This window comes from Allobosea sp. GW823-FHT01F03 (genome assembly GCF_058798075.1).
Genome location: NZ_CM179505.1, coordinates 989514 through 1213000 on the forward strand (window position 1 = coordinate 989514; position 223487 = coordinate 1213000).

Here is a 223487-nt window from a genome sequence, read left to right on the forward strand (position 1 = left end):
GGGGCGCCGGAATTCTTCAGCGGCGGGGCCAAGATCGTCGGCTTGCCGGGCGATGGCTGCAAGCTCGCGCCGGACGTCGTCGCGGACCAGCTTTCGCGCATGCGGCCGGACTCGTTGCACCAGGTGCAGCCGCAGCTCCTGTCGATCACCCAGGCGACCGAATGCGGGCTGGTCTATCGGCCGGACGAGATCGCGGCGCTGAAGGCGGCGATCGCGCCGCGCGGGCTGAAGCTGCACATGGACGGTGCGCGCTTCGCCAATGCGGTTGCGCGCCTTGGCTGCTCGCCGGCCGAGCTCACCTGGAAGGCGGGCGTCGACGTGCTCTCCTTCGGCGGCACCAAGAACGGCGCCCTGGCGGCCGAGGCGGTGGTTTTCTTCGAGCCAAAAGCTGCGGCCGAGATGCCCTGGCGCCGCAAGCGCGCCGGCCACACCCTGTCGAAGGGCCGGCTGATCGGCGCCCAGTTCGAAGGCCTGCTGGCCGACGGGCACTGGCTCGACCTTGCCGGCCATGCCAACGCCATGGCCGACAGGCTGGCTGCCGGCATCGCGGCGCTTGGAAGCATCCGGCTCGCCTGGCCCAGCGAGGCCAACGAGGTCTTCGCGATCCTGCCGGCGGCGCGCCGCGACCAGCTCAGGACGCGCGGCGTGCAGTTCCTGGACTGGGCGGATGGGGCGCTGCCGGAAGGAGAGAGGCTGGCGCCCGGCGAAACGATCGGTCGTTTCGTCTGCTCCTTCGCGACGAGGCCGGACGAGGTCGAGCAGCTGCTGGCGATCATCGCTGAGGCTTGAAAAACCCGGGAATCTCTGGATTGCGACCGAATTCGTGCCGCAAGCACGCCGTAATCCTTACCGAGAACTGAAGCCTGAGATTCTGCCGTACAAGGACAGGACCATGGCATTCTTCACTACGCCGGAGCGTGGCTCGCAGGATTTGCGCCGCCGTCTCGCCGGGCTGGCCATCGCCGCCACGACCCTGGCTGCGGCCGGCCCGGCGCTGGCCCAGATCGATGATTACGGTGGTGGCTACGCCTATTACGGCCGGGGCTATGAGCGCGATTACGGCTATGAGCGGCGCTATGATTATGCGCCGCTGCCGCCTGCGCCGATCCCGCAGCGGACGATTGGGCGGGTCGCGGCCCGCGAATTCGGACTCGCCAGGGTCGACCGCACGCTCGCGACGCGTTCCTCCTATGTCGTCGACGGCACCGGCCGCGATGGCGCCAGGGTTCGCCTGATCCTCGACCGCTATAGCGGCGAACTGATCGACCGGATCGTGCTCGGGGCGCCGATGCGCAGCGCCCGGCTCGATCCGCAGATCGAGCGGCCCGCGCAGCGGCTCATTCCGCGTCCGCCGCCGCGTCCGGCCGAGTTGAAGCCGCCGGCCGAGGCGAGCGCTCCGGCGACCGTGGCGCCGCCTTCGCCGGCGGCGCCCGCCGCCCCGGTGGCGGCGCCGGCAAAGCCGCTCGCCGTGCCTGCCGTGGCACCCAAGGAGATCGGCAAGCCAACGCTGGTCAATCCCCAGGATGTCCGCAATGCCGACGGGCCGGAGCTGGCGCCGCCGCTGGCTCGTGCCCACCCGAGCGGAATCCCGGTGCCCGACACCACCGTGCCTCCGGTGCGGATCGAGGGGACCAAGGCGGAGGCGCCGAAATCGGACATGGTGCCGGTCGCGCCGCTGAACTGAGGGGCCGGCGGGGCGCTCTGCAGGGCCAGAGCATCTCCGCGGTTCTCTGAAACGCGAAATGCTCTAGTTCTTTGTTTTATCGCATTTTCTTCACGCGAACCTGTGCCCACTTCGCTCGAAAATGCTCCAGCTCCGCATAGAAAAAGGCCTCCCCGGTTTCCCGGGGAGACCTTCTGGTTTCTGGCGGGCGCAGTTCGCGCCGTGCGGCGGTTACGCCGCCTGCTTGGTCGCGACCTTGGCCTCGATCACCTTGGCGCCCTGCGCACCGATCGGAATCAGGCGCGGTTTCTTGGCTTCGGGAATCTCGCGGACGAGGTCGATATGGAGCAGGCCGTTCTCGAGGCTGGCGCCGGTCACCTGGACATAGTCGGCGAGCTGGAAGCGGCGCTCGAAGGCACGGGCGGCGATGCCCTGATGCAGGACCTCGCGCTTCTCGGCACCCTCGGCGGTTTTCTTCTCGCCGCGGACTGTGAGAGCGTTCTCCTTGCTCTCGATGGAAAGGTCGGCCTCAGCGAAGCCGGCGACGGCGATCGAGATGCGATAGGCGTTATCGGCGGTGCGCTCGATATTATAGGGCGGATAGGTCGGCGCATTGTCGACGCTGGTGGCCTGGTCGAGCAGCGAGAACAGGCGGTCGAAGCCGACGGTCGAGCGATAGAGCGGGGAAAGATCGTAGGAACGCATGATTGTCCTCCAGAGGAAGCGACAGAGTGTTCAGCCCGCCTCGCCATGAGCGCGGGCCTCGGTTGCAGTCTCGCGCAGCCGGTTCCGGCCTGCGCATGACTGATCTGGGGGAGGGTTTCGGGCTTTTCAAGACCCCTGCGAGAGGGGCATAAGCAGCTTATCCGCCAGCTGGACGTGCCGATGGCCGAAGCCGAATTCTTCCACGACGCCGGCTACCCCGTTCCCGGCCATGGCAAGGTCTGGTTCGCTACGACCGCGGATGGCGCGCGGCTGCGCCTCGCCAGCTGGCATCCGACCGTCAGGCCGGCTCGGGGCTCGGTGCTGATCGCGCAGGGGCGGGCCGAGTTCATCGAACGTTATAGCGAGACCATCGCCGAGCTGCGCCGGCGCGGTTTCCATGTCATCGCCTTCGACTGGCGTGGCCAGGGCGGTTCGCAGCGCTTCACCGACCGGCCGCGGCGCGGCCATGTCGGGCGCCTGAGGGAGTATGAGCGCGACCTGGCTCTCGCCATCGCCGAGATGCGGGAGCGGCTGCCGGCCCCCTATTTCGCTCTGGCGCATTCGATGGGGGCAGCGCTCTGCCTCGACGCGGCAAGACGGCAGGCCCTGCCGGTCGCAAGGCTGGTCGCGCTGGCGCCGATGCTCGGCATCGCCATGATCGGGCGCCCTCGTGCGGCAAGGCTTCTGGCTTCCGCGCTCTACTGGCTCGGCTTCGGCAAGGCCTTCGTGCCGGGCGGCGGTGAAACGGCGATCGGCACCAAGCCGTTCGAGGGCAACCGGCTGACGGGCGATCCGGTACGCTATGCCCGCAATGCGGCGCTCTCCGCCGCAGCGCGTGAGCTCGCCATCGGCGATCCCAGCGTCGGCTGGATCCGGACCGCCTTCGAACTGATGGACCGGCTCGCCGCGCCGCGCGCGCCGCTCGAGGTGCGGGTGCCGACGCTGGTGATCGCCGCGGGGCGTGATCCGGTCGTCTCGACGCCGGCGATCGAGCGTTTCGCCGCCAGGCTCAAGACCGGCTCGGCGCTGGTGCTGCCGACGGCCCGTCACGAGATCCTGATGGAAAGCGACGCGATCCGGGCCCAGTTCTGGGCAGCCTTCGATGCCTTCGTCCCCGGCGAGCGGCTGGAAGCGGCGGCGTCAGCCGGCGAGCAGCTCGAGCGCGGCCTGGTGCAGGGCCTTGTTGCCGGCGGCGAGGATGGTCCCGCCCTGGGCGGCGCTGCCGCCGGTCCATGAGGTGACGATGCCGCCGGCGCCCTCGATGATCGGGATGAGCGCGACGATGTCATAGGGCTTCAGCCCGCTTTCGATCACCAGATCGACATGGCCGGCGGCGAGCATGCAGTAGGCATAGCAGTCGCAGCCATAGCGGGAGAGGCGCACGGCGCTCTCGACGCGGCCATAGGCCTCTTTCTCGGTGCCGGCGAAAAGGTGGGGGCTCGTGGTCATCAGTGTCGCCTCGGCGAGCGTCGCGGTCGCGCGGGTATGCAGTTCACGCGGGCCGCCCTGGCCTTCATAGCGGGCCTTGCGGCCGTCGCCGGAGAAGCGCTCGCCGGTGAAGGGCTGGTTCATCATGCCGTAGACCGGCACGCCCTTGCGGGTCAGGCCGATCAGCGTGCCCCAGACCGGAATTCCGGAGATGAAGGCGCGGGTGCCGTCGATCGGATCGAGCACCCAGACATATTCGGCATCGGCATTCTCGGTGCCGAACTCCTCCCCGAGCACGCCATGCTCAGGGAAGCTGCGCTTGATCAGATTGCGCATCGTCGCCTCGCCGGCGCGATCGGCCTCGGTGACGGGATCGAAATTGCCGCCGGCCGATTTGTCCTCGGTCGTGTGCATGGAACGGAAGAAGGGCAGGATCGCCTGGCCGGACGAGGTGGCGAGCCCGGCGACGAACTCCGTGAAATCGACCGCGCTCATCGCCTCTTCCTCGTCTCGCTGTCCGGCCGTTGCTGCGGGGCCGGTCGCCGCCTGGGTCCTTCATGCGTTCCGTCCGGCCGGAAGACAAGCCGCCTGCGTCCTCCGCGCCGATCTGTGTCTGTTGCATGCCTGCGGCACGTTTCATCGGCGGGCTTGCGTTTTTGCGATGCAGCGTCTATTGTGCACTGCGAAGGGGAGATGACCTCAAACCTTCGTTGCCCTCCTTGGGCGTTTCCTCCCTAGACTTGGGCCGCCACGCCAGTGAGCGGCCCTTTTTCTTGCCGAGTCGCCGGAGAGGCGGCTATTCCGCCGCCTGTCGCCAGTCACCGAGCCAGCCGCTCCAGCGCGCAAAGCATTCCGCCATAGCGGCACTGATCACCTGTTGCAGGGCGGTGAAGCCAGCATTCGGCTCGAGCGTCGTCTCGTCCATGTAGAGCGCGCGGTTGATCTCGATCTGCAGCGCATGCACGCCGCTGCCGGGTGCGCCGTAATGCTCGGTGATGAAGCCGCCGGCATAGGGGCGGTTGCGGGTGACCTTGAGGCCGGCACGGCGGAAGGCTTCCTCCGCGGCTTCGACGACGAAGCCGGCGGCGCTGGTGCCGAAGCGGTCGCCGAGGATGACGTCCGCCTTGGCGAGGCCATCGCGGTCGAGCCCGGTCGAGGGCATGGAATGCGCATCGACCAGCACGCAGGTGCCGAAGGCGGACCGGGTGCGGTTCACCAGATGACGCAGGCCGGCGTGATAGGGCCGGTAGAGCTCCTCGATCCGTGTCAGCGCGACCTCGACCGGGATCCGGCCCGGATAGATCTCGTGCGCATCGCCGACAATGCGCGGGATCGTGCCGAGGCCGCCGGCGACGCGCAGCGAGCGGGTGTTGGCGAAGCCGGGCAGGCGGCCCTCGAACATGCGCGGGTCGAGCTCGAAGGGCTCGCGGTTTAGGTCGAGGAAGGCCCGGGGAAACTCGGCGACGAGCAGCGGCGCGCCGAGGGCGACGGCGTGCCGGAAGAGCAGGTCGACATAGGCGTCCTCCGAGCGCCGCAGCGAACGCAGTGGCAGGCGCGAGCTCTCGACGAAGGCGGCGGGATAATGCCGTCCGGCATGGGGAACGTCGACGACCACGGGCACCACCTGCAGGGCAGGCTGATGGAGCGTGAACGGGCGCTCGATCTCGGCGATCACGCTTTCAGGATGCGGCGGAAAATGTTCAGTGGGCACGGTCATGTCAAACGACTGAAGCACAAAGCGGGCCGGGGTTGAAGCCGGCTGCGGGCGACGGCGAGAATCGCTGCCGTTCATCGCTTGTTTACTGTACTGGGCGCTAATAAGGGCGCATGAACCTGGAAGGCGCTCGCCGGTGGTAGAGCCGCTGGCGCCGGCCGGGATCGGCGGGGTCCGGGGCGGCGGGACGGCCGGTCCGGTTTCAGGGAATGACGAGGCGAGCGAATCAGGTGCGGCCCGGAGGCTGCGCCCGGCGCGCGTCAGCGCAACAAGACGGACGATGCAGGCGCCATGACGAAGATTCTCCTCGCCGAAGACGACAATGATATGCGCCGCTTCCTGGTCAAGGCGCTGCAGAATGCCGGATACGACGTCGCCTCCTTCGATAACGGGCTTTCCGCCTATAATCGTTTGCGCGAAGAGCCGTTCGAGCTGTTGCTGACCGATATCGTGATGCCTGAAATGGACGGCATCGAGCTCGCCAGACGGGCCACCGAACTCGATCCCGATATCAAGGTGATGTTCATCACCGGTTTTGCCGCTGTCGCGCTGAACCCGGATTCGCAGACGCCGAAGGATGCCAAGGTGCTGTCGAAGCCCTTCCATCTGCGCGAATTGGTGACCGAGGTCGAGAAGCTGCTGGCTGCCTGAGCGGGCGTGACGAACGCTTCTTGGCGACAAGCCGACGAAGCGCCTTGCAAGGCGGCGCGCGACTCGTTATAGCCGCCTCACTCGCAACGAAGTCGCCTCCGGGCCGGCCTCGTTCCAGAAGGCCTCCGGGCCGGACGGGCGCGTAGCTCAGCGGGAGAGCACTACGTTGACATCGTAGGGGTCACAGGTTCGATCCCTGTCGCGCCCACCATTTTTAGCCCCGTCTCGCAATGACTTAGCGGGACGGGGCGTTGCCCCCACCCTCCGCAGATCACCGGCATTCAACTGCACTTCAACAGCAAACAGCTTGGTTGAGGTCAGCTTCTGCAGTTCGGTGATGACGAAATCCGTTGCCAGCGCGACATCCGCCAGCACCTCGGCGTCGAACGCCTCATAGCGCTCCGTCGTCGTCGAGCCTTCCCTGACGGTGTGCCCGAGCCAGATCGACCGCAGCTCCCGCGGCACCCGGGGGCACATCTTGCGGACATGCGTCGCCATGAAGGCGCGAATCGTCCGCTGCGTCAGATCGGGCACGCCGGCCTCGTCCGCGATTCGCTTGACGGCCTTCTTCACGGTGCCGACCCGCTCGCCCTTGTAGACCAGCAGCGAAACAGGATGGTTCGGGCGCTCGCCGTGCTTCTTGAACCAAGCCTGCGCATCTTCCTCGCGCCAGGCGTCGAGCCAATCGGCCAGCCCTTGGGAAGCCATGATCACCGCCCGCCGCTTGTTGGTCTGAATGCGGCCGGGCGGATTGAGGTCTACCGCGCCGGTGCCTCGGTCGTATTGGACGACCGGATCAAAATCGGTGATCGCCTCCGGGCGGGCCCAGGTGTTGAGCGCCATGATAGCCCAACGCAGCAAATGCTTCGTCTGGATGGCGTCGATGAACGTTGCCATCTGCTGAAGCGTCGGCACGAAGCCCCCTTTCTTCGGAGGGGCAATCTTCAAATCCTTCGCGATTCGGGTTCGCTGGTAGACGATCCTGGGGCAGTGCGAGACGAGAGCGCCTTCGACGGTCCCGCCTAGCGGATCGGGCCGCATCTTGACCTCGGCCGCATCGTTCATGGCCGCTCCGAGCACGCTCAGGGTACGGTCGATCGTCGCAGCGCTGTGGCCGTAGGTCTTGTGGCAGAACCGAGCGAGATCAAGTTGCCGCGACGGCGTCCAGAACGAGACGGGCGCGGCGAGGTTCTTCGCTTCGTCGCGCAGGTATTCGGTGACGATCGTCACCGCGCGAGTCGCTTGCTCTTCACTGGCGATGCCGGTGGCGTGGCCGTTGAGATAGGCCTCCATCACATGCACCGTCAGGACTTGACCAGGGTGAGGGCACTCGTCAGCCGCCCGTGCCGGGGCTGCCGCGATGAGGGCGATGAGTGCTTGCTTCGCCTCTTCGCCAATCTCTGTGCGCAGGCTTCGGCGGCGGACTGAGCGAGCTCCGGCGTCATACCGGCAGGCGTAGTAGATTCCGCCGCGATCGGGATGGGGGATGTCGAGGTAATAGCCGCCGAACTCCCAGCCGACTGCGCTGGCGTCTCCGGCGGGCTCTGCGGCTGCTGGGGCTGGTTTGCGGGCCATGTCGGCTTCCTGCGGTATTTGCGGTCAATGTAGTCCTGGACGGCGTCGGGTGTGTATCGAGGGCCGGTGGCGAAGGCGAAGAATTCGATCACACCGGCCTTCCGTGCGCGGCGGATCTCGCCGGCCTTCAGCACCGGCCAACGACCTTCGACGTCAACTTCGGCGAGATAGTCGCCCGGGTCGATGACAATCGTCTGCTGGGCCATAGTCAGGCGGCCCGGGTGCGAGCGACGCCGTTGGGCAATGCCTTCCTCGGCGCGGACATGCGATTCGACATGAGGGTCCTCCGTGGGCGACGAAGGGGACTATGCATAATATGCGCGTTAACTGCAATCTAAAAAATGCACGCCTGCATAATCAATCTTCGATGGCAGGTGGAGGCGGCGGGGGAGGAGGCGCGCCTCGCTCCCGATGCGGCAGCCGATCGGGGGCCACGATCGACATTGCCGCTACGACCACGCCGATAAATCCCAGGCTGCTCAGTTCCCGGCCTGCTGCAGCCCTCTCGATGTCCGCCCCCCGCACCTCTACAGTATGGTGGCCCGTCGACGAATCCGTTGCCAGGATGGCGCGATCAGGATTAGCCGCTGAGATCAGATATTCCCGGACAGAGACGGAGTACAAGTCTCGATCGTCGCGTTCCGCAAAAACGAGCATATCGCCTGGCTTTGGTACAAGCTTATTCAAATCAAACGAAGCAACCACGACGATGCTGCCAGCTTTAAAATGCCTGTCGATTGAGTTGTCTTCAATAACGAATGCCTTGAGTTTATAGGCTCTCCATTCCCAGGGTATAGGAAAGTCAAACTGTCGATGGTAATCAGTCTCCCATTCGACTGATTCGCGATATTTGTCTAAAGATACGCCGCCAACAACTGCCACTTGTGTTGTGTAATTTGTGATGTCGGGGACTTCTTCATCCTGCCCTAGCGCGAAGGAGGTGACATCATCGATCCCAAGATGCACAGCCAGCTTGATCAAGGCGTGCATATCGGGCGGCTGCTTACCCTTCTCCCACCGCGAAATTGTGCCCTGAGTAACGCCCATGATCTCGGCTGCGGCCTCCTGATTCAGGCCGTGGCGTCGTCTTGCTTCTCTAAGATTGCGTGCTGGTGATCCCATGGCGCCGATTTAGCGCGATTGGGGCTTCTGGGCAATGCACGCATGCAGGCAGGCGGCTTGCTGTTATGCAACGCATATGCATATTATGCACATTATGACGCCGATCTTCCACATCCGCCGCGACGTGTTCAAAGAGAACCAGTCGCGCTTCGCCCTCATCGTGGGGGTGAGCCAAGCCACCGTCTCCAGATGGGAGAAGGGGGAGCAGGAGCCGACGCGCGACAAGCTCGCGATGATCCGCGACGAAGCTCGCAAGCGCCGGATATTCTGGAGCGACGCTTGGTTCTTCGAAGCGCCGGCGGCCTGACCATGGCTGGTCCGATCGAGCCACCCTCCAAGAGCTTCACCAGCCAGAAGCTCGACCTCCAGAAGCGCATGTGCGCCGACCGTCGCGTGACTGATGGGCAGTACCGCATGTTCACGAGGGTTCTGGCCAACATGAACGAGGGAACCGGCATCGCCATCATCAGCGATGAGGCGATCATAGCCGAGGTGGCCAGTTGTGGCAGTCAGTCGACCTGCAAAGCCAATCGGAAAAAGCTCGCGGAGCTTGGGTATTGGACCGTAAAGCCGGGCTCCGGAGCGTCGACCAGCGAATACAAGGTCGATCTTAAGGCCGGCATGGCCCTGATGGCCGGACTGGAGGAGCAGCGCCGGCAGCGCATCAGCCGGCGCCGGCAGAAGCACAGCGACTGGCGAGCCAGGAAGCGTGCAGACCGTCATGGGGATGTCGGTCTACCAGACGGTGCAGACCGTCATGTGTATGACGGTGCAGACCGTCATGGGGATGTCGGGCAGACCGTCATGCAGGACCCCCCGTACACCCTATATACACCCTCAACAGAAACACCCTCATATAGGGCTACCGAGGAATCCAGATATCTCCAGGGGGCAGAGGACAATCTTCTGATCCCAAAGAGTGTCCTTTCGCTACTCGGTGGTGGTGATGTTGCCGAGGGTCTGGCATGCATCTGCGCATCGAGGGCCGCGGCGGCCGAGCCGGAGGTCGGCGGCGCGGGCAAGAGCGCGGCGCCCGCGAGCCGCTGCTCCTTCTTCAGATAGCCTGCCGGGACCCCGGGAGCGAGCTCGGGCACGCCATCTCGCATCTGGGCTGCAGCATGCGAAGCTCCGCCGCACAGGACGCCGACAGCGCAGAGCAGACGGAAGAATGACCGCGTCGAGGCCGGGGAGGAAGAACGGGGATCAGGCATCGAAATGCGACCTACTTCGCCGCGGCAACCGGAAACGCCCAGCTGCCGCTCAAGATCTCTGCACGGGGCCGGTACAGACGGATCATGTAGTTCCAACCGTTGGTGATCGGCAGGCAATTGGCTATCTTGCCGTCGCACCCACCGAACTGGATATCGAAGCTGCCGTCGGCGCTCTTCCTCGCGGTGATATTGTTGAGCGAGTAGGCGTTGAGCTCATTCGGGGTGAAGAAGCCTTCCGCGTTGTAGACCGTGACGGACCAGAAGCCGTCGACCGGCACCGTCGCCGGCACCTTCAGACCATAGGCGGTCTTGCCGTCGTTCTTCTCCGGGAAAACATTGAGATAGGTGGCCTCCTTCTCGGGATTGCCGCCCCAGCCAGAGGCCGCCCCCAGCAGGAAGCGCACCGGATCGACTTCCGCTCGGGTGCCGAACATCCGGTTCTTGTCAGGCAGCGTATCGCTGAGAGCGATCAGCAAATCGCGGACCTTCTTCTGACTGGCCTGATCCCAGGTCGGTACCTCGAACTTGCCCGGGCCGCCCGGTTGCTCCACCTTGATCGCGTCCTGCGCAGCGTGAGCCTGCGTCATGTCCTGCTTGTCCGCCGGGTTGGCCAGCGTGCGGAATGCCACGGCGACATAGCGCGTGCCGATGGCGTCGCGCGTCAACTTGTAGGCGCCTGGTTTATAGGCGACCTGGTGCGTGTACTGGTCCTCGTCGAACACCTGCATCGAGACGAAGCGATCGCCGGCATCGGGGATCGTGATCGTGACCGGCCCGGCATCGAGGTCGAATACCCCGGACGAATAGAGCGTGTCTCGGTTGAGGCGGATAATCGTCTGCTTGTCGAGCGGCGCGGGTTCGCGGGTGTGATCGAACTTGCCGAAGCCCCCGTTCCTGACGATGCCTCCGAAGTAGAGATCAGATTCGGCACGAGCAAAATTCTCGACCGTCACGGGGTTTGCCTTGGACTCGGGCGCCTGGCCTCGAGCGATGCTGACGGCCGAGAGGACGATCGCAGCGGAAAGGGCAAGCGTCTTTCGCATGATTGTTTCCTTTATCGTCAGTTCGCGCGGACCAGCGGCGGCTGTTTCCAGCTTTGCGCGAGCGCTTCCGGCTTGGGCCAGTAAAGCCGCAGGATCGCCCAGAACGACCCAGGCGGCACAGGAAGCCAATTGGCCTCGAGATCAGGCCCGGGAGATTCGTGCTGGAGATAGAGCGTCACCATCCCATCCGGGTCCTTCTTCAGCGAAGGCAGCATGGGCGAGTTGATCAGGTATCGGTTCAGCCGGTTCGCAAACAGCAGGCTCTGCGGCAGTTCGTAGACGGTGAGCGACCAGAAGGCGTTGACAGGCAGGTCCTTCGTGGGGTCGATCCGCATCGTGTAGCGGCCATTCTTGCCGTCGAACGGCTTGGCTGCGGAGTCTGTGTAGTAGACGGGATAGAGCGCCTCTTCCTTCGAATTTCCGTAGATGCCCAGCGCGGCCCCCGCCATCCGGGACATATAGTCGTTCTTCATGAAAGCGCGGGTGCCGAAGCCCTCTGCCGGCGCGCGCTTGCCGGTGTCGAGTTCAGCGGCCTTGAAGGCGGCGAACGCCTTCCAGGCATCGGCCATGCCGTCCTCTAGAGCCTTGCGCCGTTCAGGCGTGAGTTTGGCGATATCCAGCGCCTTGCCCGCTCCGACGCCGATGCGTGCGAAGCGTCGGCGCAAGTCGCGCTCGGAAGGGTGCGTCGGGCAGAAGCGCAGGATGAAGTTCAGGATCTGGAAGAACTCGGCCGAGTTGCGCTGCTGCTCGGGTGACAGCGGCTTTGGAAAGTCGATGGCGGGAGCTGCATTCGGCGCCGGCTTGCCGAGGAATTGCGAGAGCGGTTGCACCTTGTAGCCCGCCTGGATCGCCTTGACCTTCTCGATGTCGGCCGCCTCGAAGAGTTGGGTTCGATAGAGCACGAAGGCGAAATCTGTTTCGCAGCGGATCACGCTCTTCACGCCCGCAGGCTTGCGCCCCTTCCAGCTCGGCCCGGCCAGCAGGAAGCTGCCGGCCTCGTTACCGGTGGCGCGGCTGCCGACATAGGCGAAGTTGAAGGTGTACTGGTCGATGAATTGCAGCGAGTAGTAGCGCCCGGTATCCACCGCGGGAACGGAGATCACCAGCGGCTCCGCACGCAGGTCGGCGCCGATATAGGAATAGGGCGTGTCCGAGTTCGGCGTCTGGATCGCCTTGTCTTCGGGCGTGTAGACGCGCGCCGTGTTGGCGATCACGTTCCAAGGCGCCTTGAACTCCGGGCCGCCGCGATCCGCGAAATACGAGTACTGGATGCGGTAGTTGTCGACGAGCGGGAAGCCCCAGATCGCCGCCTCTTTCGCGATCGCGCGCAACGTCTCGGCTTCGGCCGCTGCGGCCCCCGACGGGCTTGCGGTCGGGCCGAGCAAGCTCCCCGCACCGATGCCCGCGACCGACGCGAGCAGAGCCCGTCTGTTGATGTAAACGGTGCTTGCCATGATGTTATTCTCCCAGCCGAGGTCCGGACGGCTCAGAACGGATTGACGTAGTTGACGATCGCGATCTGCCGGAGGATCACACGGCGGATCAGGTGAGCGGGCTTGACCCGCTCGGTGAGGATCGCGGCATCGCCGACGGCCCCTGCGGGAAGCGCGTCGGCAAAGCCCGCGTCATCGAGCTTGACCCGGACGACGAAAGGCGCTGCGACGACGGCGCGGGGCGCGATCGCGCTCCCCGAAGCCTGGGCCTGACCGGTCGCGATCGCCTGCAGGACGCTCTCGACCCGCCCGGTCACAACGACGCCAGGCCGTGGCTTGAACGTCAGCTCGACGGGCTGTCCCGGTTTCACATAGCGAACGGCATTTTGATCGATCGAGACGCCGATCATGGTCCTCGATGTGTCGATGAAGGCCATCACCGGGGCGAGTGGCAGGCTGGCCACCCGTGCCCCCTTCCGCAGGGCGACATTCGTCACATAGCCATCGGCCGGTGCGCGGACGGTCGTCTTGTCGAGGTTCCATTGCGCGGCCTCGATCTGTGCGCGCAACTGGCCGACCTCCGTCTCGCGCTGCTCGACATCGAAGCTCCTGCCGGTGCCGCGGCTCTGGAGCTGGTTCATCTGTTCGAGTCGCAATTCGGCGAAGGTCAGCTGGGCCTTGAGCGCCTTGACGCTGGCCTCGAACGGCACCGGGTCGATCCTGAACAGGACATCTCCCTCCTTGAGCGGCTGGTTCGCCTCGACGGGAACGTCGATCACCTCGCCCGCGACGGACGGCACGATGGCCACAGAGTTGCGCACGACGAGCGCCGCGCCCTGGGGAGCGCCCCAGTTCATCGGGATGAAGAGGCCGATGAGCAGGAGCAGCAGAACGAGGACCGGCGAGACCTTCCAGAACAGGTTGAAGCGCACGATCCCAAGCTTCACCAGCAGGAAGAGCAGGACGAGATAGACGTTGAGGAGGACGATGATCATCGCACGGCCTCCGCATCACCGGCCGGCCGCAACGGCACGTCGACATATGCCCAGATCAGCACCACGGGCCACAGCACGAAGCCGAGGAAAAGCGTAACCCAGCCGCCAACGGAGACGGCGGTGGCCCAGGGGTGCCCGCGCCGCCGCGCGATCAGGCCGGGAAGCATTGCAAGCAGGACCACGACGGTGATCGAGCTGAGCAGCAGCACGACCAGGACGAGCCAGGCGAAGATATCGAGCATGGACATGATCGTCTCCGGAGCCCCGTCAGAACCGGTAGGTCGCGGCCAGAATCGGGCCGTGCATGGTCGTGTCGTAGAGGAAGCGCCCCTTGCGGTAGTCGACATGCAGGGCGCGATAACCGGCGTGGAACAGCCAGTTCTCATTCCACTGGTAGTTCACGGTGCCGAGCGCCTGCCAGGTCAGCCGGGAGCCCACATCAAAGCCTCCGATATCCCCGATCAAGGTCACGCTCCATGGCCCGCCCAGGCGAGCGATCAATCGGGCGGCCAGCACCGGATCGAGCCAGTTCTCCGCCTCGGAATGCTCGATGGCCAGGTTCAACGCGCCGGGGCCGATCGTCAGGCGGTTGTCGAGATTCCAGAAGCGCAGCCCTGCACCGAGATCGACGTCGATGCTGGCGTCGCTGTAGAGCCGATACAGGGCAGTGGCCTGCAATGTGAGCGTCTGCGAGCGCAGCTTCACGCTGGAAAAGTACGGCCCAGGCAGCGTCGCCCCCGACGTCACCTGGCTGAGCATGGCGTCGGCGATGAAGCCCCAATTGCCGACCCGCATTTCGGCGACGCCCATCAGCCCGCCGTTGAAGTCCTTCAGGATGTCACCGAAGCTGAGGTCGACCTTGGCGGCGGGCAGCGGCGGCAGCGTCGAGGCGCGCCCCTGCAAAGCCGAGGCCCAGCCATAGCCGGTGAAAGAGAAGCTCGGAGCGACGACCGGGGCGAATGAGGACGGGGCTTTTGCAGCAGGCGCGAGATCCGCGGCGGCTGCCGGCAGGCTGCAGGCCAAGATCGCTGAGACGGCGAGAATCCGCTTCATGAATTCCTGCTCTTCATATGGCTTGGAAGGACCTTGCAGCAGCGCCCGGTGACGAGCTTATTTCGGGCAGACATCCCAGAACCCCTTCGTCCGATCGGCGTCGGTATAGTACCAGCAGTAACCGGATGCCGGCGGGGAGCCGGCCCAGCTCGCGGCGGCGGCAGCGGAGACGAAACCGATGGCTGCGCCGGTTGCGACCGCCATGCCCGGGCGCCACCAATAGGATGCCGGCCTGACCCATCGGACGGGAGGAGGCAGCGGGCGCACGGCCGGCCGCGGCGGGCGGACCGGGCGTGTCGTCACGACGCTACGCCCGGCTGCGACACCACCACGCGGCCCCCGAACCACGCCCGAGCGAACCGCCGCCGCGGCGGGCATCACTAGTCCCGGATCATGGATGGGCATTCCGATCGGCATGGCAGAAGCCGGCATCGCTGCCAGAAAGGCGAAGACAGTCAAGGCGCCAGCCATTAGCAGATCGGGCTCTCGACGCGTCGGACTTTCCGGCATGGCCATGGCCTCTCCCTCGATTGTTCCGAGACTTCGTGGCCAACGGCCACGGTCTACCCTCACACAGCTGCAATACGCCCCGTTCGTTCTGCTCAATGAGCGCGGTAAGCTATGGTAGCACCAAGAAAAACGGGGGCTGCGCAATCTTCGCGCTAGTGTAGACGCCCCAAAATCCGTATTTGTCCGAAATCGGACAATACCGGGGCTTTTTTATGCGGCAGATCAGTCGGGTTGAAGCTGATACGATCATGGGCGAGCGTGGCTGGCTGCCGTTGTTACCAAAAACCTTTCAAACCGCGGTACTGCAGCGCTCGATCTTGCAGCAATTTGCCCCAGGCGAGACCGTGTTTCGCCTCGATGATCCCGCGGGAGGGGTCTACGGGCTTGTGGCGGGGACCGTCAGCATCAGCCTTGCCCCAGCGGGTGCGACGCCGCGCCTGATCCTCTTGGGAGCTCCCGGCTATTGGACTGGCGAAGGCTGCTTTCTCACGCGACAGCCACGCCGCGGCGAGCTGAGGGCGCTGGTCGAAACGACCATGCTGCATCTTCCCCTCGATGCGCTGGATCAGTTGGCCGCGCGCGATCCGGCGGTGGTGCACCATGTCGCGGTCATGCTGATGATGAACGTCGAATTCCTGTTTCGCGTAATCCACGATCTCCAGAAGCCCGAGGCGGATCGCAGGATCGCTTCAGTGCTTCAGCGCACGACCTGGATCGGAGAGGCGCCGATCCCGCTGACCCAGAGCGAGATCGGTGTCATGGCGAACGCCTCGCGCAAACAGGTCAACGCCGCCATCAAGCGCTTCTCCGAGGCTGGGTGGCTCAGCAACACCTACCGCTCGATCACCATCACCAACCCCGGAGCGCTCCGCCGCTTCGCGGAAGGAGACGGCTCCGATTGATCGCGTCTCCCGCCTGCGGCGCCGGCCAACGGGGCGCCGCGGTCGCTCTAGGTTGTCGATTTCGAGGATACCATGCCGTCATCCCGACATAGCCTGGCGCAGGTCGCGTTGTTTCTCGCGCTCATGGCCAATGCCGCAGGCCAATCCTTTCTGCTCGTCGTGCTGCCACCGCTCGGACGCCGCCTCGGCTTCACGGACATACAGACGGGAGCGATCCTTTCCGCCTCCGCGCTCCTGCTGATGATCGCGGCGCCAGTCTGGGGATATCTGAGCGAGCGCATCGGGCGCCGTCCGGTCATCATGGTCGCGCTCGCCGGCGCGACACTCGCACCCTTGGCGTTCGGCTTCATCGTCGGATTCCGGCTGGGCGGGACGATAAGCGCCGTTCTGGCGCTCGGCCTGTTCATCGCGGCGCGATCGGCGCAGACGCTGCTATCCGGGGGGCTCCTCCCTGCATCCCAGGCCTATGTCGCCGACATCACCGCGCCGGAGTCGCGCGCAGGTGGCATGGGCATCCTCGGCGCAGCCTACGGGCTGGGGGCGATCATCGGGTCAGCTCTTGCGTGGCGTATTGGAGGCGGCGACGCGGCGCTCGCCTTCCTGCTCGTCTCGGGTCTTGCTGGCTTGGCGCTAACGAGCGTGACGCTACTCGCTTCGGAGCCGCGGCACCACGATCCGAGGGCTGTTGTTCCGGCTACTGGCCTCAACCTATCTCAAATCTGGCCATTCTTCGCCATCACGCTCGTTTCCATATCCGCCCACAGCATCGTGCAGCAGACCGTGGCGCTACGCCTGCAAGATGCGTTCGGCTTCACTTCGGACGCCTCTATCGCCAAGGCGGGGCTGGCGCTAATGGGGACCGCCCTGGCGATGATCATCGTGCAGGGAGTGGTTTTGCGCATGCTTGCCTTGAAGCCGGAGACGCTGCTTCGCGCAGGTGCGCTGCTGGCGGTCGTGGCCCTGCTGCTGGCTGCATTCGCGCGAAGCTATACCGAGCTGTTCGGCGCGCTCGTTCTGCTCGGCGCTGCGCTCGGGTTGATGCTGCCCGGCAACCTTGCTTCGCTCAGCCTGCGGGCGGGAGTGGATGCCCAGGGAAAGGCTGCGGGCTTCAATGTCGTTGGTCAGGGAATGGGCCTAGCGATAGGTCCGCTTGCCGGGGCGGCCCTACATCAGATATCGCCGCAAATCCCGTTTCTCGCTGCGGCGCTACTTCTCATAGTCGCCCTCGCTCTGGCAGCCGGCGCTTCGCGAATGCGCTCAGATCCGACCGTTGGCGAAATTGTTCGGTGACAAGAAGCACGCTGATCATTGAGCTTGGCGTGCAAGCGCCCATGTCGTGCCGAAGGTGATCGAGGACATGCTCAAGGATCACCAGCTCCAGGTCTGGGACAACCGGATCTGATTCAAGGATCCAGCTGCGGCTTGAAACGGACGCAGTTGGGCCACGTCGTGCAATTGTCGGCCGGCCGCCGGCCAAATGCGCCACCGGACTAAGCCGCTCTCGCGGCAGTGCGCTGCGGCGCGTTCATCGCTGAGATTTCGCATGTGATGCGCTGCGTCCAAGGATTTCGGAGTTTCCCTGATCCTTGGAGGTTACGATGACCGATCCCGTCGCCGTTAGTCCGCTGCGCCAGCGGATGATCGAGGACATGACCACCCTGGTGACGCACTGCCGGTCTCGGCCAGAGAGCCGGCGATCCTGTTCGGCCCGATGGCGGAAACAGAGATCGTGGCGGTCACGGATCGATCGCGCACGCAGCCAAATGCGGGCTCGCTGGTATGTCGGTCGGAACATCGAGCCGCCGCCCCGCGCCTCGCACAATCCCGCAGACCACGCCGCGCGGCGAAATCCCCATAGCCCACGGCCCCGGGCCGCGGCTTCCTCCCCTGGAGGCTTTCGGACGCCGGCCCTTAGCCCGGCCGAACCCGCCCGCACGGGCCGGCATCCGAAACCCTTCACACCACGTCGCCCGGAACCAGACATTCCAGAAAGGTAAGCTCCGGACCCAGTCGCGACTAGGCGTGCGGTCAATCGCTGCCGTCTCCTTCGGCGAAGCTACTCAGCGCTCCAGGGTCGGTTATGGTGATGGAGCGATAGGTTTTCGCCACCCATCCTGCTTCAACGAAACGTTTGAGTGCCGCGTTAACCTGCTTGCGTGAGGCGTTGGCCATGACGCCCACCTCACTCCGCGTCAACGGGATCGGGACATCCCCAATCCAGGTCGTGCGCTGAAGAACGGAGGCAATCCGGCGGTCCGCCTGGGGCTTCTGCAAATCGTGGATCACTCGAAAAAGGAACTCGACATTCATCATCAATATCAGCGCGACGTGGTGAACCATGTCCGGCCCCCGGGAAGCCATCTGAAGCATAGCGTCCAGGGGCAGATGCAGCATCGTCGTCTCCACGACGGCCCTGAGTTCGCCGCGACGCGGCTTTCGTGTGAGGAAGCAAGCTTCGCCCGTCCATCGACCGGGAACGCCGAGAAGGATTAGGCGAGGCGTCGAGCCGGCCGGTGCAATGCTTACGCTGACAGTGCCAGTTACGAGCCCGTAGATTCCGCCTGCAGGGTCTCCGAGGTGAAATACGGCTTCGCCAGGCGCAAAGCGAAGCAGGATCGAGTGCCGCAGCACCTCCGTGCGGACCGCCTCCGGCAATAGAGGAAGCCAGCCGCGCTCGCTCATGACACGCTCGGCTTCGGCCCTGCTGATCTGCGTCATAAAAATATCCGACTTTGTCCCCTTTGGGACAAATACGACGCTTCGGACAGATATGCTAAGATCTACGCAGATACAATCTTGACGCACTTTGCGTTACGGGTGTTGATTTCGTCGCAATGGGCGAAATTAATAATATTAGTTGAGTCTTAAAATCATAATTGCAATGGCAGGTCAGACGATGCTTCGGTGTATAATGACAAACACTACCCAGAAGGCGCTGATCGCTTTAGGGATCTTGGCTAGTCTTCAGGGGGGGCTAGTGCTCAGATCTCGCCGCCGAACCTGACGGCAGATGAAACCTACGCCATCGCACGGGAAGCCTATCTCTACGCCTATCCGATCGTCAGTATGGACGTGACGATGCGGCAGGCGACCAACGTGCCGGATACGGCCACGATCAACATGCGTGCGCCGGTCAATCAGTTCGCGCACGCGCGGGCTTACCCGAAGGCCGAAGATAAGGATGTCGTCCGCTTCAACTTCGATACGCTCTACTCCTTCGCGTGGCTCGACCTCGCCGGGGAGCCGATCATCCTTTCAGTACCGGACACGGCAGGGCGCTATTATCTCTTGCCAATGCTGGACATGTGGACCGACGTATTTTCCGTCATTGGTAGCCGCACCACCGGCGTCAAGGCCGGCAACTACGCGATCGTTGCGCCCAGCTGGAGCGGGTCGCTCCCGGACGGCGTAGTCAAGATCGTCGCACCGACACAAAACATTTGGATCATCGGCCGCACGAAAACGGATGGACCGGCCGACTATGCCAATGTCCATAAGGTGCAGGACGGCTACAAGCTGACGCCGCTGTCCCAATGGGGCAAGGCCTATGTCCCACCAAAGGGTGCGGCGACTGACGCTTCAATCGACAACAAGACGCCCCCGCTCATTCAGGTCGACAATCTCGACGGCGTCACCATGCTGACGCGACTGGCGGATCTGCTGAGCAAATATCCTCCACATCCCAACGACTATCCGGTCCTGTTCCGTCTGCGAGCACTCGGCGTCGAGCCTGGCAAGCCGCTCGATCCCTCCAAGATTGATCCCCAAACAGCATCCATCATCAACAAGGCGGCCAAGGAAACGCTGAATGGTCTTCAGGCCGCCTGGGAGAGAAGTGGAAAGGTGGTCAATGGCTGGACGCTACAGAACGACAACATCGGAACCTATGGCACGTCCTACTTGAAGCGTACCCTCGTGGCCAAAGGCGGCCTCGGAGCCAATCTGCCTGAGGATGCAGTGTACCCGACTGCGGTGTTCGACGGCGACGGCAAGCTGCTATCCGGCGAGCACAAGTATGTTCTCCATTTTGAGAAGGGCAAGTTGCCCCCAGCCAACGCGTTCTGGTCGATCACTATGTACGACATGGATGGCTTCCAGGTGCCGAACTCCATCAACCGCTTCGCGGTCGGCAGCTACGACAAGTTCGCGTTCAACTCCGATGGCTCGCTCGACATCCATATCCAGTCAAGTTCCCCCGGCAAGGAAAAGGAGGCGAATTGGCTGCCTGCGCCCAAAGGCCAGTTCCAGCCCAGCATGCGCATCTATTCGCCGCGAGCGGAGGTGCTCGACAGCTCCTGGGCGCCACCACCCTTCAAGAAGCTGAATTGATCGGGCGCTCGAGGCGGCGAATCTCCTAAATTCGCCTCTTTGGCCCATCGCAATGGAGATAGTCGTGAAGAGCGGTCTTTTTTCGGCAGTGAGCATAGGAATGATGTTGTGGGGGGCTGGCGCATCGGCTCAACCGGCGGTGACGATCGACGAGGCTCGGGAGATCGCCCGCGAAGCCTTCATCTATGCCTACCCGCTCGTTCTTTCGGAAATCACGCAACTGGTTGGGAAAAACGTAGCGGAACCCAGAGGCACCAGCGCGCCGCTCAATCAGTTCGGCCACATGCGGGAGTTCCCTGATCCGTCCTTCACGATCGTCGTCCGGCCGAACGCAGACACTTTGTATTCGTCGCTGGGCTACGACGTCTCCGCCGAGCCATTGGTTATCACCGTCCCCGCTTCCGGGGATCGCTATTATCTGCTGCCCTTCCTGGACATGTGGAGCGATATCTTCACGGTGCCCGGTACCCGCACGAACGGCAACGTAGAGCAGACATTCGCGATTGTTGGCCCAGCGTGGAAAGGAGGTCTGCCGGCTGGGGTCAAGGAGTACAGGAGCCCGACCGGCCGGGGGTTGTTGATCGGACGCACCCAGACGAACGGCAAGGCAGACTATGAAGCCGTTCGCAAGTTCCAGGACGGCATGAAAGCCGTACCGCTCAGCGCGTACGGTAAGCCGTACACGCTGCCCAAGGGTACCGTGAATCCGAACCAGGACATGAGTGCGCCGCCCGACCAGATCGATAAGATGGACGCCGCGACCTTTTTTGGCCTGTTCGCCGAGGCGCTGAAGATAAACCCGCCTCATGCCAACGACTATCCGATCGTCGACCGGCTCAGGAGGATCGGCATTGAAGCTGGCAAGAGCTTCGCGCTCGCCGCAGTTCCGAAGGACGTACAGGACGCGATAAATGCCGCTCCGGCGCAAGCGATTCCTCAGATCAAGGATGCCTGGAGCAAAGGTGGCACGCTCGCAAATGGCTGGCGGACCAATATGACGGCCATCGGCACATACGGAACCGACTATCTGCATCGTGCTGGCGTCGCCTACGGCGGCTATGGCGCGAATGTTATCGAGGACGCGATCTATCCGACAGCTTTCGCTGACGCCGAAGGCAAGCCGTTTAGTGGCGATAAGCGCTACGTCTTGCACTTCCCCAAAGGCCAGACTCCGCCAGCCCGTGCCTTCTGGTCGTTGACCATGTACGACGAACGCCAGCTCTTCACCGCCAATCCGATCGAACGCTACGCGATCGGAGATCGCGATAGGCTGACCTTCAACGCCGACGGTTCGCTCGATCTCCTCATTCAGAGCGATTCCCCCGGCAAGGATAAGGAAGCGAATTGGTTGCCGGCGCCCAAGAGTGGAACGTTCTCGATGAACTTGCGTCTCTACTGGCCCAAGGCCGAGGCCACCAATGGAACCTGGGTGCCGCCACCGGTTAAGCGGCTCGATTAGGCCCGGAGCATATTAGCAGTAGCGGGCGTCCGACGGACGCCCGCTACTGAGCGCGATCAGGGGCTGCTCTCAGTTGATCAATTCCATGGCGCCATTCGCACGACAATCGAGCTGTTTTCTTTCCACCGCCGTATAGCCCGGCAGCGATCACGTACAACGTCGGAGAAGGGTCGCTCCTGTCCGCTGGGAGACTGCCAACTTGACCGCCCGAAGCGGACATCCCCAATGTCAGGAAGGGGCCAAGATGGGCTCTTCTGCCGCAAGATCGACTCGTAGACCGGCGTGGCATCCGCGCATCGTTAATCACGGAATACGCGACGCGCTCGGTGATCGCGTGTCGGAGAAGACGAAGTGGGTAAAGGTCAGGGCCAGATCGAGGGCACTTGGCCGAGTAAGCAGGACGGCTACGAGGGCAACGGATTGCGAAATCTTGTCAGCCCGTCACGAACGAGGGTGGAGCAAGCGCTTCTCATCCCGCTGGCCCGCGGTTCTGAGCGCTCTTCCTTACGACCGCACGGTTCGCCCTGCGGGCTTTTCCATGCCATCTGTTGTCGCTTGCGATACCGCAAGAAATTTATAAAAATCATGCGTTTCTGCAAAATTCAATTGACGCCTTCGCCCAAATGATTCAGAAACATCTCCACAAGGCGAATCGTCTCCTCCCGGATGTACGGAGTTGAGACGCCGCCCCAGCGAAGCCCGGCCCTTGTGGTCGGGCTTTTGCGTTGCGGGCCCATCGGACCTCGGTACAGGCTTGGCGTACGGGATAAGCATCCGCCAAATCTCAGGGTTAAGGCGCAGATCGTGCGCCATCTCTCGGCATTGTTCTTCAGTGTCAGTGTCCATGTGGACCTCCAGTTTCTTTCTAGAGGGGAGGTGCCGCCACCCGGCGCGCTTCAGGAACTGTTCCTGATGCCCCGATAAAAGCGCGGCAGGCCAAGCCTCACGCATTCGTCGCCGGCCAGGCGCGGCGCCTCGGCCCAGCTCGCAACCCAGATCAAAGGCAGCCATCGCCCGCGCTCACGAACCGCAACGCATGGTCTGCGGCAAACCAAACCAATCGAAACCAAATCCAGCATGGTGCTCTCCCTTGATGAGGCGCACCCATACGGCTGGAATGGTTGAGACGTAGAGCGCGCCAGCATATGCCCCGCCTCCGGTCTCTTCCGCCGCGCCTCGGCAAGGCGCCGTCCCGCTGGCCCAGCCAGCCCAAGCGCACCGATCCAGAGTTAGGCACTGCCGCTCATCGCACATGGGCGCAGCAGGTGAAGGAGCGCGCCGGGTATCGCTGCGAAGACCCGGAGCATGACGCGCGCCAGCCTCGAGGCGGTCCCGGCGTCACCGTCTACGCCGATCACATAGAGGGTTGGTGCATCTGATGGCAGAGACAATCGGTCTCGCGATCCTCGGCTCGTCGCTCGGTGGCACCGTGCTGTTCGGCTCGACGACGGCAGCGACGGTCGTCGGCTCCGTCGTGCTGACCGGCGCGCTCGTCGGTGTCAGCTATGCGACGCAAACGCTGACTCAGCAGAAGCCGAAACGCGAGCGCCAGCAGGCGACACTCAATGAGGCGATGGGGCCGCGCCGTTTCATCTACGGCAAGGCGCTGGTCGGCGGCACGCGTGCCTTCTGGGATGCGCGCGGCGGCATGATGTTCCAGTGTATCATGCTCGCTGGACATGAGATCGACGGGATCGCCGAATACTGGATCGGTGATCAACGCGTGGCCACGGACGGCAGCGAGGCCGGCGGCAATGTCACCACCGTTCCAATGAACGGCGCGATCTTCTTCGAACGCTATCTTGGTACGCCCGATCAGGCGGCCGCGCTGATCCTGACCACGAATTTCCCGGAGGTCTGGACCGCGAACCACCGCTTGCGCGGGATCCCCCATGTCTGCGTCGTCTTCAAGGGCGTGCCGGAGAAGCACCGCAACAAGGTCTTCCCGCAAGGCGCCCACACCGTCCTGCGCTTCGTCGTGCGCGGCAAGAAGATCTATGACCCCTCCCTTGGCTGGATGGACCCGGAGAACCCCGCTACCTGGCTGTGGGGCGACAACTCCGGCGACGTCATTCTCGACTATCTGCGCGATCCGAATGGCTATCGCCGTTCTCTGGCGCAGATTGACATGCCGGCCTTCGCCGATTTCCACGCGCACTGCGCTGAGAACGTGCCGCGCAAGGACGGCTCAACGGCACCGATTATCCACTCATTCAGATCATGACGATCGCTGATCTGCTCGCTGGGTTGAAGCCGAAGCTCCCGCCCGTCCATGACATCATTTCCGCCGCCGCTGCATCCCGGCGGATTGCGCAACGCCGCGAACCTGCCGCCCCGACGCCCGAGGAAATTCGGAAATCCCCGCGCTTCAAGTTGCCGATCGAGGGAGGGCGGCGTGGAGAGGCTCAGCGATTGCTCGATCTTGGCGAGCCGCTCCTGTCAGCTCCAGTATCCGACAAGCGAGCGAGCCGAAAGCGGGCCTGACGTAACCGTTAACCGCTTGCTAACCCTGCTGGGCTGGTATCCAGAAGCACCTTTCTGACAGCGTTGTTTGATGGCGCGGCGGCGACTGCCGTTAGCGGCGCTCTGGTGAGCGAGGCCGCGAGTGCCGGCGAGTTACGGCTATACTGATGAAGGATCTCGATGACGCCCCGGCGGACTTCTCGCAGTACCGCGGGACCCGCCGCCACCGTCGTCGTCAGGTTTGCACGACCCGTCGCAAACGGTTCGGCCGTCGCGAATGCGTCTGCCGCTGGGTTTAGCCCCGCATCGAATAGAGCACACGCTAGACGACTGCCCCTCCCGATAAGTGAAGATTTCTGGCCCGGTCTCGCTCGCGCGAGGCCGGGCGCTTTTTTAGTTTGGAGATACCGCCCCAGGTGCAGCCTCTGTCCAAGATCTTGGTCTGCATGTCATTTGACATGGTGTGCAACTCGGACTGCGGCTAAGCGCGAGGAATGCGAGAAATTTCTTCCGACCTGATCCCGGTCCTAGCGGATCGATATGCCGCTTTGGCACAAGCGGCTGTTGAAGCTCAGGCTGCGCTTGGCCGAGGCGGGGACACCGAGCCGAGATGCGACTGGATGGCGTTTTCCGGGGCCCAGAAAAAGGCCTGGGAACTCATAATGGAGATTCGCGCCATTCAAGATCGAACGGCTGACGACGCGTAGTCCGCAGGGGAGGGTGAAATACCATTTCGATCATTGACCGACCCCGTCGATCTGGCCCGCGCATTTGCAGCCGTCGAGGAGGCCTGGGCAGAAATCCGATCGTCTTCATATGATCGACTCGGCACCGAGGAGCAGGAGCGCGAGCGCCTCAAGTTTATTGTCGGAAGCCTCGTTCCTATGGCGCTTGACGAGAAGGAGTTGGTGGCGCGAGCTGTTGAGCGCTTTACCGGCACAGTCCGAACAAGCAGTCTTCCGTCCGGGCGTGAGAACGAGGAACCGCGCGCTACGTAATGCGTTTCGATGATGGCGCTCTGAAGACTCTTTCGAGCGCCAGCCCTGCTGCCCGCCTTCTATTGGCTCGATTGGGCGGCAGGCGGTCCGTGTTGCGTTGGGAAGCGTGTCATGGAAACAGATCGCGTGGAGAACATCGCCAGGGCGCTTTGCCGATCGGCAGGCTTTGACCCGGACGCGCTTCTTCCGCCCGAAATGAACTATGCATTGATGTCTCCGGCCCGAGAGCGGCTACCCGCGTGGCAGCGCTTTCGACGTGCTGCGGAAGTCTATTGCCAGGCCGGCGGTTATGAACATGCGGCCGACCCGCAAAAACGCCCCGCCAGGATGCCCTCGATTTAGGGCTTCCGGGACGCATAGGATCGCAAGTCCCTCGGGGATAGGCTGTGGCGCATTCCCACCGCTCTGCTTCGACTGTTGATTTGACGCAGGGACCCAGAGCCGCAGCAGGACAGGAGCTCCGGGCTGCAGCGCCGGAAGATTTATGAGACGTGGCAATCGGTTCAAGGGGAGCCGGCGCTGCTGAGCGCGTGGCACGCCTTTTATCTTTTCGGCCGGATCACCCCGGGACCTTTTCGACTGGCTTAGCTGATAATCTGTGCTGCAGGCATTCTAACTGATACGACTAGTCCAGTGTCTGGCCAGTCCCTCACGACAGTGGCGCCGAGAGACCGTTCCACGCTCTTTTCGAGGCGGGTGCCAAAGCCCTGGGCGGTAGGAATCACGGGTGCCATCCTGCAATATTCCGCCCAGCGTAAGTCGATCACACCATCCGCAAGGCCGATCTCAATGGACAGTCGGCCTTCAGTGTCGGCCAGACAGCCATGTTTTGCGGCGTTCGTGGTTAGTTCGTGGATGAGAAGAGCGACGTGAGTGACGGCGCGAGGCCCGACAGCGGGGTCGTCGCCCGAAATGGAGATTTCCTGCTGGTCGGCGTAAGGAAGCAGGATGGTTTTAGCCAGCGTCTGAAGTGTGGTTGCTTGGTCCGAGAGGCCATCCTCCTCCCAATTCGGCATGGTCAACTCATGAGCCTTGTAGAGAGCCGCAAGTCGATCGTGGATATTTCGCGTTACCGTCTGGACGCTGTCGCCTGATTTCGCACTCAGAGAGACTAACCCTGCGGCGAGCGCGAAAAGATTCTTCACGCGGTGCTGCATCTCACCATAGAGGAGTTTCTGTTTCTCTTGGGCGAGGCGGCGCTCGGTTATGTCGCGCGCGATCTTAGATGCTCCAACGATTTCCCCGCGCGCATTTCGGATAGGAGAGATTGTCAGCGACAAATCGATGAGATCACCATTCTTGCGCCGCCGGACAGTTTCGAAGTGCTCGACACGATTTCCGGATCGAATCTGCCCCAGAATACCGGGCTCTTCGCCGAGCCGATCTTCCGGAATTAGTATGGTGATGGGATTCCCGACCACCTCATCCGCTGAATATCCGAACAGGCGGGTCGCGCCCGGGTTCCACGTCCGGATAATGCCATTCAGATCCTTGCTGATAATGGCATCATCGGACCCCTCAATGATCGCTATCAACCAGTCCTGCGGGTCCGGCTCGTGCTCGGGAAGCCTCGGAATTGGCCCTGCCTCAGCCATTGACAATTACAGCGCTCCAGGCGGTTCGGGCGACGCGGGATCGAAAATCGTCCCGGCCCCAAGCTTATCAAACGATGCGCCAGACTAACACGGTTTAAAGCCGCGCTCACAGTGACGCGGGAGACGCAGCGAGTTCGATGGACCTTAGTCGCAAAGCGCTCTTGAATGGCTGACGGGGTATCATCTCATCATCGCCGCAATGTCCCGTGCGCGGAGGGCAGCATGCCTTCAATGCGTTGACGGATTCAGTCGGCCTGCGAGTTGGTCGAGCCGGCGGTGGCACCGTCTGCACCGCCGGCTTGCCAGGGGTCGGGGATACCGCAGAGGATGAAGCCGATCGTGAGGATCACCAGACCGACTGCAAGCAGCCATAGGGCCGTTGGACAAGACATCGCTAGCGCCTCCGGTCGAGAATGCGAAACACATCCGATATTGCGATCTGTGGCCTACGGCCGCGCCTCTCCAACCAGCTTCTCCCCGCACAAAAATTGGCCCCACTGGCGCGCGCCCGCAGGGCCTATTTGCAAGTTTAGCGGGCGCTTTTCCTGGTCCGATGCGCCCGATACAACCTGACGGGCGCTTTATGGCGCCGAGGATTCGACGGTCGGTCGAACGTACGGAGTTGCGTTGGCATCGAACTGCGTCCAGCCCTCCCGCTCATAGTCGGCCCGGCGCTGGGCCATATCGATCGGGGTTGCACGGTCCATGATCGCCTCTGCTTCGGCGACGCGACCGTCAGCCGCACGAACCGACACAACCGATCCACCACGCCGAACGCTTTCTGCGTAGACGTGGGCTTCGCGCTCATCGACGCCGGCACTGGTCATCGCACCGATGATACCGCCCGCAGCTGCGCCCGCTGCGGCACCGGCGGCGGTCGCCGCTAGCCATCCGGCCGCTACGACGGGTCCGATACCGGGAATGGCAATCATCCCGAGGCCCGCGAGCAGACCGGCCGCTCCGCCGACGCCAGCGCCAATTCCAGCACCTTCCCCTGCGTTGCTGTCCTCGCCGTCATCGTTGCGAGGCCCGATCACGCTGATTTCAGAATCCGAGAAGCCGGCCCTTGCGAGGTCCTCCACGACTGCGGTCGCTACAGCATAATCATCGTAGGATCGAGTGATTGTGCGAGTCATTGCAGATCTCCTTTCAGAATAAATGGTCAATGCCGGGTGATATTGCCGCGATAGTCCACGCTCACGGTGACCGGCTGGCCGCCATGCGTGGCCGTGCCCTTCCAGACGCCGTTGTCGTCCTTCTTGAGCTCGCCGATGGCAGTGTACCCGTTGGCCTCGAGGCGGCTCTTGGCCTGGCCCTCGGTGAAGCTGTTCGCCCCGGGGAGGGGCGCATTGGCATCCGCCGGAGCCGGGCTCGGCGCAGGCGACGTCGTTGGTGTCTGGGCGTAAGCTCCGAGAGCGAAAAGCGCTGCTACGATCTTGGCGCCAATGTCTACATCACCAAGCCGGTCGACTATGACGGGTTCGCGAACGCCATCCGGCAGCTGGGACTGTTCTTCTCTGTGATGCAGGTCCCGGAAACCGAATGATGCAGTCGGCGAAGACGCGGTAATGCCTAACCGCATAATCCAAGCTGTTTATATCGACGACGATGGCGCACTCGGGCGGCTCGTCCAGCGCATCCTCGGCCGCCGCGGCTACGAGGTCGAGCACGTCACGACCGCAGAATCCGGGCTCGCCCGTATTGCTGATGGCGATGTCGATGTCGTGATCCTCGATCATGACCTCGGAACGAGTTCCGGTGTCGCCGTTCTCGAAGCGCTACGGGTACGGGAGCAAAGCCCACCGGTCGTTTACGTCACTGCCTCGACCGAACTCTCCATCGCCGTCCAGGCACTGAAAGCGGGGGCCGTCGACTATGTCGTGAAAACGGTCGGAGATGATTTCGAGGTTTTGCTCGTTGCCGCACTCGAACAGTCGGTCGAGCGCGCCCGGCTGATGCGGGCGAAGGAAGAAGCGGAGCGCCAGGTCCGGCAGGCAAAGGATCGGGCAGAGATGCTTCTCGCGGAGGTCAATCATCGCGTGGCCAACAGTCTGGCGCTCGTTGGCTCGTTGGTTCGGATGCAAGCTTCGGCGGTGGTCGATCCCGGCGCCAAGGCCGCTCTGGCGGAAACGCAAGCTCGGATAACCGCGATCGCAAACCTCCATCGCAGCCTCTACACATCAACGGATGTCCAGCAGGTCGATCTCGCTGCCTATCTGGAAACGCTGGTCGGCGATTTGGGTAATTCCATCACGGCTTCAGGCCGGACGCCTACGATCAAGCTTCATGCCGAGCCGGTCTCGATCAAGACCGATCGCGCCGTATCCGTGGGCATGATCGCGACAGAGCTGGTCACAAACGCTCTGAAATATGCCTATCCGGTCGGGGAGGGCGAAGTTCGCGTCAGTCTTTCCCGCTCTCCGTCCACGCAGGTTAGCCTGAGCGTTGCTGACGATGGCATCGGCTGGACCGGTCACGGGACGACGAAGGGGAGTGGTCTCGGCGGCAAGATCATCGCTGCAATGTCGAAGAGCCTGGGTGCGCAGCTCGAGTATCACGATAGGCCGATCGGTACGCTGGCTTCGATCACGTTCGACGAGATGGCAAGCTAGTGACGGTGCGGACCTCCGCTAACGGAGCTCGCGTGCCCCGTTCAGAGATTTATCGCCAGAGAGAGCGCGAGATTGAGCACCAGCGCAAGGAAGAGCCAGAATTCAACTGAAACGCCGTGCCGCATCGAACAGTCCCTCACTGGTCGCTTAGCAATTCGCAGTGAGAGCGATCGTTCCGATTTAGTTCAAATGCTGCCGATGATGGTTAACTGTCGGTTGCGCCGGCCTCACTGCGCAACAAACGCTTGGGATCCGCATCTGATAGGGTGTGCAGGAAGGGGAACGTAGGCGTCCTGGCGGGCAAAGAGAAAAGCGATGGATTGCATCCGCGAGACCCAGAACCTCATTCCGAAGAGGGCCGATGGATAAAGAACAATATCTGCAAGGACTGGTTCGGAAGCTCGAGACCAGCTCCCCCCTTCCGTTCGAAGAGCGCGAACAGCTGCTTCGCCTGCCGTTGACCCTGAAGCGTTTCGAGGGCGGCCAGGACATCGTCAGCGAAGGTGAGCGCACCAAGCAGTGCTGCCTCGTCTCGGAAGGCCTAGTCTGCCGCTACAAGATTGTCGGCGACGGACAGCGCCAGATCCTGTCTCTGCACCTTCCAGGCGACATTCCGGATATTCATTCTCTGCTCGTCGAGCAGATGGATCACAATCTGGGAACGTTGACTCCGGCGACCGTCGGCTTCATCCCGCATGATGCGGTCAAGGCCTTGACGCGTTCCTATTACCGGATCGCCGAAGCATTCTGGCGCGAGACCCTTGTTGAGGCCTCCATCTATCGCGAGTGGATGGTCGGGATTGGCCGACGTTCTGCCCCGAGCCGTATCGCTCATCTATTTTGCGAGTTCATCACCAAGATGACCGCGATTGGAGTATCTGACGGCGTCACATGCGAGCTGCCTCTCACACAGTCAGAAATTGCCGACGCGCTCGGACTGTCCACCGTCCACATGAACAAGAAACTGCGCGAAATCCGGCAGGCGGGGCTGGTTCGGGTCCGTTCAAGCCGGCTGACCATTCTTGACTGGAGCGGCCTGTGCGAGCTGGCTGAATTCGATCCCAACTATCTGCACCTGCGACGCAGCTCCAAAATTTGAGATTGCGTCGGAACACCGGGCTGTGAATCGCATTTCACAGACATGCCCAAGTACTTCTTTCACACCCGAGACGGCGGACATGTCGAACTGGACGATGAGGGCACTGACCTGCCCGACGATCAGGCCGCGAAGAATGCCGCCAAGGAACTCCTGTCCGGGTTGAACCGCGAAAAGCTCCCGAACGGAGATCATATGGAAATAGCGGTCACCGTGAAGAACTCAGCCGGCGCGGAAGTCTATTCGGTGACTCTGAACCTGGATGGGCATTAGGGCGCCGCCCACTCTACAACCGTGTCGTTCAGTCCTTTCGGTCTGCGGCGTCGGCCCCACGCAGGCCGATAGGCATTGTTGGCCCCTTCGTCGTGTCTCGATCTGTCTGCCGCTCGGCCTTGGCATTATCGTAGGGATTGCCGCGACGCCCCATCGATCCGACGAGGCCTTGCTCGGCGAGGGCCTGCCGGTAGCGTCCAGCCGCGTATTGCGACCCGCGGTCCGTTTGATGCACGCAGCCGGGTGGCGGCTTTCGCTCTTCAATAGCTGAGCGCAGCGCGGCCAGCGTCAGCCTGACGTCGATCGAGCGGCCGATGGCGTAACCGACGACCTTGCGCGACCAGGCATCAAGGATCACGGCAACGTAGACGAAGCCCGCGATGATCGCGACGTAGGTGATGTCGGCCACCCAGAGCTGGTTCGGCCCATCCGGCACGATATCCTTCGCCAGGTTCGGGAAGATGGGCAGTTCGTGATCGCCATCGGTGGTGGCGATATAGCGCCGGCGCCGGCGCGGCTGAAGATCGTGTTCGCGCATCAGGCGCCTAATCTTCTTGTGATTGGCGACGAAACCGCGATGGCGCAGCGCCGTTCGCATCCGTCGACAACCATAGGCTTCGAAGCTCTCGGAAATCGCGGCCATCGTCTCGACGAGTGCGGTGTCGTCGATGCTCATGGCCGGCTTGTCATAGTAGGTCGAGCGCGCGATCCCCATCAGCCGGCATCCTTCTGCGACGGAGATGCCGCGGGGCCGGTGATGACGGATGTAGTCGCGCTTTTCGGCCGCGGACCGTGCTTCAGAGCCCCCTTTAGGAACTCGATCTCCAGAGCCTGTCTGCCGACGAGCCGTTCAAGCGCGGCGATGCGCGCCTCGTAGGCTTCGATCGTATCGGCGGCGATTGCCTTGTCGTCGAAGGCGCCAGACTCGAACTTCTGGATCCAGATCCGGACCAGGTTGCGTGACAGGTCGTGCCGGCGGGCGAGGCTGTGGAGCGTCTCGCCTGCCAGGTAATCCTGTGTCACCTGGCGTTTGAACTCGATGCTGTGGGTGCGGTGTCGGGCCATGGGCTTCCATCCTTCGAAAGCCCGGCTCCCCGGTCAATTGCTCGCCGTCACGCTGTCCGTCTCAGGGGGCGCACTCCAAGTTGAGTATTCAATGGGAGCTGGCAATGTCGATTCGGGAGCCGCCCAGGGATCTTCAAAGCTGACAGTGCTGAGACGCGAACCACGACAATGCAGCATGGCCCCAGTGCTAGCTAGCGAGGAGGTGCCGGGCTAGCGCAACAAACCTTTGACCGCGAAGGCTTCCCACCCCTCCAATCCTGCGCCCGGATCGTCGTCTTCCGACGTTGCCTCATCAGATTTGGTCACTTTCGTGCGCCCCCGAGTTAGCCGAGCCTTCGCCGCTGCGCGTCGACGGTTTTCTGAGATGGCCGCAGCATCCTCCTCCCGCCACACTGTCGGCAAGTCGCGATCGAGCACATCCTCTATGTGCTGCGGGGTAAAGACGTGAAAGGTGACGGCCCTGGCGCGGCCTCGCATTTTGACGGTGCGGGTGCCAGCACTCTGTAGTCTGCCGGCCTTCATCCATTTGTGTCGTTCGCGGGGGGAGATGCCCAGGATATCTTCGACCTCGCTGGGAAGCACAGGGCAAGCTGCGATGCCCTCCAAGATCCTTGTGACCGTCGCTGAGTGAAGTGCGAATTGATCGCGGTCCTCCTCAGGCATCCGCAGCACAACGTGGCGCCCTTGAATGTGAACATGCTTCCTGGCCTTCCAAGGAAGGCGGCGGCGGACTTCTCGTTCAAGGCCGTATGCTCTGACCGACGATCCCAGAGTCGCAATTGATGGCAGCGGCCACTCGGCAACGAGAAATGAGCTCGAGGATGTCATTCGGCGCATTCTCCACGGAGGATCAACCCGCGCAGCTTGATCAAGTTCCGGGCCCTCTGGGTCTCTGTTTGGAACTTCGCGATGCCTCCACGGTTGCAATTTGGTCGCCATTCCCCGGCGCGGAAAGCGGAGGCCCTCCATGAACGGCATCATTTATATCATAGGCCTTGTCGTGGTCGTTTTGGCGATCTTGTCCTTCCTCGGGCTAAGGTAGGGGCCGTCCCATGGCACTAAATCCAACTGATACGGTCATCGTTGCACCCGCCTCGAACGATACAAGCGCCTCCTATTTGGACTGGAGCCCGATTTTGGGTGGCGCAGTGCTAGCTGCCGCAATTTCCACGATCCTGGCAGCTTTTGGTTCGGCAATAGGCCTCTCTATGGTCTCGGTCGACACAACTCGTTCATCCGGGCTGGCCGCGCTCGCCATCGCCGGAGGACTATGGGCGTTGTGGGTGACGATCTCGGCTTGCGGCGCGGGTGGATATCTGGCCGGGCGAATGCGCCGGCCCTCGCTGGACTCCACAGACCATGAACGCCATGTCCGAGATGGCGCTCATGGTCTAGTCGTATGGGCAGTTGGCGCGTTGCTTGTCGCGTTCATCACCAGTTCGACCATCACGGGCGCTGCAAAAACTGCTGCGACCGGCGTTGCAAGCGCTGCCGCTGGGGTCGGCGCGCTAATCAGCCAACAAGCGGACCCTGTCGCGTCGTCGTTGGACACGATGCTCCGCACGACCGGCACGGAGCCGATTTCGGCGTCCGAACGGGAGGAAGCCTCGCGCGTTTTAGTCCGGAGCGTAGCCAACGGGAGTGTCGATGCAGCGGACCGTAGCTACGTAGCCTCGAGGATCGCAGCCCGTTCCAATATCTCGCAGCAAGAGGCGGAGAAACGGATTGATGATGCGTTCGCTCGCCTCAATCAAGCCAAGGAGGCGGCCAAGCAGGCTGCCGAGCGTACTCGGAAGATGGCGATTGTGACGGCCTTTCTAACCGCTGCTGCGCTTTTGGCAGGTGCGGCTGCTGCGTGGTTCGCGGCTGTGCTCGGCGGAAAACACCGTGACGATGAAACCGACCTGACCTCGCTATTTGGCCCGCGCTGAGAGGGGGGCATAAGTGTGCTCCGGCTCCACTCGCTGGAGCACACTGGCTGTGGACTGCTGGCTCGTCCGGCCTTGCCGCGGGTCAAGAGTTGGCTGCTCTCGGCGATTCACATCTTGGACGACGGGGCAGATAGCCCGTAGTCGTTCGGCGAGGTCAAACGCGAGCCGCTGGCGCAGCGGTGTCGGCCATTCTTCAAACCGAGGCAGCGCTTCGCCCAGGCGGCCTCCTCAACCGTCCGCTTCCAAACGGCCGGCAAGGGTTGCGATCTGGGCGGGCGCGCCACTTAGCTAATCGTCATGCGGCGCACCTAGTCGCTCTCCATCCTGGAGTGGGTGATGCGCGGACGGCAGCCTCAAGGTCGTCCAGCGTGGCGGCAAAAGACGATCTGCTGCTAGCGACAAACATGGGCTAGGTAGGGGCCCATCAGGCCACGATGCGGTTACCTCGAAATCCGGCGGACGTTATGGATTGCCATCCGAACTCGTTACGCCGCCTTCGCCTTCGAGGCGAAGAATCTGCTTCACGTCCTGGCGAGTGAATTTCAGCCGGACCCCAGCTCCCATCCCATCACGCTCGTCCAACAGCACAATCCCAAATTGCTCGCAGGCTCGGAGAACCGCTGCTGTGTCGTCATCGGAGCTAAGCCATGCGCTGCCGTTTGCCTCTATTAGGCTCACTGTCCTGACCGGCAACCCGGCGGCCTGGGAGAAGTCTTCCAAACTGATGCCGGCCAATGCGCGCGCCGCTGCCACCAGCCGTCCCGTCACTTTGGTCTCTTCGGTCATGATCCTGCCCTTTACCGGAAGAGGATGCTCCTTGCATCATACTGTCTTTCCAGCCCCACGAAGCCGAGCTCTACCAGCAGGGTAGCACAGCAGCGGCAAGGGTAAGCGATCGGGGCAACCCGAAGGCTGCGCTCATGCTCCGGGCTCATTCCCGGCCCTCTGGGCACCGGCATCGCCGAAAGCGTTCCGGGTGCAGATGATCGAGCGGATTACTGCTGAGGGTGATGTTTGGATTGCTCCTGAGCGGCGCGAGCGAGCAGAGCTTCCAGCTGAGCGAGCGCCGCCGGCGGCAGGATTAGTTCGACGTCCGCGTCAGCTTCTGTTTCAAATTTGACCAAGGCCCCTTCGCCTGGGTCACCGCTTACGGTGATCTTTGAAACGCTGACCACGGGGATTTCGACAACGGGCTTATCTGGCATGTGGCTATTGAGCTCCAGACCGATTTTCAAGGCAAGTGCTCGAGAGCGAGGAACCTCCACCGTTCTCCGATGTTGCGAAGAGAATGCGGAGTTTCTGACATGCGAATCGAGAGCAAGGAAGAGTTTGCTGCTGCAGCTGCCCGCGCCAACGCGCTGAGTGACGCAGCTGAGGGTACGCCGGCGGCTGATGAGCTCGCGGCGCTGGTTTCAGCGATCCGAGACTGGGAGGTCCGTCGAAAGCCTGAAGGTCACGGCGCCGAAGAGAATCCCGAGCCGGGCACGAACCGCAGCCCCGATGACCTCTCGTTTTCAGGGCTGCCGGGGAATCTCGGCAAGCTTCGAGAGTAACCGTCCGGTCCTAGTCTGGAGCACGAGGGAGGCATCGATGGGCAAGACAACGATCGAATCTGAAAAGACCGGCGGGCAAGCTCGCAGGAGCGCAGATAGTCGCCCACGGCCAGGAACTGACATTCCCGAAGCCAAACCGAAAGGCGGGAGCGTGCGAGCCTCGAGGGAGGAGGCCTCCAAGGGCGAACGGAAGCCATCGGAGTCGTGGAGCCCGATCGATCCAGGCCGGCCGACGCAGGACGATTAAGTGGCTGCATCCCCCCAGAATCTTGCGGCGGGGCCGCGATCTAATCGCAGCGCAGGAAACGCCGGCATCAAGGGCCTGAGCACCTTCGAAGCCCCAGTCTCGCTTCGGCGGGGCCGGGCTTTTTGGTTGATCATCGCCGTCTCCAATGCCGGCTCAAGGGAGCGCGGCGGCGCGGCTCGTCGACCTCGTTCTGCTTGGCGAGTGCCAGCTCGAAGCATCCGCACCTCTCATTCGTGCTTCCACTCTTCTGACCAGGTCGAGACTTCACGGCCGGCGCGATGGGCCGCTCATGTCGCGAACCGATCGATTATTTGGCGGGAAAGGCGGGTGCGTTCGCGATAGGCTTCGGTTACGCCCGCAGCATAGCTGCTACCGGGTGACAGCCCAAGCGCTTCGCACGTTCCGGGCGGCATCAAGGCACCGTCCGAGGCGAGATGAGCGCTGACGCGGTTCAAGGTGACGACAAGCATGCCGGGGGAAGACGCCTCGATCCGACCGTCGTGGGGATACGAGACGAGCGCCCGAAAAGCCTGCCGCACGCTCTGCTTGTCGTCAGCCTGTATCGCTGCAGTTATTTCCTGTAGGCGGAAGACGGTGCGAGGGGGAAGATCTCGTGGTCTCATGGGACCACACTTCCCGCGAGCCGCTGCCGCACCCGTAGCTTCAGCGTCAGATACCGAACCTGGATGAGTAGCCGCTCACGCTGGACCAGGAAGGCAAAGAGTTCGGACCACGTCATGCCGTGATCCTCCGGACCGTGGCCGGCGTGAGACAGGCCGCGACCTGCAGCATCGCGGCGTGAATACTCTCTTGCGTGCCGGCGTCGTCGATAAACTCCCGCCCGACATAGGCGAGGAAGCGTAGGCGCGCAGCGGCTTCATCGAGGCTGAGAGGCTTCGTCCCGCACAGCGCCGCGAAGGCAGCATCATAAGCCGCCTGCGCCTGCGGATCATCGTCGCCGATCTCTGCCGCGACCATCGCGGCCGCGAATTCAAGTTGGCAGCGATGGACGGGGTCAAGCATGGCCGCCTCCAGCCCGCTTCGCCACAGCTCGCAGCATCTGTTTCCGGCGCGGCATGCCTGGGTGATAAACTTGACGCCAGGGGCCGCCGTCGGGCGTCGGATATCCTGGCTCGTACCATTCAACGACGTACCAGCCGGGGCGGCCGGCGAGCCCGGCATAGGTCGCGCCGCGCTCGTCGAACCATGCCAGGATGCGCTTCCAGCGGGGCGGCGGGCGCACCGTCATGACCTCGCCCCGGCTTCAGCCGCGAGCGAGCCCGCCAGCGCTATGATGCGAGACATGCCGTCGAAACAGGCGAGCTCATTCTCGAGGAGGAGCCGAGCGCGGTACTCATCACCGGGTGGTAGGGCGCGGGCCATGTTGACGAGATGGTCCGCATACTCGAGCAGGCCTTCGCTCATCGCCGAGAGCGCTTCACCGGCAGCGCTGTAGCTGTAGCCTCCGGGCGCCGCAGCGAACCGCGGCTGGCTCATCAACCCGTCGACAACATCCATGATCGTCTGTACGGCCTGGTGCAGCGACCAGAGATCATGCGCGTTGGTGGTCTCCGGCAGGGGCGGCAGAGTGTATTCAGGCAAGGCGCTCCCAGCCGCCGCTTGATGCGTCGTCATGGTCTTCTCCACGGTGATGAAATCAGGACCGGCGGCGATGCTGATCGCCGGCGAATGCACTCGTTACGCGCACGCGGTCGTCAACAGCACTTCAACAGCAAATGTCATTTTGTTCTCTTCCTGGACCGCATGCGTTCTTGTTCAGGAAGATCAGAAAGTCCCGTATTTTTCGGGAAATCTACGATTTGACCGTCGTTGACATCGTAGGGGTCACAGGTTCGATCCCTGTCGCGCCCACCATTTTACTCCTTGGATCCCAAGGACTTGCGGCCACCCTCAGCGGGTGGCCGTTTTGCTTTCGGCGCCCGAACAGCGCCTGGACATCGCACCCTGCCGCGAAGGGGCTTGTCTTGCCAATGTCCGATAACGGGCGGAAACTGTGCTGGCGTGAAGACGCTGGCCGCAGAATGCCGGGATTTCGGCCATGTTCTTGTCGGTTTCTGCCGAGGCGGAGAAACGACCATGCGAACGAGATGGTATGTCGCCGTGATTCTCGCCGCCGCGCTCGGCGGCTGCGTCACGCCGGCCGAGCAGCGCGCCGCCGATGAGGGGCGCTGCCGGTCCTATGGCTTCCGGCAGGGTTCGGACCCGTTCGCCAATTGCCTGATGGCGCTTGATCTCGATCGTTCGGCGGCGCAGCGGGCCCGGCTTGAAACCAGCTTCTACGGGCCGGGCTTCTATGGGCCGGGCTGGTATCCATATCGGCGCTGGTGACAGCGCCGCGCGATCCTCGGGCTCCGTGAGTCCGTCGCTTCTACCGTGCTGATTCGCCCTGCCCGTCGTTGCGCCTCATTCGGCGTCGGCCTGCCTTTCGGGAACCGCGTCGCGGAAGGCGGGCAAGGCGAGCGCCGCGGCTTCCGCTGCGAGCAGGCGCGGGAATTGCGCGACGTCGACCTTGAAGCGGCGCGCATTGCCGAGCTGCGGCACCAGGCAGAGATCGGCGAGGCCCGGTGCGGCGCCAAAGCAGAAGGGGCCCGCCGTCCTGGATGCCAGGCGCTCGCAGGCCGAAAGCCCGTCGATATTCACCGCCGCGGCCCAGGCCAGCACCTCGTCGCCGGCATGGCCTAGCTCGCGCAGCCGGTTGAGCACTTTGAGATTCTGCACCGGGTGGGTATCGCAGGCGATGACCTGGGCGAAGGCGCGCACCCGCGCCCGCTCCAGCGGATCCGCCGGCAACAGCTGCGGCTCCCGATAGGTCTCGTCGAGCCATTCGATGATGGCGAGCGACTGGGTCAGGACCGTGCCGTCGTCGAGCTCGAGCACCGGCACCAGCCCCTGGGGATTGAGCGCGAGATAGGCGGGCGCGCGCTGCTCGCCATGGCGCAGATGATGCGAACGATGCTCGACGGCGATGCCCTTGAGGTTCAGGGCGATGCGCACCCGCCAGGCCGCCGAGCTGCGAAAATAGCCGTGCAGTATCATGCTCGCCTCGTCCCTCGCCGCCGGTCGCCCCGGCGTCCTGTTGTCGGGCATTCCGGGGCGGATTGACAGGCGGGCTCGCCGAAATTTCTCAGCCGGCGACCGGGCGCGGGCCCGTGAAGGCGATCAGAAGGTGTAGCCGAGCCTGGCGCCGAAATTGGACGGGCCGCGCGGGCTGCCGGTGCCGGCGGCGAGATTGTCGGAGCAGTTCGATGTGCTGAAATGCTCCATCGTCGCAATCAGGCTCCAGCGGTCGTTGAGGCGGTAGCCGAGCGAGGCGGCGCCGCGTGCTCCGGTATTGCAGCCGAGGTTCAGCCGGTTCTCGGGGACGACGGCGCCGGTCTTACCGTTGTTCAGCGCGGCGCCGAGGCTGGCTTCGACGAAGAAGGCCTGCGAGATGTCGATCGTCCAGGTGGCGCCGGCATAGGCGTATTGCGTGCCGTTGAGATTGAGGCTCGAGCCGAGATGGAAGCGCGGGACGAAGGCGTTGGCGATGCGATCGCTCAGCGTTGCGATGCGCGGGGTCAGAAACTCGCCGCCGAAATTCAGCAGGCCGCTTTCGCGCCCGCCGGGATTGGCGGCGCCGGTGCCGAAGCGCGCTTCCCAGGAGGCGGCGGGCGATTGGCCGGCCGGCGCATAGCCCACGGCGCGGGAGACGTTGCTTTCGCTCTGCGCCAGGGCTGGCGCGGCCAGGAGGGAGAAGGCAACGGCTATCGACGCGACGCGAACCATGGCGGGCAGATGTTCTCTTAATCAGATGGTAAGCTAGTGAAGCACAGAGAGTGGTGGCCGCAATGTGACGGCGCGGCGCTGTCCACCGGATGCGTCAGCCGCTGCGCCACCATGCCACGCCCAGGATCACCAGAATCGCGATGAACTGCAGCACGACGCGCAGGCGCATCAGTTTCTGCGAGGTGCCGGCGCTGCCGCCGCGCAGCATGTTGATCAGGCCAAGCAGCAGCACGACCGCAACGGCGCCGACCGCGACCGGAGTGAGGATGGACGAGAAGCTCATCGTCAGGGTGTAGTCCTGTAGGCTCGCCTTGGCCAGCGTCGCCACGGCGGCGAAGCGCCACAGTTCAGCGATAGCGGCGCTGCACGATCAGATTGGCGGCGAGGGTGAGCAGCAAGGTGGCCGTCATCAGGATGAAGGAGATGGCACCGCCAAAGGGCCAGTTGTTCTGCTGGGCGAACTGGCCATAGACCAGCGGCCCCATCATCTGGAATTTCGGCCCGCCGAGCAGAACCGGCGTCGCATAGGCGTTCATCGCCAGGATGAAGGTCAGGATCGTGCCGGCGAGAATGCCGGGCAGAGCGAGCGGCCAGAGCACGCGCCGGAACATCGCCACCGGGCCGGCGCCGAGGCTGAAGGCGGCTTCCTCGACATTGCGGTCGATGCCCTCGATCACGCTCTGCAAGGTCAGCACCATGAAGGGCAGGTTGACCGCGACGATGCCGATCAGCACGGCATTCTCGGTGAACATGATCTCAATCGGCTGGTCGATCAGGCCGAGGCCGAGCAGCGAGGCGTTGAAGGCGCCCTTGTTGCCGAAGGCGGTCATCCAGCCGGCGGCGCGCACGGCATTGCCGACGAAGAGCGGCAGCACCACCAGCATGACCATGAGGTTCTTGAAGCGGCTCTGGGTGCGGGCCAGCACATAGGCCAGCGGAAAGCCCATGATCAGGCAGGCGAGGGTGCAGATCACCGCGACGCGGACGGTGCGCAGCAGCACGTTGAGGTAATAGGCGTCGGTGAAGAACTTGACATAGTTCTCGAGCGTCAGCCCGTCGACCATGAACTGGCCGGGGACGAACTGGTTCAGCGAATAGCGGAACAGGATCGCGACCGGGCCGATCAGCCCGATCGCGACCAGGATCGTCGCCGGCAGGACGAGCATGCCGGCGAGGCTGGTGCGGGCGCCCGCGACGGGTTCGGGGGCGGTCATGCTCATTGCGGTCTCACGCCTTGAAGACCTTGTCCCACCACTCCTTCATCGCCGCGTCGTTCTTGGCGAGGTAGCCGTAGTCGAGATCCTTGAGGCGCTTCTCCTCCTCGGGCGTGAAGCCGATGCGCTTCTGCAGGTCGGGGGCGATGGAGAGGCCGGTGACGGTGCCGTTATAGCCCATGTCGACGGCGAAGGCCTCCTGGGCGCTCTTCTCCAGCATGGCGTTCATGTAGAGATAGGCGTTCTCCTTGTTGGGCGCGTTCTTGGGGATCGAGAAGCCGGAGATGTAGAGCGGGATGCCCTCGCTCGGCGCGGCGGATTCGACGGGGATGCCGGCGTTCTGCCACTGCACGGCGCGCGCCTTCCACATCACGCCGATGCCGATCTCCTCGGTCTTCATCGCCTGGGCGAAGGCCTCGTTGGTCGGGTAGATGCGGGCGCCGGCCTTCTTGGCCTCGAGCAGAACCTTCTTGGCGCCCTCGAAGTCGATCATGCTGGCGCCGCCGGTCGCGGCCATGGAGGCCGCCATGATCACATAGAGATACTGGATGTCGATGAAGCCGATCTTGTTGCCGTGCCTGGGGTCGAAGGCGTCCTTGAAGCTGGTCGGGGCGGGGCTGATCAGCTTTGGATTGTAGACCACAACCTTGCCGGAATAGATCTGCCCGATGCCGTAAGGGTATTTCATCGTCGGCATCAGGTTCTTGGCATTGGGGATCTTGGCATAGTCGAGCTGCTCGACGACGCCGGCCTCGTTCATCTCGAACATGTTGGCGGAGGAGAGGCCCTGAATGTCGGTGGTGCCGCGCGGCAGGCGCCGTTCGGCCACCATCTTGGCGCGCCGCGGCGAATCCGCGGCCTGGTCCTGCAGGATCTCGATGCCCTTCGGCTTGAGCAGCGGCTCCTCGATGTTCTTGGTCAGCAGGCGGGCATAGTCGCCGCCCCAGGTGCCGACCACGACCTTGCCGCCGGATTGCGCCAAGGCAGGGCTGCCGAGGGCGGAGGCGGCGGTGCCGGCGGCCAGGCCCTTCAGGACGTCGCGTCTGTCGATCGACTTCATGACTGTTCTCCCCTGTTGGACGCCTGCTCGGAAGCGCTGAGACATGGTCTGATCCGGAGAGCGGTCGCCGCCTTCCGGAGCCAGGTTTCAGCTCTCGCGCGGATAGACGAGCCCGGCGTCTTCGGCCCAGCCTATCGTGATCCTGTCTCCCGGTTTCGGCTCGACCGTGCCCTGCCGGTTCGGCAATTGCAGCAGCATGCGGTCATGCTCGGTCAGCCGGACATCGATGTCGAGCAGGGCACCGAGATAGGAAACATGCTCGACCCGGGCCTGGAATCGGTTGGTGCAGCTTTCCGCCTGCGCACCGATGGCGAGCCGCTCGGGCCGCAGCGCCAATGTCGCCGGGCCGAGCGCCGGGGCGCTGCAGTCGATCTCGAGTCCGCCCTGGCTGCGGAAACGGCCGGGCGCCGCGATCTCGCCGTCGAGGAAGGCGCTGCGTCCGATGAAGCCGGCGACGAAGCGATCGGCCGGCTTCTCGTAGAGCTCGCGCCGGGTGCCGATCTGGCGCACCTTGCCCTTCTCCATCACCACCAGCCGGTCGGCCATGGTGAGAGCCTCTTCCTGATCATGGGTGACCATGATCGTGGTCAGGCCGAGCTTGCGCTGGAGGTCGCGGATCTCGACGCGGACCTCCTGGCGCAGCTTGGCGTCGAGATTGGAGAGCGGCTCGTCGAGCAGCAGCACGTCGGGCTGCATGGCCAGCGCCCGGGCGAGCGCGACGCGCTGCTGCTGGCCGCCGGAGAGCTGGCGCGGATAGCGCTGGTCGAAACCGCTGAGCTGGACGAGGCGCAGGGCCTCGGCGACGCGCGGGGCGCGCTCAGCCGGCGCCATCCTGCGCATCTCGAGGCCGAAGGCGACGTTGTCGGCGACGCTCATATGCGGGAACAGGGCGTAGCTCTGGAAGACCAGCCCGCAATTGCGCTTCCAGGGCGGGAGATTGGTGACGTCACGCTCGCCGATGGTGATCCGCCCGGCGGTCGGCTGGATGAAGCCGGCGACCATGCGCAGGGTCGTGGTCTTGCCGCAGCCGGAAGGGCCGAGCAGCACCAGGAACTCGCCATCAGCGATGTCGATGCTGAAATCGTCGACGGCGTGGAACTCGCCATAGGTCTTGCGCAGATGCTCGATCGACAGACGCGCCATCAGACGACCCGACTCAGCTTGACGTAACGATCGGTGACGATCATCGCCGCTCCGATCAGGACGATCTGGATGACGGAGGCGGCGGCGACCGCCGGATCGATCTTCCATTCGAGATATTGCAAGATAGCGATCGGCAGGGTGATCCGCCCCGGTCCGACCAGGAAGAGGCTCATCTCCAGATTGCCGAAGGAGGTGACGAAGCCGAACAGGCCGGCGGCGACGAGGCCGGGCCGGATGCTCGGCAAGGTGATGCGCCAGAAGGTCGTCCAGGGATTGGCGCCGAGATTCTGCGCGGCCTCCTCGATGGTGCGGTCGAAGCCGACCAGGCTCGCGGTGACGAGCTTCACCACCCAGGGGATGACGATGAGGGTGTGGGCGGCGACGAGGCCGCCAGCCGAGCCCAGCACCGGCAGGCCGGTGGCGATCTCGGTCTCGATCTGGAAGACATAGGTCGCGGTGCCGAGCACGATGCCGGGCATCACCAGCGGCAACAGTAGGAAGGTGTTGAGGGCCGGCCCGAGCACGATGCGATGCCGGACCAGAGCGAGGCTGGCGGGCACGCCGAGCATGAGGCCGATCAGGGTCGAGAGCACGCCGACCTGCAGGCTGAGCAGGAAGCCGTCGACGAAGGCCTTGTTGCCGGCGGCCGCCGAGAACCAGCGCAGCGAATAGCCTTCCGGTGGGAAAGAGGGGATTTCCTGGCGGAAGAAGGCGAGCCAGGTGACGAAGATCAGCGGCAGGAGGATGAAACCGAGCGAGAGCATGGCCGCGCCGTTGAGCGCGATGCGGCCGAGGCTCAGGCGGGCGGCAGTCAAGCGGGCTTCCCTATCATCGGCCGGCCGTTTCCCTCACTGCAGCGTGTTCTTGTGGAAGGCGCCGCCCTTCATGATCACCGGCAGCTTCGCACCCTGATCCTGGAACAGGCCAAAATCCTTCAGCGGGTCGCCGTCGACCAGGATGATGTCGGCGAAGGCGCCTGCACGCAACGTGCCGAGCTTGCCTTCCATGCGTAGCAATTGCGCGCCGACCGTCGTCGCCGAGCGGATGATCTCGATCGGCGACAGCACCTCGCGGCGCAGCAGGAACTCGCGCGACTGGTCGACCTGGAGCTGGCCGAGCAGATCCGAGCCATAGGCGACGGGGACGCCGGCGCGCTTGCAGATCTCGAGCGATTTCAGGCCGCCCTCGATGACGAGATCGTTCTTGGCCAGCATGTCGCCGGTCATGCCGAATTCGGCGGCGCGCTCCTTCATCGCGTAATAGGCGACGAGATTGGCTGTGAGGAACATGTTGTTCTCAGCCATCAATCTGGCCGAAGCCTCGTCGATCAGATTGCCGTGCTCGATGGCACGCACGCCGCATTGCGCGGCGCGGGTGATCGCTTCGGGCGTATAGGCATGGGCGCAGACATAGCGCCCGAAGGCCTTGGCCTCGGTGACCGCGGCCGTGACCTCCTCGACGGTGAACTGCATGGAATCGAGCGGATCGTAAGGGCTGGCGACGCCGCCCGACATCATGATCTTGATGTGGTCGGCGCCGAGCCGCATCTGCTCGCGCGTCGACTTGATCACCGAGGAGACGCCATCGGAAATGTTCATCGTATAGGCCATGGCGTTGCAGCAATGGCAGCGGGCGCCGAAATCGGTGCGCCGGCGCGGATCGCTGTGACCGCCGGTCGGGCCGATCGCGGCGCCGGCGATGAACAGGCGGGGACCCGGGATGTCGCCCTTCTCGACGGCTTCCTTGATGCCCCAGTCGGCGCCGCCGGTGTCGCGCACCGAGGTGAAGCCGCGGTCGATCATGCCGCGCATCAGGCGGGCGGCGCGGGCGGTGGCGAGCGTCAGCGGCACGCTCTCCAGGATGCGAATATAGACCTCGGAGAGCATGACATGGACATGGCTGTCGATCAGCCCGGGCATCAGCGTGCGCCCGCCGCAGTCGATCACCTGTGCCTTGGCGGCCTTGATCGGCTTGTCGGAGACCTCGCGGATCAGCTCGCCCTCGACCAGGATCTCATGGCCGCCTTGTAATTCCCCGAGCGCGGGCTCCAGCATCGCGAAGTTGCGGAACAGGATCTGCGTCATGGCGGGCGGCCTCCGAGCGATCAGTCCTGATATATTATGGGCGAAAATTCACTTGTCCATCACGCCATGCGCGAGAACCGCCAGCTCTGTCTCCCGGCGGGCTCAGCCGGCCGCCATCGCGTTCTGGGCGAGGGTGCGCCCGCGGACCGGGCTCGCAAGATTGTCGGCCAGCGCCCGGCTGATGGCCGGCAGCCCGTCGAGCAGGTTCGGCAGGAAGGCTTGAGACGGTGGCTGGCGCGTCGGCAGCGCGCACAGGGCGCGCGCCATCTGCAGCGGGTCGCGCTGGCCTTCGCCGTTCTGGACAGGGTCGTGCAGCACGTCGATCAGGCGCAGGCTGTCGGCGCGCTCGGCCCTTATCGCCTGCTCCAGCCGCGGCTTGACGCGCGGCACGATCAGCGCCGGCTTGTCGAAGGAGAGGATCTCACAGAAGGTGTTGTAGCCGCCCATGGCGACGACGCAGTGGGCCCGGTTCATCAGCAGTTCGAGCCGGGGCTCGAAGCCGATGCTTTCCAGCTTCGGCAGACGGGCGATACGATCGGTGAATTCCTTGCGCTTCTCGCGCGACATGAAGGGGCCGAAGACGATGAGGGCCGGCAGCTCGATCGTCTGGTCGCTCTCATAGGCGGAGATCACCCAGTCGATCACGCCGGCGCCGTCGCCGCCGCCGCCCGGCGTCACCAGGATGAACGGGCCCTTGGTGATGCGCGGATGCCGGTAAGGCGGCATCGGTGAGGGTACGGCGCGCTTGAGATAGCCGGTATAACGAATCTTGTCGGCGAAGAGTTGCTGGTTGGGCAGGCCGATGAGCGGGTTGTAGATGCCTTCGAGCCCGTAGACGAAGATGTCGTCATAGACATTGGCGAGCGCATCGAGCGCCCCGCTCTGGCGCCATTCGTCATGCACGATGGCCGGTTCGTCGAGCACATCGCGCAGGCCGAGAACGATGCGGGCGCCGCGCCGCCGCAAGATCTCCAACGAAGGCAGCAGTTCGCCGCGCAGCCCGAGTGGCTCCTTGTCGACGATCACCACATCCGGATCGAAGGAGAGTGCGACCTGCTTGATGATCTCGGCGCGCAGCCGAAGCGTGTCGCCGAGATCGAGATTGAGGTGATGCGGCGAATAGCGGCCATCGCCGTGCTTCTCGACGCCGGGGATGCGGACATAGTCGACGCCGTCGCCGAACTGGAAGCTCGAGATCACCGACGAGCCTGAGACGATGATCACTGATATATGAGGATAGCTAGCGACCAGCGAGTTGGCGATCGCCCGGCAGCGGCGGATATGGCCCAGCCCGAAGGTGTCGTGGCTGTAGATCAGGACCCGCGGTGCGTGCGGACTGCCGGGCGCGCGGCGCGCCCCGCTTTCATCGATGAGGCTGAGGGACATGCCGCGTCGCGTCCTCTGCTGGAAGGTCAGACGGCCTCCTGGGGACGGAGAACGCACCGATACTGGCTGAAACCATAGCGCCGCCCGCCGCTCACTCCAAGTCCGCCGGCCGCGCAAAAAGCGTCGCAGGGCTTACAAACTCGACGGCGGGATGGCTAGCGATTCTCCCGAGCAGGGTGTCGAGAAAGGCCCAGCAGGTCGCGTCATGGTCGCGGTGGTGGAGCAGCAGGCCGAACGTCGTCCGGGTTTTCGCCTGGTTGCGGCGCTGAATGAGCAAAGCGAGCATTTCCGCCAGCAGCTTCTCGGGATTGCGGCCGATCCGGCCGCCATGCCAGTCGATCAGGTCGAGGTCGCTGTTGACCAGAACCGGACCGCCCGGCGTGCCGAGGCCGAACTTGCGGAAGCAGGACAGGCCGGTCAGCCCGATTTCGGGCAGGGCCCGGGCAATGGCGGGGGCGATGCGGTTCCAGGGCGGCACGAAGACCGGGAGCGCGCGGGGGCCGAACAGGTCATGCAGGCGCTGCCAACCCTGCGCGATGCCGGCGAGCACGACCTCTGCCGGTCGGTGGTCGCCGACCTCGGACTTCTTCTGCGGAGCCGGTGCGTGGTTCTCGTGGCGGGTGCCGTGCTGGCAGGGGAAAAGCAGCGGTGCGCCTTCGAGGCGCCGCGCCAGCGCCTGCTCGGCGAGGAGCGGGATGGTTGCGAGCAGCACCGGCACGGCATGGCGCTCGGTCAAATCGATCAGGCGCTCGAGCTGGTCGCTCGGGGCGACGGCATCGTCGTCGCGCAGCCACAGCGCGATGCGTCGGCCGGCGAGAGCCCAGCGATCGAGTTCGGCGATGAGGTCATGCCAGTCGGCCGGCGCGTTCATCGGCGCGCTCCGTCACGGCGGGTGCGGTGGCGCTGCAGCGCGTTTTCCAGGGCCGTGCCGAGTATGGCGCAGGCCGCCTCGCCATTGCGCTCCTCGCAGGCGAAGATCCGGGCGGCGGCGCCGAGGCGCTTGCGCAAACCGGGCTGGTCGATCAGGGTCGCGATGGTGCTCGCCAGGGCGTCCTCGTCATGATCCGCGACGAGAAGGCCGGTCCGGCCGGGCTCGACAACCGCCGGGACGCCGCCGCTGTGAAGCGCCGCGACCGGCAGGCCGGCGGCCTGCGCCTCCAGATAGACCAGGCCATAGGCCTCGTTGAGGCCGGGCCAGACGAAGAGATCATGGGCGGCGAGCTCGGCCCGGGTCTCGGCATTGCCGATTCGTCCGAGCCAGCGTAGCCGCTCCGACGGAAGGTCGGCGAAGGCGGCCTCGATGGCGGCGCGCTGGGGCCCGTCGCCGACCAGGGTGAGCGTCCAGGGCCGATCGGCGATCTGGGCGAGGGTCCGGGCCAGGGCGAAATAGCTGTTCTCCTTGGTGCCCTTGCGCATCATGGCGACGACGATGAGGCGAACCGGTTCGCCCGCAGGCCGCGCGGCGCCGGTTCGAGCCGGCCTCTCGCCATCGGCGAGCAGGAAGGGCGGCAGGTCGATCAGCGGGACGTCCCCCGGGAGCAGCTTGGCGAGGCCTTCGCGGTCGCGCGGGGTCATGCAGAAATGCAGGTCGGCCTGCCGGATGGCGGCGCGCGCCAAGCCCGCTGCCGGCGCCCATCCGGCCGCAAAGCGCTTGGGAGCGTCGCTGGCCTCGGCCAGGAGATAGGGCAGGGCGAAGCGTTCGACGAGGGCGGGGCCGATCAGGTCCGGGGCGCGGTAATGGCAATGATAGGTGAAGAACAGGTCGGGCCGGACGGCCGGCTCCTGCCAAGCGCGGGCAAGCTGTTCGATCACCTCCTGCGCCGCCGCCTGGTTGGCGACGAGCTCGGCCTCGCTCGGCTCACGCATGAAGCTGCGCTCGGCCGGCACGATCGCGACGCGATGGCCGAGGCGCTCCAGCAGCGTGACGAGCTGCCGGGCCATGCGCCGGTCGCCGGAGACGGCGCCGTCGCCATAGCGGTTGAGCGGCGTGTGGAAGGCGATCTTCAAGGCAGGCATAAAGGGCAGTCCGGCCGAGGCACGCGCTCAGCGATAGGGATCGGCTGCGTCGCGCAGGCCGTCACCGAGGAAATTGAAGGCGAGGATGATCAGGATGACCGGGACGCACGGATAAAGCAGCCAGGGATAGAGCGCCACCACGTTGATGTTCTGCGCTTCGTTGAGCAGCACGCCCCAGCTGGTGATCGGCGGCCTGAGGCCGAGGCCGAGGAAGGAGAGGGCGGTCTCGCCGAGGATGGTCTTTGGCACGGTGATCGTCGCGGCGGCGATCAGATGGCTCATGAAGCCAGGCACGAGATGCAGGCCGATGATGCGGGCGGGCTTTGCTCCCATCAGCTGGGCGGCGACGACATAATCCTCCTCGCGCAATGAGAGAAGCTTCGAGCGAACGGCCCGCGCCAGCCCGGTCCAGTCCATCAGGCCGAGGATCACGGTGATGCCGAAATAGACCAGGAGCGGGCTCCAGGAGGCCGGCATGATCGCGCTCAGGGCGAGCCAGAGCGGGATATGCGGCAGCGACTGCACGATCTCGATCAGCCGCTGGACGAAGAGATCGACCTTGCCGCCATAGTAGCCGGCGATGCCGCCGATGATCACGCCCAGCACGAAGGAGACCATGACGCCGAGCAGGCCGATGGTCAGCGAGATGCGCCCGCCATAGAGGATGCGCGAGAACATGTCGCGGCCGAGCCGGTCGGTGCCGAGCAGGAAGAGCGTGCCGCCCTCCGGCGGACAGAACAGCCGCAGATTGCCGGGGAAAAGGCCCCAAAAATAATAGTCCTCGCCGCGACAGAAGAAGCGGATCTGCTGCGGGCGCGAGGTGTCGACGTCGTATTCGCGCTTCAGATTCTCCATGTTGAGGCGCTGGGTATAGGGGTAGACGAAGGGGCCGAGGAAGCTGCCTTCGTGGAAGAGGTGCACGCGCTGCGGCGGGGCGCGGATGAAGTCGGTGTCGCGGGTCGTATAGTGATAGGGTGCGAGGAACTCGCAGATCGCCACCGAGAAATACATCACCAGGATGACGACGCCGGAGATCACCGCGAGCTTGTGCCGGCGGAATTTCCACCACATCAGCTGGAGCTGCGAGGCGAGATAGACGCGCTCTTGCTCCGGCGACATCTTCTCGACGGCATAGGGCTCGAACGGCACCGTCGACCAGCGATGCGGCAAGGGGGCAGGGCCGGCGGCGGGCTCGTTGGCGGGGGGCGGCGAGGTCGTCACTTGGTCGCCGTTCCCTGCAGGCGGATGCGCGGGTCGAGGATCGCGAGCGCAATATCCGAGATGAGCACGCCGATCACCGTCAGGAAAGACAGGAACATCAGGAAGGAGCCGGCGAGATACATGTCCTGGCTCTGCAGGGCGCGGATCAGCAGCGGGCCGGTGGTCTGCAGCGAGAGCACGATGGCAACGATCTCGGCGCCGGAGACGATCGAGGGCAGGATGTCGCCGATATCCGAGATGAAGAAGTTCAGCGACATGCGTAAGGGGTATTTGCGCAGTGCCTTGCCGGGCGGCAGGCCCTTGGCGCGGGCGGTGACGTAATACTGCTTCTGGAGCTCGTCGAGCAGGTTGGCGCGCACTGAGCGGATCATCCCGGCGGTGCCGCCGGCGCCGATGATGATCACCGGTATCCAGAGATGCTCGAGCACCGATTTGAACTTCGCCCAGCTCATCGGCTGGTTGAGATATTGCGGGTCGACGAGCCCGCCGATCGAGGTGCCGAACCAGACATTGGCGAAATAGAGAAAGATCAGCGCCAGCAGGAAATGCGGCACGGCGAGGCCGATCAGGCCGATGAAGGAGAGCCCGTAATCGCCCCAGCTGTACTGATGCGTCGCCGAATAGATGCCGATCGGGAAGGCGACGATCCAGGTGAAGATGATGGTGAAGAAGGAGACCACCATGGTCAGGAAGAGCCGGTCGCCGACGATGTCGCGGACCGGCAGCTGGTATTCGAAGGAATAGCCCATGTCGCCGCGCAGGAGGCCGGTGACCCACCAGAAATAGCGCTCCAGTGGCGGCTTGTCGAAACCGTATTCCTTCTTCAGGAACTCGACGCGGCTCATGTCCGCCTTCTCGCCCTGGGCCTGCATCTCGGCGACCATGGTCTCGAAATAGTCGCCTTCCGGCAGGTTGATGACCGTGAAGATCAGGGCGCTGGTGATCAGCAGCGTCGGGATCATCACCAGGATACGCTTGAAGATGTAGCTCAGCAGCACGGCGTCACGGCTCCCGCTTTGCCGCCGGCGCGTCGGCGAACCAGAAGGTGTCCGGCAGATAGCGGCCGAAGAAGGCGCCGGGCTCGAAGCTGTAGAGCCCTTTCTCGGGGACGTTGCGCAGGTCCCTGGAAACCACGACCGGCTGAAGCGTGGCGTTGATCACGCCGATCGAGAAGAGCTGCTCGGCATTGATCCGCAGCATCTTCTGCCAGATCAGCCGGCGCTCCTCATGGGTCGTCGAGCGGCGCCAGGCGATGTAGAGCTCGCTCAGCTCCCGGGCCTCCGGCAGATCGGGCGCCTCGCCCTCGCGCCCGCCGGATTCGAAGAACTGGCCCCAGCGCGGCCAGTTGAACTGGCTGGACGAGGTCGGCGCCAGCGCGTCGGGCTCCATCTCGGCGGCGACCAGCGCATTGTCCATGCCGGTCCAGACCGACATCACCGTCTGGCCGGCGAGGATGCGACGGCGGAAGACGTCGAGCTGCGAGGAGCGCGGGTGCATCTTCAGGCCGATGGCGCGGAAATCCTCCTTCAGCAGATCGAGGATGTCGGTCTCCTCGGTCGAGGCGCCGGCGGTCTCGATGGTGAATTCCAGGCGCCTGCCGTCGGGAAACAGCCTGATGCCCTCCGAATCGCGCTTGTCGAGCCCGATCTCGTCGAGCAGGCGGTTGGCCTCCGCCCGGTCCTGCTTCATCCACATATGGGCGAGCGAGCGGTCGTGGAGCGGGCTTTCGGGCAGGGCGGTGTTGCCACTTTCCTTGGCCAGGCCGAAGAAGATGACCCGGTTGACGTCCTTGCGGTTGATCGAGAGCGAGAGCGCTCGGCGCCAGCGCTGGTCGCGGTTGAGCGTGCGCCAGGCCGGATCGACGGCGTTGAGATTGGGCATCAGCGCGAAATAAGCGCCTTCCGCTCGCTTCCAGAGCCGGACGTCGAAATTCATCCGCTTCGAGGCTTCCTTGAGGAAGGTGTAGTTGTCGAAGCGCAGATAGCGAGCCTGCAAATCGGCCTCGCCGGCCGCGGTCTTGGCCGGGATCAGCGATGCCGTGCCGATATTGATCTTGACCTCGTCGACATAGGGCAATTGCCGGCCATTCTCGTCGACGCGATGGAAATAGGGGTTGCGGACGAAGATGAACTGCTCGGCCGGGATCGGCGTGGTGTTGCGCCAGGCATCGAGCGTCGGCAGGTCGGGGTTCTCCGGGCGGTACTGGCGCGAGAAGCGCTCGTGCAGCGCCCCCCAGTCCTTGACGCGGATCTCCCGGACCTTTTTCGCCAGCGCCTCCTTGTCGGCATAGCGCTCATGGAATTGCCGCAGATAATGGGCGGGCATGGCGATGTAGAGCGGCTGCGCACCGGCCAGCGCCGGCAGGAAGACCGGGTTCGGCCTGGCCCAGGAATAGCGCAGCGTATGCTGGTCGAGGATTTCGAGTGTTGCCTTCTCGTCGGCGATGACTAGGGCCTGGGGCGGCCCGCCCGGCGAGAGCCGCTTGTTGTTGGCGACATCCTCCCACCAGTAGCGAAAATCCTCGGCGGTGAAGGGATGGCCGTCGGACCAGCGGTGCCCGGCCCGCAGCCGCAGGGTGAAGATGCGCCCCTGCTCGACCTCGACGGATTCCAGCAGGTCCGGCACGAGGTCGAGCTTTTCGTCATAGCCGACGAGACGGGCATAGCCGTAGATCGTCATCATGCGGATGTCGCGCTGGTCGCCCATCAGCATGCGCACCGTGCCGCCATGTCGGCCGGGCTCGCGCCCCATCGCGCCGACATCGATGACGCGTGGATTTTGGGGCAGCCGCTGCGCGAGCGGCGGCAGCTGCCCCGCCGCGACCTGGGCGGCGAGGGCGGGGCTGTCGATATAGTCCTGGGCCCGGGCGGCACCTGCGAAGGGAACCGTCTGTGCGGCCAGCGCGGCGAGCATCGCCAAGGTTTCGCGCCGCGTCGTCATCAGGCGAGCTCCCTGACGTCTGCGCCCTGGCGGGCGAGCACGAGATGGCCGGCGCCGAGATCGAGATGGGCGAGCCGCTCGCCATCGCCCTCCGGCTTGAAGCAGGCCGGCCAGTGCCGCATGTCGGAGGCACCGCCGGGCGCCGCCAGCTTGAAGTCGAGCTTGCGGTCGAGATCGGCGAAGGGGACCGATTTCAGCAGCGCCTTGGTGTAGGGGTGGACCGGCGCGCTGAACAAGGTGTGGCGCGGAGCGAGCTCGACGATGCGGCCATTGGCCATTACCGCGATCCGATCGGCCATGTAGTTCACCACGGCGAGATTGTGCGAGATGAACAGGAAGGTCAGCCCGCGCTCGGCCTGGAGATCCTTGAGCAGGTTGAGGACCTGGGCCTGGACCGAGACGTCGAGCGCCGAGACCGGCTCGTCGCAGATGATCAGGTCGGGATCGAGTGCGAGGGCGCGGGCGATGCCGATGCGCTGGCGCTGGCCGCCGGAGAAGGAATGCGGATAGCGGTTGAGGAAGCGCGGATCGAGCCCGACATCCTCCATCAGCGCCCTGACGCGAGCCTTCTGCTCGGCGCCGTCGCCGCGCTCATGGATGGAAAGCGGCTCGCGCAGGATGTTCATCACCGTCATGCGCGGCGAGAGCGACGAGACCGGATCCTGGAAGATCATCTGGACGCGGGTGCGGAAGCGGCGCAGCTCCTCGCCCTTCAGCCCGAGCACATCGGTGCGCCGCTGGCCGTCGTCGAACCAGACCTCGCCGGAATCGGCGGTGACCGCCCGCATGATCAGCTTGCTGACCGTGGTCTTGCCGCAGCCGCTCTCGCCGACCAGGCCGAGGCACTCGCCGCGCCTGATGTCGAAGCTGACATCGTCGACCGCCAGCACGGTCGCTTTCGTGGACTTGCCGAAAAAGCGGCTGGAACCGGTGGTGTAAGTCTTGCGCAGATGGCGCACTGCGAGCAATGGCGCGTCCTGGCTGCCGGCGGGGCGCGGGGCCGGCTGCGCCTTGGCCGTGGCCGGCGGGCGCGGGCGCGCCTCGCGCAGCGCCACCAGCCTTTCGCCCTCCTGCATGTCGAAATGCGGCGAGGCGTTGAGCAGAGCCTTGAGATAGGGGTGCTGCGGACGGCGGAAGATATCCTCGGCCGTGCCGCTTTCCATGATCTCGCCATGGTAGATCACCACGACCTCGTCGGCCATGTTGGCGACGACGCCGAGATCATGGGTGATGAGCAGGATCGCCATGCCCATCTCGGCCTGGAGCTCGCGCATCAGGTCGAGGACCTGGGCCTGGATGGTGACGTCGAGCGCGGTGGTCGGCTCGTCGGCGATCAGCAGAGCCGGCTCGCAGATCAGCGCCATGGCGAGCATGGCGCGCTGGCGCAAGCCGCCGGAGAGCTCGAACGGGTAGAAGCCATAGGCCCGCACCGGGTCCTTGAAGCCGACGCGCTTCAGCATCGCGGCGATCAGCTCCCTGGCCTGCGGTTTGGGCATCGGCCGGTGCAGGAGCAGCGCCTCTTCGATCTGGTTGCCGATGGTGTGGACCGGCGAGAGCGAGGACATCGGCTCCTGGAAGATCATGCCGATGCGCCCGCCGCGCAGCGCTCTGATCTCCTTGCCTTCCGCCGGCAGCGCGGCGATGTCGATCGCCATCGCCTGATCCTGTGGATCGCGGAACAGGATCTGCCCGCCGGTGACGCCACCGGCCCGCGGCAGCAAGCCCATGATCGCCTGCGAGATCACCGATTTGCCCGAGCCGGATTCTCCGACGAGCGCCACCGTCTTGCCGGCGGGGATCCGGAAAGAGGCGCCCTTCACGACATCGCGAGCGAGGCCGTGGACGGTGAAGCCAATACGCAGGTCCCTGATCTCAAGAATATCCATGAGCGGCGAACGCCGTAGCCCCTGTTCGGTTGCCGCCGGCAGGCCCGGCCCGCCGGCATTCTGGTACCATCTCCGGCGCCGATCCCCGATCCGTCAATCCGTCGCAGATTGTCCTGCCTCGATGACGTCCGCGCAACATATCTGCAGCCGGAACGGGCGCGATTCCCGTCCCGGTCGGCGGGCTCGGCTTCCCCCCTGCGACGGAACTTGAAATAGTGGTTCTTGTCGAGTCCCTGGGCCTGCCTGCCGCGCATTGCACGACGACGAGAACTGACCACATATGAGCCTGCGCCGGGCCGGCTTACCGGCGCTCGCGGCCTGAGCACGGGATCACCCCTTGGAGAGAAGCCTCTTCCGTTACGTCTGGCAGAAGAGCCGCGTCGAGCAGATCGTCGTTCTGCTGATCATCCTCGTCTCGATCCCGTTCAACTGGGCCTCGTTCGACGTGCCCAAGCGCATCGTCAACGACGCGATCCAGGGGGGGGCCTTCAGGAACGGCAGGACCTCGGTGACGGTCTTCGACTGGACCCTGCACCTGCCCGATCTCCTCGGCGGCGGCAGCCTGCCGATCTTCGAGGGCTTCCAGGTCGGGCAACTCGGCCTGCTGCTGTCGCTGAGCTTCTATTTCCTCGGCCTCGTGCTGATCAATGGCGGCTTCAAATACGCCATCAACGTGCGCAAGGGCATTCTCGGCGAGCGCATGTTGCGGCGCATGCGCTACGATCTTTTCGCCCAGTTGATGCGGTTCCGTCCGGAGGATATCCGCGCGGTCAAGCCGGCCGAGGTGGCGAGCATGATCAAGGACGAGGTCGAGCCGATCGGCAGCTTCGTCGGCGACGCCTTCATCCAGCCGGCCTTCCTGCTCAGCCAGGCGCTGACGGCGCTGGTCTTCATCATGATGCAGAGCGTCTGGCTCGGCTCGATCGCACTTTTGATCGTGCTGATGCAGGCGGTGATCATCCCGATCCTGCGCCGCGAGCAATTGCGCCTCGGTCGCGAGCGCCAGATCGCCTCGCGCCAGCTCGCCGGCCGGATCGGCGAGATCGTCGATGCCGGCCCGACAATCCAGGGCCATGGCGCGACCTCCTATATCCAGTCGGACATTGCCGGCCGGCTCGGCACGCTGTTCGATATCCGCTTCGCGCTCTACAAGCGCAAATTCGCGGTCAAGTTCCTGAACAACCTCTTGGCGCAGATCACGCCCTTCTTCTTCTACGCGATCGGCGGCTTCTTCGCGTTGCAAGGCCGGCTCGACATCGGCCAGCTCGTCGCCGTGATCGGCGCCTATCGCGACTTGCCGCCGCCGGTGAAGGAGCTGATCGACTGGGACCAGCAGCGCAACGACGTCATGATCAAATACGAGCAGGTGATCGCGCAGTTCAATCCGCGCGAGACGCTTGAGCTCGAGGAGAAGGACGGGGTTGCGAGCCTGCCGAAGCAGGGCGAGATCCGGCTCGACAAGGTGGAGATGTCGGATCATCGCGGCCAGCCGCTGCTGCTGCCGCTTTCCTTTTCGGTGAAGCGCCCCGGCTGCATCGCCCTGATCGGGCCGGCCGGTGGCGGACGCGACACGCTCGGACGCATTCTCGGCCGGCAGAGCATGGGCTATGAAGGACGGGTGCTCATCGATGGCCGGCCACTGAGCTCGTTCAGCGTCGAGAGCGCCAGCCATATGATCGGCTATGCCGGCCCGGATGCCGAGATCATCAATGGCCGGCTGCGCGATAATCTGCTGCTGCCGCTGAAGCGGCGGCGACCGACGATCCGGCCGGGCCGTTCGGTCGATCAGACCGAGCATCGCCGCTTCATCGAGGCGTTGCGCGCCGGCAATACGCCGCTGCCCTTCACTGCCGACTGGAACGACTATGAAGGCGTCGGGCTGGAGGGCGCCGATGCCCTGGAGGCGTATGTGCTCGCCGTGCTCGACATGCTCGGCTGCTCCGACGAAATCTATGAGCTCGGCCTCGATGCCAAGGTGATCGCGCCGCTGCCGGAAGGGGCGGCCGAGCGCATCATCGAGGCGCGCCGGGTGGTCACCGCCGAACTGGCGCGGTCGAATCTGGGCGGGCTGATCGAGACCTTCGATCCCGAGCGCTACAACGCCAATGCGACGATTGCGGAGAACCTGATCTTCGGCGCGATCCGCAACGGCCGCAGGCCGGCGGAGGTGCTGCTCGAAGATTCCTACGCCAGATCCGTGCTCCAGGCGGAAGCGCTCGAGGAGCCGCTCACCGAGATCGGGGCGCGCATCGTCAACACCCTGGTCGAAATCTTCGCCGACATGGTCCAGGGCCAGGCGCTGTTCGCGCGCTATGGTTTCGGCGGCGACCTCGATATCGAGAAGCTGAACGAGCTCGCCGAGGCGCTGCGCCGGCACGATATGCGTGGGCCGCTCGACCCGGAGACGCAACGCGAGGTCATGGGGCTGGCGCTGCGCTATATCGAGCCCAAACACCGGCTCAACCTGCTCGACGATGCCCTGCAGCGCCGCATCCTGCGCGCGCGCCAGACCTTCAAGACCTACCAGCCGCCGGAGAGCAGCGAAGAGGTCGAGTTCTATGATCCCAACGACGTCATCCACGGTGCCAGCGTGCGCGACAACCTGTTCTTCGGCCGTCTCGGCTTCGGCGCCGATGCCGGGGAGAAGGTGGCGGCGATCGTCCGCAACGCCTTGTCGCGGGCGGGCCTGGACGCGGCCGCCTACCGCCTCGGGCTCGACACCGATGTCGGGCCGCGCGGCCGCCATCTGCCGCTGCGGCTGCGGCTGATGGTGCCGCTCGCCCAGGCGCTGATCAAGCGCCCCGATATATTGGTGCTCGATCTCGACGGCTTCCTCGCTGCGGGCAGCGATCCTGCCGGGCTGGTTTCGCGTCTCATTGCCCATTGCCGGGAACAGACGCTGTTCCTGCTCTTGACCGACCCCCACCTCGCTGCCGATATCTCGGAGAAGCTGGTTTTCCGCGGTCCGGCCGGCCAAATTCCGGGCGAAGACGAGGCCGAAGGCGAGGCCGATGAGCTCATCGCACCGCTGCCGCAGGACGGCGCCGGGCGGATCGAGGCGAGAACATGACGCTCGAGCGCGATATCAACTGCCTGAAGGAGGTTCCGCTTTTCCGGACCCTGCCGGCATCGCGCCTCAAGCTGCTCGCGCTGATGGGGGAGCGGCGGCATTTCCCGGCCGGAACCCTGATCAGCGAGGAGGGGCAGAGGCCGCAGGAGGTCTACTGCATCCTCCAGGGCGAGATCGAGATCTCGCACCCGCTGGCGAGCGGTGAGGCGCATTCCTTCCGGCTGGCGACGGGAAGCCTTCTCGGCGACGTGCCGCTGCTTTCCAACGAGCCGACGGTCGGCCGGATCACCGCCAAGACCGATGTTTCGATGTTGCGGCTGCCGCGCGAATTGTTCTTCGAGCTGCTCGACGGCGTTCCTGAATTTGCGGTGGCGCTGTCGCGCGACCTCGCCACGCGGCTGTACCGGCTCGCCGGTGCCGTCCTGCGCGGCGAGAAGACGCAGTGATCTCGCGAGGGCAACTATGAGCTCGATTCCGAATTCGGGCCCGTCCACTCCGGGCGGCCGGGCCAGCGCCTCCAATTTCGAGCAGGTGAATTCCTGGAGCCGCGACGTGCGCTTCGTCTCGGGCTGCATCCTGATGCTGTTCGCGACCACGCATTTCCTCAATCACGCGGTCGGGATCTTCGGCCTCGCGGCGATGGAGACGGCGCAGCTCTGGCGGCATGGGTTCTGGAGCAGCAAGCTCGGGCTCGTCCTGCTCTATGGCTCGCTGATCATCCATCCCGTCTTCGCGCTGCTGCGGGTGGCGCAGCGCCGGACCTTCCGCATGCCGATGCGCGAGGTGCTGCAGATCGCGCTCGGCGTGGTGATCCCGCTGCTGCTGATCGACCATATCGTCGCGACCCGTGTCCAGGGCGCGCTGTTCCTGCAGGACGAGAGCTATCACGCCGTGCTGCGCCGGCTCTGGCCGAATCTCGCGCTGACGCAGAGCCTGCTGCTGCTGCTGGTCTGGACGCATGGCGTGATCGGGCTGCACTTCACCTTCCGCACCCGCGAGAGCTATGCGCGCTGGCGCGACCCTTTTCTGCTGGCGGCGATCCTGGTGCCGCTGCTGGCGCTGATCGGCTTCGTCGTCGCCGGGCGCGAGGCGCGGCTGATGGCGCTGCCGCCGGAACTCTACACCACGCAGCAGGCCGATTCCTTCAACCTGCACGTCACCTGGGCGAAGCGGGCCTTCTTCGGCCTGGTCGGAGGCTTCGTGCTGTTCGTCGCGATCCGCGAGCTGCGGGCCCGGGCGCTGGGCGCGATCACCGTCCGCTTCGTCGGCCATGGCGTGCGCAAGGTCGTGCCGGGCTTCACCCTGCTGGAAATGTTCCGTCGCTTCGGCATTCCGCATGCGGCGCTGTGTGGCGGGCGGGCCCGCTGCGCGACCTGCCGCGTGCTGGTGCTCGACGGCGCCGACGATTTGCCGCCGCCCGGGCCGAACGAGGCACGGCTGCTGCGTCGCATCTCGGCTGGCGAGCGGGTCCGCCTCGCCTGCCAGATCCGGCCGAAGCACGACCTCCAGGTCCAGATCCTGCTCGCCGCCAGGCAGCGCGGTGCCGGTCCGACAGGGGCGCTCGATCCCGCTGCCGGCATCGCCAGGAAGGGGCTGACCGTGATGGTCGCCGATCTGCGCGCCTTCACGGCCCTGGCCGAAAGGCAGCTCCCGCAGGAGCTGATGACCCTGCTCAACCGGTTCTATGACGAGATGTCCCAGGCGATCGCCGCCCATGGCGGCCGGATCGAGTCGATCTATGGCGACGGGCTGATGGCCATCTTCGGCCTCGAGACCACGCCCGCCCGCGCCGGCATGGCCGCGATCGCCGCCGCCGGCGACATGATGCGGGCCGTCGAGGCGCTCAACCGCGAATATGCGACGGCCCTGCCCTTGCCGCTGCGCATCGGCATCGGGATCCATGGCGGGCCGGCGATCATGGGCGCGGTCGAGAATGAGAGCATCGGGCGGCGCGAGATCACGGTCGGTGAAACCGTGATGATCGCCAGCCAGCTCGAGGCGGCGACGCGCCGGCTGCTTTCCGACATCATCGTCTCGGCCGAGACGGTCGCTGCCACCGGCCGCAGCTTTCCGGGGCTGATCTCCTACAAGATCGCGATCAAGGGCCGCGACAAGCCGATGCAGGTCTTTGGTTTCGGTGGCGTGCCGGAGAAAGCGCCGCCCGCCAAGGGCGAGCCGGCGTCGCCTCGCGGCAAGCGCCCGGCCAAGGCCGAGGCGGAAGGTGATCCGGATTGACCGCCGCCGGCGGGGCGGCTCAGCGAGCGCTTTTCCCGTGCCTGTCGAAGACGAGGAAGCGTCGGCGGTCATAGCCCACCTTCACTAATCCGGCGTCGTTGAGCCTGATCTCGGCATCGATCATGGCCGGCGCATCGCGTGCCGCCAGCAGGGGGCCGATCTGCCCAAGCGCGCGTTCCAGCCCGAGGGCATGGTCGATGACCATCACCTCGGCGCGTCGCGCCAGGGCGAGCAGCGCGTCGTCCAGCGCCGGCGCGCCGCCAAAGGGCTTCAGTGAGAGGCCGAGCAGGACCAGGCCGAGGCGGCCGGCTCCCTGATCGAGCTCGACCTGCTGCAGCTTGACGGCGAGATGGCGGACGCGGCAGGGCGCGCCGTTCAGGGTTTCGGCGGCAAAGGCCGGGATCTTCGGGTCGATCACCGTGACCGAGGCGGGGCGGTGGGTCAGGAAGCCGGTGATCGGCAGGCCGGCGCCGCCGATCTCCACCACATGCTCGCAGCCGCGCAGGGCGTGGGCGGCGAGCACCTGGCGCAGCTCGGCCGCGGGACCGGCGAGATGCGGCAGCCTCGTGCCGCTCGCCGCTGCGCTGGTCTTTGGCGGCGACTGTGAATATGGTCCGGCGCGTTCCGTCACCTTCCGCTCCCTTGCCCTGCCGATCGCCCGCATGACCAGCGCGCTGCCCGCCGACGCTCTTTACGACATTCTGCGCGGCGTCGCCGCTCTGACCGACCAGCCGATCGTCGCCGATCTCGCCCGACTGGTCGGCAAGGGCGCGCCTTCCGATCTCTCGATCGCGTTCAATCACAAGCAGATCGCCTCGAAGCGTTGGCTGGTCGACAGCCTGGCCGCGGCGATGCCGCGGCCGGATGGCCCGGTCTGGGTGCTCGGCGCCTGGCATGGGGTTCTTGGCGCCATGCTGCTGGCGGACGAGCGGCTTTCGATCCGGCAGGTGGTGAGCGTCGATCTCGACCCGCGCTGTGCCGGGATCGCCGAGGTCCTCAACCATCGGCACGTCGCTTCCGGGCGCTTCCGGGCGGTCACGGCGGATATGATGGCTCTCGACTTCACCGATCCTGCTGGTGCCGGCCCAGGCCTCGTCGTCAACACCAGTTGCGAGCATCTCGATGATGTGCCGGGCTGGCTGGCGAGCCTGCCGGCCGGATTGCCGCTGGTGCTGCAGTCGAATGATTATTTTCGCGAGCCCGACCATCGCAGCTGCGTCGCCTCGCTGGAGGCCTTCCGGGAGCAGGCGGGGTTGTCGGAGCTGAGTTTCGCCGGAGCCCTGCCGGCGAAGAACTATACCCGCTTCATGCTGATCGGCCGCAAATGAGTGCGGACAAGTCGGCCGGGCCGCCGCTCGCCATCGCGATGAAAGGCTATCCGCGCCTTTCCGAAACCTTCATCGCGCAGGAGCTGCTCGCCCTGCAGCGCTGTGGCCTGCCTTTCGCGATCTGGTCGCTGCGCCATCCGACCGATGCTGCCAGACATCTGATGCACAAGGAGATCGCGGCGCCGCTGCATTATCTGCCGGAATACCTGCATCACGACTGGCCGCGCGTCCTGCGCGGCCTCGGTTCGGCCCTGCCGCGGCCGAGCCTGCTGCGGCTGCTCGGCGTCTTCCTGCGCGATCTTGCCCGTGATCCGACGCGCAACCGGCTGCGCCGCTTCGGCCAGGCCCTGGTGATGGCACGCGAACTGCCGCCCGGAACGCGGCATCTGCATGTGCATTTCCTGCACACGCCGGCTTCGGTGATCCGCTATGCCGCGCTCAGCCGCGGGCTGTCCTGGTCGTTCTCGGCCCATGCCAAGGACATCTGGACGACGCCCGATTGGGAAAAGCGCGAGAAGATCGCCGATGCAAGCTGGGGCGTGACCTGCACCCGGGATGGTCATGCCGAGCTCGCCCGGCTGGCCGATGGACCGGACAAAGTGGCGCTGCTCTATCACGGGCTCGACCTCGCCCGCTTTCCGCCGCCTCCGGCGAGGCCGCCGCGCGATGGCGGGGAGACCGGGGACCCGGTGCGTCTGCTCAGTATCGGCCGCGCCGTCGAGAAGAAGGGCTTCGACGATCTCCTGAACGCGCTAGCAGCCCTGCCGGCGGGACTCGCCTGGCGCTTTACCCATATCGGCGGCGGCGAAAGGCTCGGCGCGCTGAAGGCACAGGCGGAGGCGCTCGGCCTCGCGGGGCGGATCGAATGGCGCGGCGCGCTCGCCCAGGACGGCGTGGTGGCGGCGCTGCGCGAGGCCGATCTGTTTGTGCTGCCCTCCAAACAGGCCGGCGACGGCGACCGCGACGGGCTGCCCAATGTGGTGATGGAGGCTGCGAGCCAGGGGTTGGCGATCGTCGCGACCGATTTCGCCGGCATCCCGGAATTCGTCCGCCATGACAGCGAAGGGCTGCTGGTCGCGCCGGGCGATGTCGCGGCCCTGTCGGCCGCGCTCGGAGCCCTGGCCGGCGACCCGTCGCGGCGCGAGGCACTGGGCGCCGCGGCCCATGCCCGCCTCCAAGCCGATTTCTCGGCGCAAGCGGGGCTGGCCCGGATCCATGCCGCATTGCTGGCGGAGGTCGAGCGCGGGAAGGGGCCATGAGCGGCCGCGTCCTGATCGCCGTGACGCATCTGCTCGGCATCGGCCATCTGGTGCGGGCGCGGCATCTGGCCGGGGCGCTGGCGCAGGCCGGATACGAGGTCGTGCTCGCCAGCGGCGGCATGCCGGATGGCAGGGCTGCGAACGGCTATCGTTTCGTGCAACTGCCGCCGGTGCGGGTCGTCGGCACCGATTTCCGCAATCTGCTCGACGAGGAAGCAGAGCGGGCGACGCCGGAGCGTCTCGGGGCGCGGGAGGCGGGGCTGGCCACGCTGGCGCGGGAGCTGCGGCCCGACATCGTCATCACCGAGCATTTTCCCTTCGGTCGGCGTCAATTGGCCGGCGAGTTTCTGGCGCTGATCGAAGCGGCGCGCGCGGCGCGGCCGCAGGTGGTCGTCCTCTCCTCGATCCGCGACGTGCTGGTCGCACCGCTGCGGCCGGAGCGCCTGGCAGAGGCGCATAGGCGCCTCGAAGACCTGTTCGACGGGGTGCTGGTCCATGGCGACCGTGCATTCCTCCCGCTCGAGGCTTCCTGGCCGGTGCCTCCGGCGCTCGCCGAAAGGCTGCACTATACCGGCTATCTCGCCGCTCCGGCGCCGGTGGCCGAGGCGCCCGCCGCGTCCGGCGGGATCCTGGTCTCCGGTGGCGGCTCGGCGGCGGCGCTGCCGCTCTTCCGGCTCGCTCTGGCGGCGGCGGAGCTGCTGCCGGCACAGGATTGGCGCCTCCTCGTCGGCCATGGCGTGGCGGAGCCGGACTTCGCCGCTCTCCTGCGGCAGGCGCCGGCGAACGCGATTGTCGAACGGGCCCGGCCGGATTTCCCGGCCCTGCTGCGCAACTGCGCGCTCAGCCTCAGCCTGGCCGGCTACAACACCGTGCTCGACCTGGTGCAGGCAGGGCCGCGGGCGCTGGTCGCGCCCTTCGATGCCGGCAACGAGACCGAGCAGGCGATACGCGCGGCCGCGCTCGAACGCGCCGGGCTGGCGCGCCTGCTGCGGCCCGAAGCCGGCCCCGGGGTGCTCGTCGCGGCGATCGACGAGGCGCTCGCGGGCGGGCGCCCGCAGCGGGTGTCGGTCGATCTCGACGGCGCGGCAGGGGCGGTCGCGGCGGTGCGGAGGCTCGCGACGAAACGACGCTAGGGCAACGGGGTGATGGCCTGCCGCGAGCCGGATGAAACCGGTGCCGGGCAAGGCGAGCCGCGCGGAGGGCCGAGTGGATCGCGATTTCGCGGCCGGCAATGGGCCATGGCGATCCGCCCTGCGCAGGAATGCGCCCCGGCGAAGCGCCGGCATGCCTCCGGCGAATACCTCATGCGAATTGCCGCTACGGTGCTTTCGCTCTAATGAGGTTGCACACGCCTCCCTTTCGGTCGGCTCCAGGACACCGGGTGTTCGCCGGGCCTGTCCTGCGCCCGGAGAAGAATGATGACAGCAGCGACTACCGCCGCCCCCGGCATGCCGGACATGAAACTGTCGGTTCGTCAGGTCTTCGGCATCGACAGCGATCTGGAAGTGCCGGCCTATTCGCAGACCGAGGCGCATGTGCCGGATCTCGATCCGGATTACCGATTCGACCGCGACACCACGATCGCTATCCTCGCCGGCTTTGCCCATAACCGCCGCGTGATGATCTCCGGCTATCACGGCACCGGCAAGTCGACCCATATCGAGCAGGTCGCGGCCCGGCTGAACTGGCCCTGCGTGCGCGTCAATCTCGACAGCCATGTCTCCCGCCTCGATCTCGTCGGCAAGGACGCGATCGTGCTGAAGGAAGGCAAGCAGATCACCGAGTTCCAGGACGGCATCCTGCCCTGGGCGCTGCAGAACAACATCGCGCTGGTCTTCGACGAGTACGATGCCGGCCGCCCGGACGTGATGTTCGTGATCCAGCGCGTACTCGAGCAGTCGGGCAAGCTCACCCTGCTCGATCAGAAGCGCGTCATCCGCCCGCACCCCGCCTTCCGGCTGTTCGCCACCGCCAACACGGTCGGCCTCGGCGACACTTCGGGCCTCTATCACGGCACCCAGCAGATCAACCAGGGCCAGATGGACCGCTGGTCGATCGTCACCACGCTGAACTATCTGCCGCACGACAACGAGGTTGCGATCGTCCTCGCCAAGTCGAAGCACTACCAGACCTCGCCCGAGGGCAAGGACATCGTCAACAAGATGGTGCGCGTCGCCGACCTCACCCGCAACGCCTTCATGAACGGCGATCTCTCGACGGTGATGAGCCCGCGCACGGTGATCACCTGGGCCGAGAACGCGGCGATCTTCGGCGATATCGGCTTCGCCTTCCGCGTCACCTTCCTCAACAAGTGCGACGAGATGGAGCGGGCGCTGGTGGCCGAGTTCTTCCAGCGTTCCTTCGGCAAGGATTTGCCGGAGAGCGCCGTCAACGTCGTCCTGAGCTAGGCGAGGGAAATCGGGGCCGCCGCCGCAGGTCCGCGGCGGGGCAGGCCCAAGCGGAGGAGGCAGGTGATGGCGCGCTACGAAGGCAGCTGCCATTGTGGACGGGTCGCCTATGAGGTCGAAGCCGATCTCGGGCAGACGATCACCTGCAACTGCTCCTATTGCCAGCGCCGAGGCTCGGTGCTGGCCTTCACCCCAGCGCAGAACTTCACCCTGACCAAGGGTGAGGACGCGCTGACCGAGTACCGCTTCAACACGCAGAAGATCCAGCATCTGTTCTGCGAGAGCTGCGGCATCGAATCCTTCGCGCGCGGCGAGATGCCGGACGGTACGCAGATGGTCGCGATCAACGCCCGCTGCCTCGCCGACGTCGAGCCGACCGAGCTCAACAGCACCGCCTATGACGGGCGCTCGCGCTGAACCCAGCCAGGGAGACCGCAAGGCCTTGTCCATCTCCAACCGCAAGCCCGGCACGCCCAAGGAAGCGCCAGCCGAACCGCTGAAGCGTGCCGTCTCCGGCGCGATGAAGGCGATTGCGCGCAAGCCGGAGATGGAGATCGTCTTCGCTGCCGACAAACCCTCCCTGGTCGGCGAGCGCGCCCGCCTGCCCGAGCCGCCGCGCAAGCTCACCGCCCAGGACGTCGCGATCCTGCGCGGCCATGCCGATTCGATGGCGCTCAGGCTCGCCTGCCATGACGCCTCGATCCATCGCCGCGCCGCGCCCGAGGGCGACGCCGCCCGCGCCGTGTTCGACGCCGTCGAGCAGGCGCGCGTCGAATCGCTCGGCTCGCGCCGGATGGCCGGCATGGCCGGCAATATCGGCGCCATGCTCGAGGACCGCTATCACCGCGGCGGGCGCTATGAGGAGATCACCGACCGCGCCGACGCGCCGCTCGAGGACGCGCTCGCCCTGATGGTGCGCGAGCGCCTGACCGGGTTGAAGCCGCCCAAGGCGGCGCAGAAGCTGGTCGAGCTCTGGCGCGAGGAGGTCGAGGGGAAGGCCGGGGCCGATCTCGACCGGCTCGCCAGATCGGTCGAGGACCAGCGCGGCTTCGCCCGTACCGTCCGCGACATGCTGGCCTCGCTCGACATGGCCGAGCAGACCAGCCAGGGCCAGGACGACGAGGAGGACGAGGACGAGAACGACCAGTCCTCGGAGGATCAGGAGCAGCAGGAAGGCGAGGCCGAGCAGGAGAGCCAGGGCGAGCGTTCCGAGACCGAGGTCAGCGAGGACGCCGCCGAGGAGATGCAGGAGGGGGCCTCCGAGGCCGCCGACGCACCGGCCGGCGACTGGGACGAGGAGGATGACAGCTCCGAGGCCGAGGAAGCCGGCGAGGCGCCGCGCCCGCGCGACAGCCGCGCCAATGAGCGGCCGCAGACCGACTACAAGGCTTATTCGACCAAGTTCGACGAGATCGTCACCGCCGAGGAACTCTGCGATGCCGAGGAGCTGACGCGTCTGCGCGCCTATCTCGACAAGCAGTTGGCGCATCTTCAGGGCGTCGTGGCGCGCCTCGCCAACCGGTTGCAGCGGCGCCTGATGGCGCAGCAGAACCGCTCCTGGCAGTTCGATCTGGAGGAAGGCGCGCTCGATCCCTCGCGCCTGCCGCGCATCATCATCGACCCGTTCCAGCCGCTCTCCTTCCGGCAGGAATCGGACACGAATTTCCGCGATACGGTGGTGACGCTGCTGATCGACAATTCCGGCTCGATGCGCGGCCGGCCGATCACGGTCGCGGCGACCTGCGCCGACATCCTGGCGCGCACGCTGGAGCGCTGCGGCGTCAAGGTCGAGCTGCTCGGCTTCACCACGCGCGCCTGGAAGGGCGGGCTCTCGCGCGAATCCTGGCTGCAATCGGGCAAGCCGGCGAATCCCGGCCGTCTCAACGATCTCCGCCATATCATCTACAAGGCGGCGGATGCCCCCTGGCGCCGGGCGCGCAAGAATCTCGGGCTGATGATGCGCGAGGGACTGCTCAAGGAGAATATCGACGGCGAGGCGCTGGACTGGGCGCATAAGCGCCTGCTGGCGCGGCCGGAGCAGCGCAAGATCCTGATGGTGATCTCGGACGGCGCGCCGGTCGACGATTCCACGCTCTCGGTCAATGCCGGGAGCTATCTCGAGCGGCATCTGCGCCATGTCATCGCCGAGATCGAGACCCGCTCGCCGGTCGAGCTGATCGCGATCGGCATCGGCCATGACGTCACCCGCTACTATCGCCGCGCCGTCACCATCGTCGATGCCGAGGAACTCGGCGGGGTGATGACCGAGAAGCTGGCGGAGCTGTTCGAAGAGGATGCCGGCGCCGCCACGGGCGGGCGCGTCTCCCGCCGTCTGCAATGAGCCTCAGCCGACGCGGCCTGCTGGCCGGCCTCGGCGCGGCCGCGCTGGCGCCGGCCGCGCGCGCCCAGGCGATCGAGCCTGGCCGCTCCTCGCTCAAGGTCTCGGGCCGCCCGCTCTCGGTCTTCGAGCCGGGCAATCCGACGAAGACCCGCTTCGGCCAGCTCGTCTTCCGCAGCGGGCTCGTGCTCAGCGCTGGCCATCCGCGCTTCGGCGGCTTCTCCGGGCTCTGGCGCTCGCCTGACGGCACGCAACTGGTGGCGGTGAGCGACAAGGCCTCCTGGCTGACGGGACGGCTCGTGCGGCGTGACGGCTGCCTCGTCGGGTTGGAGCAGGCGGAGATCGCCCCGGTGCTCGGTGTCTCGGGTCGGCCGCTCGCTCGCTCGCGCTATTACGATACCGAAGCGCTGGCGATCCAGGACGGCATCGCCTATCTCGCCGTCGAGCGCACCCATGACATCCTGCGCTTCGACTGGGCGAAATATGGCGTCGAGGCGCGAGCGCGGATCGTGCAGCTACCGCCGGCGGCGAAGCGCCTGCCGAGCAATCGCGGCATGGAGGCGCTCGGCGTCGTGCCCGCGGGGCATCCGCTCGCCGGCGCCCTGGTGGCGATCTCCGAACGCTCGGGCAAGGAAGACGAGCCGACCAGCGGCTTCATCATCGGCGGGCGTCAATCGGGGACCTTCCAGGTCATTCGCCGCGACGGCTACGACATCACCGATCTCGCCTTCCTGCCGGGCGGCGACATGCTGCTGCTGGAGCGCTGGTACCGGCCGCTACGGGGCGTCGGCATGCGCATCCGCCGAATCGCCGGAGCCTCGCTGCGGCCGGGTGCCCGGCTCGACGGGCAAATCCTGATCGAGGCCGATCTCGGCCAGGAGATCGATAACATGGAGGGGATGGCCGTCCACCTGGAAGGTGGGCGGACCATCATCACCCTGATCTCGGACGATAATTTCTCGACCTTCCTGCAGCGGACGGTGCTGCTGGAGTTCGAACTGGCGCAATAGCGGCGCTCGTCATGCCCGGGCCCTGACCCGGGCATCTCAACCCGAACGAAGCGCCGACCTGCGCCCTTGTGTCAGGAGATTCTCGGGGCTGCGCTGCGCCCGAGAATGACGTGCACGGCGCAAACGAAAAAAGCGGCCTTGCGGCCGCTTCATTCGATCGGGAAGGAGAGTCCGCTCAGTTGGCGGCGAGCTTCTTCTCGATGTCGCGCTTCAGCGCGAGCGCGCCGGTCGACAGCTCGCCGGCCGGAGCCTTGACGAGGAAGGCGTCGAGGCCGCCGCGGTGATCGACGGTGCGCAGGGCGTTGGCCGAGACGCGCAGACGCACCGAGCGGCCGAGCGTGTCGGACTGCAGGGTGACGTTGACGAGGTTCGGCCGGAAGACCGTTTTGGTCTTACGGTTCGAGTGGCTGACGAGCTGGCCCGTCAGGGTGGCTTTCCCGGTCAGTTCGCAACGGCGAGCCATGATCTCATTCCCAAGCTTTCCAGGACGCCAACGCAAAACGCCGACACACGACGTGCCGGCAGGCGAGCACCGGAAGTCAAATTGAAGTGGCGGGTCTATAGCCAAGCCCCGAGCGCCCGTCAAGGCGAACTGCACGATAGGGCGCCGGAAACATCTCGGTAACCTCCTCTCGTCAGACTCCGTTAATCAGGTCACGATTCGGACCGATTCGCAGTGCAAGCGAGCTGTCGAACGGTCGCGCCGCCCGGAGCATCGAGATGAAGCCCGCCCTCACGCCGTCCCTGTCCGGGCTCGCCCTCGCGGCAGCCCTGCTCGCGGGCGCGTTTCCTGCCGGCGCCGCCTCGCTCGATGCCGCCTATGATGTTTCCCTGCTCGGCATGACCTTCGGCAAGGCCAGTCTGAGCGGCGACATCGAGGGCAGCCGCTACAAGCTCGATGTCCAGGCCAAGCTGACCGGGCTCGTCGGCGGTTTCACCGGCGGGCGCGGCTCCGGCGCCGCCACCGGCAATCTCAATGCCGGCAAGCTCTCGCCGGCGACCTTCGCGATCTCGTCCGCGAGCACGAGCGAGAGCCGCACGGTGCGCATGGCGCTCGAGCGCAATGCCGTGCAGGCGGTCGAGATCGAGCCGCCGATCGATGCCAAGCCCGACCGGGTGCCGATCAGCGACGCGCATCGGCGCAATGTCATGGACCCGATCAGCGCTTTCCTGATGCCGGTGGAAGGGGGGCGCAACTCCGGCGCCGCCGCCTGCAATCGCACTCTGCCGATCTTCGACGGCGCCGCGCGCTACGACATCAAGCTGAGCTATGCCGGCACGCGCGAGGTCACGCTCGACGGCTATAGCGGCCCGGTTTCGGTCTGCCAGGCGCGCTATGTGCCGATCTCCGGCCACAGGGCGCTGCGGCCGAGCACCAAGTTCATGGCCGAGAACAAGGAAATCTCGACCTGGCTCGCGCCGATCGCCGGCACGACGATGATGCTGCCGGTGCGGATCTCGGTGAAGACGATGATCGGTACCGCGGTGATCGAGGCCTCGCGCTTCAAGGTCGATCCCGGCGTGACGGCGGCGACCTCGCGCAACTGAGCCCGGCGCGGCCGGCCGCTGACAGGCGCCGGCCCGTCCTCGCCACGATGCGCGGCCCTGGTGGCGGCATTGCCGCTGAGGCTGCCGCGGGGCTAGCCTTCCCGCCGCGATTCGACCTTGGAGCCGATATGCCCGGCGATTTTGCCTTGCCACCCGGATTGCGGCGGCGCGACGTGATGGTGCGCGACACCGTGCTTCATGTCGCCGAGGTCGGCGACGGGCCGACAGTGCTGCTGCTGCATGGCTGGCCGGAGTTCTGGATGACTTGGCTGCCCTTGATGAACCGCCTGCATGGCGAGTTCCGGCTGGTCGCGCCCGATCTGCGCGGCTTCGGCGACAGCGCAAAATCGCCCGCGCCACGCAGCGATGTCGGGGCCAACAGCCATGCCGACGACATCGCCGCCTTGCTGGAAGCGCTGGGGACCGGACCGGTCGGGGTCGTCGGCCATGATGTCGGCGCCTATGTCGCCCAGGGCCTGGCGCGGCGCCACCCGCAGCGGGTCGAGAAGCTCCTGTTCTTTAACTGCCCGACGCCGAGCGTCGGTTCGGCCTGGGTGCGCGAGGGCCATGTCAACGAGATCTGGTACCAGTCCTTCCAGCAATTGCCGCTGGCCGAGCAGCTGATCGGCTCCAGCCGCGAGGCTTGCGCACTCTATCTCGGGCATTTCCTGACGCATTGGTGCCATCGCAAGGATGCCTTCGCGCCGGTCTTCGACCGCTGGGTCGAGAACTTCCTGAAGCCCGGCAATCTGCGCGGCGGCTTCGACTGGTACCGCAGCCAGAACGCGGCCCGGATCGCCGCCATCGACGGCCATCCGCCGCCATCGGTGCCGATCCATCAGCCGACGCGCGTGCATTGGGGCCGCCACGACCCGATCCTGAAAGCCGAATGGAGCGCCTTCCTGCCCTATTATTTCGACGATGTCGAAGTGACCTATTGCGAGAATGCCGGTCATTTCGTCCATGTCGAGGCGCCGGACGAGGCGGCCGAGGTGTTCACCGAAGTCTTCGCCGACTGAACTGACGGGGTGCGCGACTATTTTCGCCTTTGCCTCTCGCCTTCCCGTGCAGGAGGCCTACATGAGCGAAAGCGGCCCTTGCGCGCGCAAGTCGGCGAAGGACGGAAATCGAGGGCGATTCAAAATCTTGTGGTTATTGAATCGCTTGCCGCGATATCTCGCCGTGAACGAAACCTGATTCTGCGGGAGTCAGCGATTCGGCCTCGCTTCGTTCCGGACTCGTTCTGTTCACGGCGCGGGTTGCCCTTGGGGCGCCCGACCCGGTAGGGCTGGCTCGGTATTTCGCCGCGCAGGCTGCAGGAAAGCTCCAGCGTCTTGATCCAACCCCGCTCTCTTCCGCCTTCGCTCCGCGCACGCGGTGTCACTGCGGTGCTCGGCCCGACCAATACGGGCAAGACCCATCTCGCCATCGAGCGGATGATCGCCCATCCCACGGGGATGATCGGCCTGCCGCTGCGTCTGCTGGCGCGCGAGGTCTACCAGCGCGTCGTCGAGAGGGTCGGCCCGGAGGCGGTGGCGCTCGTCACCGGTGAGGAGAAGATCAAGCCGGAGCGGCCGCGCTTCTGGGTCTGCACGGTCGAGGCGATGCCGCGCGACCTTGCCGTCGATTTCGTCGCCGTCGACGAGATCCAGCTCGCCGCCGATCTCGACCGCGGCCATGTCTTCGCCGACCGGCTGCTGAATCATCGCGGCCGGGCCGAGACCATGCTGATCGGCGCCGGCACGATGCGGCCGCTCGTCGAGCACCTGATCCCCGGCGCCAATGTGGTGACGCGGCCGCGGCTCTCGAACCTGACCTTCGCCGGCGACCGCAAGATCACCCGCCTGCCGCGGCGTTCGGCGATCGTCGCCTTCTCGGCCGAGGAAGTCTACGCCATCGCCGAGCTGATCCGCCGGCAGAAGGGCGGGGCGGCGGTGGTGCTGGGCGCGCTATCGCCGCGCACGCGCAATGCCCAGGTCGAGATCTACCAGTCCGGCGATGTCGACTATCTCGTCGCCACCGACGCGATCGGCATGGGCCTCAACCTCGATGTCGACCACATCGCCTTCGCCGGCGACAGCAAGTTCGACGGCCATCATTTCCGCAAGCTGCATCCGGCCGAGTTCGGCCAGATCGCCGGCCGGGCCGGCCGGCATCTGCGCGACGGCACTTTCGGCACCACCGGGCGGGCGCCGCCCTTCGATGCCGAACTGGTCGATGCCATTGAGAATCATCGGTTCGAGCCGATTCGCCAGCTGCAATGGCGCAACTCCGATCTCGACCTGCGCTCGGTCCAGGGGCTGCTCGACAGCCTCAACCAGCAGCCGCAGGAGCAGGGAATGACCCGCGCCCTGATCGCCGAGGACATGACCACGCTGGAAATCCTGGCGCGCGACCATGATGTCGCAAGGCTCGCGCAGGGCAGGCCGGCGGTGACGCGGCTCTGGGAGGTCTGCGGCCTGCCGGATTATCGCAAGATCGCGCCCATGCAGCATGCCGACCTCGCGACGATGCTGTATCTTCGGCTGATGCGGCATGGCCGTCTCGATCCGGACTGGTATCGGCGCCAGCTCGATGCGCTCGACCGCACCGATGGCGAGATCGACACGCTGTCGGCGCGCATCGCGCAGGTCCGAACCTGGACCTTCGTGGCGAACCGTCCCGACTGGTTGCCTGATCCAGAGCATTGGCAGGGGGTGGCGCGTCTTGTAGAGGACAAGCTGTCGGACGCTTTGCACGAAAGGCTCGCCAGCCGTTTCGTCGATCGGCGCACGAGCGTGTTGATGCGTCGCCTGCGGGAGAATGCGATGTTGGAAGCTGAGGTCACTGCGGCGGGCGACGTGCTCGTCGAGGGCCAGCATGTCGGGTTGCTGCAGGGGTTCCGCTTTACGGCGGATCCCAAGGCCGGCGGCCCCGAAGCCAAGGCGCTGAACGCCGCCGCGATGAAGGCGCTCGCCAGCGAGATGGAGGCGCGCGCCTCGCGCGTCGTGCTCGCCGGCGACGAGGCCTTCGTCCTGTCGCATGACGGTTTCATCCGCTGGGTCGGCGAGCCGGTGGCGCGCCTCGTCGCCGGCGAGAAGGTGCTGGAGCCGCGCCTGCGCCTGCTGGTCGAGGAGCATCTGACCGGGCCGGCGCGCGAGCAGGTCGAGAATCGGCTGACGCTCTGGCTGAAAAATCACATCACCAAGCTGCTCGGGCCGCTGCAGGTGCTCGAGGAGGCCACGAGCCTGACCGGCATCGCGCGCGGCATCGCCTTCCAGGCGGCCGAGGCGCTGGGCGTGCTCGAGCGCGCCAAGGTCGGCGAGGAGATGAAGACCCTCGACCAGGAGGGGCGGGCGGGCCTGCGCCAGCTCGGCATGCGCTTCGGCGCCTTCCATCTCTATGTGCCGGCCCTGCTGAAGCCGGCACCGCGGGCGCTCGCAGCCCAGCTCTGGGCGCTGAAGCATGACGGACCGGAGCAGGGCGGGCTGGACGACATCGCCCATCTCGCCTCGTCCGGCCGGACCTCCTTCCCGGCCAACAAGGACGTGCCGAAGGGGCTGTATCGCGCCGCCGGCTATCGCGTCTGCGGCGAACGGGCGGTGCGCGTCGACATTCTCGAGCGCCTTGCCGACCTGATTCGCCCGGCTATCGCCTATCGCCCCGGCGTCACGCTCGGCCAGCCGCCGGCGGGTGCCGCCGACCAGGACGGCTTCGTCGCCACCGGCGCGATGACCTCGCTCGTCGGCTGCGCCGGCGAGGACTTCGCCTCGATCCTGCGCTCGCTCGGCTATGTCTCGGTGAAGCGGGCAGGGCCGGCGATCACCGTGCCGCTCGCGGCGACACCGGAGCCTATCGTGGCGGCCCCGGCCATTGAGGTCGAGGCTGCGCCTGCGGGTGAGGGCGAGGTCGCAGCCGAGACGGTTGTGGCCGAGAGCCCCGATGCCCTGGATGCAGAGGCCCCGTCCGAAGCTTCGGCTTCCGAGGGCGAGGCGCCGGAAGCCACGCTGAACGAAACGCCGGATGCGCCTGTGCTCACCGAGGCCGAGATTGCGGCCGCGCCTGGTGAGGCCATCGCGGCCACCGCCGAGGCCGAGCAGTCCGACATGTCCGAACCGGCCCCGGCCGAGGCGGCTGCTTCGGAAGCGCCGGCGAGTGCAGCTCCCGCCGAGGAGCCTGCCAAGCCGGCCGAACCGGAGCTGATCGAGGTCTGGCGCCCGCATCGGCACCAGGGCGGAAGGCGGCCGGAGCAGGGCGCCCGCGGGCGTCGCCAGGACCGTCGCCCCGGCCAGCAGGGCGCAGCGGCGCCGGCTGGCGAAGCCGGAGGCGGACCGCGTCCCGAAGGTGGCCAGCGGCCGAATCGCAATCGCTGGCGCGAAGGCGGCTGGAACGGCCAGCGCCCGGTGGCGGGCGGGCAGGCTCCCGCTGCGGACGCGGCGGGCGGTGCGCCGGAGCGGCAGGGACGCGGCGGCCGGCCGGAAGGTGGCAACCGACCCGAGCGCGGTCCGCGGCCGGAGTTCAGGCGCAATGAGGGGCGGCCGGGCGGTGGTCCGCGTCGCGACGAGCGCGGCGGCAAGGAGCAGCGTTTCCAGGCGCCGGCCAAGCCGCGTGCCGCCGAGCGCCAGCCGGATCCGGATTCGCCTTTCGCCAAGCTGCTCGCCCTGAAGGCGCAGCTCGAAGGTGGCGACGGGCGCAAGGGCTGAGGCATCAGGGCGAGGGCCGCGATTGCGCGAGGACCGGCAACGTCTCGACAAATGGCTCTGGTTCGCGCGCTTCGCCCGCAACCGCCCCGCCGCCGTGCGTCTGGTGGAGGACGGCCATGTCCGGGTTGCAGGCAAGCGGATCGAGAACCCGGCGCTCGGGCTCAAGCTCGGGGATGTCCTGACGCTGGCTCTCCCGCATGCGACGCTGGTCGTGGCGTTGCGTGCGCTCGGCGAGCGCCGCGGCTCCTACGAGCAGGCGCAGGCGCTTTACGAGGTGCTCGGCGGCGACCAGCGCGGCGATGCGTCGCTTGCGCCGGGGGAACCGAAGGGATAGATCGCGAGAATTGTGCGGCCGGCGTTGGCGCGGCCCGCCAGAATGTTTCCGGAACGCCCGTTCCGGCAGAATTTCTATCCCGTTTCCGGCCGAATTCCGGCCTTGAAACACTCTCTCGCCCGGTTCTAAGGATGCGCCGGTCGATCGGAAGGACAGCGCCATGACCTATGTGGTCACCGAGAACTGCATCAAGTGCAAGTATATGGATTGCGTCGAGGTCTGTCCGGTAGACTGTTTCTACGAAGGCGAGAACATGCTCGTCATTCATCCCGACGAGTGCATCGATTGCGGCGTCTGCGAGCCGGAATGCCCGGCCGAGGCGATCAAGCCCGATACCGAGCCGGGCCTCGACAGCTGGCTGCAGCTCAACTCGAAATATGCTTCGAGCTGGCCGAACATCACGCAGAAGAAAGAGCCGCCTGCCGACGCCAAGGAGTTCGACGGCGTACCCGGCAAGCTCGACGCGCATTTCTCGCCCAACCCCGGCGAAGGCGACTGAACCTGCCGTTTGGGCAGGTCGATGGCAGGGCTGCGGATGGCGGGTCGATCAGGCCCGCTGACGCGGCCATAAACCGTTTACCTTTGATTCGGCGCGTTTTTTGTGGTATCCATTTGCCACAGTCGAGTTCGTTCCGCTTGCCCCTGCGAGAATTCATGATCGGGGCGCCCCCTTAAACGCAGCGAGCAAAGCTACCGGTGCCAAGTCCGGGGCTGTGCGAACTTCGTGTCTGGTGGCCATCAAGAAACAATCGGCTGAGGGAGCGTGTCGCGCCGGGAGATGACTGTCAAAGTCGCATCCGTCGCGTCCGGCAGAGTGTCGCTGGTTATTCCGACCAGCGACTGAAAGTCGCGTCTCCGCTTATAGCGGACCGATGAGGAGTTGAAACGGCATGACCACTGCGAAGAAAGCTGCTGTGCGCCTGGGTTTCAAGACTGGCGAGTTCGTCGTCTATCCGTCCCATGGTGTCGGTCAGATCACGGCGATCGAGGAGCAGGAGGTTGCCGGCTTCAAGCTCGAGCTGTTCGTCGTCAGCTTCGCCAAGGACAAGATGACTCTGCGCGTGCCCACCGCCAAGGCCGCCAGTGTCGGTCTGCGCAAGCTCGCCGATGGCGAGGTCGTCGCCAAGGCGCTCGCGACGCTGACCGGCCGCGCCCGCGTCAAGCGTACCATGTGGTCGCGCCGCGCCCAGGAATACGAAGCGAAGATCAATTCCGGCGACCTCGTCGCCATCGCCGAAGTGGTGCGTGATCTCTATCGCTCCGAGGCGCAGCCCGAGCAGTCCTATTCCGAGCGCCAGCTCTATGAGGCGGCGATCGACCGGATGACGCGCGAGATCGCCGCCGTCGACGAGATTACCGAGACCGAGGCGCTGAAGAAGATCGAGACCCAGCTCGCCAAGTCGCCGCGCCGCGCCAGCAAGGCCGAGGCCGTTGAGGCCGAGGACGGCGACGAGGACCTGCAGGAGGAGGCCGCCTGAGGCGGTTTGCATGACCGGATATCGAGGCCCGGCGGAGCGATCCGCCGGGCCTTTTTCTTGGACAGCCCGACGGAGCGCGGCATCGGGCCGTCAGGCCGCCCCGGTCTCGGCGGCGAGGAAGGCGACGGTACGCTCCCAGGCGAGCCTGGCGGCGGCGGCGTTGTAGCGCTCAGCGCTGGTGTCGTTGTGGAAGGCGTGGTCGACATCCGGATAGACGATCGCCTGGTAGCGGATATGGGCGGCCTTCAGCGCGGCCTCATAGGCCGGCAATGCCTCGACCAGACGGGTGTCGCGCGCCGCGTGCTGGATCAGCAGCCGAGCCTTGATCTGCGGCACCTTGGCGAGGTCCGGCGAACGGCCGTAGAAGACGACGCCGGCGCTGAGCTCGGGTGCCGCCACGGCGAGGTCGTTGACTGCGCCGCCGCCCCAGCAGAAGCCGACTGCTCCAGTCTTGCCGGTGGCGTCCGGGCGGGCGGCGAGCAGGGCGAGGGCGGCACGGCCCTGGGCGACGACGTCCTGCGGCTTGAGCTGTGGGAAGAGGGCGCGGGCGGCGTCCGGATCAGCCGGCGTGCCGCCGAGCGGGGTCAGGAAGTCGAGTCCGAGCGCGGTGAAGCCGGCCAGCGCCATGCGGCGGGTGACGTCCTCGATATGCGGGTTGAGGCCGCGGTTCTCATGGATGACGAGCACGCCGCCGCGCCTGACCGGCGTCTTGGGCGCGACGAGATAGCCCTTCAGCGCGACGCCGCCCACGGTCTCGACGATGCGCCGGGCCTCGAGCCGGGCATCATCGGGAGCGACCTGCCGGGCCTGCGCATAGTTCGGCTCGAGCAGGGCGAGCGCGGCTTCCGCAGCCGCGGCCGAACCGGCGAGCCCGACGAGCCGGTTCATGAAGCTGCGGCGGTCGAGCGGCTTGTGGGTGTACTCGTCGTAGAGTTCGACGATGCGGCGGTCGAGTGCCATGGTCGCCCCTCTGGTCGGGCGGCGCTCGGCCGCCATGTTCCACCTCCCGGGCATTCCATTCGGGTGATGGGCAGCCCATGGCGCGGGACGCTAGCATGAGGCGGGATGGCCGGTCAGCGGCGCAAGGCCGCGCGGCGCCGGGCTATTCGGTCACGATCTTGTAACGCTGGCCCGGAGTCAGCCGGCCGGAGCGGTCGAGCCCGTTCAGGATCTGGAAGAGTTCGAGCGGCCGGTCATGCGTCGCCATCCGGCCGGAAAGGCTTGCCGGTGTGTCGCCTTCCGCCGCGGCGACCAGTCTGATCTGCATGGGCTTGACCGACTGGGCCTCGGAGGGGGAGAGGCTGCGGAAGCTGTCGAGCACGGCGCGCATGCCGCGTTCGGGGTCGGTTCCGCCCTTGGCGGCCAGGATGAAGCGATAGACGCGCTGGCCGGCCTGGATGGCGGCGAGCCGGAAGCGCCAGTCCGTGCCCTTGCCGGTGGTGACCGCCGCCGGGAGGCCGCCGATCGTCACGGATTCGACCTCGCCGGTGGTGACGCCGTCGATCCAGCCGGAGGCGACATAGGATTCGAGCGTCTGCCCCGGCTTCAGCGCGACGGAATCGAAACGCAGGGCCTGGGCGCCGTCGCGGCTGACCCCGACCACCATTTCGCGGGCCGCCTCGAGCTCGAAGCCATCGGGCGCGGTGAAGGCGATGCGCAGGGCGCTGTTGAGATAGCGTCGGCCGCGGACGACGCCGTCGGCCGGGTCGTCGCCGAAGGCGATGCCGTCGATCGCAGTCAACCAGCGTCCCGCCTCGCGCTCGCCGATGCCGGGCGCGCCGATCTGCCGCGCGGCGGAGGTGACGGCCGCGATGCGCTCCGGGGTCGAGGGGTGGCTGGAGAGAATGTCGAGCTTCTTGTCGCCACCGCCCTCGCCGCCGGCGCGGAAAGTCGTGTTGCGGCCGAGCGAGACGAGGAAGCGGCCGGCGCCGTAGGGGTCGTAGCCGGCGCGGGCGATGTTGCGCACGCTGATCTGGTCGGCGAGCAGTTCCTGCTGCCGCGAGAACTTGGCGAGCGTCAGCTTCGAGCTGGCCTGGACTGCTGCCCCGGTCGTCGGGTCGTTCAGGACTTGAGCCACGACCTGGCTGACCAGCGCCGATTCGAGCTCCAACTCGGCCCTTTCGGTGGCGTGGCGCGCGGTGACATGGGCGATCTCATGCGCCATCACCGAGGCGATCTCGGAGGTGTCGTTGGCGAGGGCGAGCAGGCCGCGGGTGACATAGAGGCGCCCGGTCGGCAAGGCGAAGGCATTGACGATCGGCGAGTTCAGGATGGTGATCTCGTAATTGCCGATCTGGCCGTCGCTGGCTTTGGCGAGGCGCGTGACGATCTCGTCGAGCACGCTGCGGACATTGGAGGCGCGATACTCGCCCCCAAAGGCCTGGAGCAGGCGCAGATGCTCGCGGTCGGTGCCGCGCTGCAGGCTGGCGACGCGCGGCGCCGACTCGCCGCCGGGCTGATCGAGCGGCGGCAGGAGGGAACTCTGGTCGCCGAAGCATGCGGCCAGCAGCAAGGCCGGCAGCGCCATGGCGACGAGGCGCCCCCGGGCGGGCTGTCGATATCGCTGCATTGCCTGAAACAACCTAATCGACCATCTCCAGGGCGGCGGGCGTCTCGATCGTAACGAGGAGGCCGTCTCGCCCCTCGATCACGCCGCGTACGCGCACGCGTTTACCGGTCAGCGTGGACGCGGTCCAGCCGACGCTTTGCAATTCCCGCCAAAGTGCGCGCGACAGCACGATGCTGCCGCCCGCTCCGCGGCGGCGCGTGAAGTTGAGATAGGTTCGCCGAGCCCGTTCGCCAACTGCCGCGATGCGCCCCTCAACCAGCACGATCCGGCCCGCCTGCGCCCGCATCGCGGCGGGATCGTGACCGTCGATGACCGGCAGGCCCGCAAGGGCGCGGTTCGTCGCGGGCGTTGCCGAAACGGCACGTTCGGCGACCGTCTTCGCAGACCGGCCGGCTTCGGCGGCGCGCCAAACAGCGTTGCAGCCGGCGAGGCCTGGCTCCGGAAGGTGAAGCGCCGCTCCGGCCGCGAGCAGCAGTGCGGCAAGGTCATGCCCGGCGATGTCGCCTGCAGGACCGTCGGGGAGCAGGAGCCGCGCGGGGACCCGGCCCCAGCGATCGGTGCCACCGAGTGCGACCAGTTCAAAGCCCTGGCCGAGCCAGGGACGGAGGGCGGCGGCAAAGCGTTCCCGCTCGGCTTCGTCCTGTCGCGGCGCGAGCCCGGCGAGGCGGAGCAGGCTGCCGTCTTCCAGAACGAGGTCGCCATGGCGCTCGAGGCTGGCGAGCCGGACCTTGCGGGTTTCCTCGGGCGCAGCACAGTCTTCGGCAGCAGCGGGCCGCGCCGTCGCCGAAATCGCAGCGAGCCCCGCAAACACGATAAAGGAAGGCTTCACCCGCATGCGCTTTATGCTAAACGCATTCCTGTGCGTCCCGGTAGCTCAGCAGGATAGAGCAACGGTTTCCTAAACCGTAGGTCAGGGGTTCGAATCCCTTCCGGGACGCCAGATCTTCCAGCAAGATACCGAAGCCGGGCGATATTCTGGTTTTCCGGGCCCGAGATGTCCGGCCCGGCCTCTTCGGCGAAAACAGCGCAGGCCGTGTGGCGGCTATGCTCGACGCATTCGCTTGCTTCCCGAGGCGATTGCCGCGGTGCATGCGATGCTCAGGGCGTCGGCGGCGCGCCGCTTCCGGCAGCGCCCGTCAGTCGCCCTGCCAAAGCACCTTCGCCGAAACGATTCGTCAGCCGGTCGATTGGTCGCTAGCGTATCAGCCAGAGTTGCGTAGCGATGAGGTGGTGTCATGCCTGAGATCGCCGCTATGACGATCGCGTCCTATGAAGAGCGCAAGGCCGCCGTGTTGCGGGCCGCGCAGTTGATCTCATCCCCGGACGGTTCCGAAGGCGCGCGTGAATTCGCGCTGCTGACCGAGGCGATCGCGGATTTCGACATCCGCCAGGACGCAGAACCCGTCATCGAGATCCCGCCCGGGTTCATGCAGTTCCTTGCCGGTGGGCATCGCGGTCAAGCTCTGACCAAGCGTCGCTGATTGCAGGCGGCCGTGGTGACCTTGCCGGCAGATCAGCGATGATCGGGGCCATGCGTGCTGATCGCGACCCGCCGGGGCGGCGCGATCGCCTACGAGGGCGCCGGTCTGCATGGTCGGGACGATGAGAGAGCGACGGCGCCGCGATGCAGCTCAGGATTCGGCGGCGAGCTGCGAGGAGATCGTCGCGGAGGTGCGACGCAGGGCCGGCAGGATGCGGTCCAGCAGGCGCTGACGCGGCCCGGCCCCGCGCAGGACGAGGCTGCTCAGGGCCGCCACCGTCTCGCCGTCCACAATGATCGGCACGGCCACGGCCCAGATCTGCGACTGGTAGACCGCATCGAGATAGCGCTCATGCGCGAAGGCGAAGCCATTCTGCCGGGCCGTGGCGAGCCGTTCCTCGAGCCCCTCCCATAATTCGGGTGAGGCGTCCCAGATCTCCTTGGACTGCCGGAGACGCTCGAGCTGGGCTTGCAGCGCATCCGGGGCCAGCCCGGCCAGCTGCATGATGCCGACGCCGGTGGCGAGCAGCGGAATGCGGGCGCCGAGCCGGCCGGGAATGGAAAGGCCCTTGGCGTTGCGGTTGGTGTAGACGATCACCATCGCATCGTCCTCCAGCGTCGCCAGATTGGATGGCCAGCCGATCTCGGCCCGCAGGCTCTCGATCAGCGGCTCGGCGAGCTGGAGCAGGCGCGAGGTGCCGTCATAGCCATTGCTCAGCAGCTTGGTCCGCGCGGTCACGCCGAAGGTCACGCCATCCGCGCGGCGATAGACATAGCCTGCCTCGATCAGCGTCTCCAGGATCCGCACCACCGTCGGCTGCGGCAGCTTGGCGGCCCGCGCCAGATCGGTCGCCGTGATCGGGCTCTGTTCGCTGACGAGACGAAGGACCGTCAGGCCGCGCGTAATGGCGCGAACGGGCTCAAAGGAGGCCATGGAAGCGTTGTCGGGCCCTGTGATGCATCGGGGTGGCCCCCGGCTGGCGGCGGAAGGGAGAAAGGGGCGCCTGCGCGCTGCGCCCCACTTCAGGCATTGCCTCTCGTGAGGTCAAGCGCTTGCCCGATCAGGGCGGCCTGCTCGCCTTCATGCCGCTCGATCGAGCCACCGGCCGCGACCGGCAAAGGCGGGCGGGCGACATGCGCCAGTGCGCGGCCGCCGAAGCGCGGATCGCAGCGGAGCTGATGTGCGACATGGGCGAGCGCGCCCTGGTTCTCCGGCTCCTCCTGGCACCAGAGCAGGTCGGCGCCACCATGCTGGGACAGGGCCTCGGCGAGCTCCTCGGCAGGGAAGGGGTAGAGCTGGTCGAGCCTGACGATCGCGATCTCGTCCTCCAGCCCGAGCCCGTCGCGGGCGGCGGCGAGCTCATAGCCGATCTTGCCGGAACAGAGCACGACGCGCCGTGCCGGCCGGGCCGGCTTCTCGGAAACGACCGGGCGGAAGGCGGTGCCGGCCGCCATCTCCTCCAGCGCCGAGACACAGGCCTTCTGCCGGAGCAGCGCCTTCGGCGCGATCACGAAGAGCGGCTTGCGCCAGGGCGCCTTCACCTGCCGCCGCAGCAGATGGAACAGATTGGCCGGCGTCGAGGGATTGGCAACGATCATGTTGCCGCCGGCGCAGAGCTGGAGCAGGCGCTCGATCCGGGCCGAGGAATGGTCCGGGCCCTGGCCTTCCAGCCCATGCGGCAGCAGGACGACGAGGCCCGACATCAGCTCCCATTTGGCTTCCGCCGAGACGATGAACTGGTCGACCATGATCTGGGCGCCGTTCAGGAAGTCGCCGAACTGCGCCTCCCAGAGGACCAGCCGGTTCGGGGCGGCGAGGCTGTAGCCATATTCGAAGCCGAGCACGCCATATTCGGAGAGCGGACTGTTCACCGCCTCGAAACGGGCCGCGCCTGCGGCAAGGCCTGCCACCGGCATGAGATGCTGGCCGGTCTCGACATCGTGCACGCCGAGATGGCGCTGGGTGAAGGTGCCGCGGGCGCAATCCTGACCGGAGAGCCGCACCGGCACGCCTTCCGCCAGCAGCGAGGCGAAGGCGAGCGCTTCGGCGGTCGCGAAGTTGATGTCGTTCCCGCTCTCGATCGTCTCGAGGCGCGTCCGATAGAACTGGGCGACCTTGGCGTGGGGCTTGAGCTCCGGCGGAAGCAGGCTGGCCTCGCGGCCGATCGCGCGCAATTGCTCGATCGGCAGGCCCGTCTCGATGCGGTCCAGCATCTCGGCCGCGCCCGCTCGCGCGATTCCGGCCCAGCCCTCTGGCCGCGCCGAGGCGGCGTTCGGGCGCAGGCTCTCAATGGCGGCATAGCCCTCCTGCATCTCGGCCTTGAAGGCTTCCGCCAGCTGCGCCACCCGCTCCGGCGCTGCAGCGTCGAGGCCGGCGACCACCGCGGTGAAGCTGTCACGCAGGGAGGGGCGAGCGTCGATGGCGGCCCAGATCTTCGGCTGGGTGAAGCGCGGCTCGTCGAGCTCGTTATGGCCGTTGCGGCGATAGCAGACGAGATCGATCAGCACGTCGCGGCGGTAGCGCCGGCGCCAGGCCAGAGCGAGCGCGGCGACCCTCGCGACCGCGACCGGATCGTCGCCGTTCACATGCAGCACCGGCGCGCCGACCATCTTGCCGATATCGGTGCAATAGCGCGAGGTCCGGCCTTCCGAGGCGTTGGTGGTGAAGCCGATCTGGTTGTTGACGACGAGATGGACCGTGCCGCCGACTTCATAGCCGGCGAGGCCGCCGAGCTGCAGCACTTCGCCGACCAGCCCCTGTCCGGAGAAGGCGGCGTCGGTATGGAGCAGCAGGCATAGCACATCGTCGCCGGCCGTGCCGCGCTTGCCGCGCGCCAGCCCGGTGACGACGGGCGCGACGGTCATCAGATGCGAGGGATGCGGCGAGATCGACAGCTTCATCTGCCGTCCGCCATGGCTGACCTCGCCGGCATAGCCGAGATGATAGGGCACGTCGCCGGTGAAGTCGGGGCCGCCATCGGTCAGGTCCCGGCCCTTGATTTCGGCCAGCAAGGTGCCGACCGGCTTGCCGAGGACGGTGGCGAGCGTCGCGAGGCGGCCGCGATGCATGCCGCCAATCACGGTTTCATCGAAGCCGGAAAGGCAGGCCTCGCGCAGCAATTCGCGCAGGAAGACGATGGCGCCCTCGGCGCCCTCGACGCCGAAGCGCTTCTTGGACGGGAATTTGACCTTGATGAAGGTCTCGAACGTATCGGCGAGCACGATCGCGTCCAGCGCGCGGTTCGCGAGATCGACCGGAGCCTGCGCCGCGAACAGCGCTTCGAAGGCGCCGTAGAGCCAGTCGCGGGCCTCGTCATCCTCGACCTGCTGCGCCTCGAGCCCGACCTTGCCGGCATAGAGGCGTTGCAATTCGGCGGCGAGGCTTGCGAGGGGAGTCTCGCAGGTCTCGCCGGAGAGGGTGACACGGGTCATCAGGCCCGGCTGCGCCGCCACCTCGGCGCGCAGGCGCTCGAGCGGCACGGCAGGCATGCGCGCCGCGAGATCGAGTGGATCGAGCGCCGCTTCGCGGTGCCCGAAGCGGCGATAGGCTTCGACCAGCCGCAGGCCGAGCGCTTCGCCATTGCCGCGCCCGCCCGCCCGTTCCGGCTCCATCTCCTCGAAATGGATGCGCCAGTCCGCCGGGACCGAAAGCGGGTCGCGCCGGTAGCGCGCATAGATGTCGAGGAGATACGCGCTTTCGGTCGCGACGGGCACGGTCATGGTGGCAGCTTTCGGGAAGCGCTATCGCTTCGGCTACGGAAGATCGGGTCTTGATCAGGTCTTGGACGGCAGGCGCGGAGCCTCGACGCCGGCAAGATCGCACCAGGCGTCGAGCAGCGCCGAGAAGTCCTTGCCGCCGAAGCCGCGCGAGCGGGCGAGCTGCAGGCATTCGCGCGCTGCCGCGCCCATGGCGAGCGGTACCTTCATCGACGAAGCCGAGGTCAAGGCGAGGCCGAGATCCTTGTGGGCGAGGTCGATCTGGAAGCCGGGCTCGATATCGCCGGCCAGCACCTTGACCGGGAAATTGGTCTTGAGATGGCCGTTGGTTGCGGTGGTGCCGTTGAGGATGTCGATGGTGCGCTCGATATCGAGGCCGAAGCGCGCCGCGAGGGTCAGGGTCTCGGCGTTGAGCTGGCAGGCCGCGATCGCCAGATAGTTGTTCACCACCTTCATGCGGATGCCGGCGCCGGCCGGGCCGCAATGATGGATCGTCGTGCCCATCGCCTCGAGCATCGGCTTAACGCGCTCGAAATGCTCCTGGGAGGCGCCGACCATGAACAGGCATTCGCCGCGATCGGCATGGATCGCGAGCCGGCCGACCGGTGCGTCGACGAAGCCGAGGCCGGCGGCCTCGACCGCCGCCGCGACCTCGTCGGTCGCGAGCGGGTCGATCGTGCTCATGTCGACGACGAGCGTGCCGGGCTTGGCATTGGGCACGATCCCGTCGAGCACGACGGCGCGCACTTCGGGATGAGCCGGCAGCATGGTGAAGACGATGTCCGATTCGCGCGCGACCTCGGCGATCGAGCCGGCGGCGCGGCCGCCGAGCTCGACCAGGGCCGCGATGCCCTGCGGGTTGACGTCATAGGACAGTGTCGCGAAGCCCTTGCGCTGCAGGTTGGACGCCATCGGGCGTCCCATCCTGCCAAGGCCGATGAAGCCGATTTTCGGGTTGCTCATGAGCGTTTCCTCCGGATTGGTCTTGTCGCTCAGGCCAGCAGGTAGCTGGTCTTGATCTGGGTGTAGAACTCGACGGCGTAGCGGCCCTGCTCGCGCGGCCCGTAGCTCGAGGCTTTCCGGCCGCCGAACGGCGTGTGGTAGTCGACGCCGGCCGTCGGCAGGTTGAGCATGGTCATGCCGGCCTCGACATTGCGCTGGAAATGCCGGGCATATTTCATCGAGGTCGTGCAGATGCCGGCCGACAGCCCGTAATCAGTGTCGTTGGCGACAGCGAGCGCCTCGTCATAGTCGGCGACGCGGATGACGGTCGCGACCGGGCCGAACACTTCCTCGCGGTTGATGCGCATGGCGTTCGTCGTGTCGGCGAAGAGGGTCGGGGCGATGTAGTAGCCCTTGGTGTCGAGCTCGAGCGCTTCGCCGCCGGCGGCCAGGCGCGCATTCTCGCCCTTGGCGATGTCGATATAGCCGAGATTCTTCTGGAACTGGCTGTCGTCGATCACCGGGCCGATCTGGGTCTCGGCCTTGAGCGCATGGCCGACGCGGAGCTTGGCGACGCGCTCGGCGCAGGCCTTGACGAAGGCGTCATGGATGCCGCTCGTCACGATCAGGCGGCTCGAGGCGGTGCAGCGCTGGCCCTGCTGGAAGAAGGCGCCGTTGACCGCGAGGTCCGCGGCGAGCTCGAGATCGGCGTCGTCGAGCACGACCAGCGGGTTCTTGCCGCCCATCTCCATCTGGCAGCGGATCAGCCGCTCGGCGCAGGCGACGGCGATGCGCCGGCCGGTCGTCGAGGAGCCGGTGAAGGAAATCGCGTCGGCATTGGCGATGACGGCGGCACCGACATCCGGCCCGGCGCCGATCAGCAGGTTGAAGACGCCGGCCGGAATGCCGGACGCGGCGACGATCTCGGCGATCGCGACGGAGATGCCCGGCGTCTTCTCGGACGGCTTCCAGACCACGCCGTTGCCGAAGGCGAGCGCCGGCGCGATCTTCCACATCGGCGTCGCGACGGGGAAGTTCCACGGCGTGATCAGGCCGACGACGCCGACCGGGTCACGGGTGATCTCGACATCGACGTTCGGCCGCACCGAACCGAGCTTCTCGCCCGGCATGCGCAAGGCTTCACCGGCAAAGAAGCGCGCGATATGGGCCGCGCGCGTCACCTCGCCGAGCGCGTCAGGAACGGTCTTGCCGCCCTCGCGGGCGAGGATCTGGGCGAGCTTGTCCTTGTTGTCGAAGATGCCGCGGGCGATCGCCTCGAGCACCAGCGAGCGCTGTTCCAGCGTCGCGCGGCCCCAGGCCGGCTGCGCCTTGCGGGCGGCGGCGAAGGCCGCCTCGACCTCGCTCTTGCCGGCGAGGCCATAGGTCGCGATCACGTCGCTGAGATCGGACGGGTTGCGGATTTCGAGAGCCTGCGCGCCGCCGACCCAGTTTCCGCCAATCAGATTCTTCTCGAGCATCGCAGCAGCACTCCATCGATCGTTTCATCGTCCGCCCGCACCTCGCGCGGCCGGTAATGAATTTCGACTAGCACCATCCGAGGCGTCATGCTAGATTTGAATTATAAATTCATACAATGAATTAAACCTGCTCGACCATCGAGAGGTATCCGGAGGAAGCAATGAGGAAACGCGACTTTCTGAAAACGGCTGCGGCCGGTGCGATCGGCAGTGCAGCGATCGCGGCGCCGGCCATCGCGCAGAGCGCACCCACGATCCGCTGGCGGCTGGTTTCCAGCTTCCCGAAGAATATCGACGTGCTCTATGGCTCGGCCGAGGTGATGGCGAAGAACCTCGCCGAAGCGACCGACGGCAAGTTCCAGATCCAGGTCTTCGCGGCCGGCGAGGTGGTCCCGGCGCTCCAGGCGCTCGATGCGGTGAGCAACGGCACGGTCGAGATCTGCCACACCGCGGCCTATTACTATGTCGGCAAGGACCCGACCTTCGCGATCGGCACCCATATTCCCTTCGGCCTGAATACGCGCCAGCAGAACGCCTGGGCCTATCACGGCGAAGGCAAGGTGCTGCTCGACGAGTTCTTCCGCAAGCACAATGTCGTCGGCCTGCCGGGCGGCAACACCGGCTGCCAGATGGGTGGCTGGTTCCGCAAGGAGATCAAGAGCGTCGACGACCTCAAGGGTCTGAAATTCCGGATTTCCGGCCTCGGCGGCAGCATTCTGGCCAAGCTCGGCGCGGTGCCGCAGCAGGTCGGTGGCGGCGACATCTACCCGGCGCTCGAGCGCGGCACGATCGACGCGGCCGAGTTCAACGGCCCCTATGACGACGAGAAGCTCGGCCTCTATCGCGTCGCGCCGTACTACTACTACCCCGGCTTCTGGGACGGCACCTCGCTGGAGCACTTCTTCATCAATGTCGAGCAGTGGGAGAAGCTGCCGAAGCACTACCAGGCAGCGCTGACCGCTTCGGCTGCGCTTGCGAACGTCGACACCGTGGCGCGCTACGACGTGCTGAACCCGCCGGCCCTGCGCCGCGTCGTCGCCAGCGGCGCCAAGCTGCGTCCGTTCCCGGCCGAGGTCATCGACGCCGCTCACAAGGCGGCGATGGAGCTCTATGACGAGCTCTCGGCCAAGAACGCCGATTTCAAGAAGCTCTATGACAGCATGCGCCGCTTCCAGACGGAATCGGCGACCTGGAACCAAGTCTCCGAATACTCCTACGACACGGTCGCCCTGCGGGCGATCCGGCGCTGAAAAAGCCCCGGCCCGGGCAGCGCAGGCTGCCCGGGCCGGGTGCGGATGTCGGAACGAAGATGGAGCAGGCTGCGGTGCAGCCTGCTTTTCTTTTGCCCGCGGCGCTTCAGTTGGCGCGGCTGAGCAGGCCGCGCGCGATGACCTGGGCCTGGATCTCGGCCGCGCCCTCGAAGATCGACAGGATGCGGGCGTCGCAGAGCACGCGGCTGATCGGGTACTCGAGCGCATAGCCGTTGCCGCCATGGATCTGCAGGGCGCAATCGGCATTGGCGAAGGCGACGCGGGCGGCGAGCAGCTTGGCCATGCCGGCCTCGATGTCGCAGCGCCGGTCGGCATCCTTCTGCCGCGCGGCGAAATAGGACAGCTGCCTTGCCATCATCGTCTCGGTCGCCATGAAGGCGAGCTTGGCATGGACGCGTGGGAAGGCGAGCAGCGCCTTGCCGAACTGGACCCGGCTCTGCGCATAGGCGAGGCCGAGCTCGAGCGCATTCTGGGCGACGCCGAGCGCGCGGGCCGCCGTCTGAATCCGGGCGCTCTCGAAGGTCTCCATCAACTGCTTGAAGCCCTGGCCCTCGACACCGCCGAGCAGGCTCGAGGCCGGCACCTCGAAACCGTCGAAGGAGATCTCGTATTCCTTCATGCCGCGATAGCCGAGCACGGGAATCTCGGTGCCGCTCATGCCCGGTGCCGGGAACGGGTCGGCCTCGCTGCCGCGCGGCTTCTCCGCCAGCAGCATCGACAGGCCGCGATAATCCGTGCTCTGCGGGTCGGTGCGCACGAGCAGGGTCATCAGGTCGGAGCGGGCGCCATGGGTGATCCAGGTCTTGGCGCCGTAGACGCGATAGACATCGCCCTCGCGCACCGCCCGCGTCCGCAGGCTGCCGAGATCGGAGCCGGTGTTCGGCTCGGTGAACACCGCGGTCGGCAGGATTTCGCCCGATGCGAGGCTGGGGAGCCAGCGTGCCTTTTGCTCCTCGGTGCCGCCGAGCCTGATCAGCTCGCCGGCGATCTCGGAGCGGGTGCCGAGCGAGCCGACGCCGATATAGCCGCCGCTCAGCGCCTCGGAGACCAGGCACATCGCCACCTTGCCGAGGCCGGTGCCGCCATAATCCTCCGGGATCGTCAGACCGAATACGCCCATATCGGCCAGCTTCTGCACGAGCTCCAGCGGGATCAGCTCGTCACGGGCGTGCCAGCCCGGCGCATGGGGTGTGACCTCGCTCGCAGCGAAGCGCAGGAACTGCTCGCGGGTCGCCTCGAGGATCTCGTCATCGAGGCCGAGCGTCCCGAACCTGCCTTCGGCCAGCTCGCCGGAAAGCGTCCGCCTCGCCCCTTCGAGCGCCGGGGCATGCGCGAGCCAGGCCAGCGCTGGCTCGGCGGCGAAAGCTGCGACGACATCCGACGCCACGCCCATATCCGAGGGTCGCACGGTTTCGGTCTGGCTCATGGCGATGCCGCCGGCGAGCTGGGCGCCGTATTCGGCGAAGCCCAGATGCAGCATGGCCGCGTCGGCCGGGCTGAGATGGTCGTCGGCGGCGAGGCGCTCGGCCCAGGCGAGGGTCTGGCGCAGCGCCTCGACATAGGTGCCCTGCCAGGCGAAGCCATGGGCGGCGAACTGATGCGCCTCGACGAGGCCGGCATCGACCCGCCCGCCCGGCGCAAGCAGCTGCGCGACCGCGGCACGCGTCGCCGCGTGCAGGGTTTCGGCGGCGGAAAGCAGGGAGGCGCAGCTCGCGAGCAACGCGTCGTGGTCGGTCGTCTTGGGCATGATCGATCCCGAAATCAGGCGGTACGGGGACCGGCGACGATGCCGGTCTGGAGAAGCTTGCCGATGGCGGCGGTCGAGAGCCCCAGCCTGTCGGCGAGCACGGCCTCGGTGTCCTGGCCGAGTTGCGGCGCGGGCAAGGGCGGGCGGCGCGCTGCGGCCGAAAAGGCTAGAGGCGAGCCGGGCGCCAGGATCGGGCCGGCGCCGGGCTGCTCGATCGTGCCGAACATCGGGTTCGCCACCGAGCAGCGTGCATCCTCGCGGACCAGCTGTCCGAAGTCCCGATAGGGGCCCCAGAGCACGCCGGTGCCGTCGAAGGCGGCTTCGATCTCGGCGAGGCTGCGCGCGGCGCACCAGCGTTCGAGCACAGCGAAGATCGCGGCGCGCGCGGTGAAGCGGCCGCCTTCGGTGTTGAGATCGGCATCCATCATCGGGCCGATCATGGCGAGCTTCTCGGCCAGGCCGGTGGCGCGGCCGATCGCATGCCATTGCCGGTTGGAGATCGCGACGATCATGACATGCCGCCCATCGGCGGTGGCGAAGTCGCGGCCGAGCGCGCCATAGAGATCATTGCCGAGCGGCTGGCGCACCGCGCCATTGACTTGATAGTCGGCGATGTAGCCGAGATTGCCGACGCTCGCGAGCATCACGTCCGAGAGCGCGAGCGAAACCTGCCGGCCCTTGCCGTCGAGGCGCCGCGCCCGCTCCGCCGCGAGCAGCCCGGTCGCGAGATAGAGCCCGGCCGCGATGTCCCAGGCCGGCAGGACATGGTTGACTGGCTCGGCGCCGACGCCGGTCGCCAGCGGAAAGCCCGAGGCGCAGTTCACCGTGTAGTCGACGGCGCCGCTGCCGTCGTGATTGCCCGTCAGCCGCAGGCTGATCAGGTCGTCGCGGCGCTGCGACAGGACATCGTGACCCATCCAGCCACTGGCCGGCAGATTGGTCAGGAGGATGCCGGCATCCTCTCCGGGCTGGGCGATCAGGGCGCTTGCCAGTTCCTGGCCCTCCGGCTTGTCGAGGGCGATCGCGACCGAGCGCTTGCCCTTGTTGAGACTGGCCCAATAGAGGCTGGCGCCGGAGGGAGCGAGCGGCCAGCGGCGATAGTCGATATTGCCGCCGATCGGGTCGATGCGGATCACCTCGGCGCCGAGCTGCGCCAGTGTCATGCCGCCCAGCGGGGCTGCGATGAAGGCGGAGACCTCGACGACGCGAAGCCCGTTCAGGATCGTGCTCATCGCGTCAGAGACCCGGCGAAGAGCAGGGGCTCTTGGCCCTTGGAGAGGCAATCTGCCGGCAGGTGGGGCGACATCCCAGGTCTTCCTCCTCTTTCGCCGCTCCCTTGCGCTCAGGTCGACGGGCAGGTGCGGTCACTTCGGCCCGCAACCTAGCGATCCCGGCCGGATCGGCCATGCAGTCTGGTAGATAAGAGCTATAACCGCTACCAGAGAGGCGGCACGAAGAGACCGCAGCAATGGACCTCCAGCAGATCCGCTATTTTCTCGAAACGGTCGCGGCAGGCAGCCTGTCGCGGGCCGCGGTCCGGCTCGGCATCAGCCAGCCGGCGCTCAGCCGCCAGATCGGCAATCTCGAGGCCTCGCTGCAGCAGAACCTGCTTTATCGCCATGGCCGCGGCGTCTCGCTCACCGATGCCGGGCGCCGTTTCGAGGAGGTGGCGCAGGACGTGATGCGGCGCCTGGCCGATGTCCGCACCGAACTCGCCGCAGGAGCGATCGACAACACCGGCAGCGTCTCGCTCGGCATGCCGCCCTCGCTCTCGGCCAGCATGGGGGCGGATCTTGCGCTGCGCTTCGCCGCCGAGTTCCCGCGCGCACAGCTGCGACTGCGCGAGGCCTTCAGCGCCGTGCTGCTCGAATGGACCGAGGCCGCGCGGGTCGACATCGCCGTGCTCTATGATGCGCGCAGCAGCCGCAGCCTGATCGCGACGCCTCTGATGCTCGAGGACCTGTTCATGGTCGAGCCGCCATCGACGCGTGCCGACACCGCGCTCGAACCGGTGTCGCTGCCCGAACTGGCGAGCCGCGCCTGCGTCCTGCCGGGACCGGAGAACGGACTGCGCCGGGTGGTCGATGCCGCCTGCGCCGCCGAAGGCGTGCGCCCGCGCGTCTTGACGGAGGTCGATTGCGTCGCGGCGCTGAAGCAATTGGTCGAGCGCGGCGTCGGCCCGACGGTGCTACCTTTTGGCGCAGTGCATCGGGAGGTCCGGGACGGAAGGCTCCGCGTGCGTCCGTTCCGCTCCTCCGCGATGCGCGCGCTGCTCGTGCTCGCGACGCCGGCGAACCAGCCGATCACGCCGCTGACGCGCGCGGTGATGCGGATCGTGCAGGATGAGGTGGCGCGCCTGGTGCCGCTCGACATTCTGCGTGGCGTCACCCGCAATCTCGAAGGCCCTCGCCCGCGGCCGCGTCCCGATCGGGAGAGCCCCGAAGCGGTCGGCTGAAAGCACCCCTGCCTTTTTGCTTATAGCTGCTATGCGCCAGGCTCGGCTGGCCCGAGGGTGGTGACCTCCGCCAGATGGAACAAACGCGGGTGCGACGATCAGGCGAGCCTGGTCGTCGAGGCCCCTCCAACGGCCCGGACAAGCCGGGAACCGCCTGTGGGCGGAAGGAAGGAAACGTCGATGCGTCTGAAGGATCGCGTCGCGCTCGTGACGGGTGCGGCATCCGGGCTCGGCCTGGCCATGGTCGAGCGTTTCGTGGCGGAAGGCGCCAGGGTCGCCGTCGTCGACTGGAACGGGGATGCTGCGGCTGGGACCGCCGCCCGCTTCGGCGCTGCCGCCATCGCGATCCGGGCTGACGTGACCAAGGCGGACGAGGTGCAGGCTTCGGTGGCCCGGACCGTCGAGGCCTTCGGCCGGCTGGACATCCTGATCAACAATGCCGGTTCCAGTCACGCCAAGGGGCCGTTCGAGGCCGTTTCCGAAGCCGAGTTCGATCGCGTCTTCGCCGTCAATCTGAAATCGATCTTCCACTACTGCAACGCGACCGTCCCAGTGATGCGCAGCCAGGGCGGCGGCGTCATCCTCAATGTCGGCTCGACGGCGGGGAACCGGCCGCGCCCCGGGCTCGCCTGGTACAATGCCAGCAAGGGCGCGGTGCATAACGTCACCAAGACGCTGGCGCTCGAACTGGCGCCCGATCGCATCCGTGTCTGCGCGCTGGCGCCGGTCGCGACGGAAACGCCGCTGCTCGCGACCTTCCTCGGCACGGATTCCCCTGAAATGCGCGACCAGATGCGCGGGATCGTGCCGCTCGGCCGTCTAGGCCAGCCCGAGGACGTCGCCAATGCCGCGCTCTATCTCGCCTCCGACGAAGCCTCGTTCCTGACCGGGGTGGTCCTCGACATCGATGGCGGCCGCAGCGTCTGAAGCCGCTTCGGGCCTGAAGCACTACAACGCTTCCGCCCTTAATTTCGGGCTGGCCGGCCATGCCGACCAGTGCCTGCGTTTCCCTGCGAAGGAGGACGAATATGGCTGAGAACTCGAGCGACGCCGGCGCCGGCGGCTTGCTGCGCGATCCTGCCTGCTTCGCCAGGGAACTTCTCGAGCCGATCCGCGCGATTGTCGGCGAGCGCGGTGTGATCACCGATCGCGACCAGATGCAGCCACTGATGGTGGCCTGGCGCGACGGCTGGCAGGGCCGCGTTCCGCTCGTCGTGCAGCCGGCGAACACCGCCGAGCTCGCCGCGGTCGTGGCGATCTGCCACCGCACCCGCACGCCGATCGTCCCGCAGGGCGGCAATACCGGCCTGACCGGCGCGAGCCAGCCGCATGGCGACGATTCCGAGATCGTGATCTCGACGACGCGGATGAACCGCATCCGGGCCCTCGATCTCGACAACGATACGATCACCGTCGATGCCGGCTGCGTGCTGGCGAGCATCCAGGATGCGGCGCGCGATGCCGGCCGGCTCTTCCCGCTCAGCCTCGGAGCCGAAGGCAGCTGCCAGATCGGCGGCAATCTCTCGACCAATGCCGGCGGCGTCCAGGCGGTCCGTTATGGCACGGCCCGCAATCTCGTGGCGGGCCTCGAAGTCGTGCTGCCGGATGGACGCATCTGGGACGGGCTGCGCGGCTTGCGCAAGGATAATGCCGGCTACGATCTGAAGCAGATCTTCATCGGCGCCGAAGGCACGCTCGGCATCATCACCGGAGCCACGCTGAAACTCCTGCCCTTGCCGGAAGCGACGGCCACCGCCTTTCTCGCGACGAACTCGCCGGCGCAGGCCGTCGCCTGGCTGCGCCGTGCCAAGGCCGCGCTCGGCGAGTCCATCACCTCCTGCGAACTGATGGAGCGCGCCTGCGTCGAGATCGCGCGCAAGCACAACAGCCAGATCCAGGATCCGTTGGCGCAAGCCTATCCCTGGTATCTGCTGCTCGAACTCGCCGGCCAGGGCGCCGCCGAAGCGCTGGAAGCGCGGCTGCTCCCGGTTTTCGAGGCGGGGCTCGAGGCCGAAGAGCTGCTCGACGGCGTCATCGCCTCCTCGGCCGCCCAGGCCGCCGCGCTCTGGCGCATCCGCGAAGGCGCTCCGGAGGGGCAGCGGCTGGAGGGATCGTCGTTCAAGCACGACGTCTCGGTGCCAATCTCCCAGGTCGATCGCTTCATCGCGGAAGCGAATGCCGCGCTGTCGCAGCGCTTTCCCGGCATCCGTTCCTTCGCCTTCGGCCATCTCGGCGACGGCAACATCCATTTCAACCCGATCCAGGCCGAGGGCGAGCCCGCCGATCTCTGGCAGGCCCGGCTGCCGGAAGTGAACCGGATCGTCCATGACATCGTCTCGCGGCTCGGCGGCTCGATCACTGCCGAGCATGGCGTTGGACGCCTGCGGATCACCGAACTGCAGCACTACAAGAGCCCGATCGAACTCGAAATGATGGTGCGGCTGAAGCGCTGCTTCGATCCGCTGAACCTGATGAACCCCCAGAAAGTGCTGAGGAGCGATCTCCTCGACAACCTGTCGGAGACGGTATGAAACAGCTCCTCGCGATCAGCCGGTTCATCGAAACGGTCAACGGCCAGATCGGCAAGAAGATCGCCTGGCTGATCCTCGTTGCGGTTCTCGTGGCGACGATGAATGCCATCGTCCGAAAGGTCTTCAGCGTCTCGTCGAACGCCTGGCTCGAACTGCAATGGATGCTGTTCGGCGCGGTCTTCCTGCTCTGCGCCTCATGGACGCTGCAGGTGAAGGAGCATATCCGCATCGACATCGTGAACAGCATGCTGCCCAAGCGCGTCCAGCAATGGATCGAGCTGCTCGGCCATGTGCTCTTCCTGATGCCGTTCGCCTTGCTCATCGTCTATCATTCGGTGCCGTTCTTCCTGCGCTCCTATGCGATCAACGAGCAGTCGCTTTCGGCCGGCGGCCTGCCGCAATGGCCGGCCAAGGGCCTGGTCGTGATCGGCTTCGTGATGCTGAGCTTCCAGGGCATTTCGGAGATCATCAAGCAGGTCGCCGTGATGCGTGGCGATCTCGAAGATGACGACAGCTCGCGCGGCCATGCGGCCGCCGCCGAGGCCGAGGCCCAGCGCCTGCTCGACCAGGCGAAGGCCGAAGGCCTCGCCCCGTGAGCCCAGCAGCAGATTCCCGGAACGCTTCCATGACCCTCGCCCGCTCCGCCCGCGCCTGCGCGCTGCTGCTCGCGCTCAGCGCCGCCGCCTTCTTCAGCCTGCATACCGGCGAGGCCCAGGCCGCCGGCTTCGGCGACTTCATCCGCGAGAACATGGCGCCGGTGATGTTCGCCGCGCTCGTCGTCTTCCTGCTGCTCGGCTACCCCGTCGCCTTCGCGCTCGCCGCCAACGGCCTGCTCTTCGCCCTGGTCGGCATCGAGCTCGGCATGTTCCAGGAGAACTTCCTGCAGGCCCTGCCGGAGCGCATCTACGGCACGATGAACAACGACGTGCTGCTCGCCATCCCGTTCTTCACCTTCATGGGGCTGGTGCTGGAGCGCTCGGGCATGGCCGAGGACCTGCTCGACACCATCGGCCAGCTCTTCGGGCCGATCCGCGGCGGCCTCGCCTATGCGGTGATCTTCGTCGGCGCCCTGCTCGCCGCCACCACCGGCGTCGTCGCCGCCTCGGTGATCTCGATGGGCCTGATCTCGCTGCCGATCATGCTGCGCTACGGCTATGACCGGCGCCTCGCCACCGGCGTCATCGCCGCGTCGGGCACGCTCGCCCAGATCATCCCGCCCTCGCTGGTCCTGATCGTGCTCGCCGACCAGCTCGGCCGCTCGGTCGGCGACATGTACGAAGGCGCCTTCGTGCCCGGCCTCGTGCTCTCGGCGATGTATGCCGGCTATGTCTTCCTGATCACCATCGTCTATCCCAAGCGCGCGCCCGGCCTGCCGCCGGAGGCCCAGACCCTGCGCGATGCCGACGGCAAGACCAGGCGCTTCTCGCTGCTGGTGGTGACGCTGATCTGCTTCGCCGTCGCCTATGCCTATATGAAGCTCTTCACCAAGCTCAATGCCGGTGCCGACTTCGTCATCCTGACCATGTCGATCATGGTCGCGGTCGCCTTCGTGATCGCCCTCGCCAACAAGATCCTGAAGCTCAACCTGCTCTCACGCATGACCGAGCAGGTGATCTTCGTGATGGTGCCGCCGCTGGCGCTGATCTTCCTCGTGCTCGGCACCATCTTCATCGGCCTCGCCACCCCGACCGAGGGCGGCGCCATGGGCGCGGCCGGCGCGATCCTGCTCGCCTGGGGCAAGAAGCGCATGACCTTCGACCTGCTGCGCCAGGCGACGGAGTCGACCGCCAAGCTCTCGGCCTTCGTGCTCTTCATCCTGGTCGGCGCGCGGGTGTTCTCGCTGACCTTCTACGGCGTCAACGGCCATCTCTGGGTCGAGCACCTGCTCGTCGGCCTGCCCGGCGGCGCCACCGGATTCCTGATCGTCGTCAACGTGATGGTCTTCCTGCTCGCCTTCTTCCTCGACTTCTTCGAGCTCGCCTTCATCATCGTGCCGCTGCTCGGACCGGCCGCCGACAAGCTCGGCATCGACCTGATCTGGTTCGGCGTCATCCTCGGCGTCAACATGCAGACCTCGTTCATGCATCCGCCCTTCGGCTTCGCCCTGTTCTTCCTGCGCTCGGTCGCGCCCAAGGAACGCTACAAGGACAAGGTCACCGGCAAGATGATGGAGCCGGTCACAACCGGACAGATCTACTGGGGAGCCGTACCCTTCGTCGTCATCCAGTGCATCATGGTCGCCCTCGTCGTCTTCTTCCCGCAAATGGTCATGCACTACAAATCTTCCGCAGTGCAGCTCGACCAGCAGCAGATCAACAAACAGTTCGACTCAATCCAGATACCAGGACTGGGCGGTGGCGGCATGCCTGGCGGCTTCGACCTGAGCGCGCCTCCCGGCCTCGCCCCGCCGAAGCCCTGATCGGCGAGGCAAGGCGGCGGCGCTCACCGGCGCTGCCGCGGCCCCCCGCAGGCGCGAGCCTGCCCGCCTGCCATCCCATTCCGCTACGGCCTGGACCAGCAGCGAGAGCCTGACGCATGATCGCCGAGACCACCGCCCCCGATATCGATCATCTGCGCAGCTGGATCGGCCGTGAGGATGTCGCCGTCGACCACGTCGCCGAGGATCTCGCGCGCAAATACCATGCTACGCTGGATTTCCCGGGCGAGCCGCCCCGGCAGGGCGAGATCCTGCCGCAGCTGATCCATTTCTGCCTGGCCCAGCCGGCCGTGCCGACGGCGAGGCTCGGAGCCGATGGTCATCCGGGCCGCGGCGGCTTCCTGCCGCCGGTGCCGCTGCCGCGGCGGATGTGGGCGGGCGGTGCCGTGACCTTCCATGGCGAGCTCAGGGTCGGCGACCGGGCCAGGCGCACCTCCCGGATCGCCGATGTCGTGCTCAAGCAGGGCCGCAGCGGCGCGCTCTGCTTCGTTACGGTCGAGCATCGATTGGAGGCGAATGGCAGCCTCGTCCTGGAGGAGCGGCAGGAGATCGTCTACCGCGAGGCCGCGGTGCCGGGCACGGAAGCCGCGCCGCCACCGCCGCGCGAACCGGGTAGGCATCGGCGGGCGCAGCAGGCCAGTCCGGCGCTGCTCTTCCGCTATTCGGCGCTGACCTTCAACGCGCATCGCATCCATTACGACCGGCGCTATGCGCAGGAGATCGAGGCCTATCCCGGCCTCGTCGTCCACGGCCCGCTGCAGGCGGCCTGGCTCTGCAATTATGCCGCCGAGCTCCTGGGCGCGGCGCCGAAGCGCTTCAGCTTCCGCGGGCTGTCCCCGCTCTTCGAGCATGACGCGTTCGCGCTCCATGCCCGCGAGGTGGATAACGGGCTGGAGCTCTGGACGGCGCGTGAGGACGGCACGGCCTGCATGTCGGCAAAGGCGTACCGGACATGAGCGCGGCGCTGGATTGCCTGGTTCCGCTCTTCGTGCCGGGCAACCGGCCGGAACGCTTCGGCAAGGCCGCCGCGGCCGGTTGCGACGCCGTCATCCTCGATCTCGAGGATGCGGTCGCCCGCGACGACAAGGCGGCGGCGCGGGCCGCCCTGCGGGACGATTTCACCGATCTGCCGATCATCCTGCGGATCAACGGGCTCGGCACGCCCTGGCACGAGGCCGATATCGCCGCGCTCATGGACCTCAAGCTCGCGGCGGTGATGGTGCCCAAGGCCGAAGCCGGCGCCGCCTTCGCGGATCTGTGCACGCGCCTGCCGATGCCGGTGATCGCGCTGATCGAGAGCGCCCGCGGCCTCGCCGATGCCCGCCGGATCGCGGCGACCGGCAATGTCGCGCGTATCGCCTTCGGCAGCATCGACTTCTGCGCCGATCTCGGCTGTGCCCATAGCCGCGAGGCCTTGCTGGCGGCGCGCAGCGAATTGGTGCTGGCCTCGCGACTGGCGTCCCTCCTGCCGCCGATCGACGGCGTGACCACCGCGATCGACGATGCAGGGCTCATCGCCGGGGATGCGCGTCATGCAAGCGAGCTCGGCTTCAGCGGCAAGCTCTGCATCCATCCGCGGCAGATCGAGCCTATCCGTGCCGGCTTTGCCCCCGATCCCGCCGAGATCGCCTGGGCCCGCAAGGTGCTGGCGAGCGGCGATGGCGCGGCGGCGGTCGACGGCGCGATGGTCGACGAGCCCGTACGCCTGCGTGCCCGCTCCATCCTGGCGCGAAGCGCAGAGACCGGCGCCTGAGGCCGGGCTGCCTGCATCACGAGCCGGCAGGAGCGTCGGCGCAAGTACCCGTGGAAGCCTGCGCCTGGAAAATGCCTTGTCTGAGGAAGGTTTCGAATGGCTCTGCCCCCGCTCATCCTGATCCCCGGGCTCCTCAACGATGCCGAGCTATGGCGCGACCAGATCGCGGCGCTGGCGGATATCGCGGAGTGCCTGGTCGCCGACATCACGCAGGGCGAGAGTCTGGAGGCGCTGGCGCAGAGCGTGCTGGCGCAGGCACCGCCGCGCTTTGCGCTGGCCGGCTTCTCGCTGGGTGGCTATGTCGCGGTCGAGATGGCGCGTCTCGCGGCGGAGCGCATCGAGCGGCTGGCTCTGCTCGACACCTCGATCCAGCCGGACGATCCCGAGCGGGCGGCGGCGCGACAGGTTCGTGACAAGGCCGCCCGGGGGCCGGGCACCTTCCACGGCTTCGGCGACCGGTTGCTCAGGACCTATCTCAGCGAGGCCCATCTTCAGGACGAGCAGATCGTCGGGCGCATCCGGGGCATGACGCAACGGCTCGGCGCCGAGGTCTTCCTGCGCCAGAACAATATCCTGCGGAAGGATGGCTCCGGCGTCCTGAGCGGCTTGAGCTGCCCGGTCCTGATCCTGTGCGGCGAGGAGGACAGGCTGACGCCGCTCGCCGAGCACCAAGCCATGGCGCGTCTCGTGCCGCAGGCCAGGCTCGTCGCCGTACCCGGCAGCGGCCATATGACGCCGATCGAGAACCCGGCGGCGGTGAATGCGGCCCTGCGCGCCTGGTTGCAATCGGGGCAGCCCTAAGGATCCGGTGCTGGACCGCGATCTCTGAAACGCTAATCTCGCCGTTCTCGCCAAGCGGATGGCGGCCCTGTTGCCGCTGGACCGCGATCTCTGAAACGCTAATCTCAGGTGCACGCGCAGGGTATCGACATCCTCGTTGCCGCTGGACCGCGATCTCTGAAACGCTAATCTGGCCCGCGATCTGCCCCTGCTCGACATCGTGTTGCCGCTGGACCGCGATCTCTGAAACGCTAATCTTCTCGGTGACCTCGCTCACCGATGCGATGAGTTGCCGCTGGACCGCGATCTCTGAAACGCTAATCTAGCAGGTCGGCATCTCGTGGATGCAGGCCCCGTTGCCGCTGGACCGCGATCTCTGAAACGCTAATCTCGACCAGCGGCGCGGTGCATTTGACCACGAGTTGCCGCTGGACCGCGATCTCTGAAACGCTAATCTCAAGCATGTCGCTGAACCTGCCAGGTTCGTGTTGCCGCTGGACCGCGATCTCTGAAACGCTAATCTCCATCAGCCCCTATCTCCTTGTAAAGAAAGAGGATAGGGGCGGTGATGGGATGTTTTTTCTGCATGTTTCCGCTCAGAATAGCGCGAGTTGATCCGGATTTTTCCGGCTGTGTTTCCGGCGCTGGCCCGAGAACCTGACGATATTCTCATACTGCCGGTCGGTGAATGTCAGGATATGCACGTCGCCGCGTGCGGGCAGATGCGCCTCGATCCGCCGCAGATAGGCCTCGAACTGCTCCTTGCCGTTGCAGAAGCGGGCATAGACCGAGAACTGGCTCTTCTCGAAACCCTCGTCGAGCAGATATTCGCGAAACTTGGTCGCTGCGCGGTTCTCGACTTTGCTGGTCACGGGCAGGTCGAACATCACGAAGATCCACATGAGCCGGTAACCGCTGAGCTGGGTGAGCGTCATGGCGGGCGTTCCGCCGCGGGCATGGTCGAGGAGGGCTTGGGCTCCGACTCGGGAATCAGCCGGTCGAGGCCCGCGATCTCGATCGGCGTTGGTGGCAAGGGCGTCACCAGTGCCGAGGCGTCGTTCGTCTCGAAGGCGCGCGCCAGCGACTGCGCCAGGCGCTGGGCCGCCACGGTCACCGTGGTGACACCGTCCGCGCTCGGGAGATCGACTGCGATCAGTCCTGCGAACGCCCGCTTCGTGGCCGGGTCGACCTTGTCGAAGCCTTTTGCGGCAAGGCGCAGCGCCAGCGCGTCGACCAGGGGCCGGAAGGGCTCGACGAGATCGTCGGCGAGCGCGAAGGCATTGCCGCGATTGGCGTGATGGATGCCGATCGAGGGATGCAGGCCCGCCGCGACCACCGACCGGGCGACCAGTGAGCGCAGGATGGTATAGCCATAGTTCAGGGGCCCGTTGATGTCCTGCGCATCGCGCTCGCGGCGGAAGCCCGGCCCCATCAGCAAGGGCCAGTAGCGCCGCGCCGCCTGCGCCTCGATATTGTCGGGATCGCCCGAGCGCACCTTGCGGACGAGCATGTCGAGTGCGGCGCGCTCCTTGCCATGCGCCGCGAGAATGGCGGCCTGCCAGCGCAGCTTGGCCACGATGATCCGGCTCCAGAGCTGCTTGGCGAGCGGGCGGCCGGCTGCCCATTGCGCCCGCATGCGCGCATTCTGCCCATGATGGCCGTCGAGCGGAAGCAGGACGCCGACCGGTGCATGGTTCTGCCCGCACAGCACCAGCGGCACGCCGCGCTCGGCCAGGGCGACGGCGAGATTGGTGCTCCAGGTGACGCCATGCGCATGCACGATCACCGCCGCGATGTCGTCGAGCGGGACGCGGCCGATCTCCTGCCTGTCCTCGCTGACGAGGAGGAAGCCGCGCAGGGCGGAGAGGTGGCGGCCGTCGCTGGCGATGTCGACGACCCGCTCCATGCCCTAGCCCTTCGGACGGGGCTTGCGAGCCGGAAAACCCGGGTCGTGGATGCGGCCGAGCTCGTCGATGCGGACCTGTCGCGCCTTCCAGCGCTGCAGCGAGCTGGGCGAGCCGTAGACGTAGCGGAACGGGTCGTCCTTGTCGGCGTCGCGGGCTTTCAGGCTGCCGGCTTCCTGCGGCGGTGCCAGCACGAGCGAACCGGCGGAGAACTTGACGACGCGCATCAGCTCGCGCTCGCCGTCGCGCTCGATCGCGACGACGTCGTTCTGCTGCAATGAGAGCACTTTGCGGGCTGTCGGATTGTCGGCGCGGATCGGCGAGCTCCAGCCCGGCTGATGTGCCTCGAACATCGAGACGACCTCGTCCTTCCACTTGCCGGTCTTCAATTCCCAGACGTCGAAGCGGTAATTGGAGTCGCCCTTATAGGCCTTGTAGGCGCGTCTATCCCGGTCCCTGATCGGGATGACGGAGAGCGGCTCGACGACGCGGATGCGGCGTAGCCCTGGATAGGAGCGCGGTCCGCGCTCGGGATGGCCGAAGCTGCGCATTGCCTGCTCGAAGGCCGCCCCCTCCCTGCCGGCGGTCCAGTCCTTCAGCTTCTGTTTCAGATCCTCGTCGCGGATCGCGTCGAGATCGGCCGGTTTCTTGAATGCCGAGAGCGGCTTGCGCGTGACGACGATGTCGAGCCCGCGCGCATCCTTCTCGCCGGTGAGGCCATAGGCTGTCTCGTTGTGCAGGCGCCCGGCCGTCGTATCGCGATTCGCCGGACGTCCGGCCTTGCTCGCGCTGCCATGGTCCGGGCGATGGCTCACGGTGATGGTGCGCACGGCCTCGCCGACCGCCTCCGAGAACCCCGCCCAGGGGTCGGGGATGCCGGCGACGAGCCGGTCGGCGGCCTCATGGCCCTGGCTGCCGGCCTCGCGGGCGATGCGATTGAGCATGGCGCGATCGGTCACCGCGACGACGATGGCGTCGATCGCGTGATGGCGGTGGTCCCGGCGGTTCTTCGGCTGGCTGGCGCCGCCGGCGAGATTGTGGTCCGGCAGATGATGGTTGAGCCCCCAATTGCGCCGCAACATCTCGGTCAATCGCCCGGGCGAGACCCAGACATGGCTCGAGCCCTCGCCGGTCTCGGGGTAGAGCGCCGAAAGATATTCCCGCGCCAGCCGCGAAAGATGCTGGGTGTCGATGAGGTGGCGGGCGAGGAAGCCGCCCTGCGCATCGAAGCGGCCGAGCGCCTCCGGTTCGAAGCGCCAGCGCTTCTCCCTGGGCAGGCGTGCGGCGCGGGCGGCGATCGCTTCCCATTCGGCATCCGGGCCGAAATGGGCGCGCAGATCGGCCCGGGCCTCGAAGGGCGTGCGCTTGCGCTTGATGCGGTTGACCTCGCGCAGGCAGAGGATGCGATTGCCGTTGGAATCGTCGAGCGTGGCGCTGAAGGGCAGGATGTGGTCGATTTCGATCGCGCCCGAGAACAGCATGTCGAGCGAGATCTGCCGGCCGCTATAGACGCAGCGCCGGTCGAGCACATTGTCGCGGTTGAGCTCCTCCCAGAGCTTGAGCAGCGCCCGGTTGCCGCCCTTGTCGGCCTGGCCGATCTCCTGGAGCTTCCGCGAGCGCTGCTCGGCCGCCTCGCGATTCTTCCTGTTCTCGACATTGATCTCGCGCTTGCGCTCCTCGTCGAGCTTGAGCTCGCGGGCGAGCTCAATCGCGATCTCCTGCGGCGGTCCAAAACGGCGGATCAGTGCGTTGACGACGCGGCGCAGCTGGTTGAGGCCGATATGCACGGTCGGGTTGGTCAGCCGTCCCGTGCGCAGCACCTCGTCCTGCTCATCGGGATCGGCGGTGCCGGGCAGGATGTGGCGCTCCAGTACCGCGCCGTAATAGGGCAAGGCGGGATTGCCCTTGTCGTCCTGCCAGATCCGCCCATCGCGCAGATCGGAATGATGGCCGAGCCCGGCGCGCTGCACCGCCTCGCTGTAGACGACGACCTCCTTCTCCAGCTCGGCGATCAGTGCCTTCGTCGCGGTCTCGCCGAAGCGGCCATAGCCCACGGGCAGGCGTGCGCTGGTGACGTTCGCGGCCTGCTCGCCGGAGAGTCCATGGGTCTGCTGCAGCCAATCCTCGAATTCGGCGATCTCGGCATCGCTTTCGAGCGTCAGCAGGCGCTCGATCACCGGCCATTGCGCCTCGGGCTTGATGCCGAGCCAGGCCGGGCCGAGGCGGCTCTTATGGGCCATCTCGGCGGCGACCTCGTCGCCCTTCATCTCCTTGCGGTTCTCGCTCTCCTTGTTGAAGCGGGCATCGGGATCGAGCTTCAACCCCTTGCGCAGCGATTCATAGGTGACCGTCTTCCTCTGCCCGAGCTTCGAGAGCAGAGCGTCACGCTGCGGCCTGTCGAGCGGGCGTGCTTCCGCTCCAGGCAGCACGATCCTCAACGCGTTGAGCTCTTCCAGCAGGCGCCGACGCTGGAACAGCGGATGCGCCTTGGGCAGGCGCGGTTCCGGTGGCAGCAAGGTGCAGAAGCCGATCTTCGGTTCCCTCAGCGGGCGCTGGTGGAAAATGATCTCGTAGAACTGCTCGCGCCTTTCGGGTGTCAGCACGGCGGGGTGATGCAGCGCCTGCGCCTGCCAGATCGCAGCGAACTCCTCTTCCAGCGTCTGCCGGTCGGGATAGAAATCATAGACCTCGCCGGCCTTGCCCGCTCGGCATCGGGGGCGACGATCCGGGTCCGCACATGCGGGATCGCGTTGGGATCGGCAGCGCCTGCCCGGCGTTTGTGCAGGAACTCGCCAAACGTCCTCGCGTCCGCTTGCGCCATCTGCTCGTGCAGCCGGGCGACGCCGATCCTGATCATCCCGGCATCGTCGTTGCGGCCGCGGTCGGTCTTGCGATTCGACTTGAAGCCGCGCCGCTGGTTCAGGTGGAACAGCGCTCGGCCGAGATGGGCTGGCGGCAAGGCTTCGTCCAGCGCCCGCGTCCGCAACTCATAGGGATCGAGCGCGGCAAGGGCCCGGCGGGCCTCGTCATCTGCGGGGAAAAAGCCGGCCAGCGTCAGATATTTGAGCAGGGCCGCCTGGCGCTGCTTGAAGCGGTCGCGTCGGCGCCGCATGGCGCGGGCGTCGCGGCGTCCGCCAGCGAGAGATGCCCCCGATTTCGGCTCGCGCCCATCGGAGAAGATGCGGGAGCCGGCGGCTTCGACACCATTCGGAGCGCCCTGGTCGTCGAGGCGGATGACCGCCCAGCCGAGCGAATTCGTGCCGAGATCGGCCCCCAGACGCCAACGCATATCCTGCCCCCAGCGTGGCGCTTCCGCTTGGCTGTCGCAATCAGGGATTGCGTTGGGAGTTGCGCCTAAGCCGAGGGTAGTCACCGGTTCGGCGCGCCGTCAAGAAACTCTCAGGCGGCGCAAGTTTTCTTCTTGCGGGGACGTAATTGACTGTTGGGCATTCCGCTGTATCTTAAAGACTTCAGAGATCGCGGTCTGGCTGTTAACAAGCAGTCATGTCTGCACCAGATAAGGGCGGCGCTCCGGCGTCGCCTTTTTTGTTTCTACCATCCGGTGGTGGTGATTTTCATGGCCGGGCCATGAACCGGCCAGCGCAGAGCTGGGATGCACGACCCGTTCGAACCATGGCCGCGCGAGGCGTTTGCTTGCACTTTTGGCCAGAACAAAATAAGAACATTCTGGAATCAGAGCTGGATGAGGGCGGTTGAGATGCGGATTCGGCGAACCTGGCCGGAGATCGACCATTTGTTTCATGTCGAGGCCGAAGGCGGCGAGCGGATCGCCGTCATCACGCACGACAAATACGCGCCGCGCGGCTCGCCTCGCTGGCATTGGGCGATGTCCGGAAAGCGCCGGGCCGCCGCGGCCGGATTCGGGCGCTGTCACGACATCGAGGAGGTGAAGCGCAGGATCCGCGAGAGCCTGCCTGAAGGCGTGGCGGCCGCATCGCGCAGGGGTGGCCGCGACTGCTTGGCCTGAAGCATTTTCGCGCAAAAAGGCTCAGAGTTCGCTTTGGCGGGGGCGCGGCCCGAGATCGGGGAGCGAGGTCTCGGCGGGCGTGCGGGCCGCGGCGGCCTCCGGCGCGATCGGATTGGTCAGGATGCGCATCGCGAAATAGCTCGCGACCGCCAGCGAGAGCACACCGATATAGAGCAGCAGACCTTGCGGCCCGACGATCTGCATCACGGCTGTCGCGACCAGCGGGCCGATCGTCGCCCCGACGCTCCACAGGAAGAGCAGCCCTGCCGAGAGGCCGACGGCCTGGTCGCGGCCGAGCCGGAAATAGGCGTGGGTCACCGCCACCGTATAGAGCGGCACGCTGCAGCCGCCGGTGAGCGCGAACAGGCCGTAGAGCCACCAGTCGCGCTGCGTCGTGCCCGACAGGAAAAGCGCGCCGAGCGTTGCAGCGGACAGGGCGGTCGCCGCGGTGGCACCGAGCAGGACGCGACGGCTGTCGACCCGGTCGGCGAGCCAGCCGATCGGCCATTGCAGCAGGAGCGCGCCGAGCTGGATCACCGCGGTCAGCAGGAGCGCGCGCTGCTGGCCGAGCCCGATCAGGATGCCATAGGCCGGCACGACATTGGTCAGCGGCCCACTGACCAGGCCGACATAGAGGCAGCCGATCACGGCGGCCGGGGCCTGCTGCCAGAGCGTCTTGAGGCGGACCGAGACCAGTTCGGCCGATTCCGGGCCCTTCGCCCGGGTAAGGCTCACCGGAATCAGCGCGATCGAGAAGGCGACGCTGGCGATCAGGAAGACGTCATGGGTCTGGATCGCGACATAGCCGATGCCGACCTGCGAGCCGATCAGGGCCAGCCGGTTCAGGATCTGGTAGATGCCGAAGATCCGGCCGCGATGGCTCGAGCGGGCCTGGCCGCTGATCCAGCTCTCGATGCAGATGCTGTGGCCGGCCGCCGCGACGCCCATGACGAAGCGCGTCAGGCTCCACCATTCGACCGGCAGGACCGGAAAGCTGAGCGTCAGCGCCGCCTGCAGCGAGGCGAACACCGCAAAGCCGCGAATATGGCCGACGCGCCGGATCAGCGCCGGAATCCAGAAGCAGCCGAGCAGGAAGCCGACCGAATAGGCCGAGCCGACCAGGCCGATCAGCAGCAGCGGCTGCTCCTCCAGGGCCATGCGCAGCGGCACGACCGTGTTCATGATCGTGCTCGCGACCTGCAGGATCAGCGCGCCGGTGACGATGGCGCCGAGCGCCGCGACCGAGCCGGTTTGCGGTTTCGAGACGTCGCTCACGGCCGGGTCGATTCCGTGCAGGCGAACTGCCGCGAAGCGGGGCGGCGGGGCGAGAACGAATTCTGGGTCAACACGGCGTTCTCGCGAAATCGATTGCCGGCCACAGCAGCTGTCGGCAGGAATAGCATGTCCGTCCGGATAAGCCCCCAAATTTTGGCGGAACTGAGCAGGCCGACCGGCCGAGTGGCGGCATCGTCGTCATGCGCTGTGCGCAGCCGCGGGCGGAGCGCCTTTCACCGGCGCGCCCTTGCGGTTTTCGCCGAGGGGCGGCTTCAGTGCGGTGAGAGGCGAGGCCGCGAGCGGGCCAGGGAGCGGGACTTGTCGGAGACTGTGAACAGGGGCGTTTCCGCACCGGCATGGACGAAGAGCCGCCGAAGCTGATGGCCGCGCCACGTTCGACCACTGCGACCGTTCTCGCGCTCGGAACCGCCCAGACCGTGGCCTGGGCATCGAGCTATTATTTGCCGGCAGTGCTGGCGACGCCGATGGCGCGCGATCTTTCGACCAGCCCGGTCGAGATTTTCGCCGCTTTTTCGGCGGCGCTGGTGGTGTCGGCGGTCATTGGCCCCTGGGGCGGAGCGGTGATCGACCGGCGCGGCGGGCGCGGTGTCCTGATCGGCTCCAATCTCATCTTCGCCGCCGGGCTCGTCTGCCTCGCCATGGCGCAGGAGACGATCCTGCTCTGGACCGGCTGGCTCGCCATGGGGCTCGGCATGGGGATCGGGCTCTATGAGGCGGCCTTCGCCGCGCTCGCCGGCATCTATGGCCGGGAGGCACGCTCGCCGATCACCGGCATCACCCTGATCGCCGGCTTCGCCAGCACGATCGGCTGGCCGCTATCGGCGCTGATGGAGGCGCAGATCGGCTGGCGCGGCGCCTGCCTCGGCTGGGCCGGGTTGCATCTCTTCCTGGCGCTGCCGCTGAATTGCTTGCTGCCGTCAGGCCATATAGCTGTTTCCGCCCCTGCGGCTGCGGTGAAGACCGGGCAGGACGTCGACCGGGCGGGGGCTCGCAAATCGCGCTGGGTCATGGTGCTGCTGGCGCTGGTGTTCGCCATCACCTGGTTCAACAGTACGGCGATGGCGGCGCATCTGCCGCGGCTGCTCGAGGCGGCCGGGGCGACGACGGCGGTGGCGGTCGCCGCAGGTGCGCTGATCGGGCCGGCCCAGGTCGCCGCCAGGCTTGCCGAATTCACGCTGATGCGGCAGCTGCATCCCTTGATCTCGGCAAGGCTGGCGACGCTGACGCATCCCCTCGGTGCCGGTGTTCTGCTGGCGCTCGGCGCGCCTGGAGCCTATGCTTTCGCCTTCCTGCACGGGGCCGGCAACGGCGTTCTGACGATCGCCAAGGGAACCTTGCCGCTCGCGCTGTTCGGGCCGGTCGGCTACGGCCTGACGCAGGGGCTGATCGGCGGTCCCGGGCGAGCCTTGCAGGCCGCTGCACCGCTGCTCTTCGGGCTGGCGCTCGACCGCTGGGGCGTGCAGGCGATCTGGATGACGAGCGGGCTCGCGCTCGTCGCCTTCCTGATGCTGCTTGCGATCCGGCTGCCGAAAGGCGAGGTTCATCCCTGAAGCGGTGCTGTCGGCTCAGCGCTTGGCGACATGCTCCGGCTTGCCCTCGTGCTTGGTCGAGGCGAACTCCTCGAGCTCTTTCTCGGTCATCGACTCTTCCATCGCTTTCGAGGCGCCCTTGAGATCGCTCCTGGGGATCTCGCCTCGCTTGGCGGCTAGCGCCATTCCGGCCGCCTTCTGCTGCGCCTTGGATTTCGCGGGCATGGCTGGCCTCCTTCTCCGAAAGGGCGGGGATGCCCGATCAACCGGAGGGCGGCGCGATGGTTCCGGAAGGTTTCAGCGCCTGCGCGGACCGCGCCGGGAGGAGGTACTTTCGGGCGGCCCCCGGTCGCGATCGGCGGCTGCCGCCGTCGCCAGCCAGATCACATGCCGGGCGCCGCCGCCGGAGGCATTGGCGCGGACCTTCTTCTCCCCGACCGCAAATCCGCTCATGCGCAGGCGCTCGGTGAAGGCGCGGTCCGGTCCGGCCGACCAGATGGCGAGCACGCCGCCCTTGCGCAGGGCGGATTTGGCGGCGGCGAGCCCGGCGAAATCATAGAGCCGGTCATTGGCCTCGACCATCAAGCCATCGGGGCCGTTGTCGACATCGAGCAGGATCGCGTCATAGCCGGACTTGCCGGCACGGATCAGCGAGGCGACATCGGCCTCGCGGATACTGACGCGGGGATCGTCGAGGCAGCCAGCGAAGATCGCAGCGAGCGGGCCGCGGGCCCAGGCGACGACCTGCGGGATCAGCTCGGCGACGATGATCTCGGCATCGGCCGGCAGCACGGCGAGGGCGGCGCGCAAGGTGAAGCCCATGCCGAGCCCGCCGATCAGGAAGCGCGGCCGGGCGCGCTGGCCGAGGCGCTCGGCGGCGAGCGTCGCCAGCGCTTCCTCCGAGCCGCGCAGCCGTGAATTCATCAATTCGTTATGGCCGAGCGTGATCGAGAACTCGCTCTCGCCGCGCTGCAGCAGTTTCAGCGTGCCGCCGCCCGGGATCGGGGCGGCGTCGAGCTGTGTCCAATGCGCCATCGCTTCAGTCCAGTCGCGTCCGTTTGACGAAGGCCCCGGCCTTCATGATCACAGGCATGTGTCGGCCCTGGCGGGTCAGCAGCGCCAGATCCTTCAGCGGATCGCCATCGACGACGACGAGGTCGGCATGGGCGCCGGGCGCGATCGTGCCGATCCTGCCCTCGCGCTTCAGCAGTTTCGCGGCGACATGGGTGGCGGCGCCGATCACCTCATGGGCCGGCAGGGCGCGGCCGCGAATGACGAACTCCTCCGACTGGTGCCGGTGCATCTCGCCGAGCAGGTCGCTGCCATAGGCCATGGGCAGGCCGGCCGATTTCATGATCGCAAGCGACTCCATGCCGGCGGCGCGGACGCTCTCGACCTTGGCGACCGAGTCGGGCGGGAATCCGAGCTTGCCGCCCTCGCTGGCGAGCTTGTCATAGGTGACGAGGGTGGGCACTGCGACGGCGCCGTTCCTGGCGGCGAGTTTCGCGGTCTCGGTCTGGATCAGGTTGCAATGCTCGAGCGAATGGACGCCGGCCTCGACGCAGCGGCGTATTGCCTCGTCGGTATAGACATGGGCGGAGACATAGGTGCCGGCCATGCGGGCCTCCTCGACCACGGCCTGCAATTCGCCGACCGAGAAGCCGAGGAAATGGATCGGGTCGGTCGGCGAGGCGCAGCCGCCATTGGCCATGATCTTGATGAAGTCGGCGCCGCCCTTCAGCTCCTCGCGGGCGGCGCGGCGCACCTCCGCCTCGCCATCACAGATGCGGCCGAGCGCGCCGAGGCGATGGCGGGTTCCGGGCGCCGTGCGGTCGTCATAGCGCCCGCGAAAATCGGCATGGCCGCCGGTCTGGCTCAGAGCCTTGCCGGAGATGACGAGGCGCGGCGTCGGGAAATCGTTCTCCTCGGTCGCCTGCTTCAGGCCGAAATCGGCCCCGCCGACATCGCGCACCGTGGTGAAGCCGCGCAGCAGCATCTCGCGCATGATCACCAGCGAGCGCACCGTGACGAGCGAGTCCGGCAGCGCCGCATTGCGGCCGAGATCGGCGAGGCCGGCGATGACATGGACATGGGCATCGATCAGCCCCGGCATCAGGGTGCGGCCCTTGAGGTCGATCGCCCTGGCCTTGTCGGCGTGCAGGGACCTGCCGACCTCGCGGATCAGCCTGTCCTCGACGAGAACGTTGACCGGCTCGCCGCGCTCGGGGGCGGTTCCGTCGACGATGCGGGCGTTCTGGAACAGGGTCGCGGCCATGATGGCGGTCCTCGGAGCGGGGCGGGGAAGGCGGTGGTCAGCGCGTCAGCAGCGCGGTGAGATAGAGGCCGAGGCCGAAGACGACGTGGTTGACGAGGCCGATAAGCCGAATCTGGCCGGGGTTCGGCCGCTTCGAGGCGGCGACGCCGAATCCCATGCCGGGCTGCAGGATGAACCAGCCGCAGCCGACAGTGACGATGCCGACGATCAGCGCCGGGATCAATGTCGGCGCCTTGGCCCAGCCGATGCCCCAGATCAGCAGCAGCACGGCGGAGAAGAGCACGCCGACGAGATAGTGCATGATCCAGCCGATCGAGAGTTCGCCGGAAACCGGCTCCGAGGCCGAGATCGGGTCGTGCATGAAGCGCCCCCGCGGCAGATGCGCGAACCAGCGCCCGACCATCGCCCAATTGGCGAGCGGGATGCCGAGTGTGCGGTTGAGCAGCAGGGCCCAGAGGTCGAGAATGGCAGTAGCGCCGACGCCGATCACGATCGCGCGGCCGAGAAATTCAAGCATGCTTCACCCCTCCCAGCGGTCCCGAAGGCCGCGTCCCCAAGCGAGTCTTATGGAGGGGAAAGCGGGGGACGAGGTCAACGGAAAGGGCGACCTTATCCCCCTTGCAGGCGCAGGGGCGGCATGCGCCGGGCATGGGCCATCGGCCGCAGCCGGAACCTCGGGCGGCACCGTTCGTTTCCTCGGCGACGGCAGGGGAGCGAACGATGGCGGTTGCAACGGCGGCGAAGGCGGGCACGAAGGGTGGGCATGGTGCGCAGGAGCTGCCCTCGGTCACCGTCACCAGCTATAATCTCGAAATACGCGATGGCGACGGCTTCATCGGCGACAAGGCGAGCCGCGGCGCCTTCATGGACCATCTCGCCGAATTGCGCGGCCATCTTGCCGAGAATGGCGAGGACCCGCTCGGCGACACCGATGCGATGCCGAGCAAGTCCGAGCTCGACGAGCTGATCAGCAAGGGCGAGGCGCGCGAAGCTGCGCTGGTGCTCTCCGCGGTCGAGCGCTTCGCCCAGTCGCTGTCCTTCGTGATCCGTCGCTTCCTGCGGCAGAAGGCCTGGGCTCCGGTCGAGCGCATCGTGGTCGGCGGCGGCTTTCGCCAGAGCCGGGTCGGCGAGCTCGCCATCGCCCGGGCCGGCATCATCCTGCAATCGGAGGGGCATGCGATCGAGCTCGTGCCGGTCCGGCACCATCCGGACGAGGCCGGTCTGGTCGGCAGCGCGCATCTCGCGCCGAAATGGATCTTCGAGGCCTATGACAGCCTGGTCGCCGTCGATATCGGCGGCTCGAACATCCGGGCCGGCATCGTCGAGCTGCGCCAGGACAAGGCGCCCGATCTCAGCAAGGCACGGGTCTGGGAAACCGAGCTCTGGCGTCATGCCGACGATGAGCCGAGCCGCGAGGAGGCGGTGAAACGGCTCGGCAAGATGCTGCGCGAGCAGATCAGGCAAGCCGGGAAGGAGGGCTTGCGCGTCGCGCCCTTTATCGGTGTCGGCTGTCCCGGGCTGATCGAGGCCGATGGCGCGATCGATCGCGGGGCGCAGAACCTGCCGGGCAACTGGTCGAGCAGCCGCTTCAACCTGGTCGAGAGCATCCGCGAGATGGCGCCGGAGATCGGCGAGCACGAGACCGTGGTGGTGATGCACAACGACGCCGTGGTGCAGGGGCTCAGCGAAATGCCGTTCATGCAGGATGTCGAGAACTGGGCCGTGCTGACCATCGGCACCGGGCTCGGCAATGCGAGCTACCGCAACCGGCAGAAGCCGAAGGGCAAGGAGAAGGACACGGACGAGATGGAGAAAGCGGGTAAGGGCAAGAAGGACTGATCTATCCGTCCCTACCTCTGTCATTCCGGCTGGAGCGAAGCGGAATGCCGGAATCCATCATGGGGCGTGCCGCTCGACGATGGATCCCGGAGCGGCGCCGCTTCGCGGCTTGTCCGGGATGACGGCATACGCTGCGTAGTAACCCTCAATCCCGCTTCGCCGGCAGCGCCCACAGCAGCCCGCGCGTGATCACCGCCGGGAAGACGGTGAGGTGGTCCTCGCCGGGGATGATCTCGCTGGTCAGCGACAGGCCGGGATATTCGCGCGAGCGCAGCGCCTTCTCGAAGTCCTGCATGTCGGCGATCATGTCTAGGTTGCGGCTGAAGCGCGGGTCGCTGGAGGCCTTGTTGATCGTCTCATAGGAGGCGATCGCCATCAGCACATTCGCCTTCAGATCCTTGTTGGCGTCGGCATAGGCCTTCTCGCGGGCGAACATCACCTTCTGGTCGAACCAGAGCGAGGGGCTGCCGAGAATGTAGTGCGAGAACATCTTCGGCTCGGTCAGAAGGATGTGGACGCCGAACAGGCCGCCATAGGAGTGGCCGGCATAGATGCTGCGGGTGGTGTCGGTACGATAGGTCGCGGCGACGAAGGGCATCAGCTCCTCGGCGAGGAAGCGGCGATAGCCTTCCGCTTCGCCGAAGAGCGGCGGGCGGCCGGATTCGTCCCTCGTCTTCTCGCCGTTCGGCGTCGGCGTGTAGTCGCGCCGCCGGCTGTATTGCCTGCTATCGCCGATCGCATAGGAGAGGCCGACGAGGATGAACTCCTCCAGCCCCTGGGCGCGGTTGCCGACGCGCTGGGCGATGCTGCGGACCAGCGGGAAGGAATAGTCGCCGTCGCTGACGAACAGCACCGGGAAGCGCCGCCGCGGCGAAGAATGGTAGGATGGCGGCAGGGCGACATAGATCTCGTAATCGCGCTGCAGCGCCTTGGCGCGGATCGTCCTGACCTCGGTGTCCTTGAGGACGAAGGGGGCGGGGTTCGCAGCGGGCGGCGGCGCAGCGGCAGTCGCGGCGGCGGGATTTGCGGCAGGGCCAGCCGCGACGACCGGAGCCTGCGGTTCCGCGGCCGGCTGCGCGAGCGCGGGGGTGGCGCACATCAGCAGGGCGAACAGGGCAGACAGGCGCAGCATCCGCCGCATCTCCGACAGGAATGTGCCGCCATCGTGGCGGCTTCGGCCCGCCGGGCCAAGCCAATCCGGCTGATCAGCGTCGCAGGCCGGGGCTCTCCAAGGCCAGCCCCTTGGCGCGCGCGGCGAGATAGAGTTCCAGCGCGAGATAGTCCGGGGCGCCATAGTCGAACTGCGTGGCGCGGACGCCGAGCGAGCAGGCGCGCAGGCGCCGGTGCAGCGAGCCGACGCCGTTCCATTCGAGGCGATAGGCGGGATAGCCGGTGCCGATGCCATGGCTGATCGTGTCGCCGCGCAGCTTTTCGCCGACGAGACCGTCATGGCATTGCCGGCAGGAGAGGTTGAGCTGGCCCTGCCGGCGCTCATAGAAGGCCTTGCCGGCTTCGAGATAGGGCTTGGCCGCCCCTTCGGTCGCGACGGCCATGGGCAGGCCGCGCGAGAGCGAGGCGACATAGGCGGTGAGCCCCAGCAGTTCAGGGCTTTCATAGCCGAAGGCCGGCTCGTTCTGGCGTTGCGTGCGGCATTGCTCGATGCGCCCTTCGAGATTGAGCAGCTTGCCGCTGGCGGCATCGACCTGCGGATAGCGGGTCGCGGCGCCCTTCAGGCTTCGCTCCGGATCGGCATGGCAGGCGATGCAGGCCGGCGCCGCGCCGCTGTGCCGGCTGAAGAGTTCCCCGCCCTGCTCGACCCAGAGGAAGCCGGGATTGCGGGCCTCGTCAGATTGCTGCCGGAGCATCTCCGGCGAGAGGAAGGCGCTGCCCGGTTTGATCTCCTGGGCTGTTGCGGGGACGGCAGCAAGCAGCAAGCCGATGGACAGGATCGCCAGCCAAACAGACTGACGGGAACCAAAGCCCTCATCCTGAGGAGCGATCGCAGATCGCGTCTCGAAGGATGTTCCAGCGCGCTCTGGAACATCCTTCGAGACGCCGCTGGCGCGGCTCCTCAGGATGAGGGCTGTGATTTTCATCGAAGCGCTGCCGTTACGTCACGACGAGGCGCGCGGTGCGGGTGAAGACCGCCCCGCCATCCTCGCGCCATTCGAAAAGCAGGTCGCCGGTTTCGACGGCCCGGGTGGTGAAGCTGACGAAGGGGTTGGCCGAGATGCCGGTATGCATGTCGAAGCGGAAGACCGGTTCGCCGGCATAGGTTACGGTCAGGCGGTTGAGGATTTTGCGCGGTACGATGCGGCCCTTCGCGTCGACCTGCCCGCCGCGATCCATGGGATGGCGGACGAGCACCCGGATCTCGATGATCTCACCGGCCTTGGCCTCGGCGGGCATGGTGATGCGGGCGTTGAACGTCGACATTGAAGTCAGCCTCCGTCGATGCAGGCGCTGAGCGTCACGACGATATCGGCGTCGGCCATGACATAGCCGCCGCTGCTCAGCGCGGCGATCGCCACGACCTTTTGCGACGTGGCGAGACGCAGGGTGGCGCGGATGTCGGCCCTGCCGCTGCGAGGACCGAGATGAAAGCGCGCCATGTCGGGATAAGGGTTCTTCTCGGCGATGACATGGATCCAGCGGACATGGTCGCTCTCGGTCATCGGAGATTCGACCTGGATCGCGACATCGACCGAATTGCCGTTCTCGACCAGCTGCGGGATGTCGAAGACGATGCCGCCGCGAGCCGGGACGGCTCCCTCGGTGATACGCCCGATCAGCTCGGCGAGGGCGGGAGGCGCGGCGGCATAAGCTGCTGCGGGCGAGATGGCCAGCGCGAAGCCGGCGGCGCCGGCCGCCATCACCTCGCGGCGCGAGGGGCCGGCTTCAGGGCGTGCGCAGGCTGGCGAGATAGGCGACGACATCCTCGATCTCCTGGGCGTTGAGGGCCGGCAGACCGCGAAATTGCGGGGCGACGTCTCGCAATCCTTCGGTGCGGAAATAGGGCGGCATCACGGTTTCCGGGTTGAGCAGGCTGGTGTCGACCAGGCGCAGCCGCAACTGGCCGGCAGTGAGCCTTGCGCCGACGCCGGCGAGTGGCGGGCCGATCGTTCCCTGGAAAGGCTCGTCCGGCACCGGCACCCGGTGGCAGATCAGGCAGTTGCCGCGCGTGCGGTCGAGCACCAGCGCCCGGCCGCGGGGGGCGTCGCCGATCTCGCCTCCGAGCGGCGCCGGGATCGCGTCGCCGGCGATGGTGTAGGCTTCGAGGGCGCCCGCGGGAGCAGCGAGAAGCGTTGCCAGGACAAGCGCTAGTCGTCCCGGGCGACTGCAGGTCGACCCGGGATCCATGCCTGAGCTTTTCAGGTCAGCGTTCCGGCATGGATCCCGGCTCTTCGCTTCGCTCCGGCCGGGATGACCTCGTGTTTTCGCGAAGGGCAACTTGCCTCTCGCAGTGTCGCGCAACCTCACGCCTTGCGCAGATCGGCGTGGCGGAGCGGCATGGACCGCACGCGCTTGCCGGTGGCGGCGAAGATCGCGTTGAGAACGGCCGGCGCCGCGACGGCGATGGTCGGCTCGCCGACGCCGCCCCAGAAGCCGCCCGAGGGCACGATCACCGTCTCGACCGCCGGCATGTCCTCCAGCCGCATGACCGGATAGCTGTCGAAATTCTCCTCGACGATGCGCCCGTCCTTGACGGTGCATTCGCCGAACAGCGCGGCGGAGAGGCCGTAGACGAAGGAGCCCTCGACCTGGCGCTCGATCTGCGCCGGGTTCACGGCATGGCCCGGATCGGTCGCGGCAGTGATCTTGTGGACCTTGAGCTTGCCCTCGGGGCTGACCGAGACCTCGGCGACCGCCGCGACATAGGAGCCGAAGCCCATGGTCTGGCAGATGCCGCGATAGACGCCTTCGGGCGCCTTGGTGCCCCAGCCGGCCTTTTCGGCCACCGCGTTGAGCACGGCGAGGTGCTTGGGATGGCTCTTCATCAGCGCGCGGCGGAATTCGAGCGGGTCCTTGCCGGTGGCATGGGCGAGCTCGTCGATGAAGCATTCGAGATAGATCGTGTTCTGGTTGAGGTTGACCCCACGCCAGAAGCCCGGCGGCACATGCGGATTGCGCATGGCGTGGTCGATCAGGAGGTTCGGGATGGTGTAGCCGATCGAGGCTTCCGGTCCCGGCGGGTTGAGGCCCTGGAAGACGGCGGGGTCGCGGCCGTTCTGGATGTTCTGCGGGAAGATGCCGGCGACGATCGACTGGCCGGAGATGCGCATGTGCAGGCCGGTCAGGTTGCCGTCCTTGTCGAGCGCACCTGTCAGCTTGCACTGGGTCACCGGATGGAAGCGGCCATGCAGCATGTCCTCCTCGCGCGACCAGATCAGCTTTACCGGCGTGCCCGGGATCTGCTTGGCAATCGCGACGACCTGGCGGACCCAGTCATGCACCGCGCCGCGCCGGCCGAAGCCGCCGCCGAGATCGATCTTGTAGGCCTCGCATTTCGCCAGCGGCAGGCCGGAGGCCTCGGCGGTCGCGGCCAGCGCCGCCTCGCCGTTCTGCGTGGGCGTCCAGACCTCGCAGCGCTCCGGCGTGTAGAGTGCGGTCGCGTTCATCACCTCCATGCAGGCATGGTTCTGGAACGGATAGGAATAGACCTGCTTGATCGTCCGCGCCGCGCCGGCGATCGCCGCCTTGACGTCGCCGACCTGGTTGCCGACGGCTGCCTGCGGCGCGTCGAGCCCCTCCTTCAGCCAGGCGGCGATGCTCTCGCTCGAGACCTTGGCATGCTCGCCCTCGTCCCAGACGATGGACAGCGCGTCGAGCGCGGTCTTGGCGCGCCACCAGGTGTCGGCGACGACCGCGACGGCGCTGTCGCCGACCGGCACGACATGCTTCACGCCGGGCATGTCCTTGATCTTTGCAGCGTCGAAACTCTTCACCTTGCCGCCGAAGACCGGGCAGTCCTTGATCGCGGCGTTGAGCATCCCCGGCAGCTTGAAGTCCATCCCGTAGATCTTCTTGCCGTTGGTCTTGTCGGCGGTGTCGAGCCGCTTCAACGGTTTGCCGGCGATGGTCCAGTCCTTCGGATCCTTCAGCGGCACCTCGGTCGGGGGCGAGAGCCTGGCGGCGGCGGCCGCGACCTCGCCATAGCGCAGCGAACGGCCGGACGCCTTGTGGGTGATCACCCCCTTGCTGACGCTGCATTCGGCGGCGGGGACCTTCCATTCGCCGGCCGCGGCCTGGACGAGCATGATCCGCGCAGCCGCGCCGCCCTTGCGGACATAGTCATGGGATTCGCGGATGCCGCGGCTGCCGCCGGTCGAGAAATTTCCCCAGACGCGGTTGCGGGCTAGATTCTGGCCGGGCGTCGGATATTCGGTCGTGACCTTGGCCCAGTCGCATTCCAGCTCCTCGGCGACGAGTTGGGCGAGGCCGGTGAGCGTGCCCTGGCCCATTTCGGAGCGGGCGATGCGGATCACCACCTTGTCGTCGGGCTGGACGACGACCCAGGCGTTGATTTCGGGCGTCGCGCCCTGGGCCAGCGCCTCGTCGGCGAAGGGCACGGAAAAGCCGAAGCTGAAGGCACCAGCGGCGGCGGCCGAGCCGGCGAGCAGGCTGCGGCGGGAGAGCTTCATCTCGACGGCAGAGGCGGATGTCATGGCGTCCTCCAGATTCTGGTCGGCATGGGCGAGGCGAGCGGCCATTCGGCGGATCGCGATCGAGCCCGGCGCTGTGAAGGGAAACAGGGTTCAGCCACGGCCGAGCTCGCCGCCGGCGGCGACCTGCTGAATGGCGGCCTTGACGCGGTTATAGGTGCCGCAGCGGCAGATATTGGTCATCTCGGCCGCGATATCGGCTTCCGACGGCTTGGGATTGGCCTGGAGCATGGCTGCGGCGGCCATGATCATGCCGCTCTGGCAGAAGCCGCATTGCGGCACGTCGTGCTCGATCCAGGCCTTCTGCAGCGGATGGCTGCCATCGGGCGACAGCCCCTCGATGGTTACGATCTTCTGCTCGGCCGTGACGGCGCTCACCGGCATGGAGCAGGAGCGCGTGGCGACACCGTCGACATGCACGGTGCAGGCGCCGCATTGAGCGACGCCGCAGCCATATTTCGTGCCGGTCAGGCCGATTTGCTCGCGTATGACCCAGAGTAGCGGCGTGTCGCCGTCGACCTCCACATCGATCGTCTTGCCGTTGATGTTGAGCTTAGCCATCGCAAACCTCCCGGTTTCGATTCCAGAGCTGGCGAGAGAGCCAGCGCGCCTCGCCGTTCGGTCGTTCCGGCCGCTCCGGGCCAGATTTATATTGGACGAAATACAAACCGAGTTGGCGCGGGAGCGCCAGTACCTCTGCGGCATGGCGGCGATCACGGTCTCGCGGGGGCGGGGGTAACGCCGTGGCCGGAGCGCGAAGCCGCCGCAGCGACGAGGTTCCGCCATCATGCTGTCCGGTTTCTTGCCGAAATGGCGCTGCGTGACCGCAGTATCCGGCTCGTTTTCACGGGAATGTGATGTCCTTCTCCGAACCTTGCCGGCCGGCGCGGCGTCGCCGCGAAGCCCGCCCGCAACCGCTTTTCTCCGGCATGCTTGATTTCGCCGCGCAGCGGTGGCGAGGCTGCGCAAGGATGCGAATCAGCCCGGCGAGATCGGAATGCCAGTGACGTCGAAAGCCCGTAACGCCTTCGCCGTTCTGGGCGGCCGACTCGGCGCCGCCCTGTTCGGGCTCTTCCTGCTGCTGCCGCTCTCGGCGCTGGCCCAGCCGGCCGACCCGGCGGCCGCGCGCGCCAGAGTCGATTCGATCAGGGGCGAGCTGACCCAGATCGAGTCGGCGCTGGGCAATCCAAATGCCTCCGATGCCGAGCTGCAGCGGCAGAGGCTGCGCCTGCAGCCCCTGCTCGACCAGATCCGCGCCCTGACCGAGGAACAGGCACCGCGCTTCGAGCAGGCGAGGGCGCGGCTCGAGCAGCTCGGGCCGAAGCCGGACGCCAAGGCGCCGCCGGAAGCCGCTGAAGTCGCCAAGGAGCGCGATGCGCGCGAAAAGGGGTTCTCCGAGGCCGACGAGTCGCTCAAGCTCGCCCGGGCGACCCAGCTCCAGGCCGAGCAACTGCAGACGGCGATCAGCGACCTCAGGCGCGAGCGCTTCGCCAAGATGCTGTTCGCGCCCGGCCCCTCGCCGCTGAGCCCGGAAACCTGGGCCGCGACGGTCACGACGCTGCCGTCGGATATTCGCGCCTCGCATCTCGTCTTCGGTGATTGGCTCTCGGTCTTCAGCGCCGCGCTGCTGAGCCCCCGCGGGGTGATCGTGCTGCTCGGCTTCATTGGCGCGATCGGCCTCTATGTTGCCCGCGCGCGCTATCTGCCGCGATTGAGCAACCGTCTCGCGGCGCATGAGACCGATAGCGAGGTCCGTTGCCTTTATGGCGCGATCATCCGCTTGTTCGCCCGTTCGGCGCCGCCGGCGCTGGCGAGCTGGCTGATCTATGCCGCGCTCAACACGGCCGGCCTGTTGCCGCCCCGCATCCAGCCGGTGATCCTCGCCATCGTCTACGGGCTCGCGCTCTTCGCCTTTGTCCAGGCACTGGCCGACGCGCTGTTCGCCCCGGGCGAGCCGCAGCGCCGGTTGGTCAGCGTGATGGAATCGACCGCGCGCACCGTGGTCTGGATGGCCGGCTGGCTCGCCATCGTGATGGCGAGCGGCAAGGTTCTCGAAGCCTGGCTGCAGGCGATCGCCGCCGGTCTGACGCTGTCGATCATCGTGCGCAGCGTCCTTGCCGCGCTTTTTGCGCTGACGCTGGTCGTCGGCCTCTACCGGTTGCGCGACAATGACGAGATCGAGCAGGAAGCCTGCCTCGGCCCTTATGTTCCGGTCGACGGGGCCAGCCTCGGTCCGGTGCGCATCCTGTCCTGGGTGGTCGGCGTCGCCATCATCCTGGCGGTGCTGCTCGGCTATGTCGTGCTCGCCACCTTCCTGACCGAGCAGGTGCTCTGGCTCGGGATCCTCGCCGGCCTCTTCGTGCTGCTGATGCAACTGATCGAGCTCGGCATCGGCAATCTCCTGACCGGCGAGGGGCGCTTCGCGCTGACCCTGCGGACGGGCGTCGGCCTGCGCGCCGCCACTTTGCAGAAATTCGCGGTGGTGCTCACCGGCGTGCTCAAGATCGTGCTGATCGTCGTGACGATCATGCTGGTCCTGGCGCCCTGGGGGCTGGAATCGGCTGACTTCCTGACCTCCCTGCGCGCGGCCTTCTTCGGTTTCCAGGTCGGCGGCGTCACCGTCTCGCTGTCTTCGATCTTCGTCGCCGCCGCGATGTTCGCGCTCGGTCTCGCCGCGACGCGCTCGCTGCAGGGCTGGCTCAACGACAAGTTCCTGCCGACGACCAAGCTCGACACCGGCCTGCGCAATTCGATCACCACCGCCGCCGGCTATCTCGGCTATGCAGCTGCCGTAGCGCTCGCGGTCTCGACGCTCGGCTTCAGCCTGGAGCGGCTGACGCTGGTCGCCTCGGCGCTCTCCGTCGGTATCGGTTTCGGCCTGCAATCGGTGGTGTCGAACTTCGTTTCGGGGCTGATACTGCTCTGGGAGCGGCCGATCCGGGTCGGCGACCAGGTGCTGGTCGGTGACGCCGAGGGCATCGTCAAGCGCATCAATGTGCGCTCGACCGAGATCGAGACCTTCGACCGCTCCACGGTCGTCGTGCCGAACTCGAACCTGGTCTCCGGCGTGGTGCGCAACCGTGTCCGCTCCGACCGTACGGGGCGCGTGCTGATCTCGATCAGCGTGCCGCGCACATTCGATCCGACCGAGGTGCGTTCCCTGCTGGCGGATGCCGGCACCGAGCATGGCGACGTGCTGAAGAAGCCGCCGCCAAACGTGCTGTTCAAGAAGATCGCCACGACGACCCTGGATTTCGACCTGATCTGCGTGGTCGGTGACGTCGACCAGGTCGGCCGCGTCACCAGCGATCTCAACTACGTCATCCACAAGCGCCTCGCCGAGCTCGAGAAGCCGGCAGCGGCCGCCGAGTTGACGGTGAAGGGGCTGGAGGGCATCGAGCAGTCGCTCGGCAGCATCGCGACCGCCGTCGCCGGCGAGCGCAAGGCTCCCGCGCGGAAGGGAGCGAGCAAGGTCAAGGCGAGCCGGTCCCGCGCGGCGAACGAAGTCGCAGCGGACGAGACCGAGGAAGATGCTCCCGCCAAGAACGGCTCTGCGCCGGAGGCCGGCAAGGACGAGGCCGCAGGCAAGGACGACAACAAGGAATGATGCGATGCTTTCGTTTTCCGCTCGTCCCGCCCGTGGGCGCGCAATGAGCTGCCCTGCCGCGCTGGCCGGCGCCCTGGCGCTGTTCAACATCGCCGGCTGCACCGAGCCGGTACGGACCCAGCCGGCCTTCTATCGCGATCTCGGCTCGCCCTCGGCGCGCGTCGATGCGGAGGCGGCGCGGGCGACGATCTCGGCCTATCGCCTGAATGCCGGCCTCGCCACGCTGAAGCTCGATCCGGAGCTGATGCAGGCGGCCGAGCAGGAGGCGAAAGCGATGGCGGCGGCCGACAAACCGGCGCAGGCCGAAGCGGTCAAGGCACGTCTGGCGCGCGCCGGCCAGCCCGGAGCCGAGGCCAATCTCTCGGCCGGCTACCGGCGGCTGGCGGAGGCCTTTTCCGGCTGGCGCGATTCGCCCCAGCACGATCGCGTCATGAAGGCGCCGGGCGCGACCCGGATGGGCATCGCTTCGGCCTATGCGCCAGGTTCGAAATACCAGGTCTACTGGGCACTGATCGTCGCGCCCTGATCCCGGCGGGGGCCGGCGTCAGGGCTTTGCGCCGTTGGGCAAGGGCGGCGCGTCCGCCTTCAGCACGATGGCGACGCGGCGGTTGAAGGGCAGATAGGGATTGTCCTTGATCAGCGGCTCGGTGTCGGCCTTGCCGGCGACCGAGGCGAAGCGCTCGTCGGGTACGCCGGCATTGCCGAGGATCTCCCGCACGGCGGAGGCACGGCCGACCGAGAGTGCCCAGGGATTGCCACGTAGGAATGTGCCCGGCCTCGGCGTTGCGGTATGGCCGGTGATCGCGATCTTGTTGGGCATGCGGCGCAGCGTCGGAGCGATGGCGGCGAGCAACTTGCGCATGCTGGCATTGGGCTGGACCGAGCTCTCGTCGAACATGGCGCGCCCATCCTGGTCGACGAGCTGGATGTCGATGCCGGTCTCCGAGACCTCGACGAGGATGTTGCGCGAGAGCTCGCCGATCTCCGGCATCTCGCGCAGGGCCTGACGCAGCGAGGCGGCGGCGAGCGCAAAGCCGCGATCATGCGTCGCCGAGATCAGGCCGTCTTCCTTCTGCTGGTTGTGGTTGGGCGCGGTGTTGTCGGAAGCGTCCTCGATCGGCCGGACATAGGAATTCTTGATATGGGTCTTGGTCGGGATGCCGTCGACCTCGACGATGCCGGCGAGGCGGACGTCCTTTTGCGTGCCGAAGGCGTCGCGCATCGAGCCGGCGACGATCTGGAGCTTCTGCTTGTCCTGGCTGGAATAGGCCGCGACCATGACGAAGAAGGCCATCAGCAGCGCCATCAGGTCGGCGAAGGTCACGAACCAGCCGTGACCGCCATGGCCGCCGCGCTTCTTCCTGGCCATCGTTCAGCCGCCCTTCAGCTGGCTTGCGCCATCTCGGCCCGATGATGATCGGGCAGATAGGCCAGCAGCATTTCGCGCACCAGGGTCGGGCTCTTGGCGTCGCGCATCTGCAGCACGCCGTCGATGATCAGCGTGCGCGAGATCTCCTCCTCCTCGAGCTTGATGTGCAGCTTGTCGGCGATCGGCAGGGTGAGCATGTTGGCGACCATGGCGCCGTAGAGCGTCGCCAGCAGTGCGGTCGCCATGGCCGGGCCGAGCTTGGACGGGTCGGACATGTTGGCGAACATGGTGACCATGCCGATTATGGTGCCGATCATGCCCCAGGCCGGGGCGCAGTCGCCGATGGCGCGGTAGACCTTCGAGCCTTCGTCGAGCCGCTGCAGGAAGTTGTCGCGGTCGCGCTCCATCGTGTCGCGAATGAAATCCTTGTCGTAGCCGTCGGCGATGTAGCGCAGTCCCTGGGCCAGGAACGGGTCGGAGACCTCGACGTTTTCCAGCGCCACCGGGCCGCTCTTGCGGTTGATCTCGGCGACGCGGGTGATCTCGTCGATCAGCTCGCGCGGATGGATGGCGCGCATGGTGAAGGCGAAGCGGATGCCCATGGGCAGGCCATTGGCGATCACCGAGAAAGGGAAGCGCAGCAGGGTGGCAGCCGAGGCGCCGCCGAAGATGATGATCGCGGCGTGCTTGTCCCAATAGGCGGCGAAATTGCCACCATCGATCAAGATCAGCGAGACGATCGTCGCGATGCCACCGATAATGCCGACGCCGGTTGCGAGATCCATGAAAAGGCTATCCTGATGCGCGTCGCCGCCGACGCTGCTCGCCCGGCCTCTCGCATGCTCCAAACGATAGGGCGCGCGGGTTGAAGGAAGCGTTAAGGTTGAGAAACTCCTCATGCCGGCAGGCGCTGCAGGGATCTGAAGGCGGTTTCGCCGAATCGCGATGGAGCCCGTTTGATTTCGCGCCGGATTTTCACCACAACCGGTGTCGTCTGCTCGCGCCCGTACTCTAAGGTCCTGCGATGTCCCTGTTTGCGCTCTATGCCCGCGTGCTCGGCGAACTCGGCCCCGAGAGGCGCCTCGGGCTGATCCTGGCATTGGCCAATATCGCCCTGGCGGCGGCGGCTTTCGCCGAGCCGATGCTGTTCGGTGCGCTGATCGACAAGCTGACCAGCGTCCAGAACGCGGGCAACCGGCCGAGCTGGAGCGACATCAACCTCCTGATCGCCGCCTGGGTCGGCTTCGGCCTGTTCAACATCGCCGCGGGCGTGTTCGTCGCGCTGTTCGCCGATCGTCTGGCGCATCGCCGGCGGCTCGCGGTGATGGCGAACTATTTCGAGCACGCGCTGACGCTGCCGCTCGCCTATCACACGCAGACCCATTCCGGCCGCGTCCTCAAGGTGATGCTGGAAGGCACCAGCGGCATGTGGGCGCTGTGGCTCTCCTTCTTTCGTGAGCATTGCGCGAGCTTCGTCGCGCTCTTCATCCTGCTGCCCTTCACGCTCTGGAAGAACTGGCAGCTCGGGCTCCTGCTGATCTTCCTGGTCGTGCTGTTCGGCTCGCTGACGGCCTATGTGCTGCGCAAGACCGACAAGCTGCAGAGCAATGTCGAGAGCTATCATTCGAGCCTCGCCGAGCGGGCTTCGGACGCGCTCGGCAACGTCCCGGTGATCCAGAGCTTCACCCGGATCGAGGCCGAGGTACGCGGCCTGCGCTCGACGATCACCAGCCTGCTCGAAGCTCAGATCCCGGTCCTGACCTGGTGGGCGGTGGCGACGGTGGCAACGCGCGCCTCGGCGACGCTGACCGTGCTCTCGATCTTCGTCGTCGGCACCTGGCTCCTGATGCAGGGGCAGACCACGGTCGGCGAGATCGTCACCTTCATGGGCTTCGCCACCATGCTGGTCGGCCGGCTCGAGCAGATCGTCGCCTTCGTCAACTTCATCTTCATGCAGGCGCCGAAGATGCGGGAGTTCTTCGAGGTGGTCGACACGCTGCCGGCGGTGCGCGACCTGCCGGGTGCGCCCGATGCCGGCCGGCTCGAAGGCCGCATCACCTTCGACGACGTCTCCTTCTCCTATGACGGCAAGCGTGCCGCCGTGGCCGACGTCTCCTTCGAGGTCATGCCCGGCGAGACGATCGCCATCGTCGGCTCGACCGGTTCGGGCAAGTCGACCACGCTCGGCCTGCTGCACCGGGCCTTCGATCCGCAATCGGGCCGGATCCTCGCCGATGGCAGGGACATCCGCGAGATCTCGCTGCTCTCGCTGCGCCGGAACATCGGCGTCGTCTTCCAGGAGCCGATGCTGTTCGCCCGCTCGATCCGCGAGAACCTGACCGTCGGCAAGCCGGACGCGACCGATGCCGAGATGATGGAAGCGCTCGACCGTGCCCAGGCGACGGAGGTGATGGCGCGCCAGCCCGACGGGCTCGACACCATCGTCGGCGAGCGCGGCCGCACCCTCTCCGGCGGTGAGCGCCAGCGCCTCTCGATCGCCCGGGCGCTGCTCAAGAACCCGCCGATCCTGATCCTCGACGAGGCGACCTCGGCGCTCGATGCAGCAACTGAAGTCAAACTTCAAAAAGCTCTCGACGAGGTGATGAAGGGGCGCACCACCTTCGTCATCGCCCACCGTCTCGCCACGATCCGCAATGCCGACCGCATCCTGGTCTTCGAGCAGGGCCGGGTGATCGAGATGGGCTCCTTCGAGGAACTCGTCGCCAAGGGCGGGCGCTTCGAGGCGCTGGCGCGGGCGCAGTATCTCGTGACCGACAAGCCCGCCGAGGCGAGGGAGTCGTCGCTGGCGACCAAGGGTATCGTCGAGGGGTGAGCTATAGCATCGGACCGAAAAGTGGACTCCACTTTTCGGACAACTCCGATGCGACAACAATGAGATAGATCACCGTGACCGCGTCCGAACGGACGCGCGGTGATCTAGGGCGGCTTCCCTTACCTGTGAGGTAATCGACCGGCCGCTCCATTGCCCGCATGGTCGCCGGTATCGCGGGTCGAGACCCGCTCCAAGGGGACCTTGCCATGACCGCCTATGCCATCGCCCATTTGCGCGACGTCGATCGCAACGCCGAGATCGTCGACTACATCCTGCGCATCGACGAGACCCTCGCGCCCTTCGGTGGCCGCTTCCTGATCCATGGCGTGACGCCCGAGGTTCTGGAAGGGCCCTGGGAGGGCGATCTCGTCGTCATCGCCTTTCCGGATCGTGAAGCCGCGCAGGCCTGGTACGCCTCGCCGGGCTATCAGGCGATCCTGCCGCTCAGGACGAACAATTCGCGCAGTGCCGCCTTCATCGTCGAAGGAGCGCCGGAGGGGTACCGGGCGACCGATTTCCTGGCGAAGCTCGGCTGACCGCGATCAGGCGGCGGGGGGCGGCTCGGCCGGGCCGTTGCCCGTCGGCGTGATCCGCAGCGCGGTGACGCGGTTGCGGCTCTTGCGCATCACCTCGAAGCGGAAGCCGTGGAAGGTGAAGGCCTGGCCGGCTTCGGGAATGGCGCGCGCCTCGTGGATGACGAGCCCGGCGACAGTGGTCGCCTCCTCGTCCGGCAGGTTCCAGTCCATGGCGCGGTTGAGGTCGCGGATCGGCGCCCCGCCATCGACGATGACCGAGCCATCCGCCTGCGGGCGCAGGCCGGGCAGGGCGATGTCGTGCTCGTCGCGGATATCGCCGACGATCTCTTCGAGGATGTCCTCCAGGGTGACCAGACCCATGACCTCGCCATATTCGTCGACGGCGAGGGCGAAATGCGTCTTGCGGGCGAGGAAGGCCTTGAGCTGCTCGGGCAGCGAGGTCGTCACCGGCACGAACCAGGGCGAAAGCGCGATCTCGCCGACATCGAGCCTGCCGGCATCGCCGCCCGCGGCGTCGAGCGCGCGCAGCAAATCCTTGGCGTGCAGGATGCCGACGATGTTCTCCGGCTTTTCGAGCCAGAGCGGCAGGCGCGTATAGGGCGAGGCGAGGACCTCGCGCACGATCGCCTCGGGGCCGAGATCGAGATTGATCGTGCGCATCTTGGTGCGGTGGATCATCACGTCGGCGACTTCGAGGTCCTTCAGGTCGAGCAGGCCGCTGACCATGTCGCCATCGGCCTTCTCGACCGTGCCCTGCTGGCGCATCAGCTCGACCTGGTCGCGCAGCACCTCGTCGGTGGCGAGCACGGGGCGCTGCGAATCGATCCGCAGCCCGAACAGGCCGATGCAGCGCCGCGCCAGCCATTGCAGCAGGCGTAGCGGCGGGCCGAGCACGGTGAGCAGGCGCGCCACCGGCCGGACGAAGAAGAGCGCCGTGCGGTCCGGCTTGGCGACCGCCACCATGCGCGGCGCGAGCTCGCCGAAAAGAATGGCGAGCAGCGCGACGGCCGCTGCGGCGCAGAGCGCGCCCGATGCGCCATAGAGGACCGCGGCGGCATAGGTGGCGAAGGCCGCCGTCGCGGTCTTGACCAAGGTGCGTGCGAGCAGGAGGACGCCGCTCAGGCGCTCGCGGTTCGACAGCGCGCGCAGCGCGATCGCGGCGCGCCGGCTGCCGGCCTTCTCCTGTGCGGTGAGTCGTGCGCGGGATGTCGCGTTGAGCGCCGCCTCGCTGGCCGAGAGGAAGCCGGTCAGCAACAGGCCGAGAACGACGATCGCGACCGCCAGCCAGGGATCGATGGGGACGAGCGCGGCCATTGGCGTGCGATCAGGCCCCCGCGAGTTCGCTTTCGATGAAGCCGCGCACCTCGTCGGCGGGAACGCCCGGCGCGATGAAGCTCTTGCCGATGCCGTGGGCGAGGATGAAGGTCAGTGCGCCGCGCTTGACCTTCTTGTCCTGGGTCATGGCCTCGACGATCTCGGCGGCGCTGCCGACGCCGCCCGGCACGTCCTGCAGCCGCGAGGGCAGGCCGACCGCGCCAAGATGTGCCGCGACGCGCCCGGCATCCTGGCCCGGGCAGAGGCCGAGCCGCTGCGAGAAGCGGAAGGCCAGCGCGAGGCCGATCGCGACCGCTTCGCCATGGACGAGGCGGCTGGAATCATAGGCGGTCAGCCGCTCCAGCGCATGGGCGAAGGTGTGACCGAGATTGAGCAAGGCGCGGTCGCCATCCTCGCGCTCGTCGCGCACCACGATTCCCGCCTTGGCGCGGCAGGCGGTGGCGACGGCATGGTCGCGCTCCGGCCCGCCGGCGATGACGCGCCGCCAGTTCGCCTCGCACCAGTCGAAGAAGGCGGCGTCGTCGATCAACCCGTACTTCACCACCTCGGCATAACCGGCCTTGAACTCGCGTTCGCTGAGCGTATCGAGCAGAGCGGTGTCGCAAATCACCAGAGCCGGCTGGTGGAAGGCGCCGATCAGGTTCTTGCCATGGCCGGAATTGATGCCGGTCTTGCCGCCGACCGAGGAATCGACCTGGGCGAGCAGGCTCGTCGGAATCTGGACGAAGCGCACGCCGCGCCGCAGCACCGAGGCGGCAAAGCCCGAGAGGTCGCCGACGACACCGCCGCCGAGCGCGATGACGAGATCGTTGCGCTCGATCTTGGCGGCCAGCAGCCCGTCGCAGAGCTCGACGAAGCAGGGATAGGATTTGGAGGCCTCGCCGGGCCGGATCGTCAGGCGGGTCGTCGCGATGCCGGCCTGGTGCAGGCAGCTTTCCAGCGCCGGGGCGTGCAGCGTGGCGAGATTGTCGTCGGTGACGATGGCGGCGCGGGCACCCGGAGCGAGCTTGGCGATGACCCCGGCGGCCTCGCAGAGCTGGTGACGCCCGATCAGGATGTCATAGGCGCGCTCGCCGAGCGGAACGGGAACGAGAATGCGCTCGGCGCGCGCGGCATCTGCTGCTTGCTTGGTCATCGGCTGCTCGTTGCACGCTCGAGCTCTGCGAGCGCGGCTTCGACGACGATCTCATGCGGATCGTCGCTGGAAATCACGGTGATGTCGGCCTGGGAATAGACCGGTTCGCGCTCGGCGAGGAGGCGGCGCATCGTCCCCTCCGGGTCGGCGGTACGCAGTAGCGGGCGGTTGCTACGCTTGCGCACGCGGCGCATCAGCACGTCGACATCGGCCTTGAGCCAGATCGAGATGCCGAATTCGGCGATCCGGGCGCGGGTGTCGGGATTCATATAGGCGCCGCCGCCGGTCGCCAGCACCAGGGGTGAACGAGTAGCCAGGATGCGCGCGATGACGCGGCGCTCGCCGTCGCGGAATTCGGTCTCGCCGCGCTGGGCGAAGATGTCGGGGATCGACATGCCGGCGGCCGTCTCGATCTCGGTGTCGGCATCGACGAAGGGCAGGCCGAGACGTGTGGCGAGCCGCTTGCCGACCGAGCTCTTGCCCGACCCCATCATGCCGACGAGCACGACGGAGCGCCGGCCGAGCGCGGTGCGCAGGGCGGCGACATCAAGCGTTTCGACAGTATCGGCCATCAGCATCGCAACGTTTCCTCCTTGCCGCTCTAGCATGTGCGATGCTTTGCCGCCACGTCCTCCTGATGCGCCGCGCAGGTCCTGCCGCGCCTTGACCGGCCGCGACGAGTCAGACTGCTACCGGCCGATGCAGGGACGGGAGGAAAGCGGCATGCCGAGGTCGGGAGGAGAGGTCGAGATCGCAGCTCTACGCGCGCCCTTCGTGCTGCTCGACGATCGCAGCACTGGCTCGGCTTTGCTCTACGCCGAACCAATCGAGGTGGTGGAAGCCGAGGGGCTGTCCGAGGCCCCGGCGGCGCTGGCTCGGATCGAGGCGGGGCTTGCGGCGGGGCTGCATGCGGCGGGCTTTCTCTCCTATGAGCTCGGCTACGCCTTCGAGCCGCGCCTGGCGCCATTGCTGCCGGAGGGGCGGACCCTGCCGCTGCTCTGGATCGGGTTGTTCCGCGAGGCTCAGGCGCTGGATGCCGCCGCGCTCGACCGGCAATTCGCCGGCCTCGCTGCGCCACCGCCGCTGGACGCCGTCGCGCTCGGTCTCAATGAGGCGCAGCATGCCGCCGCGGTCGGGCATGTGCTCGACTATCTGCGAGCGGGCGATGCCTATCAGGTCAATCTCACCTTTCCGATCCGCTTCCGCTATGGCGGCGATCCGCTCGCCCTCTATGCGGCGCTGCGCGCCAGCCAGCCGGTCGCTCATGGCGGCATCGTCGCGACGGGCGCGGCGACGCTGCTCTCGGTTTCGCCCGAGCTCTTCGTCGAGACGCAAGGCGGCGACGCGACGACGCGGCCGATGAAGGGCACGGTCGCACGCGGCGCGGATGCGGCGGGCGATGCCGCGGCGATGGCGGCGCTGCGAGCCGATCCGAAGCAACGCGCCGAGAACCTGATGATCGTCGATCTCCTGCGCAACGATCTCGGCCGGGTCAGCGAGATCGGCTCCGTCGCCGTGCCGAAGCTCTTCAGCGTCGAGACCTATCCGACGCTGCACACCCTGACCTCGGAGGTGACGGGACGGCTGCGGCCGGGCCTGTCGGCGGGCGAATTGCTCCGGGCGATGTTCCCCTGCGGCTCGGTGACCGGCGCGCCCAAGCTGCGCGCCATGGAGATCATCCGCGAGCTCGAAGGGGCACCGCGCGATGCCTATACCGGTTCGATCGGCGCGATCGCGCCGAATGGCGATCTGCGCTTCAACGTCGCGATCCGGACGGCGACGCTGCTGCCTGACGGGCGAGGCGTCTATGGGGTCGGCGGCGGCATCGTCGTCGATTCCGATCCGGCGAGCGAGTTCGCGGAATGCCGGCTGAAGGCCCGGGTGCTGACTGATCTCGCCGAGGATTACGGGCTGTTCGAGACGCTGCTCTGGTCGCGGGGGCCAGGTTATCGCCGGCTGGAGCTGCATCTTGGACGACTCGCCAGCTCGGCGGCGGAGCTGGGTTTCCGCTTCGACGGCGAGGCCTTGAGGGCGCAGCTGGCCGAATGCGCCGGCGGATTCGGGGAGGAGAGCGAACAGCGTGTCCGCTTCGAGCTGCGGCGCGACGGCTCCGTTTCGATCCGGCATGCGCCGCTGCCAAGGGAGGCGGAGCGGACGCTGACGATCGGCATCGCGGCCGAGCGGAGCGATGCCGCCGATCCGTTCGTGCGGCACAAGACGACGCACCGGGGGCGCTATGAGCGCTGCTTTGCCGCTGCCGAGGCGCAAGGCCGCGACGATGCGCTCCTGCTCAACCGCGAGGGCTTCGTCACCGAGACCAGCCGGGCGAACGTCTTTCTCGAGCGCGACGGCGTGCTGCTGACGCCGCCCCTCGCGCATGGCCTGCTACAAGGTGTGCTACGCCGCGAGCTGCTGGAGGCGGGCCAGGCACGGGAGGCCGCCCTGAGGGTCGAGGATTTGCGGGGCGAGGCGCGCTGGTTCGTCGGCAGCAGCCTGCGCGGCCTGCGACGAGCGCGCCTGCTCCTCGACGATCCAAGGCTTGCATCGGCGGGCGCGGATCGGGAATAACCGATAAGGTTAACAAGGAAATCGCCGGCCGTGCCGACGCTGTTCAAGTTCCTGACTTTCCTCGCCGTGATCGGTGGCCTGGTGTTCGGCGGCATGGTCGCGCTCGTCACCTTCGTCAAGCCGGAGCCGCGCGAGATGGTCGAGGTCGTGCCGCCCTCGAAGCTGCAGAAATGAGTCGCCGAAGATGACCCGGCAAGCACGCGCCTGGGTGAACGCCTTCCTCGACATGCTCGCAGCCGAGCGCGGCGCGGCGAAGAACACGATCGAGGCCTATCAGCGCGACCTCGACGACTATCTCGAATTTTCCGCCGGACATGGCGGCCCGGCCGACGTCGCTGCAGCCGATATCCGGGCCTTCCTGGCCGAGCTTTCGGAGCGCGGGCTCAAGGCTTCTTCCGCGGCGCGGCGGCTGTCGGCGGTGCGGCAGTTCCATCGTTTCCTCTACACCGAGGGGCTGGTCGGCAGCGACCCGACCGCGGCGATCGAGGGGCCGCGGCTCGGGCGCCCCTTGCCCAAGGTGCTTTCGGTCGCCGAGGTCGACCGGCTGATCGCGACCGCGCAGCAGGCGGCGGAGCGCGAAGGCCAGTCGCCGGCGGCGCAGGCGCGCAGCCTGCGGATGCGCTGCCTGATCGAGATGCTCTACGCCACCGGCATGCGTGTTTCCGAGTTGATCGCCCTGCCGCTCTCGGCCGCGACGACGCGCGAGCGCTTCCTGGTGGTGCGCGGCAAGGGCGACAAGGACCGGCTGGTGCCGCTCAACGAGGCGGCACGGCTGGCGGCCGCCGCGCATCTCGCCTTCCTGCGCCAGCAGGGTGATGCCGGCGGGCGCTGGCTCTTTCCGTCGGATGGCGAGAGCGGGCATCTGACCCGGCAGGCCTTCGGGCGCGATCTCAAGACACTCGCCGCGGAGGCGGGGCTGTCGCCGGCCAAGGTCAGTCCGCATGTACTGCGACACGCCTTCGCCAGCCATCTCCTGCAGAACGGCGCGGATCTGCGCGTCGTCCAGGAATTGCTGGGGCATGCCGACATCGCGACGACGCAAATCTACACGCACATCCTCGACGAGCGGCTGAAGAGCCTGGTGCGCGACCTGCACCCGCTGATGGATGGCGAGGGGTAGAGCAGGCGCTCAGGCCTTGGTCGGCTGGTGCTCCAGCAGGATTTGGCCCTGTTTCTCGACGCCGAGGCGCAGCTTCTCGGCGAAGACGGCGAGCATCCAGGGCAGCATCACCTCGACCCGGACGAGGCTGTCCTCGATGTCGAGTTTGCCGTTCACGGTCTGGCCGAGGGCGGCGACGCCGAAATGCAGCGTGTCGCCCTGCCAGTCCTCCTGCGTGAGCTGCATGTGCAGCGTGCCGAGCTTGTCGCGGACCTTGTCGACGCCGCCCTGCAGGCGCGCCCGGGCGGCTTCTCGCCCGAGCGTATGGGAAACGGTGATGGTGACGGGGCGTTTCATCGGCGGCTCCGGCTCATGCGTTTGGCTGTCGCAGCCGCAGAGATGCGCATCGTCTCAGGCCGTTGCAACCGGCCGGGTGATTCCGGCCAGTCGAGGACGACGACGAGGGGGGCGCCTGATCAGTTGCTGCGGGCCTGGAGGGCCTGCTGGCCTTCCTGGGTCACGTTCCAGCGCTCGTCGCCGGGCTCGGCGAGGCCCCGTCCCTGAAGCAGGCGCAGCATCGCTTCGCCGAAGATGAAGCGCCGGGTTTCCTCGCTGATGCTTTCCAGCGCGATCCATTCGGGATCGGTCATCACGGGCGCTTGCGTGTTCGTCGCGGTTTCGGCCATTGCGGTCCTCCTCCGTGCCGTTTGTTGCGGTCAGAGGGAAAATCGCGACCAATCTTGAAAAGCATGTGGCAAGGGCAGGGTATCCCTGCGGCAAAAGCCGAGGATTTTCTCGGTTTCGGCGCTCAGCCGAGAGGCAGGCGCAAGCCGGCTTCGGCGGCGCAGGCTTTCAGCGTGAGCAGGATCGCCTCTTCATCGGTGGCGACGCCGTGGCGCTTCAGGCAGGGCACGAGGATCGCGGCCTCGGCATAGCCGGAGAGGCCGACCACCGGGCAGGCGATGTCCGTGACGGCGAGGATGTCGCGGCTCGGCGCGATGCGATGACCTTGCTCGCGGATCTCCGCGAAGATCGCCTCGGTTTCGGGCTGGTCGAGCCGCTTGCGGAACTCCGGCTCGGCCTCGCGCATCAGCGCGCGCCGCCGTGCTTCCGACTGGAAGGCGAGGATGAGCAGGCCGGAATTGGCCTCCAGCGCCGGGCGTCCATAGCCGGGCCGGACGATCACGCTGGCGTCGAGATGGCCCGCCGTGGTCGCCAGCACCACGGTCTGCGCCCGGCTGAGGACGACGAGATGGGCCGCCTGGCCACTTTCCTCGCTGAAGCGCTCCATCAGCGGCAGCACGGCCGCGGTCAGCTGCTTGCCGCCCGGCGTCCGGATGCCGAGATCGAACAGGCGACGCGACAGACCGAGCCGATCGGTCCCGGCCTCACGTTCGAGATAGCCGCGCTGCTGCAGCACGAAGACCATGCGGAAGATCTCGCTCTTCGAGCGCCGCAACTGCTCCGCGATCGTGCGGGTCGAGAGCGGTTCGCCGACCTCGGCCAGGAGTTCGAGGATATCGAGCCCTTTCTCCAGGGCCGGCGCCGCGTAGCTGGCCTTGTCGTCGGTCTCGGCTTCGACGGGGTCGCTCATGATGCCCACACCAATCTGGTTTCATATATGAAGCTTGACATCAAATAAGAAGTCAATCAGCCTCCCCGTAAAGAGGGGGAGACATGACGCCATTGCCGCAGCAAGCGTGGGCAGTCGTCGGGCACCGGACCGCCGGTCCGCGGGCCTGGTGGGCCTGACGCGATGAAGTACGGTCTCCAGTTCCGCGACGTCTTCGCCGCCTGGGAGTCGATCCTCGATGGCGTCTGGATCACCCTGCTTTTGTCCGGCGTCGCGATGGTCGGCGGTCTGGCGATCGGCGTCCTCTGCGCCGCGGCGCGCGTCTACGGCCCGGGCTGGCTGCGCCGCCTCGTCGGCGCCTATGTCGAGGTGATCCGCAACACCCCGCTCCTGGTCCAGCTCTTCCTGATCTTCTTCGGTCTGCCTAGCCTCGGCCTGCGGCTCGACGGGCTGACCGCGGCGATGATCGCGCTGGTGATCAATCTTGGCGCCTACACCACCGAGATCGTGCGCGCCGGCCTCGAAGCGGTGCCGAAGGCGCAGATCGAGGCCGGGCATTCGCTCGGGCTCTCGGGTCTGCAGGTCTTCCGCTATATCGTGGTCTTCCCGGCGCTGAAGGCGATGTTCCCGGCGCTCGCCAGCCAGTTCGTGCTGATGATGCTGGCGACCAGCGTGGTCTCGCAGATCTCGGTCGAGGATCTGTTCCATGCCGCCTCGATCGTTCAGTCGCGCACCTTCCGCGACTTCGAGGTCTATACCGTCATCGGCGTGCTCTATCTTTCGCTCGCCTTCGCCTTCCGGGGCCTCTTCGCGGTGATCTACCGCCTGGCTTTCGTGCAGCGATGATCAGAGAATTCGGCTTCATCGACGTGATGTACCTCGTCGGCGCGGCGCGCTGGACGCTGCTGCTGACCGTCACGGCCTTCGCCGGCGCATCCGTCATCGGTCTGGCGATCGCGATCGCGCGCATCCTGCCCTTCGCGCCGGTGCGCTGGCTGGCTGCCGGCTACATCCACATCGTCCAGGGCACGCCGCTGCTGGTCTGGCTGTTCCTGATCTTCTTCGGGCTGCCGCTGATCGGCATCTCGGTCAATCCCTGGCTCGCGGCGGCCGTCGCCTTCTCGGTCTATGGCAGCGCCTTCCTCGGCGAGATCTGGCGCGGCGCCCTGGTCTCGATCGCCAGGACGCAATGGGAGGCCGGCGCCTCGCTCGGGCTCTCGCTCGCCGAGCAGCTGCGCTACGTCATCATCCCGCAGTCGGTACGGGTCGCGATCCCGCCGACCGTGGGCTTCCTGGTCCAACTGATCAAGAACACCTCGCTCGCGGCGGTGATCGGGCTGGTCGAGCTGACCCGTGAGGGCCAGCTGACGGCGGCGGGCACCTACAAGCCCTTCGCGGTCTACATCACCGTCGCCTGCATCTACTTCCTGATGTGTTTCCCTCTGACCCAATGGAGCCGCTCGCTCGAGCGGAAGCTCGATGTCGCTCGTTGAAATCCGGGAAATCAGCAAGAGCTACGGCTCCAATCAGGTGCTGAAGAACGTTTCGCTCGACGTCGCCAAGGGCGAGGTCGTCGCCGTGATCGGCCGCTCCGGCTCGGGCAAGAGCACCTTGCTGCGCTGTGTCAACGGGCTGGAGGAAATCCAGGCCGGCACGATCCGCGTCGACGGCGTTCAGGTCAACGATCCCGCCACCGATCTGCGCAAGCTGCGCCAGCAGGTCGGCATCGTCTTCCAGAGCTTCAACCTGTTCCCGCATCTCTCGGTCTGCGACAACATCACGCTCGCGCCGCGGGTCGTGAAGAAGCAGGCCCCGGAAGCGGCCCGCGAGGTCGCCGCCGATGTGCTGCGCCGCGTCGGCCTCGAAGGCAAGCTCGACGCCTTTCCCTCCCAGCTATCCGGCGGCCAGCAGCAACGCGTCGCCATCGCCCGCTCGCTCGCCATGCAGCCCAAGCTGATGCTGTTCGACGAGGTCACCTCGGCGCTCGACCCGGAACTGACCGGCGAGGTGCTGAAGGTGCTGGAATCCGTGGCGCAGGAGGGGATGACCATGATCCTCGTCACCCACGAGATGGGGTTCGCCCGCCGGTTCGGCTCGCGTGTCGTGTTCATGCACGAGGGCCGGATCCACGAAGAAGGCCAGGCCGCGGCGGTGCTCGCCGAGCCGCAGACGCCCGAGCTCAAGACCTTCCTCAGCGCCGTGCTGCACTGAGGCCAAGAAACCAGTTCCGGTCCACGAGGGGAGAAAACACATGCGTAAGCTGTTTGCAGGTCTGGCGGCCATGGCCATCGCCGCCTTCGGTGCCGCGGAAGCCCGCGCCGACAAGCTCCAGGACATCCTGTCCAAGGGCGTGGTTCGCATCGGCGTGCCGCTCGATGCGCCGCCCTTCGGCTCGCAGGACGCCAACCGCAAGCCGATCGGCTTCGACATCGAGCTCGCCGAGATGGTCGCCAAGGGCCTCGGCGTGAAGCTCGAAATGCAGCAGATCACCGGCGCCAACCGCATTCCGTTCCTGCTCACCGACAAGGTCGACATCGTCATCTCGGTGATGGGCCTGTCGCCCGAGCGCGCCCGCCAGATCCAGTTCACCGCGCCCTACGCCAACACCTTCCTTGCGGTCTACGGGCCGAAGTCCTCGACGGTGAACAGCGCAGCGACGCTCGGCTCGGCCCGCATCGCCGCCGCCAAGGGCACGACGCAGGAACTCGCCATCACCGAAGCCGCCCCGAAGGCGAACGTGATGCGCACCGAGGATGACGCCACTGCGGCGGCCGCCTACATCACCGGCCAGGCCGATCTGCTCGCGACCAACTCGATCGTCGCCCAGGCGCTCGCCAAGCAGAACCCGAACAAGGAATTCGAGCGCAAGTTCACCATCCGCCGCAGCCCGGCCCATATGGGCGTGCAGATGGACCAGCACAATCTGGTGCGCTGGCTCGACGGCTTCATCTTCTTCAACAGCCTGAACGGCGAGCTCGACCGGCTGCACAAGAAGTATCTGGACATGCCGATGGATCCGCTGCCGACCCTCTGAGCAGCCACCTTTCTTCCGGCCAGGCACGTCGTGCCTGGCCTCCTTTCTTTTCCGGCGATAGCACGGGGCCCGGCCGGCCCTGATCGCCCCTTCGCGTCTGCGAGCCCCGCCATGACCAGTTCCCGCCAGAAGACCGCCCCGCGCCCGTCCTCAGCCTTCCTCACCGTCGATCCCGAGAAGAACGGCAAGCAGGTCGGCTTCCTGATGATCCCGCATTCGCCGCATGACGACGCCTGGGGCGCGACGCGCATCCCGGTCGCGGTGATCAAGAACGGCGAGGGACCGACCGCGATCCTCGAAGGCGGCAATCATGGCGACGAATATGAGGGGCCGATCGCGATCTGCGAGCTGATCCGCGATCTCGATCCCGGGAGAGTGCAGGGTCGGCTCATTCTGATGCCGGCCAACAACGTCCATGCGGTGATCGCCGGACAGCGCACCTCGCCGGTCGACGGGCTGAACTTCAACCGCACTTTCCCGGGCGATCCGCGCGGCACCATCACCCAGCAGATCTCGGCCTTCGTCAACGACCAGATCATGCCGCTCGGCGACGCCTTCCTCGACCTGCATTCCGGCGGCTCCTCGCTCGACATCATCCCGAGCGCGATCGTCGAGCCGACCGACGATCCGGCCCTGCACAAGCGCAATGTCGCGGCGGTGCAGGCCTTCGATGCGCCGATGACGGTGGTGATCTCCAATCTCGGCGAGCCGCGTACCGCCACCGCCGCCGCCTGCCGTAACGGGCTCGTCACGGTCGGCACCGAAATGGCCGGGGCCGGCACGGTCTCGCTCGAGGCGCTGAAGGTCTGCCGGCGCGGCGTCGCCAATGTCCTCGACCATCTCGGCATCGTCGCGCTCGAAAAGCGCGAGCCGCGGCGCGGCGACGGCCAGGTGCTCGAACTGCCGGGCACGGCCGCCTATGTCTACGCCACCGCGGACGGCGTCTTCGAGCCCTTCCACGCCAATGGCGAGAAGGTCAGCGCCGGCCAGCCGGCCGGGCGGATCCACTGCACCTGGGATCCGACGCGCCCGCCCGAAACCTTGCACTATGCCGCCGATGGCATCCTCTATGGCCGGCGTCAGCCGGGCCGGGTCAAACCGGGCAATTGCTGCCTGATCGTCGCGGCGCCTTACCGGGGGACGCTGTCGTGATCAGCCTCGAAGACATCCAGGATGCGCGCTGGCGCATCGCGCCGCATATCCGCAAGACGCCGCTGCTGCCCTATGCGCAGACCAGCACGGGCGAGGATTTCGGCGGCGGGGTCACGCTGAAGCTCGAATTGCTGCAGGCGGCGGGCTCGTTCAAGGGGCGCGGCGCGATGAACCGCCTGCTGACGCTCTCGCCCGAGCAGCTCAAGGCCGGCGTCGTCACCGCCTCTGGCGGTAATCACGGCCTCGCCATCGCCCGCTCGGCCCATGTGCTCGGCGCCAAGGCCAAGATCTTCCTGCCGTCCAATGTCGTTGCCGACAAGGTCGCCAAGCTCAGGAAATGGGGCGCCGATGTCGAGATCGTCGGCGCGGTCTGGGACGACGCCAATGCCGCGGCGCTCGCCCATGCCCAGAAGACCGGCGCGACCTATGCCCACCCCTTCAGCGACCCGGTGGTGGTCGCAGGTCAGGGCACGCTCGGCCTCGATATCCTCGACGAGATGCCGGAGGTCGACGTCATTCTCGTGGCCATCGGTGGCGGCGGCCTGATCACTGGCCTCTCGACCGCGGTGAAGGCGCTCCGGCCGAAGACCCGCATCATCGGCATCGAGCCTTATGGCTCGCCGACCCTGCATGCCTGCCTCGCCGCAGGCAAGCTGGTGACGCTCGACAAGCTCGAAACCCGCGTCGCCACCATGTCCTGCCGCCAGACCGACCAGGCGATCTACGAGGCGGCCGCCCGCAATGTCGACGAAGTCGTGCTGGTCAGCGACGAGGAGATGGAGCAGGCGGCCCGCTCGCTCTGGTTCGAGTTCGGCATCGCAGCCGACCTGTCCGGGGCGGCTGCGGCCGCGGCGCTGCAATCGAAGCGCTTCGTTCCGGAGCCCGGCAGCAAGGTCTGCGCGCTGGTCTGCGGCGCCGGAACGGACGGCACCGGCGCCTGAGCCTCAGGGCGCGACGCTGAGCCCATCGACGCCGTGCTTGCGGATCAGCGCGGCGATGAAGCCCGAGGCTTTCGCCGCTTCGACGAAGCGGGTGAGATAGTCCACCGCCTCGGCCTTCGGCCGGGGCACGCCGATCGCCTGCTGCACGGTCATGAAATGGCCGTCGAGCAGGCGTGTGCCGGGGATTGCGGCACGGTCGGAGATCAGGCGCGGCCGCAGGCCGGCCAGGGCTTCGAGCTTCTGCGCGACGAAGTCGACGGCCGCCTCGTCGAGCGTGCCGGAGCGGATCAGCGTCGCCTTGCGGATATGCCGGTCGAGCCAGAGCCCGTAGGCGGCGCGGCCGGTCACGGCGATACGCACGCCATCGGCGTCGACATCGGAGATTTGACGCAGCGGCGAGGCGTCCCGGACGAGATAGGTCGCCTCGATCTCGGCATAAGCCGGTGTGAAGCCGATCGTCTCGGCCCGCTGCGGTTCGGCGCCGATCAGCCCGACATCCCATTCGTCGCGGAGCGCCGCATCCGCGAGCAGGCCGGGATTGGCATAGGGGACATGGCGCAGGCCGGTCCCGAGATGATCGGCCAATGCGCGCGCCAGATCGGGCGAAACACCCTGCGGCTCGCCGCCCGGCCCGCGGCTCGATACGAGCAGGAAGTTCGAAAGGTTGATGCCGGCGCGCAGCAGGTTGCCGGGTGCCAGATGCTCGCGCAGCGTCGGCGAAAGCGTGCCGATATCGGGCCGAAATTCCATGGCATTCTTCCTGCGACTGCCTGCGACTGCGAGCCGGGCAGTTATGCTCCCAGCGCTGCCGCATGGGCAAGCGGGCGCTGCGTCATGCCTTCAGGACTTGCCTTGTGGGTCAATGGCCTCTACCTCGCTGGGTGATCGCTCGCTTGCCCTGCTGACCGCCCGCAGTCGCGGATCCGCGCCCATGCGCGTCAAGGAAGTTCCGGCGCGTCAAGGAAGTCCCGAGGCGTCGAGACTGCCGAGCGTCCAACCGACGAACAGGATCTGGTATGTCCCGCAAGAAATCGAAGCCGCTCGATGCAGAATTCGTCATGTTCGACGTGCTCTACGAAGATGGCTCGCGCACCTCGAACCGGCGGGTGCCGAGCATCCTCCTGGGCGGGCTCGACGGCGACGAGCCGGCGCGTGACGCGATCATCGAGCAGGATCGCGTGATCGCCGAAAAATCCGGCAAGCCGAGCCTGGCAATCACGTCGATCGTGCGGTCCGGCAAGCCGGCGGTCGAGAAAGCCGGCAAGGACAAGTCCGGGCGCAAGGGCTGACCCCCGCGCCCGTTCCTGGCCTCGCCTCTGTCGTCAGCGCTTGGCCGTTCGCCGCTTCGCGGGCTGGGGCGTGTTGCTGCTGCTGGTGAAGAGCGAGCCCAGCACATAGAGCGCGATGCCAACGCCGAGCACCGCCGCGAGCGGCTCGCGCTCGCTGCGCTGCACCAGCATCCGGCCGCCTTCGCGGGCATAGTCGCGTCCGCTGTCGACATAGTCGCGGCCCCGGGCCAGGTAGTCGCGGCTCTGGTCGAGCTGCTGGCGGCCAGTGCCGAGCAGCTCGCGGCCGGCCCGCAAGGCGTCGTCGCCATAATCGCGCAGCGTCCGGCTCCAGCCGCTCGTATCCGGCTGCCAGCGCGTCGAGCGACGCGCGGTCATCGCCCAGGCGATCAGGCCGACGCTGACTGCGCCGAGCGCGAAGGCCGCCAGGGGATGACGCTCGACCGTCTCGACCGCGGCCTCGCCGGTTTCCTGAACATAGCGCCCGGCATCGCGCAGGCTCTCGCGCGGATCGATCTCGGCGACCTTGTCGCGAGCCCGCTCATAGCCGCCCTTGACGGTGTCGGCTGCACGGCTGGCCAGCTCGCTCGCCCGCTCGGCGACGCCGTTGGCGGCGCGCTCGATCTCGTCCCTCGCCTCGCCGGCGCTGCGCGGCACGTCAGGTGGCATACGCTTGTCGCTGTCCATCACTTGAAACTCCATTTGCAGGGCTCCCTCTCGAAACGAGGCAGCGACGGCAGGGTTCCGTTCGAAAGGGCAGAAAAGGGCGGCGTCAGCGCGATCAGGGATCAGCGCGTGGCGCGCCTGGTGGTGCGGACGACGGTGGGAGCGCTGATCGCGCCGGCCGCTCCGCCGACGACCGCACCGACCGGTCCCGCGACGACCGCGCCGGTGCCGGCGCCGACCGCGGCGCCACCGACGCGCTGCTCGACAGTGTTGCAGGCCGCCAGGCCTAATGCGAGGCTCAAGGCGGTGACGAAGACAGCAGGCCGGTTCATCTGACGCTCCCGAAATAGTGTGGCGTTGGGAACGCATCGGGGGCGTGGAAGTTCCTGCATGGCGATGACAGGATGAGGCATCGCGGCTTAATCTCGCGCTGGTGAGTGCGACTCATCGCCCGCAGGAGACTTCCCATGAGAAACCTCGTTCTTTCGACTGCGCTCGCCTGCCTGGCCGCAGGCCTAATGACTGCGCCCGCCTCGGCGCTGACGATGAAGGAATGCAGCGCGAAATATCAGGAGGCGAAGAAGGCGAATACGCTGAAGGGCCAGAAATGGAACGATTTCCGCAAGGCGCAATGTGGCGATGACGACGCCGGCGAGGCCGATGCCGCCGCCGCCGTGACCGAGACGCCCGCCGCCGCGCCGGCGAGCGCTCCGGCCAAGCCTGCAGGCAAGGCCAAGGCTGCGGTGTTCCCGAAGGCGGTCGCGCCGAAATACAGCAACGAGACGGCCGGCAAGGCACGCCTCAAGACCTGCGCCGACCAGTACAACGCCAACAAGGCGGCGAACGCCAATGGCGAGCTGAAATGGATCGAGAAGGGCGGCGGCTACTGGAGCCAGTGCAACGCCAAGCTGAAGAGCTGAGCGTCAGCGCATTCCCGGCCATCGTATAGGCGGTGATCGCACCCCCGGCGCCTTGCGTCGGGGGTGAGGCGTTTCTGGCCGGGCGAGATCCCTGCGACGCTCCGGCGTTCCGGCTTCAATCCCACTGGAACCAGGGCAGCGCGAATTGCGGCGCCAGTCCTTCGCGCGCGAACAGGCGCCGGCAGCTCTCGGGCTCGACCTCGCCGGCCGCCGTCCAACGCAGCGCGCCGCGGTGGATGCCACCGGCGATGAAGGCGGCGTCGATACCGGCTGCCGCCGCGCCGGCGACGTCGTGCTCGAGCGAGTCGCCGATCGCCAGCAGGCGCGCGGCAGGGATGCCCGACAGGCGCAGGCAGGTCCGGTAGATCCGCGCATGCGGCTTGCCGTGATAATGCACCGTCCCGCCCATCGCCTCATAGGCTTGGGCGACGAGGCCCGGAGCCTCGTGGAGACGGCCATCGGCGTGGACGCGGTGGCGGTCGGGATTGGCGCAGATCATCGGGATGCCGCGGGTGGCGGCGCGTGCGAGCAGGGGCTGCCAGCCGGCGACGGACTGGGCCGGCGGTTCCATGCTCATCAGCAGGATGAAATCGGCGGCGTCCGGATCGTCGGTCGGCGTCAGCCCGAGGCCGTCGGCGAGGCGCTCCTCGCCCGGCCGCACCAGCAGCAGGCAGTTGCGGCCAGGCTCGCGATAGGCCGGCTCGCCGCCCGCCATCAGAGCGTCGCGCGCATCGTCCCCGGCCGAGACGACGTGATCGTAGAGTGCGCGGGGGAAGCCCAGCCGCGCCAGCGTCGCCTCGTTCTCGCTGCCGGGCTTGCCTGAATTCGAGAGGATGATCACCGTCTTGCCGGCCTGCCGGATGCGCTCGAGACAGGAGAGCGCTTTCGGATAGGGTGCGCTACCATCATGCAGAACGCCCCATTGGTCGAGCAGGAAGCCGTCATAGCGCGAGGCCAGAGCGCCGATGCCGGCCGGGAAATCGGTGAGGCTGCGCCGCTCAGACGATGCGTGAACGGACATAGGCGGAGAGCGCTTCGCTGATGATGACGATGCCGAGGATGGCGATCAGGATGACGATGGCCTGCGACCAGGCGAACTGGTTGATCGAGGCATAGAGCAGGAGGCCGATGCCGCCGGCGCCGACGAAGCCGAGCACGCTGGATTCCCGGACATTGATGTCCCAGCGATAGATCGTCGTGCCGATCAGAACGGGCAGGATCTGCGGCAGGATCGCCACCGCATAGACCTGGAAGGTGCGGGCGCCGGAGGCCTCGACCGCCTCGATCTGACCGGCGTCGACCTCCTCGATCGCCTCGGCGACGAGCTTGGCGATGAAGCCGACCGAGCGCGCCGCCACCGCACAGATGCCGGCGACCGGACCCGGACCGAAGATGGCGACGAAGAGCAGGCCCCAGATCACCGTGTTGATCGAGCGCGAGAGCACCAGCATGGCGCGGCCGATCAGCCAGGTGCCATGGTTCAGCGTGGTGTTGCGCGCCGCCAGGAAGGCGACGGGCAGCGCGAAGACCACCGCGATCATCGTGCCGAGCGTCGCGATATGCAGCGTCTCGATCAGCGGCTGGATGATGCGCGGGAAATAGGACCAGCGTGGCGGCCACATGCGTGCGATCAGGTCGGCCGCCTGCTCATGTGCATCGGCGAAGAAGGCCCATTCGATGTCGAGCGCCGAGACCGACCAGGCGGCGGCGAACGCGATGCCGCCGAGCCAGAGCCAGTGGACGAGGCGCTCCTTGAACGAATAGCGCTCCCAGCTGTCGGGGTAGAGGCGGGCCGGCACCGGCGTGCCGCGCGGCTCGGGCTGATGCACGGTCATCTCAGTCTCCGCCGTGCCCAGTCGCTGAACCATTCGCCGAAGGCGACCATGGCGGCGATGGTCAAAAGGATGGCGCTGGCGAAGTCGAAATCATAGCGCGAGAACGAGGCCGAGAGGGTCTGGCCGATGCCGCCGGCGCCGACGATGCCGATCACGGTCGAATGGCGCAGATTGGAATCGAGCCGGTAGATCAGCACGCCCAGCGTCTTGACCAGGACCTGCGGCACCACGGCGTAGCCGAAGATCTGGCCGAAGCTGGCGCCGGTCGCCCGGATCGCCTCGACCGGGCCGGGCTTCATGTTCTCGATGTCCTCGGCCAGCATCTTGCCGAGGAAGATCGCCGAGGAGAAGGCGAGCGTCAGCAGCCCGGCGACCGGGCCGAAGCCGAAGAGCTTGACGAAGAAGATTGCGATGATGACCTCGTGGAAGGTCCGGCCGACCACGATCAGCCCGCGCGCCGCGAGATAGAGCGGGCGCGGCGAGAGATTGGCCGCGGCGGCGATGCCGATCGGGATCGAGAGCACCGCGCCGACGATGGTCGCGGCGATGGCGATCTGCACGCTCTCGACCATGCCGGTGAGCAAGAGCTGCCAGCGGCTGAAATCCGGCGGGACCATCCGCTCCAGGATGTTCCAGGCCCGCGGCAGGCCGGCGAGGATGCGGGCCGTATCGACGTTTAGCGTCGACAGAGACCAGGTGAGATAGGCCGCGAGCGCGAGCCAGAAGGCGAGGCGGCGCCCCGGGCTGCCGAAGATGCTCGGCGCGCGCCACTGGCTCGGGTAGCTGGAAGCCGGAGCGCTCACGGCCGCATGCCGATCAGCGCGGGTTCGTCATCATCCTCGCTCGGTGCGGGAGCCCAGTCCTCGGCGCCGTAGATCTCGGTCAGCGCCGCTTCGGTGAGCGCCGAAGCCTCGGCGTCGAAGACGACGATGCCGTCGCGCAGGCCAATGATCCGGTCGGCATAGGCGCGGGCGAGGGCGACGTCGTGGATGTTGATGATCGCCGGCGTCTGGCGCTCGGCGACGAGCTCGCGCACCAGCCGCATGATCTGGCGCGAGGTCTTGGGGTCGAGGCTCGCGGTCGGCTCGTCGAGCAGAAGCAGGTCCGGCCGCTGCATCAGAGCGCGGGCGATGCCGACACGCTGGCGCTGGCCGCCGGAGAGCGCATCGGCGCGCTGGTTGTGATAGCCGTCGAGCCCGACGCGGTCGAGCAGGGCGAAGGCGGCCTGGATGTCCTCCGGCGGAAAGCGCCAGCGCAGCGAGGCGAGGAGCCCGACATAGCCGAGCCGCCCGGAGAGCACGTTCTGCATCACGCTCAGCCGCTCGACCAGGTTGTATTCCTGAAAGATCATGCCGATGCGGCGCCGGGCGGCGCGCAGGCCCTTGCGGTCGAGCGCGACGATGTCCTCGCCGTTGAGGAGGATGCGCCCGGCCGTCGGTTCGACCAGCCGGTTGATGCAGCGGATGAAGGTGCTCTTGCCGGCGCCGGAGGAGCCGATCACCGCGACGAGCTGCGGCCGGTCGATCACCACGTCGATGCCGCCGAGCGCCTTCTTGCCGGTCGGGTAGACCTTGGTCAGCCCTTCGACGGCGAGGAGCGGCGAGACGCCGCCAGCCGCCGCATGGAAGCCTTGAGACATCAGTCGCCCTTCAGCTTGGCCAGGCCGTCCTGAGTATAGCTGATGCCGCTCTCGCGCTGGATGACGATGATGTCCGACCAGGCGGCCTTGTAGCTCAGCTCCTTGAAGCCCTTGGTGTCCTTAAACTCCTTGGCGAGCCCGGACTTCAGGAAGTCGAAGGAGAGGAAGGCTTCCTTGATCTTGGCCTGGAGCTCCGGGTTGAGGTCATGGGCGATGCCGAAGGCGGTGCGCGGGAAGGGCGCGGATTCGTAGACGATGCGGACGTCGTCGCGCTTGAACATGCCGCGATCGGCCATGCGCTCGAGCACGCTGGAGGCGATGGGGGCGGCGTCATAGTCCTTGTTGACCACGCCCATGATCGAATTGTCATGCTTGCCGGAATAGAGGACCTCGTAGTCCTTGCCGGGCACGATGCCCTTTTCCTTGAACAGGATGCGCGGCGCGGTGTCGCCGGAATTCGAGGAGGGCGCGACATGGGCGACGCGCTTGCCCTTGAGGTCGGCGATCGACTGGATCGGGCTGCCCTTCGGCACGATCAGCTGCAGGGTGTAGCCGATCGAGTTGTCATGCTTTTCCATCGCCACGATCGGCCGGAAGCCGGCGAGATTGACCGCGAAGGGCGTCGGCCCGCTGGCGACGCCGGCGATATGCAGGCGGCCGGAGCGCATCGCCTCGACCTGCGCCGCATAGGATTCGGCGCCGAACCATTTGACCTTCTTGCCGGTGACCTTGGTGAGATGGGCCAGGAAGTCGGCGAAGACGTTCTCGTAAACCGACGGGTCCTCGACCGGCGTATAGGAGAAGATCAGCGTGTCGGGATCCTTCTGCCGCGCCTTGTCGGCCGGGATGTCGGCGAGCAGATCGCCATCGGCGTCGCAATAGCGGGCATCGAGCGTGCCGCGATTGGGGCAATTCTGAGCCTGTGCCGGGCTGGCCAGGCCGAAGCCGAGCGCGATCAGGCAAAGTGACGCGATCTTGGCGCGCAGCATGGCAACCTCCCTGGAGTGCAGCGCTCCGTTGATCGGGCGCATGTAAGATTTCTTACATCCTGATCAAAATTGGCCGGCTAAGCAAGGCTTCACGTGACCAGCCAGTGGATACCCGTGCGTTGCCAGGCGGCGCACAGGCGCGCCGGCGGCTCGGCGTCGGTGACGATCATGCCGAACGCCCTGGGATCGGCGATCCGCGCCGTGCCCGTCTGGTCGAATTTGGAGCTGTCCGCCACGCCGAGGACCATGCCGGCACGGCTGATCGCGGCCTGGCGGACAGCGATCTTCTCGAGGTCGAAATCCATCGGCGCGCCATCATCGTCGAAGCCGCCAAATCCCAGCACGGCATAGTCGAAGCGTAAGCCCATGATGCAGGCGACCGCTGCCTCGCCGACCAGAGAGCCATTGGCGCCGCGGGTGCTGCCGCCGGTGACAGCCACGTCGAAAACGCCGTGCTGGCATAGGATCTGCGCAACCGAGACGCTGGCGGTGACGATCCGCAGGTCGGGCTTGCCGACAAGGGCTCGCGCTACGGCCTCGACCGTCGTGCCGACATCGAGAAAGATCGAGGCGCCGGCCGGTACGATCCCGGCGACGGCTGTAGCGATGCGCTGCTTGCCTTGCGGCGAGACCGTCAGCTTCTGGGCATAGGCCGAGCGAAAGCCGCCCGTGGCGAGACCGGCGCCGCCATGGAAGCGTTGCAGGTAATTGCCGGCCTGCAATTGGATGATGTCCCGGCGCACCGTCTGGGCGGAAACGCCGAAGCGCTCGGCGAGCGTCTCGATGGTGCTGAAGCCGACCTGTTGGACGATCGCCAGGATCTGCTGCTGGCGCGGCGTCAGCGCGCTGGTCTCGCGAATGTCTGGGCTGGTCATGGGAGCCGGCAATCCCCTTGGCTTGGGCGTCGCAGACCCGGCCGCGGCGGGCCGCCGCGAGGGGAACGGCGTCATCGAGACCCGTACGACGCCGCTTGTCCAGTCCGGGACCGCCACGCCGGGCGGTGGCGTGCCGTTCTTTCGTCCACGGCACGACCATGCGCTCCGCGACCCGGCGCGGGGCTCGTCTCCCGCCAGCGCGTGTGGCCCGTGAAATCGGGCCGGCCTGTCAGAAAGTCCAGCCGATATCCATCTGCACGAGGTGGCGGCTGAAATTGGTCAGGTCGAGCCGGCCGGGCTGGCCTCTCTCCTCGCCATAGACCTGGACGTTGTAGGCTAGCGAGATGGCGAGCTGGTCGGTCGCCTGCCAGTAGATGCCCGGGCCGACGAAAGTGGCGTGCCCGGCGAGCTTGCCGAAGCCGAGCGTGTCGTGCTGGCGCATATGGCGCACTTCGCCGCTGAGATAGACATCCTCGACGACCTGCCAGGCGAGCGCGCCGCCGATGGTGAAAGTGGAGGCCCGTTCATGCGGCGAGGGGCCAGACCAGATCAGGTTGTGCGAGAGGTTGAAGGCGGCATGGAGCGTGCCGGGGATGAGGACCTTGTCGGCCAGCACGCGCATGGTGGTGTTGTAGGTCGAGAAGCGGCCCTCGCCATGGCTCTCGTTGCGCTCGAGCCCGGCATCGATGCCCATGGTCAGGCCGAAGCCGTGCCGGCCATGGTTGAGCAGGCGATAGCGCGCCTCGAAGCCGCCGCCATAGGCTTTGTCCTTGAGCCCCTGGCGCTCGATCTGCGAGCGTGTCGTGCCACCGAGCAGATAGGGGCTGACTTCCAGGCAGGGCAGCAAGCCATAGGAGCCCTGCAGCATCGCGCCGCGGCCCAGAGAGCGGCCGCGGCGGACGCCGCCATCGGCATTGAGCGTCAGGCCGAGGCTGCCGCGGCCGAGATCGGCGATGCCGGAGCCGTCGGTGAAGCCGAAGGCGTCGGTCGGAGCGTCATCGTCGCTATCGCAGACCGAGCTCGCCGCCTTCGGATCGGGCCTGCCTTCGATCGCCTGCGCCGGAGCGAGCATGGAGAGGGTGATCGCGAGGCCGGTAGCCAATGCGCCTAGGGAGGAAAGGAAGTTCGACAAGATCGTGCACTCGCCATGTCAGCCAGAAAGCCTGCCATGGCCGATACGCTCCTAAACCGGCGTGAAGATCACTGCGTCGGATACCGGATCGGGTCGCATTTCGCCTCATTTTGGTCGTCGAGGTTAACGGATCTCTCTCAACCTCCGCAGCCTTGTCGCGATCGCAACTGATGCGCGCCGATCGCTTGGAGCGACCGTCCCGGGCGCGGGCACCGCCGTCCCGGACGCATCTTCGACCAAGCCGTGCCGGCCATCCGGCCGGGGCGGTCAGGCCGCCCCGATCTCCGTCAGCCGGCTCATCTGGCTGCGGGTCCAGCGCGGGACATCGTTGCGCTGCCAGACCTGCGAGAGCGCATCCAGGAAGGCGGCCTCGTCCTCATCGGTGTGGAACGGGTTGGGTGTGACGCGCAGCCGCTCCGTTCCGCGTGGAACGGTGGGGTAGTTGATCGGCTGCACATAGATCCCGTGCTGCTCCATCAATTCGTCGGTCAGGTGCTTGGCGAGGCCGGCATCGCCGATCATGACCGGCAGGATATGGCTCGGGCTCGGCAGGACGGGGAGCTCCAATGCCTCCAGCCCGGCCTTGACCGAACGCACCCGGCGGTGAAGCGTCTCGCGCTCGACGGAGCTGGACTTCAGATGCCCGATCGCGGCGCGGACACCGGCGACTGTCGCCGGCGGCAGCGCCGTCGAGAAGATGAAGCCGGGCGCATGGCTGCGGACGAAATCGACGACCTCCATCCTGCCGGCGATATAGCCGCCGATCGCGCCAAAACCCTTGCTGAGCGTGCCCTGGACGATGTCGATCCGACTCATCAGGCTTTCCGCCTCGGCGATACCCCCGCCACGGGGGCCGTAGAGGCCGACGCTGTGAACCTCGTCGAGATAGGTCAGGGCGTTGTAGCGCTCGGCGAGATCGCAGATCGCCGCCATGGGCGCGAAGTCGCCATCCATGGAATAGCAGCTCTCGAAGCAGATCAGCTTCGGCCGGCCGGGCTCGATCGCCTTCAGCTTGCGCTCGAGATCCTCGACGTCATTGTGGCGGAACAGCTTCTTGGCGACGCCGGAACGGCGGATGCCCTCGATCATCGAGGCATGGTTCAGCGTGTCCGAGAGGACCACGCAATCCGGCAGCAGCTTGCCGAGCGTCGAGAGGGCGGCGTCATTGGCGGCATAGCCCGAGGTGAAGACGAGGGCGGCTTCCTTGGCGTGGAGATCGGCCAGGTCTTCCTCCAGCCGGACATGCTCATGGCTGGTGCCGGAGATGTTGCGCGTGCCGCCCGCACCGGCCCCGAAGCTCGACAGGGCATTGCGGGCCGCGTCGAGCACGGCCGGATGAACGCTCATCCCGAGATAGTCGTTCGAGCACCAGATCGTCACCGGCCGCTGGACGCGGTGGTCATAGGCGCGGATCGGGTTGCCGGGCAGGCGCTCGAGATTGGCGAAGACGCGATAGCGCCTTTCGCGTTTCAGGCTGTCCAGCGCGCCGCTGAAGAAGCGGGAGTAATCGAAATCCATCGTCTCGCCATATGCTTGGCGGCGCCCGTCATGACGCGGCGGGCTCCGCTTGGTTGTGCCGGTGCTCCGGTGCCTGCGACCGCAGCGACCGGTGTGAAGGCATTGCGTCTCCGGCAGGCGCGGCGGCGTTCCGGCCGCCATCGGCTTCAGGTCAGGCCGTGACGGGATGGGCGTCGGTCAGACGCCGGATCTCCGCCCTGATCGCGGGCTCGTCGAGGGTTTCGCCGCGCGCGCCGCGCAGGACGGCGAGGATGAGCTCGCCGACTGCGCGGAAGGTCTCGGCGTCGAAGCCGCGCGAGGTTCCGGCGGGCGTGCCGAAGCGGATGCCGGAGGTGATGGTCGGCGGCTGGGGGTCGTAGGGCACGGTGTTCTTGTTGGCGGTCAGGCCGAACCGCTCCAGAGCCTCGACGGCGACCTTGCCGGAAATGCCGAAGGGCTGGAGGTCGACCAGGAGCAGATGGCAGTCGGTGCCGCCGGTGACGAGCCGCAGCCCGCCGGCGCTGAGCGTCTCGGCGAGGGCCCGGGCATTCTCGACGACAGCCCCGGAGTAATCCGCGAAGGAGGGCTGCAGAGCTTCGTGAAATGCCGCGGCCTTGCCGGCGATGACATGCATGAGGGGACCGCCCTGCGTGCCCGGGAAGACGGCCTTGTCGATCTTCCTGGCGATCTCGGCATCATTGGTCAGGACGAGCCCGCCGCGCGGCCCGCGCAGCGTCTTGTGCGTGGTCGAGGTCACGACATGCGCGTGCGGAACCGGATCGGGATAGAGCCCGGTCGCGATCAGCCCGGCATAATGCGCGACATCGGCGACGAGATAGGCGCCGACCTCGTCGGCGATGGCGCGCATCCGGGCAAAATCGATGGCGCGCGGATAGGCGGAGCCGCCGGCGAAGATCAGGCGCGGCCGGCTCTCCCTGGCGATGCGCGCCATCTCCTCATAGTCGATGAGCTCATCGTCCCTGCGCACTGCATAGGGCACGACCTCGAACCAGCGGCCGGACAGGCTGACCGGCGAGCCATGGGTGAGATGGCCGCCGCAGGACAGGTCCAGGCCCATGATCCTGTCGCCCGGCTTCAGCAGCGCGAAGAGAACGGCGATGTTGGCGTTGGCGCCGGAATGCGGCTGGACATTGGCGAAGGCCGCGCCGAACAGCTCGCAGATCCGCTCGATCGCCAGCTGCTCGACCTTGTCGACCGCTTCGCAGCCGCCGTAATAGCGGCGGCCCGGATAGCCCTCGGCATATTTGTTGGTCAGGAGCGAGCCCTGGGCGGCGCGGACCGCCCGGCTGACGATGTTCTCCGAGGCGATCAATTCGATATGGCGGTGTTGACGCTCAGCTTCTTCGGCCAGCGCAGCCGAAAGCGCGGGATCGGGTAGATCGTTCATTCAGACAGTCCTTCGAGCCAATCCGCCAGCATCTGCCGGGCGGCCTCGCGCAGAGCCGGGCCGAAACGCTCGGCATCCGCACGCAGATTTCGGGGAGCGATCCCGGCCGCCGCCAGCTCGACGGCATGGCCGACCAGCCAGCGCTCGATTCCGGCGCAGGCATTGACCTCGGGATGGAATTGCAGGCCGAGGACATTGCGGCCAAGCGCGAAGCCCTGCGTCGCGCAGAGCGGCGTCGCGGCGAGATTGTCCGCGCCCTCGGGGATTTCGAATGCGTCGCCGTGCCAGTGCAGCACCGGGACACCGTCGAGATGGCGCAGCGGGCCGGCGCGGCCGGCCGCCGTCAGGATCAGCTCCGAGAAGCCGATCTCCTTGACGCCGCTCGGCGCCACCTTTGCGCCGAGCGTCGCGGCGATCTGCTGGGCGCCGAGGCAGATGCCCAGGGTCGGCAGGTTCGACGCCAGGCGTGCGGCGAGAATCCGCCGCTCCTGCCTGAGGAAAGGGTAGGTCTCGTCCTCGTAGACGCCGACCGGGCCGCCGAGGACCACGAGCAGCTCGGGCAGGAGCGGGTCGAGCGTCCAAAGCTCGTTCACGTCGAGGTCGTAGTAATGGATGCGATAGCCGCGTGCCGTCAGCACCGCCTCGAAGGTGCCGAGATCCTCGAAATCGAGATGCCGGATGACGATCGCGGTCTTCAGCGTGGCTGGAACTCTCCTGGGCGCTGCGGCCATCGACAGGTCCTTCACGATCGGGATGCGCGCTTGCGGGTTCGGGCCCAGCGCTAGATCGCCGCGCGTCCGTTCGGACGCGGTCACGGTGATCTATCTCGTTGTTATTGCATCGGAGTTTCCCGAAAAGTGGATTCCACTTTTCGGTCCGATGCTATAGAGCACGCCAGGTGCTGCAGGGCGTGCCGGGTTCGCGAAGGCGGCTGGGCCGGCTCTCGGCGTTGCCGCCGGCTGGCGGCCTCGAAGGCGGGCGGGGTCAGGTGGTCCGGAACACGCGCTGCGTTTTGGCGGCGCTCAGATCCGCGAGCGGGGTCTCGCCGGCGACGGCGCGCTGGCCGACCGCGACGAGCACATCGCTGCCGACGGGCATATAGACGTCGAGCCTCGAGCCGAAGCGGATCAGGCCGAAGCGCTCGCCGACGGCGAGTTCGTCGTCCGGCGCGACCCAGTGGACGATGCGGCGCGCGATCAGGCCGGCGATCTGGACGACGGCGATCGGGCCGTGGGCCGAGGAGATCGCCAGGGCATTGCGTTCATTATGCTCGCTCGCCTTGTCGAGATCGGCGTTGACGAAACGGCCCGGCGTATAGGCGATGCGGCTGACCCGTCCGGCGATCGGCATGCGATTCACATGGCAGTCGAAAATGCTCATGAACACGGAGACCCGCAGCATCGGTTGCGCCGGAAGCTGGAGTTCGGGCGGTGGCAGGACCTCGACGATCATGCTGACGCGGCCATCTGCGGGAGAGACGATCAGCTCGGCCGATTGCGGCGTCGTGCGCGGGGGATCGCGGAAGAAGTGGATGACCCAGCCGGTGATGATGGCGGCGATCCAGGCGAGGGCGCTCGAGACGAAACCGGCGGCGATGGTGAGGATCAGGCCGATGGCGATGAAGGGGTAGCCGGCGCGATGGACCGGAACGAGGCTGCTGCGGATGGAGGCGACGATACTCACGAAAGGCGTTCCTCGAGGCAATCGAACAGTCGGGCGAGCGGCCTTGGCTGCGGGGTGCGCAGGATCAGGAATTCCATTCGGTGGTCTTTCTGAACGTCATGAGGAGGATGTCCCAGTGGCCGGCCAGCGCCCCCTTGCGCGGGAGGATCGGCGTGATGCCGAGCCTGACGCGGCGGGGGTCGAGAATGAGGGCTTCGAGGGGCCGCCCGAGGGACAGGGCGGCGATCCTGGTGCCGCCTGGCGCGACAAGCTGCGCCATGCCGCCGGCTATGCCGGAGCGTTTGACGGCGAGCACGACGATCCGCTCGTGGGCCTGGCAATGCAGGGCCCGGAGCGAAGTGCTGGTCCTGTCCGGCCCGGTTTCGACGCGGAGCTGATGCATTGCGACATGCCAGAGGCTGGCGGCGTCGGCGACGCTGAAAGTCGTTCGCGCGAGCTGCAGGAGTGCGTTGATCAGCGCACCGCTGGTGGCATCGGCCGCCATCGGCGCCACCCCGGTTCCGATCTCACTCGGGAACCGCAAGCGCTCGCCATCCTGAGATTGCGATCTCGGCGTCCGGCGCCAGATGAAATTCTGGCCGATGAGGAAGACCGCGCCACGTCGCCGCGCAGAGCCGCCATTGGCGGCGATGCCTTCCTCGGTGGGTAGAAGCTCCCAGCTCGCTCTCAGGCGCGACCATTCGGACAGCGGTCCCAAGCCGAGCGAGGCGCGCATGCGGGCGCTGGACATGCGCACGAAACCGAGCTTGTCCAGTTCCTGCGCGAGCTGGCCGGGCATTTCCGGAGCGCGCCTGCCCGCGGTTTGCGATGCGGCGGAGCCGTCCGGCCCGGGCGCGCCTCGCGATCGGGAGCGGGGTGACCGGGCCGGGCGCGTGAGGACCGGCAGAGGCGGCGGACGGGTCGCAGTCAAGCTGAACAGGCTCCATCTCCGGAGGAACACGCTCGATGGCTAGGAGCGCAGTGGCCCGGCAGACAGGTCCGGTTTGCAGAAATGCGAGGAGCCGGTTTTGCGGGCCGCCTCGGCTCCGGCACCGAACCGGCCCAGCGCCGCGTTGTGATCCGGCGCTTCAATCCGCCCGGCGCCCAGTCGAATCTCGGCTTCTCCCATGAGCCCGCGGCCCGGTCGGCAGATCGCCGGGCGGCAGCGGCGCTCCGCGCCGCCCGAGCCGCTCAAAAGGCAGACACGTGTCCAATCAGCCGATCAAGCCGACCGAACGTCCGCGCAATCCGCATTTCTCGTCGGGCCCCTCCGCCAAGCGCCATGGCTGGGGGCCGGCGGTGTTGAGCGAGGCCCTCATCGGCCGCTCGCATCGATCGGTGCCCGGTAAGGCCAAGCTCGCCGAGGTGATCGGCCGGACGCGCGCCATTCTGGGCGTGCCGGAGGATTATCGCATCGCCATCGTTCCCGCCTCGGATACCGGTGCGGTCGAGATGGCGCTGTGGTCGCTGCTCGGGCCGCGCGGCGTCGATGTCCTCGCCTGGGAGAGCTTCGGGCAGGAATGGGTGAGCGACATCACCACGCAGCTTCGGATCGCGGACACCCGCGTGATGACCGCCGCCTATGGCGCGTTGCCCGATCTCGCGCAGGTCGATGCCGCGCGCGACGTCGTCCTCACCTGGAACGGCACGACCTCGGGCGTGCGCGTGCCGAATGGCGACTGGATCGCCGATGATCGCGCCGGGCTGACGATCTGCGATGCGACCTCGGCCGCTTTCGCCATGGACCTACCCTGGCGCAAGCTCGATGTCGTCACCTGGTCCTGGCAGAAGGTGCTCGGCGGCGAAGGCGCCCATGGCATGCTGGTGCTCGGCCCGCGTGCGGTCGAGCGGCTCGAGAGCCATGTGCCGCCCTGGCCGATGCCCAAGCTTTTCCGCATGACCAAGGGCGGCAGGCTGATCGAGACGATCTTTGAAGGCGAGACCATCAATACGCCCTCCCTGCTGGCGGTGGAGGATGCGATCGACGGGCTGGCCTGGGCCGAGGCGCTCGGTGGGCTGCCCGCGCTGATCAGGCGCTGCGAGGGCAATCTCGCCATCGTCTCGGATTGGGTGCAGCGTAGCGCATGGGCCGGGTTCCTGGCGCAGAGCGCCGAGACGCGGTCCTGCACCGCGCTCTGTCTCCAGATCGTTGCGCCGGAAGTGCGGGCGCTCGACGCGGCCGAGCAGGGACGCTTCGTGTCGAGGATGGTCGGGCTGCTCGATCGGGAGGGGGTGGCTTACGATATCGGCGCCTACCGCGCGGCGCCACCCGGGCTGAGGCTCTGGGGCGGGGCGACGGTCGAGAACGCCGATATGAAGGCGGTGCTGCCCTGGCTCGATTGGGCTTATGAGACGGTCCGCCTCGACGGGGTGCCCGGCCGACCGGTCCCGGCAGCGGCGCTCGCCTGAGCCGATGATCGCCCTGTCCGCCACCGAGGTCGGAAGCGCTGCCGGCGAGCCCGGTCATCAGGCTGATGACGGCCGCGGCATGGTCCGGATCTCGCTTGCGGCGATCCGGGCCAATTATCGCGCGATCACCGATCGCATCGCGCCCGCGCGCTGCGGGGCGGTGCTCAAGGCCGATGCCTATGGGCTCGGCATCGGGCGGATCGCGCCGGCATTGTACGAGGCGGGGTGCCGCGAGTTCTTCGTCGCGGTGCTGGCCGAGGCGCTGGCGCTGAAGCTCCTGCTTCCCGGCGACGCCGTGATCCATGTGCTGAACGGCCTCATGCCGGGCCAGGAGGCCGCCTGTGCAGCGGCCGGCATCCGCCCGGTCCTCAACAGCCTCGCCCAGGCGAGGGCCTGGGCAGGCCATGGCGCCGTATCCGGGAATGGCAGCGGTGCCGTCCTGCAGCTCGACAGCGGCATGTCGCGCATGGGCCTGCCCCCGGAGGAATGGCAGGCCCTTGCGGCAGATCGCCAACTGGTCGAGCGGCTCGGCCTGGCGCTGGTCATGAGCCATCTTGCGGTGGCGGACGAGCCGGAGCATCCCGGCAATGCCCTGCAGCTGGCGGCCTTCAAGGCGGCGGCCGCGCAATTCCCGGCCATGCCGCGCTCGCTGGCGAACTCGGCGGGGATCTTCCTCAGCCCGGCCTATCATTTCGAGCTTTGCCGGCCGGGCGCCGCCCTCTACGGCCTGGTCGCGTCTCCCAGGATGCCGCGGCTCGATCCCGCGATCGCCGTATACGGGCGGATCGTGCAGCTCCGCTCGATCGCGCCCGGCACGATGGTCGGCTATGGCTGGGCCTTCCGGGCGCGCCGCGAGACCCGCGTCGCGACGGTTTCGGTGGGCTATGCCGACGGGTTTCTGCGCTTCGCCAGCGACCGCGGCGCGGTCTGGCTCGGCGTCCACCGTCTGCCCGTCATCGGGCGCGTCTCGATGGACTGCCTGACCGTCGACGCCACCGACGTACCGGCGGGCCGGATCGGACCCGGCGACTATGTCGAGATCATCGGCCCCCACCAAACGGTCGAGGGAATGGCCGGCGATGCCGGCACGATCAATTACGAGATCCTGACCAGCCTCGGATCACGCTATCGGCGGGTCCATGTCGATTAGCGGCGCGAAGGCCGAGGGCGACGCCTCGGCACACATCCCAGCCGGATCGGAGCCGCGCGCCGCGACGGCCTCGCCGACCGCCACCCCCTCAGCCACGGATCTGAACGCCATGCACGGCATTCCCCTGTTCGATGTGAAAAAGCAGCTCTCTCTGCTGCGGCCTGAGATCGACCGACGCATCGCCGATGTGATCGATTCCGGGGTGTTCATCAACGGCCCGCAGGTACGCGAATTCGAGGCCAAGCTCACGGAATTCGCCGGCTGTGCCCATGCGGTCGGGGTTTCCTCGGGGACCCATGCCCTGCAGATCGCCCTGATGGCGGAAGCGATCGGGCCGGGCGATGCGGTGTTCCTTCCGGCCTTCACCTATACCGCGACGGCGGAAGTGCCGCTCCTGCTGGGAGCGACCCCGGTCTTCGCCGATGTGGATACGGACACATTCAACCTCAGTGTCGCCGATCTCGAACGACGGATCGCGCTGGTCAAGCAGGATGGGCGTCTTCGCCCGCGCGCCGTGATCGGAGCCGACCTGTTCGGGCTCCCGGCCGACTGGCCGGCGATCGAGGCGATCTGCGCCCGCGAGGGGATGCTCGCGCTCGACGATGCCGCGCAGTCCTTCGGGGCCGAGCTCGACGGACGCAGGATCGGCCGCCATGGCCATGCGACCACCCTGTCATTCTTTCCGACCAAGACGCTCGGGGCGTTCGGCGATGCCGGCGCGCTCCTCACCGATGACGGGGCGCGGGCCGAAACCTACCGGAAGATCCGCAGTCATGGCGAGCGGGCCCGTTACGAGGTCGAGCGCATCGGGGTCAACGGGCGGATCGACACGATCCAGGCGACCATCCTCTCGGCCAAGATGGCGCTGCTCGAAGCGGAGCTCGCCGAGCGCCGGCGGATCGCCGCCGTCTACGATGCGATCCTGGAAGGCAGGGTCGGCCTGCAGCGGGCTCAGCCCGGGGCGGTGAACGCCTATGGGCTCTAAACCATCCGCCTGCCCGATATCGCGGTCCGTGCCACTGTCCAGGCGGCGCTGTCGGCGCAGGGCATCGGGTTCGGCGTCTATTATCCGAAGCCGATGCACCACCAACTGGCCTATGCCCGGATCCATCAGGACGCGATCAGCGGCGGCCCGCCGGCCCTGCCCAACAGCGAGGCCCTGTGCAGCCAGGTCCTGTCCTTGCCGATGAACCCCTATATGAGCGAGGGCGATGCGGAGCGGGTGGCCGCGATCGTCGGCGCCGCCGCATGATGCCGCGCCAGCCATCCCGGCGCCGATCAGGGGTACGGGGAGCGGCCTAGCGGTTTTCGCAAAACCGGTTCTCCGTCCGGGGCCACGGGGCTCCTAACCTCCTCGCAACCTCGCGCCGCCGTCCGCCGGGGCGAGCGCTTCCTCGTCGATCCCTTGGCGCGAAGACAGGTCCCGCGAAGCGATGAACCAGCCGACCCCATCCTATGACGTCGCGGCCGTGCGGGCCGATTTCCCGATCCTTGCCCGGCAGGTCTATGGGCGCCCGCTCGTCTATCTGGACACGGCCGCCTCGGCGCAAAAGCCGCGCGAGGTGACGCAGGCGATGCTCGCCCTGATCGAGAACGACTACGCCAATGTCCATCGCGGCCTGCATTTCCTGGCCAATCGCGCGACCGAGGTCTACGAGGGCGCCCGCGAAACCGCGCGGCGCTTCATCAACGCGTCGTCCGCGCAGGAGGTGATCTTCACCCGCTCCGTCACCGGAGCGCTCAATCTCGTCGCCTCCTCGCTGGGGCGCCATCTCGAGATCGGCGCGGGCGACGAGATCGTGCTCTCCGAGATGGAGCATCATTCCAATATCGTGCCCTGGCATTTCTGGCGCGAGCGTCATGGCGCCGTGATCCGCTGGGCCCCGGTCGACGAGGCCGGCGCACTCGACGTCGAAGCGCTGGAAGAGCTGCTGTCGTCGCGTACGAAGCTGGTCTCGCTCACCCATATGTCGAATGTGCTCGGTACGGTCGCGCCGATCCGGCGCATCGCGGAGCTCTGCCGCGCCCGTAGTATTCCGCTCGTCGTCGACGGCGCCCAGGGAGCGGTTCACCTGCCGCTCGACGTGCAGGCGCTCGGCGCCGACTTCTACTGCTTCACCGGCCACAAGATCTACGGGCCGACCGGCATCGGCGTGCTCTATGGACGGATGGAATGGCTCGAGCGGCTGCCGCCCTTCGAGGGCGGCGGCGAGATGGTCGAGACCGTCACCAAGGAGATGGTGACCTACAATCATCCGCCGCATCGCTTCGAGGCGGGCACGCCGCCGATCATCGAGGCGGCCGGGCTCGCGGCGGCGCTCGACTATGTCGAGCGGCTTGGGCGCGAGGCCATTCACGCCCATGAGGCGACATTGACGGACTATGCCCAGGCCCGGCTGGAGGCGTTCGGCGGTGTTGCCTTCTACGGTCGTGCCGCCGGGAAGGGCTCGATCGTCGCCTTCAATCTCGAGGGCGCGCATGCGCATGACGTCGCGACGATCCTCGACCGGGCGGGCGTCGCGGTGCGCGCCGGAACCCATTGCGCCTCGCCGCTCCTCGCCAGGTTCGGGGCGACCTCGTCCTGCCGTGCCTCATTCGGGCTCTACAGCACCAAAGACGAGGTCGACGCCCTGATCGAGGCGCTGGCGACGGCCCGGCGGCTTCTGCTGCAATGAACGCGGCAGGGCTGAACTCGCTGCGCAACGGGCCCGACGAGAACGGGCGCTTCGGGATCTATGGCGGGCGCTTCGTCTCCGAGACGCTGATGCCGCTGATCCACACCCTCCAGGACGCCTATGAGCAGGCGCGCGGCGATGCGGACTTCCTGGCCGAGATGCAGGGGCACCTCAAGAGCTTCGTCGGCCGGCCCTCGCCGCTCTACCATGCCGAGAATCTGAGCGCGCATCTCGGCGGCGCCCGGATCTATTTCAAGCGCGAGGACCTGAATCATACCGGGGCGCACAAGGTCAACAATGTGCTCGGGCAGATCATGCTGGCCCGGCGCATGGGCAAAAGACGCATCATTGCCGAGACCGGGGCGGGGATGCATGGCGTCGCTGCGGCGACGCTCTGTGCCCGGTTCGGGCTCGACTGCGTGGTCTATATGGGCGCGGTCGATGTCGGGCGCCAGGAAGCGAATGTCGCCCGGATGCGCATGCTCGGCGCGGAGATTCGCCCGGTTCAATCGGGTTCGGCGACGCTCAAGGATGCGATGAACGAAGCCCTGCGCGACTGGGTGACGAATGTCGGCGACACCTTCTACTGCATCGGCACGGTGGCCGGACCGCACCCCTATCCGATGATGGTCCGTGACTTCCAGTCGGTCATCGGCGAGGAGACGCGCCGGCAGGTGATCGAGCGCGAAGGCCGCCTGCCGGACGCGCTGCTCGCCTGCATCGGCGGCGGTTCGAACGCGATGGGGCTGTTCCATCCCTTCCTGGACGATGTCGCAGTCGAGATCTTCGGGGTCGAGGCGGCCGGGCTCGGACTCGACCGGGCCCATGCCGCCGCCATCGCCGGCGGGCGCCCCGGCGTGCTGCATGGCAATCGCACCTATCTGCTGATGGATGAGGATGGCCAGATCCAGGACGCCCATTCGCTTTCGGCGGGGCTGGATTATCCGGGCATCGGCCCCGAGCATGCCTGGCTGCACGATATCGGCCGGATCACCTATCTCGCGGCCAGCGATGAGGAAGCGGTCGAAGCCTTCGAGCTGTGTTCGCGACTCGAGGGCATCATCCCGGCGCTGGAGGCCGCGCACGCGCTGGCGCGCCTGCCGGAGATCGCGGGATCGCGGCCGAAAGACCAGATCGTCGTCCTGGGTCTGTCCGGCCGGGGCGACAAGGATCTGCCGACGGTCCTGTCCCGCCGGAAATCGTAGAGCGGGACCTCTGAACGCACCCGCCGGCCAGGAAATTCGATCATAGCCGCAACAGGCCTGCTGCAAGGCATAACGACCGTGCTAGGCTGCATGCAGCGGTCGGCTGCCGGTCTCGTTACGGGAGTCGGGCGGGCTGCGAGAAGGGCCGGACCGGCCATGGTGGCGCAAGTGTTCCGGCCTGCCTGAAAACCTCGATCCGGCTGGTAACAGGAGCCGGCTCGGCTGCTATTCAGGATCTGGCAATGCCTCCCGGCCGGGTGGCGGAGTGGCGACGCGGCGGACTGCATATCCGCAAACCCTGGTTCAAATCCAGGCCCGGCCTCCATCAATCAACCCCGGAAGCGCTGGGTGGAACGCCTGCGTTCCGCCCCTCTTCATTCAATGGGATTGCGATGCTCCTGATCGACGATGTCCTGGCAGGTCCGGTTGCGCCGCTGGGGCCGCAAGGGAAACCAAGCGGTATCGACAAGACGCCGGTCAGCGGCAAGATCCATGTCGGCATAGAGGGGCTCGTCAATGACGAGCAGGGCGACCGCAAACATCATGGCGGGCCTGAAAAGGCACTGCATCACTATGCTTTCGAGCACTACGCCACCTGGCGGAGGGAGATCGGTCCGAAACGCGTCCTGGCCGCTCCCGGTGCTTTCGGCGAGAATCTCACGACCAGAGGGCTGACCGAGGACATGGTCGCGGTCGGCGATACCTTCCGGCTGGGGAAGATCGTCATCCAGGTCAGCCAGGGCCGCCAGCCCTGCTGGAAGCTGAACGCCAGGTTCGAGGTTCCGGACATGGCGGTGCGCGTCCAGCGTACCGGATTGACCGGCTGGTACTATCGGGTGATCGAAACCGGTCATATCGAGAAGGGCGACGAGCTTCGCCTCATCGACAGGCTCTCGCCGGACTGGACGCTGCGCAGGATCTGGCGAACCCTCTATGTCGACACCATGAATATCGACGAGCTCGCGGCAATGTCCGAGCTCGCGCATCTCCCCGAAGGCTGGCGCGGCTACGCCAAAAGGCGACTGGCAACCCGGCAGGTCGAGGATTGGTCGCGCCGTTTGACGGGCGCGTCCTGAAGACGCGTTTCGGAAAGTGGTCCGGGACTGATCATTGGCTGAGTTGTCAGCACGCCAGCTGCCGGCCGGCCGAATGGCCGGCCGGGCTTCAGAACTTCAAGGGCGCAGACCGAGCGTGGCCGAAGACGGCGCAGCCGCCGGCTTGCCGGGCCTGGACTGGCGGGAACCGGATTTGGCGCGCAGTGCCGTGCAGGCGGCCTGGATGCGGCGGGCCGCTTCCTTGATCTCACGCGGGCGGACTGTCAGTGGCGGCGCAAACCGGACCACACCGTCGCGTGCGGGAACCGACAGCATCCGCTCGGCATGCAAGGCGTGCACGAGTTCGAGCGGATCGCCATGCAAGCGCAATCCCTGCAGGAGTCCGGCGCCGCGCACATCGCAGATCAACTCGCCGTGCTGCCGCTGGATCCCAACCAGGAGTTCGCGGAACAGCTCGGCCATCTCCAGGACATGCTCGAAGAACCCATCGTCGAGAACGATGTCCAGCACGGCGTTGCCGACGGCCATGGCTAGCGGGTTGCCGCCGAAGGTCGTGCCATGCGATCCCGGCAGCATGCCTTTGGCCGCCTCGCGCGTGGCCAGGCAAGCGCCCATCGGGAAGCCGCCACCGATCCCCTTGGCCAGTGTGACGATGTCGGGCTTTATGCCGCTCCATTCATGAGCGAAGAGCTTGCCGGTTCGGCCGACGCCGGATTGGACCTCGTCCAGGATGAGCAACAGGCCGCGTTCGTCGCAGATCTGGCGCAGCCGGATCAAGATCTCCGGTTCGACCGTGCGCAAGCCGCCTTCGCCCTGCACGGGCTCGAGCATGATCGCCGCGGTCTGCGCCGACAGCAGCGCGTCGAGCCCCTGCCAGTCGCCCAGCACGGCCTGATCGAAGCCGTCGACCTTGGGGCCGAAACCCTCAAGATATTTCGCATAGCCGGTGGCGGCGATCATCGCCAGCGAGCGGCCATGAAAGGCGCCGTCGAAGGTCACGACGCGGTAGCGCTCGGGCCGGCCTGTCGCCGAATGATGTTTCCGGGCCATCTTGACCGCGGCCTCATTGGCCTCGCCGCCGGAGTTGGCGAAGAAGACGACATCCGCGAAGCTCGCCTCGGTCAGCCGCTGCGCCAGCCTTTCGGCCTCGGGCACCCGGACCAGGTTCGAGGTATGCCAGAGCTTGCCGGCCTGGGTCTTGAGCGCCCTGATCAGGCGCGGATGGCCGTGACCGAGCGCATTGACGGCGATGCCGGAGGCGAAGTCGAGATAGCGCTCGCCGCTCTGCGAATAGAGCCAGCTTCCCCGGCCGAATTCGAAGGCGAGTTCAAAGGGCGAGGCGACGGGCAGCAGAGGACGGGTCATCCAAGGCGCCTCGCATGGGAGGATTGGTCGAATCCGGGGCATGGCCCGCTAGCAGGTTTCAGATGGCGCAAGAGCGAGCCCTCCGGCAAAGCAGCGTCTGGAAGGCCGCTGATATCGGCCCCGAGGCCCAGCCGGCAGGTCCGGGTCGTGGAACTGCGATAGGCCGGCAGGATCGCTGCGACAGAATGGACGCAGATTCTCTGCCGCCTGGGCAGGCTGTCGCGCGGCTGGCTTGCGCCCCGGTCAGCGGGGGCTGCAGGCGGTCTCGGAGCAGCCGTCCTTCTCGGCGCCGTTCGGATCCGCGACGAGCGAGGTCTCCGGGGTCTCGCCGATCAGGGCTGCGATTTCGGCGCCGAGCTGCAGATCGGGCAAATGGCCGAAGACCTGGCGGCGCAAGCGGCCGGCCCTGTCGATGAGAAGCAGCGTCGGGGTGCCCTGCATCCGGTAGCGCTGCATGGTGATGGGCAGGGGATCGTCCGGTCCCGTCGCGCGGTCGACGCCGACAGGGTAGGCGACCCGGTATTCATGGAGAAAGGCTTCGAGCGAAACCGGCCGCATCGCCGCGTGATGCTCGAAGACCGTGTGGAGACCGATCACCTGCACATGCTTGTTAGGGAAGATCCGGTGGACCTGCGCCAATTGCGGCAGAAGATGCGAGACGCAGCCGGGGCAGAGCATCTGAAAGGCGCCGGCGACGACGACCCTGCCGCGAAGGGATGCAAGATCGACCGAGCGCGGCGTGTTGAACCAGCGCTCGATCTCCCAGTCCGGCGCAACCTGCGATTGGGGGCTCATGGGGTCTCCTATATCGGTCTCGCCTGGGTGGGAGGTCGGGCCGTCACTGCGCCCGGGGCGTGCAGGCTGAGATCAGCCGCTGTCGACGTTGCAGGCGTGGGAGGCGCAAGGTCGCGGCGAATGGAAGCCGATGCCGTTCATGGGGCTCTCCCGCTCATGCCCGGTGATAGATCGACATGAAATATTAGGAGTGCTAATTCTATCGATTGCGCCCGTCAATGATAAGTTAGGAGTCCGAATCTTGGCCGCGATTTTCGATGCGATAAGCGAGCCGATCGCGCGGCGGGTGACGGCTGGGCTGGCGAAGATCGGCGGGGTCTTGCGCAGCCACGCCTGGAAAGGCGCGGGGGCGGCAGGGGTGACGCCAACCCAGGGCCAGGCGCTCGGCCTGCTGCGGGAAGCGCCCGATGGCATGCGGCTGGCGGAGCTCGCCGGCATGCTCGGCATCTCCGCGCCGACCGCCAGCGAAGCCGTCACCTCCCTGGTCCAGAAGGGGCTCGCGGTGAAGGCTCCGGGGCCGGACAGGCGCTCGATCGCGCTGCTTCTGACCGCGGCCGGGGAGGACCTTGCCGATCGCACACGCGACTGGCCGGATTTCCTGGCGCAGGCGGTCGACACGCTCGAACCGCGGGAGCAGGCGGACCTGCTGCGCTGCCTGGTCAAGGTCATCCGGGCATTGCAGCTTCATGGCGACGTGCCGCAGCAGCGGATGTGCGTCACCTGCCGCTATTTCCATCCCTTCGCCCATGCCGACGGGGCCGCTCCCCATCACTGTGCCTATGTCGATGCGCCCTTCGGCGATCGCCATCTGCGGCTCGCCTGCGCCGAGCACGAGGAGGCGCCGGCCGATGCGCAGGCCTCGCTTTGGCAGCGCTTCGCGGGCAAGGCCGCTTAGCGGCAGCCGGCGCAAGGCAGAACGGGCCATCGTCGCTCGGCGCCGGGCGTCGAGACCAAGCGCCAAGAGTCTTCCGGTTACTCGATCCGGATGACGATCAGAACCTCGGCCTCCTCGCCGCTGAGCGATGTCAGCTTGTGTGGCATGGCGCCGTTGAACTGTACGCAATCGCCGGGCTCCAGTTCCTCGCTGCGGCTCGGTAGCTGCAAGCCGACGCGGCCCTTCAGCACGTAGAGCAACTCGTCGCCCTCGTGCTGGCTCATCGGGTGATTGGGCTCCTCGGACAAGCCCGGCCGGACGACGAAGGCGATCATCTTATGGCCGCCGCGGGTGCTGGCGATCAAACGCGGCGCGCCCATCATGTCCGCCAGCGGGCTCGCGGCCTCGCTCCGCGTGATCACGATGGCTTCCTCGGTCTTGGCGTCGCCGAAGAGATCCTCGACCGGGACGTTGAGGATTTTTGCGAGCTTGAGCGCCGAGCCGACCGAGGGCTTCACCAGACCGCGTTCGAGTTTCGAGAGATAGCCGCGCGTGACGCCCGCGGCCTGGGCCACCTCTTCGAGGGTGAGATTTGCCCGCAGCCGGAGCAACTTGAAGCTTAGTGACATTGTTGCCTACAAGAAACTTGTTGACTAAGACGCCGTAACGGCATCTGGTCCTCCTCGCTAAAACCAAAAGACCGGGGGGTCCATCATGCTCAATCGCCGAATCTTGACATTTTCGGCCGCGATGCTCGCGGCCGGCTGGCCGCGCCAGGTTCTTGCGCAGTCCGATTATCCGACGCGTCCAATCAAGCTCATCGTCCCGTTCGGCGGCGGCGGCATCACCGACGTCGTTGCGAGGCTGGTCGCCCAAGGCCTCACCGAGCGGCTCGGACAATCCGTCGTCGTCGAAAACCGTCCGGGCGCCGGCGGAAGCATCGGCGCTCAGGTCGTCGCGAGCGCCGAAGCTGACGGCTACACGCTGCTGCTCGGTACGGTCGGAACCCAGGTCGTCAACAGGATGGTCTATCCGAAGCTGTCCTATGATCCCGCCGCTTTCGTTCCGGTGTCACTGGTCAGCAATTCTCCCTATGTGCTCGCGGTCGCGCAGTCGCTCAAGCTCGACAGCCTGCCCGCGCTGATCGCGGAGGCGAAAAGCAAGCCCGGCAAGCTGAATTTCGGTTCGGCAGGACATGGCACTTCGCCGCATCTCGGGCTCGAGCTGCTGAAGCTCCTGGCCGGGCTGGATATCGTCCATGTGCCGTTCAAGAGCGGTGGCGATGCGGTCAACAGCGCCCTGAGCGGGCAGATCGACATCGTGTTCGACGCCATTCCGGTGGTCATGCCGCAGGTCGCGAATGGCGCCCTGAGGGCGATCGCGATCGCCCAGCCCAAGAGAAATCCATCCGCAGCCTCCGTGCCGACCACCGCCGAGCAGGGGCTCGAGGGCCTGCAGATCGGCTCCTGGAATGCGCTGCTCGCACCGGCAGGCACCCCTCCGGCGCGTGTCGTGAAGGTGGCCGACGCACTCGGGCATGTGCTCGCCGATCCGGCCATCGCCGAAAGGCTGCGCGCCCTCGGCATCGAGCCGATGCCGCTCGGCGTCGAGGCCTATCGGGAGCATGTCGCGGCCGAGACCGAGCGTTGGTCGAAGGTCACTGCCGCAGCCAGGATCAGCCTCAAATGAATGCGCCCATCATACGCCTCTACGATACACAGCGCTCGGGCAATGCCTGGAAGATCAGGATCATGGCCGGCCTGCTGGGGCAGCCGCTGGAGCGGCGTACGCTCTCGATCGACCGCGGCGATCTCAGGACGCCGGCTTTCGCGAAGCTGAACCGGTTTCGCCAGGTCCCGCTCCTCGAGCTCCCGGACGGGAGCACCATCCCGGAATCGATGGCGATCCTGTTCTTCCTGTCCGCCGGCACGCCCTGGTGGCCTGCCGACCGGCTGGCGCAGGCCGAGGTGATGAGCTGGCTGTCCTTCGAGCAAAGCCGGCACATGCCGCCATTGGCCCAGCTGCGGCTGCATCTGGCGATCCACCCGGGCTGGCCGCTGGCCGCCGAGCAGCGCGCCAGTTGGCAGAGACAGGCCGAAGAGGCGCTCTCGATCCTGAATGCACGACTTCTGGAAGGCGGAGGCGAGGGCTGGGTCGCCGGCGCCGGCCAGCCCAGCATCGCCGATGTCGCGCTCTATCCCTATAGCCGGCTGGCGCGCATGGCGGGCCTGGATCTCGCGCGTTTCGAGGCGGTGTCCGACTGGATCGGGCGCTTCGAGGCCCTGCCCGGCTATCAGCCCCTCTTTCCGGGACGCCCGGAACTCAACGAGCATGCGGAGGAAATTTGACCATGCAGACCGAAGACAGTTTCACGCTCGACAAGGCCAGCCTGATGGAGCGCTCGCAGGAGGCGATGCGGTCCCATCTCGACGAGGGGAACTATTCCCTGCGCGAGAAGATCGCGCTGACCTGCCGTATCCTCTTCCATAACGGTCACGATTCCGGACTCGCCGGCCAGATCACCGCCAGGCAGGCACCGGGTACTTATCTCACGCAGCGGCTCGGCCTCGGCTTCGATGAAATCACGCCGGCCAACCTTCTCGTTGTCGACGAGCATTTGAAGGTGGTCGAAGGCGAGGGGATGCCCAACCCCGCCAACCGCTTCCATTCCTGGGTCTACCGGGCCCGGCCGGATGTGAACTGCATCGTGCACAGCCACGCTTTCCATACGGCCTCGCTGAGCATGCTGGAGACGCCGCTCGAGGTCTCTCACATGGACAACTGCATCCTCTACGACGATGTCGCCTTCGTGCCGAAATGGCCGGGCGTGCCGGTCGGCAATGATGAGGGCGAACTGATTTCCGGAGCGCTCGGCGACAAGCGCTCGCTCCTCCTCGCCCATCACGGCCTGCTGGTGGCTGGACGGACGGTCGAGGAAGCCTGCGTGATCGCGCTTGCCTTCGAGCGGGCGGCCAAAATGCAGCTGGCTGCGATGGCGGCCGGTGCGATCCAGCCGATCAACCCGGCGCTGGCGACCGAGGCACGCGACTGGATCAATACGCCCAAGCGCAACAGCGTGGCGTTCGCCTATTACGCGCGCCGGACCATCAAGGCGCATGGCGGCTTCTAGCCGCCGGCGCGGTCGGCCGGCATCCCTCGCCCTGCGCTCATGAGGGCGACGGCCCGGCGGATCGCCGCCGCCGGGCTGTGAGGCGCGTCGTGAAATCCTCGATGGCAGAGCAGATGGCCCCGTCCGGCGGCGTTTCGCTGCCGCTGGTGGTGGGCCGGAAGCGTGCAATTCGATCGCGATCCGGCCCAGCCAAATTAGATCATCATGGCTCATTGCATCATCCGGCTGCGATGTGGCAGCGAAACGAAGCCAGGCGCATCGGGTGATGTGGGCATTGTGGTGTGATCTATGGGAAAAGGAACGACACTCGCGGTCGAGGTGAGGCCCGAGGGACGCGAGCCGATCTTCCTGGCGCTCGCCCGCGCCATTATCGAGGAAATCGATCGCGGCCGGCTCAAGCCGGGGAGTCCGCTCCCGGGAACGCGGGCGCTGGCACGGGCGCTCCAGCTCAACCGCAACACCGTCGATGCCGCCTATCATGAGCTGACCATGCAGGGCTGGCTCGCGACCGAGCCGTCGCGCGGGACCTTCGTCGCGACCGATCTTCCTGACGGTATTCGCGCGCCGCCGCCCGCTCGCCGCGTTCCGGTACCGGAGCCGGCGGCGCCCCGCCCGGCCGGACGTCCGATGCTCAAGCTCTCGGACGGCTATCCCGATGTCCGCCTGCTTCCGACGACGGCCTTCGCGCAGGCGTTCCGGCGGGCCTTGATGAGCCACGCCTTCGCCTCAGGCGGGTCTTACGGCGATCCGCGCGGCAGCGGGATGCTGCGCGAGGCGCTGTCGGCCTATCTTCGCGACGAGCGCGGGCTGGCGAGCTCGGCCGACGACATCCTCGTTGCCAGGGGCAGCCAGATGGCGTTGTTCCTCGCGGCATCCGCGGTCGCCGAACCCGGCACCGCGATCGCCGTCGAGCGGCCGGGCTATCCGCTGGCCTGGTCGGCCTTCCGCGCCGCCGGCATTTCGGTGATCGGCGTCCCCGTCGATGGCGGCGGCATCGATGTCGAGGCACTCGAGAGGCTGGCGAACGGCAATCGCAATCTGCGCGCGGTCTATGTCACACCGCATCATCAGTACCCGACCACGGTGACGCTGGGCGCCGCCCGGCGCCTGCGCCTGCTGGAGATCGCACGGCAATATTCCCTGGTCGTGATCGAGGACGACTACGACAACGAGTATCGCTTCGACGGCCGGCCGATCCTCCCCCTCGCGGCGCGCGCCAGCGATGAGCTGCCGATCATCTATCTGGGTTCGCTCTCCAAGCTGCTGGCGCCGGGTATCCGCGTCGGCTATGCGGTCGCACCGCCGAAACTGCTCCGGCCGATGGCGGATCGCCGGGTTTCGCTCGACCGTCAGGGCGATCTCGCACTCGAAAACGCGCTCGCCGACCTGCTGGCGGATGGCACCATCAAGCGGCATGCGCGCAAGGCCCGCCGCATCTATCACGGTCGTCGCGACCATCTGGCGGGATTGCTGGCGGAGCGATTCTCGCAGGTCGCCGAGTTCTCGCTGCCGGCTGGCGGTTTGGCGATCTGGCTGCGCTTGCTGGGAGGGATCAGCGCCGAGACCTGGGCGACGAACGCCGCGCGGCTCGGCCTTTCCGTTCTCCCCGGGCTGAACTTCGAGCTCGAGACGGCCAGGCCCCCGGAGGCTTTCCGGCTCGGTTTCGCGAGCCTGGACGAGCGCGAACAGATGCGCGCGATCGATATCCTCGCCCGGTCCATGCCCTGAGCATTTTCGAGCGAAGCGGACACCGGTTCGCATGAAGAAAATGCGATGAAATACCCCAGCTGGGCGCCCGGCTGCGCCGCGGCGCTCAGACCAGTCGCAGCGCGATCAGTACGGAGGCCGGCAGGAGGACGCCGATGACGACCAGCGCAAAGGGGGTCATGGCGCGATAGGCCTCCCTTTCATGGCCGGGGGTGCCGGCCAGGCCGCAGACGATCGACATGCGCACTGGCGAGACCATGTTGAGCGACAGGGCGGCGCTATGCTGGAGCGCAGCGACCGCGGCCGTATTGAGCGCCGCTTCCTGCGCCAGGCTCACCTGCGACACCATGAAGAGGCCGTTTGCGGCATTGCCGCTGTTGGCGAGCGCCCCGAAAACGGCCGAGATCTGTGGCGTCAGGATCAGCGCCCAGCGTCCGAACAGGTGATAGAGGCCTTCCGCCAGACCGCTGGCGATCCGGGACTCCGACAGGATCTCGGCCATCATCGAGAAGGCGATGACGGAGAGGACCGCGAGCCGTCCGGTGGTCCAGGCGGCCTGCGCCTCCTTGGCCAAGGCGCCGGCCTGCCCGCGCAGCAGTCCGGTCAGGACGGCAGCAACCACAAGCCACGTCCCGGCATGGAAGAGCGGCGACCAGGACGGCGTGCCGACGAAAGGCGAGAGCCGCAGGCTGTCTTCGAGCAGCCGGTGCAGCGGCGGCGCCAGCCTGGTGATCACCAGCCAGCCGATCAGCAACACGAAGGGCAGGACCTTGCGGAAGACTTCGGCCAAGCGACGCCGGTCCGGCCGCTCATCGATCAGGTAGCGCAGCGCGATGATCGGCCCATAGGCGCCGAGCATCGCGGTCTCGGGGCCGATCAGCGCCGTCGCGCCGATCAGGAGCGCGACGCTGCCTGCAAGCCAGAGCGCCTCGCTCCGCTTCTCGCTGGCCTCCGCTGCGATGCCGGCCTGGGCGGCGAGGCGCCAATAGAGCGGCAGCCAGAAAAGGTTGAAGGCGACGAGGAACAGGCTGCAATGGACCGCGAGCGTGGTTGGGTCGGTCCGCGCATAGGCTGCGGCGATGATGGCGCCGCTGCCCATGCCGCCCCAGAGGATCATGGTCTGGCTGATCAGCGAGAAGCAGACCAGATGGATCGGCGAAAGCCCGAGACGACGGATCAGCAGCAGAGTTCCGATGATGCCGATCCCGAAGCCGGTCGCGGATTCGGCGAAGGGGCCGATCAGGAAGCAGGCCCTGAACAGCAATCGGCGTTGGCCAGTGTCGCTGCCGATCCGCGCTTCCTCCGTGACGACGCTGTCGCCCGGACGCATCGCCATCTGCCAGAACAGCAGGCCTCCCAGAATATAGGGAACCACGACCCAGCCTATCCAGGCGCCGCGGAGCATGGCGATGCCGGCCTGCGCTGCTTTGAAGTCGACCGGCGCGGTGGTGAGCGCGACGATCAGGGCAAGCGCGATGCCGATCACCGAGGCCGCGAGCGTGCCGACCCGGCCGCTGGCGATTGCGCCGATCACCGCCAGGGCCGGCAAGGTCCAGATCAGATAGGTCAATTCGCGTCCGCCTCCAGCGGGCCGTTCTCGCCAGCGGCGGAGCTCGCCGATGTCTTCGCCCCGATCGCACCTGGCAAGGTCGAGCCGCCGCCGGCGTCCGGAAATGCCCGATCCTGCATACCCGCTATGAAGCGGCCGCTTCGGCGGGCTCCGGAAGCGGCCGATCGGCAAAGCGGAAGCCGGTGATCGCCATTTCGGCCGTGGCGCAGGCCTGGGTGCGCTCAAGCACCGAGAAGACCTCCATCGTGGCGCCCTCGGCAGCGCGCAACAAGGCCTCACCGGCGCAGAGGCGGGCGGTCAGCAGTGCGGTGAACAGATCGCCCGTGCCGCAGGGGCGGATCGGCAGGCGTCGCACCGCGGTGCGCGACATGCCCGTCGGCGACCAGGCCACGGTTTCGACCGAGCCGGAAGCAGTATCGTTGAGCACGCAGCCGGTGACGACGGCCGCCTGGGTGCCATTCCGGCAAAGCGTCGCCATGGCGTCGGCGATGCCGTCCATCGAGCGGGCCTCGGTGCCGGCGAGCAATTCGAGCTCGTATCGGTTGGGCGTGATCAGCGAGGCCAGCGGGACGAGGCGCTCGCGGAAGATCTCGACCAGGCCCTCCGCAACGAACACGCCGAGATCGTCGTCGCCCATCACGGGATCGCAGATATGCAGCAGCCCGGGGGCGCGCTGCCGGGCACGGGCGATGAAATCGGCGATGATTTCGGCATTCGCGACGGAGCCGAGATAGCCGGTGATGATCGCCGCCGCGCTGTCGAGCAGGCCTCGTTCCTCGACGCCGCGCAGGAGACCGGCGACGAGCTCCGGGCCGAGGATCTGGCCGTGCATGGTCGGGTAATGCGGATGGTTCGAGAACAGGGCGGTGGGAACGGCGGCGACCGAGAGGCCTTTCGCCTGCATCGGAAAGACGGCCGCGCTGTTGCCGACATGGCCGTGCACGACCTGACTCTGGATTGAGATCACCTGCAAGATTGCTTCCTTTCTCGCGCCATGCCGCAGTGATCGGCGTGAAAATTTGCTGTCGGACGGCACCTGCCTTTCGCTAGCGCAGGCCAGCGACGGTGCTTTCGACAAGCAATGTCGCGAAGAGCGCGAAGAGATAGAGGATCGACACCGCGAAGAGCCGGCCGGCGGCGCGATCGGCGCGCCGGCGCTCGACGTCGTCGCGCAAGGCCAGCGCGCAGAGCAGCATCGCCGCGCCGCCGATGCCGGCGACGGCAAGGTAGGCGATGCCGCCGAAGCCGAGGAGATATGGGCTCGAGGAAACGCCGACGAGGATCAGGGTGTAGGCGAGGATCTGCCGATGCGTCGACTTCGTGCCCGCGACGTTCGGCATCATCGGAATGCCGGCACGCGCGTAATCATCGGCCTTGATCAGCGCCAGGGCCCAGAAATGCGGCGGCGTCCAGAAGAAGATGATGGCGAACAGACTGATCCCGATCAGGTCGATCTGGCCGGTCATGGCGACCTGGCCGATCATCGGGGGCAGGGCGCCTGCCGCGCCGCCGATGACGATGTTCTGCGGTGTCGAGCGCTTCAGCCAGAGCGTGTAGATCACGCCGTAGAAGAGAATGGTGAAGGCCAGGAGCAGCGCCGCGAGCCAGTTCGCGACCAGGCCGAGAACCATGACGGAGCCGGTGGCGAGGGTGATCGCGAAGCCCAGCGCCTCGTCGCGCGTCACCCGCCCGGCCGGGATCGGGCGCTGGCGGGTCCGGCTCATCAGAGGGTCGAGATCGGCATCGCCGACCATGTTGAGCGCGCCCGAGGCTCCGGCGCCGACCGCGATCGCCAGGAGGGAACACAATGCGACCAGCACGGGCTGGCCCTGGCGCGCCAATATCATGCCCACCAGCGCGGTGAAGATCACGAGCGACATCAGTCGTGGCTTCATCAGGTCGAAATAATCGCCGGGAAGCGCCATGGAGGGCACCGGGATCGGCCGCGCCGGGGCGGGCAATTGGCGAAGATTCTTCGTGATCATGGTCTTTTCCGGGAGCATGTGCGCCGCTGCGCCGGGACGCAGCGGAGCCGATGCGAAGGAGGGCTGGGGTCGGTCGTGCCGGCGCGGCGCGGCCGGCCGTCAAGGCTCGGAAGGCGCCTTCGGCAGCGTCGCGTACTGATGGAAGGGCGGCGGCGAGGGCAGGGTCCATTCCAGCGTGGTCGCGCCTTCGCCATAGGGATTGGCCGGCGCCGGCTCCCGGCGGATCAGGACGACATAGAGCATGGCGAACAGGAAGAAGATCACGCCGGCGGCGAAGATATAGGAGCCGAAGGAGGAGATGCGGCTCCATCCGGCATAGGCGTCGGGGTAATCGACATAGTGGCGCGGCATGCCGGCGATGCCGGAGAAATGCATCGGGAAGAACAGCATGTTCGAGCCGATGAAGGCGATCCAGAAGTGCAGCCGGCCGATCCAGTCGGGGATCATGTAGCCGGACATCTTGGGGAACCAGTAATACCAGCCGCCAAAGATCATGAACACGGCGCCCAGCGAGAGAATGTAGTGGAAATGGGCGATGACGTAATAGGTGTTGTTCAGCGTGCGGTCGATGCCGGCATTAGCCAGAACGATGCCGGTGACGCCGCCGATGGTGAAGACGAAGATGAAGCCCAGCGCCCAGTACATCGGCGCGGTGAAACGGATCGATCCGCCCCACATCGTCGCCACCCAGGAGAAGATCTTGATGCCCGTCGGCACGGCGATGACCATGCTGGCGAAGGTGAAATAGGCCTGGGTGTTGAGGGACAAGCCGACGGTGAACATGTGGTGCGCCCAGACCACGAAGCCGACCACGCCGATCGCCACCATCGCATAGGCCATGCCGAGATAACCGAAGATCGGCTTCCTGGAGAAGGTCGAGATGATGTGGCTGACGATCCCGAAGGCCGGCAGCACCATAATGTAGACTTCGGGGTGGCCGAAGAACCAGAACAGATGCTGGTAGAGGAGCGGGTCGCCGCCGCCGGCCGGATCATAGAAGGTCGTGCCGAAATTGCGGTCGGTGAGCAGCATGGTGATCGCGCCGGCGAGGACCGGCAGCGAGACCAGGAGCATGAAGGCGGTGACCAGCATCGACCAGGCGAAGAGCGGCATCTTGTGCATGCTCATGCCGGGCGCGCGCATGTTCAGGATCGTCGTGATGAAGTTGATCGCCCCGAGAATCGAGCTCACGCCGGCAATATGCAGCGCCAGGATGCCGAAATCGAAGGCCGGGCCGGGATGGCCGGCGACCGAGAGCGGCGGCACCATGGTCCAGCCGCCGCCGACGCCGCGGGATCCGGGCGCGCCTTCCGCAAACATCGAGATGACGAACAGGACGAAGCCGCCGACGAGCAGCCAGAACGAGATGTTGTTCATCCGCGGGAAGGCCATGTCCGGTGCGCCGATCATCAGCGGCACAAACCAGTTGCCGAAACCGCCGATCAGGGCCGGCATGAGCACGAAGAAGATCATGATCAGGCCGTGACCGGTGACGAAGACGTTGAAGGTCTGGGGGTTGCTGAACCATTGCAGGCCGGGCTCCTGCAGTTCGAGACGCATCGCCACGGAGAGGAAGCCGCCCAATAGCCCTGCGCCCAGCGAGAACAGCAGGTAGAGCGTGCCGATATCCTTGTGGTTGGTCGAGGCGAACCAGCGTCTTGCGAAGCTGGGAACCGCGTGATCCCGGTTCAGCTCCTCGGTCTTGATGGCCATGGCTTTGAACTCCGACCCTGGCGTGAGCGACGCGGCGCATCGGAGCGCCGCGACATCGCTGCCTAGGACCGTGTCCAGCGGCCGATAAGAGCCAGTTCCGGTTTGGCTTCTATGCCGGTCGCCCGGCGAGGGAGCGGCGTCAGGCCGGTTTGGCGCGCAGCATCAGGGTCAGTCGTTCGATCAGCCGCAGGCCATCCACCGCGAAGATCGGCAGCACGCCACTGCCAGCAGGTCCACGATCGGGCAAGCGTCCGATGCGTTTCTCGCTGCGCTGACATTCAAGAGCTCCCCGTGGAGCGATATCCGGCGGTTAGGAACGTATTGCACATTCATTGGGACGCTGCGCGATGGAGGTTCTGAGCGTCCGGTCTAAATATTGATCTGTCCGTAGCCGTGCTCGCACCCTGGCATCTCGAGAGGCCGTCATGATCCGAACTGTCGTTTTCCTTGGCCTCGCTATCGCCCTCGCGGGCTGCAATACCGATTCTCAATCGCAGCGGACCCTTGGCGGTGCCGCGATCGGCGCGGGCGGCGGCGCTCTCATTGGTGCAGCGGCGGGCGGGGGGCGTGGCGCCGCGATAGGCGCCGTCGCAGGCGGGGTGACCGGTGCATTGATCGGCCGCGCGACGACCCCGAACAACTGCATCTATCAAGATCGGAACGGCCGCAGGTTTACCGCGCGCTGCCCCTGACAAATCTGGTTGGGAGATGCGCTCGTCAGAGCGTCTAATGACCAGGCGCCACCGTCAGGGCGGCGCCTGAATGATCTGAAGCGTCGTTCGGCCTGCGGTAGCTAGCGGCAGATGACGTTCTGCCCCCTCATCGTGCAGGTGCTGACAGGCCGCTGCTCATCCGGTGGCGGGTCGTATGTCCCCGCTCCGACAGGCACATAGCTGTGCCCATCGCTTTGCATCGGATCGACGCCAGGAGCGCTCGACCAATTGCTGACGCTTGCGCATCCCGCCAGCAGCAGGCAGCACATCACGATGGCAAACTTCTTCATGCCCTGGCCCTCGACGGTTTGATCCTGCCGTGATGTGGAAGGGATGTCACGGCCTCTTCAGGTGGGCGTCCCTTCCCCGTTTCGTTCCGTTTTTCGGCGCCATGGCCAATCAGCGCAATGCTGCGCCGATCAAAATGCGCAATGGCCGCGGATTTGCGGGTAGGGGAGCGAGCCGGCGAGTGCGAGCTCGGCGCTCCAACTCAGAATTGGCGAAGGCAATCGCCCAATGTCCCGAACTGCGAGCTCTGAACGCTCCTGGGCCGCGCGATCGAGCCATGGCCGGCTAGCGCGGCTGCTCTCACATCACTCGGGCTGACGCCGAATTCCAGCTTGAAGGCGCGCGCGAAACTGGAACCATCCTGGAAGCAGAACGATTCAGCGATGGATCTGATGGAGCCTTCATTCGACGCGTCCGACAGTTCGGCATGTGCCTGGAGCAGCCGCAGCCTCTGGATGTACTGCGCTATGCCGCCGTCATTCTTGAGCAGGCGATACAGCTGACTGCGAGACATGCCCAACTCGCGGCAAAGGCTCTCCGGCCCGAGAGAAGGGTGTCGAAGATGCTTTACGATGGCCTGCTTCGCTTTCTCGCGCCGGCTTAGCAGGATCTGCCGGGCAGCCTGAGGATCGGCCGAAGGCGACAGGCAGGCGAGTATCATCGTCTTAACGGCTTCCATCAGCTTCGGGGCATCGGCCCTCGTCAGGTCGTGCAAGCTCCGCTCAAGCAGGCGGATATAGTCGCCGAGCAATCGCCCGAGTGGCGTGTTCAGAGGCGTTCCCTGAACCGCGTCGAGCACGCAGGCCAGATCGCTGAAGCTGTCCCTTGGCAGATAGAGCTGGAGCCGTTCATCCTGTGCCCGCTGGCTCACCAATTCCTGTCCCAGCGATGCGACGAATGGAATGCCTGCCGGAACCTCGAATGCGATGCCACCTGCACTGATGCCGAACGTCTTTCGTCCCCCCACCGTGATAACCCAATGGTCGACCGGATTTCGACGCAGCAGAGCTTTCGACCTGACGGCCCGAAGTGCTGGAGCAGCAACCCGGCTCAGTGACATGCTGCCGAACGACCGATGTACGCTCTTGGCGGCGAAACCTAGTTCCGGTTCCAAGACATGAAGGTCAAAGACCGTATCGAACCATCCTTGCCATGCATCAAGTTGCTGCGATATCGGAAGTCCGTGTGTCGAGATTTCGATCGGTTCCAAGGTAATACCTGTGGTGACGCTCCCATTATGTCGGCATAGGCCCTCAATTGCATCATTTCACGTGGTTGCGGCCATGCGTCAATCTACACCTTCGTAAGGGAAGGGGGCGCGTGGGCGGATCGGTCAGGCAATGGCGCCGGCCCGGCGACACATGGCCCCTCCAACGCAGGCAGCGCCGTATTGCGCAGGGTGTTGCGCCTATTCTCCGCATGGGCTTAACTATACGTCAGGTTCTGCCGCTGGGGTAGCAATCGGGAGGATTTGATGGCTCGTCCTCATATCGTCGTTTTCGGGAAACCTGATTGGGACGGCTACAAGGCTAATATTTACAGTACGATTTTGGATCTTTCCGATCGAAAGGGCCACGGTGAACTTGGGACTGAGAACTGGAACGACGAGATCAACTCGTTCGAGATCAAAAGCGGCATCTGGAAAATCTACGAACATCACAGCAGGGGTGGCAAGGCGACGCCGGAGCTTGGCCCTGGCCGGTACCGGACACGCGATTTCGGCTTCCCCGAGGATTCGGTTACGGGTCTTGAGGTGATCCGGGAGACGGAACCGTAGCGCTCGCGCGGATCGCCCGTTCGTCGATGGCAGCGCCGTCATGCCGCCGGCCTTATGTCAGGCGCTCAGGCTGGAGGTCGGGGTCCGTTGTCGACAGGGTGCGACGCAAACGAATGGGACTGGCCCCGAATCGGCAAGGCAATCGTCGAGTGCCAGGGACCGACAGCGCGCCCCCAAGATGCCAGACCATGACGGGCGGGTGCTGGGGCAAAATGTTGGGGCAGGTGATGCAGGCTTCGGATTACTTCCAGCAATCTCAACGCATTAGGCGAAAAGATTGGTGGAGCTGAGGGGATTCGAACCCCTGACCTCTGCAGTGCGATTGCAGCGCTCTCCCAACTGAGCTACAGCCCCGAAGCGCTGGCCTTCTAGGCCCTGCGTTGCGCTCCTGTCAATCGCTTCCGACAGGAACATTCTTCGGGCGGGCGATCCGCGCGCCGGACGGTTTTCAGAGAGGTCCTTTGATGCGTTCCGTTCTCGATGTCGTGATGCTGGCGCTGAACCTCTATGTCTGGATCCTGATCGCTTCCGCCGTGCTCAGCTGGCTCATCGCCTTCAACGTCGTCAACACGCGCAACCAGTTCGTTTCCTCGGTCTGGGATTTTCTCTACCGCATCACCGAGCCGGCGCTTCGGCCGATCCGCAACATGCTGCCCAATCTCGGCGGCATCGACATCTCGCCGATCATCCTCTTGCTCGGCATCTTCTTCATCCAGAGCGTGATCACCCGCTACATCTATCCCAACGTCTTCTAGCCGGATGGCTGCCTGGTCCATCGTGCCGGATGGGCTTGCGATCGCGATCCGTCTGACGCCGCGCGGCGGACGCGACAGTCTCGATGGGGTCGAGACGCTGGCCGATGGCCGGCAGGTATTGAAGGCGCGGGTCAGGGCGGCGCCGAGCGAAGGCGAGGCCAATGCGGCGCTGGTCGCGCTCCTGGCCAAGGAATTCGCCATCTCCCGTTCGCAGCTGTCGCTGACCGCAGGCGCGAGCGCGCGCCTGAAGCGTATCCTCGTTCAAGGCGACGGGGCGGCGCTGGCGGCACGATTGCAGAAGCGGTTTTGCGAGATTTGATGCTGCGTTGCAGTAGAAACCTGCGAATCGGCTCTTGACGAAGGCGCTCGGCTCCTGTCCCAACTAGGGCATGGACCCAGCTTCATCGCCGCACTTCCCCGAGCGCCTGACCGAAGGCTATCGCGCCTTCCTCGACGACCGTTTCGTGCGCGAGCAGAGCCGATACGAGCAGCTCGCCGAAACCGGCCAGACGCCGAAGATCATGCTGATCGGCTGCTGCGATTCGCGCGTCTCGCCGGAGGTGATCTTCGACGCCAGCCCCGGCGAGATGTTCGTCGTCCGCAACGTCGCCAATCTGGTGCCGCCCTTCTCTCCCGACGATCAGCTGCACGGAACCTCGGCGGCGCTCGAATATGGGGTGCAGGCGCTCAAGGTCGAGCATATCGTCGTGCTCGGTCATGGTCGCTGCGGCGGCATCCGCGCCTTTGCCGACGATGCGCAGGGACCGCTTTCGCCGGGCGACTTCATCGGCAAGTGGATCACCTTGATCGAGCCGGCCGCCCGGCGTTCCGGCGGCCGCGGCCGCAACGAGGATTTCGCGGGCTATGTCGAGCGGCTGGCGCTGGCCTCGGTCCAGCAATCGCTCGACAATCTGCGGACCTTCCCCTGCATCAAGATTCTCGAGGAGAAGGGGCGCCTGCATCTGCATGGCGCCTATTTCGCGGTCGCGACCGGCACGCTGATGCTGCTTGACCCCCAGACCGGGCAGTTCATCCCGGCACTCGGCGAGATGCCGAAGAAGGTCCAGGGCATACGCTGCGACTGAAGGGCGGCGCGGAAAAGCGGCTCCGGCTTACGATTTCGTGCACGGCCTTGTGCCGGCTTGGCTTGCGAGCCCGGTCGAAAGAGCGTTTCCTGCCGAAGCAGCGCCTTCTCCCTTGGGAGCGGGCTAGAGATTCGCGATAGAAGCCGGCTTTCTGCCCTTGGGGAAAGAGAAGGCGGGCAGGCAACGAGGTGCCGGCGACAATGGTCGGCGGGCTCGATAATTTTGCTGCGCGGACCCGATGACGAAACGGCCGGCATGCGCTAGATTGCCGCCTCCCGGTCACAATTCACCTGAAGTTTCATGTTCGATCGACGCAAGCCCGCTGCCCCCGCTCCCTTCGTCACGCACGAAAACATCGAGGCCAAGATCAAGTGGTTCGACCCGGAGAAGGGCTTCGGCTTCGCTTCTCCGTCGGACGGCTCGGGCGATGTCTTCGTCCACGTCTCGGCCATCGGTCCGCTCGACGCGCAGGATCTCCAGCCCGGCGCCACCATCATCGCCGATCTCGGCGAGGGGCGGCGCGGCCTGCAGGTCGTCGCGGTCCACGAGATCGACGCCTCGACTGCGACCCCGGCCGCTCCGCGCGGCGGTGCCCGCCCGTTCTCGCCGCGCCCCCCGCGCGATGATTTCGGCGGTGGCTATGGCGGTGGTGGCGGCGGCTACGATCGTGGCGGCGGTGGCGGCTATGATCGCGGCGGCTATGGCGGTGGCGGCGGTTACGACCGTGGCGGCGCCGGTGGCTATGACCGTGGCGCGAGCGCGCCGATGGAGGGGCCCTTCGACGGTTCCGTGAAGTTCTTCAATGCCGATCGCGGCTTCGGCTTCATCGCCCCCGACCAGGGCGGCGCTGACGTCTTCCTGCATGTCAGCTCGCTGAGCCGCAGCGGCTTGCAGCCGCCGATGGACGGGCAGCGCGTGCGCTTCTCGATCCGCGCCGGCAAGAAGGGTCCGGAAGCGGCGAACGTCAGCTACGTCTGAGCGCTGCCGCGTTTCCGGCGAGGTTTTCGGGGCGGCGTGCCGAGAGGCGCGCCGCCTCAAACACGTTCGAGTGCCCGGTGGGGCAGGGCGGGGAGCGTCAGCGCAACAGGATCGCCCGGCCTGACCTCGCCGCCTTTCAGCACGATCCCCATGATGCCCGCCTTGCGAATCAGGGCTCCCTTCGCGTCGCGGCCGAGCACGGCCTTGAGCAGGCCGGGCCGGAAGGCCTCGATCTGGGCGCAAGGGTTGCGCAGTCCGGTGATCTCGACCAGCGCATCGTCGCCGAGCTGCAGCCGGGTCCCGGTCGGCAGGCCGAGCAGGTCGATGCCGCGTGTCGTCAGGTTCTCGCCCATGTCGCCTGGCTTCAGGGCGAAGCCGGCGACCGCGAGCTCGTCGAAGAGCTCGGCGTGAAGCAGGTGGACCTGCCTGAGATTGGGTTGGGTCGGGTCTGCGGCGACGCGGGAGCGGTGCTTCACCGTAACGCCGCAATGGGCGTCGCCTTCGACACCGAGCCCGGCAAGCAGGCGGATGGCGGGGCGCGCCGGCTTGCTGAAACGGTGCCGTTCGTCCCGGCCGACAGCGACGATCATACCCGTCATGGCGCCTTCCTTCGGCTGCTATGAGGCCCGTCCGTCAAACGAAAGAGCCGGCCCGCGGAACGGGGCCGGCTCCTGATATCGCCAGTCCTTGCAATGCTGGCGTGACGCGCGTTCAGTGGTCGTCGCCCTCGAGGCCGCCGACATGCTTCTGGGTGTAGAGTTCGAGGCCGATGCGGCCGATCAGTTCGAGCTGGGTCTCGAGGAAGTCGATATGGCCTTCCTCGTCCTTCATCAGCGCCTTGAACAGCTCTTCGGACGGATAATCCTGGACCTCACGGCAATAGGTCGCCGCTTCCTGATAGAGCGCGCGCGCCTCGATCTCGGCCTTGAGATCGCATTCGATGACTTCCTTGACGTTCTCGCCGATCCGCAGCGGGTCGAGCGTCTGCATGTTGGGGAAGCCTTCGAGGAAAAGGATGCGGTCGACGAAGCGGTCGGCATGGACCATCTCCTCGATCGATTCCTTCTTCCAGGTCTTGGCCATGTCCTTCAGACCCCAATTGTCGAGGATCCGGTAGTGCAGCCAGTACTGGTTGATGGCCGTGAGCTCGGAACGCAGGCCCTTGTTGAGGTACTCGATGACCTTCTTGTCGCCCTTCATGGCAGCTTCCCTCGCAATGCCCACATTAGAATGATCCTAATGTAGGCTGGGCATTCTCAAAAGGGAAGCGCAGAATCCGGCTCGATAGTCGGCAGCTGCCGGGCCGAGGCTCAGGCAGCTGCGCGCTCGTCGGCGGTCTCGATTTCGGCCAGCATCAGGCCGACCGAGACGTGCACCGCGCAGTCGATCTCGCGGCTGGCGCAGCTGCTGCACTGGCTGGCGCAGGCGGCACGCGCCTCGGCCAGCAGGCTGCGCACCGCGCGAGCGCAGCGGCCGCAATCCGGGCTGCAGCCGAGGCAGTCATAGGCCTCGCCTGCCGTCTTCGGCCCCGAGCCGTCCGAGGCGATGGTACTCTTGATCTGCCGGCAGGACAGGACGTTACAGGAGCAGACGATCACGCCCGGCCGCCCCCTGCGAGCTTGGCGACGTTCTCCTTGCCATCGGCGCGACGCAGGCGGACGATGACCTCCACCGAGGACACCACCATGCCCTCCGGCGCCACCGGCAGGCCGCTGACCTGGATCTCCGAGCCGGGAATGTCGACGACCGTCTCGTCGTCCTCATTGTAGAAGTGGTGGTGCTCGGAGACATTGGTGTCGAAGAAGGTCTTCGGCCCGGAGACCGAAACCTGGCGCAGCAGCCCAACCTCGGAGAATTGCCGCAGCGTGTTGTAGACGGTCGCCAGCGACAAGGGCTCGCGGGCGCGCAGCGCCTCCTCATAGAGCATCTCGGCGCTGACATGGCGGTCGCCCTTGGCGAAGAGCAGCCAGCCCAGCGCCATGCGCTGGCGCGTCGGCCGCAGCCCGACGCTGCGCAGGCGCGATTTCACGGCGCTGATCGGGCAGGCCGCCGGGACCTTCTGCGGCCACGGGATCTGGTCGGCCTGACTGCGCGTCGCCGCGCCATTCTTCAGGGACACAATGCTCATGAAACGCCTTCCAGACTCGCAGTTCTCGCGTCCTGTAGTTTAGAAAAAGTCTAAACTACTGATATTGTTGATATTTTTGCCTTCTCTCTCGCCCCATGTCAATTCCTTGTGCCCTGCGGCAAGTCGCATCAGGGGATTGTCCGCAGTGCAGGCCGGAGCCGTGGCGGGCCTCAGTGGCCAGCTCCGCCCGGCGCGGCCTGACCCGGCTTGCGCATGAAGAGAGCGAGCACGACAAGGGTGGCGAAGACGAAGGTCAGGGCCAGGAAGATGTCGCCGAAGGCCATGACCAGCGCCTGCTTGTGGGCGCGCTGGTTCATCAATGCGAGCGCCATCGACTCGGCGGCGTCGCCATAATCGGCGAAGCGCTGGGTCAGCATGGCGAGGTTCTCCTCCGCCACCTGCCGGCCGGCGGCGACCGCCTCGTGCAGCCGGGCGATGTGCAGGTCGGTGCGGCTGTTGAGGAAGGTGTTGATCAGGGCCAGGCCGACGGCGCCGCCGAGATTGCGGGTCAGATTGTAGAGCCCGGAGGCGTTCTTGAGCTGCTGCGGCGGCAAGGTGCCGAGCGCGAGGTTGTTGATCGGCACCATGCACAGCATCAGCGAGCAGCCGCGCAGGATCTGCGGCACGAGCAGCTCGTTGAAATCCCAGTCGGCGGTGACGAAGGAGGCGAGCCAGGTGCCGAGCGCGAAGCCGCCGAAGCCGATCATCATCATGATGCGCGGGTCGAGCTTGGCCGAGAGGCGCCCGGCGATCGGCGCTGTCAGGAACATGGCGAGGCCGGTGACGAACATGGTCTCGCCGATCATCAGCGCGTCATAGCCGCGGATGCGCCCGAGATAGACGGGGTAGAGATAGGTCAGCCCGTAGAGGCCTATGCCCATGGTGAAGGAGAACAGCGAACCGAAGGCGAAGTTGCGGTTCTGGAAGGCGTAGAGGTCGACCAGCGGATCGTCGCGCGTCAGCGCCCGCCAGAAGAACAGCACGCAGCCGACGAGCATCAGCCCGGTGAAGAAGACGATCTCATGGCTCTGGAACCAGTCGAGCCTGGTGCCTTCCTCCAGCACATATTCGAGGCTGCCGAGGAAGGCGGCCATGCTGGCGAGGCCAAGCCAGTCGAAGCGCTTGAGCAGGGAATGGTCGGGCTTGTCGAAGTCGATCAGCGTCCAGGCGGCGATCGAGACGCCGATGCCGGGCACGACATTGATCAGAAAGAGCCAGTGCCAGGAGAAGGCATGGCTGAGATAGCCGCCGATGGTCGGGCCGATGGTCGGGGCGAGCGTCGCGATCAGGCCGATCAGCGGCGAGACGATCGGCCGCTTGGAGGCCGGGAAGATGGTGAAGGCGGCGGCGAAGACGCCGGGGATCATGCCGCCGCCGATGAAGCCCTGCACGGCGCGCCACAGGATCATCTCGTTGATCGAGGTCGACATCGCGCAGAGCACGCTTGCGACGGTGAAGCCGGCGGCGGCGATGGTGAAGAAGACGCGGGTGGACAGCGCCCGGCTGAGATAGCCGGACAAGGGGATCATGATCACTTCGGCGATCAGATAGGCGGTCTGGACCCAGGCGATCTCGTCGGCCGAGGCGGAGAGCCCGGCCTGGATCTCGGCGAGCGAGGCCGAGACGATCTGGATGTCCAGGATCGCCATGAACATGCCGAAGACCATGGCGAGGAAGGCGAAGATTCGCCTCGCCGGAATGGCGTCGGAGGCCGGCGGGGTACCGGCGGGGCTGGCAAGGGTCGCGGTGGCCATCACGGCCTCCCTGGCTTCTTGTTTGCGCAGGCCTCTTCCTGAGGAGCGGCGTCAGCCGCGGCGCGAAGGATGGTCCCAGGGGGCGCTGGAACAGCCTTCGCGACGCCGTCCTTTACGGGACGGCTCCTCAGGATGAGGGCTCGCGGGCTGGCCGGCTCAGTGCGCCTGCGGCCGCGGATCGATCGAGACCACCACCGACATGCCCGGCCGCAGCGTGTGGCGGGCGATCGCCTCGGGCGCCAGCGCGATCCGCACCGGCACGCGCTGGACGATCTTGGTGAAATTGCCGGTCGCATTGTCGGCCGGCAGCAGCGAGAACACCGAGCCGGTGCCCCCGGCGATGCCGCTGACCGTGCCCTGGAAAACCTGGCCGGGCAGGGCGTCGACGGTGATCGTCGCCTTGTCGCCGATCTTCAGCGGGCCGACCTGGGTCTCCTTGAAGTTGGCGTCGACATAGACCTGGTCGAGCGGAACGATCGACATCAGCCGCTTGCCGGCGCTGACGAGGTCGCCGAGCTGGACATTGGTGTTGGCGACGAGGCCGTCGATCGGGGCGGTGATCCTGGTGAAGGAGAGGTCGCGCGCCGCCTTTTCCTCGGCGACCTTGAGCTCGTCGGCCTGGCGGGCGGCCTCGATGCGCTGCGCCTGCAGCACTTCGATATTGGCCTTGGCCTGGGCGACGCCGGCCTGGGCGCTGGCGAGCGCGGCGGCGGCCTGGTCGCGTGCGGCGGTGGCGGCGTCGAGGGTCGCCTGCGAGCCATAGGACTTGGCGGCGAGGCTGTTGGCGCGCTCGAAATCCGCGAGGCTGCGGGTCACCGCCGCCTCGGCCGAGGTCGCCTGTGCCTGCGCCTGCAGCAGGCTGGCCCGGGCCGCCTCGGTCTGGGCGTCGATGCGGGAGAGGGTGGCGGCGGCGGTCGCGCTCTTGGCCTGCGCGCTTTCGAGCGCGATGCGCTGATCGCCATCGTCGAGGCCGACCAGCGGATCGCCGGCCTTGACCTCCTGGTTCCGGGTCACGGAGACGGTAGCGACATTGGCGGCGAGCTTGGCCGAGATCGTCGCCATCTCGGCGCCGACATAGGCGTCGTCGGTCGAGACGATGAAGCGGCCATTGCGCCACCAGTCGAGCCCGAACCAGCCGCCGGCGGCGAGCACGGTCCCGGCGACGAGGATCAGCGCCATGCGCTTGACCGGCTTGCGGCCGGCTGGTGGCCTGGCTGTGCTCTGCTCGCTACCCGGCGCCGTTTCCTCCGGCTTGCGGGCCTCCGAAGGCGGCTGCGCCGTCTCCAGCCGGGCATCGACCAGCTTCAGTCGGTCGCGGCGGGGTTCGGCGTGCTTCTCGATGAGGGTGTCGGCCGACATGTGTTGCCCTGACGATTTCAATTCGAACCAATCGGTTCGATGAGGGCTTGAGATAGCGCCGGAAAAGAGGCATATCAAGGGCAAATCGAACTGCGTGGTTCGATTATTTTGCAGGTGCGAAATGCACCATGGATGGAACACGATGACTGCCGGCCCGGAAACCCAAGTCAAACCACGCTCGCGCAACAGGCGGGTCGCCGGCGCTGACCCCGACAAACGTCATCAGATTCTGGAAGGTGCGCATGCGGTCTTCACGGCGCGCGGCTTCGACGCCGCCAGCATGAGCGACATCGCCGCGGCGGCGAATGTCTCGAAGGGCACGCTCTATGTCTATTTCCAGGACAAGGAGCATCTGTTCATCGCGCTGATCGAGCGTGAGCGCGAAAAGCAGAAGCAGGGCATCTACGAGGCGCTGGCGGATGACCCCGATCTCGCCCATGCACTGGCAAGCTTCGGTGAAAGACTGGTCAGACTGATCACCGGCGGTTTTGCGCTGAGCGCCCAGCGCATCGTGCTCGGCGTCGCCGAGCGCATGCCGGAACTCGGCCGGGAGTTCTTCGAGCGCGGCCCGATGCAGGGGACGCGGCGTCTCGCCGCTTTCCTGCAGCGGCGCGTCGAGGTCGGCGAACTCGCCATTGCGGATGCCGGGCTCGCAGCCGCACAGTTCATCGATCTCTGCCAGTCGACGCTGACGCGTCCACGACTCTTCAACGCCGTGCCCGTGCCGCCGGATGACGAGGAGATCGCCCGGGTGGTCGGTTCGGCCGTGACGATGTTCCTGGCGCAGTATGGGGTCAGGAAGCCGGGCTAGGCCCGGCTCGCCGTCCCGCGCTCAGCCCCGGCTTAGCGGGCCACGGGCGCGCAGGCGCTCGCGATGGGCGATATACAGGCCGGAGCCGGTGATGATGACCGCACCGAGCCAGGTGAAGCGGTCCGGCAGAACGGCGAACATCAGGAAACCGAAGATCGAGGCCCAGAGCAGCTGCAAATAGGCGAAGGGCGCGAGCAGCGAGGCATCGGCATGCCGGAACGCCAGGATCACGAACCAGTGGCCGATGGTCGAGGCGACGCCGACGAAGACGCCGAGCCAGATCGCCTGCGCCGTCAGCGGCTGCCAGCCGAAGGGCTGCAGCAGGCTGAGCAGCAGGAAGCCGATGATCGCCGACCAGGTCAGGGTGGTCACCGGGTTCTCGGTCGCGCTCATCATCCTGGTGAAAATCAGCGCGAAGGCCCAGGCCGAGGCGGACAGCATCGGCAGCAGAGCGGCGAGCTGGAAGCCGGCGTCGCCGGGGCGCACGACGATCAGAACGCCGATCAGCCCGATGATCGTCGCCGTCCAGCGCCGCCAGCCGATCTTCTCGCCGAGCAGCGGGATCGAAAGCGCGGTGACGAAGAGCGGCGAGATGAAGCTCGTCGCCGTGGCGTCGGCGATGGGCAGGTATTTCAGGCTCGAGACGAACAGGATCGAGGAGACGGTGACGGCGACGCCGCGCAGCAATTGCAGGCGAAGGCGATTCGGGACCAGCATCGGCCGACCGCCGGGCAGGGCGATGGCGAGCATGATCACGGCGAAGGCGGCATAGCGCAGCCAGGTGATCTGCAGCGGCGGCACGGTCTCGGCCATCAGCTTCGAGACGGCGTCGGCGCTGGACAGGAAGGCGCCGCCGAGCAGCACGAGACCGATGCCGCGCAGCGAATTCTCGCGACGCGGAGGCGGAGGCTGCCCGCCTTGGAGGGGTTGCGTGTCAGGGGAAGGAGATTGTCGCAAGCCGGCCGCTGCTGCACCAGGGAAGGTCAGGGACCCTAGCAGGTTCGCCGTGGGATGGTCGCGCTAAGAGGGAAAGGCGGCCATGTCCGGCGCGCCCGCGGCGGTGGCCGGCTTCCTGGCCTTGCGCGCTGGGTTCGGCAGGAACCCGGTTCCGGGCAGGATGGGAAACAGGGAGAGAAGCTGCTGCAGATTCAACGCGTCGCGGCGAGTTTTGCCGCGACGCGCCTGCTTGGGAAGAGCTGGCTCAGGCCGCGCGCTTGCGCGGCTGGATCAGCTTGCGGTTGACCAGAACCTCGGCGATCTGGACCGTGTTCAGGGCCGCGCCCTTGCGCAGATTGTCGGACACGCACCAGAAGGCGAGACCGTTCTCGACGGTGTTGTCCTCGCGGATGCGCGAAATATAGGTCGCGTCCTCGCCGGCCGCCTCATGCGGGGTGATGTAGCCACCGGGCTCGTGCTTGTCGATGACGAGGATGCCCGGGGCGGTGCGCAGGATCTCGCGCGCCTCCTCGGCGGTGACCGGCTTCTCGCACTCGATGTTGACGCTCTCGGAATGAGCGATGAAGACCGGCACGCGCACGCAGGTCGCGGTCAGCTTGATCTTCGGATCGAGGATCTTCTTGGTTTCCGCCATCATCTTCCACTCTTCCTTGGTGAAGCCGTCTTCCATGAAGACGTCGATCTGCGGGATGAGGTTGAAGGCGATGCGCTTGGGGAACTTCTTGGCGGCGACCTCGCCGGCCGAGAACACGGCACGGGTCTGGTTGAAGAGCTCGTCCATCGCCTCCTTGCCGGCGCCGGAGACCGACTGATAGGTCGAGACGACGACGCGCTTGATGCCGAAGCGCTCATGCAGCGGCTTCAGCGCCACGACGAGCTGCGCGGTCGAGCAGTTCGGATTGGCGATGATGTTCATCTTGCTGAAGCCGGCGGCCGCAGCGGCGTTGACCTCCGGCACGACCAGCGGCACGTCGGGGTGCATGCGCCAGGTCGAGGAGTTGTCGATGACGACGCAGCCCTGCGCGCCGATCTTCGGCGACCATTCCTTGGACACGGCGCCGCCGGCCGACATCAGGCAGATGTCGGTGTCTGAGAAGTCGTAATGCTCGAGCGCCTTCACCTTCAGCTTCTTGTCGCCGAAGGAGACCTCGGTGCCGACCGAACGCTGCGAGGCGAGCGCCACGACCTCGCTGACGGGGAAAGCCCGCTCGGCGAGGATGTCGAGCATCTCATGGCCCACATTGCCCGTGGCGCCGACTACCGCGACCTTGAAGCTCATGCTGGAATTCCTTCTGGCGAAACCGGTTCATCCTCCCCGGGAGGCCCTCGCCGCGCAGTTCGAGCGCGGTTCCGGCCTTTGACCCCGGCCGGGGGGGAGAACCCGGAATCGAGGCGAAGCGTCAGCGCAGCGTCCGGGTTTTCCCGGTCGCCGTTTTGGTCGTGCATTTCGTCGTCGGACGGAAGGTCACAGAGCCAATCCAGAGCTGAGCATCATCGCGAGGCCGGAAGGATAGCAGCTTCCAGCCGGCTTCCCAAACACCGCCGCCAGCGAAAAGTCAATTGGCGCGCTGCCGGGCAACCGCCCGATCCGCGTTAACCCTGCCTGCTTACCCGGCGTTGACCCTGTTTCGCGATCTCCTGCCATCGGTAACGGGCCGCTGACGGAGCCTGCCGAATCTACCCAGCGGGTGAGGAGCGGAAACGGGCGGCGTCGTGGCTGCCGGTGACCGCAGATTGTCGGGTTCGTGCCGTGTCCGGGGATATCAAGACAGTTGTTCGCGCGTGGCTGCGGAACGCGCTGCCGCGCCTGCAGAGACCGGCGCCGGCCGGTGATACCGGTCGCGTGCCGGCAAGACGGGTCGATCCGGTCGCGCGGCTGATCGATCTTGCGGACGCGCTCGAAGCCGGCTTCGCTGCCGTGGTCCGGACAGGTGGGCGGCTGTTGCGTGCCGGCGGTGCGGGCCCGACCGGCGGCCTGCTCTGGCGCGGCGTCGCGGCGGCCACCGGCATCGGCTTGACCGCGACCCTGGTCGCCGGGCTTTCCTCCGGCACGCCGGAGGAGGCGCTGCCGAGCCTGTCGAGCGTGGTGCCGGCCGAGCCGGTGGCTGCGCCGGCGATCCGCGATGTCCGGATCCAGGCGGTTCCCGCTGCCTTCGGCGAGGAGGGCTGGATCCATGTCGCACGGCCGATCGCGATGTTCGGGCTGGACGCGCCGGAGATCGGCAAACGTGCCGGCTACGAGGCGCGGCGCAGCCAGGATGGGGGGCGGCGCGAGGACATGCTTAGCTTTGGCGAGTTCGGCGACGGGCAACCCTTCCTGGCACTCAAGTTCCAGGCCAATCGCGAGGCCGCGGAGCAGGGCGCTGCGGTGGGGCTGTCGCAGCCTTTCGTGATCACGCTGGTGCGCGAGAGCGCGGCGCGCGGGCTCTCCGTCGGCCGCAGCGGCACCACGACGCTGATCGAAACCAAATTCGGCACGGTCGAGACCGCCGATATCGGCCTGAGCGATGGCAGCGCCGGCCGCGCCTGCATCGGCTTCCGTCATCTCGATGGGGCGGCGCATCTTTCCTTCTCCGGCTGGTTGTGCGGGGGCGAGACCAGGCCGGTCGACCGGACGCAGCTCGCCTGTCTGCTGGACCGGGTCGAGCTGCTCAGCGCCGGCGACGATCCCGGGTTGCGGGCCGTCTTCGCGAAGGCCGAGCCGCAGCGCAGGCCGGGCTGCTCGGTGCCGCGTACTGCTGCGGGCGGACGCAAGGGCGCCGATGCCGAGGCAAAGGCGCCGGCCCTGAAAACCGGCGCCGGAAGGCAAGGCGCCGCAAGGTAACGGCCTCGTTATGTCGCCTTACCTCTGGTAAGGCGCGGCAAAAGCATTAACTCAGTGCTTGTATCCTGTTCCCATCGATCAGGCTTCCGCCGTTGACGGAAGTTGTCGCTCCAGGAGACTTCCATGCGTTCGCTTTCGCGTTTTGCCGCCGGCCTCGCCATCTCGCTCGCGGCCACGACCGTCGCCGTCTCGCTTGCCGAAGCGCAGGAGCGGCGGCCGCTGCGCATCACCGTGCAGAAGCGCAGCTATTTCGACGCCGGCAACGTCGTCGCGGTTGGTAGCATGAACCGCTACGCGACCCAGAACATCATCGCCAGCCCGGTCTATTCGGCTGCTGGCGACCTCTATGGCGAAGGCACCTTGCCGCCGCGCATCGGCGCTGGCCGCAACCCCTTCGCCAACAGCTTCTCGACGCCGGGCTTCTGAAGCGGCGCAAGGCTCCCGAACGAGAAAGGCCCGCCGGAAGGCGGGCCTTTTTGCTTTTCCACGTCATGGCCGGGTTTGACCCGGTCGTCTCGGGTCTCCCTGGGGTCGCCCGAGCATGACGTGCCTGCCTCGTCAGCGCACCAGGATGTTGCGGAACTGCCAGGGATCGGACGTGTCGATGTCTTCCGGGAACAGGCCCGGGCGGCCGTCGAGCGGGGTCCAGTCGGTGTAGTAGCCGGCGAGAGGTCCGAGATAGGGTCGCTGGATCTCGAGGCAGCGATTGACGTCCATCTCCTCGACCTCGACGATGCCCGCATTCGGGTTTTCCAGCGCCCAGACCATGCCGGCGAGCACCGAGGAGGTCACCTGCAGGCCGGTCGCGGTCTGATACGGGGCGAGCTTGCGCGCCTCCTCGGTCGAGAGCTGCGAGCCGAACCAGTAGGCGCCCTTGGCGTGGCCGTAGAGCAGCACGCCGAGCTCGTCGATGCCGTCGACGACCTCGTTCTCCTCGAGGATGTGGTGCTCGGTCTGGGCACGGCCGGCATTGCCGAACATTTCGTGCAGCGAGAGCACCGCGTCATTGGCCGGGTGATAGGCGTAGTGGCAGGTCGGCCGATAGATCGCCTTGCCGCTGTCGTCGCGCACGGTGAAGTAGTCGGAGATCGAGATCGCCTCGTTATGCGTGACGAGGAAGCCGTATTGCGGGCCGGGCGTCGGGCACCAGCTCCGGACCTTGGTCTCGGCGCCGGCCTGCATCAGATAGATCGCGGCCTGCGACCCGGTTTCGTGCGTATGGGCGTTGTCAGGCATCCAGCGCTCATGGGTGCCCCAGCCCAGCTCGGAGGGCTGCACGGCTTCGGCGATGAAACCTTCGACCGACCAGGTGTTGACGAAGACGCCCGGCGGCTTGGGATTGCGCGAGCGCTGCGTGTCGCGTTCGGCGATATGAATGCCCTTGACGCCGGCATGTTGCATCAGCGCGGCCCATTCCTCGCGCGTGGTCGGCTCGGGCAGGTTCAGGCGCAGATCGGAGGCGAGGTTGAGCAGGGCCTTCTTGGCCAGCCAGGAGGCCATGCCGGGATTGGCGCCGCAGCAGGAGACGGAGGTCGTCGCGCCGGGCGCGCGGGCGCGCTTGGCGGCGAGCGTCATCTCGCGCAGCGCGTAGTTCGAGCGCTCGGCCGGGCCCTTGCTCTCATCGAAATAGAAGCCGAGCCAGGGCTCGTTGACCGTGTCGATATAGAGGGCACCGAGGCTGGAGCAGAATTCCATCAGGTCGCGCGAGCCGGTGTCGCAGGACAGGTTGACGCAAAAGCCCTGGCCGCCACCCGTGGTCAGCAGGGGCTCGAGCATGGTCTTGTAATTGTCGATCGTCACGGCTTCCTGGATGAAGCGGATGCCGCGTTCGTCCAGCAGGGCCCGGTTGTCGTCGTCGGGTGCGATCACCACGAAGCGGCTCTTGTCGAATTTGAAATGCCGCTCGATCAGCGGCAGCGTCCCGCGGCCGATCGAACCGAAACCGATCATCACGATCGGGCCGCTGATCTCGCCGTGTACGGGCCAATTCGTCATTCTTTTCAACTCCTGGGTCAGGTTTCGAGCCAAGCGTGGCTCGTATGGGGTTGGGGCGTTCACGTCAATGCTGAGTGGCAAAAACCCCGCTTTTGCAGGCGGTTGGCTTTGGTTTCCGGGGGCCGGCGCGTCACTGCTCGCGCATCGAGGTGACGGCCGGATGAAGCCTGACCGGAAACGTCCGGGAGGGCCGATCCCAAACGAAAACGGGCAGGCCTATGGCCTGCCCGTCGACGAGGATTGCGGCTCCCCGGTTTCAGGCGGCGCGACGTCGGAGACCGTCCGTTCCCTCGGTCGCGACGAGCCTGCCGGTGGGCTTGAGCACGCCGCTGGCGCCGGCGAGGGCGCCGTCGCGCAGTTCGAGGCCGAGGAAGCGCTCGCGCTCGACCGGGCCGGGCATGGCGAGTTCGGCCATCGGCGCGGCCGAGAAGCCGAAGCGCTGGTAATAGGGCGCGTCGCCGACGAGCAGGATGGCGTCGTGGCCGTGACGCGCGGCGCGGGAGATCGCCTCGCGCATCATCATGCCGCCGAGGCCTTCGCCATGCAGTTCAGGGGCGACCGCGAGCGGGCCGAGCAGCAGGGCCTGCCGGCCATCGGCCTCGACATGCCAGAGACGCACGGTCGCGACGAGGGCGCCGTCGCGCTCGGCAGTGAGCGCCAGGCCCGCGGCCGGCAGCCGGCCTTCGCGCAAGCGCTCGCTCGACTTGGCGGTGCGGCGCTCGCCGAAGCAGCGATCGAGCAGGAGCTCGCGGGCCGCGACATCGGCGGCGATTTCCTCGCGAATCGTGATCATGGCGCACCTCCGGCCGGAGCGCCCGCGCCTCCGCGGACCTTCCCGGCGCCGCGCGAACGCGGCCTCTACGTCAGGAAATGGGGAAATTGGGTCCGGCGGGAGCCACGCTTGCGCCCTCCATTCTGGAGGCGCAAGCGCTCCGCCCGGTTTCCCGGGCGGCCTGCCGATCCTGGCAGGGCGCTTCGCCGGACCCGATCCACAAGGGGCGGCGAGGCCGACCCCGGCGCGCTTTCCGTCCGGCTGATTTCAGCCGGACGAGAAGAATGCGCGCTTGCTAGAGTTGAGCATGTTCTGATCGCAAAAGTGGCAGCCACTTTTGCGGAACATGCTCCGCGTCAGATGACGTACTGCTTCAGCGGCGGGAAGCCGTTGAAGGCGACGGCCGAATAGGTCGTCGTATAGGCGCCCGTGCCCTCGATCAGCACCTTGTCGCCGATCTCGAGCGAGAAGGGCAGCATATAGGGCGTCTTCTCGTAGAGCACGTCGACCGAGTCGCAGGTCGGGCCGGCCAGCACGCAAGGCACCGTGGCGTCGCCGTCACGCTCCGTACGGATCGGATAGCGGATCGCCTCGTCCATCGTCTCGGCCAGCCCGTTGAACTTGCCGATGTCGAGATAGACCCAGCGGACCTGGTCGTCCTCGCTCTTCTTCGAGATCAGGACGACCTCGGCCTCGATCATGCCGGCTTCGCCGACCATGCCGCGGCCCGGCTCGATGATGGTCTCCGGCAGACGGTTGCCGAAATGCTTCGACAGCGCCTGGAAGATCGCATCGCCATAGGCCGGAACGCCCGGGATCGGACGCAGATAGCGCGCCGGGAAGCCGCCGCCGAGATTGACCATCGACAGCGAAATGCCGCGGGTGGCGCACTCCTTGAACACCGCCGAGGCCGAGGCCAGGGCGGAATCCCAAGCGTGCACATTCGCCTGCTGCGAGCCGACATGGAACGAGATGCCATAGGCGACGAGCCCGTTGCGATGGCCGTGCTCGAGCACGTCCGCGGCCATTTCGGGCACGCAGCCGAACTTGCGCGAGAGCGGCCAGTCGGCGCCGGCACCGTCGCAGAGGATGCGGCAGAAGATGTTCGCATCCTGCGTGCCGGTCGCCTTGGCGGCGCGGGCGATCTTGTCGGTCTCGGCGATGCAGTCGACGGCGAAGAGGCGCACGCCGAGCTCCATCGCACGGGCGATGTCGCGCTCCTTCTTGATGGTGTTGCCGAAGGAGATGCGGTCCGCCGTGGCGCCGGCCGAGAGCGCGAGCTCGATCTCGACGACCGAGGCGCAATCGAAGCAGGAGCCGAGCTTGGCCAGCAGGCGCAGCACTTCCGGCGCCGGGTTCGCCTTGACCGCGTAGAAGACGCGGGTGTCCGGCAGCGCCCGGGAGAAGGCGACATAGTTCTCGCGCACGACCTCGAGGTCGATCACGACGCAGGGACCATCCTCACGGCGGTCACGGAGAAAACCACGGATGCGCTCGGTCATCGGCGCGACTCCTCTTCGGCGCAAGCGGCGCCGATACGACGTGTAGCCGGTTGAAACGTTCGCGATCCGAGGCGCGATGGAGACGCCAAGGACAGCGGACGTCACGTCCGGACCCGAAAACACCGTCGATTGGGAGATTTATCCCCGCACGGCCGGCAATGAAGGACAAGCCTCTTCGGTGTTGACCTTTGGAGGGTCAACGAGACCAAAAAAGCCCGCTCCGTCGTTGCTTTAAGCTGCGTCCCCCGTGGAGATTCGGGGTTCGCCGGTTTCGCCTCCGGCTGCCAGTCGCTGTTCGGGAGCGGCCCTCTTGCGAAGACCGGGAGCGTGATTTGAGGGGATATCCATCCCCCTCCATCCGTTTCCCATCCCTGGCGGCTGTCCGGCCTCTTGTCCGGATGCCCACCGACCGGCACGCGGCCACAGGCACGTGCGAATTGGGTAAGGCCGATATACGGATGGGTGGCTCCGGCTTCAAGTTTTTTCTTACGCCCGGACGCGGTTTTTTTGGCGAACGCGGCGAGGGATGTGCCGCCGCTATGGCCGCGGCCGTGATGCGGGTGCCTTCCGGCCTCGCCGACGCCCTAGACCGGCCCCATTTCATCCCCTAAGTCATTGCCGGAATGCGCCTTCGCCGCGCGATGAGACTGGGACGAGCTTTCGCCATGATCGTGACCGACCGCCGCCGGGTTCTGGCCGGGCTGAGCGCCGCCCTGTGCGCCGCGGCCGCGCCGCAGGCATTGCTGGCCCAGCAGCCCGAGGCGTCGCCGCCGCAGCCGCGATTCGGCTTCGAGGAGGTGGTGCGCCGCGCCCGCGAGATTTCGATCGCGCCCTATGAGGCGGGGCCGAGCCTGCCGGAGGCGCTGACGCGGCTCGATTTCGACGCCTGGCGCGAGATCCGCTTCCGGCCCGAGCGTTCACTGCTGGCGCAGACCAATTCAGGCTTCCGCCTGCAGATGTTCCATCCCGGCTTCCTGTTCACGCGCCCGGTGACGGTGAACGTCATCCGCGAGGGCGTACCGACGCCGGTGCCCTATGCCACCAATCTCTTCGATTATGGCCGCACCAAGTTCGAGAAGCCGCTGCCGGTCAATCTCGGCTTCGCCGGTTTCCGGCTGCATTATCCGCTGAACGATCCACGCGTTTTCGACGAGCTGATCTCCTTCATCGGCGCGAGCTATTTCCGCCTGCTCGGCCGTGGTCAGCGCTATGGGCTCTCGGCGCGCGGGCTCTCGATCGGCGCCGGCGTGCGCGATGGCGAGGAGTTCCCGGTCTTCCGCGAGTTCTGGGTCGAGTCGCCGGCGGCGAATGCCGAGCGCATCACGGTCTACGCCCTGCTCGATTCGCCTTCGGCGACCGGCGCCTATCGCTTCAACATCTATCCCGGCCAGGACAGTGTGATCGATGTCTCGGCGACCCTGTTCGCACGCCGCAAGATCGAGCGGCTCGGCCTGGCGCCGCTGACCTCGATGTTCTTCACCGGCGAGAATGACCGGCGTTTCCACGACGATTTTCGTAGCGAACTGCACGATTCCGACGGGCTGATGATCCATTCCGGCAGCGGCGAGTGGATCTGGCGGCCGCTGCGCAATCCGCGCGAGCAGGCCTCGTCCTATTTCGTCGAGCGCAATGTCCGCGGCTTCGGCCTGATCCAGCGCGACCGCGTCTTCGAGCACTACCAGGATCTCGACCTCGCCTATGAGCTGCGGCCCTCCTACTGGATCGAGCCGGAAGGCGAGTGGGGCGAGGGACATGTCGAGCTGATCGAGCTGCCGACCACCGACGAGACCAACGACAATGTGGTCGCGCTCTGGGCGCCGAAGAACCCGATCGAGCCCGGTCGCGAATTCAGCTTCCGCTACAAGCTCTCAGCCATGCTCGATGCCGACGAGCTGCATCCGGGCGGGCGGGCGATCAACACCTACCAGGCGCGGCCCAAGGCGCTGGGCTCGGGTGAGCCGGTGCCGGACGGGGCGCGGCGCTTCATCATCGACTTTTCCGGCGGCGATCTCGCCTTCCATCTCAACCAGCCGGAAAAGGTCGAGATCGTGCCCTCGATCTCGAACGGGCGGATCGTGCGCGCCTTCATCGTGCCGAACCGCAAGACCGAGGGGTTCCGCGCCTTCTTCGACATTGTGGTCGAGCCCGGCCAGCTCGCCGATCTGCGCGCCTTCCTGCGTTCCGGCGACAAGGCGCTGACCGAGACCTGGACCTATCCCTGGCGGGCGCCTGAGCCGGCCTGAGCCCGGCCCGCGGCCGTCAGAACTTCGGCGCGCTGGTGCTGCGCGCCGTCTTGCGCCGCTTTTCCGGTGCGGCGGCGACGACTTCGATCTCGACCTTGAACTCCGGCAAGGTGAAGCCGGAGACGATCATCAGCGTCGAGGCCGGCGGCGGCGTGCCGACATGGGCGTCGCGCGATTCCATATAGCCTTTCATATGGGCGCGATCGGTGACGTAGGCGTTGACCCGGACGATGTTCGCCAGGGTCATGCCGGCCTCGCCGAGGATCGCGGTGATGTTGGCAAAGCAGAGATCGGCCTGGTCGCGCGGGCTCTCGGGGATCGTGCCGTCGGCGGCGATGCCGAGCTGGCCGGAGCAGAACACCAGCCGCTGCCCGGCCGGCAGCTCGACGCCATGGCTGTAGCGGGCGAAGGGTGGGCGAATCGCGGCGGGGGTGAGCGGCTTCATCTTGTGGTCCCGTTTGTCGACTACAGCCGGTTCTGCCATGCCGCACCGGTCGGCGAAATGGCGGGATCGCTTGACCTGAGCTGCATTTACCGCCTTGAACTTGGTCATGGCGTGTTCAGGCGCCGCATTCACAATGCAGGGGAGGTCGGCCCGGCGATGGCGCCGCCGGCCGCGCGATTGAGATGATGAAGATGAAGCTGAACTATCTTCCTGCGACGCGTCTGCTGCGGCTGGCTGGCCTCGTTCCGCTGCTCGGGCTGGCGGCCTGTGCCGGTTCGCAGCGCTTTTCCGGCCCGGGCTCGGGTCCGGCGCGCGCGCCGGTCTATAGCGAGCCGCTCCAATCCGCGCCGCCGATCTCCTCGGCGCCGGTGATGTCCGAGCCGCTGCCGCCGCCGGGCGGCTACCCCGTCGCCTCCGCGCCCCCGGCCGGGGGTACCGGCCTGCCGCCGCCGAGTGATCCGTTCTTCGACCCCCAGGCCGCGCCGCAAGGCCAGCAGCCGGTCGAGCGCGTGACCGAGGCGCCGCAGCTGCGCGGCCAGGTCGCCAACGCCAATCCCAACCCAGCGCCGGCACCGGCTCGCAGCCCCGGCGCCTCGCGGGATGCCGTCGTCGGCAGCTGGACGGCGCAGGAGGCGACAGGAGGCTCCTGCCGGGTGCAGCTCTCGAGCGCGCCCTCGCTCGACCTCTACCGCGCCAGCGCCAATGGCTGCTCCAACCGCGAATTGCAGCAGGTCAATGCCTGGGATTACCGGGACGGGGAGGTCTATCTCTACCAGCGCGGCGGCTCGGTGGTGGCGCGGCTGCGCGTTTCCGGCGGCGGCGCAATGAACGGCGCCGTCACCAAATCGGGGGCGGCGCTCTCGCTCAATCGCTGAGTGTCGAACCGGGAAGCGGCTTCGCTTCCCGGACGAAGCCGCTGCTTTCACCGAGAGGCGGATCGCCGGCGGAAGTCCGGCGATCGCGTCCGGCCTTCAGTGAGGCCCGCCGGCTGTGCTGAAAAGCGCCGGCTGCCATAGCTTGCGCTGCAAGGCGAGCGACATCGCCGCGAAGCCCTGCGCATGGTTGAGCGCCTCGTCGAGCAAGGTGAACGGCGTCGGGGCGCCGGTGGCGATCCGGCATTCGACGTCATTGTAACCCGAGATCAGCTCGGCCTCGAACTTGCGGGCGAGATTGCGCATCGCGATGTTCTCGGGGAGATAGGTCATGTAGAGCGTCCGGATGCCGCGATTGCGGGCCGCGGTGATCAGGTGCCCGAACAGCGCCGCGCCGATGCCGCGCCGGCGCCAGTCCCTTTCGACGCTGAAGGCGGCTTCACCAGTCTGGACGACGAGTTCCTCAAGCCCGCGCAGTTCGGCGGCGCCACGGACTTCACCGGCCTCGACATAGGCATAGACCAGCCCGCCGATGCCGAAGGTGCTCTCGGCGTAGTCGGTGAGGAATTCGTCGTTGACCGCCGTGCCGAAGCGCTCGCGCCGCGAGGCGGCATCGAGGCGCAGGAGATGGGCGGTGAAGAGGTCGCGCTCGGTGGGCCAGAGACGCCTGACCTCGCCGTGCCTGGCTTTCGCGCCAGGTTTCATCGAACGATTCAATTGCAGCTCCTGATAAAGCGCTGTGACACGCTGCCGACCAGGAGGCGTATTCTTCCCTAACTCGGTCTTCAAAATGCGCTCGCGAGCGCCAATTGCAAGAGGGCTGATTGCGGCAAATTACCGCTAACGCTGCGATATTTGGACAGGTTTTCTCCAATCATACGCCAGCGCGCGGCAAATCTGTCCGGTGCAATCGCCGATCAGGCCGCGCCGTCGCCGTCTCCGGGCCATTGCCGGCCGGCGCTTGCGGGCGGGGCTGGCCTGCAATAACCCTCAGGCGCCTCGTCCCTTGCCTCCAGGTCATGTCCGCTACCCTTCCCGAACGCTATGCCGCCCTTGTCGCAACCGGCGCGATCGAACGCGATCCGGCGCAGGTCGCCGTGGTCAAGCGCCTGCAGGCGCTGACCGAGACGCTCGCCAGCCGTCAGCTTGCCAGGAAGAGCAGCGCGCTCGGCTGGCTGTTCGGCCGCAAGCAGCCGCCGCCGGAGAGCGTCAAGGGCCTCTACATCTGGGGCTCCGTCGGGCGCGGCAAGACCATGCTGATGGACATGTTCTACGAGGCGATGCCGCTGGCCTCGCGCCGGCGCGTGCATTTCCATGCTTTCATGGCCGATGTGCATGAGCGTATCCATGCCTATCGCCAGGATCTGAAAGCCGGCAAGGTCAAGGAGGCCGACCCGATCGGCCCGGTCGCCGCCGCGCTCGCCGCCGAGGCGACGCTGCTCTGCTTCGACGAGTTCACCGTCACCGACATCGCCGATGCGATGATCCTCGGCCGGCTGTTCACGGCGCTCTTCGCCGCGGGCGTCGTCGTGGTCGCGACCTCGAATGTCGAGCCGTCCCGGCTTTATGAGAACGGGCTCAACCGGGCGCTGTTCCTGCCCTTCATCGCCCTGCTGCAAGGCAAGGTCGAGGTCATCCGGCTCGACGCACGCACCGACTTCCGGCTCGAGAAGCTCGGCGGCGCACCGACCTATCACGTCCCGGCCGATGCGGCGGCGCGAGCCGCGCTCGACACGGCCTTCGCGCGCCTGTCCGGCGTCGCCCGGGGCGTGCCCGCGACGATCGCGATCAAGGGGCACGAGCTCAGGCTGCCGCAGGCGGCGGCCGGGGTGGCGCGGGCGAGCTTTTCCGATCTCTGCGCGCAGGCCTATGGCGCTTCCGACTATCTCGCTCTGGCCCAGGATTTCCATACGCTGGTGCTCGACGACATCCCGGTGATGGACATGGACCGGCGCAATGAGGCGAAGCGTTTCATCATTCTGATCGACACGCTCTATGAGAGCCATGTGAAGCTCGTCGCCTCGGCGGCTGCCGAGCCGACCGGGCTTTATGTCGCGCGTTCGGGACGCGAGGCCTTCGAGTTCGACCGCACCGTCTCGCGGCTGATCGAGATGCGCTCGGAGGAATATCTCGCCTTGCCGCATGGCCGCGCCGATTCCGCCGCCAGCGGCGAGACGACCGGGTTGGTGGAAACCTAGGCATGGGCACGCGCGAGCCGAGCGAGACCCGTATCCTCTCGGTCGCCAGCGAGCATCTGCGCCTGCACGGCCTGCGCCGCTTCACCGTCGTGGCGGTGGCGGAGGAGGCGGGCATGACCCATGCCAACGTCTATCGCTACTTCCCGTCGAAGACGGCGCTGATCGATGCGGTCGTCGATGCCTGGCTCAAGGCGACGGAGCGGCGCCTCGCCGACATCGCCGATGGTCCCGATCCGGCCGATGACAAGCTCGAACGGCTGATCCTGGCGCTGGCCAAGGCCAATCGCGACCTGCTGCACGAGGATCCTCATCTCTTCGCCGCCTTGTCGCAGGCGGTGGCGAAGCGCCATGCCATCAGCCGGCGCAACCGGTCCCGGGTCCGCGCCCTGTTCGACCGGGTGATCGACGAAGGCATCGCCGCCGGCGCCTTCGAGCCGCGCGACCGCGACCGGGCGATCGCCTTCGTGATCGACGCGACCCATCGTTTCATCCATCCGGCGGCGCTTGAACTGGAAGGCGATGTGCCGCAGGCTTCGGTCGATGCGCGGCTGGCGACGCTGATCAGGGTCGTGCTGCGGACTCTGGCGACCGGCGTGATCTAAAATCAGAGAAAAATGACATTTTTTGTAAAATGTCATTGTATTGTTCTCCGGTCGTGTCGAGGGGGCGTTCACGCCCTGGCACGGTAATTTGTTGATTTCCTTTGCTATTCGGCCCGAAATGGTTGATTTTGGCGCCGAAATTCACGGATTTGCCATAATTCGACGAGGGTTGAGCGTAAAGCCCGGTTGGGCCAAAGAACCCTCGATTTCCGGTTCACGTATCCAAGGACAAGGACTAGGCAATGGCCCGCAAGAAGATCGCCCTCATCGGCGCCGGACAGATCGGCGGCACCTTGGCTCACCTCGCCGGCCTGAAGGAGCTCGGTGACGTCGTCCTGTTCGACATCGCCGAAGGCACGCCGCAGGGCAAGGGTCTCGACATTGCCGAATCCGCCCCGGTCGACGGCTTCGATGCCGGCTACAAGGGCACCAACAGCTATGAGGACATCAAGGGCGCCGATGTGGTGATCGTCACCGCCGGCGTGCCGCGCAAGCCCGGCATGAGCCGCGACGACCTGATCGGCATCAACCTCAAGGTGATGAAGTCGGTCGGCGAGGGCATCAAGACCTACGCCCCCAAGGCCTTCGTGATCTGCATCACCAACCCGCTCGACGCGATGGTCTGGGCCCTGCAGAAGTTCTCGGGCGTCAAGCCCAACATGATCTGCGGCATGGCCGGCGTGCTCGATTCCGCCCGCTTCCGCCACTTCCTCGCCGATGAGTTCAAGGTCTCGGTCAAGGACGTCTCGGCCTTCGTGCTTGGCGGTCATGGCGACGACATGGTGCCGCTGGTCCGCTATTCCGGCGTCGCCGGCATCCCGCTGCCCGACCTCGTCAAGATGAAGTGGACGACGCAGGAGCGTCTCGACGCCATCGTCGAGCGCACCCGCAAGGGCGGCGGCGAGATCGTCAACCTGCTGAAGACCGGCTCGGCCTTCTACGCCCCGGCCGCCTCGGCGATCGCAATGGCCGAGAGCTATCTCAAGGATCAGAAGCGTGTCCTGCCGGCCGCCGCCGCGCTCAAGGGCCAGTATGGCGTCAAGGACATGTTCGTCGGCGTGCCGGTGGTGATCGGCGCCAAGGGCGTCGAGCGCGTCGTCAAGATCCGTCTCAACGGCGCCGAGAAGGAGATGCTGGCGAAGTCGATCGCGTCCGTGCAGGGCCTCATCGACGCCTGCAAGACCATCGATTCGTCACTGGCGTGAGATAGAGCCGGCGGCGAGGCCGCGAATGGCGGATGACAGGCTCGCCCTGCCGCCCGCCTCTCGGCCTTCCTCGCCCGCCATCTTTGCCATCGACCCCTTCCAGACAGGACATCAGGCATGAACATCCACGAATATCAGGGCAAGGCGGTCCTCAAGGAGTTCGGCGCGCCCGTCTCCGCCGGCTTCCCGGCGCTCACCGTGGCGGAAGCCGTCGCGGCGGCCAAGAAGCTGCCCGGCCCGCTCTATGTCGTGAAGAGCCAGATCCATGCCGGTGGCCGCGGCAAGGGCAAGTTCAAGGAACTGCCGGCTGACGCCAAGGGCGGCGTGCGCCTCGCCAAGTCGGTCGAAGAGGTCGAGGCCCATGCCAAGGAAATGCTCGGCAACACGCTGGTGACCGCGCAGACCGGCGAAGCAGGCAAGCAGGTCAACCGCCTCTATATCGAGGACGGCTCGGACATCGCCAAGGAGTTCTATCTCTCGGCGCTGGTCGACCGCGAGACCTCGCGCGTCGCCTTCGTGGTTTCGACCGAGGGCGGTATGGACATCGAGGCGGTCGCCCATGACACGCCCGAGAAGATCCTGACCTTCTCGGTCGACCCGGCGACCGGCATCATGCCGCATCATGGCCGCACCGTCGCCAAGGCGCTGGGCCTGTCCGGCGACCTCGCCAAGCAGGCGGGCACCGTGCTCAACCAGATCTATGCCGCCTTCGTCGCCAAGGACATGGCGATGCTCGAGATCAACCCGCTGATCGTCACGACGCAGGGGCAGATCAAGTGCCTCGACGCCAAGGTCTCGTTCGACTCGAACTCGCTCTACCGTCATCCCGAGCTGATGGAGCTGCGCGACGAGACCGAGGAGGACCCGAAGGAGATCGAGGCTTCCAAGTATGACCTCGCCTATATCGCGCTCGACGGCACGATCGGCTGCATGGTCAACGGCGCCGGCCTCGCCATGGCGACGCTCGACATCATCCAGCTCTATGGGGAGAGCCCTGCGAACTTCCTCGATGTCGGCGGCGGCGCTTCCGAAGAGAAGGTCACCGCGGCCTTCAAGATCATCACCGCCGACCCGAAGGTGAAGGGCATCCTGGTCAACATCTTCGGCGGCATCATGAAGTGCGACGTCATCGCGCGCGGCGTCATCGCCGCGGTCAAGGCGGTCGGCCTCGAGGTTCCGCTGGTGGTGCGTCTCGAGGGCACCAATGTCGAGGAAGGCAAGCAGATCATTCGCGATTCCGGGCTCAACGTCATCCCGGCTGATGATCTCGACGATGCGGCGCAGAAGATCGTGGCTGCGATCAAGAAGGCTTGAGGAAAACCGATGTCAATCCTGATCGACAAGAACACCAAGGTCATCTGCCAGGGCTTCACCGGCAAGAACGGCACCTTCCATTCCGAGCAGGCGATCGCCTACGGCACCAAGATGGTCGGCGGCACCTCGCCCGGTAAGGGTGGCAGCCTGCATCTCGGCCTGCCGGTCTTCGACACCGTCGCCGAGGCGCGCGACAAGACCGGCGCCGACGCCTCGGTCGTCTACGTGCCGCCCCCGGGCGCCGCGGACGCGATCTGCGAGGCGATCGACGCCGAGATCCCGCTGATCATCTGCATCACCGAGGGCATCCCGGTGCTCGACATGGTCCGCGTCAAGCGCTCGCTCTCGGGTTCGAAGTCGCGGCTGATCGGGCCGAACTGCCCGGGTGTCGTCACCGCCGGCGAGAGCAAGATCGGCATCATGCCGGCCAACATCTTCAAGCCGGGCTCGGTCGGCATCGTCTCGCGTTCGGGCACGCTGACCTATGAGGCGGTGTTCCAGACCACGAATGAGGGCCTCGGCCAGTCGACCGCGGTCGGCATCGGCGGCGACCCGGTCAAGGGCACCGAGTTCATCGACATGCTCGAAATGTTCCTCGCCGACCCCAAGACCGAGTCGATCGTGATGATCGGCGAGATCGGCGGCTCGGCCGAGGAAGACGCGGCGCAGTTCATCAAGGACGAGGCCCGCCGCGGCCGCAAGAAGCCGATGGTCGGCTTCATCGCCGGCCGCACGGCGCCTCCGGGCCGCCGCATGGGCCATGCCGGTGCGATCATCTCCGGCGGCAAGGGCGGCGCGGAAGACAAGATCGCCGCCATGGAAGCCGCCGGCATCCGGGTCTCGCCGTCGCCGGCGCGCCTTGGAAAGACCTTGGTGGACGTGTTGAAGGGCTGAGTGTCGCGATGAGCCGGCCGGGCAGGGGCCCGGCCGGCGCGTTGCGGCGCTGGAACGATCAGAGATGATCGGCTGCGGCCGATCCCGATGTGCTAGGCAGAAGAAGGCAGGACGACATGGCTCGCCAGGACATCAACGAGGCTCTCGCGCAGACGGGGTTCCTCTATGGCGGCAACGCGGCCTATATCGAGGACCTCTATGCCCGCTACCAGGCTGATCCCAAATCGGTCGACGAGCAGTGGCGGGGCTTCTTCGCCGGGCTGAACGACGAGCGCCAGGCGATCATCGACAACGCCAAGGGCGCCTCCTGGAAGCGCCCGAACTGGCCGATCCCGGCCGGCGGCGAGATCGTCTCGGCGCTCGACGGCAACTGGGCCGTGGTCGAGAAGGTGATCGGCGACAAGCTCGGCGCCAAGGCCAAGGCGGCCGGCACGACGCTTTCGGCTTCCGACGTCCAGCAGGCGACGCGCGATTCCGTGCGCGCCATCATGCTGATCCGCGCCTATCGCATGCGCGGCCATTTGCATGCCCAGCTCGACCCGCTGGGGATCGAGGGCATCAAGGATATCGAGGAGCTCTCGCCGGCCGCCTTCGGCTTCACCGAGGCCGATCTCGACCGCAAGATCTTCATCGATAACGTGCTCGGCCTGGAATTCGCCACCATCCGCGAGATGACGGCGATCCTGCAGCGGACCTATTGCGGCACGGTCGGCGTCGAGTTCATGCACATCTCCGACCCCGAGCAGAAGGCCTGGCTGCAGGAGCGCATCGAGGGGCCGGACAAGGAGATCGCCTTCACCCGCGAGGGCAAGCGCGCGATCCTGAACAAGCTCGTCGAGGCCGAGGGCTTCGAGAAGTTCCTCGATCTGAAGTTCACCGGCACCAAGCGCTTCGGCCTCGATGGCGGCGAGTCGCTGGTTCCGGCACTGGAGCAGATCATCAAGCGCGGCGGCGCGCTTGGCGTGCGCGACATCGTCTTCGGCATGGCTCATCGCGGCCGCCTCAACGTGCTGACCCAGGTGCTGGGCAAGCCGCATCGCGCGCTGTTCCACGAGTTCAAGGGCGGCTCCTTCGCGCCCGACGACGTCGAGGGTTCGGGCGACGTGAAGTACCATCTCGGTGCATCCTCGGACCGCGAATTCGACGGCAACAACGTCCACATCTCGCTGACCGCCAATCCCTCGCATCTCGAGATCGTCGACCCCGTGGTGCTCGGCAAGGTACGGGCCAAGCAGGACCAGTTCGGCGACATCGTCGAGCGTTCCAAGGTGCTGCCGCTGCTGATCCATGGCGACGCGGCCTTCGCCGGCCAGGGCGTCGTGGCCGAGTGCCTCGGCCTGTCGGGCCTCAAGGGCCACCGCACCGGCGGCTCGCTGCACTTCATCATCAACAACCAGATCGGCTTCACCACCTATCCGCGCTATTCGCGCTCCTCGCCCTATCCGTCCGATGTGGCGAAGATGGTCGAGGCCCCGGTCTTCCATGTGAACGGCGACGATCCGGAGGCGGTGGTCTTCGCCGCGAAGGTCGCGATCGAGTTCCGGCAGAAATTCCACAAGCCGGTCGTGATCGACATGTTCTGCTATCGCCGCTTCGGCCATAACGAGGGCGACGAGCCGGGCTTCACCCAGCCGCTGATGTACCGCAAGATCCGCGGCCACAAGTCGACGCTCGAGCTCTACAGCACCAAGCTCGAGGCCGAGGGCGTGATCCAGCCGGGCGAGCTCGACCAGATGCGCGCCGCCTGGAAGGACAAGCTTGAGGTCGAGTTCGACGCCGGCCAGTCCTTCAAGCCGAACAAGGCAGACTGGCTCGACGGCCGCTGGGCCGGCATGAAGGCGATGCGCGCCGACGAGGACGATCCGCGCCGCGGCGCGACCGGCGTTCCCGAGGCGGTGCTGAAGGAGATCACGCAGAAGATCACCGAGGTTCCCGCGGGCTTCAACGTCCACAAGACGATCCAGCGCTTCCTCGACAACCGCCGCAAGGCGGTCGAGAGCGGGCAGGGTATCGACTGGGCGACGGCGGAAGCGCTGGCCTTCGGCTCGCTGCTGCTCGACGGCAACCCGGTGCGTCTCTCCGGCCAGGATTGCGAGCGCGGCACCTTCTCGCAGCGCCATTCGGTGCTGATCGACCAGGAGACCGAGGCGCGCCACACCTCGCTGAACCATATCCGCGAGGGCCAGTCGCGCTACGAGGTCATCAACTCGATGCTCTCGGAAGAGGCGGTGCTCGGCTTCGAATACGGCTACACCCTGTCGGAGCCGAACGCGCTGACGATGTGGGAGGCGCAGTTCGGCGATTTCGCCAATGGCGCCCAGGTGGTGTTCGACCAGTTCATCTCCTCGGGCGAGCGCAAATGGCTGCGCATGTCGGGCCTGGTCTGCCTCCTGCCGCACGGCTATGAGGGCCAGGGTCCGGAGCATTCCTCCGCCCGTCTCGAGCGCTTCCTGCAGATGTGCGCCGAGGACAATATGCAGGTGGCGAACTGCTCGACGCCGGCGAGCTATTTCCACATCCTGCGCCGGCAGCTGAAGCGCGACTTCCGCAAGCCGCTGATCCTGATGACGCCGAAGTCGCTGCTGCGCCACAAGCGCTGCGTCTCGACGCTCGACGAACTGGCCGAGGGCTCGACCTTCCACCGCGTGCTGCACGACGATGCCGAGCGTGGCAACTCGACGACCAAACTGGTCAAGGACTCGAAGATCCGCCGGGTCGTGCTCTGCTCCGGCAAGGTCTATTTCGACCTGCTCGAGGAGCGCGAGAAGCGCGGCATCGACGACGTCTATCTGATGCGCGTCGAGCAGCTCTATCCGTTCCCGCTGAAGTCGCTGGCGCAGGAGCTGGCGCGCTTCAAGAGCGCCGACGTGGTCTGGTGCCAGGAGGAACCGAAGAATCAGGGTTCCTGGACCTTCGTCGAGCCCTATCTGGAATGGGTACTGGGCCATGCCGGCTCGAAGTCGAAGCGGCCGCGCTATGTCGGGCGCCCGGCCTCGGCCGCGACGGCGACCGGCCTGATGTCCAAGCATCTCGCCCAGCTCAACGCATTCCTGGATGAGGCCTTCGCGGCCTGATCCGCTCCGCTATCGCCGGAGCCCGAGACGCCCGAGAGCCTGCCCGGTTCTCGGCATCGGGTTCGAGACAAAGACATTGAGAAGAGGCCTGACATGGCGACCGAAATCCGCGTACCCACCCTCGGCGAGTCCGTTTCCGAGGCGACCATCGGCAAGTGGTTCAAGAAGCCCGGCGATGCGGTGAAGGCCGACGAGCCCCTGGTCGAGCTCGAAACCGACAAGGTGACGCTCGAGGTCAACGCGCCGACCGCCGGCGTGCTTGGCGAGATCGTCGCCAAGGAAGGCGAGACGGTCGGCGTCAACGCCCTGCTGGGGTCGATCACCGCCGGCGGCGCTGCCGCCGCTGCGGCGCCGAAGCCGGCTGCCGAAGCTGCCAAGCCGGCTGCTGCCGCGCCCGCGCCGGCCGCTTCGGGCGCCGCGACCAAGGCCGCCGATTCCGGCCCGGCCGTCGCCCGCCTCGCCGCGGAGAGCGGCGTCGATCCGTCGAGCGTCGCGGCCTCGGGCAAGGATGGCCGCGTCACCAAGGGCGACATGCTCGCGGCGATCGCGACCGCTCCGGCCGCCGCCGCGGCCCCGGCGCCTGTTGCGCAGGTCCGCGCTCCCTCGGCGCCGGACGATGCCTCGCGCGAAGAGCGCGTCAAGATGACCAAGCTGCGCCAGACCATCGCGCGCCGCCTGAAGGAAGCCCAGAACACCGCGGCGATGCTGACCACCTTCAACGAGGTGGACATGTCGGCGGTGATGGCGCTGCGCAACCAGTACAAGGACGTCTTCGAGAAGAAGCACGGCGTCAAGCTCGGCTTCATGGGCTTCTTCGTGAAGGCCTGCGTGCAGGCGCTGAAGGAAATCCCCTCGGTCAACGCCGAGATCGACGGCACCGATATCGTCTACAAGAACTACTACCATGTCGCGGTCGCCGTCGGCACCGATAAGGGCCTGGTGGTGCCGGTGGTGCGCGATGCCGACCAGCTCTCGATCGCCGGTGTCGAGAAGGAGATCGGCGTCCTCGGCAAGAAGGCGCGCGACGGCTCGCTCAAGATCGAGGACATGCAGGGCGGCACCTTCACGATCTCGAATGGTGGCGTCTACGGCTCGCTGATGTCGACGCCGATCCTGAACGCGCCGCAATCGGCGATCCTCGGCATGCACAAGATCCAGGAGCGGCCGATGGTGGTTGGCGGCCAGATCGTCGTGCGTCCGATGATGTATCTGGCGGTCTCCTATGACCACCGCATCATCGACGGCAAGGAGGCTGTGACCTTCCTGGTGCGCATCAAGGAGGCGCTGGAAGACCCGGCGCGCCTCGTCCTCGACCTCTGAGACCTGCCACACCGTCATGCCCGGGCTTGTCCCGGGCATCCACGACTTACCCTCCGACCCCAGAGACGTGGATGGTCGGGACAAGCCCGACCAAGACGGGCGTTGAGAGGCCTGAGCAATGTCCTACGATCTCGTCGTCATCGGAACCGGCCCCGGCGGCTATGTCTGCGCCATCCGCGCCGCCCAGCTCGGCCTCAAGGTCGCGGTGGTCGAGAAGCGCAAGAGCCATGGCGGCACCTGCCTGAATGTCGGCTGCATCCCCTCCAAGGCGCTGCTGCACGCCTCCGAGATGTTCTCCGAAGCCGGCCACACCTTCGCCAGCCTCGGCATCGATGTCGGCACGCCCAAGCTCGACCTGAAGCAGATGCTGGTCCACAAGCAGGAGACGGTCGACGCCAATGTCAACGGCGTCGCCTTCCTCCTGAAGAAGAACAAGATCGAGCCCTTCCACGGCACGGCCTCGATCCCGGCCGCCGGCAAGGTCGTGGTCACCGCCGAGGACGGCAAGACCCAGGAGCTGACGACCAAGAACATCGTCATCGCCACCGGCTCGGAATCGGCGCCGCTGCCCGGCGTCACCACCGATGAGAAGACCATCGTCACCTCGACCGGCGCGCTCGAGCTGACCGCTGTGCCGAAGGAACTCCTGGTCGTCGGCGCCGGCGTGATCGGGCTCGAGATCGGCTCGGTCTGGGCCCGTCTCGGCGCCAAGGTCACGGTGGTCGAGTATCTCGACCGCATCCTGCCCGGCATGGATGACGAGATCGCCAAGCAGTTCCAGCGCATTCTGCAGAAGCAGGGCTTCACCTTCCATCTCGGCTCGAAGGTCACCAAGGTCGAGACCGGCAAGAAGGGCGGCGCCACCGTCACGGTTGAGCCGGCCGCCGGCGGCGAGGCCAAGACGCTGAATGCCGACATCGTGCTGGTTGCGATCGGCCGCCGGCCGAACACGGACGGGCTCGGCCTCGACAAGGCCGGTGTCGCGACCGAGCGCGGCCGCGTCGTCATCGACGATCACTTCATGACCAATGTCGCCGGCATCTATGCGATCGGCGACGTCGTCCGCGGGCCGATGCTGGCGCACAAGGCCGAGGATGAGGGCGTCGCGGTCGCCGAGATCATCGCCGGCAAGCACGGCCATGTGAACTACGATGCGATTCCGGGCATCGTCTACACCGCCCCCGAAGTCGCCGCGCTCGGCAAAACCGAGGAGGAGCTGAAGGCTGCAGGCATCGCCTACAAGGTCGGCAAGTTCCCCTTCACCGCCAATGGCCGGGCCCGGGCCATGCGCCATACCGATGGTTTCGTGAAGGTGCTCGCCGATGCGACGACCGACAAGGTACTCGGCTGCCACATCATCGGCCCCCATGCCGGCGATCTGATCGCCGAGGTGACGGTGCTGATGGAGTTCGGCGGCTCGGCCGAGGACCTCGCCCGCACCTGCCATGCGCATCCGACGCTGGCCGAGGCGGTCAAGGAAGCGGCGCTCGCCGTCGACAAGCGCCCGATCCATATGTGATCGGCCTCGCTCGCCAAAGGAGCCCGGGCCTGTAGGCTTGCGCAGAACGAAAAACGCCCGGCGAAGAGCCGGGCGTCTTGCTTTCTGGGACGGTCGGAGCAGGGGCGCTTATGCGCCCCGCCGTGCGTGAAACGCCGTCAGCGTGTTCCTGAGCAGGCAGGCGATGGTCATCGGGCCGACACCGCCCGGGACCGGCGTGATCGCGCCTGCGATTTTCACCGCCTCGGCGAAGTCGACATCGCCGGTGAGCTTGCCGTCGGGCATCCGGTTGATGCCGACATCGATCACGGTGGCGCCGGGTTTGATCCAGTCGCCCTTGATCATCAGCGGACGGCCGACGGCGGCGACGACGATGTCGGCACGCTTCACCACGGCGGGCAGGTCGCGTGTGCGCGAATGCGCGATGGTCACGGTGCAGTCGGCCTGAAGCAGGAGCTGCGCGACCGGCCGGCCGACCAGCTCCGAACGGCCAATGACGACGGCCTCCAGCCCGGACAGCGACGGCAGGGTCTGCTTCAGCAGCAGCATGCTGCCGAGCGGGGTGCAGGGCACGAGGCCGTTCTTGCCGCCGGCGAGCAGGCCGGCATTGATCGGGTGCAGCCCGTCGACATCCTTGGCCGGGTCGATCGCGTCGATGATCCGGCCGGTGTCGATATGCTTGGGCAGAGGCAACTGGACCAGGATGCCGTCGACCGCAGCGTCAGCGTTCAGCGCCGCGATCTTGGCGAGGAGTTCGGCTTCGGTCGTCTCGGCGGGCAGGCGGTGTGCGACGGAGTTCATGCCGATCTCGGCGGCGAGCTTCTCCTTGGAGGCGACGTAGACGCGACTCGCCGGATCGTCGCCGACGAGGACGACGTGGAGGCCGGGCACCAGGCCCTTGGCCGCCTTGATGGCAGTGACCTCGCGACCGATCTCGGCCCGCAGCTCGGCTGCCGCCGCCTTGCCGTCGATGATGCGCGCTTGTCCCGGCATGTGCTCGTCCTTGCGTTCTCGCGAGCCGTTCTCATGCGCGATCGCTGCAGCGCAAACAAGGCCGCACGACCGGAAGGCCTTGACTTAGTTTGGTCTATGTCAAAATCATGCACGATCCATGATGCATGCCGAGCCCACATTCCGTAAGCCGTCTCGGGTCGTTCTGGCCGGGCAGGTCTATGAGCTGATCAAGGAACGCATTCTCGATCAGGCCTATGTGCCGGGGGAACGGCTCAATATCGACGCGCTGGTGCGCGAGTTCGCCGTCAGCTCCACACCGATCCGCGAGGCGCTGATGCGACTCGCCGCCGAGGGGCTGGTCCGCGCCGAGCCCTTCGTCGGTTTCGCGACAGCGCCGGTGCCGGACCAGCGCTATTACGAGGACGTCTACAGCTTTCGCGGCGTGATCGAGCCCTGGGCTGCGGCCGAGGCGGCGCGGCGCCGGCCGGCTCCCGAGGCGATCGCCGGGCTGCGCGACGCGGTCGCAGCGATGATGGCCGGGGAGCCTTCGCGCGAATACCGCAGCCATCGCGCTTTCACGGAAGCGGATGACCGCTTCCATCGCATCGTCCTGCAGCTGGCCGGCAACCAGGTCGCGCTGAAGAGCTATGACGACTTACGTTTCCATCTCCACATCTCGCGCCTCTACCTGACGCGCGAGCAGGATGTCGGTCCGACCCATCGCGAGCATCACGCCATCGTCGATGCGCTCGAGGCCGGCGATCCCGAAGCCGCCGCCGATGCGATGCGCCGGCATCTCCAGGGCTCCTATGAACGATTGATCAAATAGCCAACCGGCCGAGGCCGAAAACGGCCCGGCCTTCGACAGAGGGAGGAAAAGACATGCTGAAACGGATCGCCGCCGCCGCGCTGATCGCCGGAGGCTTCGTGGCGAGTGCGGCCCAGGCCCAGACGCTGCGCTTCGGCCACGCCAACACCACGAGCGAGATCGCCGGCGAACTCTTCGCCGAATTCGCCGACCGCGTGAACAAGGGCACCAAGGGCGCGGTCACCGTCCGCGTCTTCCCGGCCGAGCAACTCGGCAAGGAGATCGACCTGTTCAAGCAGGTCAAGGAAGGTGCGCTCGACATCTCGGCACCGTCCATGGCGGCGGCGTCCTCGCTCGTTCCGGCGCTCGAGATCCCGAGCGCGCCCTTCCTGTGGAAGGACTGGACCGAGGCCGAGGCGATCATCCGTTCCGACGCCTTCGACCCGATCTTCGACGAGCTGCGCGACAAGCACAATATCGTGCCGGTCAGCCGCATCTGGTACTGGGGCTGGCGCAACATGACGACGCTCGACCGGGCCGTGAAGAAGCCCGAGGACGTGCAGGGGCTGAAGATCCGTGTGCCGGAAAGCCCGGTCTGGGTCGAGATGATCAAGGCCTTCGGCGGCGCACCGACGCCCGTCCCGTTCGGCGAGGTCTACACCGCCCTGCAGCAGAAGACGGTCGACGGGCAGGAGAACCCGATCCCGACGATCTTCTCGCGCAAGTTCTACGAGGTGCAGGGCTATGTCGCGATGACCAAGCACATGCTCCAGAACAACATGATCGTCATCAACAAGGACAGCCTCGCCAAACTCAAGCCCGAGCATCGCGAGGTGCTGTTCGCGGAAGCCGCCCGCGCCTCGGCGATGAACACCTATCTGCAGCAGAAGCGCGAAGCCTCGATGCTGGAGGACATCCGCAAGTCCGGTCGTTCCAAGATCATCGAGGATGTCGACCGTGACGCCTTCGCGGCCAAGGCCAAGGTGGTGACGACGGCGATGGAAGGCCGCTGGGGCAAGCCCCAGGTCGAGCGGGTGCTGGCGGCGATCGAGGCCCAGCGCAAGCGCTAGTCCGGTGCCCGCCATCGGTGTGGCGGGCTGGGAAACCTGACGGTCAGTCCGGGCGGGGCATCGGCGCCGTGCCCGGAAACCAGGACCGATGCCGCCTCTGAATGGGGCGCATCGGCCATCCCGACTTTTCGACCAGACGCATCGGTTCCGGGTACGGGGCTTCGGCCTGCTCCGGAATGGCGCAGGAGGTTCCATGAAGGCCTTGCAGCAGCACCAGTCGACGGCGCCGAGTCCACAATGATGACCGGCTTCGATCTGATCCGGCGGCTCGACGACTGGTCGAGCCGCCTGGAGAACCTCGCACTCGCGGCCCTGCACGGCATCATCGCCGCGCTGGTCTGCGCGGCCGTGGTGTTCCGCTACGTCCTTAACGACCCGCTGACCTGGTCGGAGGAGCTGATCCTGCTGCTTTTCGGCTGGATGATCTTCCTCGGCCTCGCCAACGCCTTCCATGCCCGCACGCACATCATCATCGACGTCGTCGTGCTGTTCGCGCCGCGCTGGCTCTGCTTCGCCTTCGGCGTGCTCGCCTTGGCTGTCACGGCGGCGGTGCTCGGCGTGCTGACCTGGTATTCCTGGCTCTATCTGCAGCGCGAGATGCCCAACATCACCCCGATGCTCGGCATCTCCGCCGGCTGGGCGATCGCGCCGCTCTTCGTCGGCAGCCTGTTGTCGCTGCTGCATCTCCTACGCAACCTGATCGACGAGGGCGTCACCGGCGCGCTCTGGTCCGACATCACCACGCGCGAGTGACCCGCCATGGTGCTTGTCCTCCTCCTCACCTTCGCAGCGCTGCTCGTCGTCGGCACGCCGATCTGGGTCGCGATGGCGGGCTCGGCCCTGCTCGCCATCTTCATGGAAGGCGTGCCGCTGACGGTCGCCGCCCAGCGCATGGTTGCCGGGGTCCAGTCCTTCCCGCTGCTGGCGATACCGCTGTTCACGCTCGCGGGTTCGCTTATGAACGCGTCGGGGATTTCCGAGCGGCTGTTCAGCTTCACCAAGGCGCTGGTCGGCCATATCCGCGGCGGCCCGGCTCATACGCTCGTCGTCGGCGAGGTCTTCCTCTCCGGTATTTCCGGCTCGTCGGTGGCTGACACCGCCGCTGCGGCGCGGGTCTTCGTGCCGCAGCTCGAGAAGATGGGCTATCCGCGTGCCTTCGGCGCGGCGCTCTCGGCCGTCGCCGGCACGCTCGGGCCGATCATTCCGCCCTCGATCCTGATGGTGGTCTATGCCTGGCAGGCGAACGTCTCGCTCGGCCAGCTCTTCGTTGCCGGCATCATTCCCGGCCTCGTCATGGCCGGCTGTATCATGGGGACGATCGCGATCCAGGCGCTGCGGCGCGACTTCCGGCCGGCCGGCGCCTTCTCGCTCGCCACCCTGTGGAGCGAGTTCCGGCATGCCTCGCTGGCGCTCCTGATGCCGGTCCTGATCATCGTCGGCTTCCGCGCCGGGCTTTTCACCGCGACCGAGATCGCCGGCGTCGCCGCCGCCTATTCGCTGGTCGTCGGCATGTTCATCTATCGTTCGATCAGGCTCGCCGATCTCCCGGCGATCCTGGTCGGCACGGCGCGCGAGACGGCAGTGATCATCGCCATCGTCGCGGCCGCCTCGCCGTTCAGCTGGATCCTGGCGATCGAGCAGGCACCGCAGCTCGTCACCGACTTCATGACCTCGATCTCCACCGATCCGCTGGTCGTGCTGCTGATCCTGAACGTCGCCCTGCTGATCGCAGGCATGTTCATGGAGACGATCGCGATCATGATCATCCTGGTGCCGATCCTGCTGCCGCTGCTGACCTCGCTGCAGATCGACCTCGTGCATTTCGGGATCATCCTCCTGGTCAATCTGGTGATCGGCCAGGTCACACCGCCGGTCGGCGTGCTCTGCTTCGTCGCAATGGCGATCACCAGGGAGAAGCTCGGGCCGCTGATCCGCGAGCTCTGGCCTTTCCTGATCGCGCTCATCGTTGCGCTGGCGATCATCACCTATGTCCCGGCCCTGAGCCTCTGGCTCCCAAAGGTCGCCGGCTTCTGAAGAGGACCCTCCATGGCCACCATCACCGAAGTCGAGATCACCGAGTTCTCGTTCACCGCGCGGAATCTCGGGGTCTCCTCCGACAAGCTGCGGGCGATCTACAATATGGGCTACAAGCCCAATTCCTCGCTGGAGCTGACCAAGTTCGCCATCGTCATCCGCAGCGATGACGGGGCGCAGGGCGAATATGTCATGCACTGGGGCGGCAGCCGCTCGACCATGGCGCAGACGCTTTCGCTGGCGCCGAGCCTGCTCGGCCGCGATCCCGATCATCGCGAGCTGATCTGGAACGAGATGAAGCGAGAACTGCGCCAGCATGACGGCATGGGCATCGGTCCGATCGACATCGCGCTCTGGGATCTCGCCGGCAAGCGCTACGGCGCTTCGGTCTCGGCCCTGCTCGGCGGCTACCGCACACGGCTCAAATCCTATGCCTCGACCTATCACGGCGACCGCAATGGCGGACTCGACTCGCCGCAGGCCTTCGCCGACTTCGCCGAGCGCTGCTACGAGCTCGGCTACCGTGCCTACAAGGTGCATGGCTGGCACGAGGGCGACGCCAAGGAAGAGGCGCGCAACGTGCTCCATGTCGCCAAGGCCGTCGGCGACCGGATGACGTTGATGCTCGACCCCGCCAACGAGCTCAGAACCTTCGCCGACGCGCTCTATGTCGGGCGGGCCTGCGACGAGGCGAACTATTTCTGGTACGAGGACCCGATGCGCGATTGCGGCGTCTCGGCCTTCGCCCACAAGAAGCTGCGCGAGATGCTGAAGACACCGATCCTTCAGACCGAGTATCTGCGTGGCTTCGAGACCAAGGCCGACTTCCTGATCGCCGGCGGCACCGACATGCTGCGCTCCGACCCGGAATATGATCTCGGCATCACCGGAGCGATGAAGATCGCCCATCTCGCCGAGGCTTTCGGCGTCGATGTCGAGATCCACGCCTGCGGCCCGGCGCATCGTCACTGCATGGCGGCGACGCGCAACACCAATTTCTACGAGATCGCGCTGCTCGGCCCGGATTGTCCGAATGCGGTGCCGCCGGTCTATACCTGCGGCTATTCCGACCAGATCGACGCCGTCGACAAGGACGGCACGGTGCCGGTACCGACCGGGCCGGGACTCGGCGTCAGCTATGATTGGGACTACATCCGGGCCCACAAGACGGCGCAGCAGGTCTTCAGGCTCTGATCGCCCCGGGGCTCGACGAGCCGCTTGATCGCGGCGCGCCGAGCCCTCATCTTCGCGCCTCCCGATTCAGGCGGCGTCTGGCGAGCCGGAGAGAACCACGTGACCACCGGCTTTGCAGCAATCCCGGCCTCGGGCAGCTATCGCTTGAACAAGGCCCGGGTGCCGGCCTGCCTGGTCTCGGCCGAGGCCGTTGCGAGCGACCGGGCCGGCTTTGCACTGCTCGACATCGCGATCGAGGACGGGGTCGTCGCCTCGCTCCTGCCGGCCGGCATGCCGAGTCTCGATGCCGGGCATGCCGTCGATCTCGACGGCGGCATCGTCTTGCCGCGCCTCGTCGATGTGCACACCCATCTCGACAAGGGCCATATCTGGCCGCGCCGCCCGAATCCGGACGGCAGCTTCATGGGGGCGCTGACCAGCGTCGGCGCCGATCGCGAGGCGAACTGGACGGCGCGGGACGTCAGGGCACGGATGGAGTTCGGCCTGCGCTGCGCCCTCGCTCATGGTACGGCGGCGATCCGCACCCATATCGACTCGCTCGGTCCGCAGATCGGCATCTCCTGGCCGGTGCTGGCCGAGCTTCGGGCGGAATGGGCCGGGCGCATCGCCCTGCAGGGCTCGCCGCTGTTCGGCGTCGAGGCCGTCGCCGACGGCGCCCATATGCAGGCGATCACCCGAGCGGTGAGGGCGCATGGTGACGGGCTGCTCGGCTGCGTCACCTACATGATCCCAGAGCTCGAGGCGGCGCTGGATACGATCTTCCAGACCGCGATCGAGAACGGTTTCGACCTCGATTTCCATGTCGACGAGAGCAATGATCCGGCGGCGCGCTCGCTGGAAGCCATTGCCGACGCGGCGCTGCGTCATCGCTTCACCGGCAGGATCCTCGTCGGGCATTGCTGCTCGCTGGCCCTGCAGCAGCCGCGGGACGAGGCGCGCATCGTCGCCAAGGTCGCCGAGGCCGGCATCGCCGTGGTCTCGCTGCCGATGTGCAACATGTATCTGCAGGACCGGCAGGCCGGCCGCACGCCGCGCTGGCGCGGCGTCACCGCGCTGCATGAGCTGAAGGCAGCCGGCGTGCCGGTAATGATCGCCTCCGACAACACCCGCGATCCCTTCTACGCCTATGGCGATCTCGACCTCGTCGAGGTGCTGCGCGAGGGAACGCGCATCCTGCAGCTGGACCATTCGGGCAATGACTGGGTACAGAGCATCGCGACGACGCCGGCCGCGCTGATGGGCCTGCCTGGGCAGGGCCGGCTCAGTGTTGGCGGCCCCGCCGACCTGATCCTGACCCGGGCACGGGACTGGACCGAATTCTTCGCCCGGCCGCAGGCCGAGCGCACCGTCTTGATCTGCGGCAAGGCGATCGACCGCACGCTGCCCGATTATCGCGAACTCGACCATCTGATGAGCACCGACGCATGAGCACGAAATACGACATCGCCGCCCTCAAGGCCCGCCTCGGCAATATCAGGAGCGAGGACAATCCCGCGCTGGTGAAGCAGAAGAGCCGGGACTTCTTCTGGTACTCGCCGACGCTGAAGCGCCAGCTCGACCAGGTCACGGCCGATATCATCGTTTCGCCGACCAGCGAGGCGGAGGTGCTGGAGGTGCTCGCCGCTGCCCATGCGCTCGGCATCCCCGTGACGCCGCGCGGCACCGGCACCGGCAATTACGGCCAGGCCATGCCGCTCTCGGGCGGGGTGGTGCTCGATCTCTCCGGCTTCAACAAGGTCAAGGCGATCGAGGCGGGGCGCTATGTCGCTGAGCCCGGCGCGATCCTCTCGAAGATCGACGAGGAGACTCGGGCGCATTCGCGCCAGGAGATCCGCCTGCACCCCTCGACCTACCACACCGCTTCGGTCGGCGGCTTCATCGCCGGCGGCTCCGGCGGCGTCGGCTCGATCAAATGGGGCGGCCTGCGCGATTGGGGCAACATCATCCGCCTCAAGGTCGCGACCATGGAGGCGACTCCGCGCATCCTCGAGCTTCAGGGCGAGGACCTGCACAAGGTCTCGCACGCCTATGGCACCAACGGCATCATCACCGAGGTCGAGATGCCGCTCGGCCCGGCCTATAACTGGGTCGACGTGATCATCGGCTTCGACAGCCTGCGCGGCGCGACCGAATTCGCCAATTCGCTCGGCGAGCAGGACGGGCTGGCGTTGAAGGAACTCGCCGTCGTCGCGGCGCCGGCGCCGCACGACTATTTCCTGCGCCATCGCAAATTCCTGCCGCGCGACAGCCATTGCGTCATCGCCATGATCGCGGATTTCGCGGTGGAATCGACGCTGGCCTATGCCCGCCGCTTCCGGGGCGCGGAATTGCTGATGCGCTCGGACAAGCTGACGCCGGAAGAGGCGAAAGGCCTGCCGGCTTCCTTCGAGCTCGCCTGGAACCACACCACCTTGCGGGCGCTCAGGGTCGATCCGTCGATCACCTATCTGCAGGTGCTCTACCCGTTCCCCAACCAGGTCGAGCTGGTCGAGAAGATCCATCAGCGTTTCGGCGACGAGCTGACCTGCCATCTCGAATTCGTCCGCTTCGACGGCAAGATCACCTGCTTCGGCCTGCCGCTGGTGCGCTTCACCACGGAGGAGCGGCTTGAAGAGATCATGGCGATCCATGAGGAGATGGGCGCGCCGATCTTCAACCCGCATCGCTACACGCTGGAAGAGGGCGGCATGAAGCAGACCGACGAGGTCCAGCTCGCCTTCAAGCGCGAGGCCGACCCGCAAGGCCTGCTCAATCCCGGCAAGATGGTCGCCTGGGAGGACCCGGAATACGACTATCGCGCCGGAAAGACCTTCCTGTTCCGCAGCCTGGGTGAAGCGGCCGGCGGCTGAGCATGCGCGTCCTCGTCGTCTACGCGCATCCCAACCCCGAGAGCTTCGGCGCGGCGCTGTACGCTGCGACCGTGGCCGGGCTGCGCCGGCACGGCCATGAGGTCGATGATTGCGACCTCTATGCCGAGGGCTTCGAGCCGGTGCTGAGCCGACAGGAGCGGCTCGACTATCTCGACCTTGCGAAGAATGGCTGTTCGGTAGCCGGCTATGTCGAGCGGCTGCGCGCGGCGGAAGCGCTGGTCCTGTGCTTCCCGGTCTGGAATTTCGGTTATCCCGCCATGCTGAAAGGCTATTTCGACCGGGTCTTCCTGCCCGGCGTGTCGTTCAAGCTGGTCGAGGGGCAGGCACAGCCGAGCCTCTGGAATATTCGCCGGCTTGCTGCGGTAACGACTTATGGCGCCACGCGCTGGCGGGCCATGCTGATGGGCGACCCGCCGCGCAAGCTGGTCGGCCGGTCCTTGCGGGCAGTCTGCCACCCAACCGCTCGCCTCAGCTATCAGGCCCATTACGACATGAACCGCTCGACGCCGGAGAGCCGGACGGCATTTCTGCGCAGGATCGAGGCGATGACCGCACAATTCTAGGTGATTGTCGCACCATTGTCATTTGCCTGTCATGTTGGCAGGCGATTCCAGAGCCGGCGAAAAGTATGGGCAATCTTTTCGAGGGGCCGGCTCATGACCAAGACGATCGAAAAAAGCGTCGGCCGCGCCTTGCTGCTCGCCGCGAGATTGCATCGCGGCCGGATGGGCGAGCGGCTGAATGCGCTCGGGCTCTTCCCGGGGCAGGAGCAGGCCCTGAAGGCGCTGCAGGCCGCGCCGATGACCATGGGCGAGCTCGCTACCTTGCTGCGGGTCAAGCCGCCGACGGTTTCCAAGACGATCGGTCGGCTTTCGCTGCAGGGCCTGGTCAGCCGCGAGGGCGGCGGCAAGGATGGCAGGCTGGTTCAGGTCGCGCTGACCGAACATGGCCAGAAGACTGCCACGGCCCTCGACGCGGTCTGGACCCAGGTCGAGGAGGAGCTGCTCGAGAAGCTCGACTCCAAGGAGCGCAAGCAATTGCGCAAGCTGCTGCGCAAGGTCGCCAAGGGACTTTCGCAGGCCGGCGCCGAGCTCGACGATCCCGAAGACGAGGTTGAGGACGCAGCCTGAGCCAGGCCGGCGCCTTCGCGGCATGGCACGCATGCGTCACCGGACTGGTCTCGGCCTTTAAATCGGTTCATTGATCTCAGGTCATTCCGCAGAAGCATGCCGAGACCCGTCGCTTGTCGGCCGCCCCCGCTCCGCCCCCGGATACGCGCCGGACGCGCCTGACCGCCATCTTGCTGATGTGCGCGGCGGTGCTGTGCTTTGCGCTGCTCGATGCCTCGGCGAAATGGCTGGGCGGCTCGATGCATGCGATGCAGGTCGTCGCGGCCCGCTATCTGATCAGCGTGGCTCTGGTCTCGACCCTGCTCAATCCATGGTCGCGGCCAGGCATTCTGCGGACGCGCCGCCCCTGGTTGCAGGGCTTCCGTTCGCTCCTGCTCCTGATCTCGACGGGGCTGAACTTCATCGCGCTGAAATATCTGCAACTGGCCGAGAACGTCTCGATCATGTTCGCGACGCCCTTTCTCGTCGCGCTTCTGGCCGGGCCGATCCTCGGCGAATGGGCCGGGCCTCGCCGGCTGGCGGCGATCGGCGTCGGCTTCATCGGCGTGCTGATCATCTTGCGCCCCGGCTTCGGCGGGCTGCACCCGGCGGCGCTGCTCACCGTCTGCGGCTGCTTCTGCTACGCCTTCTACAGCATCTCGACGCGGATGCTCGCCGCCAGCGACGCCCCGGAGACGACGATGTTCTATTCCGGCATCGTCGGGGCGGTGGTGATGCTGCCGCTGCTGCCGCTGTTCTGGTCCTGGCCGGCCAACGGGGCGAGCTGGCTCTTGATGCTGAGCGTCGGGCTTTTCGGGGCCCTCGGCCACTGGCTGCTGATCCTGGCGCATCAGCGCGCGCCGGCGAGCATGCTCTCGCCGTTCAATTACTCGCAGATCGTCTGGATGGTGGCGCTCGGCTGGTTCGTCTTCGGCCAGATTCCTGACGGCTACACCTTCATCGGTGCGAGCATCGTCATCGGCTCCGGGCTCTACCTGCTCTATCGCGAGCGGGTCCGGGCCGTGCCCGAAGGCTCGGCCCGGCTGGATTGAGGCTGCGCGCCGCTCAGCCCTTATCGGTGAGCGAGAGGCGGCTCTGCGACGCCACGAAATCCGACAGCATAGGTACGAAATCGTCGCCCTTCCCGGCCGCGACGGCCTGGGCATAGACGTTCTTGACGGCATTGCCGACCGGGTTGGGAATGCCGGCATCGTTGGCGACCGCTTCGAGATAGCGGACATCCTTCAGCGCGTTCGACAAGGTGAACTTGTGGGCGTCGCGATCGCGCTGCAGCACGTACTGCATGAAGGTCTGGTAGAAGCCGCAATCCATCCGGCCGCCCGAGATCACGCTGTCGAAGGTCTGCGGCGTGATGCCGATCTTCTGCGCCAGCGTCAGCGCCTCCGAATAGATCGCGCCATAGCCCATCGACAGGAAGTTATTGAGAAGCTTCATCTTGTGGCCGTCCCCGACCGGGCCGAGATGAACCACCTTCTGTGCCCATGCGTCACAGACCGGCTTGATCCGGGCGAAAACCTCTCTGTCGGCGCCAATCATGGTCGAGAGTTGGCCAAGAGCCGCTTGCGCGGGGGTCCCGCCGAGCGGTGCATCGCAAAGGTGGAGACCGATGGCCGCGAGCTGGGCCGCCAATCTGACCGTCGAGCCGGGATCGGAGGTCGAGCAATCGACGATGATCGTGCCGGGCTTCGCGCCGGCTGCGATGCCGTCCGGTCCATTGATCACGGCCTCGACCTGCGGCGTGCCGGTGACGCAAAGGAAGATGATCGAGGCTTTCTCGGCGAGCTCCCGCGGCGTCCGGGCCTCCTGGGCGCCGGCTGCCTTGAGCTCTTCGACGGGCTTGCGGTTCCTGTGCCCCATGACGGTCAAGGGAAAACCTTTGGCGAGGATGCAGGAGGCCATGCCCTGGCCCATGAAGCCGACGCCGATGAAGCCGATCGCTTCTTTATGAGCGGTCATCTTTAGTTCCTCTGGATTATATGAGATGGACGGTGAGCATGCGGAACGATTTGACCAAGAACTGGTTGAAGGCCGTGGGTAACCCGCTTCAGGAGAAGCGCTTTATGGCTGGCGACGGAAACCTGCGGGACCCCTCCTCCGTCGGAAAGGGCGCCGCAATCCCTCGGGAACGCTTGGGCGGGCGAGGGCGTGTTACCTTGCAGATCATCGCCGATCACCTCGACGTCTCGACGGCGACAGTCTCGCTCGCGCTGCGCGGCAGTCCGCTCGTCGCCGACGCGACCAAGCATCGCGTGCAGAAGATCGCCCGCGAGATGGGATACAGCTACAACCGCAGCGCCGCCTCGCTGCGGACCGACCGGACCAATATTCTCGGCGTCGGCTTCCACGACATCACCAACCCCTATTTCGCCGAGCTCCTGGCGGCGATCGAGGAAACGGCTGCCGCCCATGGCCGCTCGATCCTTCTCGGAACCTATGCGGAGAACCTGGAACGTCAGGACCGCGTGCTCAACACGCTGAAGGAATACCGGCCCGACGGGATGATCATCTGCCCGGCCGGCGGCAGCACGGCGGAGACGCTTGCCCATCTGATGGCGGCGCAGGTGCCGCTCGTCCAGCTTTCGCGCGAGATCGAGGGCGTCGATCTCGACTTCGTCGGTTCCGACGACCGGCACGGCACCATGCTGGCGATGGAGCATCTGCTGGAGCTCGGCCATCGCCGCATTGCCTTCCTCGGCGAGAGCAAGCTGATTTCGACCGGCTGCAATCGCTATCGTGGCTATCGCGACATGCTCGCCAAACACGGTCTGCCGCTCGACCCGGCACTGGTCTATTCCGCCTGGGGAACGCGCGAGAACGGGCTGAAAGGCGTCCAGAAGGTGCTTTCGGTGGAGGACCCGCCGACGGCTGCGGTCTGCTTCAACGACCTCACCGCCTTCGGGGCGATGCTCGGCCTGCGCCATTGCGGGCTCGAGGCCGGCGAAGACTTCTCGCTGGTCGGCTGCGACGACGTCCAGGAAGCGGCGCAATGGTATCCGGCGCTGACGACGATCAAGAATTTTCAGGACGATATGGGGCGCCAATCGGCCGAGATGCTGCTGCGCCGCATCGCCGAGCCGGCCGCGCCGGCGCGCAGGGTCGTGCTGAAACCGGATCTCGTGGTGCGCGGCACCACGGCGCCGCCCCGCAAGAAATAGGGCAGGGCACCCCGGCTTCGGGCCGGCGAGCGGCTGCCCCGCCTGCGGACGAGCCCGTCCGAAGGCGGCGTCATCCAGTCCGGTTTCAGGCATCGTTGGCAGCTTTGGGGTTCAGCGCGCGATAGGCGCGGACGACCTGCGAGTCGTCGCGCCCGCCATGGCCGAGGCCCGAAGCTGCAAGGAACATCTGGTGTGCCGTGGCCGCCAGCGGCAGCGCGGCCTTCGCGGCCCGGCCGGCATCGAGCACGATGCCGAGATCCTTGACGAAGATGTCGACCGCGCTGGCGACCGGCGGCTCGTCGTCGAGCATGCGCGGGCCGCGATCCCTGAGCATCCAGGAGGAGGCGGCCGAGCCGCCCATGATCTCGAACAGCAGCTTGCCGTCGATCCCGGCTTTCTGGGCCAGCGAGAGGGCCTCGGCGGCAACGGCGATATGGACGCCGCAGAGCAGCTGGTTGACGGTCTTCACGGTCGCGCCC

The 223487-nt window shown here is 66.6% G+C and carries 215 protein-coding genes, 4 tRNA genes, 1 pseudogene and 1 CRISPR repeat array (2 of these 221 cut by a window edge); of the genes and pseudogenes, 109 read left to right on the forward strand and 111 right to left on the reverse strand.

The features are described 5' to 3' along the window. Both AC3RCC_RS04520 and AC3RCC_RS04525 read left to right on the forward strand, forming a co-directional pair. Window positions 1-789, forward strand: the 3' portion of a protein-coding gene (locus AC3RCC_RS04520) for a threonine aldolase family protein (RefSeq protein ID WP_492257729.1). 270 nt of this gene lie to the left of the window's left edge; the window shows 789 of its 1059 coding nt (coding positions 271-1059); its start codon lies off the left edge, out of view; its stop codon occupies window positions 787-789. A gap of 103 nt (window positions 790-892) precedes the next feature. Beyond that, on the forward strand, window positions 893-1684 hold the full coding sequence (locus tag AC3RCC_RS04525) for a hypothetical protein (protein WP_492257730.1): 792 nt from the start codon (window positions 893-895) through the stop codon (window positions 1682-1684). Between the two features lie 210 nt (window positions 1685-1894). Here the strand turns inward: AC3RCC_RS04525 and AC3RCC_RS04530 are convergent, their stop codons facing one another. Further along, on the reverse strand, window positions 1895-2368 hold the full coding sequence (locus tag AC3RCC_RS04530) for an Hsp20 family protein (protein WP_291638580.1): 474 nt from the start codon (window positions 2366-2368) through the stop codon (window positions 1895-1897). A 180-nt stretch (window positions 2369-2548) separates the two neighbouring features. Here AC3RCC_RS04530 and AC3RCC_RS04535 point away from each other — a divergent pair, with 180 nt between their 5' ends. Then, entirely contained in the window at window positions 2549-3604 is a 1056-nt protein-coding gene (locus AC3RCC_RS04535) for an alpha/beta fold hydrolase (protein ID WP_492257731.1), read from the forward strand. Here the strand turns inward: AC3RCC_RS04535 and hisN are convergent. Together hisN and AC3RCC_RS04545 are read right to left on the reverse strand one after the other, a co-directional pair. Beyond that, complete coding sequence (hisN, locus tag AC3RCC_RS04540; protein WP_452119584.1) at window positions 3509-4291, reverse strand: histidinol-phosphatase; 783 nt, start codon at window positions 4289-4291, stop codon at window positions 3509-3511. The two genes, AC3RCC_RS04535 and hisN, sit on opposite strands and share 96 nt — an antisense overlap. 301 nt (window positions 4292-4592) lie before the next feature. Further along, window positions 4593-5507, reverse strand: a complete 915-nt coding sequence (locus tag AC3RCC_RS04545) for an N-formylglutamate amidohydrolase (protein WP_492257732.1) — start codon at window positions 5505-5507, stop codon at window positions 4593-4595. A 294-nt stretch (window positions 5508-5801) separates the two neighbouring features. Here AC3RCC_RS04545 and cpdR point away from each other — a divergent pair, with 294 nt between their 5' ends. The 3 genes from cpdR to AC3RCC_RS04560 all read left to right on the forward strand — a co-directional run bounded on the left by cpdR (window position 5802) and on the right by AC3RCC_RS04560 (window position 7187). Continuing rightward, a complete protein-coding gene (cpdR, locus tag AC3RCC_RS04550) occupies window positions 5802-6161 on the forward strand; it encodes a cell cycle two-component system response regulator CpdR (protein ID WP_291638577.1) in 360 nt (119 codons plus the stop codon). 136 nt (window positions 6162-6297) lie between these two features. Further along, a tRNA-Val gene (locus tag AC3RCC_RS04555) sits at window positions 6298-6372 on the forward strand. 275 nt (window positions 6373-6647) lie between these two features. Beyond that, window positions 6648-7187, forward strand: a complete 540-nt coding sequence (locus tag AC3RCC_RS04560) for a hypothetical protein (protein WP_492257733.1) — start codon at window positions 6648-6650, stop codon at window positions 7185-7187. A gap of 278 nt (window positions 7188-7465) precedes the next feature. On the opposite strand, the gene AC3RCC_RS04565 is transcribed toward AC3RCC_RS04560, so the two are convergent. Together AC3RCC_RS04565 and AC3RCC_RS04570 are read right to left on the reverse strand one after the other, a co-directional pair. Beyond that, window positions 7466-7942, reverse strand: a complete 477-nt coding sequence (locus tag AC3RCC_RS04565; RefSeq protein WP_492257734.1) for a hypothetical protein — start codon at window positions 7940-7942, stop codon at window positions 7466-7468. 151 nt (window positions 7943-8093) lie between these two features. Continuing rightward, a complete protein-coding gene (locus tag AC3RCC_RS04570) occupies window positions 8094-8858 on the reverse strand; it encodes a helix-turn-helix domain-containing protein (protein WP_492257735.1) in 765 nt (254 codons plus the stop codon). 94 nt (window positions 8859-8952) lie between these two features. On the opposite strand from AC3RCC_RS04570, the gene AC3RCC_RS04575 reads away from it, so the two are divergent. Both AC3RCC_RS04575 and AC3RCC_RS04580 read left to right on the forward strand, forming a co-directional pair. Continuing rightward, window positions 8953-9165 (forward strand): helix-turn-helix domain-containing protein, encoded by a 213-nt coding sequence (locus tag AC3RCC_RS04575; protein ID WP_492257736.1) that lies wholly within the window; start codon window positions 8953-8955, stop codon window positions 9163-9165. A gap of 2 nt (window positions 9166-9167) precedes the next feature. Continuing rightward, complete coding sequence (locus tag AC3RCC_RS04580) at window positions 9168-9920, forward strand: hypothetical protein (RefSeq protein WP_492257737.1); 753 nt, start codon at window positions 9168-9170, stop codon at window positions 9918-9920. A 160-nt stretch (window positions 9921-10080) separates the two neighbouring features. Here the strand turns inward: AC3RCC_RS04580 and AC3RCC_RS04585 are convergent, their stop codons facing one another. The 5 genes from AC3RCC_RS04585 to AC3RCC_RS04605 are packed head-to-tail and all read right to left on the reverse strand — an operon-like array spanning window position 10081 to window position 14563. After that, window positions 10081-11112 (reverse strand): DUF1214 domain-containing protein, encoded by a 1032-nt coding sequence (locus tag AC3RCC_RS04585; RefSeq protein WP_492257738.1) that lies wholly within the window; start codon window positions 11110-11112, stop codon window positions 10081-10083. Window positions 11113-11129: 17 nt separating this feature from the next. After that, window positions 11130-12566, reverse strand: a complete 1437-nt coding sequence (locus AC3RCC_RS04590) for a DUF1254 domain-containing protein (protein ID WP_492257739.1) — start codon at window positions 12564-12566, stop codon at window positions 11130-11132. A 32-nt stretch (window positions 12567-12598) separates the two neighbouring features. Next, window positions 12599-13540 carry an HlyD family secretion protein gene (locus AC3RCC_RS04595; protein ID WP_492257740.1) on the reverse strand — a complete coding sequence of 314 codons (942 nt, stop codon included), beginning with the start codon at window positions 13538-13540 and terminating at the stop codon, window positions 12599-12601. Next, a complete protein-coding gene (locus AC3RCC_RS04600; RefSeq protein WP_492257741.1) occupies window positions 13537-13788 on the reverse strand; it encodes a DUF3302 domain-containing protein in 252 nt (83 codons plus the stop codon). Before AC3RCC_RS04600 ends, AC3RCC_RS04595 begins: the two co-directional genes overlap by 4 nt. Before the next feature lie 19 nt (window positions 13789-13807). Next, a complete protein-coding gene (locus AC3RCC_RS04605) occupies window positions 13808-14563 on the reverse strand; it encodes a hypothetical protein (protein WP_492257742.1) in 756 nt (251 codons plus the stop codon). A gap of 752 nt (window positions 14564-15315) precedes the next feature. Here AC3RCC_RS04605 and AC3RCC_RS04610 point away from each other — a divergent pair. Beyond that, window positions 15316-16005 (forward strand): Crp/Fnr family transcriptional regulator, encoded by a 690-nt coding sequence (locus tag AC3RCC_RS04610; protein WP_492257743.1) that lies wholly within the window; start codon window positions 15316-15318, stop codon window positions 16003-16005. Window positions 16006-16077: 72 nt separating this feature from the next. Next, window positions 16078-17295 carry an MFS transporter gene (locus AC3RCC_RS04615; RefSeq protein ID WP_492257744.1) on the forward strand — a complete coding sequence of 406 codons (1218 nt, stop codon included), beginning with the start codon at window positions 16078-16080 and terminating at the stop codon, window positions 17293-17295. Window positions 17296-18033: 738 nt separating this feature from the next. On the opposite strand, the gene AC3RCC_RS04620 is transcribed toward AC3RCC_RS04615, so the two are convergent. After that, window positions 18034-18723: a Crp/Fnr family transcriptional regulator gene (locus AC3RCC_RS04620; RefSeq protein ID WP_492257745.1), complete on the reverse strand. Its 690-nt coding sequence runs from the start codon at window positions 18721-18723 to the stop codon at window positions 18034-18036. Window positions 18724-19071: 348 nt separating this feature from the next. On the opposite strand from AC3RCC_RS04620, the gene AC3RCC_RS04625 reads away from it, so the two are divergent. The 4 genes from AC3RCC_RS04625 (at window position 19072) to AC3RCC_RS04640 (ending at window position 25596) form a co-directional block, all read left to right on the forward strand. Then, window positions 19072-20334, forward strand: a complete 1263-nt coding sequence (locus AC3RCC_RS04625) for a DUF1254 domain-containing protein (protein ID WP_492257746.1) — start codon at window positions 19072-19074, stop codon at window positions 20332-20334. 64 nt (window positions 20335-20398) lie between these two features. Beyond that, the gene (locus AC3RCC_RS04630) at window positions 20399-21793 is read left to right on the forward strand and encodes a DUF1254 domain-containing protein (protein ID WP_492257747.1); all 1395 of its coding nucleotides are present in this window, start codon (window positions 20399-20401) and stop codon (window positions 21791-21793) included. A gap of 1366 nt (window positions 21794-23159) precedes the next feature. Then, window positions 23160-24017 carry a hypothetical protein gene (locus AC3RCC_RS04635; RefSeq protein ID WP_492257748.1) on the forward strand — a complete coding sequence of 286 codons (858 nt, stop codon included), beginning with the start codon at window positions 23160-23162 and terminating at the stop codon, window positions 24015-24017. Window positions 24018-25365: 1348 nt separating this feature from the next. Continuing rightward, window positions 25366-25596 carry a hypothetical protein gene (locus tag AC3RCC_RS04640; RefSeq protein WP_492257749.1) on the forward strand — a complete coding sequence of 77 codons (231 nt, stop codon included), beginning with the start codon at window positions 25366-25368 and terminating at the stop codon, window positions 25594-25596. Between the two features lie 242 nt (window positions 25597-25838). On the opposite strand, the gene AC3RCC_RS04645 is transcribed toward AC3RCC_RS04640, so the two are convergent. From AC3RCC_RS04645 to AC3RCC_RS04655, 3 genes are all read right to left on the reverse strand, one after another. Next, the gene (locus AC3RCC_RS04645; RefSeq protein ID WP_492257750.1) at window positions 25839-26789 is read right to left on the reverse strand and encodes a PAS domain S-box protein; all 951 of its coding nucleotides are present in this window, start codon (window positions 26787-26789) and stop codon (window positions 25839-25841) included. 305 nt (window positions 26790-27094) lie between these two features. Next, window positions 27095-27241 carry a hypothetical protein gene (locus AC3RCC_RS04650; RefSeq protein ID WP_492257751.1) on the reverse strand — a complete coding sequence of 49 codons (147 nt, stop codon included), beginning with the start codon at window positions 27239-27241 and terminating at the stop codon, window positions 27095-27097. Between the two features lie 189 nt (window positions 27242-27430). Then, window positions 27431-27985 carry a hypothetical protein gene (locus AC3RCC_RS04655; RefSeq protein WP_492257752.1) on the reverse strand — a complete coding sequence of 185 codons (555 nt, stop codon included), beginning with the start codon at window positions 27983-27985 and terminating at the stop codon, window positions 27431-27433. Between the two features lie 29 nt (window positions 27986-28014). Here AC3RCC_RS04655 and AC3RCC_RS04660 point away from each other — a divergent pair, with 29 nt between their 5' ends. The 4 genes from AC3RCC_RS04660 (at window position 28015) to AC3RCC_RS04675 (ending at window position 30830) form a co-directional block, all read left to right on the forward strand. Then, the gene (locus tag AC3RCC_RS04660) at window positions 28015-28395 is read left to right on the forward strand and encodes a hypothetical protein (protein WP_492257753.1); all 381 of its coding nucleotides are present in this window, start codon (window positions 28015-28017) and stop codon (window positions 28393-28395) included. Window positions 28396-28417: 22 nt separating this feature from the next. Beyond that, entirely contained in the window at window positions 28418-29461 is a 1044-nt protein-coding gene (locus tag AC3RCC_RS04665) for a sensor histidine kinase (protein WP_492257754.1), read from the forward strand. Window positions 29462-29822: 361 nt separating this feature from the next. Next, entirely contained in the window at window positions 29823-30560 is a 738-nt protein-coding gene (locus tag AC3RCC_RS04670) for a Crp/Fnr family transcriptional regulator (protein ID WP_492257755.1), read from the forward strand. Window positions 30561-30602: 42 nt separating this feature from the next. Beyond that, window positions 30603-30830: a DUF6894 family protein gene (locus AC3RCC_RS04675; protein WP_492257756.1), complete on the forward strand. Its 228-nt coding sequence runs from the start codon at window positions 30603-30605 to the stop codon at window positions 30828-30830. 28 nt (window positions 30831-30858) lie between these two features. Here AC3RCC_RS04675 and AC3RCC_RS04680 read toward each other — a convergent pair whose 3' ends face one another. From AC3RCC_RS04680 to AC3RCC_RS04690, 3 genes are all read right to left on the reverse strand, one after another. Beyond that, the gene (locus AC3RCC_RS04680) at window positions 30859-31596 is read right to left on the reverse strand and encodes an IS3 family transposase (protein WP_492258747.1); all 738 of its coding nucleotides are present in this window, start codon (window positions 31594-31596) and stop codon (window positions 30859-30861) included. Further along, entirely contained in the window at window positions 31545-31895 is a 351-nt protein-coding gene (locus AC3RCC_RS04685; protein ID WP_492257757.1) for a transposase, read from the reverse strand. The genes AC3RCC_RS04680 and AC3RCC_RS04685 overlap by 52 nt, the downstream gene beginning before the upstream one ends. Window positions 31896-32105: 210 nt before the next feature. Continuing rightward, window positions 32106-32723, reverse strand: coding sequence for a hypothetical protein (locus AC3RCC_RS04690; RefSeq protein WP_492257758.1), 618 nt, complete (start codon window positions 32721-32723; stop codon window positions 32106-32108). 224 nt (window positions 32724-32947) lie between these two features. Here AC3RCC_RS04690 and AC3RCC_RS04695 point away from each other — a divergent pair, with 224 nt between their 5' ends. Beyond that, window positions 32948-33826: a hypothetical protein gene (locus tag AC3RCC_RS04695; RefSeq protein ID WP_492257759.1), complete on the forward strand. Its 879-nt coding sequence runs from the start codon at window positions 32948-32950 to the stop codon at window positions 33824-33826. Between the two features lie 462 nt (window positions 33827-34288). On the opposite strand, the gene AC3RCC_RS04700 is transcribed toward AC3RCC_RS04695, so the two are convergent. Together AC3RCC_RS04700 and AC3RCC_RS04705 are read right to left on the reverse strand one after the other, a co-directional pair. Beyond that, entirely contained in the window at window positions 34289-34612 is a 324-nt protein-coding gene (locus AC3RCC_RS04700; RefSeq protein WP_492257760.1) for an XRE family transcriptional regulator, read from the reverse strand. A 209-nt stretch (window positions 34613-34821) separates the two neighbouring features. Further along, complete coding sequence (locus tag AC3RCC_RS04705; RefSeq protein ID WP_492257761.1) at window positions 34822-35061, reverse strand: hypothetical protein; 240 nt, start codon at window positions 35059-35061, stop codon at window positions 34822-34824. A 69-nt stretch (window positions 35062-35130) separates the two neighbouring features. Here AC3RCC_RS04705 and AC3RCC_RS04710 point away from each other — a divergent pair, with 69 nt between their 5' ends. Further along, on the forward strand, window positions 35131-35379 hold the full coding sequence (locus AC3RCC_RS04710) for a hypothetical protein (RefSeq protein ID WP_492257762.1): 249 nt from the start codon (window positions 35131-35133) through the stop codon (window positions 35377-35379). 982 nt (window positions 35380-36361) lie between these two features. Here AC3RCC_RS04710 and AC3RCC_RS04715 read toward each other — a convergent pair. Together AC3RCC_RS04715 and AC3RCC_RS04720 are read right to left on the reverse strand one after the other, a co-directional pair. Then, window positions 36362-36649: a hypothetical protein gene (locus AC3RCC_RS04715; RefSeq protein ID WP_492257763.1), complete on the reverse strand. Its 288-nt coding sequence runs from the start codon at window positions 36647-36649 to the stop codon at window positions 36362-36364. Window positions 36650-36871: 222 nt separating this feature from the next. Continuing rightward, window positions 36872-37261, reverse strand: a complete 390-nt coding sequence (locus tag AC3RCC_RS04720; protein WP_492257764.1) for a hypothetical protein — start codon at window positions 37259-37261, stop codon at window positions 36872-36874. On the opposite strand from AC3RCC_RS04720, the gene AC3RCC_RS04725 reads away from it, so the two are divergent. Continuing rightward, window positions 37260-37460: a hypothetical protein gene (locus AC3RCC_RS04725; protein ID WP_492257765.1), complete on the forward strand. Its 201-nt coding sequence runs from the start codon at window positions 37260-37262 to the stop codon at window positions 37458-37460. The two genes, AC3RCC_RS04720 and AC3RCC_RS04725, sit on opposite strands and share 2 nt — an antisense overlap. A 263-nt stretch (window positions 37461-37723) precedes the next feature. After that, window positions 37724-37975: a hypothetical protein gene (locus AC3RCC_RS04730; protein WP_291638576.1), complete on the forward strand. Its 252-nt coding sequence runs from the start codon at window positions 37724-37726 to the stop codon at window positions 37973-37975. Window positions 37976-38050: 75 nt separating this feature from the next. Here AC3RCC_RS04730 and maiA read toward each other — a convergent pair whose 3' ends face one another. The 15 genes from maiA to AC3RCC_RS04805 all read right to left on the reverse strand — a co-directional run bounded on the left by maiA (window position 38051) and on the right by AC3RCC_RS04805 (window position 54362). Continuing rightward, entirely contained in the window at window positions 38051-38683 is a 633-nt protein-coding gene (gene maiA / locus AC3RCC_RS04735; RefSeq protein WP_492257766.1) for a maleylacetoacetate isomerase, read from the reverse strand. Between the two features lie 123 nt (window positions 38684-38806). Beyond that, a complete protein-coding gene (locus AC3RCC_RS04740; protein WP_492257767.1) occupies window positions 38807-39412 on the reverse strand; it encodes an acyloxyacyl hydrolase in 606 nt (201 codons plus the stop codon). Between the two features lie 94 nt (window positions 39413-39506). After that, the gene (locus AC3RCC_RS04745; protein WP_291638592.1) at window positions 39507-39695 is read right to left on the reverse strand and encodes a twin transmembrane helix small protein; all 189 of its coding nucleotides are present in this window, start codon (window positions 39693-39695) and stop codon (window positions 39507-39509) included. Between the two features lie 64 nt (window positions 39696-39759). Beyond that, window positions 39760-40632, reverse strand: a complete 873-nt coding sequence (locus AC3RCC_RS04750; protein ID WP_365877858.1) for an ABC transporter permease — start codon at window positions 40630-40632, stop codon at window positions 39760-39762. A gap of 7 nt (window positions 40633-40639) precedes the next feature. Continuing rightward, complete coding sequence (locus tag AC3RCC_RS04755; RefSeq protein ID WP_492257768.1) at window positions 40640-41686, reverse strand: ABC transporter substrate-binding protein; 1047 nt, start codon at window positions 41684-41686, stop codon at window positions 40640-40642. Between the two features lie 87 nt (window positions 41687-41773). Further along, window positions 41774-42829 carry an ABC transporter ATP-binding protein gene (locus AC3RCC_RS04760; RefSeq protein WP_492257769.1) on the reverse strand — a complete coding sequence of 352 codons (1056 nt, stop codon included), beginning with the start codon at window positions 42827-42829 and terminating at the stop codon, window positions 41774-41776. Further along, window positions 42829-43644: an ABC transporter permease gene (locus tag AC3RCC_RS04765; RefSeq protein ID WP_291638571.1), complete on the reverse strand. Its 816-nt coding sequence runs from the start codon at window positions 43642-43644 to the stop codon at window positions 42829-42831. Before AC3RCC_RS04765 ends, AC3RCC_RS04760 begins: the two co-directional genes overlap by 1 nt. A 33-nt stretch (window positions 43645-43677) precedes the next feature. Beyond that, window positions 43678-44913, reverse strand: coding sequence for a metal-dependent hydrolase family protein (locus AC3RCC_RS04770; protein WP_492257770.1), 1236 nt, complete (start codon window positions 44911-44913; stop codon window positions 43678-43680). Window positions 44914-45015: 102 nt separating this feature from the next. Then, complete coding sequence (locus AC3RCC_RS04775) at window positions 45016-46299, reverse strand: glycosyltransferase family protein (protein ID WP_291638569.1); 1284 nt, start codon at window positions 46297-46299, stop codon at window positions 45016-45018. 91 nt (window positions 46300-46390) lie between these two features. After that, window positions 46391-47170, reverse strand: coding sequence for a polysaccharide deacetylase family protein (locus AC3RCC_RS04780; protein ID WP_492257771.1), 780 nt, complete (start codon window positions 47168-47170; stop codon window positions 46391-46393). After that, window positions 47167-48315: a glycosyltransferase family 4 protein gene (locus AC3RCC_RS04785; protein WP_492257772.1), complete on the reverse strand. Its 1149-nt coding sequence runs from the start codon at window positions 48313-48315 to the stop codon at window positions 47167-47169. Before AC3RCC_RS04785 ends, AC3RCC_RS04780 begins: the two co-directional genes overlap by 4 nt. Window positions 48316-48342: 27 nt before the next feature. Beyond that, window positions 48343-49434, reverse strand: coding sequence for an ABC transporter permease (locus AC3RCC_RS04790; RefSeq protein ID WP_291638590.1), 1092 nt, complete (start codon window positions 49432-49434; stop codon window positions 48343-48345). A gap of 98 nt (window positions 49435-49532) precedes the next feature. After that, window positions 49533-50531, reverse strand: a complete 999-nt coding sequence (locus AC3RCC_RS04795) for an ABC transporter permease (protein ID WP_291638589.1) — start codon at window positions 50529-50531, stop codon at window positions 49533-49535. A 7-nt stretch (window positions 50532-50538) separates the two neighbouring features. Beyond that, on the reverse strand, window positions 50539-52476 hold the full coding sequence (locus tag AC3RCC_RS04800; RefSeq protein WP_492257773.1) for an ABC transporter substrate-binding protein: 1938 nt from the start codon (window positions 52474-52476) through the stop codon (window positions 50539-50541). Then, window positions 52476-54362, reverse strand: a complete 1887-nt coding sequence (locus AC3RCC_RS04805) for an ABC transporter ATP-binding protein (protein ID WP_492257774.1) — start codon at window positions 54360-54362, stop codon at window positions 52476-52478. The genes AC3RCC_RS04800 and AC3RCC_RS04805 overlap by 1 nt, the downstream gene beginning before the upstream one ends. Before the next feature lie 337 nt (window positions 54363-54699). On the opposite strand from AC3RCC_RS04805, the gene AC3RCC_RS04810 reads away from it, so the two are divergent. The 3 genes from AC3RCC_RS04810 to AC3RCC_RS04820 are packed head-to-tail and all read left to right on the forward strand — an operon-like array spanning window position 54700 to window position 59667. Next, window positions 54700-57432 carry an ABC transporter transmembrane domain-containing protein gene (locus AC3RCC_RS04810; RefSeq protein WP_492257775.1) on the forward strand — a complete coding sequence of 911 codons (2733 nt, stop codon included), beginning with the start codon at window positions 54700-54702 and terminating at the stop codon, window positions 57430-57432. Next, complete coding sequence (locus tag AC3RCC_RS04815; protein WP_291638563.1) at window positions 57429-57878, forward strand: Crp/Fnr family transcriptional regulator; 450 nt, start codon at window positions 57429-57431, stop codon at window positions 57876-57878. Before AC3RCC_RS04810 ends, AC3RCC_RS04815 begins: the two co-directional genes overlap by 4 nt. A 16-nt stretch (window positions 57879-57894) precedes the next feature. Next, window positions 57895-59667 (forward strand): adenylate/guanylate cyclase domain-containing protein, encoded by a 1773-nt coding sequence (locus AC3RCC_RS04820; RefSeq protein WP_492257776.1) that lies wholly within the window; start codon window positions 57895-57897, stop codon window positions 59665-59667. A 19-nt stretch (window positions 59668-59686) separates the two neighbouring features. Here AC3RCC_RS04820 and AC3RCC_RS04825 read toward each other — a convergent pair whose 3' ends face one another. Next, window positions 59687-60298 carry a hypothetical protein gene (locus AC3RCC_RS04825; protein ID WP_492257777.1) on the reverse strand — a complete coding sequence of 204 codons (612 nt, stop codon included), beginning with the start codon at window positions 60296-60298 and terminating at the stop codon, window positions 59687-59689. A 31-nt stretch (window positions 60299-60329) separates the two neighbouring features. On the opposite strand from AC3RCC_RS04825, the gene AC3RCC_RS04830 reads away from it, so the two are divergent. The 7 genes from AC3RCC_RS04830 (at window position 60330) to AC3RCC_RS04860 (ending at window position 68010) form a co-directional block, all read left to right on the forward strand. Continuing rightward, a complete protein-coding gene (locus tag AC3RCC_RS04830) occupies window positions 60330-60995 on the forward strand; it encodes a class I SAM-dependent methyltransferase (RefSeq protein ID WP_291638560.1) in 666 nt (221 codons plus the stop codon). Next, window positions 60992-62254, forward strand: a complete 1263-nt coding sequence (locus AC3RCC_RS04835) for a glycosyltransferase (protein WP_492257778.1) — start codon at window positions 60992-60994, stop codon at window positions 62252-62254. The genes AC3RCC_RS04830 and AC3RCC_RS04835 overlap by 4 nt, the downstream gene beginning before the upstream one ends. Continuing rightward, complete coding sequence (locus tag AC3RCC_RS04840) at window positions 62251-63387, forward strand: glycosyltransferase family protein (protein WP_492257779.1); 1137 nt, start codon at window positions 62251-62253, stop codon at window positions 63385-63387. Before AC3RCC_RS04835 ends, AC3RCC_RS04840 begins: the two co-directional genes overlap by 4 nt. Window positions 63388-63672: 285 nt before the next feature. Then, on the forward strand, window positions 63673-64662 hold the full coding sequence (cobS, locus tag AC3RCC_RS04845) for a cobaltochelatase subunit CobS (RefSeq protein WP_291638557.1): 990 nt from the start codon (window positions 63673-63675) through the stop codon (window positions 64660-64662). Window positions 64663-64728: 66 nt separating this feature from the next. Then, the gene (locus AC3RCC_RS04850; protein WP_492257780.1) at window positions 64729-65079 is read left to right on the forward strand and encodes a GFA family protein; all 351 of its coding nucleotides are present in this window, start codon (window positions 64729-64731) and stop codon (window positions 65077-65079) included. A 25-nt stretch (window positions 65080-65104) separates the two neighbouring features. Beyond that, entirely contained in the window at window positions 65105-67003 is a 1899-nt protein-coding gene (gene cobT, locus AC3RCC_RS04855) for a cobaltochelatase subunit CobT (RefSeq protein ID WP_291648419.1), read from the forward strand. Next, on the forward strand, window positions 67000-68010 hold the full coding sequence (locus AC3RCC_RS04860; protein ID WP_492257781.1) for an esterase-like activity of phytase family protein: 1011 nt from the start codon (window positions 67000-67002) through the stop codon (window positions 68008-68010). The genes cobT and AC3RCC_RS04860 overlap by 4 nt, the downstream gene beginning before the upstream one ends. A gap of 175 nt (window positions 68011-68185) precedes the next feature. Here AC3RCC_RS04860 and rpmB read toward each other — a convergent pair whose 3' ends face one another. Further along, on the reverse strand, window positions 68186-68473 hold the full coding sequence (gene rpmB / locus AC3RCC_RS04865; RefSeq protein WP_291648415.1) for a 50S ribosomal protein L28: 288 nt from the start codon (window positions 68471-68473) through the stop codon (window positions 68186-68188). A 257-nt stretch (window positions 68474-68730) separates the two neighbouring features. Here rpmB and AC3RCC_RS04870 point away from each other — a divergent pair, with 257 nt between their 5' ends. From AC3RCC_RS04870 to AC3RCC_RS04895, 6 genes are all read left to right on the forward strand, one after another. Next, entirely contained in the window at window positions 68731-69558 is an 828-nt protein-coding gene (locus AC3RCC_RS04870; RefSeq protein ID WP_291642367.1) for a DUF3108 domain-containing protein, read from the forward strand. Window positions 69559-69686: 128 nt separating this feature from the next. Continuing rightward, window positions 69687-70577, forward strand: a complete 891-nt coding sequence (locus AC3RCC_RS04875) for an alpha/beta fold hydrolase (protein ID WP_291642369.1) — start codon at window positions 69687-69689, stop codon at window positions 70575-70577. Window positions 70578-70895: 318 nt separating this feature from the next. Continuing rightward, window positions 70896-74240, forward strand: coding sequence for a helicase-related protein (locus AC3RCC_RS04880; RefSeq protein ID WP_492258748.1), 3345 nt, complete (start codon window positions 70896-70898; stop codon window positions 74238-74240). Between the two features lie 22 nt (window positions 74241-74262). Further along, window positions 74263-74574 (forward strand): RNA-binding S4 domain-containing protein, encoded by a 312-nt coding sequence (locus AC3RCC_RS04885; protein WP_492257782.1) that lies wholly within the window; start codon window positions 74263-74265, stop codon window positions 74572-74574. 160 nt (window positions 74575-74734) lie between these two features. Further along, window positions 74735-75073 carry a ferredoxin FdxA gene (fdxA, locus tag AC3RCC_RS04890; RefSeq protein ID WP_291642373.1) on the forward strand — a complete coding sequence of 113 codons (339 nt, stop codon included), beginning with the start codon at window positions 74735-74737 and terminating at the stop codon, window positions 75071-75073. Between the two features lie 391 nt (window positions 75074-75464). Continuing rightward, window positions 75465-76052 (forward strand): CarD family transcriptional regulator, encoded by a 588-nt coding sequence (locus tag AC3RCC_RS04895; protein WP_291642375.1) that lies wholly within the window; start codon window positions 75465-75467, stop codon window positions 76050-76052. 90 nt (window positions 76053-76142) lie between these two features. On the opposite strand, the gene AC3RCC_RS04900 is transcribed toward AC3RCC_RS04895, so the two are convergent. The 3 genes from AC3RCC_RS04900 to AC3RCC_RS04910 form a co-directional block, all read right to left on the reverse strand. Further along, window positions 76143-77048, reverse strand: a complete 906-nt coding sequence (locus AC3RCC_RS04900; RefSeq protein ID WP_492257783.1) for a dienelactone hydrolase family protein — start codon at window positions 77046-77048, stop codon at window positions 76143-76145. A 106-nt stretch (window positions 77049-77154) separates the two neighbouring features. After that, on the reverse strand, window positions 77155-78621 hold the full coding sequence (locus tag AC3RCC_RS04905; RefSeq protein ID WP_492257784.1) for a M48 family metalloprotease: 1467 nt from the start codon (window positions 78619-78621) through the stop codon (window positions 77155-77157). Between the two features lie 13 nt (window positions 78622-78634). After that, a complete protein-coding gene (locus AC3RCC_RS04910; protein ID WP_492257785.1) occupies window positions 78635-79456 on the reverse strand; it encodes a hypothetical protein in 822 nt (273 codons plus the stop codon). 28 nt (window positions 79457-79484) lie between these two features. On the opposite strand from AC3RCC_RS04910, the gene AC3RCC_RS04915 reads away from it, so the two are divergent. Together AC3RCC_RS04915 and AC3RCC_RS04920 are read left to right on the forward strand one after the other, a co-directional pair. After that, window positions 79485-79561, forward strand: a tRNA-Arg gene (locus tag AC3RCC_RS04915). Between the two features lie 295 nt (window positions 79562-79856). After that, window positions 79857-80102, forward strand: a complete 246-nt coding sequence (locus AC3RCC_RS04920; RefSeq protein ID WP_492257786.1) for a hypothetical protein — start codon at window positions 79857-79859, stop codon at window positions 80100-80102. A gap of 150 nt (window positions 80103-80252) precedes the next feature. Here the strand turns inward: AC3RCC_RS04920 and AC3RCC_RS04925 are convergent, their stop codons facing one another. The 4 genes from AC3RCC_RS04925 to AC3RCC_RS04940 all read right to left on the reverse strand — a co-directional run bounded on the left by AC3RCC_RS04925 (window position 80253) and on the right by AC3RCC_RS04940 (window position 86238). Continuing rightward, a complete protein-coding gene (locus AC3RCC_RS04925; protein ID WP_291642385.1) occupies window positions 80253-81035 on the reverse strand; it encodes a helix-turn-helix domain-containing protein in 783 nt (260 codons plus the stop codon). 89 nt (window positions 81036-81124) lie between these two features. Further along, a complete protein-coding gene (locus AC3RCC_RS04930) occupies window positions 81125-83821 on the reverse strand; it encodes a 2-oxoglutarate dehydrogenase E1 component (protein ID WP_492257787.1) in 2697 nt (898 codons plus the stop codon). A gap of 54 nt (window positions 83822-83875) precedes the next feature. Further along, complete coding sequence (locus AC3RCC_RS04935; RefSeq protein WP_492257788.1) at window positions 83876-84781, reverse strand: NAD(P)-dependent oxidoreductase; 906 nt, start codon at window positions 84779-84781, stop codon at window positions 83876-83878. A 29-nt stretch (window positions 84782-84810) separates the two neighbouring features. Continuing rightward, window positions 84811-86238 carry an aldehyde dehydrogenase family protein gene (locus AC3RCC_RS04940; protein WP_291642217.1) on the reverse strand — a complete coding sequence of 476 codons (1428 nt, stop codon included), beginning with the start codon at window positions 86236-86238 and terminating at the stop codon, window positions 84811-84813. A gap of 161 nt (window positions 86239-86399) precedes the next feature. On the opposite strand from AC3RCC_RS04940, the gene AC3RCC_RS04945 reads away from it, so the two are divergent. Then, window positions 86400-87488: a TRAP transporter substrate-binding protein gene (locus tag AC3RCC_RS04945; protein ID WP_291642215.1), complete on the forward strand. Its 1089-nt coding sequence runs from the start codon at window positions 86400-86402 to the stop codon at window positions 87486-87488. 106 nt (window positions 87489-87594) lie between these two features. Here AC3RCC_RS04945 and AC3RCC_RS04950 read toward each other — a convergent pair whose 3' ends face one another. Continuing rightward, window positions 87595-89256, reverse strand: a complete 1662-nt coding sequence (locus AC3RCC_RS04950) for an acyl-CoA dehydrogenase family protein (protein WP_492257789.1) — start codon at window positions 89254-89256, stop codon at window positions 87595-87597. A gap of 14 nt (window positions 89257-89270) precedes the next feature. Next, window positions 89271-90488 carry a CoA transferase gene (locus AC3RCC_RS04955; RefSeq protein WP_291648396.1) on the reverse strand — a complete coding sequence of 406 codons (1218 nt, stop codon included), beginning with the start codon at window positions 90486-90488 and terminating at the stop codon, window positions 89271-89273. 236 nt (window positions 90489-90724) lie between these two features. Here AC3RCC_RS04955 and AC3RCC_RS04960 point away from each other — a divergent pair, with 236 nt between their 5' ends. The 8 genes from AC3RCC_RS04960 to AC3RCC_RS04995 all read left to right on the forward strand — a co-directional run bounded on the left by AC3RCC_RS04960 (window position 90725) and on the right by AC3RCC_RS04995 (window position 99233). Next, a complete protein-coding gene (locus tag AC3RCC_RS04960; RefSeq protein WP_492257790.1) occupies window positions 90725-91711 on the forward strand; it encodes a LysR family transcriptional regulator in 987 nt (328 codons plus the stop codon). Between the two features lie 180 nt (window positions 91712-91891). After that, window positions 91892-92638 (forward strand): glucose 1-dehydrogenase, encoded by a 747-nt coding sequence (locus tag AC3RCC_RS04965; RefSeq protein WP_291642203.1) that lies wholly within the window; start codon window positions 91892-91894, stop codon window positions 92636-92638. Window positions 92639-92739: 101 nt separating this feature from the next. Further along, entirely contained in the window at window positions 92740-94242 is a 1503-nt protein-coding gene (locus AC3RCC_RS04970) for an FAD-binding oxidoreductase (protein WP_492257791.1), read from the forward strand. Next, window positions 94239-94838 carry a TRAP transporter small permease subunit gene (locus tag AC3RCC_RS04975; RefSeq protein ID WP_492257792.1) on the forward strand — a complete coding sequence of 200 codons (600 nt, stop codon included), beginning with the start codon at window positions 94239-94241 and terminating at the stop codon, window positions 94836-94838. The genes AC3RCC_RS04970 and AC3RCC_RS04975 overlap by 4 nt, the downstream gene beginning before the upstream one ends. Window positions 94839-94990: 152 nt before the next feature. Continuing rightward, window positions 94991-96661 carry a TRAP transporter large permease gene (locus AC3RCC_RS04980; protein ID WP_492258749.1) on the forward strand — a complete coding sequence of 557 codons (1671 nt, stop codon included), beginning with the start codon at window positions 94991-94993 and terminating at the stop codon, window positions 96659-96661. A 116-nt stretch (window positions 96662-96777) separates the two neighbouring features. Beyond that, entirely contained in the window at window positions 96778-97635 is an 858-nt protein-coding gene (locus tag AC3RCC_RS04985; protein WP_492257793.1) for an HTD2 family dehydratase, read from the forward strand. Next, complete coding sequence (locus AC3RCC_RS04990) at window positions 97632-98432, forward strand: HpcH/HpaI aldolase/citrate lyase family protein (protein ID WP_492257794.1); 801 nt, start codon at window positions 97632-97634, stop codon at window positions 98430-98432. The genes AC3RCC_RS04985 and AC3RCC_RS04990 overlap by 4 nt, the downstream gene beginning before the upstream one ends. Window positions 98433-98528: 96 nt before the next feature. Continuing rightward, on the forward strand, window positions 98529-99233 hold the full coding sequence (locus AC3RCC_RS04995) for an alpha/beta fold hydrolase (RefSeq protein ID WP_492257795.1): 705 nt from the start codon (window positions 98529-98531) through the stop codon (window positions 99231-99233). A gap of 3 nt (window positions 99234-99236) precedes the next feature. Continuing rightward, window positions 99237-99735: direct repeats of the CRISPR family, unit length 36 nt; unit sequence GTTGCCGCTGGACCGCGATCTCTGAAACGCTAATCT. 73 nt (window positions 99736-99808) lie between these two features. Here AC3RCC_RS04995 and cas2 read toward each other — a convergent pair. Genes cas2 through cas9 (AC3RCC_RS05015) form a run of 4 tightly spaced genes read right to left on the reverse strand, consistent with a single transcriptional unit; the run spans window position 99809 to window position 104405 of the window. Next, window positions 99809-100147 carry a CRISPR-associated endonuclease Cas2 gene (cas2, locus tag AC3RCC_RS05000; protein WP_492257796.1) on the reverse strand — a complete coding sequence of 113 codons (339 nt, stop codon included), beginning with the start codon at window positions 100145-100147 and terminating at the stop codon, window positions 99809-99811. Further along, window positions 100144-101118, reverse strand: a complete 975-nt coding sequence (gene cas1, locus AC3RCC_RS05005) for a type II CRISPR-associated endonuclease Cas1 (protein ID WP_492257797.1) — start codon at window positions 101116-101118, stop codon at window positions 100144-100146. The genes cas2 and cas1 overlap by 4 nt, the downstream gene beginning before the upstream one ends. 3 nt (window positions 101119-101121) lie before the next feature. Next, a complete protein-coding gene (cas9, locus tag AC3RCC_RS05010) occupies window positions 101122-103773 on the reverse strand; it encodes a type II CRISPR RNA-guided endonuclease Cas9 (RefSeq protein ID WP_492258750.1) in 2652 nt (883 codons plus the stop codon). Beyond that, window positions 103713-104405, reverse strand: coding sequence for a type II CRISPR RNA-guided endonuclease Cas9 (gene cas9, locus AC3RCC_RS05015; protein ID WP_492257798.1), 693 nt, complete (start codon window positions 104403-104405; stop codon window positions 103713-103715). The genes cas9 (AC3RCC_RS05010) and cas9 (AC3RCC_RS05015) overlap by 61 nt, the downstream gene beginning before the upstream one ends. Before the next feature lie 324 nt (window positions 104406-104729). Here cas9 (AC3RCC_RS05015) and AC3RCC_RS05020 point away from each other — a divergent pair, with 324 nt between their 5' ends. Further along, a complete protein-coding gene (locus tag AC3RCC_RS05020; RefSeq protein ID WP_492257799.1) occupies window positions 104730-105104 on the forward strand; it encodes a hypothetical protein in 375 nt (124 codons plus the stop codon). Window positions 105105-105125: 21 nt separating this feature from the next. Here the strand turns inward: AC3RCC_RS05020 and AC3RCC_RS05025 are convergent, their stop codons facing one another. Further along, on the reverse strand, window positions 105126-106379 hold the full coding sequence (locus tag AC3RCC_RS05025) for an MFS transporter (RefSeq protein WP_291640743.1): 1254 nt from the start codon (window positions 106377-106379) through the stop codon (window positions 105126-105128). A 380-nt stretch (window positions 106380-106759) separates the two neighbouring features. Between AC3RCC_RS05025 and AC3RCC_RS05030 the strand changes: the two genes are divergently transcribed. Then, the gene (locus tag AC3RCC_RS05030) at window positions 106760-107950 is read left to right on the forward strand and encodes an MFS transporter (protein WP_492257800.1); all 1191 of its coding nucleotides are present in this window, start codon (window positions 106760-106762) and stop codon (window positions 107948-107950) included. Window positions 107951-107965: 15 nt separating this feature from the next. Here the strand turns inward: AC3RCC_RS05030 and AC3RCC_RS05035 are convergent, their stop codons facing one another. The 4 genes from AC3RCC_RS05035 to AC3RCC_RS05050 all read right to left on the reverse strand — a co-directional run bounded on the left by AC3RCC_RS05035 (window position 107966) and on the right by AC3RCC_RS05050 (window position 110721). Next, window positions 107966-108154 (reverse strand): DUF3008 family protein, encoded by a 189-nt coding sequence (locus AC3RCC_RS05035; protein WP_492257801.1) that lies wholly within the window; start codon window positions 108152-108154, stop codon window positions 107966-107968. A 72-nt stretch (window positions 108155-108226) separates the two neighbouring features. After that, the gene (locus AC3RCC_RS05040) at window positions 108227-108964 is read right to left on the reverse strand and encodes a spermidine synthase (protein ID WP_492257802.1); all 738 of its coding nucleotides are present in this window, start codon (window positions 108962-108964) and stop codon (window positions 108227-108229) included. Between the two features lie 4 nt (window positions 108965-108968). Then, window positions 108969-110204 (reverse strand): metal-dependent hydrolase family protein, encoded by a 1236-nt coding sequence (locus AC3RCC_RS05045; protein WP_492257803.1) that lies wholly within the window; start codon window positions 110202-110204, stop codon window positions 108969-108971. Between the two features lie 37 nt (window positions 110205-110241). Then, window positions 110242-110721, reverse strand: coding sequence for a DUF2938 domain-containing protein (locus AC3RCC_RS05050; RefSeq protein ID WP_492257804.1), 480 nt, complete (start codon window positions 110719-110721; stop codon window positions 110242-110244). A 203-nt stretch (window positions 110722-110924) separates the two neighbouring features. On the opposite strand from AC3RCC_RS05050, the gene AC3RCC_RS05055 reads away from it, so the two are divergent. Then, the gene (locus AC3RCC_RS05055; protein ID WP_492257805.1) at window positions 110925-112043 is read left to right on the forward strand and encodes an ROK family protein; all 1119 of its coding nucleotides are present in this window, start codon (window positions 110925-110927) and stop codon (window positions 112041-112043) included. A gap of 145 nt (window positions 112044-112188) precedes the next feature. Here the strand turns inward: AC3RCC_RS05055 and AC3RCC_RS05060 are convergent, their stop codons facing one another. The 7 genes from AC3RCC_RS05060 to AC3RCC_RS05090 form a co-directional block, all read right to left on the reverse strand. Next, window positions 112189-113175, reverse strand: a complete 987-nt coding sequence (locus AC3RCC_RS05060; protein ID WP_492257806.1) for an alpha/beta hydrolase — start codon at window positions 113173-113175, stop codon at window positions 112189-112191. A gap of 73 nt (window positions 113176-113248) precedes the next feature. Then, window positions 113249-113977 (reverse strand): sulfur oxidation c-type cytochrome SoxA, encoded by a 729-nt coding sequence (gene soxA / locus AC3RCC_RS05065; protein WP_492257807.1) that lies wholly within the window; start codon window positions 113975-113977, stop codon window positions 113249-113251. A gap of 175 nt (window positions 113978-114152) precedes the next feature. Next, window positions 114153-114479: a thiosulfate oxidation carrier complex protein SoxZ gene (gene soxZ / locus AC3RCC_RS05070; RefSeq protein WP_492257808.1), complete on the reverse strand. Its 327-nt coding sequence runs from the start codon at window positions 114477-114479 to the stop codon at window positions 114153-114155. A 5-nt stretch (window positions 114480-114484) separates the two neighbouring features. Beyond that, window positions 114485-114979, reverse strand: a complete 495-nt coding sequence (locus AC3RCC_RS05075) for a thiosulfate oxidation carrier protein SoxY (protein ID WP_492257809.1) — start codon at window positions 114977-114979, stop codon at window positions 114485-114487. Next, window positions 114942-115403, reverse strand: coding sequence for a sulfur oxidation c-type cytochrome SoxX (gene soxX / locus AC3RCC_RS05080; protein ID WP_492257810.1), 462 nt, complete (start codon window positions 115401-115403; stop codon window positions 114942-114944). The genes AC3RCC_RS05075 and soxX overlap by 38 nt, the downstream gene beginning before the upstream one ends. A 116-nt stretch (window positions 115404-115519) precedes the next feature. After that, a complete protein-coding gene (locus AC3RCC_RS05085) occupies window positions 115520-117709 on the reverse strand; it encodes a xanthine dehydrogenase family protein molybdopterin-binding subunit (RefSeq protein ID WP_492257811.1) in 2190 nt (729 codons plus the stop codon). Window positions 117710-117799: 90 nt separating this feature from the next. After that, entirely contained in the window at window positions 117800-118267 is a 468-nt protein-coding gene (locus AC3RCC_RS05090) for a (2Fe-2S)-binding protein (RefSeq protein ID WP_291640769.1), read from the reverse strand. A gap of 442 nt (window positions 118268-118709) precedes the next feature. Here AC3RCC_RS05090 and AC3RCC_RS05095 point away from each other — a divergent pair, with 442 nt between their 5' ends. Together AC3RCC_RS05095 and AC3RCC_RS05100 are read left to right on the forward strand one after the other, a co-directional pair. Then, window positions 118710-121313, forward strand: a complete 2604-nt coding sequence (locus AC3RCC_RS05095) for a DUF3772 domain-containing protein (RefSeq protein WP_492257812.1) — start codon at window positions 118710-118712, stop codon at window positions 121311-121313. Window positions 121314-121356: 43 nt separating this feature from the next. Beyond that, the gene (locus AC3RCC_RS05100) at window positions 121357-121839 is read left to right on the forward strand and encodes a CAP domain-containing protein (RefSeq protein ID WP_492257813.1); all 483 of its coding nucleotides are present in this window, start codon (window positions 121357-121359) and stop codon (window positions 121837-121839) included. A gap of 18 nt (window positions 121840-121857) precedes the next feature. Here AC3RCC_RS05100 and AC3RCC_RS05105 read toward each other — a convergent pair whose 3' ends face one another. Continuing rightward, on the reverse strand, window positions 121858-122682 hold the full coding sequence (locus tag AC3RCC_RS05105; RefSeq protein ID WP_291640774.1) for an OmpA/MotB family protein: 825 nt from the start codon (window positions 122680-122682) through the stop codon (window positions 121858-121860). A gap of 14 nt (window positions 122683-122696) precedes the next feature. Continuing rightward, window positions 122697-123467, reverse strand: a complete 771-nt coding sequence (locus AC3RCC_RS05110) for a motility protein A (RefSeq protein WP_452117323.1) — start codon at window positions 123465-123467, stop codon at window positions 122697-122699. A 239-nt stretch (window positions 123468-123706) separates the two neighbouring features. Between AC3RCC_RS05110 and AC3RCC_RS05115 the strand changes: the two genes are divergently transcribed. Together AC3RCC_RS05115 and AC3RCC_RS05120 are read left to right on the forward strand one after the other, a co-directional pair. Then, window positions 123707-125515 (forward strand): glucan ABC transporter ATP-binding protein/ permease, encoded by a 1809-nt coding sequence (locus AC3RCC_RS05115; RefSeq protein ID WP_291640778.1) that lies wholly within the window; start codon window positions 123707-123709, stop codon window positions 125513-125515. A 206-nt stretch (window positions 125516-125721) separates the two neighbouring features. Next, window positions 125722-126051: a DUF1330 domain-containing protein gene (locus tag AC3RCC_RS05120; protein WP_492257814.1), complete on the forward strand. Its 330-nt coding sequence runs from the start codon at window positions 125722-125724 to the stop codon at window positions 126049-126051. Window positions 126052-126057: 6 nt separating this feature from the next. Here the strand turns inward: AC3RCC_RS05120 and AC3RCC_RS05125 are convergent, their stop codons facing one another. Genes AC3RCC_RS05125 through AC3RCC_RS05135 form a run of 3 tightly spaced genes read right to left on the reverse strand, consistent with a single transcriptional unit; the run spans window position 126058 to window position 129099 of the window. Beyond that, complete coding sequence (locus AC3RCC_RS05125) at window positions 126058-127365, reverse strand: HlyC/CorC family transporter (protein ID WP_291640782.1); 1308 nt, start codon at window positions 127363-127365, stop codon at window positions 126058-126060. A 10-nt stretch (window positions 127366-127375) separates the two neighbouring features. Beyond that, complete coding sequence (aroB, locus tag AC3RCC_RS05130; protein WP_492257815.1) at window positions 127376-128521, reverse strand: 3-dehydroquinate synthase; 1146 nt, start codon at window positions 128519-128521, stop codon at window positions 127376-127378. Next, complete coding sequence (locus tag AC3RCC_RS05135) at window positions 128518-129099, reverse strand: shikimate kinase (RefSeq protein ID WP_492257816.1); 582 nt, start codon at window positions 129097-129099, stop codon at window positions 128518-128520. Before AC3RCC_RS05135 ends, aroB begins: the two co-directional genes overlap by 4 nt. A gap of 145 nt (window positions 129100-129244) precedes the next feature. On the opposite strand from AC3RCC_RS05135, the gene AC3RCC_RS05140 reads away from it, so the two are divergent. From AC3RCC_RS05140 to xerD, 3 genes are read left to right on the forward strand one after another with little or no spacing between them, the layout of a single operon-like run. Further along, window positions 129245-131089, forward strand: a complete 1845-nt coding sequence (locus tag AC3RCC_RS05140) for an aminodeoxychorismate synthase component I (protein WP_492257817.1) — start codon at window positions 129245-129247, stop codon at window positions 131087-131089. A 30-nt stretch (window positions 131090-131119) separates the two neighbouring features. After that, the gene (locus AC3RCC_RS05145; protein ID WP_291641778.1) at window positions 131120-131263 is read left to right on the forward strand and encodes a histidine kinase; all 144 of its coding nucleotides are present in this window, start codon (window positions 131120-131122) and stop codon (window positions 131261-131263) included. 10 nt (window positions 131264-131273) lie between these two features. Then, a complete protein-coding gene (gene xerD, locus AC3RCC_RS05150) occupies window positions 131274-132209 on the forward strand; it encodes a site-specific tyrosine recombinase XerD (protein WP_291641776.1) in 936 nt (311 codons plus the stop codon). A gap of 9 nt (window positions 132210-132218) precedes the next feature. On the opposite strand, the gene AC3RCC_RS05155 is transcribed toward xerD, so the two are convergent. The 3 genes from AC3RCC_RS05155 to AC3RCC_RS05165 form a co-directional block, all read right to left on the reverse strand. After that, complete coding sequence (locus AC3RCC_RS05155; RefSeq protein WP_291641774.1) at window positions 132219-132545, reverse strand: polyhydroxyalkanoic acid system family protein; 327 nt, start codon at window positions 132543-132545, stop codon at window positions 132219-132221. A 119-nt stretch (window positions 132546-132664) separates the two neighbouring features. Further along, window positions 132665-132874, reverse strand: coding sequence for a hypothetical protein (locus AC3RCC_RS05160; RefSeq protein ID WP_291641772.1), 210 nt, complete (start codon window positions 132872-132874; stop codon window positions 132665-132667). Between the two features lie 122 nt (window positions 132875-132996). After that, on the reverse strand, window positions 132997-133782 hold the full coding sequence (locus tag AC3RCC_RS05165; RefSeq protein WP_291641770.1) for an IclR family transcriptional regulator: 786 nt from the start codon (window positions 133780-133782) through the stop codon (window positions 132997-132999). A gap of 162 nt (window positions 133783-133944) precedes the next feature. Here AC3RCC_RS05165 and AC3RCC_RS05170 point away from each other — a divergent pair, with 162 nt between their 5' ends. The 6 genes from AC3RCC_RS05170 to AC3RCC_RS05195 all read left to right on the forward strand — a co-directional run bounded on the left by AC3RCC_RS05170 (window position 133945) and on the right by AC3RCC_RS05195 (window position 138888). Then, complete coding sequence (locus AC3RCC_RS05170) at window positions 133945-134607, forward strand: amino acid ABC transporter permease (protein ID WP_291649348.1); 663 nt, start codon at window positions 133945-133947, stop codon at window positions 134605-134607. Then, window positions 134604-135254 carry an amino acid ABC transporter permease gene (locus tag AC3RCC_RS05175; protein WP_291649350.1) on the forward strand — a complete coding sequence of 217 codons (651 nt, stop codon included), beginning with the start codon at window positions 134604-134606 and terminating at the stop codon, window positions 135252-135254. Before AC3RCC_RS05170 ends, AC3RCC_RS05175 begins: the two co-directional genes overlap by 4 nt. Next, complete coding sequence (locus AC3RCC_RS05180; RefSeq protein ID WP_291649351.1) at window positions 135241-135972, forward strand: amino acid ABC transporter ATP-binding protein; 732 nt, start codon at window positions 135241-135243, stop codon at window positions 135970-135972. The genes AC3RCC_RS05175 and AC3RCC_RS05180 overlap by 14 nt, the downstream gene beginning before the upstream one ends. A 40-nt stretch (window positions 135973-136012) precedes the next feature. Beyond that, entirely contained in the window at window positions 136013-136795 is a 783-nt protein-coding gene (locus AC3RCC_RS05185) for a transporter substrate-binding domain-containing protein (protein WP_492257818.1), read from the forward strand. Between the two features lie 111 nt (window positions 136796-136906). Continuing rightward, window positions 136907-137947, forward strand: a complete 1041-nt coding sequence (locus tag AC3RCC_RS05190) for a succinylglutamate desuccinylase/aspartoacylase family protein (RefSeq protein WP_492257819.1) — start codon at window positions 136907-136909, stop codon at window positions 137945-137947. Continuing rightward, entirely contained in the window at window positions 137944-138888 is a 945-nt protein-coding gene (locus tag AC3RCC_RS05195) for a threonine ammonia-lyase (RefSeq protein WP_291649357.1), read from the forward strand. The genes AC3RCC_RS05190 and AC3RCC_RS05195 overlap by 4 nt, the downstream gene beginning before the upstream one ends. 3 nt (window positions 138889-138891) lie before the next feature. Here AC3RCC_RS05195 and AC3RCC_RS05200 read toward each other — a convergent pair whose 3' ends face one another. Next, on the reverse strand, window positions 138892-139638 hold the full coding sequence (locus AC3RCC_RS05200; protein ID WP_492257820.1) for a transporter substrate-binding domain-containing protein: 747 nt from the start codon (window positions 139636-139638) through the stop codon (window positions 138892-138894). A 266-nt stretch (window positions 139639-139904) separates the two neighbouring features. Here AC3RCC_RS05200 and AC3RCC_RS05205 point away from each other — a divergent pair, with 266 nt between their 5' ends. After that, the gene (locus AC3RCC_RS05205) at window positions 139905-140177 is read left to right on the forward strand and encodes a hypothetical protein (protein ID WP_492257821.1); all 273 of its coding nucleotides are present in this window, start codon (window positions 139905-139907) and stop codon (window positions 140175-140177) included. Between the two features lie 33 nt (window positions 140178-140210). Here AC3RCC_RS05205 and AC3RCC_RS05210 read toward each other — a convergent pair whose 3' ends face one another. Both AC3RCC_RS05210 and AC3RCC_RS05215 read right to left on the reverse strand, forming a co-directional pair. Continuing rightward, window positions 140211-140861, reverse strand: coding sequence for a hypothetical protein (locus tag AC3RCC_RS05210; protein ID WP_492257822.1), 651 nt, complete (start codon window positions 140859-140861; stop codon window positions 140211-140213). Between the two features lie 101 nt (window positions 140862-140962). Then, window positions 140963-141172, reverse strand: coding sequence for a hypothetical protein (locus AC3RCC_RS05215; protein ID WP_291641750.1), 210 nt, complete (start codon window positions 141170-141172; stop codon window positions 140963-140965). Between the two features lie 135 nt (window positions 141173-141307). On the opposite strand from AC3RCC_RS05215, the gene AC3RCC_RS05220 reads away from it, so the two are divergent. After that, the gene (locus AC3RCC_RS05220) at window positions 141308-141760 is read left to right on the forward strand and encodes a hypothetical protein (RefSeq protein ID WP_291641748.1); all 453 of its coding nucleotides are present in this window, start codon (window positions 141308-141310) and stop codon (window positions 141758-141760) included. A 115-nt stretch (window positions 141761-141875) separates the two neighbouring features. On the opposite strand, the gene AC3RCC_RS05225 is transcribed toward AC3RCC_RS05220, so the two are convergent. The 12 genes from AC3RCC_RS05225 to AC3RCC_RS05280 form a co-directional block, all read right to left on the reverse strand. Next, window positions 141876-142781 (reverse strand): TIGR01459 family HAD-type hydrolase, encoded by a 906-nt coding sequence (locus tag AC3RCC_RS05225; RefSeq protein WP_291641745.1) that lies wholly within the window; start codon window positions 142779-142781, stop codon window positions 141876-141878. Beyond that, window positions 142759-143595: a phosphonate ABC transporter, permease protein PhnE gene (gene phnE, locus AC3RCC_RS05230; RefSeq protein WP_492257823.1), complete on the reverse strand. Its 837-nt coding sequence runs from the start codon at window positions 143593-143595 to the stop codon at window positions 142759-142761. Before phnE (AC3RCC_RS05230) ends, AC3RCC_RS05225 begins: the two co-directional genes overlap by 23 nt. Beyond that, window positions 143592-144398 carry a phosphonate ABC transporter, permease protein PhnE gene (gene phnE, locus AC3RCC_RS05235; protein WP_291641743.1) on the reverse strand — a complete coding sequence of 269 codons (807 nt, stop codon included), beginning with the start codon at window positions 144396-144398 and terminating at the stop codon, window positions 143592-143594. The genes phnE (AC3RCC_RS05230) and phnE (AC3RCC_RS05235) overlap by 4 nt, the downstream gene beginning before the upstream one ends. Continuing rightward, window positions 144395-145234 (reverse strand): phosphonate ABC transporter ATP-binding protein, encoded by an 840-nt coding sequence (gene phnC, locus AC3RCC_RS05240; RefSeq protein ID WP_291641742.1) that lies wholly within the window; start codon window positions 145232-145234, stop codon window positions 144395-144397. Before phnC ends, phnE (AC3RCC_RS05235) begins: the two co-directional genes overlap by 4 nt. Then, window positions 145234-146265 carry a phosphate/phosphite/phosphonate ABC transporter substrate-binding protein gene (gene phnD, locus AC3RCC_RS05245; protein WP_291641741.1) on the reverse strand — a complete coding sequence of 344 codons (1032 nt, stop codon included), beginning with the start codon at window positions 146263-146265 and terminating at the stop codon, window positions 145234-145236. Before phnD ends, phnC begins: the two co-directional genes overlap by 1 nt. Window positions 146266-146312: 47 nt before the next feature. After that, complete coding sequence (locus AC3RCC_RS05250; protein WP_492257824.1) at window positions 146313-147098, reverse strand: DeoR/GlpR family DNA-binding transcription regulator; 786 nt, start codon at window positions 147096-147098, stop codon at window positions 146313-146315. A 229-nt stretch (window positions 147099-147327) separates the two neighbouring features. Next, a complete protein-coding gene (locus AC3RCC_RS05255; protein ID WP_492257825.1) occupies window positions 147328-148230 on the reverse strand; it encodes a DUF6662 family protein in 903 nt (300 codons plus the stop codon). Between the two features lie 267 nt (window positions 148231-148497). Beyond that, window positions 148498-149748 carry a 5-aminolevulinate synthase gene (gene hemA, locus AC3RCC_RS05260; RefSeq protein ID WP_492257826.1) on the reverse strand — a complete coding sequence of 417 codons (1251 nt, stop codon included), beginning with the start codon at window positions 149746-149748 and terminating at the stop codon, window positions 148498-148500. Window positions 149749-149899: 151 nt separating this feature from the next. Continuing rightward, a complete protein-coding gene (gene glyA, locus AC3RCC_RS05265) occupies window positions 149900-151135 on the reverse strand; it encodes a serine hydroxymethyltransferase (protein WP_492257827.1) in 1236 nt (411 codons plus the stop codon). Beyond that, window positions 151132-151950 carry a glutamine amidotransferase gene (locus AC3RCC_RS05270; RefSeq protein WP_492257828.1) on the reverse strand — a complete coding sequence of 273 codons (819 nt, stop codon included), beginning with the start codon at window positions 151948-151950 and terminating at the stop codon, window positions 151132-151134. Before AC3RCC_RS05270 ends, glyA begins: the two co-directional genes overlap by 4 nt. Window positions 151951-152119: 169 nt before the next feature. Next, window positions 152120-152818, reverse strand: a complete 699-nt coding sequence (locus AC3RCC_RS05275; RefSeq protein WP_492257829.1) for a phosphatidylserine decarboxylase — start codon at window positions 152816-152818, stop codon at window positions 152120-152122. Between the two features lie 64 nt (window positions 152819-152882). Beyond that, the gene (locus AC3RCC_RS05280; RefSeq protein WP_492257830.1) at window positions 152883-153596 is read right to left on the reverse strand and encodes a 2OG-Fe dioxygenase family protein; all 714 of its coding nucleotides are present in this window, start codon (window positions 153594-153596) and stop codon (window positions 152883-152885) included. A gap of 407 nt (window positions 153597-154003) precedes the next feature. Here AC3RCC_RS05280 and AC3RCC_RS05285 point away from each other — a divergent pair, with 407 nt between their 5' ends. The 7 genes and pseudogenes from AC3RCC_RS05285 (at window position 154004) to AC3RCC_RS05315 (ending at window position 161312) form a co-directional block, all read left to right on the forward strand. After that, window positions 154004-155206: a phosphoserine transaminase gene (locus AC3RCC_RS05285; RefSeq protein ID WP_492257831.1), complete on the forward strand. Its 1203-nt coding sequence runs from the start codon at window positions 154004-154006 to the stop codon at window positions 155204-155206. Between the two features lie 79 nt (window positions 155207-155285). Beyond that, window positions 155286-156356, forward strand: coding sequence for an alanine racemase (alr, locus tag AC3RCC_RS05290; RefSeq protein ID WP_492258751.1), 1071 nt, complete (start codon window positions 155286-155288; stop codon window positions 156354-156356). A 109-nt stretch (window positions 156357-156465) separates the two neighbouring features. Next, window positions 156466-157608, forward strand: a pseudogene (locus AC3RCC_RS05295) (DegT/DnrJ/EryC1/StrS family aminotransferase). Between the two features lie 181 nt (window positions 157609-157789). Next, window positions 157790-159031: a cysteine desulfurase gene (locus tag AC3RCC_RS05300; protein WP_492257832.1), complete on the forward strand. Its 1242-nt coding sequence runs from the start codon at window positions 157790-157792 to the stop codon at window positions 159029-159031. After that, on the forward strand, window positions 159028-160236 hold the full coding sequence (trpB, locus tag AC3RCC_RS05305; RefSeq protein ID WP_291649400.1) for a tryptophan synthase subunit beta: 1209 nt from the start codon (window positions 159028-159030) through the stop codon (window positions 160234-160236). Before AC3RCC_RS05300 ends, trpB begins: the two co-directional genes overlap by 4 nt. 251 nt (window positions 160237-160487) lie before the next feature. Beyond that, window positions 160488-160561 (forward strand) — tRNA-Cys (locus AC3RCC_RS05310). A 67-nt stretch (window positions 160562-160628) separates the two neighbouring features. Then, window positions 160629-161312, forward strand: a complete 684-nt coding sequence (locus AC3RCC_RS05315; RefSeq protein WP_492257833.1) for an MOSC domain-containing protein — start codon at window positions 160629-160631, stop codon at window positions 161310-161312. Between the two features lie 96 nt (window positions 161313-161408). Here AC3RCC_RS05315 and AC3RCC_RS05320 read toward each other — a convergent pair whose 3' ends face one another. After that, complete coding sequence (locus AC3RCC_RS05320) at window positions 161409-162656, reverse strand: aspartate aminotransferase family protein (RefSeq protein WP_492257834.1); 1248 nt, start codon at window positions 162654-162656, stop codon at window positions 161409-161411. Between the two features lie 243 nt (window positions 162657-162899). After that, a complete protein-coding gene (locus AC3RCC_RS05325) occupies window positions 162900-163451 on the reverse strand; it encodes a redoxin domain-containing protein (protein WP_291638125.1) in 552 nt (183 codons plus the stop codon). Window positions 163452-163692: 241 nt separating this feature from the next. Here AC3RCC_RS05325 and AC3RCC_RS05330 point away from each other — a divergent pair, with 241 nt between their 5' ends. Beyond that, a complete protein-coding gene (locus AC3RCC_RS05330) occupies window positions 163693-164346 on the forward strand; it encodes a MarR family winged helix-turn-helix transcriptional regulator (RefSeq protein WP_492257835.1) in 654 nt (217 codons plus the stop codon). A 77-nt stretch (window positions 164347-164423) separates the two neighbouring features. Here AC3RCC_RS05330 and AC3RCC_RS05335 read toward each other — a convergent pair whose 3' ends face one another. Continuing rightward, complete coding sequence (locus AC3RCC_RS05335; RefSeq protein WP_291638123.1) at window positions 164424-164954, reverse strand: helix-turn-helix domain-containing protein; 531 nt, start codon at window positions 164952-164954, stop codon at window positions 164424-164426. A gap of 85 nt (window positions 164955-165039) precedes the next feature. Here AC3RCC_RS05335 and AC3RCC_RS05340 point away from each other — a divergent pair, with 85 nt between their 5' ends. The 4 genes from AC3RCC_RS05340 (at window position 165040) to pdxR (ending at window position 169183) form a co-directional block, all read left to right on the forward strand. Then, complete coding sequence (locus tag AC3RCC_RS05340) at window positions 165040-166014, forward strand: Bug family tripartite tricarboxylate transporter substrate binding protein (RefSeq protein WP_492257836.1); 975 nt, start codon at window positions 165040-165042, stop codon at window positions 166012-166014. Continuing rightward, a complete protein-coding gene (locus AC3RCC_RS05345) occupies window positions 166011-166673 on the forward strand; it encodes a glutathione S-transferase family protein (RefSeq protein WP_492257837.1) in 663 nt (220 codons plus the stop codon). The genes AC3RCC_RS05340 and AC3RCC_RS05345 overlap by 4 nt, the downstream gene beginning before the upstream one ends. Window positions 166674-166675: 2 nt before the next feature. After that, window positions 166676-167455, forward strand: a complete 780-nt coding sequence (locus AC3RCC_RS05350) for an aldolase (RefSeq protein WP_291638120.1) — start codon at window positions 166676-166678, stop codon at window positions 167453-167455. Window positions 167456-167743: 288 nt separating this feature from the next. Then, the gene (pdxR, locus tag AC3RCC_RS05355; RefSeq protein WP_291649413.1) at window positions 167744-169183 is read left to right on the forward strand and encodes a MocR-like pyridoxine biosynthesis transcription factor PdxR; all 1440 of its coding nucleotides are present in this window, start codon (window positions 167744-167746) and stop codon (window positions 169181-169183) included. 85 nt (window positions 169184-169268) lie between these two features. On the opposite strand, the gene AC3RCC_RS05360 is transcribed toward pdxR, so the two are convergent. The 4 genes from AC3RCC_RS05360 to ctaD all read right to left on the reverse strand — a co-directional run bounded on the left by AC3RCC_RS05360 (window position 169269) and on the right by ctaD (window position 174430). Further along, window positions 169269-170732, reverse strand: a complete 1464-nt coding sequence (locus AC3RCC_RS05360; RefSeq protein WP_291638118.1) for an L-lactate permease — start codon at window positions 170730-170732, stop codon at window positions 169269-169271. Window positions 170733-170856: 124 nt separating this feature from the next. Next, window positions 170857-171699 carry a pyridoxal kinase gene (gene pdxY, locus AC3RCC_RS05365; protein WP_366826044.1) on the reverse strand — a complete coding sequence of 281 codons (843 nt, stop codon included), beginning with the start codon at window positions 171697-171699 and terminating at the stop codon, window positions 170857-170859. Window positions 171700-171778: 79 nt separating this feature from the next. Beyond that, complete coding sequence (locus AC3RCC_RS05370; protein ID WP_492257838.1) at window positions 171779-172717, reverse strand: heme o synthase; 939 nt, start codon at window positions 172715-172717, stop codon at window positions 171779-171781. 99 nt (window positions 172718-172816) lie between these two features. Next, entirely contained in the window at window positions 172817-174430 is a 1614-nt protein-coding gene (gene ctaD / locus AC3RCC_RS05375) for a cytochrome c oxidase subunit I (protein WP_291638116.1), read from the reverse strand. 425 nt (window positions 174431-174855) lie between these two features. Here ctaD and AC3RCC_RS05380 point away from each other — a divergent pair, with 425 nt between their 5' ends. Further along, the gene (locus tag AC3RCC_RS05380; protein ID WP_291638115.1) at window positions 174856-175122 is read left to right on the forward strand and encodes a YMGG-like glycine zipper-containing protein; all 267 of its coding nucleotides are present in this window, start codon (window positions 174856-174858) and stop codon (window positions 175120-175122) included. Between the two features lie 511 nt (window positions 175123-175633). Here the strand turns inward: AC3RCC_RS05380 and AC3RCC_RS05385 are convergent. Further along, window positions 175634-176641 (reverse strand): helix-turn-helix domain-containing protein, encoded by a 1008-nt coding sequence (locus tag AC3RCC_RS05385; RefSeq protein ID WP_492257839.1) that lies wholly within the window; start codon window positions 176639-176641, stop codon window positions 175634-175636. Between the two features lie 264 nt (window positions 176642-176905). Between AC3RCC_RS05385 and AC3RCC_RS05390 the strand changes: the two genes are divergently transcribed. Next, window positions 176906-177208 carry a beta/gamma crystallin-related protein gene (locus AC3RCC_RS05390; RefSeq protein ID WP_492257840.1) on the forward strand — a complete coding sequence of 101 codons (303 nt, stop codon included), beginning with the start codon at window positions 176906-176908 and terminating at the stop codon, window positions 177206-177208. 278 nt (window positions 177209-177486) lie between these two features. Here the strand turns inward: AC3RCC_RS05390 and AC3RCC_RS05395 are convergent. Beyond that, window positions 177487-177562: transfer RNA gene (locus AC3RCC_RS05395), tRNA-Ala, on the reverse strand. Between the two features lie 110 nt (window positions 177563-177672). Here AC3RCC_RS05395 and AC3RCC_RS05400 point away from each other — a divergent pair. The 4 genes from AC3RCC_RS05400 to AC3RCC_RS05415 all read left to right on the forward strand — a co-directional run bounded on the left by AC3RCC_RS05400 (window position 177673) and on the right by AC3RCC_RS05415 (window position 180026). Beyond that, window positions 177673-177963: a YggT family protein gene (locus tag AC3RCC_RS05400; RefSeq protein WP_291638112.1), complete on the forward strand. Its 291-nt coding sequence runs from the start codon at window positions 177673-177675 to the stop codon at window positions 177961-177963. A 4-nt stretch (window positions 177964-177967) separates the two neighbouring features. Further along, window positions 177968-178282 carry a DUF167 family protein gene (locus AC3RCC_RS05405; protein ID WP_492257841.1) on the forward strand — a complete coding sequence of 105 codons (315 nt, stop codon included), beginning with the start codon at window positions 177968-177970 and terminating at the stop codon, window positions 178280-178282. A gap of 70 nt (window positions 178283-178352) precedes the next feature. Continuing rightward, entirely contained in the window at window positions 178353-179048 is a 696-nt protein-coding gene (locus tag AC3RCC_RS05410; RefSeq protein WP_492257842.1) for a carbonic anhydrase, read from the forward strand. Window positions 179049-179348: 300 nt separating this feature from the next. Continuing rightward, window positions 179349-180026 carry a cold-shock protein gene (locus tag AC3RCC_RS05415; protein ID WP_452117275.1) on the forward strand — a complete coding sequence of 226 codons (678 nt, stop codon included), beginning with the start codon at window positions 179349-179351 and terminating at the stop codon, window positions 180024-180026. Between the two features lie 56 nt (window positions 180027-180082). Here AC3RCC_RS05415 and AC3RCC_RS05420 read toward each other — a convergent pair whose 3' ends face one another. From AC3RCC_RS05420 to AC3RCC_RS05445, 6 genes are all read right to left on the reverse strand, one after another. Continuing rightward, a complete protein-coding gene (locus AC3RCC_RS05420; RefSeq protein ID WP_492257843.1) occupies window positions 180083-180625 on the reverse strand; it encodes an MOSC domain-containing protein in 543 nt (180 codons plus the stop codon). A gap of 112 nt (window positions 180626-180737) precedes the next feature. Next, window positions 180738-181226: a bacterioferritin gene (bfr, locus tag AC3RCC_RS05425; protein ID WP_291638107.1), complete on the reverse strand. Its 489-nt coding sequence runs from the start codon at window positions 181224-181226 to the stop codon at window positions 180738-180740. A 110-nt stretch (window positions 181227-181336) separates the two neighbouring features. Then, window positions 181337-181624: a (2Fe-2S)-binding protein gene (locus tag AC3RCC_RS05430; RefSeq protein ID WP_291638106.1), complete on the reverse strand. Its 288-nt coding sequence runs from the start codon at window positions 181622-181624 to the stop codon at window positions 181337-181339. Continuing rightward, entirely contained in the window at window positions 181621-182154 is a 534-nt protein-coding gene (gene irrA / locus AC3RCC_RS05435; protein ID WP_291638105.1) for an iron response transcriptional regulator IrrA, read from the reverse strand. Before irrA ends, AC3RCC_RS05430 begins: the two co-directional genes overlap by 4 nt. 170 nt (window positions 182155-182324) lie before the next feature. Beyond that, window positions 182325-183908: a DHA2 family efflux MFS transporter permease subunit gene (locus AC3RCC_RS05440; protein ID WP_291638104.1), complete on the reverse strand. Its 1584-nt coding sequence runs from the start codon at window positions 183906-183908 to the stop codon at window positions 182325-182327. Between the two features lie 156 nt (window positions 183909-184064). Continuing rightward, window positions 184065-185267: an HlyD family secretion protein gene (locus AC3RCC_RS05445; RefSeq protein ID WP_492257844.1), complete on the reverse strand. Its 1203-nt coding sequence runs from the start codon at window positions 185265-185267 to the stop codon at window positions 184065-184067. A gap of 280 nt (window positions 185268-185547) precedes the next feature. Here AC3RCC_RS05445 and AC3RCC_RS05450 point away from each other — a divergent pair, with 280 nt between their 5' ends. Then, window positions 185548-186078 carry a TetR/AcrR family transcriptional regulator gene (locus tag AC3RCC_RS05450; protein ID WP_492257845.1) on the forward strand — a complete coding sequence of 177 codons (531 nt, stop codon included), beginning with the start codon at window positions 185548-185550 and terminating at the stop codon, window positions 186076-186078. Window positions 186079-186099: 21 nt separating this feature from the next. Here AC3RCC_RS05450 and AC3RCC_RS05455 read toward each other — a convergent pair whose 3' ends face one another. Together AC3RCC_RS05455 and AC3RCC_RS05460 are read right to left on the reverse strand one after the other, a co-directional pair. Further along, window positions 186100-186951, reverse strand: coding sequence for a DMT family transporter (locus AC3RCC_RS05455; RefSeq protein WP_492258752.1), 852 nt, complete (start codon window positions 186949-186951; stop codon window positions 186100-186102). A gap of 328 nt (window positions 186952-187279) precedes the next feature. Then, window positions 187280-188314 (reverse strand): aspartate-semialdehyde dehydrogenase, encoded by a 1035-nt coding sequence (locus AC3RCC_RS05460; RefSeq protein WP_291638100.1) that lies wholly within the window; start codon window positions 188312-188314, stop codon window positions 187280-187282. A gap of 564 nt (window positions 188315-188878) precedes the next feature. Here AC3RCC_RS05460 and AC3RCC_RS05465 point away from each other — a divergent pair. Further along, window positions 188879-189859, forward strand: a complete 981-nt coding sequence (locus tag AC3RCC_RS05465; RefSeq protein ID WP_492257846.1) for a hypothetical protein — start codon at window positions 188879-188881, stop codon at window positions 189857-189859. Between the two features lie 123 nt (window positions 189860-189982). After that, window positions 189983-190285 carry a hypothetical protein gene (locus tag AC3RCC_RS05470; RefSeq protein ID WP_291638098.1) on the forward strand — a complete coding sequence of 101 codons (303 nt, stop codon included), beginning with the start codon at window positions 189983-189985 and terminating at the stop codon, window positions 190283-190285. Window positions 190286-190417: 132 nt separating this feature from the next. Here AC3RCC_RS05470 and AC3RCC_RS05475 read toward each other — a convergent pair whose 3' ends face one another. The 3 genes from AC3RCC_RS05475 to AC3RCC_RS05485 all read right to left on the reverse strand — a co-directional run bounded on the left by AC3RCC_RS05475 (window position 190418) and on the right by AC3RCC_RS05485 (window position 194128). After that, entirely contained in the window at window positions 190418-191854 is a 1437-nt protein-coding gene (locus AC3RCC_RS05475) for a homospermidine synthase (protein ID WP_291645813.1), read from the reverse strand. 256 nt (window positions 191855-192110) lie between these two features. Then, window positions 192111-192647 carry a GNAT family N-acetyltransferase gene (locus AC3RCC_RS05480; protein ID WP_291638096.1) on the reverse strand — a complete coding sequence of 179 codons (537 nt, stop codon included), beginning with the start codon at window positions 192645-192647 and terminating at the stop codon, window positions 192111-192113. A 335-nt stretch (window positions 192648-192982) separates the two neighbouring features. Next, entirely contained in the window at window positions 192983-194128 is a 1146-nt protein-coding gene (locus AC3RCC_RS05485; RefSeq protein ID WP_291638095.1) for a type III PLP-dependent enzyme, read from the reverse strand. A 665-nt stretch (window positions 194129-194793) separates the two neighbouring features. Here AC3RCC_RS05485 and AC3RCC_RS05490 point away from each other — a divergent pair. Beyond that, window positions 194794-196371 (forward strand): OpgD/OpgG family glucan biosynthesis protein, encoded by a 1578-nt coding sequence (locus AC3RCC_RS05490; RefSeq protein WP_291645811.1) that lies wholly within the window; start codon window positions 194794-194796, stop codon window positions 196369-196371. A 16-nt stretch (window positions 196372-196387) separates the two neighbouring features. Here AC3RCC_RS05490 and AC3RCC_RS05495 read toward each other — a convergent pair whose 3' ends face one another. Further along, window positions 196388-196816: a RidA family protein gene (locus AC3RCC_RS05495; RefSeq protein WP_492257847.1), complete on the reverse strand. Its 429-nt coding sequence runs from the start codon at window positions 196814-196816 to the stop codon at window positions 196388-196390. A gap of 191 nt (window positions 196817-197007) precedes the next feature. On the opposite strand from AC3RCC_RS05495, the gene AC3RCC_RS05500 reads away from it, so the two are divergent. Next, complete coding sequence (locus tag AC3RCC_RS05500) at window positions 197008-197691, forward strand: AprI/Inh family metalloprotease inhibitor (RefSeq protein WP_492257848.1); 684 nt, start codon at window positions 197008-197010, stop codon at window positions 197689-197691. 96 nt (window positions 197692-197787) lie between these two features. On the opposite strand, the gene AC3RCC_RS05505 is transcribed toward AC3RCC_RS05500, so the two are convergent. Beyond that, window positions 197788-198405 (reverse strand): GNAT family N-acetyltransferase, encoded by a 618-nt coding sequence (locus tag AC3RCC_RS05505; RefSeq protein ID WP_452117266.1) that lies wholly within the window; start codon window positions 198403-198405, stop codon window positions 197788-197790. A gap of 302 nt (window positions 198406-198707) precedes the next feature. Between AC3RCC_RS05505 and zapE the strand changes: the two genes are divergently transcribed. The 8 genes from zapE (at window position 198708) to lpdA (ending at window position 209814) form a co-directional block, all read left to right on the forward strand. Then, window positions 198708-199886, forward strand: coding sequence for a cell division protein ZapE (zapE, locus tag AC3RCC_RS05510; protein WP_291638090.1), 1179 nt, complete (start codon window positions 198708-198710; stop codon window positions 199884-199886). Between the two features lie 2 nt (window positions 199887-199888). Then, window positions 199889-200488, forward strand: coding sequence for a TetR/AcrR family transcriptional regulator (locus AC3RCC_RS05515; RefSeq protein WP_291638089.1), 600 nt, complete (start codon window positions 199889-199891; stop codon window positions 200486-200488). A gap of 242 nt (window positions 200489-200730) precedes the next feature. After that, the gene (gene mdh / locus AC3RCC_RS05520) at window positions 200731-201693 is read left to right on the forward strand and encodes a malate dehydrogenase (RefSeq protein ID WP_291638088.1); all 963 of its coding nucleotides are present in this window, start codon (window positions 200731-200733) and stop codon (window positions 201691-201693) included. A gap of 117 nt (window positions 201694-201810) precedes the next feature. Then, window positions 201811-203007 carry an ADP-forming succinate--CoA ligase subunit beta gene (sucC, locus tag AC3RCC_RS05525; protein ID WP_291638087.1) on the forward strand — a complete coding sequence of 399 codons (1197 nt, stop codon included), beginning with the start codon at window positions 201811-201813 and terminating at the stop codon, window positions 203005-203007. 9 nt (window positions 203008-203016) lie between these two features. After that, on the forward strand, window positions 203017-203901 hold the full coding sequence (gene sucD / locus AC3RCC_RS05530) for a succinate--CoA ligase subunit alpha (protein ID WP_291638086.1): 885 nt from the start codon (window positions 203017-203019) through the stop codon (window positions 203899-203901). A gap of 116 nt (window positions 203902-204017) precedes the next feature. After that, the gene (locus tag AC3RCC_RS05535; protein ID WP_291638085.1) at window positions 204018-206975 is read left to right on the forward strand and encodes a 2-oxoglutarate dehydrogenase E1 component; all 2958 of its coding nucleotides are present in this window, start codon (window positions 204018-204020) and stop codon (window positions 206973-206975) included. 93 nt (window positions 206976-207068) lie between these two features. After that, window positions 207069-208295 (forward strand): 2-oxoglutarate dehydrogenase complex dihydrolipoyllysine-residue succinyltransferase, encoded by a 1227-nt coding sequence (odhB, locus tag AC3RCC_RS05540; protein WP_492257849.1) that lies wholly within the window; start codon window positions 207069-207071, stop codon window positions 208293-208295. 118 nt (window positions 208296-208413) lie between these two features. Continuing rightward, window positions 208414-209814, forward strand: coding sequence for a dihydrolipoyl dehydrogenase (gene lpdA / locus AC3RCC_RS05545; RefSeq protein ID WP_492257850.1), 1401 nt, complete (start codon window positions 208414-208416; stop codon window positions 209812-209814). Window positions 209815-209922: 108 nt separating this feature from the next. On the opposite strand, the gene folD is transcribed toward lpdA, so the two are convergent. After that, window positions 209923-210786, reverse strand: a complete 864-nt coding sequence (gene folD / locus AC3RCC_RS05550) for a bifunctional methylenetetrahydrofolate dehydrogenase/methenyltetrahydrofolate cyclohydrolase FolD (RefSeq protein WP_492257851.1) — start codon at window positions 210784-210786, stop codon at window positions 209923-209925. A 121-nt stretch (window positions 210787-210907) separates the two neighbouring features. On the opposite strand from folD, the gene AC3RCC_RS05555 reads away from it, so the two are divergent. The 10 genes from AC3RCC_RS05555 to AC3RCC_RS05600 all read left to right on the forward strand — a co-directional run bounded on the left by AC3RCC_RS05555 (window position 210908) and on the right by AC3RCC_RS05600 (window position 220884). Then, window positions 210908-211576, forward strand: a complete 669-nt coding sequence (locus AC3RCC_RS05555) for a GntR family transcriptional regulator (RefSeq protein ID WP_291641361.1) — start codon at window positions 210908-210910, stop codon at window positions 211574-211576. Between the two features lie 53 nt (window positions 211577-211629). Continuing rightward, window positions 211630-212625 carry a TRAP transporter substrate-binding protein gene (locus tag AC3RCC_RS05560; RefSeq protein ID WP_291645802.1) on the forward strand — a complete coding sequence of 332 codons (996 nt, stop codon included), beginning with the start codon at window positions 211630-211632 and terminating at the stop codon, window positions 212623-212625. Window positions 212626-212865: 240 nt separating this feature from the next. After that, window positions 212866-213378, forward strand: coding sequence for a TRAP transporter small permease (locus AC3RCC_RS05565; protein WP_291641364.1), 513 nt, complete (start codon window positions 212866-212868; stop codon window positions 213376-213378). 6 nt (window positions 213379-213384) lie between these two features. After that, complete coding sequence (locus tag AC3RCC_RS05570; protein ID WP_291641367.1) at window positions 213385-214659, forward strand: TRAP transporter large permease; 1275 nt, start codon at window positions 213385-213387, stop codon at window positions 214657-214659. A 12-nt stretch (window positions 214660-214671) separates the two neighbouring features. Further along, window positions 214672-215853 (forward strand): enolase C-terminal domain-like protein, encoded by a 1182-nt coding sequence (locus AC3RCC_RS05575; RefSeq protein ID WP_291641369.1) that lies wholly within the window; start codon window positions 214672-214674, stop codon window positions 215851-215853. Between the two features lie 99 nt (window positions 215854-215952). Further along, entirely contained in the window at window positions 215953-217281 is a 1329-nt protein-coding gene (locus AC3RCC_RS05580) for a cytosine deaminase (RefSeq protein ID WP_492257852.1), read from the forward strand. Then, window positions 217278-218702 (forward strand): FAD-binding oxidoreductase, encoded by a 1425-nt coding sequence (locus AC3RCC_RS05585; protein ID WP_291645799.1) that lies wholly within the window; start codon window positions 217278-217280, stop codon window positions 218700-218702. The genes AC3RCC_RS05580 and AC3RCC_RS05585 overlap by 4 nt, the downstream gene beginning before the upstream one ends. Window positions 218703-218704: 2 nt before the next feature. Further along, window positions 218705-219286, forward strand: a complete 582-nt coding sequence (locus AC3RCC_RS05590; protein WP_492257853.1) for an NAD(P)H-dependent oxidoreductase — start codon at window positions 218705-218707, stop codon at window positions 219284-219286. Between the two features lie 93 nt (window positions 219287-219379). After that, complete coding sequence (locus AC3RCC_RS05595) at window positions 219380-219853, forward strand: MarR family winged helix-turn-helix transcriptional regulator (protein WP_291641377.1); 474 nt, start codon at window positions 219380-219382, stop codon at window positions 219851-219853. Between the two features lie 113 nt (window positions 219854-219966). Continuing rightward, on the forward strand, window positions 219967-220884 hold the full coding sequence (locus AC3RCC_RS05600) for a DMT family transporter (protein WP_492257854.1): 918 nt from the start codon (window positions 219967-219969) through the stop codon (window positions 220882-220884). Between the two features lie 13 nt (window positions 220885-220897). Here the strand turns inward: AC3RCC_RS05600 and AC3RCC_RS05605 are convergent, their stop codons facing one another. Continuing rightward, a complete protein-coding gene (locus AC3RCC_RS05605; RefSeq protein WP_492257855.1) occupies window positions 220898-221809 on the reverse strand; it encodes an NAD(P)-dependent oxidoreductase in 912 nt (303 codons plus the stop codon). 197 nt (window positions 221810-222006) lie between these two features. Here AC3RCC_RS05605 and AC3RCC_RS05610 point away from each other — a divergent pair, with 197 nt between their 5' ends. Beyond that, entirely contained in the window at window positions 222007-223008 is a 1002-nt protein-coding gene (locus AC3RCC_RS05610) for a LacI family DNA-binding transcriptional regulator (RefSeq protein WP_291641383.1), read from the forward strand. Window positions 223009-223093: 85 nt separating this feature from the next. Here the strand turns inward: AC3RCC_RS05610 and AC3RCC_RS05615 are convergent, their stop codons facing one another. Then, window positions 223094-223487 carry the final stretch of an NAD(P)-dependent oxidoreductase gene (locus AC3RCC_RS05615; protein ID WP_492258753.1) on the reverse strand. Its footprint extends 464 nt past the window's final position, so the window shows 394 of its 858 coding nt (coding positions 465-858); its start codon lies beyond the right edge, outside the window — the gene reads right to left on this strand; the stop codon is at window positions 223094-223096.

Coding starts and splice junctions, on each gene's coding strand:
- AC3RCC_RS05135 (WP_492257816.1), bottom strand. CDS start 129,099: ATGCTGATGGCCGATACTGTCGAAACGCTTGATGTCGCCGCCCTGCGC.
- AC3RCC_RS04940 (WP_291642217.1), bottom strand. CDS start 86,238: ATGCTCGAGAAGAATCTGATTGGCGGAAACTGGGTCGGCGGCGCGCAG.
- AC3RCC_RS05555 (WP_291641361.1), top strand. CDS start 210,908: ATGCATGCCGAGCCCACATTCCGTAAGCCGTCTCGGGTCGTTCTGGCC.
- AC3RCC_RS04775 (WP_291638569.1), bottom strand. CDS start 46,299: ATGTCCCTCAGCCTCATCGATGAAAGCGGGGCGCGCCGCGCGCCCGGC.
- AC3RCC_RS04720 (WP_492257764.1), bottom strand. CDS start 37,261: ATGACGACGCATCAAGCGGCGGCTGGGAGCGCCTTGCCTGAATACACT.
- AC3RCC_RS04625 (WP_492257746.1), top strand. CDS start 19,072: ATGGACGTGACGATGCGGCAGGCGACCAACGTGCCGGATACGGCCACG.
- AC3RCC_RS05475 (WP_291645813.1), bottom strand. CDS start 191,854: ATGACGAATTGGCCCGTACACGGCGAGATCAGCGGCCCGATCGTGATG.
- trpB (WP_291649400.1), top strand. CDS start 159,028: ATGAACGCGGCAGGGCTGAACTCGCTGCGCAACGGGCCCGACGAGAAC.
- AC3RCC_RS04660 (WP_492257753.1), top strand. CDS start 28,015: ATGCCGGGTGATATTGCCGCGATAGTCCACGCTCACGGTGACCGGCTG.
- AC3RCC_RS04815 (WP_291638563.1), top strand. CDS start 57,429: ATGACGCTCGAGCGCGATATCAACTGCCTGAAGGAGGTTCCGCTTTTC.
- AC3RCC_RS04740 (WP_492257767.1), bottom strand. CDS start 39,412: ATGGTTCGCGTCGCGTCGATAGCCGTTGCCTTCTCCCTCCTGGCCGCG.
- pdxR (WP_291649413.1), top strand. CDS start 167,744: ATGGGAAAAGGAACGACACTCGCGGTCGAGGTGAGGCCCGAGGGACGC.
- AC3RCC_RS05325 (WP_291638125.1), bottom strand. CDS start 163,451: ATGAGCCCCCAATCGCAGGTTGCGCCGGACTGGGAGATCGAGCGCTGG.
- AC3RCC_RS04670 (WP_492257755.1), top strand. CDS start 29,823: ATGGATAAAGAACAATATCTGCAAGGACTGGTTCGGAAGCTCGAGACC.
- AC3RCC_RS05055 (WP_492257805.1), top strand. CDS start 110,925: ATGGCGGTTGCAACGGCGGCGAAGGCGGGCACGAAGGGTGGGCATGGT.
- glyA (WP_492257827.1), bottom strand. CDS start 151,135: ATGAACGATCTACCCGATCCCGCGCTTTCGGCTGCGCTGGCCGAAGAA.
- AC3RCC_RS04580 (WP_492257737.1), top strand. CDS start 9,168: ATGGCTGGTCCGATCGAGCCACCCTCCAAGAGCTTCACCAGCCAGAAG.
- phnC (WP_291641742.1), bottom strand. CDS start 145,234: ATGTCTCAAGGCTTCCATGCGGCGGCTGGCGGCGTCTCGCCGCTCCTC.
- AC3RCC_RS04525 (WP_492257730.1), top strand. CDS start 893: ATGGCATTCTTCACTACGCCGGAGCGTGGCTCGCAGGATTTGCGCCGC.
- AC3RCC_RS05125 (WP_291640782.1), bottom strand. CDS start 127,365: ATGGCCGCGCTCGTCCCCATCGATCCCTGGCTGGCGGTCGCGATCGTC.
- AC3RCC_RS05445 (WP_492257844.1), bottom strand. CDS start 185,267: ATGTCGGCCGACACCCTCATCGAGAAGCACGCCGAACCCCGCCGCGAC.
- AC3RCC_RS04875 (WP_291642369.1), top strand. CDS start 69,687: ATGCCCGGCGATTTTGCCTTGCCACCCGGATTGCGGCGGCGCGACGTG.
- phnD (WP_291641741.1), bottom strand. CDS start 146,265: ATGCGCCCGATCAACGGAGCGCTGCACTCCAGGGAGGTTGCCATGCTG.
- AC3RCC_RS05175 (WP_291649350.1), top strand. CDS start 134,604: ATGATCAGAGAATTCGGCTTCATCGACGTGATGTACCTCGTCGGCGCG.
- AC3RCC_RS05155 (WP_291641774.1), bottom strand. CDS start 132,545: ATGAAACGCCCCGTCACCATCACCGTTTCCCATACGCTCGGGCGAGAA.
- AC3RCC_RS04770 (WP_492257770.1), bottom strand. CDS start 44,913: ATGACGCAGATCCTGTTCCGCAACTTCGCGATGCTGGAGCCCGCGCTC.
- AC3RCC_RS05500 (WP_492257848.1), top strand. CDS start 197,008: ATGAAGCTGAACTATCTTCCTGCGACGCGTCTGCTGCGGCTGGCTGGC.
- AC3RCC_RS04560 (WP_492257733.1), top strand. CDS start 6,648: ATGCGTCGCCATGAAGGCGCGAATCGTCCGCTGCGTCAGATCGGGCAC.
- AC3RCC_RS05585 (WP_291645799.1), top strand. CDS start 217,278: ATGAGCACGAAATACGACATCGCCGCCCTCAAGGCCCGCCTCGGCAAT.
- AC3RCC_RS04935 (WP_492257788.1), bottom strand. CDS start 84,781: ATGAGCAACCCGAAAATCGGCTTCATCGGCCTTGGCAGGATGGGACGC.
- hemA (WP_492257826.1), bottom strand. CDS start 149,748: ATGGATTTCGATTACTCCCGCTTCTTCAGCGGCGCGCTGGACAGCCTG.
- AC3RCC_RS04745 (WP_291638592.1), bottom strand. CDS start 39,695: ATGAGCTTCTCGTCCATCCTCACTCCGGTCGCGGTCGGCGCCGTTGCG.
- AC3RCC_RS05090 (WP_291640769.1), bottom strand. CDS start 118,267: ATGGCTAAGCTCAACATCAACGGCAAGACGATCGATGTGGAGGTCGAC.
- AC3RCC_RS04965 (WP_291642203.1), top strand. CDS start 91,892: ATGCGTCTGAAGGATCGCGTCGCGCTCGTGACGGGTGCGGCATCCGGG.
- AC3RCC_RS04690 (WP_492257758.1), bottom strand. CDS start 32,723: ATGACATCCTCGAGCTCATTTCTCGTTGCCGAGTGGCCGCTGCCATCA.
- cas1 (WP_492257797.1), bottom strand. CDS start 101,118: ATGGAGCGGGTCGTCGACATCGCCAGCGACGGCCGCCACCTCTCCGCC.
- AC3RCC_RS05350 (WP_291638120.1), top strand. CDS start 166,676: ATGCAGACCGAAGACAGTTTCACGCTCGACAAGGCCAGCCTGATGGAG.
- AC3RCC_RS05050 (WP_492257804.1), bottom strand. CDS start 110,721: ATGCTTGAATTTCTCGGCCGCGCGATCGTGATCGGCGTCGGCGCTACT.
- AC3RCC_RS05400 (WP_291638112.1), top strand. CDS start 177,673: ATGCGTTCCGTTCTCGATGTCGTGATGCTGGCGCTGAACCTCTATGTC.
- AC3RCC_RS04830 (WP_291638560.1), top strand. CDS start 60,330: ATGACCAGCGCGCTGCCCGCCGACGCTCTTTACGACATTCTGCGCGGC.
- AC3RCC_RS04800 (WP_492257773.1), bottom strand. CDS start 52,476: ATGACGACGCGGCGCGAAACCTTGGCGATGCTCGCCGCGCTGGCCGCA.
- rpmB (WP_291648415.1), bottom strand. CDS start 68,473: ATGGCTCGCCGTTGCGAACTGACCGGGAAAGCCACCCTGACGGGCCAG.
- AC3RCC_RS05420 (WP_492257843.1), bottom strand. CDS start 180,625: ATGACGGGTATGATCGTCGCTGTCGGCCGGGACGAACGGCACCGTTTC.
- xerD (WP_291641776.1), top strand. CDS start 131,274: ATGACCCGGCAAGCACGCGCCTGGGTGAACGCCTTCCTCGACATGCTC.
- AC3RCC_RS04565 (WP_492257734.1), bottom strand. CDS start 7,942: ATGGCCCAGCAGACGATTGTCATCGACCCGGGCGACTATCTCGCCGAA.
- AC3RCC_RS05390 (WP_492257840.1), top strand. CDS start 176,906: ATGGCTCGTCCTCATATCGTCGTTTTCGGGAAACCTGATTGGGACGGC.
- AC3RCC_RS05605 (WP_492257855.1), bottom strand. CDS start 221,809: ATGACCGCTCATAAAGAAGCGATCGGCTTCATCGGCGTCGGCTTCATG.
- AC3RCC_RS05105 (WP_291640774.1), bottom strand. CDS start 122,682: ATGGCCAGGAAGAAGCGCGGCGGCCATGGCGGTCACGGCTGGTTCGTG.
- AC3RCC_RS05190 (WP_492257819.1), top strand. CDS start 136,907: ATGACCAGTTCCCGCCAGAAGACCGCCCCGCGCCCGTCCTCAGCCTTC.
- AC3RCC_RS05535 (WP_291638085.1), top strand. CDS start 204,018: ATGGCTCGCCAGGACATCAACGAGGCTCTCGCGCAGACGGGGTTCCTC.
- AC3RCC_RS04895 (WP_291642375.1), top strand. CDS start 75,465: ATGACCACTGCGAAGAAAGCTGCTGTGCGCCTGGGTTTCAAGACTGGC.
- AC3RCC_RS05335 (WP_291638123.1), bottom strand. CDS start 164,954: ATGTCACTAAGCTTCAAGTTGCTCCGGCTGCGGGCAAATCTCACCCTC.
- AC3RCC_RS05320 (WP_492257834.1), bottom strand. CDS start 162,656: ATGACCCGTCCTCTGCTGCCCGTCGCCTCGCCCTTTGAACTCGCCTTC.
- alr (WP_492258751.1), top strand. CDS start 155,286: ATGGTCCGGATCTCGCTTGCGGCGATCCGGGCCAATTATCGCGCGATC.
- AC3RCC_RS04920 (WP_492257786.1), top strand. CDS start 79,857: ATGCCTGAGATCGCCGCTATGACGATCGCGTCCTATGAAGAGCGCAAG.
- AC3RCC_RS05570 (WP_291641367.1), top strand. CDS start 213,385: ATGGTGCTTGTCCTCCTCCTCACCTTCGCAGCGCTGCTCGTCGTCGGC.
- AC3RCC_RS04675 (WP_492257756.1), top strand. CDS start 30,603: ATGCCCAAGTACTTCTTTCACACCCGAGACGGCGGACATGTCGAACTG.
- AC3RCC_RS04820 (WP_492257776.1), top strand. CDS start 57,895: ATGAGCTCGATTCCGAATTCGGGCCCGTCCACTCCGGGCGGCCGGGCC.
- sucC (WP_291638087.1), top strand. CDS start 201,811: ATGAACATCCACGAATATCAGGGCAAGGCGGTCCTCAAGGAGTTCGGC.
- soxZ (WP_492257808.1), bottom strand. CDS start 114,479: ATGTCGACGTTCAACGCCCGCATCACCATGCCCGCCGAGGCCAAGGCC.
- AC3RCC_RS05020 (WP_492257799.1), top strand. CDS start 104,730: ATGCACGACCCGTTCGAACCATGGCCGCGCGAGGCGTTTGCTTGCACT.
- AC3RCC_RS05565 (WP_291641364.1), top strand. CDS start 212,866: ATGACCGGCTTCGATCTGATCCGGCGGCTCGACGACTGGTCGAGCCGC.
- AC3RCC_RS05595 (WP_291641377.1), top strand. CDS start 219,380: ATGACCAAGACGATCGAAAAAAGCGTCGGCCGCGCCTTGCTGCTCGCC.
- phnE (WP_492257823.1), bottom strand. CDS start 143,595: ATGACCGTGCATCAGCCCGAGCCGCGCGGCACGCCGGTGCCGGCCCGC.
- cpdR (WP_291638577.1), top strand. CDS start 5,802: ATGACGAAGATTCTCCTCGCCGAAGACGACAATGATATGCGCCGCTTC.
- AC3RCC_RS04780 (WP_492257771.1), bottom strand. CDS start 47,170: ATGAACGCGCCGGCCGACTGGCATGACCTCATCGCCGAACTCGATCGC.
- mdh (WP_291638088.1), top strand. CDS start 200,731: ATGGCCCGCAAGAAGATCGCCCTCATCGGCGCCGGACAGATCGGCGGC.
- AC3RCC_RS05035 (WP_492257801.1), bottom strand. CDS start 108,154: ATGCCCGCGAAATCCAAGGCGCAGCAGAAGGCGGCCGGAATGGCGCTA.
- AC3RCC_RS05485 (WP_291638095.1), bottom strand. CDS start 194,128: ATGACCGAGCGCATCCGTGGTTTTCTCCGTGACCGCCGTGAGGATGGT.
- odhB (WP_492257849.1), top strand. CDS start 207,069: ATGGCGACCGAAATCCGCGTACCCACCCTCGGCGAGTCCGTTTCCGAG.
- AC3RCC_RS04990 (WP_492257794.1), top strand. CDS start 97,632: ATGAGCGCGGCGCTGGATTGCCTGGTTCCGCTCTTCGTGCCGGGCAAC.
- AC3RCC_RS05370 (WP_492257838.1), bottom strand. CDS start 172,717: ATGATCACGAAGAATCTTCGCCAATTGCCCGCCCCGGCGCGGCCGATC.
- AC3RCC_RS05040 (WP_492257802.1), bottom strand. CDS start 108,964: ATGGCGCATTGGACACAGCTCGACGCCGCCCCGATCCCGGGCGGCGGC.
- maiA (WP_492257766.1), bottom strand. CDS start 38,683: ATGATACTGCACGGCTATTTTCGCAGCTCGGCGGCCTGGCGGGTGCGC.
- AC3RCC_RS05200 (WP_492257820.1), bottom strand. CDS start 139,638: ATGGAATTTCGGCCCGATATCGGCACGCTTTCGCCGACGCTGCGCGAG.
- AC3RCC_RS05160 (WP_291641772.1), bottom strand. CDS start 132,874: ATGGCCGAAACCGCGACGAACACGCAAGCGCCCGTGATGACCGATCCC.
- AC3RCC_RS04850 (WP_492257780.1), top strand. CDS start 64,729: ATGGCGCGCTACGAAGGCAGCTGCCATTGTGGACGGGTCGCCTATGAG.
- AC3RCC_RS05180 (WP_291649351.1), top strand. CDS start 135,241: ATGTCGCTCGTTGAAATCCGGGAAATCAGCAAGAGCTACGGCTCCAAT.
- AC3RCC_RS05480 (WP_291638096.1), bottom strand. CDS start 192,647: ATGATCACGATTCGCGAGGAAATCGCCGCCGATGTCGCGGCCCGCGAG.
- AC3RCC_RS05045 (WP_492257803.1), bottom strand. CDS start 110,204: ATGGCCGCGACCCTGTTCCAGAACGCCCGCATCGTCGACGGAACCGCC.
- AC3RCC_RS04650 (WP_492257751.1), bottom strand. CDS start 27,241: ATGTCTTGTCCAACGGCCCTATGGCTGCTTGCAGTCGGTCTGGTGATC.
- AC3RCC_RS05440 (WP_291638104.1), bottom strand. CDS start 183,908: ATGGCCACCGCGACCCTTGCCAGCCCCGCCGGTACCCCGCCGGCCTCC.
- AC3RCC_RS04955 (WP_291648396.1), bottom strand. CDS start 90,488: ATGAGCACGATCCTGAACGGGCTTCGCGTCGTCGAGGTCTCCGCCTTC.
- AC3RCC_RS05250 (WP_492257824.1), bottom strand. CDS start 147,098: ATGACCAGCCCAGACATTCGCGAGACCAGCGCGCTGACGCCGCGCCAG.
- AC3RCC_RS04615 (WP_492257744.1), top strand. CDS start 16,078: ATGCCGTCATCCCGACATAGCCTGGCGCAGGTCGCGTTGTTTCTCGCG.
- AC3RCC_RS05215 (WP_291641750.1), bottom strand. CDS start 141,172: ATGAACCGGCCTGCTGTCTTCGTCACCGCCTTGAGCCTCGCATTAGGC.
- AC3RCC_RS04980 (WP_492258749.1), top strand. CDS start 94,991: ATGGCGCCGGTGATGTTCGCCGCGCTCGTCGTCTTCCTGCTGCTCGGC.
- sucD (WP_291638086.1), top strand. CDS start 203,017: ATGTCAATCCTGATCGACAAGAACACCAAGGTCATCTGCCAGGGCTTC.
- AC3RCC_RS04985 (WP_492257793.1), top strand. CDS start 96,778: ATGATCGCCGAGACCACCGCCCCCGATATCGATCATCTGCGCAGCTGG.
- AC3RCC_RS04975 (WP_492257792.1), top strand. CDS start 94,239: ATGAAACAGCTCCTCGCGATCAGCCGGTTCATCGAAACGGTCAACGGC.
- AC3RCC_RS04905 (WP_492257784.1), bottom strand. CDS start 78,621: ATGCAGCGATATCGACAGCCCGCCCGGGGGCGCCTCGTCGCCATGGCG.
- AC3RCC_RS04575 (WP_492257736.1), top strand. CDS start 8,953: ATGACGCCGATCTTCCACATCCGCCGCGACGTGTTCAAAGAGAACCAG.
- AC3RCC_RS05165 (WP_291641770.1), bottom strand. CDS start 133,782: ATGAGCGACCCCGTCGAAGCCGAGACCGACGACAAGGCCAGCTACGCG.
- AC3RCC_RS05410 (WP_492257842.1), top strand. CDS start 178,353: ATGGACCCAGCTTCATCGCCGCACTTCCCCGAGCGCCTGACCGAAGGC.
- AC3RCC_RS04755 (WP_492257768.1), bottom strand. CDS start 41,686: ATGAAGTCGATCGACAGACGCGACGTCCTGAAGGGCCTGGCCGCCGGC.
- AC3RCC_RS04600 (WP_492257741.1), bottom strand. CDS start 13,788: ATGTCCATGCTCGATATCTTCGCCTGGCTCGTCCTGGTCGTGCTGCTG.
- AC3RCC_RS05280 (WP_492257830.1), bottom strand. CDS start 153,596: ATGCCCGGCCAGCTCGCGCAGGAACTGGACAAGCTCGGTTTCGTGCGC.
- AC3RCC_RS05170 (WP_291649348.1), top strand. CDS start 133,945: ATGAAGTACGGTCTCCAGTTCCGCGACGTCTTCGCCGCCTGGGAGTCG.
- AC3RCC_RS04900 (WP_492257783.1), bottom strand. CDS start 77,048: ATGGCGGCCGAGCGCCGCCCGACCAGAGGGGCGACCATGGCACTCGAC.
- AC3RCC_RS05115 (WP_291640778.1), top strand. CDS start 123,707: ATGTCCCTGTTTGCGCTCTATGCCCGCGTGCTCGGCGAACTCGGCCCC.
- AC3RCC_RS04760 (WP_492257769.1), bottom strand. CDS start 42,829: ATGGCGCGTCTGTCGATCGAGCATCTGCGCAAGACCTATGGCGAGTTC.
- cas9 (WP_492257798.1), bottom strand. CDS start 104,405: ATGCGTTGGCGTCTGGGGGCCGATCTCGGCACGAATTCGCTCGGCTGG.
- cas2 (WP_492257796.1), bottom strand. CDS start 100,147: ATGACGCTCACCCAGCTCAGCGGTTACCGGCTCATGTGGATCTTCGTG.
- AC3RCC_RS05575 (WP_291641369.1), top strand. CDS start 214,672: ATGGCCACCATCACCGAAGTCGAGATCACCGAGTTCTCGTTCACCGCG.
- AC3RCC_RS04945 (WP_291642215.1), top strand. CDS start 86,400: ATGAGGAAACGCGACTTTCTGAAAACGGCTGCGGCCGGTGCGATCGGC.
- AC3RCC_RS04530 (WP_291638580.1), bottom strand. CDS start 2,368: ATGCGTTCCTACGATCTTTCCCCGCTCTATCGCTCGACCGTCGGCTTC.
- AC3RCC_RS04685 (WP_492257757.1), bottom strand. CDS start 31,895: ATGGCCCGACACCGCACCCACAGCATCGAGTTCAAACGCCAGGTGACA.
- aroB (WP_492257815.1), bottom strand. CDS start 128,521: ATGACCAAGCAAGCAGCAGATGCCGCGCGCGCCGAGCGCATTCTCGTT.
- AC3RCC_RS05085 (WP_492257811.1), bottom strand. CDS start 117,709: ATGACATCCGCCTCTGCCGTCGAGATGAAGCTCTCCCGCCGCAGCCTG.
- AC3RCC_RS04585 (WP_492257738.1), bottom strand. CDS start 11,112: ATGCGAAAGACGCTTGCCCTTTCCGCTGCGATCGTCCTCTCGGCCGTC.
- AC3RCC_RS04595 (WP_492257740.1), bottom strand. CDS start 13,540: ATGATCATCGTCCTCCTCAACGTCTATCTCGTCCTGCTCTTCCTGCTG.
- soxX (WP_492257810.1), bottom strand. CDS start 115,403: ATGGATCCCGGGTCGACCTGCAGTCGCCCGGGACGACTAGCGCTTGTC.
- AC3RCC_RS05120 (WP_492257814.1), top strand. CDS start 125,722: ATGACCGCCTATGCCATCGCCCATTTGCGCGACGTCGATCGCAACGCC.
- AC3RCC_RS04730 (WP_291638576.1), top strand. CDS start 37,724: ATGCGAACGAGATGGTATGTCGCCGTGATTCTCGCCGCCGCGCTCGGC.
- AC3RCC_RS04570 (WP_492257735.1), bottom strand. CDS start 8,858: ATGGGATCACCAGCACGCAATCTTAGAGAAGCAAGACGACGCCACGGC.
- AC3RCC_RS04640 (WP_492257749.1), top strand. CDS start 25,366: ATGGAAACAGATCGCGTGGAGAACATCGCCAGGGCGCTTTGCCGATCG.
- AC3RCC_RS04960 (WP_492257790.1), top strand. CDS start 90,725: ATGGACCTCCAGCAGATCCGCTATTTTCTCGAAACGGTCGCGGCAGGC.
- AC3RCC_RS04925 (WP_291642385.1), bottom strand. CDS start 81,035: ATGGCCTCCTTTGAGCCCGTTCGCGCCATTACGCGCGGCCTGACGGTC.
- hisN (WP_452119584.1), bottom strand. CDS start 4,291: ATGAGCGCGGTCGATTTCACGGAGTTCGTCGCCGGGCTCGCCACCTCG.
- AC3RCC_RS05495 (WP_492257847.1), bottom strand. CDS start 196,816: ATGAAGCCGCTCACCCCCGCCGCGATTCGCCCACCCTTCGCCCGCTAC.
- AC3RCC_RS05515 (WP_291638089.1), top strand. CDS start 199,889: ATGGGCACGCGCGAGCCGAGCGAGACCCGTATCCTCTCGGTCGCCAGC.
- AC3RCC_RS04715 (WP_492257763.1), bottom strand. CDS start 36,649: ATGCTTGACCCCGTCCATCGCTGCCAACTTGAATTCGCGGCCGCGATG.
- AC3RCC_RS04970 (WP_492257791.1), top strand. CDS start 92,740: ATGGCTGAGAACTCGAGCGACGCCGGCGCCGGCGGCTTGCTGCGCGAT.
- AC3RCC_RS05300 (WP_492257832.1), top strand. CDS start 157,790: ATGAACCAGCCGACCCCATCCTATGACGTCGCGGCCGTGCGGGCCGAT.
- AC3RCC_RS04725 (WP_492257765.1), top strand. CDS start 37,260: ATGGTCTTCTCCACGGTGATGAAATCAGGACCGGCGGCGATGCTGATC.
- AC3RCC_RS04840 (WP_492257779.1), top strand. CDS start 62,251: ATGAGCGGCCGCGTCCTGATCGCCGTGACGCATCTGCTCGGCATCGGC.
- AC3RCC_RS05590 (WP_492257853.1), top strand. CDS start 218,705: ATGCGCGTCCTCGTCGTCTACGCGCATCCCAACCCCGAGAGCTTCGGC.
- AC3RCC_RS05470 (WP_291638098.1), top strand. CDS start 189,983: ATGCGTTCGCTTTCGCGTTTTGCCGCCGGCCTCGCCATCTCGCTCGCG.
- AC3RCC_RS05225 (WP_291641745.1), bottom strand. CDS start 142,781: ATGTCCGTTCACGCATCGTCTGAGCGGCGCAGCCTCACCGATTTCCCG.
- AC3RCC_RS05075 (WP_492257809.1), bottom strand. CDS start 114,979: ATGTCGTCGCCTATCTCGCCAGCCTGCGCACGCCCTGAAGCCGGCCCC.
- AC3RCC_RS05110 (WP_452117323.1), bottom strand. CDS start 123,467: ATGGATCTCGCAACCGGCGTCGGCATTATCGGTGGCATCGCGACGATC.
- AC3RCC_RS05210 (WP_492257822.1), bottom strand. CDS start 140,861: ATGGACAGCGACAAGCGTATGCCACCTGACGTGCCGCGCAGCGCCGGC.
- AC3RCC_RS05100 (WP_492257813.1), top strand. CDS start 121,357: ATGAGCTGCCCTGCCGCGCTGGCCGGCGCCCTGGCGCTGTTCAACATC.
- AC3RCC_RS05490 (WP_291645811.1), top strand. CDS start 194,794: ATGATCGTGACCGACCGCCGCCGGGTTCTGGCCGGGCTGAGCGCCGCC.
- ctaD (WP_291638116.1), bottom strand. CDS start 174,430: ATGGCCATCAAGACCGAGGAGCTGAACCGGGATCACGCGGTTCCCAGC.
- AC3RCC_RS05060 (WP_492257806.1), bottom strand. CDS start 113,175: ATGCTGCGCCTGTCTGCCCTGTTCGCCCTGCTGATGTGCGCCACCCCC.
- AC3RCC_RS05340 (WP_492257836.1), top strand. CDS start 165,040: ATGCTCAATCGCCGAATCTTGACATTTTCGGCCGCGATGCTCGCGGCC.
- AC3RCC_RS04835 (WP_492257778.1), top strand. CDS start 60,992: ATGAGTGCGGACAAGTCGGCCGGGCCGCCGCTCGCCATCGCGATGAAA.
- AC3RCC_RS04790 (WP_291638590.1), bottom strand. CDS start 49,434: ATGTCGCCGGAGCAAGAGCGCGTCTATCTCGCCTCGCAGCTCCAGCTG.
- bfr (WP_291638107.1), bottom strand. CDS start 181,226: ATGAAGGGCGACAAGAAGGTCATCGAGTACCTCAACAAGGGCCTGCGT.
- irrA (WP_291638105.1), bottom strand. CDS start 182,154: ATGAGCATTGTGTCCCTGAAGAATGGCGCGGCGACGCGCAGTCAGGCC.
- AC3RCC_RS04700 (WP_492257760.1), bottom strand. CDS start 34,612: ATGACCGAAGAGACCAAAGTGACGGGACGGCTGGTGGCAGCGGCGCGC.
- AC3RCC_RS05405 (WP_492257841.1), top strand. CDS start 177,968: ATGGCTGCCTGGTCCATCGTGCCGGATGGGCTTGCGATCGCGATCCGT.
- AC3RCC_RS04535 (WP_492257731.1), top strand. CDS start 2,549: ATGGCCGAAGCCGAATTCTTCCACGACGCCGGCTACCCCGTTCCCGGC.
- AC3RCC_RS05315 (WP_492257833.1), top strand. CDS start 160,629: ATGCTCCTGATCGACGATGTCCTGGCAGGTCCGGTTGCGCCGCTGGGG.
- AC3RCC_RS04620 (WP_492257745.1), bottom strand. CDS start 18,723: ATGACGCAGATCAGCAGGGCCGAAGCCGAGCGTGTCATGAGCGAGCGC.
- AC3RCC_RS04860 (WP_492257781.1), top strand. CDS start 67,000: ATGAGCCTCAGCCGACGCGGCCTGCTGGCCGGCCTCGGCGCGGCCGCG.
- cobS (WP_291638557.1), top strand. CDS start 63,673: ATGACAGCAGCGACTACCGCCGCCCCCGGCATGCCGGACATGAAACTG.
- AC3RCC_RS04750 (WP_365877858.1), bottom strand. CDS start 40,632: ATGAGCATGACCGCCCCCGAACCCGTCGCGGGCGCCCGCACCAGCCTC.
- AC3RCC_RS04665 (WP_492257754.1), top strand. CDS start 28,418: ATGCCTAACCGCATAATCCAAGCTGTTTATATCGACGACGATGGCGCA.
- AC3RCC_RS05415 (WP_452117275.1), top strand. CDS start 179,349: ATGTTCGATCGACGCAAGCCCGCTGCCCCCGCTCCCTTCGTCACGCAC.
- AC3RCC_RS05345 (WP_492257837.1), top strand. CDS start 166,011: ATGAATGCGCCCATCATACGCCTCTACGATACACAGCGCTCGGGCAAT.
- AC3RCC_RS04695 (WP_492257759.1), top strand. CDS start 32,948: ATGGCACTAAATCCAACTGATACGGTCATCGTTGCACCCGCCTCGAAC.
- AC3RCC_RS05450 (WP_492257845.1), top strand. CDS start 185,548: ATGAGCGACATCGCCGCGGCGGCGAATGTCTCGAAGGGCACGCTCTAT.
- fdxA (WP_291642373.1), top strand. CDS start 74,735: ATGACCTATGTGGTCACCGAGAACTGCATCAAGTGCAAGTATATGGAT.
- AC3RCC_RS05185 (WP_492257818.1), top strand. CDS start 136,013: ATGCGTAAGCTGTTTGCAGGTCTGGCGGCCATGGCCATCGCCGCCTTC.
- AC3RCC_RS04930 (WP_492257787.1), bottom strand. CDS start 83,821: ATGACCGTGCCCGTCGCGACCGAAAGCGCGTATCTCCTCGACATCTAT.
- AC3RCC_RS05460 (WP_291638100.1), bottom strand. CDS start 188,314: ATGAGCTTCAAGGTCGCGGTAGTCGGCGCCACGGGCAATGTGGGCCAT.
- AC3RCC_RS04610 (WP_492257743.1), top strand. CDS start 15,316: ATGCGGCAGATCAGTCGGGTTGAAGCTGATACGATCATGGGCGAGCGT.
- AC3RCC_RS04590 (WP_492257739.1), bottom strand. CDS start 12,566: ATGGCAAGCACCGTTTACATCAACAGACGGGCTCTGCTCGCGTCGGTC.
- AC3RCC_RS04995 (WP_492257795.1), top strand. CDS start 98,529: ATGGCTCTGCCCCCGCTCATCCTGATCCCCGGGCTCCTCAACGATGCC.
- zapE (WP_291638090.1), top strand. CDS start 198,708: ATGTCCGCTACCCTTCCCGAACGCTATGCCGCCCTTGTCGCAACCGGC.
- AC3RCC_RS05380 (WP_291638115.1), top strand. CDS start 174,856: ATGATCCGAACTGTCGTTTTCCTTGGCCTCGCTATCGCCCTCGCGGGC.
- AC3RCC_RS04870 (WP_291642367.1), top strand. CDS start 68,731: ATGAAGCCCGCCCTCACGCCGTCCCTGTCCGGGCTCGCCCTCGCGGCA.
- AC3RCC_RS05030 (WP_492257800.1), top strand. CDS start 106,760: ATGGCCGCGCCACGTTCGACCACTGCGACCGTTCTCGCGCTCGGAACC.
- folD (WP_492257851.1), bottom strand. CDS start 210,786: ATGCCGGGACAAGCGCGCATCATCGACGGCAAGGCGGCGGCAGCCGAG.
- AC3RCC_RS04805 (WP_492257774.1), bottom strand. CDS start 54,362: ATGGATATTCTTGAGATCAGGGACCTGCGTATTGGCTTCACCGTCCAC.
- AC3RCC_RS04785 (WP_492257772.1), bottom strand. CDS start 48,315: ATGCCTGCCTTGAAGATCGCCTTCCACACGCCGCTCAACCGCTATGGC.
- AC3RCC_RS05560 (WP_291645802.1), top strand. CDS start 211,630: ATGCTGAAACGGATCGCCGCCGCCGCGCTGATCGCCGGAGGCTTCGTG.
- AC3RCC_RS04710 (WP_492257762.1), top strand. CDS start 35,131: ATGCGAATCGAGAGCAAGGAAGAGTTTGCTGCTGCAGCTGCCCGCGCC.
- AC3RCC_RS05220 (WP_291641748.1), top strand. CDS start 141,308: ATGAGAAACCTCGTTCTTTCGACTGCGCTCGCCTGCCTGGCCGCAGGC.
- AC3RCC_RS05205 (WP_492257821.1), top strand. CDS start 139,905: ATGTCCCGCAAGAAATCGAAGCCGCTCGATGCAGAATTCGTCATGTTC.
- lpdA (WP_492257850.1), top strand. CDS start 208,414: ATGTCCTACGATCTCGTCGTCATCGGAACCGGCCCCGGCGGCTATGTC.
- AC3RCC_RS04950 (WP_492257789.1), bottom strand. CDS start 89,256: ATGCCCAAGACGACCGACCACGACGCGTTGCTCGCGAGCTGCGCCTCC.
- AC3RCC_RS05140 (WP_492257817.1), top strand. CDS start 129,245: ATGCCGAGGTCGGGAGGAGAGGTCGAGATCGCAGCTCTACGCGCGCCC.
- AC3RCC_RS04910 (WP_492257785.1), bottom strand. CDS start 79,456: ATGCGGGTGAAGCCTTCCTTTATCGTGTTTGCGGGGCTCGCTGCGATT.
- AC3RCC_RS04655 (WP_492257752.1), bottom strand. CDS start 27,985: ATGACTCGCACAATCACTCGATCCTACGATGATTATGCTGTAGCGACC.